The organism is Novipirellula caenicola (assembly GCF_039545035.1).
Lineage (GTDB): Bacteria > Planctomycetota > Planctomycetia > Pirellulales > Pirellulaceae > Novipirellula > Novipirellula caenicola.
This window is the reverse complement of the sequence record NZ_BAABRO010000005.1, coordinates 115,344-346,029: the sequence shown is the minus strand read 5'-3', so window position 1 is coordinate 346,029 and position 230,686 is coordinate 115,344. Positions and strand designations below refer to the sequence as shown.

170 protein-coding genes, 1 tRNA gene and 1 pseudogene (2 of these 172 only partly in view) are annotated in these 230,686 nt (G+C 54.3%); 54 read left to right on the top strand and 118 right to left on the bottom strand.

Annotation, left to right across the window (positions count from 1 at the left end):
* The 14 genes from ABEA92_RS13075 to ABEA92_RS13010 form a co-directional block, all read right to left on the bottom strand.
* Positions 1 to 973, bottom strand: the 5' portion of a protein-coding gene (locus ABEA92_RS13075) for a sulfatase family protein (RefSeq protein ID WP_345684277.1). Its footprint begins 473 nt before the window's first position; the window shows 973 of its 1,446 coding nt (coding positions 1-973); it begins with the start codon at positions 971 to 973; the stop codon falls past the left edge of the window.
* A complete protein-coding gene (locus tag ABEA92_RS13070) occupies positions 970 to 2,544 on the bottom strand; it encodes a sulfatase family protein (protein ID WP_345684276.1) in 1,575 nt (524 codons plus the stop codon). Before ABEA92_RS13070 ends, ABEA92_RS13075 begins: the two co-directional genes overlap by 4 nt.
* 113 nt (positions 2,545 to 2,657) lie before the next feature.
* A complete protein-coding gene (locus tag ABEA92_RS13065) occupies positions 2,658 to 4,109 on the bottom strand; it encodes a sulfatase-like hydrolase/transferase (protein WP_345684275.1) in 1,452 nt (483 codons plus the stop codon).
* 25 nt (positions 4,110 to 4,134) lie between these two features.
* Entirely contained in the window at positions 4,135 to 6,261 is a 2,127-nt protein-coding gene (locus ABEA92_RS13060) for a glycoside hydrolase family 172 protein (RefSeq protein ID WP_345684274.1), read from the bottom strand.
* A gap of 14 nt (positions 6,262 to 6,275) precedes the next feature.
* Complete coding sequence (locus tag ABEA92_RS13055) at positions 6,276 to 7,826, bottom strand: sulfatase family protein (protein WP_345684273.1); 1,551 nt, start codon at positions 7,824 to 7,826, stop codon at positions 6,276 to 6,278.
* Complete coding sequence (locus tag ABEA92_RS13050) at positions 7,826 to 9,331, bottom strand: alpha-L-fucosidase (RefSeq protein WP_345684272.1); 1,506 nt, start codon at positions 9,329 to 9,331, stop codon at positions 7,826 to 7,828. Before ABEA92_RS13050 ends, ABEA92_RS13055 begins: the two co-directional genes overlap by 1 nt.
* A gap of 7 nt (positions 9,332 to 9,338) precedes the next feature.
* Positions 9,339 to 10,859, bottom strand: coding sequence for a sulfatase family protein (locus ABEA92_RS13045; RefSeq protein WP_345684271.1), 1,521 nt, complete (start codon positions 10,857 to 10,859; stop codon positions 9,339 to 9,341).
* A gap of 115 nt (positions 10,860 to 10,974) precedes the next feature.
* A complete protein-coding gene (locus tag ABEA92_RS13040; RefSeq protein WP_345684270.1) occupies positions 10,975 to 12,390 on the bottom strand; it encodes a sulfatase family protein in 1,416 nt (471 codons plus the stop codon).
* A gap of 76 nt (positions 12,391 to 12,466) precedes the next feature.
* Complete coding sequence (locus ABEA92_RS13035; RefSeq protein ID WP_345684269.1) at positions 12,467 to 12,643, bottom strand: hypothetical protein; 177 nt, start codon at positions 12,641 to 12,643, stop codon at positions 12,467 to 12,469.
* A 137-nt stretch (positions 12,644 to 12,780) separates the two neighbouring features.
* The gene (locus ABEA92_RS13030) at positions 12,781 to 13,980 is read right to left on the bottom strand and encodes a DUF1559 family PulG-like putative transporter (protein WP_345684268.1); all 1,200 of its coding nucleotides are present in this window, start codon (positions 13,978 to 13,980) and stop codon (positions 12,781 to 12,783) included.
* A gap of 715 nt (positions 13,981 to 14,695) precedes the next feature.
* Complete coding sequence (locus ABEA92_RS13025) at positions 14,696 to 16,228, bottom strand: alpha-L-fucosidase (protein ID WP_345684267.1); 1,533 nt, start codon at positions 16,226 to 16,228, stop codon at positions 14,696 to 14,698.
* Between the two features lie 475 nt (positions 16,229 to 16,703).
* Complete coding sequence (locus ABEA92_RS13020) at positions 16,704 to 18,140, bottom strand: sulfatase-like hydrolase/transferase (protein WP_345684266.1); 1,437 nt, start codon at positions 18,138 to 18,140, stop codon at positions 16,704 to 16,706.
* A 429-nt stretch (positions 18,141 to 18,569) separates the two neighbouring features.
* Positions 18,570 to 19,688 carry a sulfite exporter TauE/SafE family protein gene (locus ABEA92_RS13015; protein WP_345684265.1) on the bottom strand — a complete coding sequence of 373 codons (1,119 nt, stop codon included), beginning with the start codon at positions 19,686 to 19,688 and terminating at the stop codon, positions 18,570 to 18,572.
* The gene (locus ABEA92_RS13010) at positions 19,678 to 20,184 is read right to left on the bottom strand and encodes a MarR family winged helix-turn-helix transcriptional regulator (RefSeq protein ID WP_345684264.1); all 507 of its coding nucleotides are present in this window, start codon (positions 20,182 to 20,184) and stop codon (positions 19,678 to 19,680) included. The genes ABEA92_RS13015 and ABEA92_RS13010 overlap by 11 nt, the downstream gene beginning before the upstream one ends.
* A 1,487-nt stretch (positions 20,185 to 21,671) precedes the next feature.
* Between ABEA92_RS13010 and ABEA92_RS13005 the strand changes: the two genes are divergently transcribed.
* A complete protein-coding gene (locus tag ABEA92_RS13005; RefSeq protein WP_345684263.1) occupies positions 21,672 to 22,217 on the top strand; it encodes a hypothetical protein in 546 nt (181 codons plus the stop codon).
* Positions 22,218 to 22,276: 59 nt separating this feature from the next.
* Here the strand turns inward: ABEA92_RS13005 and ABEA92_RS13000 are convergent, their stop codons facing one another.
* Positions 22,277 to 23,653 carry a sulfatase-like hydrolase/transferase gene (locus ABEA92_RS13000; RefSeq protein ID WP_345684262.1) on the bottom strand — a complete coding sequence of 459 codons (1,377 nt, stop codon included), beginning with the start codon at positions 23,651 to 23,653 and terminating at the stop codon, positions 22,277 to 22,279.
* A gap of 491 nt (positions 23,654 to 24,144) precedes the next feature.
* Positions 24,145 to 25,659 carry a sialate O-acetylesterase gene (locus tag ABEA92_RS12995; protein WP_345684261.1) on the bottom strand — a complete coding sequence of 505 codons (1,515 nt, stop codon included), beginning with the start codon at positions 25,657 to 25,659 and terminating at the stop codon, positions 24,145 to 24,147.
* A 499-nt stretch (positions 25,660 to 26,158) separates the two neighbouring features.
* Here ABEA92_RS12995 and ABEA92_RS12990 point away from each other — a divergent pair, with 499 nt between their 5' ends.
* Positions 26,159 to 26,287 carry a hypothetical protein gene (locus tag ABEA92_RS12990; protein WP_345684260.1) on the top strand — a complete coding sequence of 43 codons (129 nt, stop codon included), beginning with the start codon at positions 26,159 to 26,161 and terminating at the stop codon, positions 26,285 to 26,287.
* 647 nt (positions 26,288 to 26,934) lie between these two features.
* On the top strand, positions 26,935 to 27,207 hold the full coding sequence (locus ABEA92_RS12985) for a hypothetical protein (protein ID WP_345684259.1): 273 nt from the start codon (positions 26,935 to 26,937) through the stop codon (positions 27,205 to 27,207).
* Positions 27,208 to 27,649: 442 nt separating this feature from the next.
* Here the strand turns inward: ABEA92_RS12985 and ABEA92_RS12980 are convergent, their stop codons facing one another.
* Positions 27,650 to 28,030, bottom strand: coding sequence for a hypothetical protein (locus ABEA92_RS12980; RefSeq protein WP_345684258.1), 381 nt, complete (start codon positions 28,028 to 28,030; stop codon positions 27,650 to 27,652).
* Between the two features lie 263 nt (positions 28,031 to 28,293).
* On the opposite strand from ABEA92_RS12980, the gene ABEA92_RS12975 reads away from it, so the two are divergent.
* Positions 28,294 to 29,670, top strand: coding sequence for an AI-2E family transporter (locus tag ABEA92_RS12975; protein ID WP_345684257.1), 1,377 nt, complete (start codon positions 28,294 to 28,296; stop codon positions 29,668 to 29,670).
* 456 nt (positions 29,671 to 30,126) lie between these two features.
* On the opposite strand, the gene ABEA92_RS12970 is transcribed toward ABEA92_RS12975, so the two are convergent.
* On the bottom strand, positions 30,127 to 31,332 hold the full coding sequence (locus ABEA92_RS12970; RefSeq protein ID WP_345684256.1) for a catalase family protein: 1,206 nt from the start codon (positions 31,330 to 31,332) through the stop codon (positions 30,127 to 30,129).
* Between the two features lie 1,452 nt (positions 31,333 to 32,784).
* Here ABEA92_RS12970 and ABEA92_RS12965 point away from each other — a divergent pair.
* From ABEA92_RS12965 to ABEA92_RS12955, 3 genes are all read left to right on the top strand, one after another.
* Positions 32,785 to 33,162 (top strand): hypothetical protein, encoded by a 378-nt coding sequence (locus ABEA92_RS12965; RefSeq protein WP_345684255.1) that lies wholly within the window; start codon positions 32,785 to 32,787, stop codon positions 33,160 to 33,162.
* Between the two features lie 234 nt (positions 33,163 to 33,396).
* A complete protein-coding gene (locus tag ABEA92_RS12960) occupies positions 33,397 to 34,353 on the top strand; it encodes an adenylate/guanylate cyclase domain-containing protein (protein WP_345684254.1) in 957 nt (318 codons plus the stop codon).
* Positions 34,353 to 34,871 carry a Pycsar system effector family protein gene (locus ABEA92_RS12955; protein WP_345684253.1) on the top strand — a complete coding sequence of 173 codons (519 nt, stop codon included), beginning with the start codon at positions 34,353 to 34,355 and terminating at the stop codon, positions 34,869 to 34,871. Before ABEA92_RS12960 ends, ABEA92_RS12955 begins: the two co-directional genes overlap by 1 nt.
* On the opposite strand, the gene repC is transcribed toward ABEA92_RS12955, so the two are convergent.
* Together repC and ABEA92_RS12945 are read right to left on the bottom strand one after the other, a co-directional pair.
* A complete protein-coding gene (repC, locus tag ABEA92_RS12950; protein WP_345684437.1) occupies positions 34,863 to 35,537 on the bottom strand; it encodes a replication initiation protein RepC in 675 nt (224 codons plus the stop codon). The genes ABEA92_RS12955 and repC overlap by 9 nt on opposite strands.
* A gap of 3 nt (positions 35,538 to 35,540) precedes the next feature.
* A pseudogene (locus tag ABEA92_RS12945) lies at positions 35,541 to 36,101 on the bottom strand (helix-turn-helix domain-containing protein); the annotation flags it as partial.
* 1,028 nt (positions 36,102 to 37,129) lie between these two features.
* On the opposite strand from ABEA92_RS12945, the gene ABEA92_RS12940 reads away from it, so the two are divergent.
* The 3 genes from ABEA92_RS12940 to ABEA92_RS12930 all read left to right on the top strand — a co-directional run bounded on the left by ABEA92_RS12940 (position 37,130) and on the right by ABEA92_RS12930 (position 40,246).
* Positions 37,130 to 37,657 (top strand): MerR family transcriptional regulator, encoded by a 528-nt coding sequence (locus tag ABEA92_RS12940; RefSeq protein WP_345684252.1) that lies wholly within the window; start codon positions 37,130 to 37,132, stop codon positions 37,655 to 37,657.
* Positions 37,658 to 37,809: 152 nt separating this feature from the next.
* Positions 37,810 to 38,805, top strand: coding sequence for a toprim domain-containing protein (locus tag ABEA92_RS12935; RefSeq protein ID WP_345684251.1), 996 nt, complete (start codon positions 37,810 to 37,812; stop codon positions 38,803 to 38,805).
* 214 nt (positions 38,806 to 39,019) lie between these two features.
* Positions 39,020 to 40,246: a hypothetical protein gene (locus tag ABEA92_RS12930; protein WP_345684250.1), complete on the top strand. Its 1,227-nt coding sequence runs from the start codon at positions 39,020 to 39,022 to the stop codon at positions 40,244 to 40,246.
* Positions 40,247 to 40,655: 409 nt separating this feature from the next.
* Here ABEA92_RS12930 and ABEA92_RS12925 read toward each other — a convergent pair.
* Positions 40,656 to 40,729: transfer RNA gene (locus ABEA92_RS12925), tRNA-Arg, on the bottom strand.
* A 174-nt stretch (positions 40,730 to 40,903) separates the two neighbouring features.
* Here ABEA92_RS12925 and ABEA92_RS12920 point away from each other — a divergent pair.
* Together ABEA92_RS12920 and ABEA92_RS12915 are read left to right on the top strand one after the other, a co-directional pair.
* A complete protein-coding gene (locus ABEA92_RS12920; protein WP_345684249.1) occupies positions 40,904 to 43,669 on the top strand; it encodes a DEAD/DEAH box helicase in 2,766 nt (921 codons plus the stop codon).
* A gap of 414 nt (positions 43,670 to 44,083) precedes the next feature.
* The gene (locus ABEA92_RS12915; RefSeq protein ID WP_345684248.1) at positions 44,084 to 45,046 is read left to right on the top strand and encodes an SDR family NAD(P)-dependent oxidoreductase; all 963 of its coding nucleotides are present in this window, start codon (positions 44,084 to 44,086) and stop codon (positions 45,044 to 45,046) included.
* 374 nt (positions 45,047 to 45,420) lie between these two features.
* Here the strand turns inward: ABEA92_RS12915 and ABEA92_RS12910 are convergent, their stop codons facing one another.
* Genes ABEA92_RS12910 through ABEA92_RS12900 form a run of 3 tightly spaced genes read right to left on the bottom strand, consistent with a single transcriptional unit; the run spans position 45,421 to position 48,309 of the window.
* Positions 45,421 to 46,188 (bottom strand): class I SAM-dependent methyltransferase, encoded by a 768-nt coding sequence (locus ABEA92_RS12910; RefSeq protein WP_345684247.1) that lies wholly within the window; start codon positions 46,186 to 46,188, stop codon positions 45,421 to 45,423.
* The gene (locus ABEA92_RS12905) at positions 46,185 to 47,420 is read right to left on the bottom strand and encodes a BtaA family protein (RefSeq protein ID WP_345684246.1); all 1,236 of its coding nucleotides are present in this window, start codon (positions 47,418 to 47,420) and stop codon (positions 46,185 to 46,187) included. The genes ABEA92_RS12910 and ABEA92_RS12905 overlap by 4 nt, the downstream gene beginning before the upstream one ends.
* Before the next feature lie 43 nt (positions 47,421 to 47,463).
* Positions 47,464 to 48,309, bottom strand: a complete 846-nt coding sequence (locus tag ABEA92_RS12900) for a UDP-2,3-diacylglucosamine diphosphatase (RefSeq protein ID WP_345684245.1) — start codon at positions 48,307 to 48,309, stop codon at positions 47,464 to 47,466.
* A 404-nt stretch (positions 48,310 to 48,713) separates the two neighbouring features.
* Between ABEA92_RS12900 and ABEA92_RS12895 the strand changes: the two genes are divergently transcribed.
* Complete coding sequence (locus tag ABEA92_RS12895; protein WP_345684244.1) at positions 48,714 to 49,970, top strand: outer membrane protein assembly factor BamB family protein; 1,257 nt, start codon at positions 48,714 to 48,716, stop codon at positions 49,968 to 49,970.
* Positions 49,971 to 50,326: 356 nt separating this feature from the next.
* Here the strand turns inward: ABEA92_RS12895 and ABEA92_RS12890 are convergent, their stop codons facing one another.
* Both ABEA92_RS12890 and ABEA92_RS12885 read right to left on the bottom strand, forming a co-directional pair.
* Positions 50,327 to 50,968 (bottom strand): thioredoxin family protein, encoded by a 642-nt coding sequence (locus ABEA92_RS12890; RefSeq protein WP_345684243.1) that lies wholly within the window; start codon positions 50,966 to 50,968, stop codon positions 50,327 to 50,329.
* 93 nt (positions 50,969 to 51,061) lie between these two features.
* On the bottom strand, positions 51,062 to 51,370 hold the full coding sequence (locus ABEA92_RS12885; protein WP_345684242.1) for a hypothetical protein: 309 nt from the start codon (positions 51,368 to 51,370) through the stop codon (positions 51,062 to 51,064).
* A gap of 242 nt (positions 51,371 to 51,612) precedes the next feature.
* Between ABEA92_RS12885 and ABEA92_RS12880 the strand changes: the two genes are divergently transcribed.
* The gene (locus ABEA92_RS12880) at positions 51,613 to 53,943 is read left to right on the top strand and encodes a transglutaminase family protein (protein WP_345684241.1); all 2,331 of its coding nucleotides are present in this window, start codon (positions 51,613 to 51,615) and stop codon (positions 53,941 to 53,943) included.
* 110 nt (positions 53,944 to 54,053) lie between these two features.
* Positions 54,054 to 54,560: a hypothetical protein gene (locus ABEA92_RS12875; protein WP_345684240.1), complete on the top strand. Its 507-nt coding sequence runs from the start codon at positions 54,054 to 54,056 to the stop codon at positions 54,558 to 54,560.
* Positions 54,561 to 54,587: 27 nt separating this feature from the next.
* On the opposite strand, the gene ABEA92_RS12870 is transcribed toward ABEA92_RS12875, so the two are convergent.
* On the bottom strand, positions 54,588 to 54,983 hold the full coding sequence (locus tag ABEA92_RS12870; RefSeq protein ID WP_345684239.1) for a hypothetical protein: 396 nt from the start codon (positions 54,981 to 54,983) through the stop codon (positions 54,588 to 54,590).
* Positions 54,984 to 55,457: 474 nt separating this feature from the next.
* Between ABEA92_RS12870 and ABEA92_RS12865 the strand changes: the two genes are divergently transcribed.
* On the top strand, positions 55,458 to 56,051 hold the full coding sequence (locus tag ABEA92_RS12865) for a D-sedoheptulose-7-phosphate isomerase (RefSeq protein WP_345684238.1): 594 nt from the start codon (positions 55,458 to 55,460) through the stop codon (positions 56,049 to 56,051).
* A 69-nt stretch (positions 56,052 to 56,120) separates the two neighbouring features.
* On the opposite strand, the gene ABEA92_RS12860 is transcribed toward ABEA92_RS12865, so the two are convergent.
* The 41 genes from ABEA92_RS12860 to ABEA92_RS12660 form a co-directional block, all read right to left on the bottom strand.
* Positions 56,121 to 61,130: a putative Ig domain-containing protein gene (locus ABEA92_RS12860; protein ID WP_345684237.1), complete on the bottom strand. Its 5,010-nt coding sequence runs from the start codon at positions 61,128 to 61,130 to the stop codon at positions 56,121 to 56,123.
* 225 nt (positions 61,131 to 61,355) lie between these two features.
* Complete coding sequence (locus ABEA92_RS12855) at positions 61,356 to 73,010, bottom strand: putative Ig domain-containing protein (protein WP_345684236.1); 11,655 nt, start codon at positions 73,008 to 73,010, stop codon at positions 61,356 to 61,358.
* A 195-nt stretch (positions 73,011 to 73,205) separates the two neighbouring features.
* Entirely contained in the window at positions 73,206 to 74,477 is a 1,272-nt protein-coding gene (locus tag ABEA92_RS12850; RefSeq protein ID WP_345684235.1) for a hypothetical protein, read from the bottom strand.
* Positions 74,478 to 75,905 carry an MBOAT family O-acyltransferase gene (locus tag ABEA92_RS12845; RefSeq protein ID WP_345684234.1) on the bottom strand — a complete coding sequence of 476 codons (1,428 nt, stop codon included), beginning with the start codon at positions 75,903 to 75,905 and terminating at the stop codon, positions 74,478 to 74,480. It lies immediately after the preceding gene.
* A gap of 79 nt (positions 75,906 to 75,984) precedes the next feature.
* Positions 75,985 to 79,305 carry a PQQ-dependent sugar dehydrogenase gene (locus tag ABEA92_RS12840; RefSeq protein WP_345684233.1) on the bottom strand — a complete coding sequence of 1,107 codons (3,321 nt, stop codon included), beginning with the start codon at positions 79,303 to 79,305 and terminating at the stop codon, positions 75,985 to 75,987.
* A 204-nt stretch (positions 79,306 to 79,509) separates the two neighbouring features.
* Positions 79,510 to 80,133: a sugar transferase gene (locus tag ABEA92_RS12835; RefSeq protein ID WP_345684232.1), complete on the bottom strand. Its 624-nt coding sequence runs from the start codon at positions 80,131 to 80,133 to the stop codon at positions 79,510 to 79,512.
* A gap of 32 nt (positions 80,134 to 80,165) precedes the next feature.
* Positions 80,166 to 81,407, bottom strand: coding sequence for a DegT/DnrJ/EryC1/StrS family aminotransferase (locus ABEA92_RS12830; protein WP_345684231.1), 1,242 nt, complete (start codon positions 81,405 to 81,407; stop codon positions 80,166 to 80,168).
* Positions 81,408 to 81,442: 35 nt separating this feature from the next.
* Positions 81,443 to 82,603, bottom strand: a complete 1,161-nt coding sequence (gene wecB / locus ABEA92_RS12825) for a non-hydrolyzing UDP-N-acetylglucosamine 2-epimerase (RefSeq protein WP_345684230.1) — start codon at positions 82,601 to 82,603, stop codon at positions 81,443 to 81,445.
* Positions 82,604 to 82,680: 77 nt separating this feature from the next.
* A complete protein-coding gene (locus ABEA92_RS12820; RefSeq protein WP_345684229.1) occupies positions 82,681 to 83,487 on the bottom strand; it encodes a hypothetical protein in 807 nt (268 codons plus the stop codon).
* A gap of 82 nt (positions 83,488 to 83,569) precedes the next feature.
* Positions 83,570 to 84,799 carry a glycosyltransferase family 4 protein gene (locus ABEA92_RS12815; RefSeq protein ID WP_345684228.1) on the bottom strand — a complete coding sequence of 410 codons (1,230 nt, stop codon included), beginning with the start codon at positions 84,797 to 84,799 and terminating at the stop codon, positions 83,570 to 83,572.
* A 56-nt stretch (positions 84,800 to 84,855) separates the two neighbouring features.
* Positions 84,856 to 85,800, bottom strand: coding sequence for an NAD-dependent epimerase/dehydratase family protein (locus tag ABEA92_RS12810; RefSeq protein WP_345684227.1), 945 nt, complete (start codon positions 85,798 to 85,800; stop codon positions 84,856 to 84,858).
* A complete protein-coding gene (gene rfbA / locus ABEA92_RS12805) occupies positions 85,797 to 86,681 on the bottom strand; it encodes a glucose-1-phosphate thymidylyltransferase RfbA (protein ID WP_345684226.1) in 885 nt (294 codons plus the stop codon). The genes ABEA92_RS12810 and rfbA overlap by 4 nt, the downstream gene beginning before the upstream one ends.
* 38 nt (positions 86,682 to 86,719) lie before the next feature.
* The gene (locus ABEA92_RS12800) at positions 86,720 to 88,009 is read right to left on the bottom strand and encodes a glycosyltransferase family 4 protein (protein WP_345684225.1); all 1,290 of its coding nucleotides are present in this window, start codon (positions 88,007 to 88,009) and stop codon (positions 86,720 to 86,722) included.
* 118 nt (positions 88,010 to 88,127) lie between these two features.
* Positions 88,128 to 89,489, bottom strand: a complete 1,362-nt coding sequence (locus tag ABEA92_RS12795) for a phenylacetate--CoA ligase family protein (protein ID WP_345684224.1) — start codon at positions 89,487 to 89,489, stop codon at positions 88,128 to 88,130.
* 4 nt (positions 89,490 to 89,493) lie between these two features.
* Positions 89,494 to 90,279: a class I SAM-dependent methyltransferase gene (locus ABEA92_RS12790; protein WP_345684223.1), complete on the bottom strand. Its 786-nt coding sequence runs from the start codon at positions 90,277 to 90,279 to the stop codon at positions 89,494 to 89,496.
* A complete protein-coding gene (locus ABEA92_RS12785; RefSeq protein WP_345684222.1) occupies positions 90,276 to 91,211 on the bottom strand; it encodes a sulfotransferase family protein in 936 nt (311 codons plus the stop codon). The genes ABEA92_RS12790 and ABEA92_RS12785 overlap by 4 nt, the downstream gene beginning before the upstream one ends.
* A gap of 12 nt (positions 91,212 to 91,223) precedes the next feature.
* On the bottom strand, positions 91,224 to 92,105 hold the full coding sequence (locus tag ABEA92_RS12780; RefSeq protein ID WP_345684221.1) for a class I SAM-dependent methyltransferase: 882 nt from the start codon (positions 92,103 to 92,105) through the stop codon (positions 91,224 to 91,226).
* A 23-nt stretch (positions 92,106 to 92,128) separates the two neighbouring features.
* Complete coding sequence (locus tag ABEA92_RS12775; protein ID WP_345684220.1) at positions 92,129 to 93,184, bottom strand: glycosyltransferase family 4 protein; 1,056 nt, start codon at positions 93,182 to 93,184, stop codon at positions 92,129 to 92,131.
* Positions 93,181 to 94,299: a glycosyltransferase gene (locus tag ABEA92_RS12770; protein ID WP_345684219.1), complete on the bottom strand. Its 1,119-nt coding sequence runs from the start codon at positions 94,297 to 94,299 to the stop codon at positions 93,181 to 93,183. The genes ABEA92_RS12775 and ABEA92_RS12770 overlap by 4 nt, the downstream gene beginning before the upstream one ends.
* Entirely contained in the window at positions 94,296 to 95,501 is a 1,206-nt protein-coding gene (locus ABEA92_RS12765; protein WP_345684218.1) for a glycosyltransferase, read from the bottom strand. Before ABEA92_RS12765 ends, ABEA92_RS12770 begins: the two co-directional genes overlap by 4 nt.
* Positions 95,502 to 95,613: 112 nt before the next feature.
* Positions 95,614 to 96,801 carry a glycosyltransferase family 4 protein gene (locus ABEA92_RS12760; protein ID WP_345684217.1) on the bottom strand — a complete coding sequence of 396 codons (1,188 nt, stop codon included), beginning with the start codon at positions 96,799 to 96,801 and terminating at the stop codon, positions 95,614 to 95,616.
* Positions 96,802 to 96,814: 13 nt separating this feature from the next.
* The gene (locus tag ABEA92_RS12755; protein WP_345684216.1) at positions 96,815 to 97,330 is read right to left on the bottom strand and encodes a D-glycero-alpha-D-manno-heptose-1,7-bisphosphate 7-phosphatase; all 516 of its coding nucleotides are present in this window, start codon (positions 97,328 to 97,330) and stop codon (positions 96,815 to 96,817) included.
* On the bottom strand, positions 97,327 to 98,310 hold the full coding sequence (locus tag ABEA92_RS12750) for a GHMP family kinase ATP-binding protein (RefSeq protein ID WP_345684215.1): 984 nt from the start codon (positions 98,308 to 98,310) through the stop codon (positions 97,327 to 97,329). Before ABEA92_RS12750 ends, ABEA92_RS12755 begins: the two co-directional genes overlap by 4 nt.
* Entirely contained in the window at positions 98,307 to 99,002 is a 696-nt protein-coding gene (locus tag ABEA92_RS12745) for a nucleotidyltransferase family protein (protein WP_345684214.1), read from the bottom strand. The genes ABEA92_RS12750 and ABEA92_RS12745 overlap by 4 nt, the downstream gene beginning before the upstream one ends.
* Positions 98,990 to 99,964 (bottom strand): SDR family NAD(P)-dependent oxidoreductase, encoded by a 975-nt coding sequence (locus tag ABEA92_RS12740; protein WP_345684213.1) that lies wholly within the window; start codon positions 99,962 to 99,964, stop codon positions 98,990 to 98,992. The genes ABEA92_RS12745 and ABEA92_RS12740 overlap by 13 nt, the downstream gene beginning before the upstream one ends.
* A 1-nt stretch (position 99,965) precedes the next feature.
* The gene (locus tag ABEA92_RS12735) at positions 99,966 to 101,462 is read right to left on the bottom strand and encodes an O-antigen ligase family protein (RefSeq protein ID WP_345684212.1); all 1,497 of its coding nucleotides are present in this window, start codon (positions 101,460 to 101,462) and stop codon (positions 99,966 to 99,968) included.
* Positions 101,463 to 101,473: 11 nt separating this feature from the next.
* Positions 101,474 to 102,553, bottom strand: a complete 1,080-nt coding sequence (locus ABEA92_RS12730; protein ID WP_345684211.1) for a glycosyltransferase family 2 protein — start codon at positions 102,551 to 102,553, stop codon at positions 101,474 to 101,476.
* A gap of 15 nt (positions 102,554 to 102,568) precedes the next feature.
* Complete coding sequence (locus ABEA92_RS12725) at positions 102,569 to 103,723, bottom strand: glycosyltransferase family 4 protein (RefSeq protein WP_345684210.1); 1,155 nt, start codon at positions 103,721 to 103,723, stop codon at positions 102,569 to 102,571.
* Positions 103,723 to 105,132, bottom strand: a complete 1,410-nt coding sequence (locus ABEA92_RS12720; protein ID WP_345684209.1) for a hypothetical protein — start codon at positions 105,130 to 105,132, stop codon at positions 103,723 to 103,725. Before ABEA92_RS12720 ends, ABEA92_RS12725 begins: the two co-directional genes overlap by 1 nt.
* Positions 105,133 to 105,181: 49 nt before the next feature.
* Positions 105,182 to 106,027: a class I SAM-dependent methyltransferase gene (locus ABEA92_RS12715; protein ID WP_345684208.1), complete on the bottom strand. Its 846-nt coding sequence runs from the start codon at positions 106,025 to 106,027 to the stop codon at positions 105,182 to 105,184.
* Positions 106,028 to 106,193: 166 nt separating this feature from the next.
* The gene (locus ABEA92_RS12710; RefSeq protein WP_345684207.1) at positions 106,194 to 107,204 is read right to left on the bottom strand and encodes a class I SAM-dependent methyltransferase; all 1,011 of its coding nucleotides are present in this window, start codon (positions 107,202 to 107,204) and stop codon (positions 106,194 to 106,196) included.
* Positions 107,171 to 108,457 carry an ABC transporter ATP-binding protein gene (locus ABEA92_RS12705; RefSeq protein ID WP_345684206.1) on the bottom strand — a complete coding sequence of 429 codons (1,287 nt, stop codon included), beginning with the start codon at positions 108,455 to 108,457 and terminating at the stop codon, positions 107,171 to 107,173. The genes ABEA92_RS12710 and ABEA92_RS12705 overlap by 34 nt, the downstream gene beginning before the upstream one ends.
* The gene (asnB, locus tag ABEA92_RS12700; RefSeq protein WP_345684205.1) at positions 108,454 to 110,211 is read right to left on the bottom strand and encodes an asparagine synthase (glutamine-hydrolyzing); all 1,758 of its coding nucleotides are present in this window, start codon (positions 110,209 to 110,211) and stop codon (positions 108,454 to 108,456) included. Before asnB ends, ABEA92_RS12705 begins: the two co-directional genes overlap by 4 nt.
* Complete coding sequence (locus tag ABEA92_RS12695; RefSeq protein WP_345684204.1) at positions 110,175 to 111,140, bottom strand: NAD(P)-dependent oxidoreductase; 966 nt, start codon at positions 111,138 to 111,140, stop codon at positions 110,175 to 110,177. Before ABEA92_RS12695 ends, asnB begins: the two co-directional genes overlap by 37 nt.
* A complete protein-coding gene (locus ABEA92_RS12690; protein ID WP_345684203.1) occupies positions 111,137 to 111,853 on the bottom strand; it encodes an acylneuraminate cytidylyltransferase family protein in 717 nt (238 codons plus the stop codon). The genes ABEA92_RS12695 and ABEA92_RS12690 overlap by 4 nt, the downstream gene beginning before the upstream one ends.
* Entirely contained in the window at positions 111,832 to 113,115 is a 1,284-nt protein-coding gene (gene neuC, locus ABEA92_RS12685; RefSeq protein ID WP_345684202.1) for a UDP-N-acetylglucosamine 2-epimerase, read from the bottom strand. The genes ABEA92_RS12690 and neuC overlap by 22 nt, the downstream gene beginning before the upstream one ends.
* On the bottom strand, positions 113,108 to 114,100 hold the full coding sequence (locus ABEA92_RS12680; protein WP_345684201.1) for an N-acetylneuraminate synthase family protein: 993 nt from the start codon (positions 114,098 to 114,100) through the stop codon (positions 113,108 to 113,110). Before ABEA92_RS12680 ends, neuC begins: the two co-directional genes overlap by 8 nt.
* Positions 114,101 to 114,134: 34 nt before the next feature.
* Positions 114,135 to 114,986 carry an ABC transporter permease gene (locus ABEA92_RS12675; RefSeq protein ID WP_345684200.1) on the bottom strand — a complete coding sequence of 284 codons (852 nt, stop codon included), beginning with the start codon at positions 114,984 to 114,986 and terminating at the stop codon, positions 114,135 to 114,137.
* Positions 114,987 to 115,049: 63 nt separating this feature from the next.
* The gene (locus tag ABEA92_RS12670) at positions 115,050 to 116,867 is read right to left on the bottom strand and encodes a polysaccharide biosynthesis protein (RefSeq protein WP_345684199.1); all 1,818 of its coding nucleotides are present in this window, start codon (positions 116,865 to 116,867) and stop codon (positions 115,050 to 115,052) included.
* A gap of 500 nt (positions 116,868 to 117,367) precedes the next feature.
* On the bottom strand, positions 117,368 to 119,611 hold the full coding sequence (locus ABEA92_RS12665; protein WP_345684198.1) for a GumC family protein: 2,244 nt from the start codon (positions 119,609 to 119,611) through the stop codon (positions 117,368 to 117,370).
* 1,359 nt (positions 119,612 to 120,970) lie between these two features.
* Positions 120,971 to 121,135: a hypothetical protein gene (locus tag ABEA92_RS12660; RefSeq protein WP_345684197.1), complete on the bottom strand. Its 165-nt coding sequence runs from the start codon at positions 121,133 to 121,135 to the stop codon at positions 120,971 to 120,973.
* A gap of 143 nt (positions 121,136 to 121,278) precedes the next feature.
* Between ABEA92_RS12660 and ABEA92_RS12655 the strand changes: the two genes are divergently transcribed.
* The 15 genes from ABEA92_RS12655 to ABEA92_RS12585 all read left to right on the top strand — a co-directional run bounded on the left by ABEA92_RS12655 (position 121,279) and on the right by ABEA92_RS12585 (position 134,719).
* On the top strand, positions 121,279 to 122,322 hold the full coding sequence (locus ABEA92_RS12655; protein ID WP_345684196.1) for a polysaccharide biosynthesis/export family protein: 1,044 nt from the start codon (positions 121,279 to 121,281) through the stop codon (positions 122,320 to 122,322).
* Positions 122,323 to 122,460: 138 nt separating this feature from the next.
* Complete coding sequence (locus tag ABEA92_RS12650; RefSeq protein ID WP_345684195.1) at positions 122,461 to 124,224, top strand: hypothetical protein; 1,764 nt, start codon at positions 122,461 to 122,463, stop codon at positions 124,222 to 124,224.
* 202 nt (positions 124,225 to 124,426) lie between these two features.
* Positions 124,427 to 125,386: a DNA-methyltransferase gene (locus tag ABEA92_RS12645; protein ID WP_345684194.1), complete on the top strand. Its 960-nt coding sequence runs from the start codon at positions 124,427 to 124,429 to the stop codon at positions 125,384 to 125,386.
* Positions 125,387 to 125,439: 53 nt separating this feature from the next.
* On the top strand, positions 125,440 to 125,823 hold the full coding sequence (locus ABEA92_RS12640) for a hypothetical protein (protein ID WP_345684193.1): 384 nt from the start codon (positions 125,440 to 125,442) through the stop codon (positions 125,821 to 125,823).
* A gap of 282 nt (positions 125,824 to 126,105) precedes the next feature.
* On the top strand, positions 126,106 to 126,753 hold the full coding sequence (gene can, locus ABEA92_RS12635; RefSeq protein ID WP_345684192.1) for a carbonate dehydratase: 648 nt from the start codon (positions 126,106 to 126,108) through the stop codon (positions 126,751 to 126,753).
* A 177-nt stretch (positions 126,754 to 126,930) separates the two neighbouring features.
* Positions 126,931 to 127,515, top strand: a complete 585-nt coding sequence (locus tag ABEA92_RS12630) for a Na+/H+ antiporter subunit E (RefSeq protein WP_345684191.1) — start codon at positions 126,931 to 126,933, stop codon at positions 127,513 to 127,515.
* A complete protein-coding gene (locus tag ABEA92_RS12625; protein WP_345684190.1) occupies positions 127,512 to 127,799 on the top strand; it encodes an MrpF/PhaF family protein in 288 nt (95 codons plus the stop codon). The genes ABEA92_RS12630 and ABEA92_RS12625 overlap by 4 nt, the downstream gene beginning before the upstream one ends.
* Positions 127,796 to 128,146: a monovalent cation/H(+) antiporter subunit G gene (mnhG, locus tag ABEA92_RS12620; RefSeq protein WP_345684189.1), complete on the top strand. Its 351-nt coding sequence runs from the start codon at positions 127,796 to 127,798 to the stop codon at positions 128,144 to 128,146. The genes ABEA92_RS12625 and mnhG overlap by 4 nt, the downstream gene beginning before the upstream one ends.
* Positions 128,143 to 128,706 carry a DUF4040 domain-containing protein gene (locus tag ABEA92_RS12615; RefSeq protein WP_345684188.1) on the top strand — a complete coding sequence of 188 codons (564 nt, stop codon included), beginning with the start codon at positions 128,143 to 128,145 and terminating at the stop codon, positions 128,704 to 128,706. Before mnhG ends, ABEA92_RS12615 begins: the two co-directional genes overlap by 4 nt.
* A complete protein-coding gene (locus tag ABEA92_RS12610) occupies positions 128,703 to 129,140 on the top strand; it encodes a Na(+)/H(+) antiporter subunit B (RefSeq protein WP_345684187.1) in 438 nt (145 codons plus the stop codon). The genes ABEA92_RS12615 and ABEA92_RS12610 overlap by 4 nt, the downstream gene beginning before the upstream one ends.
* The gene (locus ABEA92_RS12605; protein WP_345684186.1) at positions 129,137 to 129,730 is read left to right on the top strand and encodes a sodium:proton antiporter; all 594 of its coding nucleotides are present in this window, start codon (positions 129,137 to 129,139) and stop codon (positions 129,728 to 129,730) included. Before ABEA92_RS12610 ends, ABEA92_RS12605 begins: the two co-directional genes overlap by 4 nt.
* Positions 129,730 to 131,208 carry a monovalent cation/H+ antiporter subunit D family protein gene (locus ABEA92_RS12600; protein ID WP_345684185.1) on the top strand — a complete coding sequence of 493 codons (1,479 nt, stop codon included), beginning with the start codon at positions 129,730 to 129,732 and terminating at the stop codon, positions 131,206 to 131,208. The genes ABEA92_RS12605 and ABEA92_RS12600 overlap by 1 nt, the downstream gene beginning before the upstream one ends.
* Positions 131,208 to 132,752 (top strand): proton-conducting transporter transmembrane domain-containing protein, encoded by a 1,545-nt coding sequence (locus tag ABEA92_RS12595; protein ID WP_345684436.1) that lies wholly within the window; start codon positions 131,208 to 131,210, stop codon positions 132,750 to 132,752. The genes ABEA92_RS12600 and ABEA92_RS12595 overlap by 1 nt, the downstream gene beginning before the upstream one ends.
* 4 nt (positions 132,753 to 132,756) lie before the next feature.
* Positions 132,757 to 133,023 (top strand): hypothetical protein, encoded by a 267-nt coding sequence (locus tag ABEA92_RS12590; RefSeq protein ID WP_345684184.1) that lies wholly within the window; start codon positions 132,757 to 132,759, stop codon positions 133,021 to 133,023.
* Positions 133,013 to 134,719 carry a Na(+)/H(+) antiporter subunit D gene (locus ABEA92_RS12585; protein ID WP_425572426.1) on the top strand — a complete coding sequence of 569 codons (1,707 nt, stop codon included), beginning with the start codon at positions 133,013 to 133,015 and terminating at the stop codon, positions 134,717 to 134,719. The genes ABEA92_RS12590 and ABEA92_RS12585 overlap by 11 nt, the downstream gene beginning before the upstream one ends.
* Positions 134,720 to 135,021: 302 nt before the next feature.
* Here the strand turns inward: ABEA92_RS12585 and ABEA92_RS12580 are convergent, their stop codons facing one another.
* On the bottom strand, positions 135,022 to 135,498 hold the full coding sequence (locus ABEA92_RS12580; protein ID WP_345684183.1) for a hypothetical protein: 477 nt from the start codon (positions 135,496 to 135,498) through the stop codon (positions 135,022 to 135,024).
* 431 nt (positions 135,499 to 135,929) lie between these two features.
* Here ABEA92_RS12580 and ABEA92_RS12575 point away from each other — a divergent pair, with 431 nt between their 5' ends.
* From ABEA92_RS12575 to ABEA92_RS12565, 3 genes are all read left to right on the top strand, one after another.
* Complete coding sequence (locus ABEA92_RS12575; RefSeq protein ID WP_345684182.1) at positions 135,930 to 136,937, top strand: PIN/TRAM domain-containing protein; 1,008 nt, start codon at positions 135,930 to 135,932, stop codon at positions 136,935 to 136,937.
* Positions 136,938 to 136,950: 13 nt separating this feature from the next.
* Positions 136,951 to 137,385: a hypothetical protein gene (locus ABEA92_RS12570; protein WP_345684181.1), complete on the top strand. Its 435-nt coding sequence runs from the start codon at positions 136,951 to 136,953 to the stop codon at positions 137,383 to 137,385.
* A gap of 88 nt (positions 137,386 to 137,473) precedes the next feature.
* Positions 137,474 to 138,757, top strand: a complete 1,284-nt coding sequence (locus tag ABEA92_RS12565; RefSeq protein ID WP_345684180.1) for a hypothetical protein — start codon at positions 137,474 to 137,476, stop codon at positions 138,755 to 138,757.
* 62 nt (positions 138,758 to 138,819) lie between these two features.
* Here the strand turns inward: ABEA92_RS12565 and tyrS are convergent, their stop codons facing one another.
* The 3 genes from tyrS to ABEA92_RS12550 are packed head-to-tail and all read right to left on the bottom strand — an operon-like array spanning position 138,820 to position 142,043.
* The gene (gene tyrS, locus ABEA92_RS12560; RefSeq protein ID WP_345684179.1) at positions 138,820 to 140,103 is read right to left on the bottom strand and encodes a tyrosine--tRNA ligase; all 1,284 of its coding nucleotides are present in this window, start codon (positions 140,101 to 140,103) and stop codon (positions 138,820 to 138,822) included.
* Positions 140,104 to 140,128: 25 nt separating this feature from the next.
* Positions 140,129 to 140,842, bottom strand: a complete 714-nt coding sequence (ispD, locus tag ABEA92_RS12555; RefSeq protein ID WP_345684178.1) for a 2-C-methyl-D-erythritol 4-phosphate cytidylyltransferase — start codon at positions 140,840 to 140,842, stop codon at positions 140,129 to 140,131.
* A gap of 4 nt (positions 140,843 to 140,846) precedes the next feature.
* Positions 140,847 to 142,043: a Gfo/Idh/MocA family protein gene (locus ABEA92_RS12550; RefSeq protein WP_345684177.1), complete on the bottom strand. Its 1,197-nt coding sequence runs from the start codon at positions 142,041 to 142,043 to the stop codon at positions 140,847 to 140,849.
* A gap of 218 nt (positions 142,044 to 142,261) precedes the next feature.
* Between ABEA92_RS12550 and ABEA92_RS12545 the strand changes: the two genes are divergently transcribed.
* Positions 142,262 to 142,894 carry a hypothetical protein gene (locus ABEA92_RS12545; RefSeq protein ID WP_345684176.1) on the top strand — a complete coding sequence of 211 codons (633 nt, stop codon included), beginning with the start codon at positions 142,262 to 142,264 and terminating at the stop codon, positions 142,892 to 142,894.
* A 132-nt stretch (positions 142,895 to 143,026) separates the two neighbouring features.
* Positions 143,027 to 145,039 (top strand): ATP-dependent helicase, encoded by a 2,013-nt coding sequence (locus tag ABEA92_RS12540; RefSeq protein WP_345684175.1) that lies wholly within the window; start codon positions 143,027 to 143,029, stop codon positions 145,037 to 145,039.
* Between the two features lie 255 nt (positions 145,040 to 145,294).
* Here ABEA92_RS12540 and gap read toward each other — a convergent pair whose 3' ends face one another.
* Positions 145,295 to 146,290: a type I glyceraldehyde-3-phosphate dehydrogenase gene (gene gap / locus ABEA92_RS12535; RefSeq protein ID WP_345684174.1), complete on the bottom strand. Its 996-nt coding sequence runs from the start codon at positions 146,288 to 146,290 to the stop codon at positions 145,295 to 145,297.
* Between the two features lie 188 nt (positions 146,291 to 146,478).
* Between gap and ABEA92_RS12530 the strand changes: the two genes are divergently transcribed.
* Positions 146,479 to 147,312: a class I SAM-dependent methyltransferase gene (locus ABEA92_RS12530; protein ID WP_345684173.1), complete on the top strand. Its 834-nt coding sequence runs from the start codon at positions 146,479 to 146,481 to the stop codon at positions 147,310 to 147,312.
* Between the two features lie 143 nt (positions 147,313 to 147,455).
* Here ABEA92_RS12530 and ABEA92_RS12525 read toward each other — a convergent pair whose 3' ends face one another.
* On the bottom strand, positions 147,456 to 148,655 hold the full coding sequence (locus ABEA92_RS12525) for a site-2 protease family protein (RefSeq protein ID WP_345684172.1): 1,200 nt from the start codon (positions 148,653 to 148,655) through the stop codon (positions 147,456 to 147,458).
* A gap of 125 nt (positions 148,656 to 148,780) precedes the next feature.
* On the opposite strand from ABEA92_RS12525, the gene ABEA92_RS12520 reads away from it, so the two are divergent.
* Entirely contained in the window at positions 148,781 to 149,227 is a 447-nt protein-coding gene (locus ABEA92_RS12520) for an RbsD/FucU family protein (RefSeq protein WP_345684171.1), read from the top strand.
* 198 nt (positions 149,228 to 149,425) lie between these two features.
* On the opposite strand, the gene ABEA92_RS12515 is transcribed toward ABEA92_RS12520, so the two are convergent.
* The 6 genes from ABEA92_RS12515 to ABEA92_RS12490 form a co-directional block, all read right to left on the bottom strand.
* A complete protein-coding gene (locus ABEA92_RS12515) occupies positions 149,426 to 149,800 on the bottom strand; it encodes a PQQ-binding-like beta-propeller repeat protein (RefSeq protein WP_345684170.1) in 375 nt (124 codons plus the stop codon).
* A complete protein-coding gene (locus ABEA92_RS12510) occupies positions 149,797 to 150,732 on the bottom strand; it encodes an outer membrane protein assembly factor BamB family protein (protein WP_345684169.1) in 936 nt (311 codons plus the stop codon). Before ABEA92_RS12510 ends, ABEA92_RS12515 begins: the two co-directional genes overlap by 4 nt.
* Before the next feature lie 43 nt (positions 150,733 to 150,775).
* Positions 150,776 to 151,507, bottom strand: coding sequence for an ABC transporter permease (locus ABEA92_RS12505; RefSeq protein WP_345684168.1), 732 nt, complete (start codon positions 151,505 to 151,507; stop codon positions 150,776 to 150,778).
* Between the two features lie 303 nt (positions 151,508 to 151,810).
* Positions 151,811 to 153,700 (bottom strand): arylsulfatase, encoded by a 1,890-nt coding sequence (locus ABEA92_RS12500; RefSeq protein WP_345684167.1) that lies wholly within the window; start codon positions 153,698 to 153,700, stop codon positions 151,811 to 151,813.
* A gap of 197 nt (positions 153,701 to 153,897) precedes the next feature.
* A complete protein-coding gene (locus ABEA92_RS12495) occupies positions 153,898 to 155,034 on the bottom strand; it encodes a cis-3-hydroxy-L-proline dehydratase (protein WP_345684166.1) in 1,137 nt (378 codons plus the stop codon).
* A gap of 317 nt (positions 155,035 to 155,351) precedes the next feature.
* Positions 155,352 to 156,491, bottom strand: coding sequence for an AraC family transcriptional regulator (locus tag ABEA92_RS12490; protein WP_425572431.1), 1,140 nt, complete (start codon positions 156,489 to 156,491; stop codon positions 155,352 to 155,354).
* Positions 156,492 to 156,721: 230 nt separating this feature from the next.
* Here ABEA92_RS12490 and ABEA92_RS12485 point away from each other — a divergent pair, with 230 nt between their 5' ends.
* The 5 genes from ABEA92_RS12485 to ABEA92_RS12465 all read left to right on the top strand — a co-directional run bounded on the left by ABEA92_RS12485 (position 156,722) and on the right by ABEA92_RS12465 (position 163,162).
* On the top strand, positions 156,722 to 157,624 hold the full coding sequence (locus ABEA92_RS12485; RefSeq protein ID WP_345684164.1) for a sugar phosphate isomerase/epimerase family protein: 903 nt from the start codon (positions 156,722 to 156,724) through the stop codon (positions 157,622 to 157,624).
* A gap of 46 nt (positions 157,625 to 157,670) precedes the next feature.
* Positions 157,671 to 158,243 carry a DJ-1/PfpI family protein gene (locus tag ABEA92_RS12480; protein ID WP_345684434.1) on the top strand — a complete coding sequence of 191 codons (573 nt, stop codon included), beginning with the start codon at positions 157,671 to 157,673 and terminating at the stop codon, positions 158,241 to 158,243.
* Positions 158,243 to 160,798 carry a c-type cytochrome gene (locus ABEA92_RS12475; RefSeq protein ID WP_345684163.1) on the top strand — a complete coding sequence of 852 codons (2,556 nt, stop codon included), beginning with the start codon at positions 158,243 to 158,245 and terminating at the stop codon, positions 160,796 to 160,798. The genes ABEA92_RS12480 and ABEA92_RS12475 overlap by 1 nt, the downstream gene beginning before the upstream one ends.
* A complete protein-coding gene (locus tag ABEA92_RS12470; protein ID WP_345684162.1) occupies positions 160,792 to 162,357 on the top strand; it encodes a DUF7133 domain-containing protein in 1,566 nt (521 codons plus the stop codon). The genes ABEA92_RS12475 and ABEA92_RS12470 overlap by 7 nt, the downstream gene beginning before the upstream one ends.
* 226 nt (positions 162,358 to 162,583) lie before the next feature.
* Positions 162,584 to 163,162: a hypothetical protein gene (locus ABEA92_RS12465; protein ID WP_345684161.1), complete on the top strand. Its 579-nt coding sequence runs from the start codon at positions 162,584 to 162,586 to the stop codon at positions 163,160 to 163,162.
* A gap of 221 nt (positions 163,163 to 163,383) precedes the next feature.
* On the opposite strand, the gene ABEA92_RS12460 is transcribed toward ABEA92_RS12465, so the two are convergent.
* Genes ABEA92_RS12460 through ABEA92_RS12440 form a run of 5 tightly spaced genes read right to left on the bottom strand, consistent with a single transcriptional unit; the run spans position 163,384 to position 169,878 of the window.
* Entirely contained in the window at positions 163,384 to 164,337 is a 954-nt protein-coding gene (locus tag ABEA92_RS12460) for a CsgG/HfaB family protein (protein WP_345684160.1), read from the bottom strand.
* Positions 164,338 to 164,345: 8 nt separating this feature from the next.
* Entirely contained in the window at positions 164,346 to 165,383 is a 1,038-nt protein-coding gene (locus ABEA92_RS12455) for a hypothetical protein (protein ID WP_345684159.1), read from the bottom strand.
* Positions 165,373 to 168,486 (bottom strand): CsgG/HfaB family protein, encoded by a 3,114-nt coding sequence (locus ABEA92_RS12450; RefSeq protein ID WP_345684158.1) that lies wholly within the window; start codon positions 168,484 to 168,486, stop codon positions 165,373 to 165,375. The genes ABEA92_RS12455 and ABEA92_RS12450 overlap by 11 nt, the downstream gene beginning before the upstream one ends.
* Complete coding sequence (locus ABEA92_RS12445; RefSeq protein WP_345684157.1) at positions 168,486 to 169,289, bottom strand: hypothetical protein; 804 nt, start codon at positions 169,287 to 169,289, stop codon at positions 168,486 to 168,488. The genes ABEA92_RS12450 and ABEA92_RS12445 overlap by 1 nt, the downstream gene beginning before the upstream one ends.
* Positions 169,290 to 169,308: 19 nt before the next feature.
* The gene (locus ABEA92_RS12440) at positions 169,309 to 169,878 is read right to left on the bottom strand and encodes an RNA polymerase sigma factor (RefSeq protein ID WP_345684156.1); all 570 of its coding nucleotides are present in this window, start codon (positions 169,876 to 169,878) and stop codon (positions 169,309 to 169,311) included.
* Positions 169,879 to 170,181: 303 nt separating this feature from the next.
* On the opposite strand from ABEA92_RS12440, the gene ABEA92_RS12435 reads away from it, so the two are divergent.
* Positions 170,182 to 171,711, top strand: coding sequence for a sulfatase family protein (locus ABEA92_RS12435; protein WP_345684155.1), 1,530 nt, complete (start codon positions 170,182 to 170,184; stop codon positions 171,709 to 171,711).
* Positions 171,712 to 171,864: 153 nt separating this feature from the next.
* On the opposite strand, the gene ABEA92_RS12430 is transcribed toward ABEA92_RS12435, so the two are convergent.
* The 15 genes from ABEA92_RS12430 to ABEA92_RS12360 form a co-directional block, all read right to left on the bottom strand.
* Positions 171,865 to 173,607 (bottom strand): leucine-rich repeat domain-containing protein, encoded by a 1,743-nt coding sequence (locus tag ABEA92_RS12430; RefSeq protein ID WP_345684154.1) that lies wholly within the window; start codon positions 173,605 to 173,607, stop codon positions 171,865 to 171,867.
* A gap of 1,186 nt (positions 173,608 to 174,793) precedes the next feature.
* On the bottom strand, positions 174,794 to 176,107 hold the full coding sequence (locus ABEA92_RS12425) for an outer membrane protein assembly factor BamB family protein (RefSeq protein ID WP_345684153.1): 1,314 nt from the start codon (positions 176,105 to 176,107) through the stop codon (positions 174,794 to 174,796).
* Positions 176,108 to 176,155: 48 nt separating this feature from the next.
* Positions 176,156 to 176,599, bottom strand: coding sequence for a hypothetical protein (locus tag ABEA92_RS12420; protein WP_345684152.1), 444 nt, complete (start codon positions 176,597 to 176,599; stop codon positions 176,156 to 176,158).
* A 176-nt stretch (positions 176,600 to 176,775) separates the two neighbouring features.
* Complete coding sequence (locus ABEA92_RS12415) at positions 176,776 to 177,414, bottom strand: hypothetical protein (RefSeq protein ID WP_345684151.1); 639 nt, start codon at positions 177,412 to 177,414, stop codon at positions 176,776 to 176,778.
* A 323-nt stretch (positions 177,415 to 177,737) separates the two neighbouring features.
* Positions 177,738 to 178,334, bottom strand: coding sequence for a CAP domain-containing protein (locus ABEA92_RS12410; RefSeq protein WP_345684150.1), 597 nt, complete (start codon positions 178,332 to 178,334; stop codon positions 177,738 to 177,740).
* Between the two features lie 310 nt (positions 178,335 to 178,644).
* Positions 178,645 to 179,139 carry a hypothetical protein gene (locus ABEA92_RS12405; protein WP_345684149.1) on the bottom strand — a complete coding sequence of 165 codons (495 nt, stop codon included), beginning with the start codon at positions 179,137 to 179,139 and terminating at the stop codon, positions 178,645 to 178,647.
* Positions 179,136 to 179,765 (bottom strand): imidazole glycerol phosphate synthase subunit HisH, encoded by a 630-nt coding sequence (gene hisH / locus ABEA92_RS12400; RefSeq protein ID WP_345684148.1) that lies wholly within the window; start codon positions 179,763 to 179,765, stop codon positions 179,136 to 179,138. The genes ABEA92_RS12405 and hisH overlap by 4 nt, the downstream gene beginning before the upstream one ends.
* A 108-nt stretch (positions 179,766 to 179,873) precedes the next feature.
* Positions 179,874 to 181,016, bottom strand: a complete 1,143-nt coding sequence (locus ABEA92_RS12395; RefSeq protein WP_345684147.1) for an iron-containing alcohol dehydrogenase — start codon at positions 181,014 to 181,016, stop codon at positions 179,874 to 179,876.
* Between the two features lie 236 nt (positions 181,017 to 181,252).
* Positions 181,253 to 181,606 (bottom strand): VOC family protein, encoded by a 354-nt coding sequence (locus ABEA92_RS12390; RefSeq protein ID WP_345684146.1) that lies wholly within the window; start codon positions 181,604 to 181,606, stop codon positions 181,253 to 181,255.
* A 17-nt stretch (positions 181,607 to 181,623) separates the two neighbouring features.
* Positions 181,624 to 182,601 (bottom strand): aldo/keto reductase, encoded by a 978-nt coding sequence (locus ABEA92_RS12385; protein ID WP_345684145.1) that lies wholly within the window; start codon positions 182,599 to 182,601, stop codon positions 181,624 to 181,626.
* Between the two features lie 646 nt (positions 182,602 to 183,247).
* Positions 183,248 to 183,826 (bottom strand): hypothetical protein, encoded by a 579-nt coding sequence (locus tag ABEA92_RS12380; RefSeq protein WP_345684144.1) that lies wholly within the window; start codon positions 183,824 to 183,826, stop codon positions 183,248 to 183,250.
* 632 nt (positions 183,827 to 184,458) lie between these two features.
* On the bottom strand, positions 184,459 to 185,022 hold the full coding sequence (locus ABEA92_RS12375; protein WP_345684143.1) for a GNAT family N-acetyltransferase: 564 nt from the start codon (positions 185,020 to 185,022) through the stop codon (positions 184,459 to 184,461).
* Complete coding sequence (locus ABEA92_RS12370) at positions 185,016 to 185,300, bottom strand: PqqD family protein (protein ID WP_345684142.1); 285 nt, start codon at positions 185,298 to 185,300, stop codon at positions 185,016 to 185,018. Before ABEA92_RS12370 ends, ABEA92_RS12375 begins: the two co-directional genes overlap by 7 nt.
* A 58-nt stretch (positions 185,301 to 185,358) precedes the next feature.
* The gene (locus tag ABEA92_RS12365; protein WP_345684141.1) at positions 185,359 to 186,348 is read right to left on the bottom strand and encodes a radical SAM protein; all 990 of its coding nucleotides are present in this window, start codon (positions 186,346 to 186,348) and stop codon (positions 185,359 to 185,361) included.
* A gap of 4 nt (positions 186,349 to 186,352) precedes the next feature.
* Complete coding sequence (locus tag ABEA92_RS12360; RefSeq protein WP_345684140.1) at positions 186,353 to 186,535, bottom strand: hypothetical protein; 183 nt, start codon at positions 186,533 to 186,535, stop codon at positions 186,353 to 186,355.
* Positions 186,536 to 186,685: 150 nt separating this feature from the next.
* Between ABEA92_RS12360 and ABEA92_RS12355 the strand changes: the two genes are divergently transcribed.
* A complete protein-coding gene (locus ABEA92_RS12355; protein WP_345684139.1) occupies positions 186,686 to 187,210 on the top strand; it encodes a hypothetical protein in 525 nt (174 codons plus the stop codon).
* A gap of 196 nt (positions 187,211 to 187,406) precedes the next feature.
* Here the strand turns inward: ABEA92_RS12355 and ABEA92_RS12350 are convergent, their stop codons facing one another.
* Complete coding sequence (locus tag ABEA92_RS12350) at positions 187,407 to 187,577, bottom strand: lasso RiPP family leader peptide-containing protein (protein WP_345684138.1); 171 nt, start codon at positions 187,575 to 187,577, stop codon at positions 187,407 to 187,409.
* 40 nt (positions 187,578 to 187,617) lie between these two features.
* Positions 187,618 to 188,046: a lasso peptide biosynthesis B2 protein gene (locus ABEA92_RS31370; RefSeq protein ID WP_425572425.1), complete on the bottom strand. Its 429-nt coding sequence runs from the start codon at positions 188,044 to 188,046 to the stop codon at positions 187,618 to 187,620.
* Positions 188,047 to 188,913: 867 nt separating this feature from the next.
* Between ABEA92_RS31370 and ABEA92_RS12345 the strand changes: the two genes are divergently transcribed.
* From ABEA92_RS12345 to ABEA92_RS12330, 4 genes are all read left to right on the top strand, one after another.
* The gene (locus tag ABEA92_RS12345; RefSeq protein WP_345684137.1) at positions 188,914 to 196,449 is read left to right on the top strand and encodes an RHS repeat-associated core domain-containing protein; all 7,536 of its coding nucleotides are present in this window, start codon (positions 188,914 to 188,916) and stop codon (positions 196,447 to 196,449) included.
* Positions 196,450 to 197,028: 579 nt separating this feature from the next.
* Entirely contained in the window at positions 197,029 to 198,276 is a 1,248-nt protein-coding gene (locus ABEA92_RS12340) for a nucleotidyltransferase domain-containing protein (RefSeq protein WP_345684136.1), read from the top strand.
* Positions 198,277 to 198,322: 46 nt separating this feature from the next.
* Positions 198,323 to 199,210 carry a phytanoyl-CoA dioxygenase family protein gene (locus tag ABEA92_RS12335; RefSeq protein ID WP_345684135.1) on the top strand — a complete coding sequence of 296 codons (888 nt, stop codon included), beginning with the start codon at positions 198,323 to 198,325 and terminating at the stop codon, positions 199,208 to 199,210.
* Between the two features lie 739 nt (positions 199,211 to 199,949).
* Positions 199,950 to 201,923, top strand: coding sequence for a thioredoxin domain-containing protein (locus ABEA92_RS12330; RefSeq protein ID WP_345684134.1), 1,974 nt, complete (start codon positions 199,950 to 199,952; stop codon positions 201,921 to 201,923).
* An 83-nt stretch (positions 201,924 to 202,006) separates the two neighbouring features.
* Here ABEA92_RS12330 and ABEA92_RS12325 read toward each other — a convergent pair whose 3' ends face one another.
* The 4 genes from ABEA92_RS12325 to bioD form a co-directional block, all read right to left on the bottom strand.
* Entirely contained in the window at positions 202,007 to 202,393 is a 387-nt protein-coding gene (locus ABEA92_RS12325) for a DUF3127 domain-containing protein (protein ID WP_345684133.1), read from the bottom strand.
* A gap of 100 nt (positions 202,394 to 202,493) precedes the next feature.
* Positions 202,494 to 203,933 carry a DUF1501 domain-containing protein gene (locus ABEA92_RS12320; RefSeq protein ID WP_345684132.1) on the bottom strand — a complete coding sequence of 480 codons (1,440 nt, stop codon included), beginning with the start codon at positions 203,931 to 203,933 and terminating at the stop codon, positions 202,494 to 202,496.
* A 6-nt stretch (positions 203,934 to 203,939) separates the two neighbouring features.
* Positions 203,940 to 207,041, bottom strand: coding sequence for a DUF1553 domain-containing protein (locus ABEA92_RS12315; RefSeq protein ID WP_345684131.1), 3,102 nt, complete (start codon positions 207,039 to 207,041; stop codon positions 203,940 to 203,942).
* A gap of 258 nt (positions 207,042 to 207,299) precedes the next feature.
* A complete protein-coding gene (gene bioD / locus ABEA92_RS12310) occupies positions 207,300 to 208,031 on the bottom strand; it encodes a dethiobiotin synthase (protein WP_345684130.1) in 732 nt (243 codons plus the stop codon).
* Positions 208,032 to 208,066: 35 nt separating this feature from the next.
* Here bioD and ABEA92_RS12305 point away from each other — a divergent pair, with 35 nt between their 5' ends.
* The gene (locus ABEA92_RS12305) at positions 208,067 to 208,954 is read left to right on the top strand and encodes a carbon-nitrogen hydrolase (RefSeq protein ID WP_345684129.1); all 888 of its coding nucleotides are present in this window, start codon (positions 208,067 to 208,069) and stop codon (positions 208,952 to 208,954) included.
* 357 nt (positions 208,955 to 209,311) lie between these two features.
* On the opposite strand, the gene ABEA92_RS12300 is transcribed toward ABEA92_RS12305, so the two are convergent.
* The 6 genes from ABEA92_RS12300 to ABEA92_RS12275 form a co-directional block, all read right to left on the bottom strand.
* Positions 209,312 to 210,385, bottom strand: a complete 1,074-nt coding sequence (locus ABEA92_RS12300; protein WP_345684128.1) for a sigma-54 interaction domain-containing protein — start codon at positions 210,383 to 210,385, stop codon at positions 209,312 to 209,314.
* Positions 210,386 to 210,592: 207 nt separating this feature from the next.
* The gene (locus ABEA92_RS12295) at positions 210,593 to 212,524 is read right to left on the bottom strand and encodes a hypothetical protein (RefSeq protein WP_345684127.1); all 1,932 of its coding nucleotides are present in this window, start codon (positions 212,522 to 212,524) and stop codon (positions 210,593 to 210,595) included.
* Between the two features lie 107 nt (positions 212,525 to 212,631).
* Positions 212,632 to 213,039, bottom strand: coding sequence for a hypothetical protein (locus ABEA92_RS12290; RefSeq protein ID WP_345684126.1), 408 nt, complete (start codon positions 213,037 to 213,039; stop codon positions 212,632 to 212,634).
* A gap of 102 nt (positions 213,040 to 213,141) precedes the next feature.
* Positions 213,142 to 214,488, bottom strand: coding sequence for a vWA domain-containing protein (locus tag ABEA92_RS12285; RefSeq protein WP_345684125.1), 1,347 nt, complete (start codon positions 214,486 to 214,488; stop codon positions 213,142 to 213,144).
* 71 nt (positions 214,489 to 214,559) lie between these two features.
* Positions 214,560 to 215,003, bottom strand: coding sequence for a TadE/TadG family type IV pilus assembly protein (locus ABEA92_RS12280; RefSeq protein WP_345684124.1), 444 nt, complete (start codon positions 215,001 to 215,003; stop codon positions 214,560 to 214,562).
* Between the two features lie 46 nt (positions 215,004 to 215,049).
* Positions 215,050 to 215,523 carry a TadE family protein gene (locus ABEA92_RS12275; RefSeq protein WP_345684123.1) on the bottom strand — a complete coding sequence of 158 codons (474 nt, stop codon included), beginning with the start codon at positions 215,521 to 215,523 and terminating at the stop codon, positions 215,050 to 215,052.
* Between the two features lie 348 nt (positions 215,524 to 215,871).
* Between ABEA92_RS12275 and ABEA92_RS12270 the strand changes: the two genes are divergently transcribed.
* Genes ABEA92_RS12270 through pncA form a run of 3 tightly spaced genes read left to right on the top strand, consistent with a single transcriptional unit; the run spans position 215,872 to position 218,686 of the window.
* Complete coding sequence (locus tag ABEA92_RS12270) at positions 215,872 to 217,353, top strand: nicotinate phosphoribosyltransferase (RefSeq protein WP_345684122.1); 1,482 nt, start codon at positions 215,872 to 215,874, stop codon at positions 217,351 to 217,353.
* Positions 217,354 to 217,377: 24 nt separating this feature from the next.
* Entirely contained in the window at positions 217,378 to 218,067 is a 690-nt protein-coding gene (locus ABEA92_RS12265) for an NUDIX hydrolase (RefSeq protein WP_345684121.1), read from the top strand.
* A complete protein-coding gene (gene pncA / locus ABEA92_RS12260; RefSeq protein WP_345684120.1) occupies positions 218,057 to 218,686 on the top strand; it encodes a bifunctional nicotinamidase/pyrazinamidase in 630 nt (209 codons plus the stop codon). The genes ABEA92_RS12265 and pncA overlap by 11 nt, the downstream gene beginning before the upstream one ends.
* 3 nt (positions 218,687 to 218,689) lie before the next feature.
* On the opposite strand, the gene ABEA92_RS12255 is transcribed toward pncA, so the two are convergent.
* Positions 218,690 to 219,307, bottom strand: coding sequence for a DNA-3-methyladenine glycosylase (locus ABEA92_RS12255; RefSeq protein WP_345684119.1), 618 nt, complete (start codon positions 219,305 to 219,307; stop codon positions 218,690 to 218,692).
* On the opposite strand from ABEA92_RS12255, the gene ABEA92_RS12250 reads away from it, so the two are divergent.
* Positions 219,306 to 220,502, top strand: coding sequence for an amidohydrolase family protein (locus tag ABEA92_RS12250; protein ID WP_345684118.1), 1,197 nt, complete (start codon positions 219,306 to 219,308; stop codon positions 220,500 to 220,502). The genes ABEA92_RS12255 and ABEA92_RS12250 overlap by 2 nt on opposite strands.
* A 20-nt stretch (positions 220,503 to 220,522) precedes the next feature.
* Here ABEA92_RS12250 and ABEA92_RS12245 read toward each other — a convergent pair whose 3' ends face one another.
* The 5 genes from ABEA92_RS12245 to miaB all read right to left on the bottom strand — a co-directional run.
* Positions 220,523 to 223,939 carry a hypothetical protein gene (locus ABEA92_RS12245; protein WP_345684117.1) on the bottom strand — a complete coding sequence of 1,139 codons (3,417 nt, stop codon included), beginning with the start codon at positions 223,937 to 223,939 and terminating at the stop codon, positions 220,523 to 220,525.
* A 404-nt stretch (positions 223,940 to 224,343) separates the two neighbouring features.
* On the bottom strand, positions 224,344 to 226,356 hold the full coding sequence (locus tag ABEA92_RS12240; protein WP_345684116.1) for a hypothetical protein: 2,013 nt from the start codon (positions 226,354 to 226,356) through the stop codon (positions 224,344 to 224,346).
* A 332-nt stretch (positions 226,357 to 226,688) separates the two neighbouring features.
* Positions 226,689 to 227,939 carry a M16 family metallopeptidase gene (locus ABEA92_RS12235; protein WP_345684115.1) on the bottom strand — a complete coding sequence of 417 codons (1,251 nt, stop codon included), beginning with the start codon at positions 227,937 to 227,939 and terminating at the stop codon, positions 226,689 to 226,691.
* Between the two features lie 56 nt (positions 227,940 to 227,995).
* Complete coding sequence (locus ABEA92_RS12230) at positions 227,996 to 229,192, bottom strand: M16 family metallopeptidase (RefSeq protein ID WP_345684114.1); 1,197 nt, start codon at positions 229,190 to 229,192, stop codon at positions 227,996 to 227,998.
* 130 nt (positions 229,193 to 229,322) lie between these two features.
* Positions 229,323 to 230,686, bottom strand: the 3' portion of a protein-coding gene (miaB, locus tag ABEA92_RS12225; protein ID WP_345684113.1) for a tRNA (N6-isopentenyl adenosine(37)-C2)-methylthiotransferase MiaB. It continues 52 nt past the right edge of the window; only the last 1,364 of its 1,416 coding nucleotides appear in the window; the start codon falls outside the window, past its right edge; its stop codon occupies positions 229,323 to 229,325.

Below are 230,686 nucleotides of genomic sequence, written 5' to 3'. Positions count from 1 at the left end.
GTCCGCCTTCGAACGTGCTGCCTTTCTTGCCTCGCAGCGGATGAGCTTTCCCCGTCGCAGGGCCGTTGTCGCTTGTGAAAATGACGAGCGTGTTTTCATCGAGTCCGTTGGCTTTAATCGCATCAAGAATCTGGCCGACGGACCAATCGATTTCATCGATCGCGTACTTAAACAGTTTGGTGCGAGTCCGGTAATCGACACGTTTCCCTTCCTTGGCCAACTTCGCTTTGACGGCATCCGGCGCATCCTTCATAAACGGCGGCGACACATGCAACGGACCATGAGGCAGCGGGTGCGGCACATACAAAAAGAACGGTTCGTCCTTGTGTTGTTCGATAAATTGAACCGCTCGCTGCGTGAACCGCTTGGTCAAGTAATCCGCGTCGGGATCCTGCTCGACAACCGTTTCCCCATCCAATAGTGGCAGCGGAGGAAATTGGAAGTGGTCCTGCCGCGGATGTTGCGGATGGATATCATGGCTGTAGGGCAGCCCAAAGAATTCGTCAAAGCCCTGACGGGTGGGCAGAAATTCTGGCTGATCGCCGAGGTGCCACTTGCCAAACATCCCGGTGACATATCCTGCCTCGCGGAGCACCTCGGCGATTGTCACTTCTTCTGGATTCAACCCCTTGCGGTCGCCGGCCAATAAAACGGCAAAGTCAGAACCGTACGCCATATCAATCCGGCGCGGATAGCATCCGGTCATCAACGCCGCCCGCGACGGCGTACATAGCGGTGCCGCCATATAGAAATTGGTCAACCGCGAGCCGTCGGCCGCCATTTGATCGATCCGCGGCGTGTTGACGTGCGTGCCACCAAAGCAGCTGAGATCGGCATAGCCCTGGTCGTCGGTAAAGATAACGACGATGTTCGGCTGCGGCGATGGCGCTGCAAACGCCGCAGTTGCTCGAAAGCAGAAGCTTGCAACTAGGCTGAGACTGGCAATCAAGCAGATAAGGTTTCGGTCGTTCATTTGGTTTTCTTCTGTGGGCGATATTTCGAGAGAGAATCCTGCATCTGCTGGACGATTTCAGGGGACTCGCGGTAGAGGTTCTTTGTTTGATTGACATCGGCTTCAAGATCGTACAGCTGTGCGGCAGGGGCATCCTTTTTGATCTTGCCGTTTTCAATATCGCTATTGGGGGTGTGGACCAGCTTCGCAACCGCGGCGCCACCCCAAGCGTGTTGGTGGGGCTTTGATCCGGTAAATCCGCCATCGCTTCGTGCCGGAATGTACATCCACTTGCCCTTTCGCAATGACAAATGCGACGCTTTATACGGAGCCAGAATCAATTCGCTGCGTAGCGGTTGGTCTGGATTGCCAAGGATCGCGGGAAGCATATTGATACTATCCTTTTGCTCAGCCGCACTCAGTTGAGTTCCCGTCAGCGCCGCCATTGACGCCAATATGTCGAGGTTGCAAAGCAATTGGTCCGATACACTGCCGGCTTCGATTTTTCCCGGCCACCAAGCAATCAGCGGTACACGGTGTCCGCCTTCCCAAACGCCAAATTTTGAACCCAGTAGATCGCCGTTGATCTTGTGCCCCAGTGCCGCGGCCGCACGGCCACCATGGTTGAACATGCCTCCGTTATCACTGGTAAAGATCACCAGCGTATTGTCCGCCACACCACTCTCTTCGAGGCTCTTCATCACCTCGCCCACGATCCAGTCAAGTTCATGGACAAAGTCGCCGTAAATCCCGGCTTGGCTGGTTCCCTGAAATCGCTCGGCCGGTGTAAAGGGATGGTGGACATTGGTGGTCGCTAAGTACAGAAAGAAAGGCTTCTTGTCGCGTTCCTGAATCCACTGGACCGCCTTCTCGGTCAATTTGGTTCCGACTTCGTAATCGTTGTATTGCTTGTGGGCTTCCACCGCCCCACTGAACCGATTGGGAGTGCGTTGGGCAGCTTCGGGCGGAATTTCTGTGATGGGCGTGGCACCCTTGCTCTTGTTGCCAAGATAAACCAACGGATCATCGGGATCACCACCGACGATGCGATCATTCTCGACGTACACGTAAGGCGGAGCGCTGTTCACAATCGGCACTCCGAAATAGTAGTCAAATCCAAGGTCCAGCGGCCCCGGCCGCAGCGGTTCTTGCCAATCGTTAGCCGTTTCGCCAAAACCCAAATGCCATTTGCCCACGACCGCCGTATCGTAACCACGATTCTTGAAGACATCGGCCAGGGTGAGCGTTTCGGTGTCGATGATCAGCGGCGATGGGATCGGGGCGGGACCCCATACGCCTTTCCCGTCCATCGCCCGAAACGGATACTCGCCGGTCAACAACGCATAGCGAGACGGCGTGCAAACCGCTGATGCGGTATGCGCATCGGTAAACCGTCGGCCTTGCGCGGCCAGCCGATCGATATTCGGTGTCTGCAATTTGGTTGCCCCGTAGCAGCCCAAATCGCCATACCCAAGGTCATCCGCAAGAATGTAGACCACGTTGGGCGGCGACGGTTCATCGCCGTCAACCGGGGCAGCCAGCACCAAGGAAAGGCAAAGCGTGAAAAGGGCGAATCGTGTTTTCATAATCATGAGACGGGGGATTCCAAGGTTGGGGGATCGCGGTGAGTGGACGCGTGGCGTAAACAAGATGGAGGGTGCTGCGGAACTTTGGATAAGGATCGAGTCGGCTTCATGGGGCCATTTTAATTCTCGCTTGCCCGGTAGTGCGGGGTGCCTTTGAGCCATTGGTAATCGGCATACTGATACGCGTTTTTTCCCTTTTGCGTGCTTTCGAAGTACGAAGGTTTACTCTGCTGATCCAATTCCTGCCAACGCCTCAGCATCGTTTGCACTCGCTCGGGCTGCGACTTGGACAGATCCGTCGTTTCGGAAAGATCGTCTTTCAAATTGAAGAGCTGGACCTCGTTTTTCTGAACGATCAGCTTGAAGTCGCCGACTCGCAGGACACCACTTTTCTGACCTACTTTGCGATCGGTACGCCAGAACAATTCGTCATGCGGAGCATCGGAGGTTTGTCCAGTCATGTAGTCGGTGATGTCGGCACCATCAAGCTGCGTCTTTGACAGATCGCCGCCGGCCAACGCAATGGCGGTGGCGCCGATGTCCAGCGATGTGACCGGATGATCCAGGACGGTTCCCGGCTTCACTTTGGTGGGCCAACGCACCACCATCGGAACACGCAGGCCGCCCTCAAAACTGTCCCATTTCGCGCCGCGTAAAGGTCGATTGTCACTCGTGCGTTTCATCCCGCCGTTGTCGCTTAAGAACCAGACCACGGTGTTTTGCGAGAGCTCCAATCGATCGAGGGTTTCCAGCAGCTTTCCGATCCCCTGGTCCATCTCATCGACCATGGCGGCATAGATCGAACGAGCTTGGGGCTTCACTCCCGGAATCTTGGTCATTTCGCTGGCAGGAAATTTTGCGATCGTTTCCTCGGGTGCCTCCAGATATTCGTGCGGCGCGTTGTAGGACATAAATAGAAAGAACGGCTTTCCTTGGTTCTCTTCGATATAGCCAATGCCGTAGTCCGTCAGTTCCCGTGTCAGATACTGCTCCCACTGTAGCGGCTGTTGGTTATGGATAATCGGCATCGTGTGATGCATATCCCGCATCCCCCAAGGCTTCTTCATCCTCAGGTACTTCCCGTTGTACGACGGATGATCCATCGGGTAGTAAAGTCGGCCGCCGCTGAGGAAGCCGTACCAGTCGTCAAACCCCAGTGCGTTGGGATGCTGGTCGTGGGTCGTTCCCATGTGCCACTTGCCGACACCTCCGGTCGCATAACCCTGCTGCTGCATCCAGTGAGCTACCGTCTTGATTCCGGTGGGTAGCCCATGGGTTGGGTTGAGCGGCTGGTTGGGATTGCCGTGCCAGCCAAACCGTGACTGGATTTGCCCGGTAATAAAACCGGCGCGGGAAGGTCCGCACATCGGCCCGGTCACATAGCCGGATGAAAACCGGGCGCCGTCATCCGCCAAGCTGTCGATGTTGGGTGTTGGGATATCGCTGCAGCCGTTAAAGCCGACATCGGCATAACCCAAGTCGTCTGCCATGATGACAATGATATTCGGGCGTGACTCGGCACAGGCAGCTGACCCCATCAACATTATTGCAAAAGCGATCAGCGTTTTCATTTTCGCTCTCCCCTACCGTCCTTTTCTATTTCGCTTCGAGTCGTGTTACACAATCGAGCCCGAAAAAAGTGCCACTGCTTTTCGGATTCTTGCCTACCACTTCGACTCGCAGCACATAGATGCCGTCGACCGGGTCGAAAACGCCAAGTTCGATCGCTGCGGATGGCGACGGTTTGCCGGCATAGAAATCGACCTGCGAACCCGCCGGCTTTCCATTGACCGAAAAACGAAGAATTCCAAAATCCTTGGATCTTGTGGCATACAGCGTCAACCGCTCAGCAACAGGGCTGGATGTAGGAACGCGAAATTCCACGACATCGCCAACCGCTAGGCCTTTAAATAGAACATGGTCTGTTTCATTCCAGTTTCCTTTGTAACTTTTCAGATTCTGAGGCTTCGTGGTCAGTTGCTTCGGATTGGAAACAATCTCCATCTCCTCGAACTCGACCGCTCCCTTGAAATCATTGGCCGAGCTATCAGCTTCCGTGCCATCTAAATCCGGAAGCGGCGGTACATTAAGCACTTGTTGCGGTTCCGGTTTGCGATTGGACGCCGTGTCGGCAAAGCCGTACCAATACGCACCGACGCCATAACCCATTTCCACGTCGCTCCAATGCCAGATCTCCATATCCAGCTGCAGCGAACGGTGGAAAGGCATTTTATCGAGCGACCGGCTGCGAGTCTCTACGCTGTAGCCGAGTGTGTTTCGCGTACCCGCTTGAGACTCGGGTTTGCGGCTCACCTTGTTCCATTTGTGAGCGCGCGGCTGTGCATGGAAGGGATGCTGATAGAAATCCGTGCTGATGCCGCCCCAAGAGTAGCCGTAGTAGTCTTCGGTTCCCGTGCCGAACAGTGACGGAAAGTCTTCGCCATCGACCCAGATTTTTTCATCGCCTTCGCCCCACCACTTTTCGACCGGGTTCATCACGGTGAGGGTGTCGCCGACATACACGCCACGCCCCTCGAGCGTGACATAATTCCAATCCGAAAACGGACGGGTCGGTACCGGATACTGACCTCGCCAACCAGCGTGGAAATACATCGAACGATCGTCCCAAGTCCAATCTCCGGTTTTCACGACCAACTCGGCATCAACCGGCTCGCCGCTCAGGTTCAACAGTGAAACCTTGCCGCCATTTTGATAGGGCATCACCCAGCGGCAGCTCATCGTCCCGTCTTCGCTCACCGTACGATACCAGCCCTGCACCGGGTTCAACCCGATCCCCGAGCCAAAGAAATCGCCGATCGGGCACCAAACCGTTTGCTTGCCATCAAACTCGATCTTCAGGACCACTTGGCGAGTGACGCTCGGAGTTTGGTAGCTGCCGAGTTTTACCGAAATCTCTCGCACGGCGGCCGTGCCCGAGGGAAGGTCCAGCGACTGTTCGTCTTGAGACTTGATCGTGGCGGAGGTCGTCAAGACGTTCTCGTCGGCCGATGCTCGCACCGCTTGATCCGCTCGATTACCTGGATTCAAAAGCAGCTTGCCCGTTTCCTCGGTCAATTCTTTATTTGACTCGAGGTCCGCGATGGTAAAGGTTTCCACCGGAGTGCCCGCGTCATATTCACGAAAGGTGAAGATGAAAAAGAACGGCATCTTGTCGGTCGTCACCTTGCAGCTTTTCGCGTAGGGAATCGGGAAAAAGTTGACCGCCGAACGCAGCGACGAATGAGCAAACGGAGCAGGAATCACGCCCGAGCCATCGAACATGCCCAACATGTTGCCCTCCAACGCGGGCTCGTCAGCCCCGTCGAGATACACACGCATATGGATATCCGTGTCGGGTTGGTTGGCATTCCGCCACGGCATCCATGTGCGGACGATCGCTCCGGGGCCCTGATGATCCATCAACACCCACTCTTGCCTTCCGTTATTCTCTTCGAGACGGATAAAATTGCGGTCGCCTGGATTGTTGTTGAAATCTTTGTTCGTGAACCAACCCTTCGCATCCTTGGGGGTTTTGGAGGCTCGGTTGTAGCTGCTGTGCTGTTTCAAGCGGAAATTCTTCGCTGGAAAACGAGCCACCGATTCACGGTCAACCATCTCGTGTAAAAGCGATTGGATCGAAACAGGCTCTTGTGCCTGTGCCGCAGCGGCCACCAAAAAGCTAGCCGTGCCTAACAGAAAGATTGTTCTTATTACGCATGTCATTGTTGTTGTCTTTGTTAGTCTTTTCTTCTCCGAGACTTCGTCGCCGAATTGGACTTGTTCGCTGTAGTCAAGCGAGGCTGTTTTAGGTTGACCCGGACATCGTTCGACAGTTCCGGTCCATCGGTGCTGCGGCCGCGGCGGACATCCGATTCCAGCTGGGCCAACAACCGCTGAGCGACCTCAGGATGGCTGCGATAGAGATTCGTTTGCTCCGACGGATCTGCCTGCATATCGTAAAGCTGTGCCTCGGCATCATCCGACGTCTTTTCTTTTGTCCATCCGCCCGATCCGTTCGTCAGCAGCAGCTTCCACTTTCCATCGCGATAGGCGAATTTGCCGGCGATTGAATGATGGACGACGCCCTTGCGAGCGGAAACGATCGCGTCGCCTTTGAGTGCAGGCAAAAAGCTGACGCTGTCTTCGCCGGCGGTCGGCGGAAGAGTGGTTCCCAGCACATCGGCGCACGTTGCCATCAAATCGGTCAGACAGATGGTCTGGTCGCAAACGCTGCCGGCTTTGACGCCCGCGGGCCAGCGGACGATAAAGGGAACGCGGTGCCCGCCATCCCAAAGGTCGGACTTGTAACCACGAAAATGGGCGCTGGGATAATGCCCTTTTTGCTCTAACACCTCTGCGTTGGATGGATTCGCCGAGCAACCGTTGTCGCTGGTGACCACAATGATGGTGTTGTCTTTGAATCCCGCAGCGTCCACCGCAGCGGTGATCTGGCCGATCACGTCGTCGGTCTGCATGACAAAATCGCCGTAATCGCCCAGCCCACTTTTGCCCTGCCACTGCGACGACGGAACGATGGGCGTGTGCGGCGAGTTCAACGCGATGTACATAAAGAAGGGTTGGTCTGCCTTCTGTTGCTGAATGTACTGCACCGATTTGCGTTGGATTTCAGGAAGCACATCGACAACTTCGAAATCAACATGAGCGTGTCCCTCACGATTCTTGTACGGATTCTTCTTGACCGTGCACTCGCCTACAAAGCGGTCATTCTCGATGAAGATATAGGGAGGCATGTCCAGCGATGCCGAGATGCCGTAGAAGTAATCGAATCCGTGGTGAACCGGGTTGTCGGCAATGACGCCGGTCCAATCGACATTGTTGCCCGCCTTATTGGCAGGCTTGCCATCGGTGGTCGGCATGTTCATGCCGAGATGCCATTTGCCGATGCAGGACGTGTTGTAGCCCTGGTCTTTCAAAAAATCAGCTACCGTCACACGCTCTTTGTTGATCAACGGCGGACTGTAGCCAAACAGTACGGATCGCTGTAGCCGAGTGCGCCAGTTGTAGCGGCCTGTCAAAATGCCGTAGCGAGTCGGAGTGCAGACCGATGAACTTGAGTGCGCATCGCTGAAGACCATCCCCTCGGCAGCCAATTGATCCATCTGCGGCGTGGCGATTTTTCCGCGTTCAGGATTCAGACAATGAACGTCACCGTAACCGAGGTCGTCGGCGAGGATGTAGATAATATTGGGTTTATCGGATGCGGCATTTGCGGCCGCGGCTGCGAAGCAGAAAAGCGTTAGCAGCAATGATTTCAATAAGGTGTTCATTAACGTCCCTTTCCTGTAACGGCTTCGGGCAAGGCGTGTTGCCCCGCGTTTGCGTTTCGACGAATCTCGGTATGTCGCTTACTCCGCGTGGTATACCAGTGATATTTTCCCTCTGCCTTTGGATCCGCCACCACGGGGGCATCGTACTGCACCGCGATCACGGTGTTGCGTAGGTCCGGCGCCGTCGGCGGCACCTCGATCTTGGTGACGTGACCGTCGGCGTCGTAGGACAGTGGCAGAGACTCGCGATTTGGATCCGCCAAGAAGTAAGCCTTCGTAGGCTTGCCAACGATGCCGTTGAATTCAATCCCTTCGGGCTTCCACTCCAACACGTGTAGATACACGGTTTGATCTTTTTGAGTCATCGCACCCCACCAGAAATCAAAATCCACCGGTGATGACGTGGTGCCGTAGATCGACTCGCCGTTCACTTCCATCCATTTTCCGACCGCCTGCAAACGCTCGATCTCCTCGGGCAGCAACGTACCCTCGGGGGTCGGCCCCACGTTCAACAGCAGATTCACCCCGCGAGCACCACACAACGCCAAAAATTCAATGATGTCCTTGGGGGACTTCCAAGCGTCGTCGGTCCGGTCGTAGCCCCAATTGTGACGCATGGTCATGCAGGTCTCGGAATCTTGGGTCATCCGCTCTGTGGGAAGCATGCGGTCGGGAAGCGATTCAAAATCGGCGTACTTGCGTTGGTCCTCCGGCACCCTGCGGCTGTACAGACGGCTGCAGATCACGGCATCCGGTTGCAGTTCACGCACGCGTGCGCCTTGTGCGTTCGCCTCGATCACGTCGTTGCCGCCGACATCAAACCAAAGCACAGCCATGTCACCATAGTTTGACAGTAATTCATCGAGGTTCTTTTCTACCAGTTCCAGGTATTCCTCATTGCTCATCGTTCCGGGGTTTTGCCTGCCTCGGCTGCGGTGATACCAATCTTTGAATTGGGAATAGTAGACACCAAAGCGTAGGTCCTGCTTCGCGCATTCCTCCGATAACTCCTTGATGATATCACGCTTAAACGGTGTCGCGTCCATGACGTTGTAGTCGGTCGCCTCGGTATCAAACAAACAAAAGCCGTCATGGTGTTTGGAGGTGATGACGATGTACTTCATCCCTGCATCCTTGGCGATCGAAACCCACTGTTTCGCATCAAATTCGGTCGGGTTGAATTGCGGAGCGAGCGTCGAGCGGTATTCCTCGCCCGATATTTTGGCGCTGTTCATCAACCATTCCGCACTGGCTCCGCCCTGCTCTTTCCCATAGTCCTTGCCCTTCCATTCGCCGCCGGCGATCGAATAGAGCCCCCAGTGGATGAACATGCCGTAGCGAGCATCACGCCACCACTGCATATGTGAATCGTCAGCACGGGTGCCCGAGGCGTTGCCACTGGATTGGCCGCCAGTTGGGCCGCTCGATGGGCCGTCGCCGGCGACCGTCGCGGTGGTCAACACGCACGCATGAAGCAGCGCTAGAAGAACGAGTTTGTTTATCATGATCGAATCACTCCTGTTTTCTTTTCTGTTTGCCTTGGTTGTTCTTGCCGCCGCCACGATTGGCCTTGAACTCGGTCTTGCCACGCCCTTTTTTCGCATCTGGCAGCGGATCCCAGTCCTGCGTCTGGTTGCTCAGAATCGGGACTTCGGGAAATAGCGTTCCGGTGGGCCGTTGTTCGGAACCCCGTTCACCGAACTCGCCAAGTTTCAAGCGAGTTTGTTCCGCGAGCTCTAGCATCTGGGAAACCCGTTCTGGGTGCTGGCCAGCGACATTCTGAGTCTCTGTAACGTCTTCAGCCAGATTGTAGAGCTCGGGTGTTTGGATCGGTTTTTGCTTGTTCCGCGCCCACCAAGGAATTTGCTCCTTCGCGCGGGGCAGATGCAGCTTCCAATCGCCCACGCGAACGGCTTGTAGATTTTCGCAGTTGTAGTAGTAGAAAGGTTTGTCGTCAGAGCGAGCAATCGAGTCGCCGGTGAGCAGCGGCACCAAGCTGACTCCATCGTAAACTCGATCGGTCGGCATGGGGGCATCAATCAATTCACTGAGCGTCGGAAACAGATCCATCGCGTTGGTCGGGACATCGACCACGCCAGGTTGCTGAATCTTGCCTTTCCAGTAGAGGATGAAGGGAACACGGTGGCCACCTTCGAGTGAGACATACTTGGTGCCACTGTAGGGTTGGGCATACTTGTTACTCGTCGGACCGTTGTCCGAGGTGAAGATGACAAGAGTGTTCTCGAGGATGCCGTTGGACCGGAGTGCATTGAGCATTTCACCGATGCCCCAATCGAGTTCCTGGATCACATCGCCACGCACCCCGTCTTTGGACGAACCTTTGAACTTCGCTCCCGCTTTGTAGGGTGTATGCGGATAGTTATGCACATAGTAGATGAAGAAGGGTTGGTCCTTGAGTGTTTCGATCTGTTGCACTACTCGTGCGGTATAAAGCTCGTTTAGTTTTTCCAGCGGCGTCTGGTTGAAGATCTGCTTCTTGCCATCATAGAACGCGGCATCATGCCCCATGTTCTCGGGAGCACCATAGTAATGATCAAAACCTTGGTGGAAATACGAGAACTTGTCTTCGCTGCCGAGGTGCCACTTGCCGATCATCGACGTGGCATAACCCTGTTTTTTAAATTGCTCGGCAATCGTAATTTCATCGGGATTCAAACCCAAGAACCAGTGTGCCTCTCGGTTTCGATTGATCCCCATGTACAGGCCGCATCGTTGGGGGTAACCGCCTGTCAGAAAGGCCGCACGGGATGGCGAACAGATCGAAGCTGCCGTGTGAAAATCGGTAAACTTCAATCCATCGGCCGCCATCTGGTCGATATTTGGGGTTTCCACCTTCTTCGCGCCATAACAACTGACATCGCTATAGCCCATGTCATCGACAAGGACGAAAATGACGTTGGGTTTGTCGTGATCTGATTGCCGTGAACTCTGCGGCGATTCCGCAGTGGCAATCGGACCCGCATGTGCAGCGAGCCAGAACAAGCCTAAAGTCAAAATAGGGATGCGATTCATGCTGCGCGTTCCTTGTTGTTCGTTCGTGATGGTCGTGTCGGGGAAATCAGGGCAGCTGCATCCACCGTTTGTCCAGTCGCCAATCGCAGGCATCTCACGCCAGTCGCCGCAAACGCTAATCTTTCAAATTTGGATTGATCAAACCATGAGGACGCTGATCTGAGCCGGTTGCATCAACGTCGCCGATCTCGTCGCGGATGCGTTCGGACTGACTCATCAATTTAGCAGCTACTTCCGGGTGCTGAGAAATCACGTTCTTCCGCTCGCTGACGTCGTGATCCAGGTCAAACAATAAGGGTTGGTTCAGTGACAGAAGCTTCTTCTTGGGGTTTCCTCCCGCTTTCTTTGCCCAATACGGTTGGTCGGCAATCGTGCGTGGTAGATGCAGTTTCCATCGTTCATTCCGCACCGCCTGCAGATTCAAGCCGTTGTAGTAGTAGAAATAATCGTGAGGACTTTGGTTGGTTTCACCTGTCAAAAGATCGATAATGTTCTTTCCGTCGATCGTTCGGTCGCTCGGCAACGGCGTGTCGGCGACGTGGGCGAATAGTGGCAACAAATCCATGCTGTTGATCATGGCATCCGAGACTTGCCCCGACGGAATACGCCCCGACCAATGGAAGATCGCTGGCACGCGATGTCCACCTTCCATCGTGACATACTTTCCGCCGCTCAGTGGCTTGGCAGACCCGTTTACAGCAGGCCCATTGTCCGACAGAAAGACGACCAGCGTGTTCTCTGCGATGCCGGCTTGCTGTACCGCCGACATGACTCGACCGACACTGTGATCGAGTTCGCGAATGAAATTGCCGTAGGCCGACGCGGCCCCTTTTCCCTTGCTGTCGCGAAAGGGTTGGCTGGGCAAAATCGGTGCATGAGCAATGTGATGCGAGAAGTAGATGAAAAACGGCTGCGCTGGTTTCTCGTGGATAAAGTCAACCACTTCGTCGGTGTAAAGCGTTGTTACCTTTTCGAATTCAATTCCTGCTTGCTCGACCTCGCGGTTGCGGTACAGCGTGTCGGCATCGCCATGCGTTTTGGAATAGTTGCTGTGAAGTCCCAGGTATTCATCGAACCCGGCGTCCAGAGGATGCGAACCGGCCACATGAAATCCGAGATGCCACTTGCCGACCATCTTGGTGTGATACCCCGCGGTCTTCAGCAATTCGGCGATGGTCAGTTCGTCGGCAGCAATCCCGTATTTCTCGTACTTCGTCGTGTTGTGTCTCGAAATCGGATGGCCACAACGCATCGGGTAACGACCGGTCATCAATGCCGCTCGCGACGGGCCGCACACGTTGGCCGCGACCAAACAATCGGTCGATCGCAGGCCCTCGCTGGCCAATCGGTCGATCTCAGGAGTGCTCAGCGGCGAACCATAGCAACCCAAATCACCATAGCCGACATCGTCCGCAAAGATCAAAATGATGTTGGGTTTTTGAGCTGGACTCTCCGCATCGACTTGGCCCACCGCGACCATCGATACCAACAGAAAGACGCCAGAAATTAACTTGAACACAGACTTGGTCATGGCGTTTCCTTTTGTTAATTCACTTCGCCGAAGGCCGCAATCTTTCGAGCAGACGTGAATGGGGCTGTTCTGGCGGTTACTTCTTTTCGGCGGGGGTCGCTTCGGTGCTCATCGCCCCCATCCTCGCCTGCTTTTCCTCAGGAGTAAGCCTCCTACGCTCGGTGGTATCGATCACGCGATTTTCGGAATTGCCTGAACATCCCAACGCGAACGGGGCAAACAGAGACAAGCAGATCAAGAAACGAAACAACATCAGATTCCTCTTTAAAATAATTCTGGAAAGACACATCGGCTAAGCGTTCAACGCGAGTCTTCGCTAGCTACAAAAACGAAAACGCCAAAATGGCCGCACCGCAAAGCGGTACGGCCAACAAAAGCTCGAAGAAACGATTAGAAATCTTTGTCGATGACTTCTTTAGAAGCACGCGATCCAAGTGCCCCCCACAGCCCGTATGGGCTTTGCGATCCAGGTGCCCGTGCTCCAGATTGACCGAATTTCACAGGACCCGCAGAGCTATTACCGGCTTCGATAGAATCGGTGATAAACTTGACAGCCCCGTCAGCCATCAAGACGTGAGCACCACCTTGGTGTCGACTACTCACTGTCCAGGTACCTTCTCTGGCGGTGTTCTGACCGGCGCTACAAACCTCTCGGTTAGGCGGAAGGATGGTGTTGCACATCGTCCAGCCCATCGTAACCCCTGCCCAGCAGGCTCCACGACGAGTCTCGACGAAATTATTGGCGTGGGGCGACGTTCTCCAAAACGTTGGGCGGGAAACCTCGATCTGCCCAGCGCACTGCAACGGATTGTTTCCAACATTTCCACCGTTGCGTGGCGAAGTCGTGATGTGTTCATCACCCAAATCCGTGTTGTTTTCGCCCATGCAAATGGTGTTCGACAAGCCGTCCAAAATGTCACGGAACGAAGTTTGGGTGTACAGACCAAAACAGCCGCGAGCGGCCGCGTTGTACTCGGCGTCCGCACGAGCCCCACGCGCCCAGTTCGTGTAGGGACCGAAACTCATGTAATCCATTGCATCCCCATAGCAAACCGCATAGTTGCTGCGTCCACCAAGCGGCAATCCATACCCAGGGTCGCTGGGGCATCGAAACGTAACCACATCGGTAAAGCAGGGAGTCCAGTCCGTCGTGTAGTTGTTTGTTTGCGCGATGACGTTCCAAGGAATCGCACCCCATGCAGGGTAGGTTTCTGTCGTTCCACCCTGGGTGACAATCAGGGGATTGCTCACCTGCTCCCACAATGCCTGCTGTTCAACGAAAGGCAGCAGCCCCACGTGAGCACTCAACCGTTCATGCCGAAAATCACGTTCTTGGGGCCAGTTGGTTCCAATCGCTCGCACCGCAATGGGGCCCGTCCCATGCTTGGGCAGTTTGTTGTACGTGGAGTGGTAATTGTGGATCCCGAGTCCAATTTGCTTGAAGTTGTTGCTGCAGCTCATTCGGCGAGCTGCCTCTCGCGCCGCTTGTACCGCCGGGAGCAACAGCCCCACCAGCACACCGATGATTGCTATCACCACCAGTAGTTCCACGAGCGTGAAACCGGCGGTCGTTCGATTTGTTTTGGTCATAAAATCTCCAATAAAAAATAAGGAACACCCATCAATCACTCCTACCTTCTACACCTAAAGGCGGTTGCAGGCTCAAAGCATTCGGGTGCTTCTGTATGGGTTATTATCTCACTATAGGGGCTATTCTATCGCCCTTGAGGATGTTGTTTTTAATAAATTGCGACACCGAATTGGTAAATTGCGACAAGGGATCAGAAGGTTGCTGAAAACGAGAATGCAAATTGAAAGCAACGGCTTGCCGCGGAAGGGGGCAGTTATGTGAGGGTGATTAGAGGGCGTTCGAAATGGAGTCTGCCCCCATTGGAAGCGTCGTTCTCGTTGAGTTTTTTACCTCGCCGGAGTAGGGTCAGTTCCCCTTTTCGGATACCCGCAAGTGCGGCGATCGAGGTCGATGCTAGCTGATGTCGCAAATGCCACGGTAAACCTCCCCATGCATTCGCTCGATCCTCCTGGCAGGAGCATGATGATTTAAAAATACGATCGGATAGAGGATCTCGTTTCGAAAGTTACAGTCTGTCGGTACTGCGACCTCATTTTGCCTCCACATTCAGCCGTGTGATCAACCGCTGTGCGACCTTCGGATGGCCGTCGGATCGCTGACGCTACCAGGGACCACTTTGGCCGGCCCGTTACGATGAACGACTTTGGTGGGCGTGCACTCACCGACGAACCGATCGTTCTCGACGTGTTGATCTTTGTTCGCTTCGAACGGAGGTTATTGGTTTAGCTGGATCGAAAAACCGATAACCAATGTGTTCGGCAGTTCGTTGGGAAGGGTGATCGTTAAACCATCGGTCGAACGTTCCCAGCTGATTTTCTCGTCGCTGCCTAGTAGCTTGATATCAGCGATTTCGCGGTCGAGCAGTCCGCCGGACGCAAGCGTTTGGATCACGATGTCTTCGGTCGGTCGAGCCAGCACAAAGGCATACAGCACACCGTCTTTGGTGGTGAAACGGATGTCTTGTTGCGAAAACGCCTTGTGGTTTTCGCCCTGACGGCCGTCCTTTACCTTGAGCGGCCCTTCGCCAAAGGTTTTCCATGGCCGAGACCCGTAGATCCCTTCGCCACAGGTACGCAAGAAATCACCAAAGGCAGTCATGTAGGCAGCCTGGTTTTCCGGGATCGTGCCGTCACCTTTGAGTGCAACGTTCAGCATCACAACGCCGTTTTTACTGATCGCGTCGACCGCGTTGCCGACCATCACCGGGATGCTCATTCGATTGACGGCGGTAGCCCGGTAAAACCATCCTCCCGACAGATCGGTTGCCCACATCCACGGCTCTGGCTTGATCTCTCCCGCACCGCCACGCTCGAGATTGTAAGTAAACGCGGCACGATCCACGTTCGCATCCTTAAAGGAAAGGACGACGGTTTGTTTGCCATCATTTTCCCGGAGGTCGCGATTGATGTAATCGGTGAACAGTTTTACGCCAAGTCCCTTGCCACTACCGATCTTTGGATAGGGAGAGTCGTTGTTGAACATGTCGGGATCATACTTTTCGATGATTTCCCAACACCGTGCATACCAGTGTTCGTTCCAACTGTCTTGGCTGGCATAACCTCTCGGATCGAAATCCATATTGAATAGCGTCCACTCAGGCGTGCCCGGTTTCTGATACTTGCGAGCATTGGCAAAGAACCGTGGCGACCAGTACAGATGAGTCGATACACCAAATTTAAGACCGTGTTTCGCCGCGGCCGCCTTCCACTCCTTCAATGTATCTCGCTTCGGACCCATGTTGACCGAGTTCCATGGGTGAAACGAGTCATACATGTCGAAATTGTCGTGATGACAGGCGACCGGCATGATGAACCTCGCCCCGTTGTCTTTGACGAACTTAGTCAACGCATCAGGATCCCATTTCTCGCCCTTGAACAGCGGAATCAGATCTTCGTAGCCAAACTCTGACGGATGTCCGTAGCGCTGAGTGTGCCACCGGGTCAGCGTTTCGGACATGCCAAGATCGCCGGTGTAATCATCGGGAACCACCGAATACATGCGGCGTCCGTAGTGCGACCCATCGTTGGGACGGTTCTCGTCCGCCGCCGAGGAAATTCCCCAGTGAAACCAGACGCCGATTTTGCCATCGACAAACCATTGTGGCACCTCGTAGTTCGCCGCAAGCGATTCCCAAGTCGGTTCAATCTCTTGCCCCTGGGTCGCTTGCCCCAAAGTCGATCCCAGAAATAGTCCGAGGCTGAGTAAGCAGCCCAGTAAACGGAGGTGTGTTCGCTTGATTTGGCTCATGTTGTTTTCGATTGATTGTTGGCTATTGGCTCTGTCTGAAAACCGTAGCGGAAGTCGGCAAGACTTTCGGCAGCATGGCATAAGCCAGCGGGAAATCGATATTCTTCACGAATTCCGCTACTAGGTTTCCGCCTCTGATGCGTTCTCAGGCAGTGCCTAGGTTCGTCGCATGGTTTCTTGCAACGTACTGCCTGATGCAACGTTCTTGGCTGCGGTCTTCAAACCTCAAATGCATCAACTCCGCTTATTCTGGTTGCGTGGGCCCCCCATGACGAGGATGAATTGCGACATAGAGCTAACGTTTTGCGACAGACGTCGGTCGTCGCACGTATGAGTATCGCCGCCAGAAAAGCCGGTTTCGTGAATCCGAAACGGTCCGTGGCATTCGTTTATGCGTCGAGGGAATCTGCCGTTCATCCAGACGGCAAATCACAACCCGACGCGTCGGGTTGTCATAAAATCGAAACTTCAAAATTTACGCGTCGTAATCGTTTCCATTAAGACTGCGGATCACCGATCGCATCCAAGCATCCAGTTCTTTCTGCATGCGACTCATTCGAGCTTGTTGTTGGAGATCACCCGAGCGATCGGTTGTCTCCATCGGATCCTCCGCCAAATTGTAGAGCTCGTATTTCTTGCCGCCGATCCGATGTAGCTTCCATGGCCAATCGGTCCAGGCCGCGTGGCCGGTGGCGATGTCTTCCGAAAACTGCGGAAATTCGTCGACGTCCTTGCGAATCCGTGGTTCGTCGTGCGGCAAAGGTGCACCGGCTTGTTGCTTTTCCATGATCGCTTTCAGAATACGGTCGCTCCAAGTCGGCTGGCCCGGTTGGAATGGATGCCAGAACCCCATCGGTTTGCTGCGTTTGTCAGCTTGCCCGGCAATGAGGTTGCGGATGTCGATGCCGTCGAGCGGGTGCGGAGGCTGCGAGCGAATCCCAGCCATGGCTAACACCGTGGGATAGATGTCGCACGTCCATGCCGGCACCGCCGTTCGTCCATGCAACTTGCCAGCGGGCCACTCGATGATCGCCGGGATTCGCAGTCCGCCTTCGTAAACGCTTCCCTTTCGCTCGCGACCACCTGAGGTGGCTTCGTTCAAACCGCCATTGTCGCTGCAATACCAAAGGATGGTGTTGTCGGCGATCCCCATGCTTTTCAATTCACGCCGCAATCGTCCCAGCTGCTGATCCAGCAACGTGATCTCGCGATAGTAGCCAGACTGTTTTTCACCGCGATACAGCGGAGGACCCTCGGGGACTTCCTGGTGAGGGTCGTGAGGTGAAGGGAACCAAATCACCGAAAACATCGGCTGGTCGCCGGTGTGGTGTTGTTCCAGGAACGCTAACGCATCATCCATCGCGAGCACCGATCCCTTGCCCTTGCGGTGTTCGATCCGGCCATTGCGACTCAGATACGGATCGTTGTCAAAGAAGTTTAACCCGATGACCCACTCGTCGAACCCCATGCCGCTAGGGTTGCAGGGCGAGTCTGGTTGTCCCGACCCTAAATGGACTTTGCCAAAAATCCCGGTGACGTACCCTGCATCCTTCAGCGTTTCGGCGATCGTTTGTTCGTCAGGCCGCATGTAGCGACCATGGTTGGTGACCTTGGTGCGTATCGGAGAACGTCCCGTCATTACGCTGGCACGCGTCGGCGAACAGACCGGTGCGGCGGCATAAAAGCGATCGAACACGAATCCCTCGTTGGCCATCGCATCGAGCTCGGGGGTCTGTACAAACGGGTGTCCATTGTACCCGGTGTCCCCCCAACCCTGATCGTCCGCCATGACCAGGATGATGTTGGGCCGCGGTTCGCTTGCGTGGCGAGCCCCGGCTTCATCGGCCCTCAGCCATTCAGCGGACAGCAGCAGCAATGACAAGCCGATCAGGATGCGTTTTATCACGATCATGAGTGGTTTCAGTAAAAGGATTTTTGACCAAGTGTCCCCATACTCTACAGACCTTTCGCTCCACTTACAAAACCACCCCTCAACCGCTGCGGTTAGGACTGCAGCACGGCGTAACCCAGCAAAAAATCCCGTAGCGGAAGTCGTCAACGGCTTGTTGTTTTAGTTGTACGATGGACTTCCTAGTCCGTCGAATCCACCATTGATGGACTAGGAAGTCCATCCTACACCCCTTGCCGCAGGAACCATCAATAAAACAACAAGCTGTCATAGACTTTCGGGACATACGTCATGGATTGCCCTTACTGAGCCGCGGGCCGTAAGGCACCGGGTAGCGCGTGGGACCCGGCCGCTGACGCGTCACGGCTCAATAAACCAACAAGTCGCTGCCCCGCTACGCTATCATCTGCGGCCTCAACCGCTCGGATACCGTCACGCCTCTTCGCCACCGAGGTCGATCACGACCGGCTGCATGGCTTCGGCCAGCGGTTCGCCGAGTGCACTTTCGCCGCGTCCCCAGTAATACAGCAGATGGAAACCAGCGTTCACGGCCAGTACCGCCACGATCGCTCCTAGTAGCGCCAGCCCCGACACCTGCTCTTGCACGATCGTCCAGACGAATTGCAGGATGCACAGCGTCGAGACCAGGATCAATGTCGGTTTGCGTGAGATCAGGTTGACCACGATGGCTCCAAACGGAGCCCCCAAGGCGACCACAGGAGCGGCTGCCAACCAGTTCGCGAAGACCTCGGGATCCATGTAATACAACCCAGGATGGATCCGTGACAGGACAACGTTCGCGGCGGTTCCGACCACCGATGCGAACGCCATCAACACCACCGATGTGGGAATGGAAATCTTCAAATCGGCTCGATACAGCAACACCAAGATGGCGTACACCATCATGTCGATGCCCACGCCGGTGATGGACGACTCCACGCCGCCGGTAAAACCGATCGCCAATCCGATGGGGCGGTCCCAGGCACGCCAACGCTCGCTTTCTCCTTTTGCGTTCACCAATTCGTTTAACTTCATCAGGTGCATGATCCCGAAACTGCACCAGACGATCGCAAAGGTCAGCTTCACCCACAAGTCGGGAACAAACGGTGCCACCAATGCCGCACCGAGCGGAGTCCCCACCAGCGTTCCCAATAACGCCGGTCGCAACAGTCCGCGGTCCAATGGACGGCGGGCCGAGAAAATGTAGATCGATGCCGACACCATCCCGATCGACTGCACGGCAAGACCAAAGTTTCGCCCCAAGGCCCCGGGCAGCTCAAAAAACAGCACCAACACCGGAAATCCAATCGAGCCACCTCCCATCGGTGTCGATCCCGCGATGTAGGAACCAAATGACATGGCCAGCGCGATCGGCCAATGCGACTGAACCGTTTGCCAGTGATCGCCAAGAGTCACGATCAGCAGCCAAGCGGTATAAAAGACCGCTAACCACACGGCAAACGGCCACATCCGCAGCAGCGGATTTCGCGAACCCCGTGAATCAGTCTGCCCTGAATCCTCCATTCTCAACGCCGACGTGTCATTGGTCATTCGCCGTACTCCCGTTTGTATCCAACCAGTCGCAAGTCGTGTCTTCGTGGGGTTTGCGGGCCAGCTTCAGCAATTTGACTAACTGCTTCTGCTGGTTCGGACTCAAGTGTCCAAGTTGGCGTTGGTGCATCTCCAGTACCTCCTTGCTCATCTTGCTTAGCAGTTGCTGTCCCGCGTCGGTGATAAAGACTTCGACCACCCGGCGATTCTCAGCAAGTCGCGCCCGAGAAATCAGCCCCCGTTTTTCCAGACGGTCCAGCAGACGCGTCATGTCGGGCATCCGAGAGATCAATTGGCGACCGATTTCCATCGTCTGCATCCCAGCCGGCGCGACAACGCTTAACAGTCGCAACGCGTTGTACTGCTGAGCCGACAGGTCGTAACGGCCAAACAATTCATCTTCAATCGCCCGCAGCCGGTCGTAACTCCGCCACAAGTGCAGGTAAACCTCTTGGGCGGGCGAATCGACCGTCGGTCGTGGTAGCTGAGTCTTCATGGCCGCCAATATTACTTGTTGGAACAAGTGTTGTCAAAACGTAAAATGTTCTGACAGTTTTGCGCGGCTCCAGACGCCGCTGCGGCATTTTGATGTTGCGCAATCGCCGTTTTTCCCGGCAAATCCCAACCCGACACGTCATTGAGGGACCGCGTCAAGATAAAAATTCCCTCGCTGACGCAGCGGGTTGTGGTAAAATCGCAACATCAAAACTGCGGCATCCGGTTGCGAGCCGGGTTTGCACGCGTCTTGGCAATGGTGGCCTTTACATTCCCGGCCCGGTGGCGGGCAGCGTTCTGGCACGAAGTGATATCGTACTCGTGCTCAGGCGTTAGCCGGTACACGTACTCCTACTCGATCGGGGCACTATTGACAGAACGAATCGTCGTCCACGAACGACTTGATGTTTACCGACTGTCGCTTCAGTTCAGGATGTGCTCGCCGCAACGGACGGGCTTGATCACAAGCAACATGGCGAATTGAAACGAACGCTCCACCGGATCGTGTCAATGTTGACCGCTTGATCGCACGATCGGATCCGTAGCCGAGCCCATGCCCGAGTACAATGTCGGAGACGAGTACGAGTACCGCGTTGCTGAGTACGAGTACAAGTACCAAGAAGGTAGGAAGCCAGAACCAAACCGAGCACTCGAGGGCGGCTTGAGCGGTTCTTCAGAAGGAAAATCAATCGTCCGTCCCAGGTGACGGCAACCGTTCTGGCACGAAGTGATATCGTACTCGTACTCAGGCATCAGCCGATACTCGTACTCCTACTCGAACCGGGGCACCAACGACAGAACCAATCTTTCACAACGATCGACAGGATGTTTACCGACTGTCGCTTCAATTCAGAATGTGCTCGCAGCAACGGACGGGCTTGATCACAAGCAACATGGCGAATTGAAACGAACGCTCCACCGGATCGTGTCAATGTTGACCCGCTTGATCGCACGATCGGATCCGTAGCCGAGCCCATGCCCGAGTACAATGTCGGAGACGAGTACGAGTACCGCGTTGCTGAGTACGAGTACCAAGAAGGTAGGAAGCCAGAACCAAACCGAGCACTCGAGGCCGACTTGCGCGGCTTTTCAGAAGGAAAATCAATCGTCCGTCCCAGGTGACGGCAACCGTTCGCCGACGCAGAACATCATCCACCAAGTGCAACGCCATGACTACAAACGATCCGACAGTCGTGTATCGCGGGCTCGACTTCCCGGCGGTTGAGCGTCTGTCCTGCATGTAACGCTGCGCTTGACTGATGCGATTGATTGCTGGTTGCTGGAGCAATGGGTACAATTTTTGATGAACGGGTATCGCGGTAATCGGCGGAAGTCCGCTGCCAATGCGGCGAACGATGAAAGGCACTGGAGAACGAGAGGTCCGTTTTCTCGTCTGCTTGCTAGTCGTTCGCCCGTTCCGCGTGATTTCTACCGTTGCTCGACTGAGTAATGCTCTCTCCGCATCTTATCTCTTTAAAGGGCGTTTAAATGAACCGATTGCTTTTGCCACTTGTTTTGCTACTTGCGTTTTCTGACTTTGTTTGTCCTGCAGCGGAATCGGCTCCAGTCGATCCGGTATGGATTTTGTTTGAGCGGTCCTCGGCTAACAAGGAGGCTGTTCCAAGGTACTTCGTTACGGTTTCGAGCGGAACCAGCTTTGACCTAACGTCGCAGATTGTCGGTGCGCTCCCAGAGAATGGCCTTGGTGGCGTCAAGGTGACACCGGTAGACAAGTTTGACCTAGTGTTCTCAGGTAATTTGATTTTGGTTCTGAAAATTGAGGGAGACTCTGCAGACTTGGCCCCTGACGATAGGTTTCCCTACTCGGTAACCAAATCTTTGGCGGACGCGTTAAAGTCATCCGGGGTTAAGCGAATCAATGTCCGTGCTGTCGAAGACCTATTGCAGCCATTGGCTACGTTCGATCGTCCAGATGAACCGTTTCATGATCCGCACGAGCGAAGGTTTGCATTTCGCCAGTCTGGTGTGATCGAAACGCCAAATGATAGGCGTGAAAAAACTGAGCAACAGTAGTTTATTGCTTCAGGCCCGTACTAACTGCGTTCGGTTCTTCGCTCACGCAGCCTGTGGACTTATTCCAGGTGCCAGTCGTGGGCGTCGGCCATGATGCTGGCGTTGATCTGCAGCAGCCGTTTCTTCATTCTCGCTAGCGTTTCGGGGAATTCATCCGCAACGTTGGTCGTCTGCGAGCGGTCCTTTTCGAGATCGAATAGCTGGTAGTCTTTGTAACCGCCCGTTTTAATCATTGGGATCCAGGATTCTTGGAACATGTTGTTGTTCGACAATTCGTAGTCCCGGTGGGCGACCAAAGACCACTTGCCGTCTCGCATGGCGACGATCGGTTGGCTCCGTTGCAAATGCCAGAACAACGGCTGGTGCCGCGAGAACGCATCCGCTTGTCCACGCAGGATCGGTGCCAAGCTGGAGCCGTCGAGATGACGTGTCGCTGGCGGCTCGATGCCGACGAGTGAACAGAGGGTTGGCAACATATCCACAATCCCTGCCGGTTCACGAGAAACCTGGCCAGCTTGAACTTGACCGGGCCAAACGAAGATCCCCGGCACGCGAATACCGCCTTCCCAGTTTGCGCCCTTGCGACCCCGCAAACCTCCGGTGCGATCATCGCGATAGCTTCCGTTGTCCGATGCGTAAACGATAATCGTGTCCTCAGCGGCATCGACTTCGCGCAGCTTCTTTAAAATGCGTCCAATCGCGCGATCGGTGTTGTCAATCGTGGCACTGTAGATCGCCGCGTTGTCTTTGCGGGTCCCATAGGTGTCAACGATTTCCTCGGGAGCGGCGATCGGGGCGTGAGGCTCGTGAAACCAGACGTTCAGAAAAAACGGACGATCCGATCGGCCTTCCTGGTCTAGCCAGCGGATGGCTTCGTCCGCAACCAGTTGACAGGAATAGCCTTCCAGTGGGCCGACAGGCTGTCCATTGCGAATGAAGTTCTCTGGGTTTCGATGGCTCGGAGACGCGTTATTCCAAGTCGCGAACCAGTGATCAAACCCATGTTCCGCGGGGGTCGGTTTCTGGCGTTCGGACGTTGGCAGTCCCAAGTGCCACTTGCCCACATGCGCCGTCGCATACCCCGCCCCTTTCAGCAATTCAGCAAGCGTGTTCTCGCGCAGCAGCAAATGTGAGTTTTGACTTTCATCGTGAATCCAGCTGTAGACGCCGGCGCGAATGTGATGTCGACCTGTTAGCAAAGTCGCTCGAGACGGACTGCAAACGGCACAGCCGGAATAGAAATCCGTGAACCGAGTTCCGGCAGCCGCCAATCCATCGATATTCGGTGTGCGTACAGGTCCGCCATAACATCCGACATCTTGGTATCCCAGATCATCCGCCAGCAAGATCACAACGTTGGGATGATCTGCGGCGTGAACATGCAACGCACCCAATTGAACCGCCACCATCGCGACCAATAGCAAACACTTTCTCATTCTTATGCTCATTCTCATGTTGTCATTCCATCCAGGTTCCCGTCGAACAAAAAGGCAAGCCCCATCGAATGTTCCACCACGCTGATCGGACAAGTTTCCGTTTGACAGGGCTCCTACGATACCACATTCCCGGCGTCGGGTAGCCTCACACCCTATAGAGTCGTGTTGCATTATCAAGCCGTCACATCTCCAAGGCCGACAAGTAAAAACGGCCGGGGTTGGGTTGCCTCGCTTGCGTTTTTTTGATGTTGCGCATTTGTATTTAGGGGCAAAGCCCCGGACGTTTACCTAGCCCAGCCCAACGGGCTGGGACCAAAAAAACAATGAATTGTAGGGCCAACGGCCCGGCCGTTTACTTGGATCTACTGACGTCGGCTGGCAAATTGCTTGGCCTTTGGCCCGATGAACGTCTAAAAACGCAATTTCAAAACCTGCGCTCGGCCTGCTGTTTTTCGAGGCTTGTCGTCGTGGGTGTCTCGGTGAGTTCGAAGTTATTTGTTTGACTCCCACCCCAGTAATTGCAGGTCACTGCAAAACGGTGAAGCCGGCAGCCCCGCTTGGTTGTAAAGGTTCGCGTTCTCTGGGTCGCCGCTGCAGGCGTAACGGACCGCTCGCGGTTTCCTGACCCCGGGGCTCTGAACGATGACGGCGGAACCATCAATCGTTGCCTGGGCGGGATGCCAATTGCCGGATTCATCTGCCAATTCAAAGTGCGCCAGAGCGATATCAGGCGTCGGCGTTGCCGCAGCGAGTCCTTCCTTGCGAGCCACCATTAAACCAGAATCCGCGTGCTCGAACTCGACTCGCATCGAATCACCGTCGACGGTGGCCGACCTAAACAGCGGCCCACTGCAAGGAAACGGCTTTCCATACGTCTTCACCAATGCCCAGTTTGCCAGACGTTTGGCCACATCAAGTTTATTGGCCGGATGAATGTCGCTGTCGCGAAGGTCGATCGTCACCGCCATTCCTGTGTGCGGAATGTCCAGACTAAGACGTTGCTCTTCACGCAAGCGAATCCAACCTGTCAACTCGTCTTTGAACGCCGGTAGTTGCACAAAATAGAATGGAAGCTCCGGTTGACCCCAGGTTTCTCGCCAGCCCTCGACGAGCGATTGCATCTTGAACCGGTAATTGCGAGGATCTTCGCCATGACCGGCATTGGACTCTCCCTGATACCAAATGAATCCACGTATCGCAAAGGGCGCAATTGGCGACACCCGCGCGTTGTAGATTCGCCCTGGCATGCCAGCGGTGTTGCGAATGATCACGCCTCCTTCGAGCTTAGCCAGCGCATCAAGTTGATCCTGCTCGGCAAGCGCAAGGAGTGGTTGCAACGTTTCCTGCTTTTCGAACTGCGCTCTTGGAATGAAACCTTCGATCGGTTTGCCGCCCCAAGATCCCTCGATAATGCCAATCGGAACACCAAGCTTGTCATGAAGGCTGCGAGCAAAAAGGTAAGCGACCGCAGATTGCGTTGCCCGATTGGTGGGATGATCGAGTTGCCAAGGCGTCACCTTCTGTCTGCGTTTCAAGGGTTGGGGTGAATCGGGCTCATCGATCCGAAGCCAGCGAATGTTGTCGGTCGCAGCGGCTTTGGCGATTTCGCGAATGGCGGGGATCTTCTGAGCACACGCTCGGAGCGTCATTTGCATGTTCGATTGACCACTGGCATACCACACTTCACCAACGAGTAGGTTGCGAAACTCCTGGCGATCCTCTTGCGATTCGACGATCATGGTCGTACCGGTGCCGTCGGCTCGCAGCGGCGAAAGCTCAAGTCGCCAAGTTCCATCATCTGCTGCCTGGACCGTCTTCGTTTGGCCTGCGATACGAACGGTGACCTCCGTATTCGCAGTGGTGGTTCCCCACACCGGCAACCTGACACCCTGCTGTAACACGGCGTTGTCAGTAAAGACGTCGGCGACACGAAGCTGATCGGCCGCAAGCAATTCGGGTAGCAGAGCAACTAGCAGCAGGACGAGTGGCAAGGATGATGCACGCATTGGGGTTCTCACAGTTCAGATGAAATGAGCCCAACGAAATTTCGGCTTCGGCTCTTCAAGAAAGCCTCTTCGCGATGGTTCGTCAGGTTTGGCTCACGGTCGTTTTTGGCAGTGGCCCCCGGATCGAAGCGACGATGTCGAGCACGTTCAAGCGATCACATGGCCGCCATGCGACCCAAAAACGGGGATCGACCGAGTCCGCATGAGAAAAAGAGTATATCGCAAGCAAACCGAGTGGTAACAAGCAGTCACTTTTATGAACGTGCGGACTGGCAAGGTCTTGAAGACTAGCGGGTGTGAAGGAGCGTCCGAATAACCGTTAGCCACGGGCTCAGTATCGAGTTTTGCTGCGTTGATATAAGACGCAAATCGAAGTGCAACGTTGATGCGTAAATACGAAAGGTAGTGAGGGTGAAAGGTATCGGCTGGCTGCCGAACTCTGAACGAGATTGAGCTCCGAAATCATGGTTTCCTGTTGGATACTGCCCACGGTGTGTGCATGCCCGAAGGTGAAACTCGCGGTCGCGTCTTGGCGGGCGACATCGAGAGTCCCGGAGTCGAAGATCCACTCACGCTTTTGCACTACGTCTTCATGGCAACCAGTGACGCCACAAAGCTCTTGATCTGATTATGAACTCCAATCATGACAAATCGAGTATGCCCACGAAGCCGAAGAGGCAACAGAAGAATCGTGGATTCAAGACAGGAAAATTGGTGCGACAGAAAGATTTGAAAGTCGGACCGTGGTGTGCCGTATTTTCCCACCTTCGTGTTCCGACCAAGGATTTCTTAGTCTTCTGTCGATAGCAGGGACGTCTCACCTCTCCTTGTTCGTTTACTGGCAGATGTTCGTAGGATAGAGGGGCCGTATTGTTGAGCGGAGCGAGTTGGAGGAGCTCAAGTGCAATCGACAGATAAAATGTCGAGGTATTGAAATTTGCGGCGGATACCGGCGATGTATTCGGTATGCCTTCCTATTTTCTAACCTCCCATTTTTTAACCAAGCATGGCAGATGTCTGTGCAAGAGAAATGCACAAGCGTTGGAGCGGCTTTTTCAGCGTCTTGAATGGTTTCCAGCGTCCGCTGCTCTGCATTCGGCCTTGGGCAATTTCATTGTGCGGCACCCATTCGTGGAGATTCGCGTGATTCGCGGGCAAGCGTTTGCGAGCGGTATTCGCTGCGAATCAGATGGATTTCCACGGGGCACTAATAACCAAACCAATCTTCCACCACGAACGACTTGATGGTTACCGACTGTCGCTGCGATTCATGATGTGTTCGCCGCAACGAACGGGCTTGATGACAAGCAACATGGTGAATTGAAGCGAACGCCCAAACGGATTGTTTCGATGTTGACCCGCTTGATTGCACGATCGGATACCGTGGCCGAGTCCGTGCCCGAGTACAATGTCGGAGACGAGTACGAGTACCGCGATGCTGAGTACGAGTACAAGTACGAAGAAAGCAGGAAGCCAGAACCGAACCGTGCATCCGAGGACGGCTTGCACGGTTTTTCAGATGGGAATTCAATCGCCCGTCCCAGGTGACGGCAACCGGTCTGGCACGAAGTGATCTCGTACTCGTGCTGAGGCGCCAGCCGGTACTCGTACTCCTACTCGAATCGGGGCACCAATGACCAAACCAATCTTCGACCACGATCGACTTGATGGTCACCGACTGTCGCTGCGATTCAGGATGTACTCGCCGCAACGGACGGGCTTGATGACAAGAGTAAACGGCCGGACCGTTGGCCCTACAATTCATTGGTTTTCTTGGCCTCAGCCCGTTGGGCTGGGCTAGGTAAACCTCCGGGGCTTTGCCCCTAAATACAAACGCGCAACTTCAAAACGCGTGAGCGAGGGACCGAGTCAAGACAAAGATTCCCTCGCTTATGCGTTCGGGTTAAGAAGAATGCTTCGCAGCGTTGGCCGAAGCGACTATAGGGATTTCACCCAATGATTTCTGCCTACCCGCTTAAAAGTCCGCGCTCTACTTGCTGACCATTTCTCGCTGGACGGCCGCTGTTTGTTCGTCGATTTGGTTCCACAATTGCTGGACGCTCGAAGCCCCCTGCGTTCGTTCTTGGGTACGTATAATCGCATCACTTTGGCCTTTCGCTTGCAATGACACGGTCATTGGATTGACGCCGACGTAGGTGCTGGGGACGCCATACAAGCTGCCGTTGTAGCCCATGCCGGCTCGGTATCCGCCGACGGCCATTCCGTAACCGCCCGAGGAGGGTTGATTGCTGCGTGTACGAACGGAGGTCCGCATGCCGACGCCTTTCATCGTCATCTCGCCTTCCCGTAACATCGCTGCCATGTTGGCTCCATAGTCAACCAGCATCTCATCGACATTCAGAATCGACATGCGATCAATTTTTCGAGCATACTTGTCGTACCAAATCGCAGTTTGGCCAAAGGTTTTGACGTGATCCCGTTTGGGCCTGCCACGAAGATCATCCAACAGCGTCGTGATCTACGTGAAATAGCTTTGGGAGGCCAGCAGTTTTGCTTTACCTCCTGGATCGGCCCCTGTCGTAGCGTCATCGTGAGACCGAGATTATAAACGGATTGCGTATCGTTTTCTGTACTTCCGCGTTCTCGTCCTGAAAACTTCATCAAATCTAGTAGATGAGTATGTTCGACCAAGGCCCACCCAACCTGAATCCGCCGCCAGCCGACTTTGCACGTAAAGATAAACTGCAAACGCCGCTGTTTGATATCGATCGATCAACGCAGCAGAAAATACAAACCGCTTCCCTGTTAGTGTTGGCGGTGCTCGGATCCACTTACTTGATCTATTGGCTGCGACCGGTTTTGGTGCCATTCGTGGTGGCCCTGTTTGTCGTCAGCGGTCTCAGTCCGATCCTGTCGGTGTTAGAGCGGACTTTGGGGGTGACTCGGATCGTCGCTGCTGCCATCACGTTTCTCTCCGGTGTCGCACTGCTGATCCTGTTTGGCATGGCGATTTCCATTTCGATGACCGATCTGGCAAAGAACTCTACTCGCTACGTTGACCGGATCGAAGCGATCGCCCAGCAAGTGGATAAGTATGTCACACTTGATCTAAATTTTCGTCGACCGCGAAGCAACGAGCTCGTGTTGACAGCCGAGTCTGATCGCGAGAACCAATCGGAGCCCGTTCCCGAGGACGCAGTGCTACTGCCGCTGGAGGTTCCCCTTGCGGTGTCCGATAAAGTAGACGAGCTCGATGACAATTTGGCATTGGTATCTCCACTGGCTCCCAATATTGAAGCCAGCCGTGATTTGATCGGTCCCACCCCAATACAATCGTCAATGATTGTCGACGCGGAGCCCCAGGTTCCTTACACCCCGCCGCCACGACCGGGTGGATCACAAGAGTTGGTGGAATCGCTTGCTCGGCAAGGCATCGCAATCGTCTCACAATCACTGTTCAGTTTGGTATCGACCAGCGTTGTGGTGTTGATCTTTGTCTTCTTTTTGTTGTTAGGAACACCGTCGTTGGTTTCACACAACGAAACGATTCAAGAGATCAACCATCAAGTTCGAGTGTACTTGGGGCTGAAAACGATCATCTCGATCTTCACCGGGTTGGCATTTGGATTGGCGCTGCGACTATTTGGTGTGCCGATGGCGTTTACCTTTGGCGTGTTGGCCTTCTTGCTGAATTTTGTGCCCAACGTCGGACCGATCGTAGCCAGTCTATTGCCGGTTCCGTTGATTCTATTCGACCCCAGCGGCAATTTGGCGTGGATGATTTCCGCGATCGGGGTGACGTCGTTGATTCAAGTGGCCAGCGGCAATTTGGTCGAGCCCAAGTTGATGGGGGAATCGTCCGATTTGCATCCCGTCGTCGTGCTACTATCGCTGATGTTTTGGGGGATGATGTGGGGGATCATAGGCATGTTCTTGGCGACCCCGATCGCCGCAGGGTTCAAGATTGTGTTGGAACGATTTGACGAAACGAAACCGCTAGCCGCATTGATGGCCGGCCGCTCTGCTCGTCCGTCGCGGCTTCAGCCGTAGCATGGCCCCCTTTGGGCCGTGCGTTTTTCCATCGGTCACACCGGCATGGCGCAGAAGGGTCATGCTACAGTCGGTTGCCGCAGAAATCGTCTTCCGTGGACTCACGACCACGGCTAGGTGCCACCACCGCTTCGCGACTGCCCACCACCGCTTCGCAACTGCCCAGCTCGCTTGATCGCTTGCCTCTCCGTTGGATCCCCTCCCGCCCAAGCTTACTTGGGGAGAGGGGCTGCCCTCTGTGCCAACATACGTGAGACAGCTAGCAAGTTGTTTTAATAGTTGAGAGCACGGAGAAATCTCATGACCGACATGGCCAGAAAAGAATTGCAAAGAGATCCTGAAGTCATTGGAAAAACCGTTCGCCGACACTTCACTGCCGTTTACAAACTCAGATAGCCCTCTCAGCCGAACAGTGCAACCAACCCAGGCAAATCGGAACTCTGCTTCGATGGGAGACTAACGGTCGGGCAAAGAAGCTGGTTCCTTCGGCATATTGCGTATCATTGCAGATTCTAAATAGACTGCTTTTCGCAGCCGATTGATGGAGCCGAGAGGTTGATGCTCTTTTAGACAATGCCACGGCGTGAACACAAGCGACTCACACACCGCTTCATCTAGCGGTTCTGAGGAGTTGACTACTAAGTCTGCCAATGCGGTCCAGGGATATTCTTCTGGATTGTCCTGCCATTCAAGACTTGCATTTTCGATTTGTGTGATGATGTCAGTGATTTGTGCTTTCGAGCGAATTTGAGCTTCGAAAACGAAGCGGACTGGTTCACCTGAGCTTAGCCGGTTGGCGAGTCCCTCACGAAGGTAGTTAGACTCTTCGATCAGTGGCTGTTTGCCCTCCGCGTTTTCATCGATTGGCACGACACGAAAACGCATCACCTGATCAGTGCCGAACAAAAAGGGAGCCGCGCCAAAATATGAATTCTCGAAAGGAGTGGTCGGCGGAGTTTGAAATGGGGCAGGTGTTCCAGCGGATCGTATTTGGGCTGCTATTCTTCCGGTCTCTGCGGCTCTGGCCTTTTGCTCTGCTGTAGTACCTGGCATTTGACGCATTCTGAAGAATTCAGTACCCCCTTTATCATCCCCGTGTTCAGCGATCAATCGGCTAGCCAGCGCATAGTCCTCTACATTGGCGAAAACAAAAACTGGCGAATTGATCATAACGAAATCCTGTGTCAAAGCGCCGTGCTGCGGAAGTAAGGACTCCCCAGATATCCCTAGCACCTTGATTGCCATCCCACGACTTCCGTGCATACGGACGCCAGGAGCGAGCTCCGGCGAATCGTCGCGGTCGCGCGAATCCGCGTTGGAGAAGCGAACAATCGCATCGTAGCTTCTCACGCTGCTAAATAATCCGACTTGGTATTTTGCGTCAATATCTTCACGGATTGTGAATTTTCCGCCCACGCATCCGTGACTCTTCGCATGTTGGTTTCGCCGTGCCGTTTCGCCGCCCTTATAGCGAGTAGCCATCTGGACGCCGGTTGCCTTAACAATCGCTTGGATCATTTCCTGTTCGCTTGGGGCAATCTTCTCGAAGTCAGTTGCTTCGACACGAGCCTCTATTAAATGAGCGAGTCCAACTAGAGGCTCATCTGATGAGGCCCAGGTGCTCCCTACAAAAATGCTGACGACTAGTATTCGCACAAACATTTGCAGTTCCATTCAAAAAAAATGCCAGAGAGTAAAGAAGGTACGAACAGTCTTTCGGTGAAACAGAAATGCTTGGTTTGGCGGAACTCCCCGTGCCGTCAACTGGGCAATTTGAATCGTGTTGATGCAGAAGTCTTTTCCCCCAATCTTATTGAGATAAAAGTTCGCCTCACCAAGTCCAGGGTGTTTGCAAAAATCCTTTGGGGCGGTGAATTGATTTCGGCGAAGGCGTCATATGAGAGGTGGTTATCAAAAAAAGTATACGTGAGTCGCGATGGATAAATTTAAGTAAGAGTGCTCGACGCAGCTACGGACACGTATAGGAACCTGTTAGGAAGCCAACGGCAACGAAATTCAAACCAGGATGTTTTTGCCATCTTCAGTTGTTTCGAATGCGTTTGGCTACCGGACCTTAGTGTCGTCAATCTATTTGTCGAACGCCAAAATGCTTCTGCGGGAAACCAAGGGGAGGCCAACCGTTCTCGTTGTCTCCCCCATTGGGATTCTCCAAGGGTTGCAGCGACCTTGGGGCGGAGGCATCACCAGGGTCAGGCCTTGGGGGCAGCCATCGACGGAGCCAACAGGAGCCATAGCCATCGGAGCCATCGGAGCCATCGGGGGCAGAGCATCTTGCGAGGGCATGCGAGACTAGCGTGAGCAGACCGATTCGACGATCGGGATGACGTTGAGGTTGCCGCAACCAAAGTCATCGCCGACTGCGAGTCGCCTTGCTGGCTGTCGAGCGAAAATAGGCCGGTGTTGTGCACCTATACCCATCGACGATTCTTTGCCATGGGACGGTCAACGGCGACGGGGCAGCTTGCGCGGTGGTGCGGGCGGGGGCGCCATCGATCGGGCGTTTTACACCCGGAATGACCCGCCGATCGCCACGACGCAGTCAGCCGAAAGAAAGCCGCTCGCGCAGATGTGACATCCCTTGGATCTGCGAAAATGCCGAAAAAGCACGAAAAAACCCGCCCTGGACACTTTAAATTGCGTCCAGAGCGGGTTTGAGTACACCCGGAGGGATTCGAGCCCCCAACCCTCGGTTCCGAAGACAAAACAAGCTTTCCTAATGCGTTCCGGATGCTTGCGAAAACCCCGTGTTCCACGGGGTTTTCCTTTTGACCAAATTTCGACCTGGCTTTAACCAGCTACAGATTTATCGAATTAGTGGGGGGATAAATAGGGGGATTTCCCGAACCTGGCGACATCGGTGGAGTTATCGGTCTGATGTAACTACGCAGTCCACGGACAGCAAAAAGTCCCCCCACTAATCCCTATTCCGGCTCGAAAAAAGCCGATCAAACGCAGTTCTGCGAAATGAGCGTCTTGAGCTGCAACACGCCTTCGACGGCACCTTTCGGGCGGGACGCTAGAAGGGACAATAACGCTTCACTCGGGTGTGATTTCGTATCACCCATTTCCCGTGATTGCCAAAGGAGTTTTCACTTGTCCAATCCTTTTCAAACGTCCGTTCAATACGACGATTACGTCGGACGCATCGCGATCGACGAATACCGTGATGCCGGTTCGTCGTCAGACCTGTTAGCAGTGGCTGCAAAAGCGGCATCAGTCCCCAAAGGAATGATGCCTGTTGCATTACGAATCAATGGTGCAAACTCTGTGAAGGGGAATGACGTCTCAATTTCTGTCCTGGCCGTGGATCGAGAAACCTGTGAACACATGCTAAAGGCAGGCGAAAGTATTCCCTATCGAAGCTTTGACGGGACGTTGGCAATCGCCGACCTCATCGACTGTATGAAAAGATTTTCTGCAACGGTCTTTCCGAAACGCTTTGAAGACGCGGAATTTCATTCTGCCGACTAATACGCGTTTCAAAACGCGGATGAGAAACCTGTCATCACGCATTGGTGTTGGTGATCGGCAAAAGCAACAGCCGCTCACTCGGTTCGCGGCTCAGTATCCTGAAAGGGCCATGATGCAGGTAGAACGCTTCGGCTTGGCCTGCAATGGCGTCACCACGACGATATATCTGCCTATTAGCCTTGGCAAAGTAGACAGCACAGTTGTCCAGCACAAGCAACGAAGCTCCCTCTAATCATGTGCCCAATTAATGGAACAGTGGCGGACGGGGCTGTCATTTTGGCAAGGGCACGATTGTTGACACGACAAAGTGCGGAAAACGCAACTGCCCAGGCAACGCAAATTGCCCATACTGCCTGGCGCGCGGTTTGCTGGTCCCCCAGTCAGGCCGCCAATTTGTACCGGAGTATCAAAGCCTTGAAGACATTAAGTATTTCAAAAACACGTAGATTCGCAGAAGAAAGATTTGCGTTTGCAACCAAGTCCGCAAAAAGCATTCACTTTTCGACAAAAAGCGCAAGTGCTGAGATACTTGCCGAGGATCGGATCATTGCGAACTCGCTCATAGAAGACGATGAGTTTGCCGACTTGGAAACTGGGACTGGCGTTGGCACATGGTCAAGCGTGCTAGCGATTGATTTGCGTGGTTCAACGGCCATGGCAGAGGCACTGGGGGGAGAAAACACATACGTTTTAGTGCATACCTTGCTACCAACTCTTGCTTGGTCATTAAAGAGATTGGGAGGTACTGTGATGAACTATCGCGGGGACGGAGTATTCGCAGGATTTGGTTTAACCAAAGTATACCGCGAACAGGATGAGCCCGAGAGTCATCAAAAGCGAGATGCAAATCAGACAGCGATCACCTCAGGGTTTCAGCTTCTCGAAGCGGTTCAAGATGCAATTCAACCGGTGCTTAATGAGGGCGGAATTGACGTTTCCCTATCAATTGGCATAGGTATCGAAAGTGGCGCGATGGTTGTTACGAAGGTGGGCTGGCTAAAATCACATGAATTGACGGCTTACGGCTCGCCGATCAATCGAGCGTGTCATCTTACAGGCGGTACGAACAGTGTGCGGGTTGGGCCAAATGCATGGGCGACGATACCAACGTCGCCCGACGGGACCCTCTTCCCTTCGGCGATTAATGGCGGATTCGAAATTTCATGTAGTGAAAAGATGGCATCGGTTTGATGGACAGTATCAGTAAAATTGAACAAGCATGGAAAACACATAGCTATCTCAATCAGTACATCGCTTTTGCCGATGCGAAGGCGGGCGTAGTAATTACGTTCGCATCCGCACTCGTAGCATATTTCGCTCCCAAAACCGGTTGTTCCAACAGCAGCGAAATCGTGGGTTCTGTTTTGCTGGTCTTTACTGCAACGGCAATGGCATTTGCAATTATGACAGTTTTCCCGAGATTAATAACACTTAAAGATACACAGCATCCTTTTCGTTCTATGATGAAAAAAAGCGTTGTCCGTCCAGGTTTTATCTTTTGGAAAGAAATCTTGGCCCATGGCGACGTAGAGCAGTTTGTTAACTCCTTTACGAGCAGGACCGACGAGGACGTTTTACAAGATGTCTTAGCTCATAATTTCGTTCTTAGCAGTATCGCCAACACGAAATATGATCGCCTAGCGATATCAATGCTATGCTTGTGCATCGCAATTGTCCTAGCGGGGCTTCACTTTTTGGTATCAGGCTGACCCGGCCGTCATCAGGGAGCAAAAATACGCTTGAGGATTGCGAACGGGGTTATTTGTTCGCTGACAAGCGAGATCGACCCGCATCACGCATACTGCCGCTCCGTGTCGTCCCATTCGTTGACAAGCGTTTCCCCAGACGGTTTGGGTGATGCCAAGCGTCGAAGCAAGGTGAGAAGCGGTTTCAACGACATCCGGCCACGTCGGTTTGGCGACGAGTAATCGTTCTTTGAACCTTTCGCTTGCTGCATGAACGACTTCACTAAGTTGAATCTGGTCTTTCCCTGAGCTGAGTACGCGATTGTTAGGTACCGGCTTTTCCTGTTTGCTTTCCTGAAAGCCTGTTCCCGGCGATAGCCGCTTTAATTTATTAAATTTATTAATTGGATTGGTAGGTTGTTTGTGGGCGAACTTTTGTTCGTTTGTGAGTGAACTGTTTTTCGATACTGGAGGAAGTGTTTCACCCTCTTCCTTCTCATCAAGAGCGGCACTTGCATCTACAACAACCTTTGACCATTGACTGTCGAGTTCATCGAATAATTCTTTGTGGCGTGTACAGAGAATGATCAGTTCCGGCAAACCGAGATGAGTGCGAATTTGAATGGCAATCTCCTCATAGCATGCCTGCGCGTCGATAACACAACTCCCCTCCTCGGCTTTGGCTGACATCATGGCGCGGATCTGACTGCGATACCAACTGATCTTTCGCTTTGTTTGCATCCACTGTAGTTGAAGGCTTTGTTTCTCGGCAAGCTTCTTCTCCAGGTCCGCTCTGATCGCAGCGAGTGGAGAAAGGTCAACGCCGAAGGCGTAGACGATCCTACCTGTCTTTTTGTCACGATAACCATGTCGCTTATGGTTTCCGGAATCGTTCCAGATGATAGCACCGACCTCGAACAATCGGCTTTCTAGCTTTTAAATTTGACGCTCGGATACGCCAAGCTCAAGGGCGGTGCGGCTCAAGGACTGGTAAACGATCGGACGACTCCCCTCCTGCCAGTCCTGCGCCTGAGTAAACGCCATGTAATGGTCAAGTAGCTGGATCATGCGCGGCGTAAAGCCACCACCTTTGCCCAACTTCTTGACGAGCAATAAAAGTTCGTAGCGATTTACGCCCTGCTCAATGCCTACGAATTCGCAAAACAGCTCATAGCGGTCACGATGGCGATAGCTCGCGATGCGACCCGCACGGCAATGGGAATACTCGGTGGTCGTTGAATAATGTTCTTCCATGTCATATTTGGCGTTCCCTCATCGGTGATCCAAGCGGTCATGTAAAACTCCAGGGAATCGGCATAGGGATAACCTTTGCAGAATCACTTTTTGACTTGCATGACGTACTGATTCGCGCTACCGTGAAATCCAAGCTCTCGGAGATCACATTACGCTCCTCTTTCATAGACCGCCGCTACCAACGGTGGTCTTTTGCTTTCTTGGTCAGACTTCTTTCGAGATGTCGCCCTCCTCTTCTTGATGGTTGTTAATCGTTGGAAAAAACGCAGCAGAACGCTCGCGTTCTCAGAGAATAGCTGGCACTGATTCGAGCCAACTGCAAACCACCCTACACGATTCTTGCACAGTTTTCGAGTGTTTCTTGCTGTACATGTTGCAACATGGCCATGCACGACGTACACGCTCATTGTCATCGGTGCGCGACAAATCGCAGAAAGCAAAGGCATGCAGCGGAACAGATTGGAAAAAATGCACGGTCGTGAGCATGCACACCGTACATGCACACCATGACGGGACAGATAGGTGAATATCTGCCGTGAACATCCGCCAAACGCGCATGCGCACCTTGTGACATGAACATGCGTGGTGGCCATGAACATGGGCATGTCTAAAAACGATGCACCCTGTCCAAACGTGAGAAACGCGACATTTTAAACGTGCGATGAACATGTACTAGGTTGGTTTGATGCACATGCGCAGCATGCGACATTTCTTCTGTCCAAGAAGCGCACAATGAAAGCGTGAGCGTCCGGCCATTGATAGGCAAAGTGCACATGGCCATTTACAGCTTCGAGACCATGTCCATGCATCGTTGATAGTCGGGCAATCACAAGGTAGGCGGCGTGTCCCAATAGAGTCGCGGGGGACCTGAACGGGATGCGACATGGCCATGTCCGCGTGCATGGACAGGTCGTCCAAATGCAGTTCCTTATGTGCATAACAGATGACTGACATCAAAAAATGCTTGTCACTCGCCATGAGTTTGCAGTAGTTTGCAAGTGTCAACAGCATTTGAGTGAGCCATTCCATTGTCCCAAACGAAACTGTCCATATCTGCATCCGCCCGCATCATCGGTAAAAGCAGAGCCACCATTGCCCGGCATATGAAAAGTGGCAAACTCTCCTTCAGCATTGATGATGATGGCAATAAACTGATCGAAGCATCCGAGCTGGCGAGGGTGTATGCCGATCTCTGTGATTTCAGTCGTGAGGAGGGGAAAAATGCATTGGAGCCCGTCCGTATCGAATCTCCTTCTAAGCCACTACCCTCCGAACTCCAACGGCTCAATGACCAGTTGATTGAACAGTACAAGTCGCAAGTTGAAGATTTGCGGGAAGCATTGTCGAAATCACAGGACGGGTTAAACCGAACCACCTTGCTACTTGAGCATCAAGCCAATCACAACAAGGGCTGGGAAGAACAGTTCAGCAGACTTGAGAAACTGATCAGCAACCAGGAAGAAGAGACAACGAGGCTAAAACGGGCACTGCAAGCGGAACGAAAAAATCGTTCTGGAAGAAACTTATGGGATGAACAGTCGTTCTTTTGCTCATAAATCTTCCTACAGCGACTTTACGCGTTCTGAAAGGGTTTGTACCGGAAAACAGCAACCTCGATGCCAGGATGCAGATTTGAGCAAATGGCAATGGGGAAGTGAGGTTATAAAATCTTTTAGCCGTGCCGGATGTGGGAGGAGGGGGCTAAGCAATGAATCGCTTTGACGAACTTGACGCCTTCAAAAAAATTAATCTGAGTTTGATTGCGAGCGCATTCGGGTTTGTCATCGATCGTCGCAAAAGCACGAAGCATTCGGTATTGATGCAATCCGGAGCGGAAAAGATCATCATTGCCCAAAACGGAGCCCACTACGTCTATTGCAGTGTGCATGACTCCAAATCAAACGGAACTGCCATCGATTTTATACAGCGTGTTGTTGAACCAGGATGTTCGCTTGGGCGTGTTCGGCAATTGCTGCGACCTTACTTGAACGGCGCCAACTTGGGGATCATTGCAGAGAAATATCGCGATTGTTTTGCTACAACCATTCGCTCCAGTGAGTCGGACCTGCTGGGTGTTGCTTCGCGATACTCGCAATTCGAGCCGTTGGAATCGCACCATCGTTTTCTTTGTGACACACGAGGTATCCCGCTCCCGTTGCTATTGAGCGATCACTTGCGGGGTTGCATTCGTCACTCTCCACGACACGGATCAGTGATCTTCCCACACTGGGGCGCACCGCATGTGTCCACACCGGATGATCGATGCCTGACCGGGTTTGAGATCAAGGGACCGGGCGTCAACATGTTTTCCAAGGGTGGCCGTAAATCGTTGTGGATGAGCACCGGTAAGCCAACCGACAATGTGCTAACGTTTGCCGAGAGCGCCATTGACGCAGTTTCGTATCTGGTTCTTCATGGACAACAAGATCAGACGCGAGTGGCGTCGATTTCAGGGCAATTCAATCCCGATCAGCCAGCCCTCATCCGCTCTGCCATGAATCGGATGGAGGAGGGGAGTCGTGTTGTGGCAGCGTTCGATAACGATGAGGCCGGTGATCGTATGACGCAGACGCTTTCAGAGATGGTCATTCAGACGGAACGAACTGATTTGCAATTTGTTGACCATCGGCCTGTTCAACGCGGCGAAGATTGGAACGAGGTCTTGAAGCAACGAGAACCTGGACCACAGTACTCTCTAGCGTAAGTGTTAAGTGAGGCTGCAAGACAACGCCCACTCCGTGTCAATTGGGGACGCGTGTAACAAATGTCATGTTTTGAGCGAAATCCGTGTAATCTGTCACAAACTATGAGTCTGTGATCCACTGCGAAAGGGAGCTGAGCCTAAACGGGAATTGGACCGCTTTCGCTCAGCGAACCTTCGCGGTTCAATTGCTGTCGTGTTTTCGAGGAGAATTACCATGTCCAAAGATCCAAGAGTAGCCAGCCAGATGGACTCGCGTATTTGCGGGACCATTCAAATGCCTACAGTGGGCAGCGTGCCCGCAGGTGCGATTCCAATTTGTCGCCTTGGCCATGTTATGCAAAAGTTTCCATTCGATCCTCAAACAATCGCGAATTCAATCCGCTTTCGTGAAGGCGGCAGTGTATTTTGTGACACTTCGCTATTTATTTCGGAAACAGATTCTCGAATTTGGGATGCGTTAATTGAGCATGATCGATTGACCATCATTCCGCCAATTCTTGACGAATTGGAGTGGTGGCTACAAGACGAGAAAGTCAAGAACGAACAGATTCGTGCTATTGTGAAGGGCCAGCGTGATGGAGTGACCGATCCTGTTAATCTCTTATTTCAACCACCGTCCGAAATCTGGCATACAATTCAATACTATGTATCACTCCTAGGAAGCCGCAAATTTTTTGCGGAAATCGTTCGGGAGCGGTTTATCCGGGAGAACGGTCGGTCTCCATCAAATCAGGAAGTTAGCAATATTCTGCAGGGAGTAGGAACGACTCGCGCTCAATTACTTGCGAAGCAAGGCAAAAGTTCTAAGCTAGCGGAGCATAAAGTAAACGACGAATACCTTGTCGTGTCAGCTTTCGTCCGTGCGATTGCTTTGGGCGAAGAAACGACAATTTTGACGGCTGACGAGGCGGTTCTTGACCAATGCCACAAGGCGTCCTGTTTGATGACATGGCACTACGTTTCACAATATTTGGCTGGCGTTTATGCCGAAGACCCAAGTCGGTTTGAAATCTTACGAATCCCAAATCCCGAGCCCGAGTACTTCGTCGAAGATGAGTTATTGCTGCTTAAGAGAAAGAACGCGCTTCCGTTAGAAGTTCTACCTTCAAGGCGGACGGAAGTGCAGATTCATTGCATGTTGCTGCGTCCAGACAAAGTGACTCGGCTCACATTTTCCGCTGAACGCGAGATGATGGAGGTTTTCAAAATCAAACAAACTAATAAAGGGGCGAACACAGACTTGCTTAACGGTCAAAACCTTCACCTGTTCCCGCCTGTTCTTGCTAGACAGGGAAATGAAACTTGCGCGATTATTGCAACGGACCGCTCTGTACCCGAAAAGAACTCTGGAGTTTACGTCTCGCCTATGGACTTGGAATTATGTCTACTTTGCGATGAAGTTCACAGTCATGTTGAATTCGGGACACAGCCCTCGCCATGATGATTGCTCAACGACCATCGGGGACAGAGCATCTTGTGGGGGCATGCGTGACTAGACCGATTGGAAGCTTGGAATGACTTCGAGGTTGCCGCAACCAAAGTCGTCGCCGACTGCGAGTCGTCTTGCCGGATGTCGAGCGAAAATAGGCCGGTGTTGTGCACCTATACCCATCGACGATTCTTTGCCATCGGACGGTCAACGGCGACGGGGCAGCTTGCGCGGTGGTGCGGGCGGGGGCATCGTCGATCGGGCGTTTTACACCCGGAATGACCCGCCGATCGCCACGACGCAGTCAGCCGAAAGAAAGCCGCTCGCGCAGATGTGACATCCCTTAAATCTGCGACAATGCCGCAAAAGCACGAAAAAACCCGATTCCGACGCGGTGGAACGCGTCGAAAACGGGTTTAAGTACACCCGGAGGGATTCGAACCCCCAACCCTCGGTTCCGAAGACCGATGCTCTATCCAGTTGAGCTACGGGTGCGTGATGCCCAGAGTTTAGCTTCCTCTGCCGCTTTGTCCAAGTGTCCTCTAACAGGTTTTTTGGGTTACCTATCTTACCATGACCCCCGCCGTCGCTTGCTGGTTCACTTTGACGCCATTCTATTAGATGCAAATCAATTTTCATGGTATCCATCGGCAAGGAGACGGCTGGAATATGGCGACCCAATCAAAGTCCACTCGATCGAAATCAAAGTCCAAATCCAGCCGCTCGGACGCAAAAAGTAAGCCTGCGAATCGCAAAAAAGCCAAGGGAAACCCCTTCCATCAGCGACTTGCTTCGCTGACCTACTACCAAGCCTGTCAATTGCTCGGTGAACAAGGCCCCGAACTGCTCCGCGAAAGCAACCGGGCCTTCGAAATCGATTCCGAAGAAGATGTCTTCCTGGGCGGCGACCTGTACCGCGTCCGGTTTCATGATTCCGACGTCCCAGGCGGGCGTGCAATCGCGACATTTACTCTTCAATCGGCTCGCTCGAAACAGTTGCAGCCCAATTGTGATCAGTGCGAAACCGCGTGTGTCCATCTGGCCGCGGCTTTGTCGCATCTGTTGGAAGCCAAAAGTGTCCTTGGTCTGGCAGCGCCACCGGATGAATCGGTGCCGCTCGAAAATCTGACGCATGATGAATTGCGCGAACGTGCCTTGGCCGAACGTCGGCAGCGGGCGGTCGAAGAACCGATGATGGTCCGCACCACCGATTCGTCAAAACCTTGGACCGACTATGTGGTCACCAGCAAAACGTCGGGCAAGTCCTATCGTGTCGCTCTGCGTGGGACCGAGCCGGGCCAATCGTATTGCTCTTGTCCCGACTTTCGCACGAACTCACTGGGAACGTGTAAGCACGTCTTTCATGTGCTGGAAAAAATTTCACGTCGGTTCAAAAAGTCGGAGTTAGCGACACCTTACCAACGCAACAATTTGTCTTTGCGTTTGCACTACGGCGACGATTTTGGTTTGCGATTTAATTTGCCGACGAAGCTCGATCCAACAGTCGAAGAAATCGTGGATCAAGCCGGTGAGCAGTCCTTGCGTGATGGACAAGAGGCGATGCGGCGGATCGAGGCGCTCGAACACGCTGGTCACCCCGTTCATCTTTACCCCGATGCCGAGGATTACCTTCAGCGTGCATTGGTGCAAAAGCATCTGCAATCGCAATGTGATGAGATTCGCCGCAATCCCGCCAAACATTCGCTGCGAACTGAATTGCTGGACGCCAAACTGTTGCCTTACCAACTCGATGGGATCGCGTTCGCCGTGGGTGCCGGACGTGCGATCCTGGCCGACGACATGGGGCTGGGCAAGACGATTCAAGGGATCGGAACTGCGGAATTGCTCGCTCGGTTGGCCGATATCAAACGTGTGCTGGTGATTTGTCCGGCATCGCTGAAGAGTCAATGGCGAAGCGAGATCGAGCGGTTCAGTGGCCGCAGCGTGCAGATTGTGCTGGGGACCGGTGCCGAGCGGGCGGAACAATATCGCAGCAACGCCTTCTTTACCATTTGTAACTACGAACAGGTGTTGCGAGATCTGACGGCAATGGAATCAACCCCGTGGGATTTGATCATTTTGGACGAAGGCCAGCGAATCAAAAACTGGGAGTCCAAAACCAGCAACATGATTCGGACGCTGCAAAGTCCTTATCGATTGGTGCTTTCGGGCACTCCGCTTGAAAACAATCTTGGCGAGTTGTTTACGGTCGCGAGATTTGTGGACGAACAGCGTCTTGGACCCGCCTATCAATTCTTTCATCGTCATCGAGTTGTTGACGAGAAAGGAAAAACGCTCGGGTACCAACGACTGGATCAGCTTCGCGAAACGATGCAGCCCATCCTGCTGCGGCGAACACGGGCCGAAGTCGCAAAACAATTGCCGGAGCGGACCGATGAAATCGTGCGAATTGTACCGACGGCGGAACAACTGGAAATTCACGACAGCAACATGAAGGTGGTTGCCCAAATCACCGCGAAGAAATTTCTAACCGAAATCGACATGTTGCGTCTGCGTCGCGCATTGGCAATGGCCCGGATGGTCGCTGACAGCACGTACCTGATCGATCAACAGGACCAAGAATACAGCAGCAAACTAGAACGACTCGGCGAGCTGCTTGAAGGATTGATTGCCGATCCCACTCGCAAGATTGTATTGTTCAGCGAATGGCGACGGATGCTCGATCGCGTCGAGCGGCGGTTGGATCAAATCGGATGCGACTTTGTACGGCTCGATGGCAAAGTGCCTCAGAAGAAGCGGGCTGCAATTGTGGCTCAATTTCAAAACGACCCCGAGTGCCGGGTGATTCTGATGACCAACGCCGGTTCAACGGGGTTGAACTTGCAGAGTGCCAACACGGTGATCAACGTCGATCTGCCGTGGAACCCAGCGGTGTTGGAGCAGCGGATTGCGCGAGCTCACCGCATGGGGCAAAAGAATCCTGTGCACGTTTACAAACTGGTGACCACGGGAACGATCGAAGAGAAGTTGTTGGACACGTTGGCATCCAAGCAGGACTTGGCCAATGCGTCGCTCGATATGCAGAGTGATGTCGAGTCGGTCGAATTGTTCAGTGGTATGGAGGAGTTGAAACGGCGGCTTGAGCAAATCATCGGCCCCACGCTGACCGCGCCGGTGGACCAGAGCCAACAGCGACGGGTCGAGGCGGAAACCGAAGCGTTGCGTCAGCGACGCGAAAAAGTTTCGGCTGCGAGCGGCCAGCTTGTCGGAGCCGCACTTGCGTTGGCCGGGGAATTGATCAACAAGCCGGGGGACACCCCTCCATCAAGCGAAACGGTCGATCGATTGAGCGAGCGACTGAGTGAATGTGTCGAAACCGACAGCCAAGGTCGTCCGCAATTGACGATCAGTCTGCCGGACAACGATGCGCTGCGAGGCTTGGCGATGACGTTGGCGCGACTGCTGGAAGCCTAATGCGAGGTGCTTGTCATTGAGGCAAAAAGACATCGGTACGCCTGCTTTCTGTGCAGATGTCGCATGGGACTTCATCGCACCGATTCGCTCATGAAGACGCGTTTTGATCGTGTTTTGACGCAATAACCTCTACCTATTTTCCCTGAGCTCGCTCGGTTGGGTCGGTTGGCATAGCAGATGCGTTGGGTGGATTTGCTTTGGGTAACGCTGGGAAGGATTTTTACGTAGCTACCTTCGCCAGAAGGTGGTGATTCGTATTTGCGCGGCAATCATCCACGCTCGGGCGAGCGTAGCTACGAAACGGAAGTGCCGTCATTTTCCCTCTTTCAAATGTTTCACCGCGTTGTGCTTTTAAGGCTAAACGGTTGGCATCCAAAGCAGATGACATAAATCAACGCTGCTGGGAAACAAGGGATGCACAAGCCTGATGCGATGTTGCTGGAGCGAGCTCGTGCGAAAGCCGAAGCGGCTGGCTATCCTCTTGCAAGTCCAACCAAGCATCGCCGCGTCGTGCTGGTCACCGGAGCGTCGGCGGGACTGGGATTGGCGCTCGCGCGACGATTGATCGCCGAACAAGAGTCGCAGCAATACTATATCGTCTTGACCGCTCGTGAGTCCTCGTTGGCCCGCTTTAAAACGCATGGAATCAATGCGAGCGAGACGGTTTGGATACGATCATTGGAGGTGACCGATGCAAACCAGCGATGCGAGTTGGTTGCAGAGATCGACAAGAAGCTTGGTGGTGTCGACATTTTGGTCAACAACGCCGGGGTGGCCTATCGGTCGTGCGTCGAACATGTGACCGAGCCGGAGCGATTGCATCAGATGAACATCAACTTTCGTTCGCCACTGGAGCTGATCCGCTGTGTGTTGCCGGGGATGCGAGCGAGGCGATCCGGGAAGATCATCAATATCTCGTCGGTGGGCGGGATGATGGCGATGCCGACGATGTCGGTTTACTCGGCATCCAAATTTGCCTTGGAAGGTGCCAGTGAAGCACTCTACTACGAATTGAAACCTTGGAATGTTTCCGTGACTCTGGTGCAACCGGGGTTCATGCGATCCGATGCGTTCGCGAAAGTCCCTTACACGGTGATGAGTGCGAAGGCATCAAGTGATTGCAGTGACCCCTATCATGAACACTACCACCACATGGAAAAATTCATTGCAAAGATGATGGGCCGAGCACTTGCCACTCCCGACTCGGTGGCAAGCAAGGTGACTCGCATTGCGAGATCTAAATCACCCCCACTGCGAGTCTATGGCAGTGTGGATGCGGTAGCGTTCGCGTGGTTGCGATGTCTGCTGCCTCGACGTTTTTACACGTGGTTGTTGTATCGAAATCTGCCGAACGTCCGCCAGTGGGGACAACGCTAAAAGCGATCATCCCCGTAGCGGAAGTCGTCAAGACTTTCGAGGACTCGGGGAGGACCGGACGAAACTTTTGACGGCTTGTTGTTTTAGTCGTAGGACGGACTTCCTAGTCCGTCCAATACACCATTGACGGACTAGGAAGTCCATCATACACCCCTGCCGCACGGAACGTCACTAAATCAACAGCCCGTCAAGACTTTCGAGGGAATCAGGGAGGACTGGACGAAACTTTTGACAAGTTTCGCTACGAAGTGCGTTCGCCATTGGGAGATCGCTAGAAGCGATCATCTCCGTAGCGGAAGTCGTCAAGACTTTCGGGGGAATCAGGGAGGACCGGACGAAACTTTTGACAAGTTTCGCTACGGGAAAGGGGCAAACTACGAGGTTGGTTTGCGGCCTAGAAACAGATAGTACGGGGCCTGCAGCAGCGGTAGGTACGGGACCTTGCCAAGTCGTTCTTCGCAGCGATCGGTCGTGAACCGGCGGTGGAGCATCGCGAGGTGATCGCTGCTGAGAAACACGTTGTCGGCGGCGAACCAGTGCGTCCAAAATGCACGCCGCAACCAACCATGCTGCCGCTGACCTTTGGTGGCATGTTTTCGCGAGACATAAAAATCGACCACCGCAATTACCCCTCCCGGTTTTAACATCGCTTCAGCCAGTGCGAGCGTTTGAAACCAGTCGGGAATCATCGTCAGCGAATAGCTCAGCGTGATCACATCCACGCTCGCCGGTGGCAGCGAAAACGTGGTGGCATCGGCAAGATGGGTCTTGGCATTTTCGCAGCCAAGATCGTGAATCCGCTGGTCCGCAACCTTTAACAGAGAGGGAGAGAGATCGAGCAGGTGAACGCTACAAAGTCGCTTCGTTTGATCGCCAGCGAATGCCAAGTTGGTTCCTGTTCCCGCACCGATATCCAACCACACGCCGTCGTGGGGGAAATCGATCCACGAGATCAGTTCGTTGCGGCCATGTAGCATCCGCTCGCGAAACGAATCATAGTCGGTTGCTTGACCGCCATAAAAGCTTTCGAGTCGCTGGGCGTGCGTTTCACCTCGCACCCGGTGAAACAGCAAATGCCAAAGGACTCGTAAATCGGACCGACGCGACGGCGTTGACGAAACGTGCGGCAGCGACTGGCTCATGCGGCAACCCCTGTGGCGTTGGACGTGGCGGCGAGATCGGCGATGTAGAAACTGCCATAGGTATGAACGCGGTCGCGGGCATGCAGCTCGCCGGCCAAGTCGTGTTGATAGTTCAGCAATTCACCCAGCTGGACCGATTGCCCTTCGGCGGTGACGCGTAGTGGATCGACAAAATCAACGTCCAGTGCCGCACTTCGCCATAACACGCGGCTGCGGGCCGCCGCCCGATTGACAATGCTCTGCCATTCACTTGCTAACAACTCGGGATACCGCGAGTAGAGCCAATCCATGTGATCGAGCAGCACAAAGCGAGAAATCGGTTGGTCGTGCTTCGATAGAAAGCCTTCGACGGTATCGGTTTGAGTATGGACTCGGTCGACCAACCCCTTTTTAAGTTGCTCAAAGTTTTGCGATTTAAGGTATTCAGGACAACACTGAGGCGTGTATTGACCGGTCAGATAGACACGCCAAAAATAGTTGTCTCGCAGTGGAATCCGTTTGAATACCGTTTCAATGCGATCTTGAATGAACCCGCTCACCCCGCCTGGGTAATCTTGGTCCAGTTGGTTTCGTTGACTGCGAGGAACCCCCAGCATCGCCATCGTGGTATCGCGTCGCAGTATCCAGCGAAGCGGTTTGTTCCAAAGTCGCCGGTTGATTTCGTGTTGGTCATAGATTTCGTGTTGCTGTTCAACTGATTTGGCCGCCAGGATGGTTTCGATTGATTCGCGTAGACCTGGTGATCGATTCAAATAGCCGTTAATCATCCACGCGAACAGCCCGCTGGTACCACGAAAATAGAAACTGCTGCGACTCGACTTTCCGTCAAAAAAGTCGGTGCGTCGATCCCATACGGTGCAGTATTGAGGATCGAGTTTTGGGCGAATCGCGTCATGATAAAGGGCGTTCCAATCGGAATGTTGGCCACGTCCAAAGACTTGAAAGAAGTCGTCAAAATCGATCGTTTTGATCGCTGCGATCTTGAGTTCCAATAGCGCGTTTTGCAGCGGATTCATATCCACGGCATAGACGCTTTTCGGCGACTGCAATGCATAGTCCAGTGCATTGCAACCAGCCGAGGTGATCACCAAAACGGAATCGTCCGAAGTCAACGCGAGTGCTTCGCGATCAATCCGTGGGTCTTCCCAGCAGGTGTTGTAGACAAGGTTTCGTCGATGCACCGCGGAAAAGCATTTTTGTCCAATCCATTCGGACCATTTTGGGGCAACCATCAAAAAAACTCTTTCGAATCGAGATCTAGAGATCGAGGCGAGATTAGGCGGCAACCTCTTCCGCCATGACGTTTTCAAGGCAAGGTTCCAGCGGCAGTTTCCGGTTCGGTAGATCCAGCAACACATCTTCGCCGTAACGCTGTAGCAAGTGGATACGTCCATCGTTGGACTCGACCAACGCGGTACAGTTTTCCACCCAGTCACCGGTGTTGCAGTACACCATGGAATCGTTTGACACGATGTCGGGGGTGTGGATGTGGCCACAGATCACACCGTTACAATCTCGCAGGCGAGCGTGTTGCAAGATCTTGGCTTCGTAGCTGCTAATGAAACGAACACATCGTTTGACGCGGTCTTTCAAGATCGCACAGATGCCGTAGGGATTGCGGTCTTCGCCAAGCAGGATGCGGTGGAACCACCAATTCGCACTCAGGCAGGCATCGTAAAAGACCGAACTGCCTCGCGAGGCCCATTGGGCTCGCGTTTCAAACACGTCGAACAAATCACCATGTGTGACGAGGAATCGCCAACCGCCGAGTGTTTCAAAAACAAATTCGTTGTCGACTTCGAATTTCGGCAGGTCGGTTGGCAAGAACGCTCGCAGTGCCGGATTCCTCAAGAAGGAATCGTGGTTGCCGGGGATGTAGTGAATCTTTGTGCCCTGTTGGGACAAATTGACCAGATGCGAAATGATCTCGTCACAATCACGCGGCCAATACCAACCGGTATTGATCTTCCACGTGTCAATGAAATCGCCAACGATGTAGAGCGACTCGGGCTTGAATTGACGAAGGAACGTAAGGAATTTGCGAGACTGCGAATGCTTGCACCCTAGGTGAACGTCACTTACCAATAGTGTCCGCACCGGTGTCGCATTGGCTACGTCCATGCCATTGTCCTGTTTTACGGAGGAGCATTGCGTGTGAACGCTTTCTCTGGTGAGAAGGCATCACCATTTCCACTTGCCCGAGATATTAGAGAACGCTTGTTTAGATTGGGTGAAACGCCAGCGCAGGTTCTCAGAAGTTTTTCGCCCGCCGCAGACGGGAGATTGCCGCTCATTCGGGGCATTGGCCGGAGGCTCGAAACCCGTGGGGCTCGAGGGCATCGGGGAGGGGAACGTTGATGGAGACACGTCTTTTTTGCCCACTTTCGCGGTTTGCGGACAACTCGTCTTGGTTCGGCTAGACTAGGGCTCCGTCAAGTTTTTGTTTTCGAGGTCTTGCTGAAGTCTCACCTTGAATCGGTTTCCGCAGGTTCAGCCTGGACTTCAACAAAGAGGCAATATTTTCCATGATCGTTCGCATTTTCAGTTACGTCGCCGTTGTGGTTTTGGTGTTCGCCCAACTTGCTTTCACATCGACGTTGGTCGCGGAAGTGGTCACGTGGCCCGAATTTCGAGGGGAGCACGGAGACGGTCGCGCCGATGACGCGGATCTGCCCACCGCAATTGATGCTTCGGTCGTTCAGTGGAAAACGGCGATTCATGGAAAAGCTTGGTCTTCGCCAGTGGTTTGGGGTGACGCGATTTGGTTGACCAACGCGTCGGATGACGGCAAACAGATGTCCGTTGTTTGCGTGCAGCGGACAACCGGCAAGGTGCTGCATGATGTGGTTGTGATCGAAAACGAAACGCCCGAGTTTTGTCATCCGATGAACAGCTATGCATCGCCGACGCCTGCGATCGAAGCGGGACGTCTGTACGCTCATTTCGGCAGCTATGGCACCGTTTGTGTCGATACGTCCGATGCGTCAGTGATCTGGCGACGCCACGATTTGAAGTGTGACCATTTTCGTGGCCCCGCATCGTCACCGATTTTGCATGAAGGAAAACTGTTTGTCGCCTTTGATGGTGTGGACGTCCAGTTTGTCGTGGCGTTTGACAAAGATACCGGCGACACCGTGTGGCAATCAAAACGCGAAATTGATTATGGCACCGATGTCGGCGACCGGATGAAGGCGTATGGAACGGCTGAAGTGATCCGCGTCGGTGACCAAGAGCAATTGGTCTATCCCAGTGCCGTGGCGACGATCGCGTATGACCCGCAAACCGGCAAGCCGTTGTGGACGGTTTACCACGATGGCATGAATGCGTCGGCGCGACCGATCTACGTCAATGGATTGGTGTTGATCACCAACGGCATGGGCGGCATCGTGGCGGTGCGGCCGGATGGGACCGGCAACGTCACCAAGACTCACGTCGCATGGAATTCGACCAAAAGTGTCGCCAAGAAATCGTCACCGATTGTCGTCGATGGATTGGTCTATATGGTTACGGACGACGGGATTGTGACTTGCCGCGAGCTCGAAGATGGAAAGATGGTTTGGCAAAAACGCGCCGGCGGTTCGTACGCGGCATCGCCGATTTATGCCAGCGGCCGAATCTATTTGTTCAGCATCGAAGGCGTGATTACGACGCTAAAGGCTGGGCGTGAATTTGAGGTGCTGGCGGAAACAGAACTCGGTGATGGGTTCATGGCATCGCCTGCGGTGGTGGACGACCAATTGATCCTGCGAAGCAAGTCAGCACTGTACAGCATCGCAAAGTAATCCAATGTCGTTGATCGCTCCGCGATCATGACGGAATTCAGTTTCCCTGTCGTGGGCAAGCTTGTAGTTACGGAAGCTCCCCCGCTCACGCGTTTTAAAGTTGCGTTTTTAGATGTTTCCCGGGGCCAAAGGTCCATCAATTTGCCTAGCCACTCTATATGAATCCGAGCAAACGGCCGGGCCGTTGGCCCTTCCATTCATTGGTTTTCTCGGTCCCAGCCCGTTGGGGCTGGGCTGGGTAAACGTGCGGGGCTTTGCCCCTAAAGACAATCACGCAGTTTTAAAACCTACGCGTCGCTTTGGGATCGCAATGGCGACGCGCTAGCTTGAATCACGACGCTTGCTAAGCGTGAACGCTACCGTGATCGATTGCGAAGGTTCCGTTCAAAGCGGATCCGGCAACCGATCGGAACCGTTTCCGTGATCGTGGGTTTATTGCCGGCCAGCACCGCTTCGATGGCGCGAATCACATGCGGCTCGGTGACGTTTTTGCCATCGGGGCTATCGTCCAGCGATCCCATGTAGACGATTTTGCGGTTCTCATCGAGCACAAAAAATTCAGGCGTGTATTTGGCTCCGAACGCCTTGGCGATCTGTTGCGATTCGTCAAAGAGGTAGGGGAAGTTGAATTTCTTTTCTTTGGCTCGCTGTTTCATCGCCGGCATCAGGTCCTCTTCGACCTTGTTGACATTGATTGCGACAACTGCCACCTCTGAGGCTGCAAATTTTTGCTGCATTGCAATCAATCGGTCTTCGGCGTCAACCGCGTAGGGACAACTGCTGCAGGTGAATGCGACCACGACGACTTTCTTGTCCTTTAGGTCGTCAAGCGAATGCAATTGATCGTCGGTGCCTGGCAAGTTGGCCCAGGCCGGCGCGTCATCATGGATGTTGATCGTGGTGTTGAATTCACCTGCATTCAGTAACCCGGTCGAGTAGCAGAGTGCCAACAAGATCCATGCGGCTGCGGAGGTGAGGTGCAAAAATAGACGCGGCATGGCAGAAGCTTCTGTGGGAAAGAAAGAGAGTGTGGATGGATGAACGAGTTGGTTCCGCAAAGGCGACCCGCGAATCGCAGAGACGATGGCCGCTTACAGGTGCACTGGCAGAAATCGTTTCTGTTCGTCGGCAGCGATTGCGGGCATGGGATCGACCCAAGGAATGGACTCGCCGGCGGCCAGATAATCGCTGACCGTTTTTTTGAACGTGGGCACGATCCGCTGAAGCAGTTCTCGTTCGCTGCCCGCGATTTGCTCGATCCCTTCGATGTTGGCGACTCGCCCTTTTTTGCGTCCATCGGGAAGGGTGGAAACGTAGACGACGCATCCAAACGTGGGAACATCCGCCGAAGCAGCGGTGGGCAACGAGCGGGACGTGGTGGGAGGATTGGGCTTCATCATGAAATGGGTGTGAGAACGGGGCGTTGCGGGAGGGGTTTCTTCGACATGCGGCAATCAAGCGGCCAATTACCAAGCAGTCTGTGTCCGAAATTCTAACATCTGGCGGAATCGTGGCGAGCCAAAAAACGATTCGCCGATTCGTCGCAGTTTCCCCCCGCGACTTGCGTTTACAATAGATAACTCACTGCGAGCCAGCGACCTCACGACGCATCCCCCCGAAAAACGAACTGCGAAGCGTATCCATGACATTTTGGCCTCACCGATTTCGATGTTTCCGTCAAGTTTGCCACGCAGTGCTGGTGTGGAGCTTGGTGGGTGTCGCCGGAATGATGGTGTCGGCCGACGAACCCGATGCAGCAGTGGATAACGCAGCGAATGATCAGGCGACGAATGATCAGGCGGCCCATGATCAGCCAGCGGTTGCGACGACCGAGCAATTGATCGCAGAGGTTCGTCCGTCGCTGGTGACGATTCGAGTGCAAGGACGTGATGGAGATCCGCTTGGGATTGGCACGGGGTTTGTCATCGATGGCGGCGGTTTGATCGCGACCAACATGCACGTTATCGGCGAAGGGCGTCCGTTTACGGTCGAGACTTCGGGGGGACGTAAGTTGCCGGTCCTTTCGATCGAGGCGTCGGATTCGGCGAATGACTTGGCGATCGTTCGCGTCGATGTGGGGAAAGAGCATTTGTCGGCACTGACGCTGTCCGAAGCGGAGCTACCACCCCAGGGCAAGCGAGTGTTGGCGTTTGGTAATCCGTTGGGGCTGCAAGACAGTGTGGTCGAAGGGATGGTTTCGGCGGTACGCGAAATCAGTGGTCGCGAAATGATTCAACTCGCGATGCCCGTGCAGCCGGGCAACAGCGGAGGTCCGGTCGTGGACACCCAAGGCAACGTGCTCGGCATCGTCAACATGAAGTCCGCCGTCGACGACAATCTCGGTTTTGCCATTCCGATCGATGATTTGAAGCCACTGCGTGAGAAAACAAATCCGATCACGATGGATCGCTGGGTGCGACTGAGTGGGCTAGATGAAAGCGAATGGGAAATCGTGTTGGGCGGATCGTGGCAGCAACGCGGAGGCGTGATCTCGGCAAGCGGCACCGGCAAAGGATTTGGCGGTCGGTCATTGTGTTTGTCCACTGCGGCGGTCGGCGACCCACCGTATGACATCTCGGTGTGGGTGCGACTTGACGATGAATCGGGCGCAGCGGGGATTGCATTTCATAGTGACGGCGGCGATCGACATTACGGTTTTTATCCAAGCAATGGCAAAATGCGGTTGACCTGTTTCTTAGGTCCTTCGGTCTATTCGTGGCAAGTGCTTAGCGACGTGCGAAGCAAGCACTACTTGGCTGAGCAATGGAATCATTTGCGAGTGCGAGTCGAAGAGGGACGGATGAAGTGTTATGTCAATGAACATTTGGTGGTCGAATCGACGGATACGCAATTGACAAAGGGGCGTGTCGGGATCGTCAAATTCCGCGATACCAAGCCCGAGTTTCGCCGGTTTAGCGTCGGTCCCGATCTGGCTTCGCCGCCGCTCAGCACGACGGTGACCGATTGGATCGCGAGCCTGGGCAAGGAGGACAACCATGCGGGCGACGTCGATCAAGCCTATGTCGACACGCTAGCTGCCAGCGGTGATGTCGTCTCGAGAGAACTGAGACGTCGAGCGGTGGAACTAGATGAAGAGGCGAAGCAGATGAAGCATCTGGCAAGCGATGTGCTGCGTGCGCCTTTGTTGGCTCAGCTTGGCGAGTTGTTCGCGAAGCAGCCGGATGCCGCCGACCATTCGGCAAGTCGACTTGTCAGAGGCGCATTACTGATCTCGGCGATCGAGAACCCGCAGGTCGATGTGGCAGCCTACGAAGCCAAGCTGGACAAAATGGCGAGTGAGATTGCCGAAGGTTTCACGGCCGAGGATGACGAGCGTCAGAAACGCCAAATCCTTGACCAGTATCTGTTTCGCGAGAATGGCTTTCACGGCGGTCGTGCCGAGTATTATCATCCCGCCAACAGTTTCTTGGATCGCGTGATCGATGATCGCGAAGGGTTACCGATCACGTTGGCAATTTTGTACATCGATCTTGGCCGTCGGCTTGGTTTGCACATGGAAGGGATCGGATTGCCGGGGCACTTTGTCGTGAGACAGCGGATGGAGTCGGGGGAAACAGAATTAATTGATGTGTTTGATGGGGGCACGCCGTTAAGCGACGAAGCGGCCGACGAGTTGGTTCGGCAGTTCGCTGGTCGAGCGATTGCCCCGTCGGATCTTCAATCCCAAAGCGACCTCGATATTCTGACTCGTGTGCTCAATAATCTGATTGGCATCGCGACTCGTGATCAGGACCTCGATGCGATGTTGCGGCGAACGGATATGTTTGTGACGCTGCATCCCGACGAGAATCGATATCGTTTCATGCGAGCTCAACTGCGGGCCATCTCCGGCCGAACCGCAAGAGCACGGGAGGATCTTGACGAACTGCTTCGCCGTGAGCCTAATGGGATCAATGGACTTCCGATTCGCGAACTGAAAGCATCGCTGCAACCCGATCGTGAAGATAACTGAAAACGGTTCTCGGAATGTCGAAACGGAGGCGGCGGTGTCCAGTCCGCGATGTTCGTGTAGAGGTTGCCGTGACCTGCGTTATCGTGGTGGTTAGGAGGGATTTCGCTGCAGTGGCAAGTAAACTCTGTCCAAGCGAAGTGCAGCGAGGTTACAATGTCGTTGGAGGGGTGGTCTCATCCCTATTGTGTGGTGTCGATTCCGTGCTGACTCTCCGTACCCCGTTGCATGACATGAAGTCCACCAAACGAAAACCGAATATCGAGTCGTTCGTTAGTGAAGCAGAGTCGCGTTTGGCGACAACCCATCAATTGGTAGAGGATATGGCAAAGGGGAACCCCCGCGCAGAAAAGCCGAGTGAAGAGGACGGCTCGACGAACGTTCGCAGTGCAAAGCCGGCGAACAGCCGGAGCGTCGTCGTTCGTGCGACCGAGGGGCTCGTTCGTTTGGAACAGCAGCGTCGTCGCCGAGCCCTGCTGCGGTCCCTTCTCGTTCTCTGCATCGTGCTGGCGATTGGATACGCCATCCATTACGGATTGAGCACTTGGTTGGGGATGGATCCGATCACTCACGTCTGGGAACTGATCCGAGTTCGACTGCCGTTTGACAAGGAAGCCTAGCTCGTTTTCGCATGACGCGACGCTCGATTACCGCCGCCGCATCGGTGACCGAGGGTAGTAGTGCGAGGTGTTTTGGAAGGTAGCGGCTTGCGAGGCGGCTCCGATGCCGGTCGTCATCCGTTCACGAATCTGGTTGTCGACGATCTCCGCGACTTGGTCCTGGCTGATCAACCGTTGCCGTTGTGATTCAGCGTAGTAAGACGGACGCGTTCGGGTGATGTAGTCGTTGTAGATTTCACGCGGTCGCACGAACGTGTAATAGTTCGGAAGCCCGGTCCCGTTGAACTGCCGGTAAAACAGATACGGGCTGAACGTCGGCCGTGCCGGATAGTAGTGAGCTGGTTGCTGAGCGTTCGCACTGGACGCATTTCCGCCAAGCAGGAACCCTGCGGCGACACAAACGGCAAGATAGAATTTTTTCATTGCTATCAAAGCTACGTAAAAGGGAGTCGGAATGACGACAGTGCATCTGCCGGCGAGATCAGCGTGATCTTTTCTGGGCTTGTTAGCGGTATCGACCGCCAAGCCCCCCAAGCATCGACATTTCCCGCCTGCCCACTGCGAGATCCACGAGAGAGGATCGTGTCCTATTACGATTGTAGTGACTGCGGCCAGTTTTCGTGTTTGAAAATCGACACGTGGCAAACGATCCGATTTGCAGGATGTTGCCGGCAGGTCGATCAGGATCGGATTTCCGAAAGGGAAACCTCGATGCGAGGTGTGCGTGTTTGGACCACGAATTGCGTTTCGCAACGCGCGACCCATTCCGTGAGATATGCATAAATTCTCGGACTTATTCGTGCCTCACAACCGCGGATGGATTAAGCTAAAAGACCCCAATAGAGTGGGGTCAGGATCAAAGTCAAATTCTTCTCCCAATGTTTCGAGTGATCTGAGATGGCGAATGCAAGTGCGAGTGAGTTGAGTCAAGTGACTGAGTATTTCTCAGCGCTGAAAGACACGATCGATCGTTGCGATCTTGACGAGTGGCAAGCGGCAATCGATTTGATTGATCAGACATGGAAGGCGGATGCGCAAACGATTGTGTTTGGCAACGGCGGCAGTGCATTAGCGGCGCAGCATGCGGTGACCGATTGGAACAAGACGTTGTACCTTGCCTCGGGACGTCGTTTCCGCGGAATCTGTTTAGCGGAGAACATGGGGATTTTTTCGGCGTATGCCAACGACGTCAGCTACGACGACGTCTTTCTAGAGCAGCTGCGGCCGATCGTTTGCGAAGGCGACTTGGTGGTGGCGATTTCGGGCAGCGGGAATTCTGAGAACGTCGTCCGCGCGGTGAAGTTCGCGAAGGACCAAGGCGCCAAGGTGATCTGTTTGACCGGATTTGACGGAGGCAAGATTCACGCGTTGGCGGACATCAATGTCCACGTGCCCATCCACGACATGCAAGTCGCCGAGGACATGCATGTCGTTTTCATTCACAACGCGTTGAAAAACTTGACACGTCCCAGCGACGACAAATTGTCGTAGCGTTGCGGTGCGATGAAGAAAATCGTCGCACGGATGAATCACCCGTGCGACGACAAGCAATACGTCAAGTTATTGCATCAGATTTGGGAACGCTTCGATCGCAGACGAATCGTCCTGCACCGATGATAACGTTGCCAGCAGCACATCCACTGATTCTGGATCCAGAGCCGTAGTGTCAGAGAAACTGGCTTGTTGTCTCTGCTCTGCACTGGAAGACGACCCTATCGCAGAGGAACCTGTTTCATCGATTGGAGCAACCGGTTTGCTCGTTTCCGCCGCTTCGTTGACGAACGATCGCAATGCGGATTGCATCTCAATTCCAGCGGTTCTAGCAGCAACAGCGACTTCACTACTGGATGCAAGTGCCGCCACGAAATTGCTCGGCTCGTCTTTCGTTCGTAAGCCTGCATCCGCGTTCGTTTGCACCGAATCGACGACATAGATCGCGTCCAACGAACGTGTGATCCCGTGAGTAGCGCCTGCATACAGCAGGGTCATTGTGTTAGCGGGATCGCTCGCCGAGTAAGCAATGACATCGTTGCCAGTCGCAGTGGTACCCGAGGCAGTTACATTCCCCAACGTCGTGACAAACACTTGGTTCGACTCTGGGTCGACGGATACGCCGGTGATGTTTTCCCGTGACGTTTTCAATCCAAGGTCTTCGCCGTTCTGCAGCAATTGCCAGCTTCCAGCCGTGTTGTCCCCTAATGCATCCGGGTTAAACACCACGAGGTCCGATTGGGTTCCGCTGAATCCGGGAACCTTGAATCTTCCTGTGGTGCTGAGGATTAGGCTTCCCTCGGCGTTCATGCTGATTCCATCCACGTTTTCGTAGTAGGTCGTCAGTCCTACGTCCGAACCGTCAAAGTACATTTCGAAGGTTCCGGCAGTGGTATCGCCGGTTTCGGTTGGAACGAAGCGAACAATATCCGCAGGAGCGACCGTCCCGAGTCCTGCAAGCTTGGTGTTGGCATTGAAACTCATCAAGACGCTGCCGTCGGCCAGCAGGTGAAATGCGTCCACGTCGCTACGAATGCCCATGTCCGAGCCGTCAAAGAACATTCGCCAAGCTCCGGTTCGCGTGTCATGAACGAAAATATCTTCGTCCGCGAAGTTCAAATCGCCTACGGATACACGGCTCTGCGAACTCATGTAGATTACTTTGTCACCGAACACTTCGGTGCCAGTAAATTTGCCATGTTGAATGCCATCGAGTGCGGATTGTTCGATTTCGGTCAACGGGTTCGCGTCATTGCGGATCGCGGTGGCGACGAAAACACTGGTGGCAACCGATGGGTTTCCAGCAGCCAACGAAAGCGTATTGTCCGAAACGGAGATGGCGGCTTGGATGCCGTTGGATGGCTCTGTGTAGAGCGACCAGTCACCGGACGAATCGGCGCCGAACACGCCATTGTTCAGCACAATCCTCTGTTCGTTGTCGATCGTTTCACCGGCCAGATGCAGGTTGCCGACCGTGCTGATGACCAAGCGGCCATCGGGTGTGAAGTCAATTTCATCAATGTCGCCGCTGGTGGGATTCAGACCAACGTCGGATCCGTCAAGAAACCACTCGAGCGTTCCAGCTGTTTTCGTCCCGAGACCGGTCGGTGTGAATTTCAAGATGTCCGAATCACGGACCAGCCCAAGCTCTCTTGAATAGCTGTTGGTATCCAGGCTCAGCAGAATATTGCCATCCTCTTGCACATAGAATGCGTTGACATCCCAGCGGGACAGTCCCACCTGAGAGCCATCGAAGTAGAGCGACCATTCGCCGGTGCTAGTATTCAGCGCCAGAATGTCTTCGTCCGCGTAGGGAATATCACCAACGACCCCGTTGGTCGAAAAGCTGACGTAAGTAATTTCGCTGGTTTCTGACGGAGGCGTAGGGTTGTCTCCGTCGTCGGGCTGCTTGACCCCTTTGCCGTTGATCGTGATCGCGACACTCGCCTGAGTGCTGGCGCCGTGCCGATCGGTGACTTGATAGGCAAGGGTTTGCACCTCCTGTTGTCCCACTAACAAATCGTCAAATTGGTCAGCCGGATCAAAGCGGAACTGGCCGTGACCGAGATCCACGAACTGACCACGCGACGGTGAGGTCAACCATTCGTAGCTCAGTGAGTTTGCGTCGTCGTCACTATCAATATCGTCAGCGATCACGGCATGGACCACCGCCGATGCATTGCCATCGATTGAAAACGCGAGGTCGTCCGCAGTCGGCGCGTCGTTGCTACCGTTGATTTGGAATGAAATGACGGCCGAATCGGTTTCGTAGCCGTCGCTGACCGTGTACTGAAAACTCTCGGTCAGAAAATCATTTTCCGTCAGCCTCTGCACTTCGCGTGAAAACAGATCGAGCGAATACGAATAGGAGCCGTCGCGATCCCACTGCAGCGATCCAAAATTGCCAGCCACCGGAGTACCAAACGGGTTTGTGACTCCTTCGACTTGGACCACGCTGAGGGTTTGGTTGCCATTGGCATCTTGATCATTGCCGAGCAGATTGCCACTGATTGCGTTAAGCCGATCTTCGCTCAGTTGGGCATGGTCGTCCGATGCCACGGGCAATGCATTGACAAAGACGCTTGTCGAATCGGCATTGTTTCGCGAGTTGGACTCGGTCGTGCTAGTCGTTACCTGTGACTCAAGCGACAGCGTACCCGGCTGCGTCGTGGTGACTCGAATCTCAATCTGCTTGGACGCGCCGCTAGCCAAGTTGCCAACCTCGGTGGTAATGACTCCGTTTCCACTGGAGCCATTATTAGACGCTTCACTGACCCATCCAGAGCTGGCTGTGGTGGTGACGACCACGTTTTGCGCAGTCACCGCGCCTTGGTTGCTAACCGTGACGGTGTAAACCGTGTCATCACCAAGCGTCACGGACCCATCTTGGTCCGTCAACGCGACTAGCACGTCTGCCATTTGCGGTGCTTGATTGTCGACGGTGAGATTGAAAATATCCGAAGTGAAACTTCCGCGGCTATCAAACGCGGTGACCTGGATCGCGGTGGTGCCGGCGGCGATCGGGGTTCCCGTGATCACGCCGGTCTCAACATCGATGTCGATCCAGTTAGGCAAGACGCCGCCATTGCGAGGTGCGATCGAATAGGATAGATCGCTGCCATCCTCGGCATCTTGGAAGTAACTCGAGATATCGAAGTCGAACGAGGCGTTGCGATGGACCGTGGTGTTTGGGATAGCGGAAACCAGGCTGGGCGTCTGGTTCACCGGATTGACGGTAATGTCAAAATAATCGGTGGCGGTTGCCCCATAACGGTCTCTCGCGGTGAGCTGAATCGAGATCGTTCCGGCGTCCGAATGCGATGGAGTTCCTGTGAAATACCCTTCGCCGCCATAAAATTTGAGCCACGATGGCAATGCTTGCCCGTTGGTTTGCCGCGCCGTAAAGGTTAGCGTGTCATTGGCATCGGTGTCCACGAAGTGACGTTTGCCGACATAGGCAAAATTCTCGTTGACGACGATATTTTCTGCTTCGGATCCACCTCCGATCAAGTACTGCCAAGCGCCCGTGAAACCTTCGGTGCCTGCAGCTCCATTGTTAAAGGCAATGTTTCCTTCTAGTGTGGAGTTTTTCAAACTTGCGGCACTGGATCCATAGACTTTGATGCCATGCCGGAATTGGTTGAAAAGGATGTTGTCAGCGAAGACACGGGTGTAGTCTTCGTTCTGCGCATAGATTCCTTGTCCGTGTTCTCGGTCAGGCCCCGACCATCCGTTGTTGTAGATCAGCGATCCGTAAACCTCGCCCCCGTCGGCGGTTGCCCAATACCCGAGACCTTTGTTTAGATCGTGAATTTCCCAATTGATGATCTTGACGTGATCCCCTTTGACGTTGATGTTTCCCCGATTGATGTTCGCGGGCCACGATCCGGGAATATTGGTCGTGCGTGACGACAGATCGCTCGAGAAAACCTCGAATCCTTGATAGTAGGTGTATTGTCCACCGACGGTGATCAGTTCCGCGTTGAGTGGCGTTCCATTGTTTAAGTCAATGATCACCTCTTCGCCTGGACGTTCTCGCACGTAGATAGGGTTATCGGCAGTACCCGAAAGCGTGCTGGTGAATTTGCCGCGGTAGGTCCCGCCCATGATCCAAATCGTGTCCCCCGGCGATACGCTCGAGGGATGACTCATCGCGGTTTGCATATCCCAAGGATTGCTCTGGCTACCATTGCCCTGCGGCGTCCCATCGGGCGAAACATAGAACTCATTTCCGCTAGCGGGAACCGGATCGGCCTCGGACAGAATCAGGAAACTACCGAATTCTTTGTCGACCACCAATGGAGCGACGGGGTTGTGTCCGATGGGCACCGGCGAGACTCGGTCGACCATCGGAACTGAGACTGCGTTGCCATCGTAGACGCCGGAAACAACCGGAGTACCTTTGAGGTCGAGGACGTCGTAGATTTCAAATGCTGCACCGACCTGAACCACTTCCGACAAATCAAGCTCGACATGATCAAGTCGGTCCCAGTTGTAAACGACTGCGTTACCACGTCCGGGTTCGTATTGGTTAGGACGTACGTCGACGACCGTTCCATGGACGGTGTTGGTTAGCGTGCTATTGGCATCAAGACCCGTGCGATCTTTCCATTGGTCCCATGTGATGACGGAGCCATTGTAATTGTACGCTCGACGTGTATCGGAGACGTAGCTGTTGTTATCCCAGACATAATCTTGCGGAGAAACGCCTGAGGGAATGTCAGTCAATTCGAGAACACGATAGGGATCATCGTTCATCACCGTGTTGCCGGTAAAGGTGATGTCTTCCCATGCTCCGAGGAACTGAACTCCACTGGCAAAATAGTTATCCGTCGCCTGAATATCGGTCCCTCCGGACCCGTAACCAAAGACGACTCCGGTCGTCGGTAACAGATTGAAGGTGAATGGAATTTCGGCCCCCAAGGTCAGATCCGCAATTGGGGCGGCGATCTGAGGTGGTTGGTTGCCGCCAGCCAGAAGTAACCGAGGTTCAAGCCGCTCAAGTAGTTGGCGTCGCTTGTTTTGGTGCCGCGAAACGCGCCGGCGCAATCGTTTGTCCGAGGATAACCTGATCTGCATTCGCTCTCTCCTAGTGATAGGAGCCTATCGAAGAAAAGGGGCTTAGGTGGCCTAACGGTGGCCGAAGAGCGTCGCATTCTACGCATTGTGAGGGATGGCACCAGACCAGTTTGACTAGGTAGAGCGGGGCGGTTGCTGCACCCCTCTTGCTGTGTTCTTAAAGAGGTAGACTCGGTTTTTCGTGTATATATCCGAGTTTACTGCGGACCCTGCGTCGAGTTTGCGTTACACGCAATCAAGAAAATTAGAGGTGGAAAAAAAGTCGTCTACCTCACTTTCGGTGGGGGAGCGGTTACTTTCAGCAGGTAGTTTTTTTGCATTCATAGAGAGCCCAAGCACGTCCAACCGCGTGAAACTCGCACCCGGTTTTTCCAAACGAGCAAACCTCATTTGGCTTGTTTCGTTAGTGACCGGTGGTGGGAAAGCGACGAGTGCCGGGGGGCGGGAAGCAATGGGGCGAGTAGGGATGGCGGGCCAGGGGACGTCTAACACCGGTTGCGATGCGTTTGCACTAGCTGGGTGAGCAACCAGTGACTTATTGGCAAGCGAGTTGGTGGCAATTGCGTTAATGGCAACTGGGGCCTCCAATGCGCTAGCCAGTTCATTCCCGCTGGTTTCAAAATGGTTCGCCGGCGATAGGACGGTGGACTGCAGCGAAACATTGGAGACGATCGTTGGTGGATTGACATGAATCGCATCCAGCGATTGCGTAATCCCCTGCGTCGCTCCGTTGTAAAACATCTCGACGGTGCAAGCGGTATCTTCTGAGAAATGGTCTGCAACGCAAGCCAAAATATCGGCGCCGGAACCACTGATGTCGCCGGTGACGCTCGTCCCCAGTGTGGTCACATAGATCGCTTGTGGATTTTCGCTTTGTGAAACGCCAATCACATTTTCGCTAGTCGCGGTCAATTCAACATCCGAGCCATCGAAGTAAAGTGACCAGCTGCCAGCGGTCAGCTCGCCTAGCATCGTCGGAGTAAAGCGAAGGATGTCGGCATTGGTTCCGCTAACGCCATCGACTGTGAATCCTCCGCTTGTGCTAAGTAGCAGATCGCCAGCGGAGGTTGTGCTGATTGCATCGACGTCTTCGTAATAGGTGGTAAGCCCCACGTCGGACCCATCGAAGAACATTTCGAAATGGCCCGACGTCTCGGCTCCGACGGTCGTCGGGATAAATCGCACAATATCAGGACGGTCGACGGTTCCAATTCCGTCGAGAGTTGTGGACGCATTAAAACTCATCAATACGCTGCCGTCACTTTGGATGTCGAACGCATCGATATCGGTATTGATGCCAACATCCGATCCATCCAAAAATAGCTTCCATGCACCGGTGCGCGTGTCGTGATAAAAGATGTCTTCATCGGCGACATTCAAATGTTCGATCGATAATCCGTTGATCGAGCTCATGTAGATCACATCCTGGCCAAACACCTCGCGACCGGTGAAACTGCCCACTTGAATTCCGTCGAAGGCATGGTGGCTTTCGATGCCATGATTGCTGCCGTCAAATTGCTCTGTCACGGTACACGTCGTTTCGTCTCCGGTTGTGCCGGAGACGCAGGTGACAATATCAATCGCTTCGCCGCTGATGCCTCCGAACGAGAACTCATTTTCAAAGGCTAAATGAAGGGCGTTGGTGGTTGGGTCGACGGAAACGCCCCAGAGATTATCGTTGGCCAGTCCAATGTCAGAACCATCAAAGTACATCTCCCATTGACCTGAGCTGTTGGAGCCGAAAACGCTGTTGTTGAGCACCAGCAGGTCTTCCATGGATGCCGTCACTCCATCGATTTGCAGGTCGCCAGGCGGGCTGACAATCAAGCGTCCATCGGGCGTCATGCTGATCGCATCGACGTCACCGCTGGTAGGGCTAAGTCCGACGTCGGATCCATCAAGAAACCACTCAAATGTCCCCGCAGTCAGTACGCCATGATGAGTGGGAGTGAATTTCACAATATCACTGTCACGGATCAATCCGATTTCAGTGACACGTGCCGTGGTATCAAAGCTAAGCAGGATGCTGCTATCGGCTAAGATGTGGAAAGCATTGACATCGTAGTAACCGAGTCCCAACTGGGAACCATCAAAGTACATCGACCATTGACCGGTGACGTTATCGAACGCCAGGATGTCTTCGTCGGCAAACGGGATGTCCGCGATCACCCCGCTACCCGTGAAACTGACAAAGGTCACGTTGTTTTCCGACGCTTCGCCAAGCACCAGCGAAGTGACCGTCGCCGCGTTGTCCTGTTCGTTCAAATCCGTCAATTCCGATGTGACGGTGGCCGTGTTGCTCAGCGATCCTGTTTCGGTCGTGGCGACCGTCAGGGTGACTTGTCGCGTTTGACCGCTGGCGATATCGCCCAGTTCCCAGTTCACTGCACCATCGGTGATCGCAAACACGTCCGAGGATGAAACCAAGTCAACCGACGATGCAAGTGGACTAATCAACCGGACCCCGGTCGCGACTTCGGGACCATGGTTGGTGATCGAAAACAGATAGGTCAGCTCGTCGCCGACCGTGATCGTTTCAGCAGCCCCGCTAATCGCAAGACTCAAGTCTGCATGCGGAGGATCAACGTGCGTCGTCTCACTGGCATCGTTGTTGGCAAGCGTCAAATCAAGCGTGTCCGACGCTACGCTCGCATGACTCTCCAGCTGCCCTGCTTGTGTTGCGACGACGTCGATGCTGACGTCGATGCTCGTGCCAACAGCAAGATCACCAAGTTCGAACTCGACGATGCCGCTGTCGTGTTGACCGTCCGATGTGGCGGAGACAAATTGGGTTCCGGTCGGCAAGACGCTGCTTAAGGTTACGCCGACTGCAGCCTCAGGACCAAGATTGGTTACCGTCAAGTTGTAGCGGAAGCTGTCGCCGACCAGGACAGGATCTGCAGAGTCGTCAAGGGTGACCAGCAGATCCGCTTGAGGTGGATTCACCTCGGTCATTTCCACCGAGGGATTGTTAGAAGCGTCGGGATCCTCGGTGCCGGAGGTCACATTGACGGAGTTGGTCAACGTGCCGGTGTCGGCAGTCAAAACTTCGACATCAATCGTGCGACTGCTGCCGACGTCCAGATCCCCAAGCGTGTAGGTCAACGTTCCGCCGGAGAAGGAATAGGGCAGCGACGTCGAGACCAGTTCAACGTTCGCCGGCAAAGTGTCGGTCACGACCACATCGACCGCTGGCTGTGGCCCGTCGTTGCGGACCGTGATTTGGTACGTCACCGTATCACCGGCAGTGACAGGGTCGGAAGCATCGGATTGGGTGACCACCAAATCGGCAAGCACCGGATGGACCACCACGGTGGCCGAGCGGGTGTCGTTCGCCGAAACGCGATCTTCGCTATCGCTGCTGACGCTGGCGGTGTTGACCAGGGTGGCTGGCTGCGATGTCGCAACGATGATCTCCAATGGCACGATATCGCCGCTGCCGATGTCCCCCAGATCAAAGGTCAGTACTCCCGAATCAAGCGTATACGATGGCGATGCACTGACGAACGACGCCTGCGGTGGCAACACGTTACTGAGAACGACGTTTTCCGCGGTGGCGGGGCCGTGATTGGTGAGCGTCAAAGCGAAACGAACTTGATCGCCAACGACAACCGGTTCGGAAGGGACGCTGATTGCAACCGCAAGATCGACGCCGCTTAAGTCCGATGGAATGACGACGTGCAACGCATCGGGCGATTGGGAAAATCCGTTGGCAGCAGCCGAGTACAGGGCGGATACCTCACATGTGGTATCATCGCCCACCGTGCCGTCGCTGCAAGTGAGAACATCGGTGCCAAGACCGCTGAAGGTGGGTGTTGCGACACGCCCAAGCGTGGTGAAGTAGATTTGTCCTGTGATCGGATGCGTTGAAACGCCCGTGATGTCCTCGGTCGACGATGTCATCGCCAAATCCGAACCATCGAAATGCAATTGCCAACTTCCCACGGTGTCAGAGCCCAGCGAAGTGGCATGGAATTTCAGCAGATCAGCATCGGTACCGCTGACGCCTTCGACGCTGTAGGGCCCACTCACACTAACGATCAAGTTGCCATCGGGATCCAAGCTGATTGCATCAACATCTTCGTAATAGGTGGTCAGTCCGACGTCGGATCCATCAAAATAGAATTCAAAATCACCATCCGTATGCTCGCCGGTTGACGTTGGGATAAAACGAACAATGTCCGGCGGCAGCACCGAACCGACACCCGCGACCGCAGTGGTCGTATTAAAACTCATCAGCATGCTGCCGTCATCGAGCAAGTGAAAGGCATTGACGTCGGTGTTGATGCCGACGTCGGAGCCGTCGAACAGTAGCTGCCAGGCACCGGTGCGAGTGTCGTGGTAGACAATGTCTTCGTCAGCAACGTAAAAGCCACCGGCATTCAAATTGCTTGCCGGGCTCATATAGATCACTTCGCTAGCGAAGACTTCGTTGCCAGTGAATTTCCCGATTTGCAGGCCATCGAATGATTGGTCATCGGTCACACGGTGGGCAGATCCATCGAACCACTGGCTCAGCGTGTAGGACGACTCACTGCTGATGGATTCGAGAAACGTCAGGACGTCACTGCTTCCGCCTTGGATATCGCCGCTGTAGACGGTGTCTGCGGTGGTAACGTGAATTTCACCAGTGGCATGGTCGACCGAAACGCCTTGCACGTTGTTTCCCTCGAGCCCGAGTTCGGATCCGTCCAAGTACATTGCCCATTCCCCCGACGTGTCGATGCCATAGACGCCTTGGTTAAGGACCAACAGGTCGTCGCCGCTGAGTGGCAGTTCAGGAAGAAGGTAATTGCCCAGCAAGCTAACCAGCAAGCGTCCGTCGGGGGTGAAACTGATGGAATCCACATCGCCGCTGGTGGGGCTCAATCCCACATCGGATCCATCGAAGAACCACTCGAAACTGCCTGCAGTCAAAACACCATGCGAGGTCGGACGAAATTTGACGATGTCAGAATCGCGAACTAGTCCTAAACCGCTGACGTTCATGTTCGCATCAAAGCTAAGCAGCAGACTGCCATCGTCTTGGATATAAAACGCATCGATATCGCCGCCGGATAAACCGACTTGGGATCCATCAAAGTACAGCGACCATTGCTGTGTGGTGCTGTCAAACGCGAGAATGTCTTCGTCGTCATAGGGGATGTCATCCACTCGGCCGCTGTTTGAAAAACTAACAAAGACGACATCCGTTGACCCAGGTGGGCCCGCCACAAGCGTTAGTTCCGATACCGAGTTGTTTGTCGGGTCCGGATCACGAGTGTCCGAATGAACGGTCGCGGTGCTGGGCATTTGGCCCGATGCCGTGGAAGTGACCACGATGTCAAACTCGACAAATTCGCCTGCCGCTAAATCTGCTAAGTCGCCCGTAAGCGTGCCGGACGTATTGGAGATCAACGTCGTCGCCGAAACGAACGTGATTCCCGAAGGAAGTATCTGAGTATAAGAAACGTTCTGTGCGAGATGAGGGCCGTGGTTGGTGACTTTGGCGTGATACGTGATTTCCTGCCCTAACGCGACACGGTTTTTATCCTCGATAAGTTCAACGGTCAGGTCGGCCAAAATCGGATCGACTTGCGTCGTCACGGTGGCCATATTATCGGTTGGGTCGGGATCGAGCGTGCTCGACGCCACCGAGAACACGTGGCTAATTTCACCCGGCAACGTAGAGGCTACGACGATCGAAAATGGTACCGATTCGCCGCTGGCTAGATCGCCTAAATCGCAGCGGATTACATTGTTCTCGAGGGAACACGACGCGGTCGAGGAGACAAACGTCGCGTTGGACGGTAGGGTTGAGGTAAGGATGGTGTCAACGGCAGCGTGGGGGCCTTGATTGGTTAGCATGACCGAATAGACAACCTGCTCGCCTTCGAGCACAGGATCAAGATCGTCTGTAACCATCAGCTGCAAATCTGCTTTGAGTGGTTCGACGATGGTCGATTCCGAAGCCGCGTTGTTGCTTGGGTCGGGGTCGAGCGTATCGGATGAGACGCTCGCAGAGAGAAGCATCTCGCCAATCTGAGTTGGGGTGACGACAAGGTCGATGACCACCGACTGGCCGATGGCGATCTGATCGAGTCGCGTCACAAAATTACCATCCTCGATATCGAACCCGACGGATGACGAAACGAAATTGGCGGCGAGGGAAAACGAACCGGCGATCACCACATTGGATGCCGCACGAGGTCCATGATTGGTGAGCGTCCATTGATAGGCAATGTCGTCGCCGATCACGATCGGATCCAATGCGTCTGTGATCATGAGTTCGAGGTCGGCGAGGACCGGGTTGACCGTGGTGGTCTCCGTGATCGTATTGTTAGCGGTGATGGATTCTTCGGTATCCGAACTGACCTGTACCGTATTGTGTAGCGTGCCAATTTGGGAGGTCAGCAGAGTGATCGATAGTTCGGTCGACTCGCCCATGCCAAGGTCGCCGAGATTAAACGTGAGGGTCGAGTCCGTTTCCTCATAGGACGCTGATGCGGATACGAATGTTGTCGACTCGGGTAACGGATTGGTGACCACGACGTTTATCGCAGGATCGAGACCATGGTTGGTGATGGTGTAATGGTAGGTGACTTGATCGCCGATGGTTACGGGATCGATCGAGTCGGACGCCTCGATTTCCAGATTCGCACCGTGTGGCACGATGATCGGCGCGACCATAAAGACTTGGCCATGGATGCGTTGCTGATACAGGTTTTCAGCCGTGCCACGGTGCCGCAGCGACTTCCATTGGTCAGGATCGTTTTCGTTCATCACCAAGTCCGCAGTCAGATATACCTGGCCGGCTCGGAGATTCGCTGACATCGACTCGATCCGCCATGGCACCCGCCCTTCGTTGTCGCTGATCATGCCTTGGTCAACGATCGTACCGCTGGGATCATTAATGTCGATGCTGTACAGGTGCAGTCGTACTCCTTCATCGGAGTACGTGTCCCAAAAAATGCCATCGGCTACCGCATCAATTTGTGGTGCCGGGACGCCATCGTTACGACGCACAAAGAACACGGTTCCGTCGCTGTAGGTCATTGCCAACGTGTGGGGGCCGATCCAAGCGACTTGGCGAAATGCATTGCTAAAGTCGTTGCCGACAATCTTACTGGTGTCAAATTCCCAGATCGAACCGCCGCTTTGAAGCTGCGGTGCGACCACAGGGTCGGCGTACATCGTAAACAGGAATCGCTCGCTATCGATTTGATGATTCCAGTGCCACCAACGACCGTCCTGGTATGTCGCAATTTGTTCGGGATCGTGAGCGTCGGTCATCAACGGCAAGACGTCGGCAAATGATTCGATCGCCCCGGTGTCGTGGCGGATGACGTGCAGTTGGTTGTCAGCCAATGTGGATGTGATCCATGCGTCGCCGCGTGCGTCGACATGAAATCCCAAAGCGGTCTGCGGTGCCGTGCCCGCAGTCGTCAGCGGCCCGAGTTTCTCGCTCACTCCTGACGCGATCGATGTACGATACGCGTACGTGCCTCCCGTTGCGATGTCGTCATCTGCCACCGGTGTAGCGACCGTCCACACGTATTGATCATCGGGGCTGACGTCCACCGCCGAATTGTTCGAGTAGCGATTTTTAAGAATGCCAAAGTCACGAAACACGGGGCTACCGGTTTCAAGTGTCCCCAGTTGATAGCCGAACAGATGCGAACCGGTATAGAGGAGCTTGGCTTCGTCAGATTCGTTGGCGAGTTGGCTGCTCAGATAAAGCCATCCGTTGCTTTCGGCGATACTACGGATCGCTCCCTGTGGGACTTGTGTCACGGCGTCTTCGCCGAGAATTTCACTCAGGTTTTTCGGGAAAATGGTCAATACATCGGTGGCGGGATCATATTGGAACAAACGCGCCGCTTCGTCATGGGCGTGGGTCGACGAGACAAAATAAACCTTTCCATCCGAGGCAAAAACCGAGCCTTGCGTCTGCCCATCGAGCGTCGCTTGGTAGGGGTTTAGACGATGGGCCGGAGCGACCAAGCGACTATCCGCGTCGACGACAATTGTGTCGTTGTCGGTCGCGAAATTGTTGCTCGTGTCGATGTCGGTGGCGTTGATGTCAAACACGCTCGCCGTGTTGATGAATCGTTTTGCATGAGGCGTATCGTCGGCGACCGTGGCTTGAACCGTGTAAGTGATGGTTGCCCCGACGGGTAGTTGGAGGCCGGTGTCAAGAATGGCACCCGTACCGGCGGGGCTGTATCCGGTCGCACCGTCGCTGCCAACCGCCGTCCACATGACGTCAAACCATTCTGGAGGAAAAATGTTGCTGAGCGTGGCATCGTTCGCAGCCGATGGACCCTTGTTCGTGACTTCGATCGTGTAAGTCAGCGTTTCCTCGGGTAGCACGGTGGTGGTGTGGTCGCTGACCGTCACCTTTAAATCAGCGATCGCGGGCAGCTTCGCAACGGCAAACGCTTGGCCACGGATCAGCCGCGTGTAGTTTGCCGAGGTATCACCGGCATGCCGCAAGGTACGCCAATTGACAGGATCCGACTCGTTCATGATCCAATCGCCTGAAATGTAGACTTCGCCTGCGGCGGCATCAGCGGACAGACTGTGTATCCGCCACGGAATCCGTCCTTCGGCGTCGGTGATCATGCCCCAATCGGTGAGCACGCCCTCGGGATCGTTGATATTGACGCTGTATAAATGCAGCCGGACGCCGGTATCGAGCGCAGGATTCCAGGTCTCGCCGTTGTCATCGGATCCGTCAATTTTGGAGTTGTTTCCCCCGTCGTTGCGGCGTACGAAGTAAACGGTGTCGTCGCTGTGAGTGACAGCAAGGTTGCTGGCACCGATCCACGCGATTTCGCGAAACGCGTCGCTGAGATCGCCATCGATCGCTTTGCTTGAGTCAAACTCCCAAAGCGAACCTCCCGAGCGATCCGCCAACGGGGCTTGGTCGTCCGCCATCGTAAACAGGAACCGCTCGCCATCGATCGATGTGCCCCACTGGATCCAAGTGCCGTCTTGGTATGCGGAACGCTGTCCCGGGTTCATGGAATCGTTCATGGCGGGTAAAGCGTGATCGAACGATTCAATTGTCTGCGTTGCCGCTCGCGCGACATAGAGTTTGTCGCCGCCAAATTGAGGAGCTAACCAAGCATCACCTCGGTTGTCCACGTGAATTCCAAAGCTAGCTCGCGTGCCGGGTATCCCCGCTGTGACTTCGCCAAAATCGTCGATGCTACGCGTCGCAATTTGGGTACGGTACAGATGAGCCGTCTGGTTTGACACGTCCTCGGCCGCCCAAGGCGTTCCGAAGGACCAGACGTATTGACCGCTCGGGTCCACCGCGACCGAAGCGTAGGTGGTGAATCGTGATTGAGGGATACCGAAATCAACGAACTCGGGACCGCTGGCTTCCTCGTGACTTCCCAGCCGGTATCCGAACACGTGGGCGCCGGTGTAAGCATCGATCGCTTCGGGCCAATAGTTTGCCAGATGCATCGATGAATAAAGCCATCCGTCGGATTCGACAAAGGGTCCATGCAGCTTTCCTTGTGGCACTTCGACGGTGGGGTCTTCACCGACAATCGTGCTGAGGTCAGGTCCCACGGGAGTCACGGTTTCGGTGACCCGATCATACTGAAAGATGCGAGCCGCGGTGTCGTGAGCATGCGTCGAAGAACCGAAGTAAACATTCCCGTCCGATGCGAGAATCGATGACCACCAACTACCATCGAGTTTCGCTTCGACCGGATTGAGCGGGAACAGGTTGACCAGCAATTCATCGCTGACTTTTAACGCGAAGGATGCAGAAACAAAATCACCCGAATCGTCAAACGCCGTGACTTCCAATATCGTCGTTCCAACGTCGACGGCCGTGCCGGTAATGACACCCGTGGCGGGATCGATTTGTATCCAGTTCGGAATGACACCTCCCGCTTGTGGGGACAGCGTGTACGTGAGCGTGTCTCCATCGGGATCGTCAAAAACAGCAGAGGTATCCAGGTGAATCGGGTCATTACGAAGCAGCGTCAAGTCTTCGATCGGGGCGACCACGGTGGGGACGAGGTTTGGCGGAGCGACGGTCAGTTTGAATTGGTCGGTGACCGTCGCGCCTTGTAGGTCGGTCGCTGTCAATTCGATCTCGATCGTGCCTATGTCGGCGGCCGATGGCGTCCCCTCGAAGAAACCTTCATCACCATAGAACTTAAGCCAGTTAGGTAAAGGTTCTCCATTGGACTGCTGCGCCGTATAGACAACCTCGTCTCCGGCGTCGAGCTCTTGAATCGGACGGCGGCTGACATATGCATAGTTGTTATCGACAATAATGTTTTCGGCGAGCGATCCACCTCCGACAAAATACTGCCAAGCGCCAGTGAATCCCTCGGTTCCCGCTGCTCCGTTATTGAAGGAGATGTTTCCTTCCAACTGATAGTTTTTCAAACTTGCAGCATTGGAACCATAGATTTTAATGCCATGCCGAAACTGATTAAACAAAATGTTGTTAGCAAAACGGCGGTCGAAGTCTTCATTCTGTGAATAGATACCATGGCCATGTTCGCGATCGGGCCCCGACCATCCGTTATTGTAAATCAGCGATCCATAGATTTCGCCGCCATCCGCCCGCCCCCAAAAACCGACTCCTTTATTGAGATCATGGATTTCCCAGTTGACCAATTTGACGTGGTCACCAAACACGTTGATGTTGCCACGATTGATGTCTTCCGGCCATGATCCTGGAATCGAGGTGGTACGTGACGACAAGTCACTCGAGAAAACCTCAAAACCTTGGTAAATCGTGTGTTGGCCTTCGATCGTGATCACTTCGCTTCGAGAGGGTGAACCATTATTCAAATCGATAATCACCTCGTCGCGGGGCCACTCACGAACGTGGATAGGATGCGTCGGTGTACCCGACAAAATACTGGTGAAATCGCCCACATAGGTTCCACCTAATATCCAAATCGTATCTCCTGGTTGCACGGCCTCGGGATGACTCATTGCGGTGCTGAGGTCCCATGGATCATTGAGGCTACCGTCACCCTGCGGCGTTCCGCCGGTCGAAACAAAAAACTCGTTCCCGGTTGCGGGGATCGCGGGGACATCCGCAACGATTACGAAACTGCCGAATTCCTTTTGCACGACCAATGGAGCGACCGCTGTGTGTCCAAGTGGGATTGGCGAGGTCACATCCGTCATGGAAAGTGAAATTGTGCCACCGGTGTAAACGCCAGTAGCCACGGGGGCGCCTTTTAGATCAAGGACGTTATAGATTTCGTAAGCGACGCCAAGCGGAACCACCGACGAGAGATCGAGATCGACAAATTCGAGTTGGTCCCAATTGTAGACCACTGCGTGACCACGGCCGGGTTCGTATTCGTTGGGTAATACCGATGCGAATGTGCCGCGGGGCGCATCAGAGAACGTACTGTGGGTGTCGAATCCGGTTCGGGTAAGCCATTGATCCGTCGTTGCCGATCCGCCTGTGATGATGAAGGGACGCTCGGCATTCGTGATGTAAGCGTTGTAGTCCCACGTGTATCCGGGGACCGCGCCGTTGCTGGGAGAATCGCTGATCTGAGCGACCCGGTACGGGCTCTCGTTAAAGACCGTGTTGCCAGTGAATGTGACGTCTTGCCACGATTGGAAGAACTGCACCCCACTGCTGAAATAGTTATCGGTGGCAGCGATGTTCTTTCCGCCCACATCAAAGCCAAACACGACTGAGCCGACGGGCTGAAGATCAAAGACAAATGGAACCTCCGATGCGAGCGTGAGATCGGAGATGGGACGTGAGAGAATGGGAGGCCGATTTCCCGATGCAAGCAACAGTCGAGGTTCAAGATGCTCGAGAACCTTCTGCCGTTTCAGTCGGCTGCCCGCTCGGACGCTCGCAGACTGACTTGCCCTTCGATTGAATAACATGCCTGGGCTCCCTACGGCTAAAAAGCCACGTGAGGATCATGGTCATGACGCGGGAAATGTTCCGCGTTGGTGATGACGTGCCCCCCGTCCCGTCGACGCTTCTATCCTAACGTTTTTGTCCCTTAGACACCAATTTTGACGGAGTCAAAATTCAGCGATTCACGGGAAAAGAAAAAACGAGGCGATACCGCTACGTCACGGTCCGGCAGCGTCACTCGTCAATGCAATCGCCTTTGCATCGCGACTCGCGCTGATGGCCTTTTCGGGCGATGCAAAACCAAGAGGAGAAAAGGCCGAGTCAATTTTCGCTTGGAGTGCCTGAGCGCTGACCTGCTTTAGCAAACTTTCCGGTGGCGCCGTCCGAAGTAGTTCCAAGGCAATGTGGCCCATGAATACTTCGCCGGGATGATATCCATCGATCATGGAGGTGTCATCGAGCCCAAAGTCCTGCGGCGCCACAGCAGGATTCACGTGCATGCCATGGGAACGAAGCGATTCGACAAAGCGAGTCTGATAGAAATCCCACCATGGCTTCAATTTGGCATCGGTAGACAGAGCGTGCATGCAGTCCGAGGAATAGGGTGGCAGTAGCACTATCACTTCAATGCCAAGCGTTTGCAAACGTTCTAGCAAGCTAAATAGCCGCGAAGTTTTTGCTGGATCCACGGTCGCGGGGACAGAAAAATTGCCAAGATGAAAGCGAATCCGCTCGATGATCGGAGGGTCTTCTCGATCGATAAACTGATGGGTTTCGACAATCTCTAGCAGGATTTTGGGTGAGTATTGCCAAGAACCATCTTTTCGAAAACCACTGCCATATTTTATTGGGGCGGTACCAATCGCCCGATAGCCAAAATAGGGACTGCGGTTGCTGTGGATGATGGCGGTTGTCAGTTCGGGAATCCGGTTGCGACGTACAAGCGTTCGCAATGCGTTGACATGAGCTGCGAAATGGTATGTCTCGTCCTGCTGGGAAAGCCATGATTTGTCCCGCTCATACTCGCTTTTGATCCACCATGGATCGATGCCGATGATCGCAATTTCCGGTCGGGGTAGTTGTTGGTTCTCAAGAAGATCAACGTACTCATTAAGCTCTGTCACGCTTTGGATCATCCCGCCAGCGTTGTAGAATGAGTCTTCGAGCGGTGAGAACATGAAGTCGCGGAATTGCATAACACGCGAACTGCCGAGAGCGATGATTTTGGGGTTTCGTAATTGAATGGTGGCGAATTTATAGACACCAAACTGCTGCGATAGAAATTCGCGGCTATAGAGGGTTTCTTCCGTAGTGGTTTGCTGTTTGTACGCCGCGTGATTGGCCGGCCATGTTTCACCCGTCTTCCACAGTGCCAACTCCGGGACAAGAACCAGAATTACGATGGGACTCAGGAACCACATCAACCGGCGACATAACTTCCAAGCGGTGTGCTGATCCGTTTGTTGATCCGTAGAAGTTTGAGGTTGCATCTAGAACTGGAAATAGATGAAGGGGACATGGCCGGTGTTGCCGTACAAAAACATGACGGCAATCAAGCTGTAATAGGCTGGCCACCGAATCCACACCGGCATCTGATGGATCTCTAACGCGTGAGGCTTGTCGCGTTGGACCCATTCAATCGCCATCAACAAAGCGATAAATGGCAAACCCTTCAATAAACTTGGCGTTTGCCAGGGTGACGTCATCATGTGTGAGATATATGCCAAGGCATGCGAAATCGAGTCGGCACGAAAGAAAACCCAGGCCAATAGCACCAAGGCGAACGTTGACCCCATCTGCACGACTTCGCTTGCCGTGGGCAACCAACGCCCCGCGGCAACGATGCCCGTGTGACGTTTATGGTTGCCGGTCATTACCAGCGGCAGGTAGTAAAGACCATGCAAAAATCCCCAAACCACGAACGTCCAATTGGCGCCATGCCAGAAACCGGAAACCGTAAACGTAATGATTAGGTTCGCCAAATGGTGGGCTTTCGATAAGGTACGGCTACCACCCAGTGGGATGTACACGTAATCACGAAACCAGGTTGACAAGGAAATATGCCAACGCCGCCAAAATTCGCCAATGTCTCGGGAAAAGTATGGGTAGGCGAAGTTTCGCATCAAATCGAAACCGAACAACCGCGCAGTCCCAATCGCTATATCGGAATAGCCGCTGAAGTCACAATAGATCTGAATAGCAAAGTACAGCACGCCCAATAGCAGCGTGACGCCGTTGTGTTCGGAATAGTTGACAAAGCTCTCATCGACCAATGGTGCGAGGTTGTCTGCGATGACAACCTTCTTGAATAACCCCCACAAGATTTGACGCAGGCCATCTTTGGCAAGTGAAGTGTCCAGTGATCGTTTACACAAAAACTGCGGCAACAAATGAGCCGCCCGTTCAATTGGGCCCGCGACGAGTTGGGGAAAAAAACTGACGTAGGCAAAGAAGGCAATCCAATCTCGCGTTGGCTGCACATGACGACGATAGACATCGATGGTGTAACTGAGTGATTGAAACGTATAAAACGAGATTCCCACCGGCAGGATGATTTGCAGCGTGTGCAAGTGAGCTTGAAAACCAAGACGTTCCGATGCCGTGATAAACGATTCGACGAAAAATCCGTAGTATTTGAAAAAGCCAAGAATGCCGAGGTTGGCAATGATGCTGATCGTCAATAGCAGCTTGCGATAGCGTGGGTGCGTCGCGGAATCGAGTTGGATCCCCACGCCGAAGTCAATTGCAGAGCTGATGGCGATCAAGCCCAGAAAACGCCAATCCCAGCAACCGTAGAAAAAATAGCTAGCCAGCAGCAGTAGTGTGTTTTGAATTCGTAGTGAATACCGCTGTAGCCACCAGTAACACACAAAGGTGAACGGCAGAAAGACTGCAAACGCTAGGGAATTAAACAGCATGGACGGCCGATGCGAACACACGCATGAAATGATTCGTCGTTGAACGCCTAGGAAAGCAATGCCGAATGTCTAACACTCGCTAATTTTCCAAGCTTGAAGATTTTGACGACACTGAATGCCGCGACTGAGAATCGCCCAGTGGTGTGTTCAGCGAGTCAAGGTAGGCGATCAAATCGCGTAATTGGCTGCGAGTCAAATGGTTGACAACCCCAAATGGCATCGCTGAGCCTGTGGTACCAAACTCTTCGACGGATGCTTTATCAACCTTCGTTGGTTTGCCCGTCAAAATGTCGCGAATCGTCATGGTGTTGTCGGTTTGGGCCGCGACATAGCCAGAGATGACACGACCATCGTCCATCAAAAGGGCGGTTAACTCGAATCCCTTCTTCACCGTCCGTTGAGGCCAAAGCACGGACTCGATAATCGATTCCAATGAGTTGTCGACACTGACATCCGCCAAATTGGGACCTTTGGTGAAAGAGTCTGCATGTTCCTCTAATCCCACGTGGTGACAAGATTTACAATTGGCGGTATCGGACATGAAAACACGGCGTCCTGCGTTGGGATCGCCAACGGTTCGCACCTCTTCAGCAAGTTTACGAACGTACTCGGCGTCGTACTTTTCGGTAATGGCGTGGCTTCGAGTCACCTCAGGCTTCATCGCGATCATCACCTCGGGATCGAAGTGTCCGGCATCATCACGCATCCCTCGAATCCAAGCAGAAATCACCTCCGCAGCATCGGGATCGAGAATCGTTCGACCCAGTGGAGGCATTCGGTCCTCGTCTTCCGCGACAAGACGTCGAAGCAATTCCGAGTCCTCGGGATGTCCGGGTTCAACCAGCGATTCTCGTGCGGCCGAACGCTCGGACTTGGGGCGTCGTGGGCGTATCCCCACCAACTTCATCTGTGACAACGCGGTGGTGTAGCGAAGATCAATTTGGGTGATTCCAAGTCGATCACGCACATGGCAAACCGCGCAGTTCACTGCCAAATATGCCCGAGCCATCTCCTTGATACTGCCTGCGCGTGCATGCCAATCCGCAAACGAAGGCAAGGTCGCCGGAGGCATTGGAAGTGGATCTTGGAAAATGCCCAAGCGTTCAAGCCGCTCGATCTGATTCAAATCCTCGTCCGGAGCGATTCGGTTCATCTGCAATGTATTGAGACCAAGCACAAAGCCATTGGCCTTGGAATGGCAAACGTTGCATTGTTCATTGGTTAAAAAGTGCCAATGCCTCTGGGCCGTGCCTTGTTCAGTGGGAACTTCGAGTGGCCGAGGTTTGGGTAGCTCTAGTAACGATGCCTCACTTTGATCTTCGTTCCAAACATAGGTAAAGCCGTCCCAGCCGTTGTGTCCATGAACCCACAATCGTGTTTCAAGTCGACGAATCGGTTGATCCTTGTTCGTAACAGGGATCGAGAGATGGTTGACAAACACGGTGCCGGTGGGGAAGGTCCAGGGTTCGTTCACCGAGAAACCGACCTGACCTGCCGCAGGCAAGGCAATAAAACGTTGCTGGTGTGCTCCGTCGGCCCACATCGGCATATTCACCTCGTAGGGAATCATGCCTGGAACCGGAGTCAGGTTTGTGAGTGACGAAAAGAGGCCGGTGTCCGAGAGGTGTTCCGGAAAGGGCTGCTGCGGTTTGTCGTTGGGGACGTTGACCTTGCGAAATCGATACACGTTTCCGTCGAGGGCGCAGACGTACATCTCTCCGTCCGCGTCTTGGCCGAACCCGGCAAGCGGCACCTTGGGACTTGCCAGTTTTACAGTTCGAGTGACTTGATTGCCATCGTAATACGAGGCCCAAATCATCCCGCTGGCGTAGTCTCCATAAAGGTAAGCGCCTTGCAATTCGGGAAATTGCTCACCTCGATAGACGCGGCCACCCACGATCGCACGTCCGTAGCGGTGATCGTAGGTAATGATGGGGTCGACAAATTGTGAAGGGGTTTGCGATTCCGCATGGGAAGGTGTCGGCATGTCCCACGAGTGTCCGACATTGTAAGGAAACCGTCCTTCGCGATGCGGCCATCCATAATTAGCTCCGCCATGAATCAGATTCACTTCTTCGAAGCGATTTAGCCCCACATCGCCCGCCCACATCCGATTGGTTTTTGGATCAAACGACAAACGCCAGACATTGCGAAGGCCATAGGCCCAAATTTCTGGTCGCTTGAATCCGCGTGTGGCCACGTCGGCAAACGGGTTGTCCTCGGGAATCGCATAATTCAAACCAGGATCTTGCTTGTCGACGTCGATTCGAAGAATCGAGCCATGAAGTGTGCCAAGGTCCTGAGACGAATCCTGATTCATGCCGTCTCCGGTGCCAAGATACAGCAGGCCATCGGGCCCAAATTCGATCGATCCTCCGTAATGAGATAGACTTGGATACGTCAGCGAAAACAATCGCTGTTCCGATGCCAAATCGACTTGTTGAGGATCGTCGGGGTGCATCCGGAACCGCGAAATGACTAACTTGCCTTTGGGAGGTAGCAGCAACGTCCGCAAGTAGTGTTTCAGCGGTTCTCGTGTTTGCCGCGCCAAGCGGTTGGCAACCTCCGACTGAAACAAAACGCTATGCGACGTTAAGATTGATTCGCTTGACCGATCGACAAACTTCGCCGTCACAAGCGTTAGGACTACGGTGACTGCCGCAGCACCCATCACGCCGCTACACCATCCTGCCATGTGTAGAGCGATACGTTCATTACGTGACATCAAAAGGCGATACGCAAATACAATCACCGTGTAACAAGCCACGAAGACGCCAACGGCAATCCATTTCTTCTGCGCGGCGGTCAAGCCTTCGGTTGGAACGACAAGAAATACCAGGAAACCGGCGATCGGAGCAGTACAAATTAAAAGGATTGCGTGCGCTAGCCGGCGAGGAATGGGAATGACACTGCCCACAATCAACCCACAAATGAACACGCCAACGACCGCTAAATCAAAGTAAGCGGCCGCAGTCCCGTATTCTGCTCGGGCGGCATAGGAGGCAAAGACTTCACCCTTCTCTGGATACTGGGGATGAAACGCGAAACCCAGTAGTCCTTGTTCTTCCCCATCACGAGCCGTCTTGTGAGAAATATCAAATAGGATATTGCTTTCGCTCACCGATGCATCATTGACAAACTGATGAAGTTCTCCATCACGGCAGAGCACGTAAACATGTTCCTGATCATGAGGCGCGGTTAGCAGTTGCAGCGGCCCCTTATCGCCAAAGTCCAGGTTTGGAAACGCGTTTTCAAGCGTGTAAGGATAGGGCGACGTCATCAAGCGAGACGTGTCTACCGGTACAAATTGTGACCGGGCGTCGCCTGTTCCGTCGTCGGCGTTTGACGACGACACCATCAATCCCATCACGACTAAGACCAGCAGCAATGGATTTATCAAGCTGGTATTCAAGAGAATTGCCGGAAGGGGAACAGAACGGCTAATGAAAATCATGATCACGTGGGATCAATGCTTACGACGAAACGTTTGAACCAATGAGTTCCGCATCCAAGATCAGCGGAAACAGAAAATGGCTTGTACAGCAGAAGACGAGCAGCGTCTTGCATTTCTGCAAATCGCCACCACCCGCGGCGGTTATCGCGGTTAGCGAAAAAGTTGTAAGAGCGTTCGCAAGATCACTCTCACATCCAGTGCGATCGAGGAATGACGAACATACTGTTTCGCCAATTCAATTTTGTCCGGAAGAATCCGGGTGACGTATTCACGTTCAGGGTCTTCGGACTGCGCCAAAACGCTCGATTCGTCTCGATACTTGATCGATGCTAAATCGGTTAAACCTGGTCGGACGATCAAGATTTGTCGGAAGTCATCCTCGAACATCTCGACGTACTTAGGGACTTCTGGCCGAGGACCGACCAGACTCATGTCGCCTTTGAGGATGTTGAACAATTGTGGCAATTCATCCAACTTTGTTTTTCGTAGCAGTCGTCCGATTCGGGTGATCCGCGGATCGCCGCCCGACGTGATGGCTGGCCCCAACGAAGCCGCATTCTCGACCATGGTGCGAAATTTCAGGATCTTGAACGGCCGCAGTTGTCGCCCCACGCGTGTTTGTTGAAACAACACCGGACCGGAACTGGTGAAACGAATGATTACCGCGATCACAATCAACAGTGGCGATAAAAGCAAAATTCCTAACCCCGATGCGAGCATGTCAAAGCTACGCTTCGCGGCGGTTTGAACCGGAGTCGCCTGTAACAGGGGCATCGCGATGGAGGAGGTTTTGTTCGACACAGGGATTAGGTTCCCGATGGATTCGTCTGCGCTGCTGGCTGTCGCAACGAGTATTTCGCACACAGCTCCGTGACCACGCGAACCACATGCTCTTGTTCGGGTTCGGTCATGCCGGGGAAGATTGGAAGGCTGACAAGCCGATTCCAAACATGGGTTGCCGTGGGGCAATCAGATGCCTGCCACTGCAGCGTTTCCTGATAATAGGGATGCAAATGCAGGGGACGCCAATGGACCGAGCATCCCACGCCACGCTCACGTAAACATTGGATGAATTCGTTGCGGTCAATGCTCAACCGATCCAGACACAGACGAATGGGGAATAAATGCCAAGAATGCAGGCGGTTTTCCAGTTGCGGAGGCAATTCCAATTCCGCGACATTGCGAAATCGTTGAAAAAAGAATTCGGCAATGTTTTCACGTTCTTGACGCATCGCCTCAACTCGCTGCAGTTGATGCAAGCCGATCGCAGCCGCTAGATCGGTCAGGTTGTATTTGTATCCGGGGGCGACGATCTGATAGTCCCATTGGCTGTTACCTTGAAAACGCTTCCAAGCGTCATGGGACAAACCATGCAGCGACATTTGCCGCATTCGGTCGGCCAAGTGCGGGTCACTTGTCACCGCCATTCCTCCTTCGCCGGTGGTCATCGTCTTGTTGGCGTAAAACGAATAACAGGTCACTGCCGCTGTGTTCTCGCCACACATCCGCCAAGCTTGGTCCGCGCCGCTGCGGTAGGCCGATGGCAGGGCATGAGCGGCGTCTTCGACGACCCACAATGTGTGCTTCTTTGCGAAGGCGTCAATGTGATCGACGTCGAGCATCAATCCACCCACATGCACCGGAATGATCCCGACGACTTCGATTGGTGAACCCTGCAGCGTTCCACTGCGAGCGGCTTCCAACTTGTTCGCGGCGTCCTCAAAATCCATATTCAGTGTGGCGGGATCGCAATCGACCAGAATTGGAATCCCGCCTTGATACAGCACAATTTCCGCAGTGGCGGCAAAGGTCATTGTCGGTACCAGAACCCCCTGTCCCGCTTTTAGCTGCATGGCCTCGACCGCCAAGTGCAGCGCGGCGGTACACGAGTTCACTGCGACGGCGTGTTTGGCACCAATGAACTTGGCAAACTCGAATTCGAACTGTTTCACTCGTGGACCCGTGGTCAACCACCCCGAGCGAAGACACTCGGTCACTTCCGCGATAGCGGTTTCTGAAATCGACGGCCGAAAGAATGGGACGTTCATGGAGCCTTCATTAGGGATATTCATTTCGCTCTTATTCACCGTTCCTTGCGAGCAACCAGAAAGGCTGCGACTTCGGCGCCCACGCGTCGGCCTGCGGATCCGTCCCACAATTGGGGACATCGTCCCTGTTTGAATTTGTTTGCGATCACATCGTCAACAAGTTTTACAAGTAAACCAACGTCATGTCCGACCAACACGCTGGTGCCTTCATCGACGGTGATCGGACGCTCGGTATTTTCACGTAACGTCAGGCAGGGGATTTCCAGTGCGGTTGCTTCTTCTTGCAATCCGCCCGAATCGGTAATGATGATCTTGGCATTGGACGTCAGCCCGAGCAATTCGTGATAGCTAAGCGGAGCCGTTGCCAAGATCGATGGACTCGACTCGAGCGTCTGCCACAATCCGATGGCCTCCAATCGACTGCGGGTCCGAGGATGAACAGGAAAAACAACCGGCAAGCGTTCGGCGATTTGCATCATCGATTCGCATAGTTGACGCAGCAGCTCTGGATCGTCCACATTGGACGGGCGGTGCATGGTCCAAACCACATATTGGTTTTTGCGGAGACCCATTTTGGCAAGCGGATCGAGCGCCGTGGCAGCCTCAAGTTGCGACCGCAATACATCGATCATCACGTTTCCACACAAGCGAATCGACTCGTCCCGCTTGCCTTCCCTAAGCAGGTTTTCACGTCCGCTTGGTTCGCTGACCAACAGTAATTCCGAGATCGCATCGGTGACCACTCGGTTGATCTCTTCGGGCATCGTCCGGTCAAAGCTGCGTAAGCCTGCTTCGACGTGGATCACGGGAATCCCCAGTTTGACCGATGCCAGCGCGCATCCCACGGTCGAGTTGACATCACCGACGACCAACGTTGCCGAGGGAGGCTGATCACATTCGAGCAACCAACGCTCATAGCTGTCCAGAATCTTTGCGGTCTGCTCGCCTTGACGTCCTGAACCGACCGACAAGTGAACGTCGGGTTGGGGCAAGCCGAGTTGCCGAAAGAATGAATCGCTCATGGCATCATCGTAATGTTGCCCGGTGTGGACCAAGCGAGTTTGCACGGCGGGCGCACTGGCTGCGATGCCACGAAGGATCGGCCCCATTTTGACAAAATTGGGGCGTGCCCCGACCACACAGGCGACGATGTCTGGGCTCTGGGGTTCCTGGCTTTGGGTTTTGGATTGGGTCAAACTACTATCAGACTTTGCTTGGGGAATGCTTTGAATTCGGAAAGGATCAAGACGGGGAGAACGAGCTTGGGGGAAAACTAAACCGAATCACACGTCATTTGGACCGCCGTGGTCTCGAGTCCGCGGCTTTGATCTGCCGTTCCTCTTTTTTCCAGGACGATCAGTTTGAAAAGACGCTGGTCCGAGTAGCGTTTTTTTCCCTTCAATACACGCCGAGCGACCTCTCGGATCATCGATCTTTTTTGCGGCTTTGTCCTTTCATCGACAAACGGATGCGAAAAAGTGCATCGCACAATGTCTTGTTCTAGTTCGTGACAGCGTTCGTCGCTGAGATACGGTGATTCGATGGGTTCGCCATAAATGGAAAACCGTTTGAAGATCGACAGCATGGTTTCGGTACCCTCTCGTCGCTCGACGTCGCGTTGGGGTTGCCAATGGGCATCTTCGATCACAAACAGCCCACCGGGATTCAGGTAGGGCCAAAGCGTGCCGAGGGTAATTTGTTGATGGGCCGACGCATGGCTGCCATCATCAATGATGATGTCGAATGGACCGGCGTCTTCGGCGACTTCTCGAAGACGATTGGCATCGCTCTGGTCCCCCTGGTACGTCTTGGCTCGCGGAATGTCGACCTCGCTGAAATCGGTCAGATCAAAGCCAGCAATCTTGGCTTGCGGAAAAAACTCAAGCCACATTCTCAGCGAGGGGCAATCAAGTTGATGTTGCGTGGTTTCTCGCTGGAGCCCAATCTCGAGGATCGAAATGGGACGATCACGGTAAGGTTCGAAAATTGTTTCATAAAGAGTTGTGTAGCGGTGGCAACATCGAACTTGGTCGCCCTTGTCGGAGTTAAACTGATTCGCAAGTTGAGTAAGAGTTGCCATCTTGATTTATCCTTCTAGGGTGTCAACAAACCTGTTCCGAAGTCCTGATTAGAAAATTCGATCACTAGTCAATTACGGTTTCTTAGGCGGTTGCGATGACTGTATTGAGCACTTGACGCCATTGTGACAAGATTCTCTGGCGATCGAATTGTTGCTGTACCGAGATGGATGCTTGGTGCCCAAGTCGGTTGCGAAGTGCGTCATCGGCAGCCAGCGTTTGGATCGCTGATGCCCATGCAGCCACATCATTGGGAGCATCCACAATGAATCCGCTTTCACCATGACGAATCATCTCGGGGATGCCGCCGACACGCGATCCAATCGGGCAAATTCCCAAGGACATCATTTCGATCAAAGCCAGCGGACAATTCTCCCACCACACGCTGGGAACAAGTCCGAGTTGACATGTTTGATAAATCGCGTTCAATTCCTCGAGCGAAACCCAGCCCAATTGAAGGAATTCGGCGTGCTCACTCAAGCGACCTCGTTCCTTCGTTGCACCACCAATCGTGACCAGCACCGTATTCTTTTGGAAATTTCCGATCGCCAGTGCGGTTTTGGCTATCTGCAGTCCTTTTTCGGGCGCCCGCCCAACGTGCATGACGGCAAAATCATCCTCGGCAAGCCCAACGCGTTGACGGGTTTCAGCAACCTGCTCGGCAGATAATTTTTTGAAATGAGATCCGTCAGCCCAATTTGGGATTTGCCATACGGGTGACGAAAATCGATCTCGGCAAATCAGAGAAAATAGATCCGTATAGATAGCGTGAGTAGGGGCGACCACCACGTCGGCTCCCGCTACAGCACGTGCTGCCAACGCTTCTTGCCCTAGACGTGGCAAACTCTGAATCCAATATACGACACGGGCGCGTGGCAAGACTTGTTTGGCCAATACAGCGACCGCCATTGTTGAGGCGATAACGATTGTCTGTTCATCGGCAGTTTGCGCAAACTGCTTCAAAGCCTCGCGGGCGCGTTGAAAGGGAATTGTTGACTCCACTGTTTGACGAACGCCAAGCGAGCGTCCTACGCGACTGCCATGAACGCGACAGCGGACGCGTCCGGCAAGCCCAAGCGTCGCAGAAACCGATCGCACGCCTTCGATGTGGGTCTTTCCCGGACCAATGGCGATCACTTCGGTGGCTTCGTCAGTGCTTGCAAAATGTGCTGCCAATTGCGCCAGAAGTCTCGGTACCGCACGGGCGGTGTTCGTTTCGAGCGGATAATTTTCGTAGACAATCAGCAGTCGCTTGGCCAACAGAGGTTGCGAGTTTTTGAGCTTCGGTTCATTATCGCATAGCGTATCAATCACGACCGATGATTCCTTTGTAACGATGCATGATATCGTTGAATATTGAGTGTCTCATTTTAGACTGATAATAGTCGATGATGTTGAAGGGTTCGCCGAATGCCTTCTTCCATTGGGATGAATTGATAGTTTGGCACCAAGGTGAGCAACCGCTGCGGGTCTAATGAAATTGACGTGATATCACTGCTGCGATGGGGCAAATGAACGACTTCGATCTCTTTGTCGAGCAGTCGCCGTATGGTGCCAACGAGTTCCTCCAGTGAAGTTGCGACTCCCGTGCCCAGATTAAAAACGTTCGACTCATCCAACCGATCGCATGAGATCGCCATCAATCGGCATACGTCCTCGATATAAATGTAGTCTCGGCTTGCGGAGCCATCACCATAGACCCGGATTGGAGTTCCATGGTGGAGAGCTTCGATCCAATGTGGCAATACGCCTTGTCCTGGGCGTGTGCGTTGTCCCGGTCCATAGGGGTTTCCAATCCGGAAGATGTCAGTGGCGAATAACCCTCGGCGAGTTGCGTGACGCAGTAGTTGTTCGGCAGCCAATTTGAAAATGGCGTAAGGCGAACGAGGATCGGTTGCTGAATCTTCGTGTCGTGGTTGATCGGTGTCCGCATAAACGGTTCCACCGGAAGACGGAAAAACGATTTTTCGAACACCGTGATAAGCGGCGGTTTCCATCAACACCAGCAATGGGCTGAGTGCTTCCGTGTATTCGGCTGCTGGCTCCGAAAAGAAACGGCTTGGATAGGTGGCCGAAGCAAAATGATAAATGATGTCGGCGCCTTTGATTGCATCACTAAGGATCCAGGTATCACGGATGTCGCCCAGAACGGAGGCGACGCCCGGCAGTTGCGCTATTTCGGGACGGGGCTGTCGCCAATAGGCAACCACATCATGACCTTGTGCCGCGAGAAAACGTGTCATCGAGGAACCCAGGAATCCTGCTGCGCCCAATACCACGACACGCAGCGGCGTGTGCGGTTGCTGTTCCCTCATTGAATGTGCCTGATGGGTTGTTGGAGCAGTCGATTCAAATAGTATCCGTAGTCTGAATTGCTGTATTGTTCTGCAAGACCAGCCAATTCATCTTTGCTGATCCAGTTCTGCCGGTAGGCGATCTCCTCGGGACAGGAAACCTTTAACCCGGTTCGCTTTTCGATAGCTCCGACAAAACTGCTTGCGTCCAGCAGCGATTCGTTGGTGCCGGTGTCCAGCCAAGCCGTTCCGCGGCCGAACATTTCGACTCCTAGCGATCCCTCATCCAAATAGATCCGATTTAAATCGGTAATTTCAACCTCGCCTCGTGCTGATGGTTTTAGTGTCCTTGCAAATTCACACACGCGGTGATCATAGAAATAGAGTCCAGGAACGGCAAAATTCGACTTGGGATGTTCGGGCTTTTCCTCCAGCGATATCGCGTGTCCTTCATCATCAAAGGAAACGACTCCGTACGCCGTCGGATTGCGAACCTCGTATGCAAAGACGCGAGCCCCATGTTGGATCGAGGCGCTGCGTCGGAGCAGATTGATCATTCCTTGGCCGTAGAAAAGATTGTCTCCCAGCGTCAGACAGCTGGTGTGTCCGTCGATAAATTCTTCGCCAAGCGTAAACGCTTGAGCCAATCCGCCCGGTTTCGGCTGGACTTTGTATTGCAGCTGCAATCCCCACTGGCTACCGTCGTCGAGAAGGGATTGAAAAAGAGGGGTGTGTTGCGGCGTCGAAATGACCAAGATCTCGCGAATACCTGCCAACATCAATGTGCTTAGCGGGTAATAGATCATCGGTTTATCGTAAACCGGCAACAACTGCTTGCTAATCGCGGTTGTCAACGGTGCCAATCGCGTGCCACTTCCACCGGCTAGAATGATCCCCTTCATCGGCCCTGATTCTCCGTCATGAGAGTTGCCACATGCATTTAGGCATCACGTGATGCCGGTAACACGTCTCTGAGAACTCGATCAAGCATCGCTGCAATGTGGTCTCGATTGTAGGTCGTCTCTGCTGCGGCCCGTCCTTGCTCGCCATATTGCCGTCTCAACTCCGCGTCACAAGCGAGCTTCTTGAACGTTGGTAATAGGTTCTGAGTGTCGCTGGGCGAGACTGCGATTCCACAATTTGCATTTTTTATTCGTTTGGCCGGTTCGCCGTCGGCGATCAACAAGATCGGCAGTGACGATGCCATCGCCTCGTAGATCTTGCTGGGAACGGCGCCGGGAATGGTCATTCCCAAACTGATGATGGCGACATCGGCTGAAGCGAGTAGCGCGGGAATCCGTTCGCGTGGCTGCGCCGGAACGATCTTGACGCGGTCGATTGATTCACGCTCAATCCGTTTCTCTAAGTCCTCACGCGCAGGCCCGTCTCCGACTAAGACGAAACGCCCTGGTGTGGAGGCATCGAGTGACTTGGCGAGATCGAGGATTTGATTCAACCCTTGGGCCAAGCCAAGCAGCCCCGCGAAAATAAAGATGGGCCCTGGTTCGGGCCCTAGCAATTGCCGTGCGTCATCGTCGGCGTGCTCAGGACCAAAGCGACTCGGGTCGACGCCATTGGTAATGACCTGCGTTCGTACCTCTGGACATCGCACTCGCACCGAGGCGATGATTTCATCGGATTGTCCCGTGATGGCAGTGGCGCGACGATAGGTGGATAGTTCCAAACGTTCGGCCATCTTGGTGGCTAAACCGGGTTTGACTACTCCCATGCGAATCGCTGATTCAGGCCACAAATCGCTGACGTTAAATACAAAGGGACACTTCCATCGTTTTGCCAAATATTTTGCAGCATAACTGATGAAAAGCGGTGGTGACTCGACGAACAACAGGTCGGGACGTTGGCAAAGTTTGGGACCAAAACGCTTGGCACCGCGAACGAACGAGAAATAACAGCGAATGCGTTTGCTAAAACCTTGTTTGGCGGTGTACAGCGGAACGCGAACCGTGCGAATCCGGCCGACCTGATGCACATGCGGCTGCCGAGGGTCGAATCCTTCAAACACTTTCCCGGTCGGGTAATTGGGGAGCGCCGTCAACGCTTCGACGTCCCAACCCAAATCAATCAGCCGTTCGCCAAGCTCCGATAAACGAGCTTGCGGTGCGCCCATCTCAGGAGGAAAGTATTGAGTTAATATGCAGATTCGAGGGCGTGATCCGTCCGACGATGACCCCGTTTCCGTTGCCAGTCGCGACAACTCAGTGGTCGACATATTCACTAGCTCCGGTACTTGAGGTGGAATGTTTTGAAGTCAAATTGTTTACCGCCATAAATTTTCAGCCTTGGTGCGTTGTATTTCTGTTACCGGTTCCTTCATCCGCTATTGGATTTCAGGGGCGGTCAAGATTGTTGATCACAAAGCGACGTTTGCCCGCCGGGGTCAGCGGAATTTCTGAAACCGTTTCCACATCGACGCGAAGATCTTCCGCCCCTCGTTCGGCCAGGGTCGATGCAATGTGTTGTTTGGTTTCGCGGGAGAACCCTTGACGCGGCACGATCCGAACTTGCACAGAATCTCGTTCGTTTTGAACTACCTGAAACGAATCGACTTCTTGGAAATGTTCCAGCACCCCGGTGAAGAAATGAACAATCAATCGGTTTCCTGTCGGGGTAACAACACAATCGGTGTCACGTCCCTGGATACCTCGCATTAATTCAAATCCACGTCCGCAACGACAAGGTTGGCCATCGCTACGGGTCGCACGGTCGCCAATACGATAACGGATTAACGGCATCGGGCCGGGGTGTAGACGCGTTACGATCACGTCGCCGGTTTGATTGGCACCGACGGGGTTGTTGTCCGCATCGAGGTACTCGACGATGACGTCCAACGAGTGGATGTGATATTGGTTGTCGTGACCACATTGGGCTGCAATGTGCATTCCCTCGCAACATCCATAGGTGTCCCGGACCTGAGTGCCAAACGTCGATTCGATCATTTCTCGATACCGCGGATACACCATGTCACCCCACGTGATCACCGATCGCAGCGGCCGGTTCCAGCCCTGCTTTTTTGCCCGTCTTGCCAAGTAGTACAGGCTGCTAGGGTACCCCCATACGTGATCAATTTTGTATCGATCAATTCGTTCTAGGTTTTCATCCAAACGGTCGTCGTGCAGGTCAAATGCGGGAATGTAGTGGCAACGCAATAGTCGGTCTTTGATGCGGCGGTCGATTGATCGATTCAACGTGATGCCGGTCTGCAGATGTGGTTCGCCAAACGTCCAATCCGCCCAATCCAAACACAACAAGAACGAGGCACGGTACCAGCCAGCCGTCCAAGCATCTTCTTTGATGCAAAAATTTTTGCCTGTTGACCCCGACGTGCACGCTTCGTAGACCTTTTGTCCGGTGTCTCTGGTTGTTTGATCAGGATAGCCCGATCGCAACATCGTCTTGTCGACCACCGGCAGTTTGACGAGATCCGCAGCGGTGCGAATATCGCTTGGCTTTACTCCCGCCGCCTCCATTTGCTGGCGATAAAAAGGGACTTCCGCATACGACGTGCGAATCAATTTGGCGAGTGCTTCGTCACGATACGCTTGCACTCGCTCGGAATCCCACCACTGGGCCTGTTGCAGGAAATGGTATCTCTGCATCATTTGCTGTCCAAATGCACGATCCCCCGCTGGCAGCAATATCTTGGAGACAAACCATGACCAAGTGCGATCTTTTAGGGGGCGTGATGGCATAGCGTTAGGATGATTTTTTTCCAATGTAGACAAGACCGTAGCCAAGGATGTCGTGGCGGTCGCACCATTGTCCCATTCGATCGATCGCGTTTTGTGAAGTTTGGCGAATACGGGCCGGAGTCAGACGGCGAAGTCGGTTCGGCAACCTCATGCTTCGCAGTGCGACCCCCGCATAAACCGATTGGCAACGGATTTCTTGGAAACCCGCTTCCGCACCCATCTTTCGCAGCAGCGATCGGCGGATGTTTTTCTGCCAAACCAGATTGGGCGGAACCAATTTGCGAAACCAGTAACGAATTTCGCGGCGCAGTGTCCACGGGGACCAGAAGCTAGGCACAAATTGATACAACAATCCGCCAGGTTTAAGCACGCGATGAGATTCCGACATAATGATTCGCTGTTGATCTCGAGTGAAATGTTCAAGCACTCCGAAGCTGGCGTAGCAGTCCAGCGAATTGTCCTCAAACGGCAGATCGAGAATCGTGCCTTCAACCCACTGCACCGTTCCGGGCAGGTCCGTCAAGTTTTCGCCTCGAGCTTGGGCCTCGTTGATCAATTTTGCTGAATAATCCAGCCCAATGCAGTGATGCCCGAGCGAGGCAAACATATAGACGAATTGCCCCAGCCCACAGCCTGCCTCGACGATCTTGCTGTGCGGAGGCAAGAGATCAAATAGTGGCTTCAAATGGTCGGCATCATACAGCCCGCGGCAATGTTCCATCGTTTCTTGCGGCGTCGCCACAAGACGTTCTTCCCATTGATCCGCCTGAGTGGGTAGCGTGTTGCTCATGATGTCTCCTGCGTCATTCGTTGCTGCTTAGCGATTGAATTTGGCGTTGCCAGTCCGTAGGTTTGCAAAACCCGTTGCGGTGCGTTTGCTAACAAGAAAGTACGAATTTGCTCGAGCTGTGCTTCGTCGAATAGTTCCTTGCTGCGTCCCACGGCTCCGCTACGGACCCCGTCATGAGAATGCGGGATGTCCGGTTTTTCTTGATCGCCAATCATGAACTCCAGCAGCTTGGCGACTTCGTCGTCATAATGTTCGACGAGTTTTTCGTAGTGAATCGCGACTTGCCGTGATTCGGGGACATCGGCAAGCCCAGCGAGAATGTCGCGTTGGTTGGCGGTGTAGTACCAGCTTAGAAAGTCGACCAAGCTGTATCGAGCGGCTTGCTGAAATCCGCCAGGCCGGACGCCGAGATAGCCGCGGTGAACCAATCGCATCCACCGCAATCGATGCATTGTGTGGATGCACGCGCTTCGCATGGCAAAAAAGCGGCCACCATAGGAATGGGCACGATAACGATCGATGAACCCACCGCAGTCGTTTTTGGCCAAGAAGTTTTTCATCGACGCGATCGTGTCGAGCGGGTTTCGCTGGAAATGCACATAGCGTGCCTCGGGAAACGCTTCCTTCAATAGCGGCAGGAAGTTCGAGAGGGTGGGCGAGATCAGCACGATCGGATTGCCAGAGGCTCGTGATTCGATGTACGAACGGACGCGACGTACTCGCCATGGTTTCAGTAGCGAATCGAGCCATCCTGGGTGTCCAATTCCGTCATCGCCGAACGGATTGACCGATTTGATCGGGTACAGCGAGTACAGGAACTGCGTCGTGTAGGTGTTGTGCGTGAACACGCTGTGATCGGGGATGCAGCGGACCACGCGAGACAACCAACTGCTTCCCGAACGCGGCGAACTAAGAATGATGGTAATTTGCACAGCGTGTTATTCCTACAGTGAACCACGATCCGCAGCGTGTAGCTTGGGGTGGCGATAAATCAGTAATTGGGAACGAGCAAATTTGTGCCGAAACCAGTTGGGCATGCGGGCATCAACCCGATGAGCCCAGCGACGATATTTACGATTGAACGAGCCACCCGGAAGCAGTTTGTGAAATCGCTCGATGCTGCCAAGAGACAATGCATCGACCTGTTCGAAATACAATGCCGCGTTTTGCAGATATGTCTGAGAGCTATTGCTGCGATCGGGATGCGGGTCGCTCGCTTTCCATTTGGCAAACGCCTTTTTATTCAGCGAAGAGGGGCGATTCCGTACCGGAACCATCCATCGCAGCGCATCGAGTGTGGGGCTATTCTCAGCCGGTTCGAAAAACCTTGCTTCGCCCTCGGGTTTGAGCATTCCCGCTGCTTTCGCCAAATATTCTCGCTCAAGTTCTTCGGTCAGATGGTGCAAAAACGCTTTGCCAACGACGCAATCAAATGGTTCATCTTCGAGGTTCAATGAGGTGAAGTCTCCCGACATGCCTTGGACACGTTCGGGACCAAAGCCAAGTTTCTGTGCGGCTTGGTTGACGATCCGTGCACTTTCGCTAGAGATATCGACGGCGACGACTTGAGCCCCCAGCATGCACATCGCTAGTGCATTGACGCCGTTGCCACAGCCCAATTCCAGCACACGTTTACCTTTGAGCCGATCCGCGAAACCATCCATGTACATTCCGTACCAACTGGTGTCGGTCCGCACCGCGTCACTAAAGAAGTCGTCAAAGTTTTCGACCATGTGGACAATCTCGTCGACATTCACGTCGCGATAAGATTGGTCGTAGTGTTGTTCGTTCTCGCGAACGTTTTCAGTGGTGTCAACGACTCGCATGGTTGGATTCCGTAAGAGGCATTTCAGTGCGTTGCTTTTTCGCTTAACGTTTCGAACAGTCGGACCCATTTCGGCAAGATCGTCGGCCAATCAAATTGGCTGGCGAATGCATGGGCATTTTGTGATAGTTTCCCGGCTAATCCGTCTTCGTTCAACACGCGGCGGACCGCCGCTCCCATTGCGGCCGTGTCATCCGGCGGCACGAGCAGGGCATTGTGGTTGTGATCGACCAGATCGGGCATGCCTCCGACATCGGTACTGACGACGCACAATCCACACGCCATCGCTTCGAGTACGCTGACCGGCGTGTTGTCGAAATTGGTCGTGTTGATGAAAACGTCAGCTTGCGCCAGATGATCTGGAATTTGAGTTTTCGGGACCCCGCCGGTGAATCGAACACGATCCGCGACACCTAACTCGGACGCTGCTCGTTGCGTGGCCTGAAAGCTGCCATCGCCTTTATCAGGACCTACCATCGTTAGCTGGATATCGGGAAAGGCATGTTGCAGATCGGCAACCAAGCGGATCGCCAGCGTGGGGTTGTACAAGTGATGGAAGCTGCGTACCCAAACCAAGTTGGCGGCAGGCTTGTCTCGCAAACAAAAGGAGTAGCGGTTCAGGTGCAGTGGATTTGGCAACAATTGGATATCGTTTCGATACCGTTCCATTCGTTGTTGCAGATATTCCGAAGGCGTTGTGACAACCGCGGCATGCCGCAGCAAGCGATCGACGCGGCGCGGCCAACGTTTGCTGAAATCTGGTAAATTGCCGCCACGCAAAGTCAAAGCATACGGCTTACCAGCAGCCCGCAAAACGAAGCATGCAGATTCAGCCAATCCAAAGCCGAGCCCGCTGTAAACATCGACGTTAGCCGCACTGTACTCGTGTCGTCGTTTCCAGGTGGTGGTGACGATATCAAGTAACCGCGCCGCACGGGGACGCTGATTCGAAGCGGTGAATACATTTAGTCCTACCGATTCAAGTTTGCCGGCCAGATCTTCACACACCGAATGGTTGCCGACATTGCCCGAGAGGAAATTGCCTACCAACAGGACGGACGTGTTTGCGGAAGTGCTCATCGTAAAGCCAACACGGTGTCGTAGATCTCTGAAAGTTGTCCGATGACCGCCTCGGCACTGTACTGCGTTTGAACGCGGTTGAAAAAGGCGCGGCCTAAGGATTTGCGTTTGCTCTCGTCGGCCAGTAGCGAGATGATCGCGTTTGCTAATTGTGTCGACTCACTTGCGGGAACAAGCAATCCCGCCTTGCCATCGTCTAGCACATCGCCGCATTGCCCCACGCGTGTTGCCACCACCGGCATTGAGGTGGCGCCGTATTCCAACAGCGAAACGGGAAGCCCTTCGGAAGTGGAACTGAGTACGCCGATGTCACAGCAATGCAGGATACTGCTGACATCCTCGCGTATCCCCATCAGCGTGACGTGGGACTGCAACCCTTGGATCTGGATTTCACGTTGCACCTGCGTCAGGTAGTTGGCGTCTGGGTGAGCCCCGACCAACAACAAGTGGGCATCAGGGTAGATCCCCACGACACGCTGCATCGCACGGACCAGAGTCAAATGGTCTTTGACGGGGCGAACGTTGGCGACGCATACGATTCGGGTGCCTCGGCTGCCTGGCAATTCGCAATTCGGAATGACTTGTTTTGTGGTGTCGACGAAGTTTGGCAAGCACCAAATCCGGTCTTTAGGAAAATGCAACCGATGATGAGACCAATCTGCTAATGGTTTGCTGACCGCGACCACGCCTCCGACATGTCGCAACAATAAACGGAACAACCATGTCGGTCGTTCTTTGCGTTCGTTGGTTCCGTAGTGGTCGTGCCACACGATCGCAGGATGCGGCGAGAACATTGCTGCCATTCGTGCGACTAAGATCGAAGAACCATGAGCATGCAAGACGTCGACACGGTGTTTGCGATTGTACTGCACTAAATTGCGAATCGCCCGAAGATCAAATGTGTGTTTACGGTGCAAACAAATTCGGCCGACATCAGCGGAAACGCACGGAGTAAGTGGCCCGTCACGCCGTGTCGTGCATAACGAGGTTCGATACCGATCGCGAGGCATTTGGTTCACCAACTCGACAGCAATTCGCTCACGCCCTCCTAAATCGAGCGTGTCGGTCATGTGCATCACATGAATTCGACGATCGGTTTTATTCTCCGCAATCATTCGTTCAACAATACTTCAGCGGAGTCTTGTTTGACAGCGTGATTCGAATGGTTAGTTGGAACTAAGCGGATACCCCAAGTGTGTTCTAGGAGACTGGCCAACGCCGATCGCAAGCCTTCACGCGAATAGCGTTGCGACCAATGGGAGGCTTGTTGACCTAGCTCGCGGTATTTAGTCGGGTCGTCGACAATCGATTTCATCGCGGTAACGAATCGTTCGGTGTCGCCGTCTGGCAACAAGATTCCTCGCCCGCAGAGCATTCGCCCCACTTGCCCATGGTTCACCGCCACACAGATCAGCCCGTGGCACATTGCTTCGGCGATGACCTTGGGCCAACCTTCGGAATGGACCGAGGGCAAAAGAAGACAATCGGCCCATCGATAGTGTTGGAGTGATTGATCAAAGGGCACAGCGCCCACAAAATGGGTGAATTCCGCAATTCCGCTGGCCCTGGCCTGCGATTCTAATTCGTCTCGCAGAGGACCATCGCCGACGATACGGACTTCCAATTTGATGCCGCTGGCGGCCACCGCAGCGATCGCGTCGATGAATACATGCACTCGTTTTTCTGCGACCAAGCGTCCTGAGAACAGCACTCTTAGCGGGTAAGAAAATGTTTTGCTTCGAGCATGCGTTACTGCGGATTCAATCTGTTCGTCACTCATCATCGAGGTAAAGAACGCATGAACGTGCGGCGGTTGGTTTTGCCATTCTCCATAGACTGTGACCGGAGCCCCCCACCACCATGATTTCAATAACCGACGCTGTAACCGTCCGGTCAAATTTTCTCCTGGGTATCCGTTCCATTGTCCTGCATACTTGGCAACGCGATAGCGAGAAAAGAAACGTGCCAGCAACACGCCGAGGAAGCCTAGGTTTCCGGGGCATCGTACATGAATCGCGTCCGCATGCGCCATGGCGCGACTTAGACCAATAATGACAAGAGGAAGCCGAATCAGCTGAGCAATTTTGGCCCCGAGCGAATCTCCACCCGTTTTTAAAATGGGATGAATGCTAATGTTTGTACGTTCAAATGGCATGCTGTCGCCCTTGGGGGCGAAGTCTCGACACGGCGCCGCGATCACAACCTCAGGAAACAAATCGGCCCAGATGTCAATTTCCCGGGCATAGGGGCCGAACGCATAAAGTTTGCCCTCGTGACGATAATGGACTACATGCGATAACACGACCAGTCGTTTCATTATCTGCCTGCACTTCGTAGCAAGACAGCTCGACGGCACCGCAATGGGAAATCGTCCGCTTTCGATCCAATGCGGATCGAAGTGCGGGACACGATTCGACCCCATTGCTTGTTTATGGAACTGTGACTTGTTGTTTGATCCACGGATCCGGTTCGGGCTTTGTTGGCGTGCCCTCGTTCATGTTCACATGCCAATGTTCCGTCAACAATTGACGCAATGCTTCACGTAATGTTTCCAGCGAGTATCGCTGCGAAAAGATAGCCGCCCGTCGTGATACCTCGATTCGCTGTTCCGGAGCAGATGCGAGTTCACGCAACGTGTTTGTCAGGGCATCGACGTCTCTCGCAGGAACAACAAAACCTCTGCCCTCGCCTAGCATCCAGGGGACTAGCCCACGGTCAGATCCTACGCACACCAAGCCGCAGGCCATTGCTTCGGCGATCGCTTTGGGCCAACCTTCGGTGTCCGATGCCAGCACGAGCACTTGAGATCGGTCGTAAAAATCAAAGACCTGATCAAAATCAATCGCGCCAGCGAAGTGAACGCATTCTTCGAGTTTCAATCGTTGGACTTGTTCGCCAAGATGACGGCGTTCTGAGCCATCACCGACGATGTCGCAGTGTACGCGGATGCCCGCCTGTTTTAATTTTGCCACTGCCTCGATCAGCACATCCACGTTTTTGCTTTTAGACAACCGACCAACGAACAACAGAGTCAACGTTTGTTGAGCCGTTTTTCGTGCTGCGATTTCTTTAGCCCGGTCGATCTGTTCTGCAGTCATCACCGACGTGAAAAATGGGATCACATGTGGCGGCTGGTTTGGCCAATCACCGTACACTGTCACGATTCCACGCCACCATCGCGAGCCAAGTAAGTACCGCTGCAATCGGACGCTCCACGATTCCCCAGGAAATCCGTCCCATTGTCCGGCATATTTCGCAATCAGTTTGTTGCTAAAACAGGGTGCGAGAATCACGCCCAATAGACCTAGATTGCCGGGGCATCGCACGTGGACTGCGTCGGTTGCCCGCATTGCGAAGACCAGCGCCCCTACGATTCGTGGTAGCAGAAACAATTGCCACAACTTCGCTCTGACCGATTCGCCGCCGCTAGCCGGGATCGATCTTAGTTCTACATTCTCTCGCGAGATCGCCACGCCGTCGCCCGGCGGCGGTCCCACTTTGCAGGGCGCCGCAATCGAGACATCCGTAAACAGATCGCACCAAATGTTGATCTCGCGAGCATAAGGTCCGTAGGCAAAAATCTTGCCCTCGTGTCGATAGTGAGTGACATGGGTCACAATCAGTAATCGTTTAACGCACGTCACAGTGACCTCTTTGTTTCGCGCTGGTGGGCTGCAATTGCATTTCGCAGATTTTTCCTTCGCCAACGTGAATGAATCCCATCTCGCAGTTCGACGCGAGTTGGCGGTCCGATTCCGAATCGCCAATCATTAGCGAACGTTCCACGTCAATGTTCCATTTATCACGTGCCGCGTGAATCATGCCTGGCTGAGGTTTGCGGCAATCACATGATCCAATTTCATGAGGGCAAACAAAGACATCGTCGATGATGGCACCTTTCGCGGCAAGTTCGCGAACCATTTGTGCGTGGATCGAATCGACATTCGCCTGTGTCATCAATCCTCGTGCGACGCCACGCTGATTGGTTACCACAATGACCAAGAAATCGAGTGCATTGAACAGGCGAATCCAATCGATTGTATTGGGGATCCATTGAAATTGTTCCCAACTGCGGATGTAGTCACCGTCATCGGCTTTGACGTTGATCACGCCATCGCGATCAAGAAAGATGCAGCGGCGGCTCACCAGCGATCTCCATCGACAAAGATGACTTTGCTGCCCTCGGGTTCCATACGAAAGGGGACTTCGACCAGGTCGAATAACGCCTCACGCAATTGTGATTGCAAATGAGGTTCACAGAAAAAGAGCACAAATCCGCCGTCCCCTGCGCCAAGCAATTTGCCTCCGAGCGCCCCCGCGTCAATGCCGCGATTGTAGACCGAATCAATGTCGCCGTTGCTAATCGAGGACTCAAGTGTTTTCTTCGTTTCCCATGCATCATGCAATAAACGACCAAACGCATTGAGGTCACGGCCTTCGGAAAGAATGCTTCGCATTTGGTGTGCGATCCCACACAATTGACGAAGCGCCGGACGTCTCGATTCACAATTGGATTTTTGTTTCTTCAACACGCTGCTTGCCCGCCGTGTTTTGCCCGTGAAAAACAGCAGCAGCCGGCGGTTCAGTTCCTCCCAGGTCCCGCGACGGCAGACAACGGGGTCGACAAACACGGTGCCGTCAGGATGAAACTGAATGAATTTCAAACCGCCAAAGCCGGCAATGTATTGATCCTGTTTCCCAATGGGTTCTTTCAGGATATTGATTTCGATGTTGCAAGCTTGCTCGGCCAGACGTTTGGCGGTAACCACATGGCCATTGAGAATGTGTAATGCGTGTAACAATCCGACGGTGAAGCTGCTGGACGACCCCATGCCGCTTTGCCCTGGTAAATCGGCAACCGAAACGATCTCCAACCCTTTGCGGATATCCAGTGATTTAAGGCATTCACGGACAATCGGATGTTGGATTTCATCGGGGGTATCGACAAGCTCGGTTTGCGAGTAGCTGACACGAAACGAGTCACCAAACCGCTCCTTCACTGTCAAATACATATATTTATCGATTGCGGTGGAAATCACCGCACCCGGTTCTTGACTGTGGAAGACCTCGAGATCCGAGCCACCTCCGGCGAAACTAATGCGAAACGGAGTCCGTGTGATGATCATGTTAGCTGCTCCGCTATTCGCTCGAGCCGTTCAGGAGTGCCGATGTCGTAAAACCGCTGACGTGTGACATGTCCGAACAATTTTCGTTCGGCAATCAGTTGAGGAAAAATCTGCTGCTCAAGCGAGACGTTCCCCGAGGGAATCGAGTCGAGCACCGCTCGCTGAAACGCAAGCACCCCTGCTTCGACATATCGAAGGGAGGTGTCATCAGCGGCGTCTTTTTTGTATTTGGCAACGAAGCCTTCTTCGTCCAAGGCGATATTGTTCGTGACTCCGGTGTCTTCCGTTTGATTGTCGTAAACGGTCACTACTCCGGTGGCCGATGAATCCGCCAGCGTGTTCAGGACGTCTGCATAGGAAATCGGTAGATAGGAATCGCCGTAAATCACCAAAAACGCATCGGCCAGTAGCGACGCTGCTTGACGCAGTGCCCCACCTGTGCCCAGCGGCGTGGTTTCACGAGAGTAATGAATCGTCAGCCCTAAACCGGATCCGTCGCCGAAGTGTTCTTCAATCTGTTCCCCGAGATATCCGGTTAGCAATACGATGTCGGTGATCGATTGCTGCTCTAGCAATCGTAGTTGATGTTCCAAATAGGGAGTCCCGGCGATGGGGACCATTGGTTTGGGAACCGTCTTGGTCAGCGGCCAAAGCCGAGTGCCTAGACCGCCGGCGAGGATTACAGCTTGCATGTCGGTTGGTTCATTTCAAGGAGCGTGTTTTCGATGGCAAAGCGGATCGCTTGCTCTGAATTATGCTTTGCCTGCCAACCGAGTTGGTTGATCGCCGAGACATCCAGTAGAAATCGTGGCACGTCCCCTGCCCAACCTCCTTCGGTCCCCGTGTATTCAAATTTGACGTTCTTGAGCTTCATCGCTTCGACCATCAATTCCGCGATTCGGTCGACCGTGATCGAGTCACTGCAGCCTAGATTGAAGGTGTTGATCGGTTGCTTGGCATGCTCGATCGCATACAACATCGCATCCACGCATTCACTGCTTAGCAGATACGACTTTGCTTGTTTTCCATTGCCCAGGATCGGCAGTCGCGTGGGGTCATCGAGCAATTTATGAGCAAAATCGGCAATGACCGTGCGGCCGCGAGAGCGAACTTTCTTTCCGACAATATTGGCAAACCGGAACACCCAACACTGCATGTCAAACAGATGTTGAAATGATCCGATCAATCCTTCGCAGGCCAGTTTGCTGGCACCGTAAAGTGAGATTGGATGCGGTGCTTGTTGCTCACTGATCGGCTGGGTTTCGCAAACACCATAGACGGCCGAGGTGGACGAGAACGCTAGTTTTTTGACGCTATGTTGCCGCATCGTTTCGAGCACCGCATAGGTCGCCAACGTGTTCTGTTTCAGATCCTTGTCCGTCGCATCGCCGGGAGTAAATTTGACATCGGGGTTGGCAGCCAAATGATAGACCATCTCGACCGAATCCATCGCGGCATCCAGTTCGCGTTGATCGAGCAAATCGCCTTCGATGAAACGAAAGTGATCATGTGCGAGCAGCGGTTCGATATGCTCTCGACGTCCGCTACTGAGGTTGTCTAGCACCGTGACGTGATCGCCTCGTGCGACCAAGGCCTCGGCTAAATCGGAGCCGATACAACCAGCGCCGCCTGTGATTAAAACCTTACTTGACATCTTATCCGTTGTAATTCGTACGAAGGAGGCTCGAGGAATCACGCAATCCAATTGAGTGTCGAGGTGTGCGCATGCGTGGTGATATACGAGGACGGTGGTGTAGAAAAACAATCGCGGCAGCGACAATAAACCAGATCCCTTTTGCTTGGAACTGTGTCGAGGTAAAGGCGGAAGTCAACGTCATCGTGACCAGCAGCCCGAGAGGCAAATCGCCTCGGCGGCGATATTCCCAACCGATATAAGCAAAAGAAAAAACGAAGGCAGTGAATACGATGATCCCTGGGACTCCATTTTCGGCCAGCGTTTTGAGCCAAGCCGAGTGGGCGGCTTTCTCGACCCCAAGTTTGCGTTTGCCGAGTCCATCGGTGTTTTTTAGATTGGCCCAGCCCCGCTTGAATCCTCCGGTGCCGATGCCCAAGGGATTCTCAAGAAAGATTCGCCAGGCACCGATCGCAAAATCAGATCGGCTGCTGGTCCGTTCAGCAGCGGTGTATTGGTCATCGAATAATTTGTCGATCCGGCCCATCGATCGATCGCGAAGATTGGGAAATGCATTGATCACAATGATCACCGCCAGCATCCCGACCACGATAAACTTGAATCGTTTTGTGTTGGAACGTACCGAGGTCAGAACAAACAGAATGCATGCGCTGGCCACCAAAATTCCGCCACGGCTGCCGACTAAGAATGCCCAACAACAATTGACGGCAAAAAGCACCAGCAGCGTTGTCCGCGCCCTTCCTTCCTTTGATTTCCCAGCGATTGCAAAACAGGTAGCAAAGATCCCCGTCAGAAAAAAGTAGGTCAATGCATTGGGATCAATGTAATTGCGATCAATGATGTCTTTTTCAACATACTCAGCACGAGCTTCGACAAAACTCAATTCGTTTTGCATAAAGAAAAACGCAAGCCCGCCCACAGCCGACAGGGTTCCAACGGATATTCCCAACACGTACCAAACGTGTGAATAGTTGCGGCAACGATAGAAATAGGCAAGCAATCCAAAGACGGAAACCAAATTCAGCAGATGCAGGATGCCATCTTTTAAACCAGGTGTCAGGATCAATCCGCCGCACAGGATAAAAACGTAAAATTGAAGCAGTCGAGTGTGAGGATCTTTTTGGCGTAATTGCAGGGGAAGCGTAAGCAGGATAACGAGCACAAGCCAGTAGTTAAACGTGTTGTACCGCAGCACGCCCGTGGTCATCAGGAACACACGTGATAACGCATCGACCGAACAGATCGCACTGACGCCCAACACGCCTATTAACGGATGGCGAAGCCCAATCATGGCCATCGCAAAACCACACAAGGTGACCAAGCCCAAAGCGGCTTTGAAACCGATGATCACGGTGCTCAACCAAAGCAGTGCCACCCCGACGCCGATCCACAATGCCGCGTTCTCTGCTCTGCTGTTTTTAGGCAGCGCAGCATTGCGTTCAATCGGAGGAGGTCCGGTCGAAATGAAGGTGCGATGAGATGCCAAGCCAGCGGACATGATTTTCTGTGTTAGCCCGATTTCAGTTTGGAGTCGCGTCGCAAAAATCGATCCACAAAAAACATGGTCCTACCGCGTACAAAGTTCCATCGCCGCTTCATCTGTCCTGGGCGGACGAAGGTCAAACTTCGTAATACGGTGTCCAGACCAAACGCGTACATGAACCGCAGCGTATCAAGAAAGGTGCGGTTCTCGAGGCAACGTTGGTGAATGTCATACGCATTTTGGATACCGGCGTAAGCAATCACATAACTGTTTGGACGTCCTGCTTTATCAGGCAGATGCAACACGTGGGCCTTTCCCGCCATCATCAACTTGCCATGACGTCCCATGCGTAGACTGATGTCGAGGTCTTCGCCCGTACTGTGGCCCCCAAAGTTCTCATTGAATTTGACCTCGCGGATTACCGACGTTTTCCACATCATCGCACAACCGCTAAGCCAGTCACCTTGAACCACCGAATCGGTCGGTGGTTGAAATACCCATGGGACCGAAATGCCACCTCGAGTGTAAGTGCCGGGCTTTAGATGCGGCACGATTCGAAACAGGCGACGGATACGCCACAACAGCGGCGGCGACTTGACGCCTTGTTGGTCATGGGCGTTAACACCGACCACTTGGTCTTCGTTGTCCCGATACACTTGAGCCATTTCAGCGAGGCATCGCGGCTGAAGGACGATGTCGTCGTCAAAGAAAACGAGCAAATCGGTTTCGACCCAACGAATCGCAAAGTTGCGTGAACAGGTCAAGGTTTGATACGCACCTTGGACGCGAAAATAGCATACCTCGTGCGCCAAATCCGCCAATTTAGGATAGCTGGCGATTCGCTGTTCGGTCTCGTCCCCAGGGCTTGCGTCAACAATCACAAGACGGTCCGGCTTTAAGTCTTGCTGGGGCAGCGAATCGAGAAAGCGAATACAGCTGTCGGGACGTTTGAAGGTGCAAATGCATACGGTCAAACCTTGACGAAGCGGGGTCGATTCGTCGGGCAGTTCCGGAATGTCCTGCACTCTCACTCCATTACGAATGAAAGTCAGAACGTCTTCTTGTTGACGGGCGTCAACGCGGGGTTCGGTTACGGAAGCACTCATGGGAATTGGTTCGGTTTAGGCTGCCACCTGCGAGTAGGCTTCGATGCACTGGCGATAAAAAGCCTCATTTTGTGATCGAAGTTTATGGATCGAAAAGGTTTGTTCGATTCGTTCGCGACCCGCTTCACCTAGACGAGCGGCGATGTCGTCATTTTGCAGTAGGCGAACGATTGCCGCACGGATCTCGTCGATGTTATCAGGGTCGACGAGCAATCCATCTTGGTCTTCACGCATCAACTCTGACCCCGCTCCGCGTTTGCTGGCGATCGTGGGGCAACCACATGCCATGGCCTCAAGCGGTGCAAGCGCAAACGCTTCGGCATAGGAGGGGAACACCGCCAAGCGGGCTCGGCGAAGGACGTTGAACAAGTCTTCGCGGTCAAGGTGCCCGTGAAAGACGACGTGTTGCAGTTCGTCGCGACTCAGTAGCGAACAGAGGTGCTGTTGCATCGATTGACCATCGATCGTCGGACGGTCTTTTCCGTAAAGGTGAAGCATCGCATTGGGGCATTCTGCGAGCACTTGACGCCATGCTTTGAACAGCGGAATGACCCCCTTCTTTTCAGTGAGCGTTCCCGTGAACACCACATCCTGGTTGGCGACACGATCCGCTGTTAGCGTTGGTTGGACTTCGACCGGATTGTAGAGGATCGCATCGGGACCGCTTCGCAATTTGAAAAGTTCGCGAGTCTTTGCCGCAGTGTAGTTGCTAACCGAACACCAGTAATCGACGCGACGCATCGAAGCGCGTTCCAACCAGTAAGTGGTATTGCCGACCGAACCGTTGATTTCCGCTGCGAAATAACTTGCTGATCCATTAAGCCGGGCCACGACGGGAACAGGAAGCTTTGGCCAGCCCGCAGCCCAGCCGGCCCAATCAGGCACTTCGACGATGTCCACTTCGCCATTTTGGCACCAGCGTGCGATCTGTTTGTAGAGATGAAAACGACTCGTCAGCGCCGCGATGGGGCCGGGAGGTCGACGAAATCTCCACACTCGGACTCCTTGGTCTTCTTCGTAATCCGCCGATGGATAGCTTCGTGGGTACATTCCTGCCACACGAACTTGATGACCCGATTGTGCCAGTTCTCGCGCTAGGACCTGGACACAGGTGCCAATGCCTCCGTGGGGACCTGGTGGATATTCGTTGCAGATGAAGCAGATTTTCATCAGTTCTTGGCGGAAATCTTCTGCAAGACTTGGGTGATCTTGTCGCTGGAGCGGCCGATGGGTAGATCGAGTTCAAATTCGACAAATTGGCGTCGTTTATCTCGATCGAGCGAAGGGTCGTCGAGATAAGCGTTGACGTGTTCGGCTAATTCGTCTGGCGTGCCGGCGAATCTCGCTGCGCCCATTTCGACAACCGGACGGTAGTGCTCGAATTTGTAGTAGTAATCTTTCAGCGGCACGCCAAATGGCGGTGGCGTCATGGTGTTGAAACCGATGTTCACAACCGGTTTGTCCCGAATCGCGAAATCGAGTGTCATGGTGGACGCGACATTGATGTTTAGATCCACATGCTTGGTCAGATTCGCCAGCAATTGGATGTCGTCACGCGAGGGAATCACGGAGGTCCAATCACCGGGGATGGTCTGCAGCCAACGAGGTTTGCTGTAAATCAACTCGGGATAGTCGCGGCAAACATCTCCATAACGCACACGCTCATCAGCCCGTGTCACCGGGGCGGGACGTAGCAAGACTTGCGGATTGCCCTTGATGCGTCCCGAGCTGACTAATTCCATCAAGATTCGAACGTGGTTCTGGTCTTCGGGCGTTGTACCGGGCTCGCCGCCGGAGTAGCAGATGATCGGTCTTGCCGGATCCGCCCCCACTTGCCGACAAAATTCCTCGCGTGACCAAACCAACGATTCATCCGCATACGGATCGAATTGCGGAGTCCCGACGACATGGATGTTTTCACCATTGACTTCGGGATAGTACTGCAGCAGTTCGTCACGCATCTGGTTACTCCAAACCAGAAAATGATCGAAGGGGGCCGCGATACGACCTTTGCTGGTGATGTTATCCCAGCTGAAGATAAACGTCGCGGTGGGGATTCCCATGGATCGCGCCGCAAGTGCCGCAGGAATCACCTCGAGGCAGCGTTGATGAGAACAAAACAGAACCGTCGGGCGAATCTCTTCAAACAGCTTGACATATTCGTCGACGCTTTCCAGCTTCGCCGCTGCCCGATCATGCCATTGCAACAGTTTGCCGATCCGATGAGGCGAGGCGGACATCCAACCATACGCGCGAGAGGCATACGTTTGGATTCGACTGCGTTTATTGCCTCGTACCGGCATCTTGCGTGCGTACCGCATTGCCATCGTATCATTGAGATACAGATGTGCATGAGACAACGATCGTCGTAGAAAACGTACCAGCGGTTCATCTCGATAGGGAATACACTGCTTCCAGTGCACTCGATCGTTTTCCGTTTTTTTGTACTCGTCGAGATGTTGCTCGGGGATGTCGTGAAAGGCATACACCTCACCGAACTCGGCGGCACGATCAAGAAAGGAGCCGAGTACAAAGTTTCGGATCCCGACTCCGTCTGGAAAAAATGCAGCAGTTTTCATCTGCCCCATTTTAATCGCAGATGTCTGGTTATCGACTTCCGAAAGGGCATTATTTGATTGCAATAACACGACCTAGTACTCGTTTTAGTGGTAATCGAGAAGTAACTACTTTACACAGCGGACGGGGAAGACAGCTCGCCACCGATTCAGCCGCCACAACCGGCCAAAGCGGCAGTTTGATTAATTTGCCTTTGAGCCACACGTAAGGAATTACCTTTGTAAATCCCGCCTCTTTAAAAACGCGTGCCAATTCGGTCGTCGTGTATTCCTTCAAATGTAATCCAGTCGGTTCGTCGTCGTCAAAGAACTGCGAGACATCATGAGGTCCCGACAATGCATTCGGCGTACGGCAAATATAGACTCCGCCGGGCGCCAGGACCTCGATCACGTTCTTCAGGTGAAGGGCGGCGTCCTCGGGATGCAGGTGTTCAAACAAATCCTTGCTGTAGGCCACATCCACACTGTTTCGTTTGATCGGAATGTCGCTGCCATCGGAGATCACCAATTCGCAATTCTCGGGACACCCAGCGATGGTCATGATTTCTTCGGATACATCGACCGCATAGGCTTGTTGCACCATTGGGGCGACTCCGAACGTCAACGCACAATCGCCTGGTCCGATTTCGAGGAAAGTGCTATCTGGTTTTAAGAATTTGCGTAGAAAGGGAATCGTGCTGGCCACACGTCGGGCCCGCCCGTCCTGTTCTTTACCACTAACAAGGGGATGGTGTTTGACGCGTTGAAATAGCTCGTCGTAGACCTCTGAATAAAGCGTTGCACGTTCCTCGGCTGATGCATGACGCAACCGATCAGCGAGCGCTTTTTCAATCTCGTAATGTTCGCGTATTTCATCAATCGTTCGCCCATCGTTATCTAATACTCGTGAACTCATCATTTTCCCCCCGGAGGATGATCTACAGTGTTCAACTAATCTAAGTGTGTAAAGTCATTCGCGTTTTTGGTGTCCGATCTTGCGTCACCTTCGGGTGCCGAAAAATCGAACAGCTCTAGGTTGTGCCTTTGTGGATTGCTTCGCTCGTTACCGTCCTTTTGCATCGTGTTTATTTTGGTTTGGTAAAAACCATGACAGTGGTTTGTTTGGGGGCCAGTATGCTGGCGTGGTTCGATCGGGTTGCGTTTAAACGTTGCGAGACCCATTGATGGGTAGCTCCGATGTCGGTGTTCTTTTTGGCACCAAGTTTTTTGCCGATCGGCTTGGGAAGCAACGAGAGCAGGCCTTTGGCCGCCTTTTTAAACGTGATTCGTTTGTGGAATTCGCAGTGATGAGTGAAGTCCAGTGCGGCTGCTTTGGCGGCAGCTTGCCATTCGAACAGCCGGTACTCGTGTTCGCCATTGTCACGACGGGTCAGCACAATGTCGGTCGGGTACCCGTTCGCCTTTAGAAAACTGGTCGAGTAAACGTGGTCAAGCAAGGCGTTGACATCGTCATCGGTTACCGAGTTGGGGTGGCAGCGGTCGAAACAGATCAGGACGCCACCGGGTTTCAGCACTCGAGCGCACTCGGTCATTGATCGCGGAAGGTCGTCGGAATGATGCAGCGAATCATGCTCGACCGCGAAGTCAAGTGAATTGTCAGGGATCTTCAAATCGTCAAACGACCCGATGACCGGGATGACTTTGGCAGCGTCGTCGCCGAGCACCGAGGCGGCGACAATTTCGATCAATACATCGAAGTTCTCGCAAACCTCTAGCCCCAATACCGCTTTGACGTTTTCCCGTTTGGCTGCTACCGCCGCCAACAATGCACACCCCGATCCCAGTTCAATTCCATAGCCGTGAAGAGGTTGCTTGAGTAGCTTTTGCTCCACAAGATCCACCAACTCGCTCATCGCGGCATCGGTCATGTAGACGTAGCGTCGGCTAATCACTTCGGCACTTTCATGAGCCAATTGAGTTGCCAATTGATTCCGATAGCTGACTTTGACCGCGGCTTCCAATTCCGCCTCAATTGGCCAGCGAATGGCCGATTGAGTGGTTTGGTAATCGCGGATCAATTCTTCGATCGTCTGCTGTTCACTCAAGATGTTTGAATGGATGTCTTCAGTTGCCATGCGTTGCTCCGCGTATCGTCACTGGTTTGAACGGTCCAATTTGTGTTCGGATTTATCATTGCGTCGACTGGACTGCTGTCACCAAACACGTCCAATGGGAATGCATTGGATTGGTGTTTGGATGTGTCGACATCGGCCATCATCATTTTGAAGTAGACCGAGTACATCCCAGGGCTAAGCCAAAGCGCTGGGAAATTCACCGAAACGCGATGTTTTCCAGCAGGAACTTCATCACGAAACCCAAGTTCTTCACTTGTTTTGCAGACTGCAATCAACTGTTGATTCCGCATGTCCGAGAATAGACAAAACAGGCGAAAACCACTGACCGCGGTGTCAAGTTTGAAGGTCGTTGAAAGTTCAAACGGTTCGCTCTGATTGAGTGAATTTGAATCGCCGCTATCTAGCACGACCCGTCCAAACACGCTGCGGCCGTCCTGGTCTTCGCTGGGCTCGTTTGAACCCAACAACCCTAGATCAGCGTAGTAGTCTTGAATCACCGTTTGCACGTCGCCCTGCGAAACCACTTGACCGCTTCGCAACATGATTCCCCGCGTGCACAACGAGCGAATTGCTGCCATGTTATGACTGACGAACAAGACCGTACGTCCCTCTTTGGCAACGGATTCCATTTTGCCAATACACTTGTTTTGGAACTGAACGTCACCGACCGCCAGCACTTCGTCGACCAGCAGGATCTCGGGTTCTAAGTGAGCTGCCACGGCAAAGGCCAACCGTAAGTACATTCCGCTTGAATAACGCTTGACCGGTGTGTCGACAAATCGTTCGACGCCGGCGAAGTCCACAATCGCATCAAATTGCTTTTTGACCACACTGCGAGGCATTCCTAGAATCGCCCCGTTGAGAAAGATGTTTTCCCGTCCAGTCAACTCGGGATGAAAACCGGTGCCGACCTCCAATAGCGAGCCGACACGACCACGCAGGTCGACAAATCCGACGGTGGGATCGGTGATCCTCGACAATACCTTCAGCAGGGTGCTTTTTCCCGCACCATTGGATCCAACGATTCCCACGACATCCCCGCGTTTGATTTCAAACGAGATGTCTTTGAGTGCCCAAAATGAATTGTTTTCGCGTCGTTGCCGTAGTTCTTTTAACCCACCGCGGACCGCCCCAGCTGCGTTCCTCGACAAGTCCACCAGCGACTCTCGTAGTGTGCTATAGCTTTTTTGTTGAGCACCGATGCGGTATTGCTTGCCAATACCCTCGGCGTGAATTGCCAGATCTGATTTCATGATGCGACCAGTTGTTTCATCGAGTTGCAGCAAAGGCCTAGATTGATCCACTGCCAGACGTAAAAGCTATTGTCGCTTTCGCCTTTTTGGTATTCGTCCCATTCATCGCGTACCGAGCGAGCGTCGAGCCACTGTCCTCCGTACGTTTGCAGTGCAGAGTTGATGTTTGCATCGGCCCAGTCTCGCAAGTCTTCGCGTAGCCATTCTCGCTGTGGCGTTTGCAGTGGACGCTTGGGAGCTTCGACCACGCCACCGGGCATCAAACGAGCCACGATCTTGCGAAGCAATCGCTTCTGGATTCCGTTGGCGATCTTGCGGTCGGCAGGTTGACGCAGCGCCAATTCGAAGAGCCGATGATCAAGGAAGGGTTCACGCAGTTCGGTGGATGACCGCATCGAGACACGATCATTGAATCGTAGGGCTCGCGGGATTTTGGTGTGCATCGCGTCTCGGTATTGCAAGTTCCGCAGTGCATCGGGGTAGCGTGTGGGAGCTTGAAAGGATTCCGCGGTCGCCCTGAATTCTTTACTTAGGCAGTTCGGGCGGGTGGCACCCTTCTTTGCGGCTTGTACCGTTCCAACCTCTTGGATCTGAGCCGTTCCATCGAGGACTCGCTTGTAATAATCGTAGCCGGCCCATTGTTCGTCGAGGCCTTGGCCATCCAACAGGACGATGACGCCTTCTTCGCGGGCGCGGGAAAACAGTTGGGCATAGGCAAGCGTCGGCATGCCGCCGAACGGTTCGTCCTGGTGCGATTGCACGGACTCGGCCAATTCCGGCACGTCGCTTGGACGCAGTGTGCACTGGATTGATGGATGTTTCGTATGTGCCAACATCTGTTGCACCCAGGGCAATTCATCATACCGTTTGTCACCGGTAACAAACGTAAACGCTTTGACTTCGCTTGATTCGCCCTGCAATTCTTGAACCAACCCCAGCAGCGCCGAGGAATCCAGACCACCGCTTAGATTGACGCCCACGGGCACGTCCGAACGGAATCGAAGCCGGGTGCTCTCTTTCAGCAGCTCCAGATACTCTTCGGCTACCTCGTCTTCGGATCGGCTGTCGAGCGTTTGCCCGGAACGTTCGGCCAAATCGTACCAACAAGCGATCTCAAGTTGATTGTTTTGGATCGTCAGTTGATGCCCCGCCGGCAAGGAGGCCACGTCACGCCAAAACGTTCGCGAGCTGTGTTCATACACGCCTGCGGTCAAGTAGGTTGCCCAAGCGGTCGTGTCGGGCTGAGTCACCAAGCCTGCGGCTCGCAGCGCTCGGATTTCGCTGGCAATCAGCCACTGGCCCGAGGGTGACTTGGCGTAATACAGCGGTTTCACACCAAAGCGGTCGCGGGCCGCAAACAATCGCTGTTTCACCTCATCCCAAATCATTAGCGAGAACATGCCGATGAAACGATCCAAGCACGATTCACCCCAGCGTTGGTAGGCTGCCAAGATGACTTCGGTGTCACTTTGGCTGCGGTAGGGATAATCGCGAAGTTGGGCGCGAAGTTCTAGGTAATTGTAGATCTCGCCGTTAAACGCAATCTTGTAGCGACCGTCGGCCGATGCCATCGGTTGCGCACCGGCGTCTGACAAATCAATGATGCTAAGCCGGTTGTGCCCCAGCCCTGCGGACCGAGTGGGGTCGATATAGATCCCCGAGGCATCGGGACCACGATGGTGCTGGCTGGCCACCATCGCTTCCACATCAGCTCGGGCTACCGAGTTACCGAAGATTCCTGCAATACCGCACATAGTTTTTCAGCGAGAAACATCTCTGTCTTGATCATCGATTCGGTCGTGCATCCGCCAATGTGAGGCGTGATTAATAGCCGTGGATTTTGACGGGCAAACTGAACCAATGGATGGTCCGACATACCGCTTGTGCGTTCTTCGCTCAGCACATCCACTGCGGCGCCCGTCAGCTTGCCGCTTTGCATTGCATCAAGCAACGCGGTTTCATCGACAAGTTCACCACGCGATGTATTGATAAACCAAGCACCCGGCTTCATTCGATCGAATTGCTCTTTTCCAAAGAAGCCCTGCGTCTGTTCGCAAAGGTTGACGTGCAGCGTGACGATGTCGGATTGCTCGAGCAGCGAATGCAAAGGCATCATTTCGACATACTCGGGAACTTGGTCCTGTTGGACGTTGGGGTCGACGGCAAGCACACGCGTGTCAAATGCGTGCAAGTACTTGGCGACCACGCGGCCGAGTCGGCCGAACCCGACAATCCCCACGGTTTTGCCATGAAGTTCACGGCCGCAGAACAGGTCGCGATTCCAATCTCCTGCAATCACATGCTCGGTCGCGGCGGGCAGTTTGCGTAACAGAGCCAACATTAAACCGATCGTGTGTTCGGCGGTAGCACGAATCTCTCGTAGAAAATCGACTTCGCCACGCAGCGATACCACTTGGACGCCGTGCCGCTCGGCGGCTGCCAGGTCAATGTGGTTAAGCCCCGTGGTTGGCGAGGCGATGACACGTAGATTACGAGCGGCAGCGAACACTTCTTCATCGATTTGATGCCGCAGTCGTATCCATAAGGCATCGACCTGTTCGATCGCGGATAGCAGTTCCGGTCGATCCAGATCCGCAAGCGTCAGCTCACCGATGGACCGCAAACGATCAGCGGCCTGGACCGAAAATCGTTTCGATTCACTTACTAAAATGCGGTCACTCATTGTACCGATTCGCCCCATCCCAGGCCGGTTGTGATCAACCACTCGGCCATCTGCATGTCAAAGGGAGTGTCGATGTTGCACGCGCGTTCCGGAGGCACGATCCAAGCACGACAATCCTGGCCTTTGAAGGAATGTTGTTCCATCAAGACCGATGTTCGCGTGAGATAAACCGAGCCTTCACGCAAATACAAGGGACGCAGATCTTGGCGACGTTGTCCTTCAAACTCTTCGGCAAAGGGGGGATCGATGACATGACCGCCGTCATCGATAAACTTCATGCGGGCGGGATGTTTTTCGCCAACGTCGACAAACGAGATCACCGAATCCGCTGCGGTGGTTTCAAGCAAATCGATCGCGCCGTCAATGTCCGCAGCTAATCGCAATGGGTGAGTCGGTTGCAGCGTGAATATGGCATCGTAATGTTCGCCATGCGATTGGACGAACTGCACCGCATGTTGAATCACTGGCAACGAGGGAGTGTTGTCTTTGGCCAATTCATCAGGCCGCAGAAACGGAACGTCGAGCCCGCACTCGCGACCGACCGCTGCGATCTCTTCGTCCTCGGTGGTCAGAATCACGCGTGTCAGTTTGGACGCGGCCAATGCGGCATCGGCGGTGTATTGCAGCAAAGGTTTTCCACACAGCATTTGCACGTTTTTGCGTGGGATCCCCTTCGAACCGCCCCGCGCGGTTACGATTCCAAGGACACGCATTCGCTACTTTTTCCGTTTGTAGGTTCGGTTGATTGCGAGGACGGTAAACTGCCATTTGCCGAGGCATCGGCCGCTTCGTTTTCACGGTAGATGTAATCCAAACGCTTTTGGACGTAAGGACTTAGCCGAGAAAGCGACTCGGCAATCCGATCGGAAACAAACCCATCGCCGTACAATTGGCTTGCGGGATAACGTCCCTTGGATACCTGCTGCAGAATTGCTTGTTCGATTTTTTCCGCTTCGGGAACAACGGGAGTCACGTGTTGGTCGGTTTCGCGACCTTCTTGACGATTGCCCACCAGGACAACGGGCGTTCCAAAGAAACCCGCATCGCGAACGAAGCTGCTCGAATTGCCGATCGCACAAGTCGCATTGGCAAGCACTTGCAAATAATCTTCGGGCATCAAATTGATCAGCGTACGCAACCATTCGGGGCGATGTTTGTCACGAAATCGCCGAATGGTTTTGCTGACGTGATCGCTACCGGCGTCGATGTTGGGCCACATCAACAGCGTCGGCATGCCCACCGCGTGTAGCGCCGAAAGCAGGGATTCCATCTGCTTGGCTTCGCCGCCGTATTCGGTCGTCGTGGGATGAAAGATCACCAAGGCGTAGGGATCGTTGATATCGATCTCGGCCCCGCTGCCTTTGGAGTTGATCAAATTCTGGCAATCACGTCGTTGCAAAGTTCGCGCGATGTCGCTGCTCGGGCAACCGATCGCCAAAATGGTTTCGGGTTTCTCGCCCATGCGAATGAGATAGTCGGCCGCACGTTGGGTGCTCGGGAAATGGAAATGAGCAAACTTACTGATTGCATGCCGAGCGCTTTCATCGATCGACCCCGAGACTTCGCCGCCTTGGATATGGGCAATGCACAAGTTCATGTACGCTGCGGCCATCGTCGCCGCGAGTGCTTCGTAGCGATCTCCGATAATCAACACCACATCGGGATCGAGTCGTCGAAATTCGCTGGCAAATTCCACGACACCGAAGCCGAGCGATTTCGCCATCGTGGTGGGGTTGGATCCTTCGAGTTCGACATAGATTTGACCACTGATATTGAAGCCGTCTTTCTCGACGACCCGTACCGGAAGATCGAACCGTTCCAAGACCATCGTTCCCGCGGCCAGCACTTGAAGATCCAGTTCCGGACGTGATGCAATCGATTGCATTACTGGTTTCAAACGGCCGTAATTGGCACGGTCGACCAGCACGACACAGATTTTGCGTCGAGCCCCATTGGTTTCGCTGTGATTACTCAAGATCGTCCTCGGCTAACAGAGTGTCGGCGGCAACCGCAGCTTTCAGCTTTCGATTGAAAATTTCTGGTAAACGTTTCGCTGGTATGCCGTTGCCTGGCTTTTTCAAAGTCAAGTGTTCGGGGCTGAGGATCGTTCCCGCTGCTAAATCGCAACGCGTCACAACACTTTTCCCGAATAAATCACGCAGCGGCGTTAGTTCCTTGGCCATCGCATCCTTGTTGACGGGGTTGGCGATCATCGTTTCGATAAAGCGGACCCCTTGGACCAATTGAGCCAGTTCACCGGTGGTGACCGATGCAGGAACGTCTGGACCGAACGTTTCGCGGCTAAATGTGACATGCACCTCAAGCACATTGGCCTGTAACGTTGCCGCAGCCAAGCTGGGATAGATCGTGCCGGAGTGATCCGATAATCCCACTGGGCACTCGTATCGATTTCGCAGTTGTTCCATCACGTTTAGCCCGATCTTTTCTGGCGGGCAGGGATAGGCGGTTGTGCACTGCAGCACTGCCACCTCGGCGGCATGTTGGCGAACCGTCTTCACGGCCGCATCAATTTCTTCGATCGGGTTCATGCCGGTCGACAAAATACAGGGCAGCTGGGTTTGGGCCATTTGCCGAAGCATCGGTAGGTTACCGACCTCGCCCGATGCCACCTTCCAAACAGAAACTCCGACTCGTGTCAACAATTCGACTGCTTCGCTGGAAAAGGGCGAACTGAGAAACCACAATCCTACCTCGTCGGCATGTTGTTTCAGCCCCTGCCACTGAGACTCGGTGAACTCCATCCGTTGCCAGTACTCGTAACGAGTTTCATCCTGCGGACTGAATTTCACTCGCCACGGTTCGCCGGGAGTCGATTCCGCCGACGCGATATGCGTTTGAAACTTCACCGCGTTCGCACCCGCTTTGGCAATGGCATCGATGTAGGCATGCGCCGTACCGAGGCTGCCATCGTGCGCTTGCGCTACTTCAGCGATGATCAAACAAGCATCATCCCCAAGGGATAATCTTCCGATGTCAGACGACGTCGGCAAAGGACTTCTCCATACGGCGGAAATAAAATGCACCCGAAATCAAAATCAGAATCGAGACGACGGTGGAAACGGCAATCATCGGTCCCGGTGCGGTGTCGGTGCCGGCAAGCGCCCAACGGAATCCTTCCACAACGCCTACCATCGGGTTGATTCCGTAAAGCGTTCGCCAAGGTTCTTCCAGCATGCTGCTGGGATAAACCACCGGGGTCGCGAACATCCACAGCTGGGTGATGAATGGAAGCACATAGCGAACGTCACGATAGCGAACGTTCATTGCGGATAACCACAGTCCGACCCCTAGCGACGTCATGAATGCAAGTAGCAACAGAAAGGGCAGCACGATCACATTCCACGTTGGCGCGATGCCAAAGTAGAACATCATCAGCACCAACACGGAAAAGGCCAAGGCAAAATCCACCACCCCGCCGAGCACGGTCGAGATCGGCAACGCCAATCGAGGAAAGTAAACCTTCTTCAATAGGTTTGAGCCTTGAACCAGACTATTTGAGGACGCCACCATCGCGTTAGCAAAGAAGGTCCAGGGGACCAAGGCCGCGAAGGAAAAGATTGGATAGGGAACGCCGTCAGATGGCATTTCGGCAAGCTTGCCAAAGAAAAGGGTGAATACCACCATCGTGCTGAGTGGTTGAATGATGGCCCAGGCGGCCCCAAGTAAGGTCTGCTTGTAACGGACTTTGATGTCACGCCACGTCAAAAAGTACAGTAATTCACGGTACTCCCATAATTCACCCAGACGCAGTGGCATCCAACCCTTGGCGGGTTGGATCCGAATGACCTCTTGGCCGATCGGATCGGTTTCGATCGCGGTGCTCATCGTGTTGCTGGTTTACTCGTATTCGCCATCGGGGATCGTTCTGCTGTTAGCGGGACTTGCATCCTATCCAATCGGTTCGGCAGAGGTGGCAAGATTATCACTTCCCACTTCCACATTCTCTGACTGTAGTTCGTCGTTTGGATATTGAAATGCAATTGCCATATCGCACATCGTCTTGCGAATAACCGCGTCGTCTTCGCCGACTAACTGTTGAAGCTTCTGTTGCAAACTGCGAATTTCTTCGGTGCTGAACGATTGGTGATAGGCCGTCTTCACCTTGGGATGAAGCGTGGGCATCATTTCTTCGTGTTCCATATAAAGTTCTTCATACAGTTTTTCGCCTGGGCGAATGCCTGTGTACTCGATCTTAATATCGTCTTCATTTAAGCCGGACAAGCGAATGAGGTCTTTGGCCAAATCGAGTATTTTGACTTGCTTGCCCATGTCTAATACAAAGATTTCTCCGCCTTTGCCCATGCTGGATGCTTGTAGCACCAACTGAGAGGCTTCGGGAATCGTCATGAAGAAGCGAGTCATCTCGGGATGAGTGATGGTAATCGGTCCGCCGTTGGCAATTTGCTCTTGAAAGATGGGGACAACGCTACCTGCGGACGCCAATACATTGCCAAATCGGACGACGACAAATTTGGTTTTTGATACTTCGGCTTTGGCGTGCACAAACCGTTCGGCCAATTGTTTCGACACTCCCATGATGCTAGTCGGTTTGACCGCTTTGTCGGTTGAGATCATCACGAAACGCTCGACATCGTACTCGTGACAAAGGTCCACCAGACCTGCGGTGCCGAGCACATTGTTTTTTAGTGCACGTGACGGATTCAATTCCATCAAGGGCACATGTTTGTGAGCGGCCGCGTGGAACACAATCTCTGGCTGGTAGTTTTCGAACAGCGTTCGCATCCGATGTTGATCACAAATGTCCGCGACAAAGGGCACGCAAATGTCGCCATAGTCGCGAATCTTCATTTCACGATCGATCAAAAACAACGCGTTCTCGGCACGTTCGACCAAGATCAATTGGGCGGGGTCACAGCGGGCAATTTGGCGACAAATCTCCGAGCCGATGCTGCCTCCGGCGCCCGTTACGACCACGCGTCGACCTTGCAACATTTCTCGCACCGGTTTCGAATCAAGTTCGATCGGGTCGCGACGCAAAAGGTCATTGATTTCAACATCGCGGGTTTGGAAACGGAACGATCCATTGATCAGTTCGTCGACCGGCGGAACCATTTTGACTCGGATCTTGGCTTGTTCGCAGCGATCAATCAGTTCGCGAAGTTGTTGCCCCGGCAACACATTGGAAATGATAAGCAGGTCTTTTGCGTCGTGAGCGCGAGCGTGCTCGACCACGTCCTCTGGACTACCTAAAAAGGGAATGCCGCCGATTCGCAGTCCATGTTTATGTTCATCATCGTCTAAGAAACCAACGATATGAAAATCGAGGTTGGGATGGCTATGGATCTGTCGAGCCAGCAATTCGCCTCCCTGCAACGCACCGATCAGAAGTGTCGGTTTGCGATCATTCAATGACAGTGCGGGCCATACCATTTCTTGGCTAAGCCGGTAAACGCTTCGCAATCCGCCGACAAGCAGAATTGTAATTCCCCAATCCATCAGCAAAACCGAACGTGGAATTTGATACTGCTGACTAAACAAGTAATCCACCGCGGCAATCAGGATACTCGCGACCGTCGAGGTGCGTAGTAAAATCGCCAAGTCGGTAAATGTAATATAACGCCACCATCCATGTAGGCTGCCGATCAAGTGAAAGATCGACAACTTGATGATCAAAATCCAGGGCAGCATGCTCCAGAAGTCTTCGCGAACATTCGCTGAGATCACCATGTCGAATCGTAGCCGCAAGGCGATTTCGTATGACAATACGAAAATGACCAGATGGGCCAGAATCAAAAAATAGATTCGAACTGGTAGAATCCGATGCAAGGGCGTGTTCTTTTTTGCACTCATGATCAAGACGCTTTAACGATGTGAGCAAATTCAATGAGAAACAGCGGTGCTTTGCCGAACTAGCCGTAGCCAGTTTCGAATTCTTTCAGCGCGGACTTCGTCCACCTGGGTGACACCCACGAATTGGCGGGTGGTGTACCCTCAGCATGGGGTCATGCTAGTTGTAAAGCGCTCCGATTCAATGGGCTAATCCCCCATTCCACTGCAAAACAATGGTGATTAATGAATCGTGCGGAAACGCTTTGCTGATGTATTGATTAATGAAGTTAGTGACGGCTGCGCAGCGACCACCTTCAACCGAAACGTGGCTAGTTTCGCATTGAATAGAGAGGTCGAGCCAGCGTCGATGATTAGCTCGTAAGGCTGGCGGATTTAGTTACATCGAAATGCATCTGTTATTCAAAACGCCTCGCGTAGTCGTAGCTTCCGTACGTTTTTGCATAGCTCCGTGTGGGCACTCCGTTGAGTACCGTGCCCAGCGGTTTAATGCCTGCTTTTGTGAGACGATCATGAGCGATTTTTACTTGGCCTTCGCGACTGATGTTGCGTCGAGTGCAAAGCAGCGAGCCATCAGCACATCGAGCAAGTAAAATCGCTTCGGATGCAGAAAGGATGGGAGGAGTATCAATGACGATATAACGATATTTCGCTCTTAATTCACTAAAAATCTTATGGAGGGATTCACGTGTCATTAATTGATGTGGGTTCACTCGCAGTCGACCTGCGGGCAGCAAGTGGATTTGGTCGCTCCAGTCGCGAATGACCGCTTCATCAAGGGTCGCGCGTCCTTCCAGGACGGAAGTCACCCCAAGGTTGTTTGATACTTGAAAAATATTGTGAATATCTGGAGCGCGAAGGTCGCCGTCGACCAACAGCACTGGTTCGCCAGTAGCCCGGCCGATGCTGACGGCAAGCTGCGACGAGATACTGGACTTGCCTTCGCCATGAACGGCACTGGTCACGACAAGGGTCTGGATGTTGTTGTGTTTTTCGCCAAGCAGCAGGCCAACTCGAAGGCTATCAATGCTTTCTTCAAAGATGCTCATCGCTTTGGTTTGTCGCGATCCAATCGAAATGGTTCGCACTGGCAGTTTGGCAACTTCGCTAACCGAGGTTTGTGCGGTGCTGCTGGTCAACTGCTCGACATCACTGATTGGCTTGGTTGATAATTCCCATAGCAATGCGAGGCCAAACGGAAGACACCCGCTCAGAAAGGCAGCAATTGCCATGTTGCGAAGTGGAAAACTTGCAACCGGGTGAAGAGTAGGCTCGGCGGGCTGCAGCAGGACAATTCGGCCTGGAGCACGTGATTCGGTGGTCAGTGCCATCGATCGTTCGGCAATCAAGTCGAACACCCGTTCTTCGCGCTCGAGTTCCGCGCGGGCAAATTCGAGTTCGAGTAGCTTGTTGCCGGATTCGCCCGCAGTACCAAGCATCTCTTCGTATCGCAGTTTCAACAGGTTCTCGAGCACAAGCTGGGTTTCGAGTCGTGCTTCGAGTTCGTGCAGCGTATCGCGACGATCGAGTTCTGCGAGCGACTTTAATTGGTCGGTGATCTTGGGGCGGCTGCTGGCAACCGCTCGCTTGAGACTCTCTTCGTATCCTTTGACTTCGGCTTCCAAACGCAAATAGGATGGATCGTTGCGTCCTCCTGCTGCGGTGCTTTCGACACGATGCATCATGGATTTGCGTTCCGCAATCATCGCGCGTAGATCAAGCACTTCTTGGCTTTCACCCACCGCCATTTCCACATCGACCTCGGCGATACGAAGATCCTCTTTGGCAATCGCTTCACGGATCGCGGTGATTTCCATCTCAAGCATTTTGCGATCGACCTCGGCCGCGGTTAGCCGTTCGCGAAGTCGTTCTAGTGGCCCTGCACTTGCCTGCCCACCATTCTTTTGCGGCATTCCGGTGTACGGATCCATGCCCACCACGTCTTGCCCGAGTTGCCGCATCTTTTCACGTAGATTTTGGATCTCGATGCTTCGCGCTTGCTTCTCTTGCCCCAAAAGTTCGAGGACCCGCGCGGTTTGGTCTTCGTTGTCCTTTGCTCGAACGGCAAAATAAGTATCGAGAATCGCATTGACGATTTTCGCAGAGGACTCGGGATCGGATGTCTCGAGAGAAATGTTGTAGAGTTCCGAGCTGCCAACCTGCTGGACCCGAATGTTATTGGTCAACCAAGCAATTGGCTTTTCTATCGATTGAAGTCCCGGTAACTCGGCGATCTGTGGATCTTCGAGCACCTGCTCGGCGACAAGGGAACTTCGGATCAATTCAATTTGAGTCTCTGTGAAATCCTCTGGATTCATTTGAGGCTCAGGTGTCGTGTACGCAATGAAAGGTGCGTAACTTGCAATCTTCATGACTGCAGTTGCTCGATACACCGGAGTGAACGTCATTAAAACTGCAGCGGCCGACAACCCAGCCAAGATGATGGCCAATGGGATGGTTAGATACCAATAGGTCGTCAGCGAATGAATAAGGTATCGCGGACCAACCAACGACTCGGCATCATGTCCCGTGGTCGCATGATGATAGATATAGGTGGGAGAGATCTCGTGGTCGTTTACAGGAATCAACGAGCGACTACTTGCGTCGGGCGATGCCGTATCGACGAAATCGTTGTTACTCAAAAAACCAATCTCCCGCTTACGATTGATGACGATGATCACATCACTTCAATCGAATCATCTCATGGTGCTAATCAAATGGTGACTATCAAGCTGTTATTGGTCATAGCTTGTTCATCCTTTGTTCTCACAGGTTCCTTAAACGCTTGCTGCCGACGTTCTAATATCTCGGTGGTGTAAACGAGATGAATCTTTTTAGAAGTCGCCGCTAAAATCTCATGTAGTTGTTCTAACCGGTGCATCGTTGCCAAAGGCAGGGTGGGGTAAACCAACCTACTCAGGCTCGAGGGGATTACTAGTCAGGTTTCCGCAACAAATGCTTTCCGGTTTCTGGTCGATGCAAGAGAATAAGGTGATGGTCAAAAACCACATAATTTTCGCAGTGCGTATCAAATCGTGCTGAATCGAAAATTATGGGTGAGAACGACCGCCGTCATTGCAGTTGTTGGGCCGACGTCTACGATCATAAGCCTGGCGGTGGGGGAGGGCAAGCAAGTACCACCCGTCGCCGGCGACTTTTGAGAGGCAGGGATGTGGTCGATCGCAACCTAATCAGTCGGCAAGGGGGAACGAATCCTCATTGCTTGCGGCCATGGAGGAAACTGCTTTCTGTATTTTCCTGTGCGGTAAGTTTTGGATTGGACAGTAGGATTGGCGGAAAATTGTGCAGCCTGATGGGTGGGCATCCAGTCAGCTTGATTTGCTACCACGGCGATTTTTGATTTGGTGAGCACCAAAATGTAAAGCCGGTATTCTCACCTTGCGGGCGGCTTGATTGGCCGATGATTTTTTTCACGGTCGGGCAATTTTTCTTCGTATCGAAGGGCTTTGTTCTGGAAAGCGGAAGGTGCTGTATTTCGGCACACAAATGATAGGCATCCCTTAGCGATCGACGGTCGGTTCTTTCGCTGCGACAAAGCATTCGTCGCGACAGCGTGTGAATTTCCCGGCGTATGTCCGACGAGTTTTCAGGATGCCGGCTGCTGAGGATGTGGACCCTATCGGGTTAAAACCGCGATGTTCAAAAAGCGCGGGGCCACGGAGCGGGGCCACTGAATCGCGCCACTGAATCGCGCCACTGAATCGCGCCACTGAATCGTGCGGCCGTGGAAATGCGATTCACGGCCAAATCCAGCGGCCCAGGATCCTTTTTACCGCACGCGGCGCTGTCGCTAGAGTTTGCCCAACCCGCACGCGGCACGCATTACGAACAACCGGTGTGTTGAGCGCAATCCGAGGCAGAATTCGAAAAGATCGCGGTTGAGCCCACGTTTCGGCGGGGGGGAACTGCCCGCTCGACGATAAATCCTGTGAGCGAATTCCAAGATGAATCGCCGAGGTGGCCAAGCATAAGCGAGTCGGTCATGGAAGCAACGAGGCTTCCGCGACCCAACCTTTCGCGGTGCTGGCCGTCGTCGGACTCATCGTGGCAAGGTGCAAAATACAGTGAATTGCGGGAAATGCTTGCAATTTCAGTTTGCTGGCGCCTGGATCGTTCAACGCAGCAAGGTTTCCACCCTTTTTCATGTTGGGTGGTCCTCCTTGTCGCAACCCCAACAAATTGAAACCGGAGCAAGGACGTTGCCGGATGTTTTTGGGTGCCTCCAGAACAACGCACGGATGTGACTATGTCTCAATTCAAATCACGACCTTTTGTAGTCTCTCTACAAATGTTCGCGGCAATCTGCCTGTTAAGTGGGGTCGGATGCCAAGGGCTCAAAAAGAGTCACCATGCGTCACAGGTTTCTGTGGTGCCACCCGAAGTGGCGAATATGCCTCGCGAGTTGGCCAAGACAGTGATGCCGGATTACATCATTGAGCCGCCCGATATCTTGACGATCGAGACGGTGCACGCAGTACCCAAGTCGCCTTATACCTTAAAGGTGCTTGATGTGTTGTCGGTGCGAGTCCAAGGAACATTGCCTGAAGGGCCGATCGGTGGCGGTTACCCGATCGAACCCGGCGGGGTGATCAACCTCGGAGCTCCTTACGGGGTGGTCTCGGTTTCGAGCATGACGGTACCGCAGGCCCAGGCCGCGATCGAGGAACATCTAAAGAAATATTTGAAGAAACCTGAAGTCGCGGTTTCGCTCGCCGAACTTGGTGCATCCCAGCGATTGGTCGGGCAATACCTTGTCGGTCCCGATGGGACCGTCACCCTCGGCAGTTACGGCAGCGTGTCCGTGGTCGGCATGCCGTTGGCCCAAGCCAAATGGGCGATCGAACAGCACTTGTCGCAGTTCTTGGAAGAACCAGTCATCTCGGTCAACGTCCACGCATACAACAGCAAGGTGTACTACATCGTGTTGCAGGGTGCCGAGCTGGGCGATGCCGTCTACCGTTTCCCGATCACGGGTAATGAAACGGTTCTCGACGCGATTTCACAAATCAATGGACTTGAGCAGGTTTCGTCAAAGAAGATGTGGATCGCACGTCCGACGTCGGATCTTTGCGATTCGCAAATCCTGCCAGTCGATTGGCACGCGGTGACCGAGTGTGGTTCCGCCAATACGAACTTTCAACTCATGCCAGGCGACCGTTTGTTTGTCCAAGAAGACCATATGGTCGCGTTCGACAACAAGCTTGCCAAAATGTTCGCTCCGTTCGAACGCATCATGGGCTTCTCGCTGCTCAGCGTTGGTACGGCGACCCGTTTCTCCGGAAGCGTGCTCAAGGGCGGCGGGAATCCAAATGGATTCGGTGGCGGATTCTAGCCTGAGTCATTGTTAGGTCTGTGTGGGAACCGAGGACATTTGCTGGGCCATCCAAAGCGATGCCCAGCAAGCTGATTCCTCTGCTGAACTGAATCAATCTACATGTGTCAATTTTTGAAAAAGTAAGCGGTGACAACGATGCGACGACAATCCCAAACTCAACTGACTGCGGCGGTGGCGATGACGCTTGCCGTCACAATCAGTGCCAGCGTTGGCTGTGTGTCTGTGCACCACGACTGGGCGCAGCACTGTGGGTTCGACAAGTTGCGTGAAAGCAAAAAGTCGTACTACCACTGTGCTCATTGCGGCCAAATCGTTGCAAATCCCCATGCGAAATGTTGCCCGCACTGTGCCTACGTCAAACCGTACTACGGTTACGAGCCCACATGTTGGAACAAGTTTCCTGAGGGATGGGGATGCCCCAATGGTGCCCAAGCTTGTCACCCCGAGATGCTCGAAATGGTGCCGCCGGTCGAATACATCGACGGGATCCCGGTCGACATTGATCACGTTCAGATTCAACACGGTCCGCAACATGATCCCGCGACCAGCGAATCGATCTCTGCACCTCACATCGCGGTGGAAAACGAGCACGCAATTCCGAGTGCAAGTGACCGAATGGCTCCTGCAGCCAACAATCGGATTGACTTGAACGTGCCCGCTTCGAAAAACATGGCCAAGCCACAGGTGCGGTCGACCGATCAAACCCAAGCGAAACCCGTCAGTCAGAAACGTGCTCTTGCGGTGCTGTCACCGATGGAAACTTCGCTCGTCGATGGAATGATCGAAGCCCCCGTGCCGGGCGCTCCGCCATCCCAATCAGCTCCATCGCAATCGGTCGCCAAGAGCACGCCGGTCGTCGACCCGCAGGGCGTGGCTGACGAACAAGGCGTGGCCAGCGAGCCAGAGCCAATGGTGATCAACTTTCCAGTTCCTTCGCCCGAGCGTGCGGTTACGATCGACAAGGTGCCCTCGGTGACTCGGGTGCCGGTTCCCCAAGTGGACAAGGATCCGGTCACAAAGACACCCGTAGCGAAGGCCCCCGAAGCAACGGCTACCGAAGCAACGGCTACCGAAGCCAAGGCCTCGGCAGCACCGGTCGCCGTCGCGAACACTACAAAGTCGCCGTCGCAGCAAGCTTCGGCAGCGGTTGCTACATCTGTGATCCCGCAAGCCAAGCAAGATCAGGCCGCGAAGCCCGCCGTCAAGACTTCCGCCACGCCGCAACACGAGTCGCCAAAGGTGCAACGGATCGCGGTTCCGCAGCCGAAGAAGAGTACGCTAGACGTCGTCGCATCGGATTCGCAAGACGAGATGCAAGCCGGTGCTCAGAACGCCACTGCGAAGTCAAGCAAGTCAGCGTCGTCCGCGTCGCAAGAATCGATCGATCTTTCCGCCGAGCAGTGGAACCGCATCATCACGATGCCCATCGCCACCGCATCCGGATTGCCAGTCGCCGAGACTTCGGCTGCTGAGTTTGACGAAATGAAGGAGTCGTTCGAGCCGGTGTCGATCCAAACTCAATCGCCAAGGATGGTTCCAACGATGACTCATTTGCCCAAGCGAGTGCCGACGATTCCTGTCGAGGAATCGATCCGCACGGGTGAATTCACGCAGCCCAGCACCACGACGAATCTACCAACGCCGGTACGACGCATTCCTGCTTCGGTCCAGCAATTGGTGGGCGAAAACTCGTCGCCGGTGACGACGTCCCAAAACGTGTTGCCCACCGGAAATGTGACGCCTGCCGAAACCGTGGCCCCGGTGGTCAATCGGATCCCGTTGGGTCAAATCGCTCCGTCCGGCATGACTTCCAACACGGTCACGCCGAAATACATCGCACCGAATCAAACGCAGTCCAGTTTGTATCCGGCTCCAGCGAACCGAATTCAGATTCGCTAAACGGACGGCGATTCCCGTAAACCTCTTGGATCGCGGTGATTGCGATCCCAAAAACACCCCACACCACTCATGGCGGTCATGAGTGGTGTGGGCGTTTCTAAGCAACGCCACGTTGCCAGCCATCCCCGTTTCGGTAGGATGAACTGCGATAGCAATGATAGCTTGATCCAGCAATTAACGGCATTTGTACAAGGGGTATCGCGTGGCACTCGAAATCAACCAGCTTCATCAAGGGGACTGTGTCGATCTGCTAAAGCGGATGGCCCCCGAGTCGGTTGATCTCTGTTTTGCCGATCCCCCCTTTAATATCGGCTATGACTACGACGTCTACGACGACAAGCGTGGCGACGAAGAGTACCTCGATTGGTGCCGCCAGTGGATTCAGGGAGTGCACCAGGTTTTGAAGCCTGATGGGACTTTTTGGTTGGCGATCGGCGACGAGTACGCCGCGGAACTCAAAGTCTGTGCCACACGCGAGGTTGGCTTTGTCTGTCGTAGCTGGGTCATTTGGTATTACACGTTTGGGGTCAACTGCAAATACGGGTTCAGCCGGTCGCACACCCATCTGTTCCACTTCGTCAAAGATCCCGAAAAGTTTACCTTCAACGCGGCGGACCCTGAGATTCGCATCCCGTCGGCGCGACAACTGGTTTACGGTGACCGGCGTGCGAATCCCAAAGGTCGATTGCCAGACAACACTTGGATTCTGCGTCCGCAAGATCTGCCCAACGGGTTCGAAGAAGATGGCGATACGTGGTACTTCCCACGCGTCGCCGGCACCTTCAAAGAACGCCAAGGATTCCATGGTTGCCAGATGCCTGAGCAGTTGCTCGGCCGGATCATCCGTGCTAGTTCCAATGAAGGAGACTGCGTTCTCGATCCTTTCTCAGGAAGTGGAACGACGTTGGTGGTGGCCAAGAAGTTGAGACGTAACTTCATCGGCACCGAGCTGAGCGAAGAGTATGCGACCAAGATTCACGAGCGACTCGATGAAACCAACGTGGGCGATCCGTTGGTTGGGCCTGCAAATCCATTGTTGAGCGCCCCGAATACGAAAAACGGAAAACGGTTGGCCGACAAGGTTTCCAAGAAGAAGTCAACCGCGAAAGGAAAGGGTAAAATGCCCAAGACCGGCAACGCCACGCAGCCAGAGTTGTTGTAACGCCGGTTTGCTCTATACCCTTGACCAGCGGCTGTCGCAGCGAGGTTCCTTTCGTGCCGTCTCTAAGAATGTTGCCTGCGTTTACGTTGGACTTGCCGCTGGGCAAAGACGAAGCGATGCGGCGGATCCGTCAGGCCATTGCAGAGCTAGACGCGATCGAAAATGCAAAGGCCGTGGGAGATTGTGCCGAGTTTTCGGTGCGGCCCGAAGAGCGGCGGTTTTGGTCGCCTCATTTGTCGGTGCAACTAAGTGATGCTCCGTCCGGGACGCAGTTGTATGCTCGCTTTTCGCCTCGGCCCGAGGTTTGGACGTTTTTTATGCTTGTCTACTTCGTCACCGCTTTTTTATGTTTGCCGGAGGCGTGTATGGTTATGTTCAGTGGTTCATGGGGGCGGCTCCTTGGGGGCTGTTGCTCATTCCGTTGGGCGGCGCTGTGATTGCCTGCCTTCATCTCGCCAGCCTGGTAGGCCAAGGGTTGAGCAAGGATCAGATGGAAAACTTGCGGGACCAGCTTGATCGCGCCGTTGCCTTCGCTCTACGATCCTCCAATCACTCAAGCTAGTGGTGCAGCAATTCCGCAGCGTCCACTCCAAACTTCGAATCCAAACTTCGAATCCCATCAAGTGTTGCAGTGCTGTAGGGTGGATGGAGACTCAATGCCTTGCAACCGGTCGCTCGTAGACCACAAACATCCGATACCCTAGCTGGAAAGAATGAGTATGCATTCGCTACAAGAGCTTTTCGACAACAACCGTCAATGGTCGCAGCGGGTGGTGGAGCAGGATCCCTCGTTCTTCGAGCGGTTGTCACAGCAGCAGTCGCCAAAATACCTATGGATTGGTTGCGCAGACAGTCGCGTGCCAGCCAATCAAATTGTGGGGCTGGATCCCGGTGAATTGTTCGTGCATCGAAATGTCGCCAATCTAGTGGTCCATTCGGATTTGAATTGTCTGTCAGTGATGCAGTTCGCGATTGAGGTATTGAAGGTCGAGCACGTGATCGTCTGTGGACACTATGGGTGTGGTGGTGTTGCCGCGGCGCTGTTTCATAAAGAGTTGGGGCTGATTGAAAATTGGTTGCGTTACATTCAAGATGTGGCCACCATCCACCAAGAACAGCTTGATGCGATTGAGGTGCCGCGACAGCGCTGCGATCGTTTGTGCGAACTGAACGTGATGGAACAGGTGATGAATGTGTGCCGCACCACGATTGTGCGTGACGCATGGCGTAAAGGCCAGAAGCTTGCCGTGCATGGTTGGGTTTATACGCTCACCGACGGTCGACTGCGTGACTTGGACATGAATGTGACCAATGGCGATGAGATGATCACGCGGTATGAAGCCACCTTGGGCAAGCTGCTCAGCTAGAGAAGCAAGTTTTCGATCGGGGGGCGTCGCAGGCTGGCCAGGCCAACCTGAACGGTTTCTTCTCGCTACCAACCGGACGGTGTCCCCGCGAACGCGATGAAACGCGAAGGCTGCGAAACGCGAAGGCTGCGAACGCAGGTGGCGTTGGGCGAATGGACTCAGGCCATCTAATCCGCCATGGTCACTAAAACGCACGGCGGCTATATTCTGCGAAGTTTTTCCCATGTATTGGACTCGGCAGAACACAACTCGCGGATGGAAAGCCGCAACAGGACGGCAATTGTGAAATACACATTGACCCTCGCAGTGGCACTGTTCCTCACTTGGCTGATCTGGTCTGGGCACTTTGAAAGCCCGTTCTTGCTCGGTTTAGGCGCGTTATCGTGCCTTTGTAGTCTGTGGATATCCAGACGGATGCGGATCGTTGACGAAGAGGGGGCCCCGGCTCAGCTAGGCGTGCGGCCATTTACCCGGTACGCGCCGTGGCTGATGAAGGAGATTCTGTTTTCCAATCTGACCGTCGCAAAAATTATTCTGTCCCCCAAAATGCGTCTGCGGCGTCGCATCGTGACGGTGCCGACGCGTGCCAGCACCGAACTCGGACGCGTCATGCTTGCCAATTCGATCACGCTGACCCCGGGGACGGTATCGGTACGAATCGAAGGGGAAAGCATCACCATCCACGCCCTGGCACTGAGCCATGATCAAGCCGATATTACCGGCGAAACCGATCGTCGAATCTGTGAATTGGAGAAGTCGTGATCAGCATCGACATGTTCGCCGTCACCTCGATTGCCATTTTAGTGACGATGACGTTAGCGTTGGTCCGTGCGATGTTTGGTCCCACGGTCTTTGATCGCGTGCTTGCGCTGAATACCTTTGGTACGAAGACCGTACTGCTGATTTGTGTGGTCGATTTCATGACCGGACGTGACGATTTTCTTGATCTCGCTCTGCTCTATAGTCTGATGAATTTCATCGGCATGGTGGCGTTATTGCGATTTGCCGAATACGGTAGTTTCAGCGACGAAGGAGTGTCACCATGAGTATTGTCGATCTGTTGAGTTGGATTCTGTTGATGACGGGAGCGACGTTTTCGATCATCGGCGGGATCGGCATTGTCCGGCTCCCTGAGTTTTTCTCGCGGATGCATGGCGCTGGAATCACCGACACGATGGGCGCGGGATTGATCGTTGCGGGCTTGCTATTGCAGGCCGGGTTAAGTCTGACCGCACTGAAATTGGTGGCCATCTTGTTCTTTTTGACCGTCACCAGTCCAAGTTCGTGTCACGCGTTGGCAAGGTCGGCGATGACGCATGGTTTGAAGCCAGTGCTTGATGGAGAGCCGTTGCCCAACGGGGAAACTCGCAGCGAGGAGACGAACAAAGCATGAGCAGTTTGATCGATTTTCCTATCCTGGCCCTGCTCGCCATCACCGCGGTCACGATTGCGCGGATGCGAGATTTGTGGGCTGCGATCATGTTCACGGGCATCTACAGTTTTTTGAGTGCGAGTTGGATGTTGATCCTCGACGCACCCGATGTGGCGTTTACCGAAGCGGCGGTCGGTGCGGGCATTGCCACGGTGTTGATGCTGAGCACGTTGGCGCTGACGGGAAAAAAAGATCGCCAACTCGCGCACGCCCCGATCATGCCTTTCTTTCTGGTTTTGATCACCGGTTGTGTGCTGGTTTACGGCACTTTGGATATGCCGCATTTCGGTGACCCAAATGCTCCGATTCAATTGCATCCGAACCCTTCCTTTGTCGAAAAGTCTCAACATGACATGCATGGTTTGCCGAATGTCGTGACCGCGGTGTTAGCCAGTTATCGTGGTTACGACACGCTCGGAGAAACGACCGTCGTGCTCACCGCCGGAATCGCCGTCATGATCATTCTTCGCAAAGAGAAAGACGATGGGGATCAAGAAGCCTCGACGGAGACGATTTCGTGAGAACATTTCCGATCATTCGTGTCGTCACCAAAATCTTGATCCCGTACATCTTGTTATTTGCATTTTATGTGCAATTTCACGGTGATTACGGGCCTGGCGGCGGATTTCAAGCAGGCGTGATCTTTGCTTCGGCTTTGATTTTGTACGGATTGGTGTTTGGGCTCGAATCGGTCAAACGCGTCGCGCCGCCGGTAGTGATCGAAAAATTGATGGCACTCGGCGTCTTGGTGTACGGGATGACCGGAGTGTTGACGTTGTCGCTCGGAGGCAACTTCCTTGACTATGCGGTGCTTGAACATCATTTCTATCCCCACCTCTTTCCCTCAGGGCAACATCTCGGCATTTTTTTGGTCGAGCTCGGCGTCGGGATCACGGTAACCTCGGTGATGACGATGATTTTCTATACCTTTGCCGGCAGGAAAAAAATCGTATGAACGTCGAACAAATCGTCGGACTGTACAACTATTGGATCGTGATCTTTCTGATGATGACGGGCTTTTACATCGTCATCGCGCGTCAGAACATGATCAAATCGGTGATCGGATTAAACATCTTTCAAACCTCCGTCTTCCTGCTTTACATCACGATGGGCAAGGTGAATGGGGGTACCGCCCCGATCATCCCGCCTCGCGTTGCCAACGGGCATGCCGCCAATGGGCATGCCGCCAATGGGCATAGCACGAATGGACATGGCACAAATGGACCTGCCGATGTGCTCGAGCATGCTCAAACCGAGCATGCCGCGGCGCCGGTTCATGAAGCGGTCAACGAGGCAGGCGAGCACGCTCATTCGATTGCTGAAGAGGTGCTTTCGCCGCTGGGTGAAATCGCTCGGCAAGCCGACCTGACGTCGCAGGCTGAGCCCCTCATTTACTCAAACCCAATGCCAAGTGTGCTGATGCTGACCGCCATTGTGGTGGGAATTGCGACGACTTCGCTGGCACTCGCGCTGATCGTTCGCATCCGTGAAGAGTATGGCACGATTGAGGAAGACAAAATCTTGGAATTGGATCGGGATTCTTGATGGAAAGTCATCTACCCATCTTGCTGATCGTGTTGCCGTTATTGGCCGCGCCGCTGTGCGTTTTGATCGGCAATCGCAAAGTTGCCTACATCGTTGCGTTGACGGTTTCGTGGTGCGTGTTCGCAATGGCGGTCGCATTGGTCGGGACTGTCCATGCCGACGGGCCGCTGCGTTACAACATTGGCAATTGGGCGCCGCCCTACGGAATCGAATATGTTGTCGATGAACTCAGCGGATTTGTGATGCTGTTTGTGTCGGCCCTCGGAGCGATCGTGCTAACGTATGCGCCGCACAGCATCGAGAAAGAGATCCCTCGGTCCAAGCACTATCTGTTCTACGCGACGTATTTGCTTTGCTTGACCGGATTGTTGGGCATGTGCGTGACCGGCGACTTGTTCAACGTCTTTGTGTTTTTGGAAATATCGTCACTGTCAACCTACGCGTTGATCAGTCTCGGGCGATCTCGACGTGCACCGTTGGCGGCGTTCCAGTACTTGATTCTGGGCAGCGTCGGAGCGACGTTTATTCTGATTGGTATCGGATTGGTCTATCAGATGACCGGCACGCTGAATATGGCCGATATCGCCACGCGATTGCCGATCGATCATGGGCCTCGAACGGTATTGGTGGCGTTTGCGTTTCTAACGATCGGTCTGTTTATCAAGATGGCCGTCTTTCCGGTGCACACATGGTTGCCCAATGCCTACACCTACGCCCCGTCGGTGGTCACATGTTTCATCGCCGCTACGGCGACCAAGGTTTCGGTCTATGCATTGATTCGAATCGTCTTCAGTCTGTTTACTCGCGAATTTGCCTTTGAAGTTTTGCCCTTGGATACCGCTTTGATGGTGATGGCGCTGGTGGGCATCTTTGCCGCCTCGACTGCTGCGATCTATCAAGACAACGTGAAGCGTTTATTGGCATATTCAAGCATCGCTCAGATCGGTTACATGCTGTTGGGCATCAGTATGGCTAACCAAGCCGGGTTGGCCGCGGGCATTGTCCACATGTTCAATCACGCCTTGATCAAGGGTGGTTTGTTTATGGTGGTGGGCTGCTTCGCTCTGCGGATCGGTTCGGTCCAGCTTACCGATTGGCGGGGTGCCGGTCGTACGATGCCGTGGACCTCGTTTGCATGGGCCGTCGGCGGGTTGGCGTTAATCGGTGTGCCCTTCACCGCAGGTTTCATCAGCAAATGGATGTTGTTGACGGCGGCCTTTGATTCGCACCATTGGTCGGTCGCAGTATTGATGTTGCTCAGTTCGCTATTGGCGTTGGTTTACGTATGGCGAGTCGTCGAAACGTTGTATTTTTCCGAGCCATCGGAGTCGGCCAAACAAGCAGTCGAGGCACCGCTGGGGATGCTGCTGCCCATGTACACCGTGATCCTTGCAACGTTGGTGTTTGGGGTGTGGACGGTGTATTCGGCTGACTTTGCTGCGGGAGCCGCGTCGCTCTTGTTAGGAGGCAAGCAATGATGTCTGCCGAATCTCTGATTTGGATCTCCGGAGCGTTGCCGCTAATCGCACTGGGGTTGATTTACGCGTGCGGTCGTTGGCCCAATCTACGTGAAACTTCGACGATCGTGGTTTCAACGCTGCTGTTCGCCGTTACCTGTCGCTTGTCAAGTTTTGTGTTCGCTGGCGAGCGACCTGCGGTCAGCCTGGGCGAGATGCTGCCGGGGTTTCGCATCGCATTTGAAGTCGAGCCACTCGGGATGGTATTCGCATTGGTCGCGTCGGGGTTGTGGATTCTGACCACGCTGTATGCGATCGGTTACATGCGAGGCCATCACGAAGAAAACCAAACACGTTTTTACGCCTGTTTTGCCATTGCCATTTTTGCCGCGATCGCCGCAGCCTTCTCTGCGAACTTGTTTACCTTGTTCGTCGCCTACGAATTGATGACGGTGTCGACGTATCCGTTGGTCACGCATCACGGGACCGCCGAAGCTCGCAATGGTGGCCGCGTCTATCTCGGTATTTTGCTTTCCACCTCAATCGCCTTCTTTATGCTGGCCGTCGCGTGGACTTGGTATGTGGCGGGGACATTGGACTTTACTGTCGGGGGGATTCTAAGTTCGGCGCATGCCAAAGAGGATATTTCAACGCTGGGGCTCGGCGTCTTGTTAGCCTTGTTTGCCTTTGGTATTGGCAAGGCCGCTCTGATGCCATTTCATCGCTGGTTGCCCGCCGCGATGGTCGCCCCGACTCCGGTCAGCGCGCTGCTGCACGCGGTGGCGGTTGTCAAAGTCGGTGTGTTTTCAGTGCTGAAGGTGGTTGTTTACATCTTTGGAATCGATCTGCTTTCAAGCACCGGTGTCAGCATCTGGTTGGCGTATGCTGCCGGAGCCTCGCTTTTGATCGCGTCGCTTGTCGCGATGACCAAGGACAACTTGAAGGCACGTCTTGCTTATTCGACAATCAGCCAACTCGCCTACATCACGCTGGGTGCCGGATTGGCAACGCAAAGCGGGGTGTTGGGTGGCGGGATGCATATTGTGATGCATGCCGTCGGCAAAATCACGTTGTTCTTTTGTGCCGGCGCGATCTACGTTGCGACGCACAAAAAAAATATCAGTGAAATGCGTGGTCTTGGTCGCCAGATGCCGTTCACCTTTGCTGCGTTTTTTGTTGCCGCGGTAAGCATCATTGGGCTGCCGCCCGGCGGTGGTGCGTGGAGTAAATGGTTCCTCGCGATTGGAACCGTCGAAACCCATCTGTACGTTTTGACGGCCGCGTTGATGATCAGTTCGCTGTTGAACATCGCCTACCTGATTCCCATTCCAATCCAAGCGTTTATGGCACCGCTGGCCGAGGAATCCGGTACACCAAGTCCGCAGGATCACGCAGGCGATCCCCATGCATCCGGCGATCATTCCCATGCGGTGACCGGCGGCATTCAAGAGGCGCCGATGATGTGTGTGGTGCCGCTGTGCGTGACCGCCATCTTGAGTGTGGTGCTGTTCTTTTTCGCAGATTGGATTTACCAAGTGCTTTTGCCGATCACGGTGGCGAGTTAAACGGATGACCGAACCTAAACCCCCGAGCGATCCAAGTTGGTTTGAGAAGCCACGGAACATCAATTTGATGATTGGTGTACTGGTGCTCGTGTGCGTCGCGCTTGTGCTGGCCGATTTGTTTTACGAGAACCCTCATCCGCACTTTCCCAAGTGGGAGAACGTGTTGGGGTTTCAAGCTTGGTTTGGATTCATTGCCTTTGTGATCATCGTCTTTTTGGGGCGTTTGCTGCGTGTGATCGTTCGTCGACCGGAGGATTATTATGATCGATAACATTCCGCCTGGTCTGATCATGATCCTCGGCGCGTTGCTGTTGCCATTCTTAGCGCACCGAGCGCAAGCCATCGGCGTGTTGGTGCTGTCGTTGATCAGCATGGTTGTGTTTTGGTTCACTCCTGAGTCGACATTCGGGCAAATCGAACTGTTTGGGATGACGCTAGAGGCGATTCGTATCGACCGGCTCAGTCGATTGTTTGGAATCGTCTTTCACATCGCCGCCATCGTTTCGGCGATCTACGCACTGCACGTTCGCGATACTCGGCAGCATGTTGCTGGGATTGTCTATGCCGGTGCCGCAATCGGAGCCTGTTGCGCGGGCGATCTGATGACGCTGTTCGTGTATTGGGAATTGACGGCGCTTTCGAGTGTATTTTTGGTGTGGGCCAGCGATAATGCCCAGGCCTACAAAGCCGGAATGCGTTACTTGATTATCCAAGTCGCGTCAGGGGTACTGTTGCTTTCCGGTGCGATCATGCGATTCGTGGAAACGGGGTCGCTCGAGTTCACTTCCTTGGTCACCGAGGGGGAACCGCTCAGCGCGTCGGCGTTTTTGATTCTGTTTGCGTTCGGAATCAAATGTGCGTTCCCGCTGCTGCACAATTGGTTGCAAGACTCGTACCCGCAAGCCACGGTCTCGGGGACCGTGTTTCTAAGTGCGTTCACGACCAAATTGGCGGTCTATTCGCTGATCCGCGGTTTCGCAGGGTTTGAGCCGCTGATTTGGATCGGCTGTGCAATGACGTTGTTCCCGATCGTCTTTGCTGTGATCGAAAACGATCTTCGACGCGTGTTGGCCTACAGTCTGAACAACCAACTCGGGTTCATGGTGGTGGGGATCGGAATCGGGACGGAGCTTGCCATCAATGGCACCGTGGCTCACGCGTTCTGCCACATCATCTACAAATCGCTGCTGTTTATGTCGATGGGGGCCGTTTTGTTTCGTGTCGGCACCGTCAAAGCGACCGAGCTAGGCGGGCTGCACAAATCGATGCCGTTAACCACAATCTTCTGCATCATCGGTGCCGGAGCGATTTCGGGATTCCCGCTGCTCAGCGGATTCATCAGCAAATCGATGATCATCAGTGCCGCCGCCGAAGAGCATCAATTCTGGGTCTGGTTCGTCCTGTTGATCGCGTCGGCCGGGGTGATGGAACATTCGGGAATCAAGATTCCGTTCTTTGCCTTCTTTGCCCACGATTCAGGAAAGCGAGTCAAGGAAGCTCCGGCGAATATGTTAGTCGCGATGGCAATCGCGGCCTTCCTGTGCATCGCACTTGGTGTCGCCTATCCGGTGCTGTACCGCATGCTACCGCACCCCGAGATCGACTATCACCCGTACACGGTGACGCATGTCGTCACGCAGTTGCAATTGTTGATGTTTGCCGCGTTGGCGTTTGTCTTTTTGATGAAGTCAGGGCTGTACCCTGCCGAACAGCGAGCCACCAATCTTGATACTGATTGGGTTTATCGGCGAGCGGTTCCCGCGGTTATCTCGGCGACCCGGTCGATTGGACGGGTCCTGGATCGATCGCTGCGAGACGATGGGCTGGTGATTTTGAAAGGATTCCTTTCCACCGCAAATCGTAATTTCAACGACAAAGGGGTTCTTGGCGGCACATGGTCAACGAGCACGATGACATTCTGGGCCACCATCCTACTGGCGATCTGCTTGGTGCTGTATTACCTGTAGCAATGCAGGTTCGTGCTTCTTCTAGGCTCAAAATGAGGTGTGCCCGTAGCGGAAGTCGTCAAGACTTTCGGACCGCGGCAGATCCAGCAAGACCCGTTGGCGGCTTGCTGATTTACTGAGCCGCGACGCGTCAGCGGCCAGGTCCCGCGCGATACCCGGCCTCACGGCTCATCGTTGCGATTTGCATTTGGATTGAATCAACAAGCCATTGACGATTCCCGCCATCCTAAAATGAAGCTGTCACGCATCGCACGGGTCGAAACGGCATTGAGGTGGGGACGCGATGATTCCCGCCTGCCTCGCTAGTTTTCGTGCTTCGGAAGGTCGAACATCGTTGCAGTCCACACCAGATTGCCCGATTTCAGCTTGACCGACGGTGGATCAATCTCAAGCACCTCCAATCCGTAGTGAGATTGGCCGGCCGCGAGCGTGACGGTCGAATCTTTGGTGCGCAGGATGACTTTGGGGACGTCCAGCTGGGCAAACCCGAGAACCTCGAGCTGGGTTGCCTTCGAAACTTGTGATTTCCGATTGACGACAGCTGCCGGTTGGTCGTTGGGAAATTGGAACGGATCGGTTCGCTCTTCGTATTTCGGGCGAAATCGGACTTCCGAGACCATGGGTGGGGGGGATTGTTCGATCTCGGTTCCGCCAGCAGCATTTCTTGCCGCGCGCAGCGATTCACTCCACTGTTCAATTTGCTGGGGTTCGACCGAGCATCCGCAAAGTGCAAGAAAGCAGGCAACACAGAGGGCGGGCTGAGAGTGACGGGGGATCATCGAGAGAACCAAACAATCGGGCTACGAAACACGAATCGGACCAAAAAAATTTAGCTCTCCGTTCACTGCCATTCGTGATCTAGTTCCAAGTTCATCGGTATAAAGGGTTCGGTTATTCCCTTTGTGGCGATTTAAAGGGTTGGTGCAGTGAACCCATGTTTGCGATTCGGTTTTCGGACATCAGAATGTCTCGGCTGACGGCGTAACCGCCGAAACCAAGCAAACCCATTCTGGTTTCCGATCGTAACGAAGCTAGCGGTTGTAAATACATTGACCGCGACACTTCGTTCCGGCTACTCGCAACCCCATGGGTGTGATCCGTCGGTCGATCTACACTATGACCATTCCTGGCAGTCGGTGGGACCGATTTATTCCGCTCCCCCGCCGCGACTGCACCCAATGCTGCACGACTTTCAACCCACGATCCATCCATGGCTCTGATCATTCTGCGATGTGTTTTCCTGCTCTGTGCCGGAGGCGTGTCTGCAATCATTAACACCTCGCTTTCAAGCGATACCTCGACATCCGTTCCATGGCTGATATTTGCTGGCATTATGACGCTGGCCACGGTCGTGGTGGTTGGGGATATTTACGCGCCACGTAAGCGAATCGACACGATTTCGGCGGTGTACTTTGGCGTCCTAATCGGCGTGTTGCTGACCTATATCTTATGGATCGCGATCGCCCCGCTGATGGACCAATCGTTTAATGGTCGCGGGTTGCAATTAGTGATCGGGTTGTTGATGTGCTACATCTGTACGAGCGTGCTGCTGCAAACCAAAGACGATTTCCGTTTTCTGATTCCGTATGTCGAATTTGTTCGCGAGGTCAAAGGCTTCAAGCCGTTGGTGTTGGACACCAGCGTGGTAATCGACGGGCGGATTGCGGATTTGGTTGGCACCGGCGTCTTTGACAACCAATTGATCATGCCGCGATTCGCATTGACGGAACTGCAGGCGATTGCCGACAGCAGCGACAAACTTCGCCGTACTCGCGGTCGACGTGGCCTCGATGTGCTCAATCGAATGCGTGCGGACGAGAACGTTGATCTGATGATCTTTGATCGCGAGCTACCGGAACTCGCGGGGCAAACGGTTGATTTAAAACTTGTTTTGTTGGCAAAACATCTTGATGGCAAAGTGGTCACCGGTGACTTCAATCTGAACAAGGTGGCAAAGCTTCACAACGTTCCGGTCATCAATTTGAATGAGATCAGTAATTCGCTTCGTCCGGTCTTTTTGCCCGATGAAACCTTTCGCATCAAAGTCATCAAGGCGGGCGAAGGTCCCGAGCAAGGGATCGGATATCTGGATGATGGCACGATGGTGGTCATCGAGGGAGCTCGACATAAGATCGGCCAAGACTTGGATGTTCGCGTCACCAGCACGCTGCAAACCAATGCGGGCAAAATGATTTTTGCCAAGGTCGAGAGTCGCTAAACGAGGTCGTCTTATGCCCGACCTATGGTATCGTACCGCACTGTTGACCTCCATTCCCTTGGTCTGGTGTGGCATTTGCCTGGTGCTCAGTTGGTCCAGTGGTTGGTGGGTATTGTCGCAGCGGTACGCTGCAAAACCGGGCGACGGTTTTGGCGACGATTCAAACCGAGCCTACATGCGGACCGGTCGGATCGGAGCGATCCAGTACCATTCGACACTGAACTTTGTCGCCGATACACACGGACTTCGGATCTCGGTGTTTTTGCCATTTCGGCTGGGGCATCCGCCTCTGTTTGTTCCGTGGAGCGAATTTGACAAGGTCCGCTTGGACGACAAGTTGTTTTCGCAGCGGATCAAAATGTCGATCGGCCGTCCCGCGATCACGCGTGTGGTCTTCCCCGGTTGGGTCAAGTTTCACATGCCGATCGAATATCGTCCGAGTGCCTAAAAGTGCCAAGGTCGCTATAACGCACGTCGCCAAAGAATCCTCGAAATCCGATTGACTTGGAATTGACCAAACTGGTAATTCAACTGTCATGTGGACCCTTTTTCCGAAACGACGTTCAATTGCGGCTTGTTTGTTGACCCTGATGGCCGGCAATCAATTTGCTAGCAGTGATGAACCCTTTGACCCGATGGCGACGCCATCGCCGGTGCTGCGGATCGTCAATGCGCGGACCAACTTCCAAACCGAAGGCGTCCCTACGGCCAATCCGGTCGAGCCCGCCGTCGAGGGAAAGCGGGCGGATCCGCAGAGGCCAGTCGAGCTGGGTTCCGCCGAGGTCGATCATGCCAAAATCAGCTCCCATCCAATTACGAACATTGAAGCAAACAATCCGGGATCGCCCGTTGCTGATGAGTCGCAGCCTTGTGTGTTGCTGAACAACGGCAACGTGTTATGGGGCACAGTGACCCAGCTCGGGCAATGGATCATGGTCAGCCGCGACGGTGTCTCTGAAGTTCAGCTTTCCCGCAAAGACGTGGCTTGTTGGGGGAATTCGATTCGAGATTTGTACCAATATCGGATCGATCGACGCGGTGTGGGATCGCTTGCATCACGACTAGAGGATGCTCGTTGGTGCTTGCGTTACGACTTGTACGATTTAGCGGCCAAGGAACTCGTCGATATTTACTCGATCGCGCCGGACCACCCCGAAGCCAAGCGGATTGAACAGCGATTGCGGAGCACTGCGTTGGCGGCGGACATGGACGACGTCCAGCCGAGTGAACCGGTTGCCGATGACACCCCGAGCGACCCTGCCAAAGCATGGATCCCCGCGGCGCTGGAGTCGTCGGATCGTGTGCGTGATTTTGCACGCTTTGTTCAACCGTTGATGATCAACCGTTGTGCTCGATGTCATTCGCATGATTCGGAGCGAAAATGGCAGCTGATGACACCGTCGATCGGATCACGGCCGTCGGCGCGAATGACGCACGATAATTTGAAAGCGGCGTTTCAGTTTCTAGACATGCAATCACCTTTGACCAGTGAGATGTTGGTCAAGGCACAAACGCCGCATGGCGACGAGCCACGTGGAGTGGACCCTCGACGTCAAACGACCGCAGCGACTATCCAAAAATGGGTCGAATCGGTGCACGCTAACGTGTCACCGGCGAAAACGGTGCCGACGCATGTGCCACCGCTGGGACAGTTCTTCGCACCCGATGAGGCGATTCCCATGCCGGCGATCGCAGAGCCGTCCGAACCCGAGACTCCGGTAAGTAAGCCTGTCACTTCGGCACGCCCTGCTCGCTTGCCCGACATCGGCAACCCGTTTGATCCCGAGTTGTTCAATCGCCGATTCGCCACCGGCGAGTAGAGCCATTCGCAGCACGACGCGAGCTCAATGACAATCGCAGAGCATCACGGCAAGTCCCATGCTTAGCGAAAGCGGATGAGGGCGTACTTGCGTTTGCCACGCCGCAGCACCGTGACCGTCTCGCTGGCAAGATCCTCTTCGCTGAGTCGATGGTTCATATCCCCGACGCGGCGATTGTTTAAATAGATGCTGCCTTCTTTGATCGCACGTCGCGCGTCACTGCTGCTGGTCGTCAATCCTGACGCCTGCAGTGCTTCGACGATCCACCAACCTTCGCCACTTAAAACACTTCGCTCGGCTTCGGTGCTGGGGACGTCGGCAAAGATTTGGCTGAGCTGGGCATCGGACGCTTTTTCGATTTCACCGCCAAACAAAATCTTTGTCGCACGTTCGGCGGACTCGAGTCCTTGTTCGCCGTGAACCAGTTCGGTCATCCAAGTGGCAAGTCGTTTTTGTGCGACACGCTTGCCCGCGTCGGCTTCGGTTTGCGCCGCGAGCTCGTCGTACTCTTCCCGTTCGATCTCGGTCAAGTAAGCGATACACCGCATCACGTCGGCGTCTTCGACATTGACCCAGTACTGAAAGAACTCGTAGGGGCTGGTCCGCTCAGGATCCAACCAGATCGCTCCCTTTTCAGTCTTGCCCATCTTGCGACCATCGCTGGTCGTCAGCAGCGGTGCAGTCAAGCCAAACAGTTGCTGTCCGAGCATGCGGCGACCCAAGTCGATGCCGGCGGTAATATTACCCCACTGGTCGCTGCCGCCCGCTTGGATCTTGCAGCCGTGTTCGCGACTGAGCTGGACGAAGTCATAGGCTTGCAACAGCATGTAGCTGAACTCGGTGTAGCTCAGCCCTGCTTCGCTTTCGAGTCGCGAGCGGACTGATTCTTTGCCCATCATCGCACCGACAGGAAAATTCTTGCCGACGTCTCGCAGGAATTCGAGGTACGAGTAGGACTTCATCCATTCGAAGTTATTCAGCAGCAGTGCACCTTGATCGCCATTGAAATCAAGGAACTGTTTCATCTGTTCCGCCACGCCGTCGACGTTCGCTTGCAGTTGTTCGGCGGTCAGCAAGTTGCGTTCTTCGCTCTTGCCGCTGGGGTCGCCAATCATCCCGGTCGCCCCGCCCACCAATGCGATCGGTCGATGTCCGGCGCGTTGGAATCGACGCAGCATCATCACCTGCATCAGATGTCCAACATGCAGGCTAGACGCAGTGGGATCAAAACCGATGTAGATCGTTTGCGGGCCGGATTGCAGTAGTTTGCCTAGTTCGGCTTCATCGGTCGTTTGATGGATCAGGCCACGCCAGCGAAGTTCTTCGATTAAGTTCGTTGCAGTCATAATGAGTTCGAGCGAGTAAGGTATTTCAGCGGGCCAAAATGGCTTCGGCAATCCGGAGGTCTTCGGGATGAGTGATTTTGATGTTGTCGGCTGATCCGTGCACCAGCGCCACCGGGTGTCCGATCCGCTCGACCAATTGAGCGTCGTCGGTCGCGGGGCGTCCGCGATGTCGATCATAGGCGCGGCGAAGCACGTCGACGCGAAAGACTTGAGGCGTCAAAGCGCTATAAAGTTCACTGCGATCGACAGTCAGTGACGCGTTGCCGTCGCCGAGTGCACGTTTCAAGGTGGCTGTGATGGGGGCGGCCAGGATCGCGGCTCCGGTCTCGGCGGCCTTGGCAAACACGGCGGCTAGATCGGCATCGCGAACCAGTGGGCGAGCCGCATCGTGGATCGCGATCATTTCGATCGATGGGTCCTCGGCGACGGCATCCAAGCCGGCCCGAACGCTGTCGCTACGCTGGTCACCACCCCGCACCAATTCGATTCGCAGTTCGTTGACAAGCTCGGCGAACGGGCCGCGAAAATCGGCTTCGTCCTGTTCCGAGATCGCCATCACAATGCGGCCCACTTCGGGGCGAGCTGCTAATCGCGACGCGGCATGAAACCAAATCGGTTTACCGCACAGCGTCGCGAAAAGTTTATTGCGATCGCGACCAAACCGCTGGCCGCTGCCGGCCGCAGGCAACACGGCGGCGATGCAGCCGGTCGTCAGTTTGGTTTGGTCAGGATCGTTCATGCGATTAGCGTCGTGCGGCTTCGTGCTTCAGCGGCAACCAAGCCGAGTTCTGCGAGTTGCTTTCGACACATTGTTGAATGAAGTACATGCCTTCGACGCCATCGAAAACGTTTGGATACACCGTGTCACGTTTCTCGACGGGGCCGCCTTCGGCACGTTTGGCAATTGCATCGAACACGGCTGCGTAGATATTGGCAAACGCTTCGAAGAACGCTTCGGGGTGACCCGCGGGCAAGCGACACGCCGCCGCACCAGCCGCATTGGTGTGCGGTGCGTTGGGGTCGCGGGTATAGATTTGATGCGGGCTGCCGTTGCGGCGAACGATCATCTCGTTGGGATTTTCTTGGCGCCATCGCAACGAGCCTTTGGTGCCATCGATTTCGATTTCAAAATCGTTTTCGCGGCCGTGGCTGATTTGCGATGCCGTGACGGTTCCGAGTCCACCGTTTTCGTAGCGGATGACCGCGGTGCCGTAGTCGTCCAAGCGTCGGCCTTCGACAAACGATTTTAGCGAACAGCTGACCGAATCGGGCAACAGTCCGGTCATGTAGCGACCGAGGTTGTAGGCGTGCGTTGCGATGTCGCCAAAGGCACCCGCCGCACCGCTCTTGCTGGGGTCGGTTCGCCAGGCGGCTTGTTTTTGGTCTTCGGCTTCCAGCGAAGTACGGAGCCAGCCTTGGATGTATTGCGAACGAATCGCGTTGATCTCGCCCAATTCGCCACCCAAGATCATCTCACGAGCTTGGCGGATTAGCGGATAACCGGTGTAGTTGTGCGTGACGGCAAACACCGCGTCGCTGTTTTTGACCGTTTCTAGCAGCGTTTCAGCCTGAGCGAGGTCAAATGTCATCGGTTTGTCGCAAACGACATTAAATCCGGCATCGACCGCCGCTTTGGCGATATCAAAGTGGGTGTGGTTAGGGGTGGTGACGCTGACGAAATCGATGCGTTCGTCTTCGGGCAGCTTCAATTCCGCCTCGAACATCTCTTGGTAACTGCCGTACGCACGTGCCGGATCGATATCGTAATCGGGGGCGGATGCCTTGCTGCGCTCGGGGTTGCTCGAAAGGGCGCCGGCGGTGACCACGGCGCGATTGTCCAAGCAGGCGGCGATCGAGTGTACTCGTCCGATAAATGACCCCTGGCCGCCCCCGACAAGCCCCATGCGAAGTTTGCGATTCAGTGGAGAATTAATGCCCATGGTTGTTTGTCCTTGAATTAGCGGGGTGGGGAAGCATTTTCAGTTGATCGTGCTGACGCCCGATACTGTAAACTAGACGCGGGTCAGAAGAAGTCGGGCCAGAAGAATCTGTTCCGAATCTCGCTAAGAAGGCAATCGTAAAGTCGATCGCCAGCGCGTACAATTCCCTGGAACTCACCAAATCTCGTCCAATGCCACCTCGCTGGAGCAAAAACACAATGTCCGATCACAACGCGAGCATTGACTTTTCCGAATCAAACGCGACCGACTGTTCGTTGCCGGTTCATGCCACCCAAACGGGGCGTTGCTGTAGTGGCAAAGGCTATTTGGGCATGCTTTTGTTGGCGGTTTCGCTCGTTGGCGTGTCCGTAGTTGCCTATTTTGCAGGGAAATCATCGTCGCAGCCCCAGGTGATGTTTCCGAAAATCGACGCCACGTCGTCGGTGTACAGTGAAAAGTTTTCGATGGCGACCGGCCCGGTCAGCGAGGATGCGGAGGGGTTGTTTGTGTTGGACCACAATTCGGGGCTGCTGCAATGCACCGTGATTTACCCACGTGTCGGCCGATTTATGGCTAGTTTTACGATCAATGTCGCCGATGCCCTGTCCAGTGGTGGCAAAGGCGGTTCGTACATGATGGTCACCGGGATGGCCGATTTTCCGCGAGCGAGCAATCGGCCGGCGGCCCCATCGGTCGTGTATGTGTTGGACACAGCGACGGGCAACTATGCCTGTTACGGCATTCCGTTTAATCGCCAATTGGTCAACGCTAACCAACCGCAGGTCGCTCCGATGGTGCTGATCGCGACCGGATCGGCTAACCCACTCGTCGATCGAGATGCCCTTCGTTAAAAAAGGCTTCAAACCTTTCTCGTTTCCGTCTCGAATCGACGCTTCGGGACCTCAATCGGATAAAAACGGATCGCAAGCCGCAGTGGCCATGGGATCCGTTTTTAATTTCTAGCATTACCTTGATCAAACGGAATGAATGTGAGCCACGGACTTAATCCGGCTCAGGCTGCCGCGGTGGAAACGTTGTCTGGGCCCATGCTGGTGTTGGCGGGTGCTGGGACCGGTAAGACTCGCGTGGTGACGTTCCGAATCGCCAATTTGATTCGCAATGGGACGCCACCGGATCGCATTCTTGCGATGACGTTCACCAACAAAGCTGCGGGCGAGATGCAGGAACGGATCAGCGAGCTGATCGGTACCAAGAAGAAACGCAAACCTCGCAAAGGCGAACCGCAAGAGCCGAAGCCGACGATCAGTACGTTTCATTCGCTGTGTGTGCGGATCTTGCGGCGGCACGCCCGAGCGCTTGGTTATCCCGACAAGTTTTCGATCTACGACCGCAGCGATCAAGAGTCGATTGCGCGGAACATCCTGCGTGAATTGCGTTTGTCCGGCACTGCGCTGAAACCAGGCGACATGTTGTCGATCATCGGGGGCTGGAAAAACCAATCGATTCATCCCGAGCAGGCGATGTCGATCGCTTCGAACGACAAAGAGCATTTTGCGGCCTCGGGGTATCGTCGCTACCAGAACGCGCTGCGGGCGCGAGGTGCGATGGATTTTGACGATCTGTTGCTGCAAACCGAAACACTGTTTCTCGAGCATGAGGCGATTCGCCAAGAGGAAGCATCAAAATTCGATCATGTGCTGGTCGACGAATACCAGGACACCAACGGCAGCCAGTACCGGATCACGCGGGCGCTGACACAGGAGCACCGCAATTTCTGTGTCGTGGGTGACGATGATCAATCGATCTATGCATGGCGAGGTGCGGATGTTACGCACATTTTGAACTTCACCAAAGATTGGCCCGATGCAAAGGTGGTTTGTCTGGAAGACAATTACCGCAGTACCGGGGCGATTTTGGGGATGGCCAACACGCTGATCCAATACAACACCGTCCGGCACGATAAGGTCTTGGTCCCCAGTCGGCCCGACGGTCGCCGGCCACGGATCTTGCAGCACAAAGATGAGACAGCGGAAGCCGAGATGGTGGTTCGTGAGATCAAAAATCTGATCGACAACCAACACGTCCAACCGCGGGACATCGCAATCCTGTTTCGCACCAACGAGCAGCCGCGATTGTTTGAAACCGAGCTCCGCAAGCACGACGTTCCTTATGTGATGATGGGGAGCCAATCGTTTTTCGATCGACGTGAAATTCGTGACTTGATCGCCTATTTGAAATGGATCGAACAGCCCGATGACGAGATCTCGCTGCTGCGTGTGATCAACACGCCCGCGCGGGGGCTGAGCAACAAGACGGTTCAATTGTTGGTCAAACGTGCGGTCGAACGTGGCGTGCCGGTGTGGCAAGTGATGCAGGATAATGCTGCGGTTCAAGACTTGTCGCCGAGCGCCCGGCGTGGGATCACCGAGTTGGCTCAGATGGCCGAAGACGTTCGCCTGCGAGCCAAGAATGATTCACTTACCGATGCCGTGCGTACGCTGCTCGAGCGAACGGCGTATGCCGACGAGATCACTCGGCTGTACGAAAACCCCGAAGAACGCGATGCGCGGATGGCATCGATTGGCGATTTGACCAATGCGATCGCCGCCTTTGAAGACAAGACCGAAGATGCGGATTTAACCGGGTTCCTCGCTGAAACGGCACTCGCCGGACGCGAGATGGGGAACGAAAAGGATAAGATGGCGCTGAAGAATTCGGTTTGGCTGCTGACGCTGCATGCCGCCAAGGGGCTGGAATTTCCAGTCGTCTTTATGGTGGGTTTGGAAGAAGGGATTCTGCCGCATAGCCGCAGTGTGAAGAGCGGTCGCGAGGAAGACATCGCCGAAGAACGTCGTTTGTGTTACGTCGGAATCACGCGAGCCCAAGAGACATTGACGCTGTCGATGGCGCTGACTCGCCGTAAATGGGGTAAGCCGCGTCCGACGATCCCCAGCCAATTTCTATATGAGATTACAGGCAAGGCGGCGAACCCCAACAAGTATCGAAAACCTCGCCCCGTTTCGTCATTGCGGTAAACTAAGGCAGCAAGGTTTTTTTCGTAGCGAAACTCACCAAGAGTGTGGGATAGGCTTCCAGCCTGTCATCGCGAAATGCAATTGGTGTAGCGAAACTCGCGAAGAGTTTCGGCCGGGAAACTGAGGTGTAAGAAGGGCTTCCAGCCTAACATAGGATGCTGATGACAGGCTGGAAGCCAATTCCACATGGCAAAAAAAAAGGCCCGAAGCGTGATGCTTCGAGCCCTTTTGTTTGTTCAGCAGTCTGCGGGTGATTTAGCCTGAGATCTTTGCGACGAGGTCGAGAACCTTGTTCGAGTAACCCCATTCGTTGTCGTACCACGATACAACCTTGACGAAGGTCTTATCGAGTTGGATGCCAGCGTCGGCGTCGAATACCGAAGTGCGGGTTTCGCCACGGAAGTCGGTGGAAACCACTTTGTCGGTGGTGTAACCGAGGATGCCCTTCATCGGGCCATCGGCGGCGGCTTTCATTGCAGCACAGATGTCTTCGTAGGAAGCTTCCTTCTCGAGTTCGACGGTCAGGTCGACTACCGAAACGTCCGAGGTAGGCACGCGGAAGGCCATTCCGGTCAACTTGCCGTTCAGCTCAGGAATCACCTTACCAACAGCCTTGGCAGCACCAGTGCTCGAAGGAATGATGTTTTCCAAAATACCACGACCACCACGCCAATCTTTGGCCGAAGGTCCGTCGACGGTTTTTTGGGTTGCGGTTGCTGCGTGAACGGTGGTCATCAGACCGCGTTTGATCCCGAAGCTGTCGTTGAGCACCTTGGCGATCGGAGCCAAGCAGTTGGTGGTGCACGAAGCGTTCGAAACAAATTGTTCGCCGTCGTAGGTGTCGTCGTTGACGCCCATGACGAACATCTTGGTGTCGTCTTTGGACGGAGCCGACATGACAACTTTCTTAGCACCGGCTTCGATGTGGCCTTTGGCCGACTCGGAGGTCAAGAAGATACCGGTCGATTCGACAACCACGTCGGCGTTGACTTCGCCCCACTTCAAGTTCGCGGGATTGGTTTCGGCGGTGATGCGGATCTTTTTGCCGTTAACGACAAGCATTCCGTTTTCGGTCGAGACTTCGCCTTCGAATGGGCCATGGACCGAGTCGTACTTCAGCATGTATGCCAAGTAATCAACATCGAGAAGGTCGTTGATGCCGACGACTTCGATATCATCGCGAGTCACCGAGGCACGAAAAACCATACGTCCGATTCGGCCGAAGCCGTTAATTCCAACTCGTATTGCCACTGTCCTATTTCTCCTCAAGTTGATGGAGCCGAACCAGGATCACTGGCTGGCGTCGAATAAACCGTCTGATACGGTAAGCTAACTATTACTCGAGCAATCGATGCTCGAAACACTTCGTGGTTCAGTGGCAAAACAAAAGCCACTTGCAATCACGATCACGCCGCGAATTATAGGAACTCGGTAGCGTTTTGAACCAGCCCCCGAAAACCACTCGACCACCCGATTGGCGTCGTCCGATCGGCGTTTCCTCCGGAACGTGGAGTTACGTGAACGAGCGGGCGATTGCGGACCATTACGATTCGTTTGTGGCAGAAACTCCACTTTGCGATCTGGACCAAGCAATTCTGAAAGATGTCTTTCCTGGGACTTTTTCGGATGATTCTCGCCAAAGCATGACTTCGATTGTCGATTTAGGCTGTGGAAGCGGGCGGGCAGCATTGGCTCTTGCTCAGCGTGGCTATCGCGTCATCGGGGTCGATCTGAGCCAACGGATGCTCGAAGTAATGATGGCAAAGGCGACGCAGCTGCAATTGCAGGGGCAGATCCATGCAGTCCGTGCCAACTTGGTCCAGCTGGAGGGGTTTGCCGATCAGTCGATCGATGGTGCGGTTTGTCTGTTCAGCACGCTGGGGATGATCCAAGGACGCAGGAACCGCCGGCAGATGCTTCGTCATGTCGCACGCATTGTTCGCCCCCAAGGTCGGTTGGTGCTGCATGTCCACAATCGCTGGTCTGCCCTGGCGGAACCCGGCGGGTGGCGATCGCTGGCTCGGTCGTGGATCAAGTCGCGATGGCAATCCGATCACGAGTTTGGCGACAGCATTTACCAATACCGCGGACTCGAAAAGATGTTCATGCATCGATTCTCCAAACGCGAATTGATTGCCGATCTGCAGGCTAGCCAGTGGAAGGTTGCCGAGTTTCATTCACTGTCGATCGACGGAGCCTCGGTCGTCTCGGGATCCGGCCGTCGCGTGGGTGGGTTTATCGTCGTCGCGGAAAATTGCAGTACCACCCCATAAGCCGCCGGCGATAAGGCCTCGGGTATCCGCCGCGCAAAACCAGCCGGCGAGATGCGCGGCTCTAGAGCGATTAAATCCTTAATGGAGGCGACGTCGCGTTCGTGGTGGTCCACGTTCTGGCGAATGTAGCTACCCTTTGTTTCCTACGTCACCGCATCAAACCGGTCGACCACCGGCGCGCGATTGGCCAGATGTTTGCGTAGCGAGCCACGGGTCATCATCGAATCCATGTCGAGGCATCCGACGAGGCTGCCATCGGAATTGACCACGGGAATTCGCCGGTATTGGCCTCCGCTGCGAAGGATCGCACTTTCAAGTGTTTCGTATTCGCGGGCAAACGGAGCGTTGTGATCCGCAATCTCACCAACGGTCGCGAAAGAGTATTTATCGGACTCGATCGCAGCCAGTAGGTCTTTAAGCCGCAGGATGCCAATCACGATATCGCCCTGCGCTGTGATCGGCAGGCTTGTCGTGTCGATCGATTGCCAGCGATGCGCCGCTTCATCAAGCGTTGCGTCCATCGGGATCGATTGGTGCGAGTGGGTCATGACATTCGAAACGCTCAAACCACGCACCGATTCCATCATCTCGACTTGGCGAGCTTCGGAGATACCGGCATAGGCGATGAACATTGCCACCAACACCGGCCCTGGTGCCTGGGCATACACGCCTGCGATCGCCATTAACGCGGCACAGCCGATCCCGATGCGTGAGGCGAGAAAGGTGGCGCGGCGATAGTGAGTCACCATCGCTAGCAAACTTCGCAACACGCGACCGCCATCCATCGGAAATGCTGGAATCATGTTGAACACGACCAGCATGATGTTCACCGCTAACAGGATCACGCAGAACGCCAGGAACGAGGGCTCGGCGGACGCTTCCATTTCGGCCAACTCGCCATTCGCTTGGGCCGTTGCCACCGTTTCCACGGGACCCACGAACGCATGAAGAATCTCGATCAAGATTTCAACGCCGCCGAACAGGTAAAACCCGGCTAATAACAGCGACGCGATCACGACATTGACGGCCGGTCCGGCGACCGCCACCACCAATTCTTGCCACGCAATACGAGGCATCCGCTGCAATCGAGCGACCCCGCCAATCGGCAGCAGCGTGATGTCGACCGTGGGAATTCCAAATTGGCGAGCCGCCAAAGCGTGCCCGTATTCGTGTAGGGTCACGCAGAAAAAGACGGCAAATAATTGTGCCATTCCAAATGCAATGCCCAACAAACCCTGGGATTGAGTTTCGTAGGCAACGTAGGCGACCAACAGCCCAAACGTCCAATGCACGTAGACCCCAATGCCGAGGAATCGGCCTAGTTTTAGTCGGCGCTCTAACACATTGGCTCCGTTACAACGAATCTGGTTTCTGGCATAATTGTCATCGCTCGCTACCAGGTATCGTAGCGAAATAAGTTGATTTCATCCCTCCCCCGTCTTGAACCTTCAAAAGAGCGTGTAGGTCTATGCTTCGACATAAACTCATTCATCCGCAAATTACCGCGATTATTGCCGCTGCGGGCCACCACAGCACGATTCTGATCGCCGACGGCAATTATCCGGCTGCCAGCAAACGCGGCCCACGCGCGGAACTGGTCAGCCTGAATTTGATGCCGGGGGTGCCCACCTGTGACCAAGTGCTCGAAGCCCTGTTGTCGGCGATTCCGGTCGAAGCAATTCAGACAATGCAAACCGAAACGAGCGGCCCCTACGCCTTGGATGGCGATCCGCCGGTGTGGGAAGACTACCGCAAAACGATCAAAAACGAGGGGCTCGATCTAGAAATTCAGCCCGTCGACAAATGGGCGTTCTACGAAGCGGTTTCCACGAATGATCACGTGCTGACGATTCAAACCGCCGACCAACAACGCTACGCCAACATCTTGTTGACCGTCGGCGTGCGGATGGATTAGCCATTGTCGCTGATTCGATCGTTGAGGATCACAGGGAGCGTCGCTCCTATTACTGAAGCATTTAACGTAGTGGATCTTGCTAAAGATCCCTGTGCGATAGGCCTTCACGAAAGGACTGTTGACGAGATCCCCTAATCCAGTCATTGATTTGACGTCCCGACATTCGTCCTGCATTCAACAACGGACTGGCCAGCACTGCTAGGGCAACAGCGATGCACAGACGAGTTCCTTGTCGTTGCGGGCATAGATGAAACCGTTGGCGATCGCGGGTGCGGACCAGACCACGCCGTCCCGGCGATTGAGTTGCTCACGTGTCGGCGAGATCAGTTTCGTTCGCGAGTGCTCGTGGTAACCATCCGGTGCGACCGTCGCAAAGATCAATTCGCCTTGCTCGTTGAGCATGATCTCCGATTCGCCATGGCGGATCGTATGGACCGTGGCCCAGCGAGCACGATTGACCGCGTTTTGGTCTTCCCAAACTCGGTCGCCGGTAGCTAAGTCCAAGCAACGCATCTCACCATAGCTGTCAACGCCGTAGATGAAGTCGCCTTTGATAAACGGGTTGCTGATCATGCAGTGCAGTGCAGTGCGTCGGTATTCTTCTCGTCGATACCCACGCGGTGCCAAAGCTTTTCAGCGGCCGGTCTGTCGTGGTGCAAACGAATCAGCATCGAGCCGTCATAGAACGACGAAACAAATAGCTTGTCGTCCTGAACCACCGGCGTTGGCACTCCGATCGGCATGTTTCGCGGTAGCATCGGGATGCTCCAAAACACGTCGCCATTTTTAGGATTCAATCCGCTCACCGACTCGCCGGTCCAGCACACCAGGACATCTTGGTCGCCCTGCTTGATCAAGATCGGCGAACTGTATCCGGCGTGTTCGTCCAGCGCGTGCCAAACTTCTTTGCCCGTGCTGCGATCCATGGCAACGACACAAGCATCTTTTTCACCAGCGGCGATTTGGATCACGGTATCTTCGTAAATCAGTGGCGCCGTGGTGATGCCCCAAATTGGCATACGAGCGTTGTAGTCAGTCGCCAGATCACGTTTCCAAAGGATTTCACCCGTGGCGGCGTCAAAGCAAAAGAAGTTGCCCATCGCACCGACCGAGTAGGCCTTGCCGTCGTCGATGGTCACGCTGGCCCGCGGCCCGGCACGATAGCTGATCGTGTAGTTGACATCGTAGCTGTGCTTCCAAAGCTCTTGGCCCGTGTTGGCATCGAAGCACAGCACGCGTTCGACTTCCTTGTCTTCGTTGCCGTCGCCATGGTCGGTCACGTAAACACGGCCTTCTGCGACCGTCGGACCACTATAACCGGCACCGATTGGGGCCGACCATTTGTGTTGCAACTTCCCGGCAGGCAATTCTTTGATCAGTCCCGTTTCGCGGAGCACCGCGTCTCGGTGAGTGCCACGCCACTGAGGCCAATCTTCGCCCACCACCACGGTTGTCACGCAGACGGCCGATAACAGCACGATGCTCGAAATTGTATACGGACGCATGGGATTTCCTAAAAAGGGTGAGGAGACGTGAATCGCCAAACGCTCAGGCGATTTTGCTTTCTTCGCTTTGCTGAGAATCGTTTTCCGAGCGACCGATCAACCAAAGGAAAAGGGCTGCGGACAATCCAGCCGAACCAAAGATCATACACATCACCATGATTTGATAACGCGCCGCGATCAGCGGCGATACTCCGGCCAAGACTTGGCCCGTCATCATTCCGGGAATCGAGACAATTCCGACTGCGTACAGCGAGTTGGTGATCGGAATGAACGCCGCTTTCAACGCGACCTCGCGAGCTTGAGTATCGGATGACCCTCGCTCGAACTCTGCATAATAGCGTTCGGCCGCCAAGCTGACCGAATTCATACTGCTGGAAAGCGTCATGCCTGCCAGTGGGATGAAAACACGCGGGGCAAACCAAGGGTCCAGCCCCAGCACGATTTGGGTCATCACCAAGAACGTCGATCCTGCGCCGAGCAGGATTGCCAGAAAGGCGAACTGAAAGTTTCTCGCGCGGTCGCGTGGGATGGACCGCAGCGAGATCCAGCTGGCCGCAACCAGCATCGCTGTAAACACCCCGATCACCACAAGCGATGTGTCCGTGCTGAAAATGAATCCCAGCAGATAACCGACCAGCGATAATTGCAGCAGCATGCGGATCACCCCGATCAAGGCCGCTCGAAACCCGAGCGACCAGCGGATCATCAGGGCAAGGACCAGCACGACTGGCAATAACGCAAACGCCAATCGATGCAGTGGAATGACGTCGGTCATGGATCAGGCAATGGTTACAAGTAAGCGACAGCAGCGAAAAACATTTTGCCCATCGTATCCATTTTCAGAGCCTTGACGATGGCAGCGGCATCATCTCGTCGCAAATTCGCCAAGCGCTTGGGGATGTGGGATAGGCTTCCAGCCAGTCATTGCAGAATACCCTTTTCGTAGCGAAACTCGCCAAGAGTTTCGGCGAGGGGGGAAAGGGAGCAATGCTCTTGTGCGCGTCCGATCCTTGCCGCGGGTTACCCGTTGCCTTACGGCCCGCGGCTCACATGTTGCTTGAGCTGCAATCTTGCAAAATTACTTTTGCTTGCTCAGACGCAAAAGTCGCACTTCCATCACTTCGTCGCCAGGGACTTTGATCGCCGAAAGTTTTAGCGGTCCACGCCCTTTGGCCAACGTGATTTTGCCAACATGCATCGGTTTGAAATCTTTGACGTATGATTCGGACCCGCGATTGGGTGTCCGGTCGGCTTCGGCGCCATACGCGGGAGGATCGTGGGCCTGGGTGACTTTGCCAGTCAGTTTTGCATCGCCAAAATCGAGTTGGAACTCGGCTCCGACGTCATCGGCGGCACATGTGTAAAAGATCTCGACGTCAAACGTTGCCGTCTCGGAAACCTCGATGTCCCAAGTGATCGCATCGTTGGGGGCGCCGACCCAGTGAGTGAAGTATGAACAGTTGGGAGCTCGGCCGCTTCGCTGGACGCTGCCGTGTTCCACCCCGTCACGGGCTGGCAGCAACGTGATCGGGGCTTCGCCGACCGGGAACGGACGCTCGTCGGGTTTGACGAGATCGCCAAGTTCCTGGACATACTGGTCCGCAGTTTGTTTCATTTCGCGGACCACATCTGGGTGTCGTTTCGAGACATCAGTGTCCTGGCCGGGATCCGCAGTGATGTCGTAAAGTTTGCCTGCGGCGTCCATGCGGAATCGTTGGTTACGAACGCTCACCCGCGGTTCTGGCGTTTTGCCTTTTCCGCCCCGTGGCGGTTGGTACGAGATCAACATCCGATCGTCCCACTGGGGTGTTTCGCCGCTCAGTAGCGGAACAAGTGATCGCCCATCGAGCGGTTTCTTTGGCGAAAAAGAAACCGAGGCGAGTTCGGTCAACGTCGGCAGCAAATCAACTGCTCCGGCGATCGGCTTGATCGTTTTGCCTTGGACGATATGGCCAGGCCATCGCATCAGCATCGGGACTCGGATGCCGCCTTCGTCGATACTTCCTTTGCGGCCCTTCATGCCTCCATTCCAACGCCATCCGTTGGGGCCGTTGTCGCTGAAGTAAATGACGATGGTATCTTCGGCAATCGAAAGCTCATCAAGCTTCTTCAGCACTCGGCCGACGTTCCAGTCGATGTTTTCGCACATCGCCAGTGCCGCTCGCAAATGAGGCATGTCCTCTTGTTTGGGATTGCGGTTGTGCATCTTTAGCGGTCGATTGGCGACCTTGTCAAAATACTCGTCCGGAACCTGCATTGGCGAATGCGGTGTGTTGTAGGGCAGGTAACAGAAGAACGGTTTGCCCTGCTTGTGATTCGATTCCATGAACTCCATCGCATGGGTTGTCAAATCGTCCGTGATGTAGCCTTTCCCCCGAGTGATTTCATTGTTGTGTTCGAGCATTGGGTCAAAGTAATGACCCCAGTGTCCGGAGGTGAAACCGTAATACTCTTCGAACCCACGCGCATTGGGGTGATAGGGGAATTGGGATCCGTTGTGCCATTTTCCGAACGCGCCGGTGGCATACCCTGCTTGCTTAAAAATGTCGGCTATCGTGACTTCGTCGGGATTGATTCGCTCTTGGCCTGTCGAGACGCCTCGCACGCCGGTTCGAGCATAGTAACGCCCGGTTAAGAATTCGGCGCGAGTGGGGGCGCACACGGGACAGACGTAAAACCGATCGAACAAAACACCGTCGGTGGCTAGCGAGTCGATGTTCGGAGTCGACAGATTTGTATTGCCATGCACACTGAGGTCACCCCAGCCTTGGTCATCGGCAAGCATGATGACAACATTAGGGTGTTCCGCCGCCAGAGCAATTCGCGGTTGGAAGCAAGCGATGGATGCGAGGCAAATCAGTGCGGCGGCCACGAGCGTGGTGGCGCGGAAACCAGTGCGGCAGTGATGCGGTTGTGGGGTGGGCATGCGATGACCGAGCGTCATCGTCGAGGCAAATGAACGAGTCATTCAGGATCCTCTGGGTTAGGATGGGGGGCGGGCGTTTTAGGTGCCAAATGGCAACCCCCACTATCGTAACCCACAACGGCGATCGAATCATCCTGCTGGCTTGAGAGACGTGATATCGATCCCGAAGCCCAGGTTCATTCTAAAACCGGTGTCCAGCCCAAGGGCTGGACTCTCACGAAAATCCATTCCCTGGATGCTTAGGTCGTCAAAATGTACGACTTGTTGCAAGTCGTTTGGTACTTCCAGACGGGGTCCCCGAGAACGTCGAATCGGGGTGAAATACCGAGTCCTGGTTCGGTCGACGCTGCCATCCGTCCATTGACGCGTTGCGGCGCGCCGTCGGCGATCGACTGCGTCACATAGCTGTTGAAATCGGTGGACGTAAATAGGTATTCGGTCGGAGTGCTGTGCGCCAGATGCGAAATCGCCGCGGTGATGATGTCGCCACCCCAGCTGTCTTCGAGCGTCATCGCGATCCCAAGCGAAACGCAAAGATCACGAGCTTGGCGAGCTTTGGTCAAGCCGCCAAATTTACTGATCTTGATATTGACCACGTCCATGGCGCGATCGGCGACCCCTTTTAGGATGGCGTCCACCGAGTCGATCACTTCGTCTAGTACAAACGGCAGCGTCGTGTTTTGGCGGATGCTCAAACATTGTTGATAGGTGGCACAAGGCTGTTCGATGTAGACGTCAACGTCCTTGACCGCATTGACCACTCGCATTGCTTCGTGCATCAACCATCCGGTGTTCGCATCGGCGATCAATTTGTCGCCCGGTTGCAAAACGGCACGAGTGGCGCGAATTCGCTCGATGTCATCATCCGCTCGGCCGCCCACTTTCAATTGGAATCGTCGGTAACCTTCGGCGCGGTAGCTGGCTACATTTTCAGCCATCTCGGCTGCAGGTCGTTGTGAAATGGCTCGGTAAAGCACAACGTCGTCGCCATAGCGACCACCGAGCAACGTGCTGACGGGCATTTCAGCCGCTTTGCCGAGAATGTCCCAGCATGCCATGTCGATTGCCGATTTGACGTAGGGGTGGCCCTTCATCAAACGGTCCATCTTCAAGTTCAAAGCCATCAATTCGGTCGGGTCATCTCCGATTAAATGGGGCGCTAACTCTTGAATACCCGTTCGAGCACCGGCGGCATACGCAGGCAGATAGACGGGGCCGAGTGGGCATACTTCGCCAAAACCGCTAATTCCTGAATCGGTTTGAACCTCGACCACAGTGCTGTCAAAAACGTCAACGCTTTTGCCTTCGGACCAACTGTAGTTGCCTTCGTGTAGCGGAAGGTCGACTTGGTAAATCTTGAGTCCTGTGATTTTCATTGATAGAGGCTCTTTAAAGAGAACGCGGCATGTGAGTTGTGAATGAGCAGGCCTGTCGAATCGTTCGGTTTGACGACACGCCGCCAAGCTAAGGTGTCTTTGTTGGGGAACGTTCGCTGAAGGGCCGCAAATGCGTCTAATCCTATAGATCAGGGCCTCCTCAGCATGACACTGTGCATATTCTAGCGGTGGGCATTTCAGGTTACTTGGCTGGAAAATCCCTCAATTGAACATTTTGCGCATAGTTCCACCGTTTCTTCACGCTCCTGCGGCAAAATGGTCCATCGAATTGGGGGGGCTTGCCGATTGTATCATCCTCATTGCGTCATGGGCTCGCGAATCGATCTCCGATATGCGGTGGCGGTCATGCCACAATGCTTTTTAAACAGCTGGACAAAGTACTGCTGCGTCGTAAATCCGCTGCGTTCGGCGATCCCTTCGATGCTCAGTTCGGTGTCTCGCAGTAACTCTTTTGCAGCCTGGATGCGAATTCGGTTGATTTCTTGATTGGGCGATCGTTGCAACAACTCGCGGCACCCGCGTTCGAGTTGACTGCGTGAAAGCGGAACCGCTTCTAAGACGTTTGCGATTCGAATCCCCTCACAAGCGTGTTGTCGGATGAATCGAATGGCAGCTGCCAGCAGCGGATCGCTGGTGGCAACGATGTCGGATGATTGCCGCGTGACAACGCCGATCGGTGGGACCAGCAGTGGGGTCGTGCGTGGTTTGCCGCCGCTCATCATTCGGTCCAGCAATCGAGACGCTTGGTAACCAATGCGATGCCCGTCCAATTGCACGCTGCTAAGCGTCGGCGTGCTGATGGTCGTCAGTGTCTCGTCGTTCTCGACACCGACCACGGCGATCTGCTCAGGCACCCGGACGTCGGCGCGGCGGCATGCATCGAGAAGCCAACATCCTAGTTGGTCGGTACAGGCAAGAATCGCGGCAGGTTTAGGAAGCTGCTGGATCCACTGGCACAACCGAGCCTGTTGACGTTCCCATTGACTCGGTTTCTCCGTTGCACCGGATTGATGGAATTCTTCGCATGCGAATCCAGCGGCACGGAGGTGATCGACAAAGCTGTTCCGGCGGTCGATAAAAAATTGCTCGGTGTCGAGTCGGTAAATGCCAAAGTGTTCATAGCCAAGCTCAAGAAAGTGGGACGCAGCCAACTTGCCGACGGCATGATTGTCGACGCCGACAAAGGGGAATCGCTTGGCAAGTCGGCTTGATCGAAGCTCGACGGTCGGCACTCCCACCTGGGTCACCGCACGCTCGATCGCCGGGTTGCCCGAACGTGTCAAGATTCCATCGCCGTCCCAGTTTCGCAGCCAAGGAGGCGGTTCGGATTCGAGGTCACGTAGTTCGACAAACATCGACCACGATGCTTGTTCGGCAGCATAGCGTTTGACGCCACTGAGCAAGTCGCGCCCGTAGCTGCGTGAGGTTTCGATGATCAGAGCAACGCGGCGCAGAACAACAGTCTCCTTTGATGTATTCAGACTCAGCCTAATCGGCCGATTAGGTAACGCAATATAGTGTAAAAGAATGACGCAAAAGCGTATGCGTGATTCGTGCCGGTCCATGTTAAAATTGCCAGATCCTTCGTCGGCCGGCGATTTCCCGCCTCGGCTGATGCCGCACGGTGCTCTCCTGCCCCACACCGATCCCCACCCAGAGTTCTTCGATGAAGCGACGTCAATTTTGCCAGCTCGCTGCGACCACTGCGACCGCCTGCATGGCATCGCCCTTGTTGGCGAGTGATTCCGCCGCATGGCGACCGAAATACTTGCTGGGCTCGTGTCTATACGGTTACGCCCCAGTGGCCGACGTGGTGGCCGAGGTTCGCAAGACCGGCGCCAAGGCCATCGACATTTGGCCCAAAGTGCACGGGAACCAGCGTGAGCAGATTGATGCGATGGGAGCCGACGCTTTCGCCGAATTGCTGGCCAAGCATGACGTCCAACTTGGCTGTTTGACGCAGTACAGATTGGGACCGTTTCGTTTGCAGGACGAAATGCGTTTTGCAGAAAAGTTTGGCTGTAAAACGATTGTCGCGGGCGGTTCGGGCCCGAAAGGCTTGAAGGGCAGCGAGCTGAAGCGTGCCGTTGGCGAATTCGCCGAAAAAATGAAACCGCATCTCGCGGTTGCCGCGGAAACCGGCGTCACGATCGCGATCGAAAATCACGCCAACAATCTAATCGAATCGCCTGATTCGATGAAGTGGTTGATTGAATTGTGCCCGAGCCCGCATCTCGGAATCGCGTTGGCGCCCTATCACTTGCCACAAGATCCTGATGCATTGGCCGGTTTGATTCACGAATTGTGTCCGCGGATCGAAGTGTTTTATGCGTGGCAGCATGGGATGGGCAGCACAACAAAGCAAGCTCGTGAATTGGAGATGCAGCAAATGCCTGGCCGTGGCGAGCTCGACTTTGCTCCGATCATGCACGCACTTGCCGAAGAGAGTTACTCGGGCTGGACCGAGATTTTTATGCACTCGTTCCCGCGAGGAACCGCGATCGCCGACACGACCGCCGCCGTCACCGCCGATGTGAACCGCGCTCGAGATTACTTGGCATCACTGTAACGAACCCACAGACCTCTTTCTTCTCTTTCGAAGGCTCAAAATGACCATGGAAAAAGTATTGATTGTGATTGGTGACGCCAGCGAAACGCTGGACACCATGTACCCATATTACCGTTTGCAAGAAGCGGGATTCCAACCCGTGGTCACCGCACCCGAAAAACGGCGTTATCAAATGGTGATGCACGAAGTCAAAGCGGGTTGGACGATCACCAAAGAATGGGAAGGCTACACGATCGATTGCGACGTACCGTTTAGTGAAGTCAATGAAGAAGAGTATGCCGGGATCATGTTCTCGGGCGGACGAGCACCGGAATACATTCGTTACGACAAAGATCTGGTGCGGATCACCAAGCATTTCTTTGCCACCAACAAGCCGATCGCATCGGTGTGTCACGGAGTCGAGATTCCCGCCTATGCCGATTGCGTTCGCGGCCGCCGCATGGCGACCGTTCCCAAGTGCAAATTTGACCTCGAGGTTTGTGGCGGCACGTTTGTTGACGAAGCCTGTGTGGTCGATGGCAATTTGGTTAGCGGCCGGACGTTTCATGACAACGGTCACTACCTAGGGCCGTGGATTGATTTGTTGGTCAAAGCACGCGATGGCGTCGTGGTAGTTTGATGCGAAACTTGCTTGTTATTGTTTGGGTTGTCACCGTCGCATGGACTGCAATCGCGGCGGCGGAAGAATTGCGTTCTGATTCGGCGTCCCTCCATGATCCGTCGGTTCCGCCTGTGGTCGCGGGTTTCGATCGATTCGCCCGGCACGGGGATATCGATGCCGTTGACGGTGGACGCTTGTTGCTTGGCGAGCTGAGCTGCACGGCGTGTCACGCAAGTGGTGATACCGCCGCAGGCAAAAACACCGCGGAAGCGATTGAGCCGAAGCGAGGTCCACGACTGCACAGTGCGGGGATTCGTTACTCGCAGGCTTGGCTGGCTGATTTCATTGCTTCGCCACACCAGGTCAAACCGGGGACGACGATGCCCGATTTGCTGGGCAATCGTTCGCCACAGCAGCGACGTGAGATCAGCACCGCGATTGCAGCTTTCCTTGTCGAAACTGAGCGTGCCGATTATCCCGAGATCAAAGCGACCGGGGCGAATCCGGTGATGTTCGAGTTTTGGAAACGTGGCGATGCGGATCGTGGTAGCGAGATCTTTCACACACGCGGCTGTGTTGCCTGCCATTCCAGCGACGCTGACTATGTTGTGACCGGGGCAATCACATCGCCGGTTGATGCATTGTTAGAGGAACTTGACCCCGAAGAACTCGCTGACATGGGGTTGGCCGCCGCGGCACGGCGAGTCGAATCGATTCCACTCGGCGATCTGGCGGCCAAGTACAGTCGTAAATCGTTGGCTCACTTCTTGCACGATCCAGCACACACGCGGCCTGCTCTGCGGATGCCCGATTTCAAACTATCGAGCAACGAGTCCGCGGACTTAGCCGAATATTTGTTAACTGCATACTCATCGAATAGAAATTCCGTCGGCAAGCAAGCGTCCGCCGATCAACCGAGCATTGAACACGCGAACGATCCAGCACTGGTTCAGCAAGGACGCGAATGGTTCATCGAATTGAATTGCGCGGCTTGTCATGACTCGTCCATCAAAACGGATTTGCCAAATGCGATGCCGTTGTTGGCGGTCGATGCAGAATCCGCAAATGGTTGTTTGGGAGATTCGCCGCAACGCCGGGTGCAGTACCCGCTCGACTCGGTGCAGCGAGACGCCATCGTCAAAGCGATCGCGAATGCCAAGTCGGGGCAGACGGTTTCAGCAACGCAACAGCTTGATGGCATCTTGTTGGCAGCGAATTGTTTTGGGTGCCACCAGCGAGACGAACTCGGAGGGATCGGACGCTATCGAAAACCCTATTTTGAAACCGCGGGGCACATCGATTTAGGTGACGAGGGCCGCTTGCCGCCTCCGCTGACCGGCGTCGGTGCAAAACTGATCTCCACTCACCTTACCAACGTTGTCTCGGGTAAAACGCCTGCGATCCGTCCCTACATGCAAATCCAGATGCCGCGATTCTCGCAGGAGGTTGCTCACGCATTGCCAAAACTGTTCGCCGAAGTCGACGATGCCAATACTGCCGACGCGACGCGGGTCTTTGGCGACACCATAGACTTGGCCGATGCGGGACGCGAGTTGATGGACATCGGTTGCGTTCAGTGTCATACGTTTGGTGGCAATGCGTTGCCCGGAGTGACGGGCGTTGATCTGAGCAAGATTCATTCTCGGATTCGTCCTGCATGGTTCGAAACGTTTCTGCTGAATCCGGGCAATGTCAAAGAACGGACAAGGATGCCGACGTTTTTTGTCGATGGCAAAAGCCCGAGACCCGATCTGCTTGATGGCGATCCGAAACGGCAAATCGCAGCGATGTGGGCCTATTTAAACGCATTGCCAAAGCATTCCCTGCCAAGCAAGATTGAAACGTCGCGAGCCGAAAATTACGAGCTTTCCCCGACGGATCGCCCGTCGATCTTGCGGACGTTCATGCCAGGAGCCGGAACGCACGCGATCGCAGTCGGCTTTCCGGAACAGGTCCACTTTGCCTTTGACGCCGAACAAGTTCGCCTGGCGACGATGTGGCGGGGGCGGTTCCTTGATGCTCAAGGAACTTGGTTTGTTCGCTCTGCACCGCCAGCGGAGCCACTTGGGAACGAGGTTGTTGAGCTTCCTGAAGGATCATCCTTTGCCAAATTGAATCAAGCAAACGAGCCTTGGCCTTCGTCGACGGAAGTGCGGTTTGGTGGCTACCGAATCGATGCCGATGGATCGCCCGAATTCCTGTACCGCTATGCCGGAGTGGAATTCACCGACCATATCGAGCCTTTGGCAGCACAGGATCGATCGGAAACGCATCACAAACCAGGGCTGCGACGGACGATCACGCTGACGTCAGGCGAGTCGCATGCGAACGCCACGGCCGCTCCGCTTTGGTTTCGTGTTCATCAAGGTGATCGGCTCACACGAATCGATGACCACACAATGCGACACGAATCTGGTCAAAACGGAGCCGGGCAAAACAGTGCCGGTTTGACCATTTCAATTCCGCCATCGCTTGCACGTGACGCTCACATTTACCAGAGCGATGAGATAACTGAGTGGCGTGTCCCCGTACGCGAATTTCCCTTTAAAATTGAGGTTAACTATTCATGGTAGTTCGCGTGCTTTGGAACACATGCGTGCTGGCGCTGGGGGCGTCCCTGGTGACACCCCAAACGATAAACGCAGCCGACGAAAGTGATTACTACCGCATCGTTTCGATCGAGGTTGCCGAAGCGAGTGATTCGCGGTCGGCGAATTGGCAACCGGCACCCGAAGGTTTGGTGCTGGAGGTCAGTGGCTTAACGGTCATGGACGATTCGCGAATTGCTGTTGCGATTCGCAAGGGTGAAATTTGGATGATGGACGGCGTCTATGACGATCCGCCCAGCAATGTGAAATATGAAAAGTTTGCCTCGGCGCTGCATGAACCGCTCGGGTTGCTGTGGCACAACGATTCTTTTTATGTGACTCAGCGATCCGAGCTGACTCGGATTCGTGATCGCGATGGAGATCACGTTGCGGACGAGTATTTGACCGTCGCTAAAGGTTGGGGCGTGACCGGGCATTACCATGAATATGCCTACGGACCCAAACTGGATCATGAAGGCAATTTATGGATCACGTTGAACATCGGATTGGGATTGAAGGGAGATCAGCTGACGCGAACCGTTCAAAACAAAACGCTTGGCTACCGGCAAGGCCTGTGGCGTGGTTGGGGAATGAAGGTTGCTGCTGATGGAGATCTGATTCCGGTTTGTGCCGGCATGCGATCGCCATCAGGGTTGGGAGCGAACGCGGATGGCCAGATGTTCTACACCGACCAACAAGGCAACTGGGTCGGCACCAACACGCTGCATCACATGCGGTCGGGTGCGTTTTTCCATCATGCGGAATCGTTGGCGTCAATCGATCATCCTGAATCACCGATCACGGATGTCGCGTCGGTTCCCGATGGGTTGCCGTTCCCAGACGCGCTGAAGGCGTTTCCACAACTCGTTCCGCCGGTCGTTTGGTTTCCTTACAAAAAGATGGGGCAATCAGCGACCGACATCATGTTGGACGAAAGCGGCGGCAAGTTTGGTCCGTTCGCAGGCCAATTGTTTGTCGGCGAGTTCACGCAAGCGTCGATTCATCGCGTGTTCCTAGAACAGGTCAACGGCGAATACCAAGGTGCCTGTTTCCCGTTTCGTAGTGGGTTTGCGTCGGCGGTGTTGCGGATGGCCCAAGGGCATGACGGCAGCATGTTTGTCGGACTGACCAACCGAGGTTGGAGCAGTCTGGGGGCAGCGTCGTACGGTCTGCAGCGGTTGGTGTGGACTGGCGAAACGCCGCTGGAAATCAAAGAGATGCGAGCCAAGCACGACGGATTTGAGTTGACGTTTACAAAACCGGTCGACGTCAAAACCGCCGCGGATCCCGCGTCTTACACGATGTCGGGTTACACCTACCTGTATCAATCCTCGTACGGCAGTGATGAAATTCAAACGAAGTCGTTGGCGATTCGCGAAGCGAGAGTATCCGAGGATGGTTTGCGAGTTCACTTGGTCGTCGATGGGTGCCGTGAAAAGTTCGTCCACGAGCTGAACGCGATCGGGGTGCGAGGTCGAGGTGGTGAACCGCTGCTACATACCCATGCCTATTACACGCTGAATCAAATTCCAGCAGCCGAGTAATTCCGCTTTGCACAACTACGTAGCCTAGGCTTCCAGCTGGGTGGTTTATCGGAATGTCACCGACGCCCCAGATTCCCGGCGGCAGTCGAGCGAATGACTGGATACGCTGCTATACTCAAGCCGCAGCTTCTTACTCAGCGACGGGCTGCGACTGATGCGGCAGATGCAGTTGCGGTCGCCTCGTGATCACACCGTTCGCCACCCTATCTAGCTCGGAGAAGTTTCGATGAGATCGATTCATGTTGGTGCTGTGATTTTCGCGTTCGTCTTTGTCACTCTTACGCAGTTCGTGTTCGCAATTGTCTCTCCGGCACAAGAAGTCTCAAACGCCGAGGTCCATCCTGCTTCACCGAAAACGATGTTCGCATACCTCGCGACGGGAATGCGTGTCGGCGTCAAATCCGTGGACGGCACCGCAAGTGTTTTAATTTTTGTCTACACGGACGAAGACTACAAAACGGCGCTCGCTACATCGAAGCTTGCGGGACGAGGGGCTGTCGCCAAGGATGCGGCAGCGAGCCATCCAGCGATCCAACGTGAGTTGGACGCCTATATGATTCGTCACAACCTTGCGGAGGAAGCCGTAGACCGTCTTTACGTTATCTCTGCTTTTCGAACGACATTTGGAACGCTGGAGGCGATTGGCGACGACTACCTCATGATCGAAATCGACGATGACATTAAGGTTGATGCAAATTCGACGTCAAAACGACGTCGCATTATCCCCAAGTCGTCGATTGGATCGATTGATCTCGACGCAAAACCCGTTCAGATCGTTGACACCAGGCCACCATCACGAAGCTAGAGCAATTTGAGAAATGACGTAGGTTAAAAAAGTAGCTACGTTCGCCAGAACGTGGTCCACCGCGAACGCGACGGTAACTACATCAAAGATAAAAATGCACTAGGGTGGTAGGCGTGCATCGGTTGCCTTCTCTGGACCCGACTTTCCGCCGGGCGAAGCCGCGATAACATCGTCGTGATTTCGCATGGCACGTGTTCACAAATCCAAACTCTCGCTGTGCTTCATTTCGCCAGCTTTGGAATCAATCGCTTGACCAGTTTTCGGGCGGCTTCTTGCAAACCGGACTTCGCGGCGATCTGCTCGGCCAGATCGATTGACAGGGTGGTCTCGGCGTCGGAGGTTAACACCGTGCCATCGGACTGTTTGATCACTTGAACTTCGACGCGGCATTGCACCGATACCAGATCAGCGCGGCTCATGGCGAATTGAGAAAGGCCTTCTCCTTTGATCAGGACGTCCGCGCGAGCCGAGTTTGCGTTGTCCGACGCGATCACGTCAAATCCTAGCTCGGTGAGTAGTCGCTCGATCTCGGTTTGGGCCGCAGGATCAAAGGTTTGCTGGCCCACGTGTTGCTCGGTGACGGCGACCGTAACGCTCGGCAGCTTCTTGTTCTTGCCGCGAAGCGATTTCCGAGTGCTCGCAAGCCAATCGTCGACCGCAACCGGTTTCGGCAGCAGCAGCTTGGCTTTCTTCGCGACCACTTTGTCCACTTCCGCAGCCAATTGCTCGACCAGTTCACCCAAATCCGCGTTGGAGGAACCTTTTACCGACGCGCCCGCCAAGCGACTGGTTTCGGTACCGATCACCTTGGCGACCAAATATAAATCGTCGTTGACTTGCAAAACCGATCCAGTGATGAGCAGTTTCGCACCCGTCAATTTTCCAACTTGCACCGCCTCGTCCGCTTTGACGATGCCGGCTTTGCTAAGTTTCAATTCTTCAAATAGGTCGTCGATCGTTTGGCGTTCGACCAGCATCACATGCTCGGAAACGATCAGGTTCGCGAACAATAAATCGGCAACCTGAGCGGCTTCTTCTTGCACATCGCCACGGCTTTCAAAGGGCAGTATCGCGGTCGGAATCGGTTGTTTGGCATCGGCGGCGGTCACAGGATGGCTAAACGCGATCAGCAGACTGAGCACACAGTCGCAGAGTATGGAGGTTCGGTACATCATCGATTCTTTCATGGATCTGGTTGTGGATGGGGAAGTGTTTGGAGCAAGATGTGTGTCAGCAATTCACGCGGCACGGGGGATTCGTTCCACCGCGAGATCAACGGCACACCGACAAACAGACAACCGCCGTGGGTCTCTCTTGATTGATACTCGGCAAGTTGCCAAACCTGAGGTCCGATTGCCGGAGTCATTCGCAATTGGTTGTTTGAAACTTGCAATTCCCAGCCGCGAGCGTGTTCGGCGTGCGACGACCAGAAATCGAGGTCGAGTTGTTTGGGACGCCAGCGACTGTTCGTAATGCTTGTGAAAGCGAGCTTCACGCGATCAGCGGCCGACGTCTGCATCGGCCACGTTGATGCATCAGCGGGGTGAAGCACGATCACCCACTTTCCGTCGCTGGCCCATTGCTCGGCCGCTTTGACGATCCGTTTGTCCCACGCGATGGCTTCGCCGATCACGATGATCGCTTCGCTATCGATGCGTTTCAAAGACGCGGCCACATTGAGGGTTAGGCCTGTTTGTTCCAATGCATCCTCCGTGATGCCGGCGGGATCGTACAATGCAATTCCGCCATCGCTGAGCGTTTGACGGAGGTTCACAAAGCAATCGGGCGAATGCAATCGCAGAGGATGTCGTGTTTCGGAAAGCGGATCGCCAAAGTGCAGAAACAGGTCCACCTCCAGCATCACATCTGATTTGACTTCGGGAGTCTTGATCACAAAGGACCGTTCGGCGGCATCGCCGGTATTTGATGATTGCAAGTCATTAGCCGGTTTCAGTTCGCTGACGCCTTGGGTTAGCGTACGATTGGCTGTGTTCAGACGCCAGTGAGCCTTTTTTGACGCAGATGCCACCCCAGGTGCGAGCGTTAGCGTGCAGGTTTCGCCGGCAAACTGGTCCGATTGGCCCGGTTTCAATTGGGCCCATGATGGGCCGGCGATGGACGCAACCAGCAGAAAGACGGCCCCCGCCGTGACGCGAATACCACGCGAGCATGCGGAATGTGGTCGTGAGTGAGCGGTACGCTCGGGTGAATTAGTTGTCACTGGATTGCACCTCGAATACATGGGGCCTTTTCGTCACCTCTGCCAATCCGGCATGGGTGGCGATCCACAGTCGGTCGGCTGCCCAGACGCCATCATCCGAAGAATAATATCCGTCCATTTTGAATCCATCGCGGGGACCATACATCGAAAAATCGCCGGTATGTTTATTCACTCGATAGAGTCCACTGCATAAAAATTTCTCATAAGGAGTGCCGCCAAACCAAATTTCATCTTTGTGTTCAATCAAGAACTTCACTTGATACCCCGCCTTCTGACGCCCGTGCGGATACCAAGCCTGTTTGAACCAATCTTCCGGGATCCCAGGTTGATCAAGCGGGTATAATTCACGTTGACTGGTGGACGCCCAGTAGCCGATTTCAGCGGGAAATAGGAATGGGGATTTTAGCGAAGTCAGTTCTAGCGGGCTCCACGTTTCGGTTTTTCGATCGTACTGCCGAATCGATTGGATCGAGCGTGCCAGGATCTTGTCGTCGCTGACAATGATGTGCGTCGGAGCTTGGTCGGGAGCATTCTTGCCTTCGAAGATGGTCACGGATCCGTCGTTGGTGATCTTCACCAATCCGCCGCCGCGAGCGGTTCCAACGCCGACGTAACACTCGTTGGCCACTGTACGGAGCGATTCGATATGCAGATCCGGTAACGACTCGTCGAGTCCCCAGTGGTGCCATTGTTGGGACGTGATGTCGTAGCGATACAGTCCCTCGTCGTCGGTTCCAACCCACAACGAACCGGCATCGCTGTCCATGCACGTGATGCGTCCAATCTCTGCTTTAATGGTCGCCCAGGATTCAGTGGCGATGTCGAATGCAAAACATTGGTACCCCTGCTTTCCTCGCCCGCCACAGAAAATCCGTGATCCGTCGGTTGCCAATGCCACGCAAGACTTCGGGAGTTTGTCCGCGTTTGCCAGATAGCGAACGTTGATTTCTCGGTCCAGATTCAACGGGACGCCACCTGCGGACTTGATTGCCCCAGCCACCGAGGCTTGATTGATCAAGTGAGGAACCGACTCGGCTGCGCGAACCCATGTCGCCACCGCTTGCTCATTTTGACCGAGTTGCTGCAAGCAGTACCCACGCTGCAGGTCGTAGTAGCCGCGGTTCAGCGAGCGAGGCAGACTCGGTGAAAACGAATCCAAGACTTTCATCGCAGTATCAACACGGTCGGCTCGTCGCCAATATTCCGCGGCGTGAATCAGCAAGTTTTCAAAGGCATGTCGCTCGGCATGTTCCTTCATTCCGGCGAACCCGATTGCGGCTTGCTCGTACCACTTCGCCGCTTCTTCGTATTCGCGTTCTCGGGCAGCGGATTCCGCAAAGTACAAACAACCTGCGTGTCGCTTCCACCGGTTTTCGTCACTTGTCCAATTGGCAATCAACGCTTCGGATTCGGGGGTATCGAGCAGACGGGCGATGCGGCTCGATTCGGTGGCCAGTAACCGCTTGACCATGGCATCGTCGACCTCGTCGATTCGCTTCGCCGCGATTCGCAGCACCGGCATCAATGATTGGATGTCCTCGGGTTGCAAGTACCGTGCACTGAGCAAATTTAGGATCCGTCCCCAACGATAATCGCGATGTTGCGGCGGCATCCTTTCAAAAGCAAATCGCACGTTCTCGGTCGACATCCGACTGAGGTTCGGATCGACGGGGCGACTGATGCCGAAGGCGTGATGCCGTCCAATTCCCGAGAGTAAATGTAGCGCCGCCGCTGCCAAATCGCTGTTGGGATTTTGCCGCGTCACTTGCCGTAGCAGCTCGCCGGCACGCTCGTGATTGACAATGCCGTCGATGTGATGGCTGAAACAAAACGCTAACGCGTATGCCGCCACGGCGTGATCAGGATCAATGAATAGAATCGTCTCGAGCCGGTCGATCGACTTGCGAAGCAAATGAGTGCCCAGCGGAGTGTCGGCGCTCACCACGCTGGCCCAATAGCCACGTGATTCGTACTTGAGGGCGTTCGCGTCGACCTTTTCACGCAGATCGATGCCGGGCACGCGGAAGCTGCGTTCGCCGCCCGAGCTGGGAGATCGCGGGCGAAACCGGTACAGATCGCGAAGGACTTGGTCGAGCAGCCGCTTTGTTTCATCGCGCGCAGCGCCCGCGGATCGATGATGTTCGGCGAGTCGGGCAGGCTCGGGCAAACGAGATGCCTTGGACAGAACGCCCGCAATCTTTATCGCCGCCAATGACAATTCATGCGGCAATTGGTTCGGCGTGGTCTGGAACCCGAACGCATGAATCGGTTCTTGCTGCCCGGCCTGAGTCACTTGCCCCGACACTTCGATTTGCAAACTGCCGTTGGTGTTGTGTTCGTTCAACGTTCCTGTGACGAAGTAGCCAGCCGATCGCTCTGGCATTTTCACTGGCAGCGATGTCAACTCGACGAACCCCGCCTGGATCAGTTCCATCTCACGCACCAGCTCGCTCATTTGAGATCGCTGCAAGACATGAAACCGTCGGTGGTTCAGCAATTCCGCGGTCAGCATGTCGCGTATCCCCAGCTCAAGCGGTCTCAGTCGCACGAATCGTGCTTCGCACTGAAACGCGGCGACGGCGACGGAGATCGCAGCTTCCGATGGGGATTCGACTACTGCGGATAAGTAGCGAGCCGTGTTCACAGCTGATTCCTCGACCGAGATCTCGTCCACCGCCGCGATACTGACGCCGCGAATCGTCCCGGTTTTTACTTCGACGACTCGCACGATCATCCGCGTGGAATCGATTTCCCCTTCGGCCGATAGAAATTGGGCGTTCAGAATCAAATCGGCCGAAAGCAATTTGCCAAACGGAGTTCCCTCGTGTTGCGGTGTCCCCAACGTTTGGCTGATCAACTGTTCTTGTATCGCCGTTTCGATTCGCATCCGCTCGACGACGATGATCGAATCGTTTTGGCTGAGCTGAAACTCAAGCAGATCAAGGAACGCATTCGCACGATCCTGTTGAGTCTGCGTCTGCGAGTCTCGCAGCGTTGTTGTTATTGCCACCGAGATCGGTTCAGCCGAAACGACGGTTCCGATTAGCGCAAAAACCGTTCCGATCAGCGTAAAGACGACGAGTGGCAGCATGCGAAGTGGCATCAGATCAGCTCTCCATCACATGGCTTTAGCAGTTCGTGCACGACGACGAGTTGCCATTGCTGGTCGCCACGGTTTCGCTGCCACACTATCCCCGGCTGGTTAGCGATGCAGTGTCGGGTCCGCTGCTCTGCGACGTCATCGGGCGACGAAACTGTAAGTTCGATCCACAGTGAATCGTCGGGAAGCAGGTGCGACCACGTTTGGACCTCGATATCCGAGATGTTTGACAGATGAAATTGATGGTCTTGGCTGCCGATCCACTCTTCGCTTTGCACCGTTTTCCAGGCCGTGTTTGTGTTTCGCTGTTGCAGCACAAACCGCACGATGACTCGCGGCGTTTCACTCCGGGCGACTGTTTGGTTGACCAGATCCACTTCGACCGTTTGGCCACGTTGATGGATCGAACGAACTTGGTGCTCAAACACGCGATCAAATTCGCAAACCAAAACCTCGCTGCGACGAAGTTCCTCAGGCGTGAACGACCAAGATGATTGTGGGGCCGGTTCGGAATCAACGATTGCTCCGGCGGGGTTGGGTTTGCTCAGGTATTGCCACGCGAACATCACAAACACGATGCAAACGCCCACAGCCAGGCACGCGGCAACACGAATCCACGATCCACTTGCGTAGGGCGAGGTGCCGTTGGGCGGCAGCGTCACTGACGCAGTGCTCGGGTCTGGGCCTGCCGAAAACTCGTCAAGAAAACGTGATTGCATGCGATCACGTTGTGCTTGAGTCGGTTCCAGTCCGCTTCGCCAATTGTGAAGCGTTTGATCGAGTTTGTCGTCGTCGGACGGTTTCATTTATTTCTCCGGTAAATTGTTACCGATGTTCCTGCCACAATTGTCGCAATGCGGGGATGTTACGAAGTGATTTCCTCGCCTCGCTGACACGTTGATAAACGGCATCGACCGAACAGTTTTCAATCTCTGCAACGTCCGCAGCCGACAATCCTTCGATCACCATCAGCACCAACGCGGTGCGTTGCTTGTCGGTCAAGTGTGCGAGTGCATGTTCGATCTCATTTCGAGTCTCTTGCTGGGTGAGCACAATGTCGTGTGATTGATTGGTTGCTGCGACACGTGTGACATCCGCCGCCGCGTCGAAATGCTTCGAGCGAGTCTTTTGGCGACGAAGGTCACTGCGAATCGTGTTCACCAGGATCGTGTACGACCATGTGCGAAAGGTTGCCCGCGTGTCAAAGGAATCGATCCATCGCACGACTTTCAGCATTGTCTCTTGTGCCACCTCTTCGGCTTGGCTGTCGCTCAGCATCATTGCCCGAGCCGTCCCATAGAACTGCGACAAATAGCGTTCGGCTAATTCCGCCAACGCGGAAGACTCTCCCCGCTCGCGCCACCGATCGATCAATTGCTCATCGGATTCCGGCATAAGACTTAGAGAATCTGTATTCAAAGGGCGTCATGAGGACTCTTCACACCCCCCTTATACTCCGCCGCGTGCGAGCCCTGAGGTCGAAAAATTGGAAATTTTCAGAGGGACTCTTCACGGTCCGTTGCCGTCTGAGTCACAATGAGGGGGCGGTTGGCGATCCCGCGTTGTCGCTGAATCGGTTAAATTGTCTCACGAAAACGCTCTCCTCGACCTCTAGCCTTCTACTAGTCCATGTTGCCCATGCCCCACTCGCAAATAAAACGTCGCTCAAGATTGGCCCCTTTCAGCCGATGGATCGGAATGGCCATTGTCTCGGTTTGTACAACCTGCTCGATCGGATCGGCGGCCGAGACGCCAGAGTCCTCGGCCCATCCCAACGTTATTGTCGTGATGGCCGACGATCTTGGGATTGGCGACGTTTCGCCGACCAATCCCGACTGCAAAATCAAAACTCCGCATCTGCAACAGATGGCAGACGAGGGGCTGACGTTTCTCGATGCTCACACCCCCAGCAGCGTCTGCACTCCGACTCGATATGGTTTGCTTACAGGACGCTACAACTGGCGTTCGCGACTCGCACGCGGCGTGCTCAGCGGTACCAGCGAGCACTTGATTCCCGCCGACCGCCCCACGCTTGGGCATCTGATGCAAGCAGCGGGGTATCACACCGCGATGATTGGCAAGTGGCATCTCGGTTGGGATTGGCACAAGGATGGCGAGCAGATTGATTTTACGAAGCCGGTGAAGAACGGTCCCGATATCAACGGTTTCGATCAGTATTATGGTCACTGCGGGTCGCTAGACATGCCGCCTTATGTTTGGGTCGACACCGGTCGTGTGACGGCACAACCCGATCGCGAGGAAGGCGTCACGAAGAAGCAGGATGCATACGGTTGGTACCGCAACGGTCCGATCAGTCCTGATTTCAAAATCGATGAAGTGCTGCCTCATCTGTTCGACAAATCGATGACGTATGTCAAAGAGCGAGCGGCGGATGCCAAAGCGGGCAAACCGTTCTTTCTGTACCTGCCGCTACCCGCACCTCACACGCCGATCGTTCCTGTCCCGCCGTATAAGGACGCCAGCGGGATGAATCCGTATGCCGACTTTGTCATGCAAGTCGATGCCCACATGGGGCAGCTATTCGCCGCAATCAAAGAAGCCGGGCTCGACGACAACACGCTCGTGATTTTCACCAGTGACAACGGATGTTCACCCGAGGCGAACTTTAGAGTGCTGAAGGAACATGGGCATAACCCCAGTGGAAGGTATCGTGGGCATAAAGCCGACATCTACGAAGGCGGCCATCGGGTTCCCTTTATCGCCCGTTGGCCAGAGCGTATCGAGGGAGGGCGTACCACCGATGCACTGGCGTGTTTGACCGATGTGTATGCGACACTCGAGGCAATTACGGGACAAGAAAAGCAGGCTCTTGGGGGTGAAGACGGCTTCAGCTTGTTGCCGGTGTTCAAGGGAGCCGAGACTTCCGGGCGTCGGACCCTGATCAGTCATTCGATCGGCGGATTTTTCGCCATTCGCGAGGGATCATGGAAGCTTTGTTTGTCGGGCGGCAGTGGCGGATGGAGTGCTCCGAATGAAGGTGCAGCCAAAAAGCAGGGATTGCCGCCGATGCAGCTATTTGATCTCGACGCGGATCCGGGTGAGCGGAATAATCTGGTAGCCCAGCATCCTGAAAAAGTACAGTCGCTACTGCGTCTTCTGCAGGTCGAAGTCCAATGTGGACGCTGTACCGAAGGGGAGCTGTTGAAGAACGATCGCGATGTCCAATTCCTTCCCGACGGCGTCAAGACAGCTGGCGACCGTAGGTAAGCACGCCAGCGGGTGTATTTCGGCATATTTGTCTGCGTCACTAGCGGTCGGCACAATGGTCAACTGATGACTTGTGAAAATGTCGATTGCTATCTCAACTTTAAGACCTTCTTCCTGTGTTCCGCAAGTCTATGGTTAGTGATTTTTGAGACTTCATTTCCAAGTCATCAGGAGTGTTGGTGCAACTAAAGTCGGTGCCCATTCCGTGAGTTCGTATTGACGTGCATGGTATTGATCCTGCCGTACGAACAAAGCAAAATCAGAACGGGGCCACAAAACTTGCGAAAATTCCAACTTTGGAGCGTGCAGATACTCAGGAATGCTAGTTCCCGCGGGTAGTCCTAGAAATGGCATCGCTAGCAATTTGAGGTGAGGGATCTTAAGTAGAATTTCCAGGTCTTCTGATCCATGCATATTCGCGAAGGCCCAATAAACTTTTTCAAGATTTGGAAGCCTCGAAAGCTTCAATGCGACACTAGCTGTGTCGACGTTGTTCCCTGATAATACGATTTCTTTTAATCGAGGTGCCATAGGAGCGGTTGCTCCAGGCGAACGTAAATTCGCGAGGTGTATTCTTTCCAGCGTACGATGGTGGTCAAACGACTGGACGCCGCTTTCGTCAAGCCGTGATTGGTTAAGGATAAGATTTTTCAAGGTGGCCGAGGCTGCTAAGTAGTTTATGCTACCGTCCCCAAGATCGCATCCTTGTGCAATCAATGTTTCTAACTGTGGCAAGTTGCCAATAGCCTGCCAATCGGCGTTTGACAGGTTGCAATAGGAGATATCTAAGTATTTCAACTTTTGGAGTGCTTCAACCTGTTTCGCAATGCAATTTTGGGGAAGATCGCAACTTGATACTCGCAACTGCTCAAGCCTCGCTCCGTTGAAGAGAATCGCTAAGTCATCTTCTTCGATTGATCGCAGTCCCGCAATATCGAGAGTAGTCAGGTTTGGTTGACGCGCAAGATTCCTCAGCTGAGCAGACTTCGAAAGTGAGGACGGTGCGACAAACGTTTTTAGCTCTACTCCAAAATCGGCATTTTTTAGAAACAGGTAGGTCAGGTTTTTTCCATCCAAGCCAAGATGCTCAAGTTTGCTCAGCCGAAAACTGGTTTGCTCATCAGATGCTCGTATTGCCTGTCCATTGATAACAAGTGAATTTAACTCGGGTAGCGAAGTTAGAGCATCAAGTAGACCATGCGCATTTGTGGGTCCTTGAAAGTCAATTTTCAATGTTTGTAGGTTCGAGAATTGCTTTATGCTAGCGAAGTAATCGCTGGGGCTACAGGTAAAGCTCAAGTGCTTGATCTGAATGGTTCGAGAGCCTAGTGCGCGACTAAGGTCTTCGATACTGATATCGGGAGTATTAAGGTCGATTAGGCTGACAGTCTTAAGAGATTGAAGCTCCGGCAGAACCGTTAGAATCTTGTCCCTTGAAACTTCATTGCCAATATGTAGAGCGAAATTAGTTCCGCGATCAACGGAATGCATGTTCAGATGCAACGCTCTAAGCTTTTCCATAGACTGTAATTCCTGCCGAATAGATGCACTTTCCGCTTCGATATCTTGCTTTTGGCGTTTCAAAGAAGATGTCTGATTATTTAAGCGAGTTTGAGCAGCTTCTAGACTCTTTTTGCTATTCGAGAGCTCGAGTGCTTCTCTCTTGATTGAGAGTTCTCGTTGGTCCAATGCCCCTTCTTGTTGCTCAAGTTTCTGCTCTTTTGCATCTAGAACCCCATTTCGCACAAGAGTGCAGGAGTTAAAAACGGAAAATCCATTGGTGAACACTAGGCTCACAATGAAAAGAATGACAGACGGGTTTTTCCAAGAAGTCTTTGCTTGGAGGCTATCGGCGTCATCTGGCTGCATTTCATCAATTTCTGGTATGTCGTTCAACTTTTATGCAATCGATTTGGTGATTAGAAAAGAGGTTGAATGTTTTGGCTAAGTTCCGTTCCGGTCATGTCGCGAAATCAGGAAACTATTCAGAGGTTTTTGCCAGGGAAAACTGCATTCGCATCTTTCGTGTCAACGAGGTGTAGTTTTACGCGAAATGCAATCGTTGCGTTGGCAGATCGTAAATGGCAGGGGCTCAACGCTGTTCTAATTTTGTTTCGTAACGTCAGGTTGTATCAAGGGGAAGAGTATTTCACTACTAGAAAGATGCGTTTTACACTACTGGTGCAGTGAATTGATGTGCGAGTGAGTGCAATCGGTTGCGTAAAGTTGCTTTTCGGATCTGGTAATGAGCGATGCCACGTGGCCGAATCGATTGCTTGTACGGGGCCACGACGCAACTGATAAGTCTAGAATTAGCAACTCTTAGAAAACGACTAAGAACCAGTTTGATCCAAAAATGCTCGTTTTAAGCTTACGGCGATAGCGACGCCTATTCACGGAAATCGCGTGGCCGGGAACACGCGAATGACACCTGTTCCCGTCTGCGAACAGTATCGAGGTCGATGCATTCGTTCCGGTAAATGCTGGGCGTGCTGTGCTTCAGAGAGAAACTTGGCGAATGGCTTTCGCATGATGAAGTACGGTATAGCAAAGCGTGGCTAGCTATTGCTAAATATCAACTTAGCGGCACAAGGCGAGTGATTCAGCTACCTGAATTAAGCGGATAGGCGATATTTCAGTCTATACGCCTTCGCTGCAGAGATGTATCGGCGGAACACAAGAATCAAGACGTTGTGACCGCAGGGGCAAGCCCGAAGCGGAGTACTGCTTTGAATAACTTCTTTTCGGAGTTGCCATTTGTTTCCTCCGCCGAGACAGGCTCGACGGAAAGATGTTGCGCGTTTCTAGATTTCTAAAGCTGACATTGTTCGGGCGAGGCTCCTTGCCGCTACGAATGTAGTTGACATTGACTATTAAGCACCGGGGAGTGCATGAGAATTTGTTTTAGGCCGGAGGCCGACACATTTCCGCATTCGATGTATCGGCCTCCGGCCTAAGTCGGACGCTCTATTGAGCATCCCGGCTCACGAAATCAACAAGTCACTAGCAACGGCTCCGGAAGTTAAGCGGTGCTAACGCTAGAATCAGGATCGATCATGCTAGAAGCCCCATGCCGAGTTCCTTAGCGCACGCAGATGACGGCGTTGCCCACGCGTAATAGGAAGGCGTCGTCGGTGACGGCGACGCCGTACAGCGTCGGTTTGCTAAACATCGCCGCGGCGCGTTGACGCTCTTCGCTCGTTTCTTCGGCCAACTTGGCTTCCGGCGGCAACGTGTCGTCGTTCCAAGTCGTGTTCTCGGCCAAGATTTTGAACTCACGGCCGGCGGCCAAGACGGTGACCAGTCCGTCCTTGCCAAAGAAATAGACGCGGTTTCCCACGCCGAAAGGCGTCGCCCAACTCGATTGTTTGATTCGCTCGGTGTAGACCTCTTCGCCCGTGGTGACATCAAAACAGTAAACAACGCCTGAACGATTGATCCAGTAAGCCAACCCCTCATGCACGATCGGCGATGCCCAGGTGGGCGTCGCTTTAGCGGCTGTCCATTTTCGGGTCGCTGTCCAAGTGTCACCATCGCGAGTGACTTGCATCAAGCCATTGGAATCGGCTGCTGATCCCGCATTCTCGCCGTTGCGACCGGGTGAGGCGCCAATCAGAAAACGTCCGCCGCCTATATCAATCGGCGTCGTCGATGTGTTGCCTCCGACGTCTTTGAATGTCCACAGTAATTTTCCGGTTTTGGGGTCGTAGCCATCGACGGTGCCAGCCGAGCTGACGACGACTTGCGGTTCCCCCTCGACTTCGATGATGGCCGGCGAGCTCCAACTGCGGCGTGGTTCTCGCGACGCCATCCACAGCGTTTTGCCGCTTTGTTTATCGATCGCCAACAGACTGCTCGGTCCATCATGTTCCAGCAAAACAAACAGCGCCGATTCGGTTTGGCATGGCGATGCCCCCAAACCGAACTCGGCAATAAAGGGGCCTTCGTCTTTCGCCAGCGTTCGTGTCCACAGTTCTTTGCCCGCGTGGTCGTAGGCAACGCAGTCGCCGCTTTCAAAGACCGCGATCACGCGATGTTCATCAACCACCGGCGTGGGGGCAGCCCGGCTGATGTAATAGCTGTTCTTTTCCGGCGCCGAGTTTTCGATTTGTTTGTGCCAAAGTTCACTTCCGTCGGTGGTGTTCAAACAGACGACGTGGTAGGTGTTTTTCTCGGGACCTTCGACACTGGTTACAAATGCTCGGTCGTCCCAGACCACCGGGCTCGATTGGCCGTGCCCAGGGATTGGGGCTAGCCAAACGATATTCTCGCTGGGTGACCAAGACAGCGGCAATGCGTTGGCGTCACGTGGTTCCGATCCGGCACCAAGAAACGCCGGCCAAGCGTCCGGCGTGCTGGTCGAAAGTCCAATCCAAATGGCAAGAAAGTAAAGCATGGTGAGTTGGTTTCAGGAGAGGGGAAAGTTCGAAACGGAGTGGGGTTGTCATTCGGCTTCGTCAGCCGGAGCGTATTCGACGTCAATCACAAGATTGTTTGTGGTGGGGCGTACTTCGACCAGGATATCCGAAGTGTTGAAGTCGCGATATTTGGAATGCAAAATTGATTTGGGCAGCAGTCCGGGACGCTCGACTCCGGTGCCAATCACTGTGTCGGCGATCACGACCACTCGGTGGGTGCCCGCGACTGCACCATCGTCGATCTGGTAGGTGCCAAGAAAGAAACTGCCGTCGGGTGCGATCTCACCAGTAGCGGTGATCGGGTTGGGGACTCCCGTAATTTCAAATTCGATTGTCCCTTCGCGAAGCAATTTGCCATCGGGAAATCGCACAACACCATAGACCGGATAAGTCGCGGACTCTCTCGACGAGCAACCAAGAATGGAGAGTGTCGCTAACAGCTGAAAAACGCAAAAAGCACGCAACATCATCTATCGGTTCCATGAAAGTTGGGACGCCAGTACCGCTGAGGCCATTGATTGTAGAACGATTGTCGGCGTTGGTTTACCCGGACGAAGAACATTTCAAAGTATTGGGAAACCATGGTCATTGCGAGACAGACGTGTATTACCGGCGGAATGCGGTCAACAAAACGTCAAGGTCCCACTTAGCGATCGAACAGCATCGACCAGGAAAATCGTAGATCCGCTCGGTGTTTTTCAATTTCACGATTTAGCTTGTTCACAATTTGATCGTTCTGGTTTTCGATAAATCGTTGGACAATGATCTCTTGCATGATTTCGCCCCAGACTTCGGCCGCATCACCACCGATTTTACTGACCCGATCGATCTCGAAGGACGCCAGGGTCAACTTGGCGCCTTCGATTGCCGGTTGTGCCACAACGGCAGGAGGGATTTCGCTGTAATCCAGATACAGTCCGATCGTCGAAGTTAACTGCAGTTGCACTCGCATCCGCCCGGTGACAGTGACGCTGTAGAGTTTGATGCCCAGATTCCAACGTTCCACTTTAGCAGTGAACTGCATCGGGGTTTCCGTGACGGAATCGATTCGCCATCGATCTTCGTCCGTAAGCGTTGCCGAATTGATTTTAGTGGTGGCGGCATTCGCAGCGTTTGCCTCGGGCAGCTTGATTTCGTAGCGAATCCATCGTCCGTGGTTTACTTCTTTGAACCGTCGATGCGTTTTGAGTTTCAGCCCATCGAATTTGGCTCGGACACCGGCCCACACTTCCTTTGTTTCGCCCCAGTCCTTGTCGCCTTGGTAGATCGCAGGAACTTCTTGCATCGCTCGAGTGGCAAGCCATTGCAGCGACTCTTTGGCTTGAGTTTCTGAAACCGAGAGGACCTTCGGGGCGATGTTTTCCTGCGCCGTTGTTGGCTGTGAAATTGTTGGCTGTGAAATTGTTGGCTGTGCAATTGTTGGCTGTGCAATTGTTGGCTGTGCAATGGATTGCTGTGCACTTGCGTCACCTGCCATCACGTTCACAGCGATCGTGGCGAGGACGGCGATGAGAAGCGTCGGCCCTCGTCCAAGCCGCGTTCCCTGCGGCTCGGAGCAGACGTTGGCTCGACACGCTAACCCTGCTTGGTTAGTGCGCCGGGGTGATGTTAGCGGTAGACGACACAGAAGTAGACGCCATCGCGACCGGTGGCCATCGCGGCGCCGGCGACTCGCATGCGTGGATCGTTTGTAAAGCAAGCCGATACTCCTGAGGGCGAATAGGAACTCGACCATCCTACCCCTTCGTACCTGCCAGGAGCAAACGATCCTGGAGGATGATTCTTCAGGCCTTGCGAGGCCATCAGTGCGGCACGTCGCTCGGCAACCGCTTGCAACTGCGGATCAAAGCCGAGTGTTCCAATTCCGTTGCGAGCACGCTGGGCGTTCAGCGTTGCCAACACGTTGGACGTCCCACCACTGGGGGCAATCGTCGATGTTGGAATCGTACTGGAATACGATTGCCCAGGCACAGATTGAATTTGTGCCGACTCGATTTGCCCTGGCAACGATTGGATTTCCGTGGGGTTTGTCCACGAAGTTTGCGTGACCGACGCAGGCGGGGTGGTGTGCGAGTGCACCTTTCCGCACTTCGGGCACACGTATTGGTTGGACGCCAGTACCACGGTGTTGGCGGCCGCGTTGGTTGCCAACATTGCACTGGCGGTCATCAGTCCAGCCAAAGCCACAGACAGCATTCGAAGCATACTACTTCCCTTTTCTACGAACCAAGAACTTTCATTTGACGAGAGTCGTTGGCCGAACGAGAAAGTGGCACGGTCTTGGTGTTCGATACGAGCGTGCCCAGAATCTCAGCCAATCAACGAGCCAACGAAAATGCAAACTTTGCCGATTGGGCGAAAGGGGGGCGTAGGGTCGAAGGGGCGAGTTTCACCAGAGTTTTATTTTTGTAGATATGTTAAATCGTCTGCCACACACGATTTACAACAGCGAGATGCGGCGGAGAAATCGCTCGGCAAGGTAGAGAAGGCTCGCAAGATAGGAAGAATGCGTGTGCTAGCATCCTTTAATGCAGTAGGTCCAGCGGAGGGTGCCAGATGAGTCGGCCGCAGCGGGACGGATCAGCGTTCGGTCACCTTCGACGCTCAGTTCAGAACCGTCGCCGGGCTCAATTTTGAACCGCGGGTTCGTGTGGTAGGTGCTGCCCAGAAACTCGGGCGTCTGTTTACAGCGACAGGCGAAATCAAAGAAAAGCGTGGGCTCGGTGGCCGATTCCTGCCAATGCACACTGACGCTCCAGTGGCTGACGCCAGCGGATCCGACACCCAGCAGTGCATCACCGACCGGTAGCGATTCGAGCGAAAGTTGTTGGATCGGCGGTGAGCAAGGCCACGCTTGGTCGGCCGTGCCGTTGACGCTGGCCATCACAGCGTTTTCGTCGCTGGATGCTTCGCCGCCGAGGATCTGGTGAACGAAGCGGTCTTCGCACCAACGGAATTCGACTCGCAGCGATCCATCGGGGGACGTCAGGGCAAGAGGAGCGGAGGTCACGCCGTCACCTCATTTCCAGTCGGCAGGCTGGAAAACGCCGACAACAATTTCAGGCCGTCCGCTTGGCTTTTTTCGGGGTGAAACTGAGTCGCGAACAGGTTGTCTCGCCAAACCATCGCACAGAACGGACCGCCGTAATCACACGTCAGTGCGACCACCGCTGGATCCGCCGGACGCACGTAATACGAGTGAACGAAATAGAAGTGGGCTTCGGGGCTGATGTCCTTCAGCAGCGGTGGTTCGGTTTGGTGCGTTACCGTGTTCCAGCCCATGTGGGGCACTTTGTAGGACGACGGTAATTCAAATCGAACCACGTCTCCCTTCAACACGCCAAGTCCCTCGTGTTCACCGTGCTCGAAACCCCGTTCAAACAGCAGTTGCAGCCCCAGACAGATGCCAAGGAACGGCTTTCCGGAATCGATAAAATCGCGGATCGGGCCGGCCAAATCGCGGCGACGGATCTCGGTCATCGCATCCCCAAAGGCTCCGACACCCGGCAGGATCAGCTTCTCTGCGTTAGCGATTTCTTGAGGATCGGAACTGATTCGTGCAGAGCCCCCGACACGTTCAATTCCTTTTTGAACGCTGCGGAGGTTTCCCATCTGATAGTCAACAATGGTGATCATCGTGGTACAGGCAATGACTTTTGGAAGAAATGTGAAAGAACCGTGCGAAAATAGGCGTGCTCGACAATATCGGTGAGGACGTATTCTCGCAACCTGTGGTTCACATTCCTAAGCGACCGCGTGGTAGAGTGCACGTGCTTTTTCGGGGTCCAGCGGGACGGGGTTGAACGTCCCGGTCCACTGTTGGAGTGCTTCTTCGGCCAACGCTTCGATCTCGGACGATGGGATCGACAACTGTTCAAATGACGTGGCCAGCCCCGCGTCACGAAGCCACTCGGTGACCTTGTCGGCCAACCGTGCAGGAGCGTTTTCGTTGGAGGCGGTTGGGTCGATCTCTCGCAGCAGTTCCGCATACCAATCGGGATGATCCAGCCCGTTCAGCCGAATTACCGCCGGCAACATCAATCCGACGGCTTGCCCATGCGTGATGTCATGCCGAGCGGTCAGCGGATTTGCGGTCGCATGGGCGGCACCGAGCATCGAGGTTTCGATAGCCATGCCGGCAAAGTGGGCCCCGAGCTGCATTTGGCTGCGTGCCTCGCGATCATTCGGATCGGCCAAAACCCGCGAAAAACCTTGTGCCAACAGTCCAAACGCGCGTCGCGAATAGGTCGTCGACATCGGATTGCGACGTTTGGTCACGTAGGTTTCGATCGCGTGCGAGATCGCATCGATCCCCGTCAATGCGGTCACCGATCGGGGCTGGGTCATGGTCAAATCGGGGTCCAGGATCGCGATTCGGCAAGCCGCTCGAGGGTCGCCGCACGGCATTTTGACATGCGTTTTGGCGTCGCTGATCAGCGCAAACGATTGAGCTTCGCTGCCGGTGCCCGAGGTGGTTGGGATGGCGATCATTGGCAATAGATCGGTGGTCGCTCGGCCAACCCCCTGGTAATCGTGAATCGTCCCGCCGCATGAATAAACGAAATTGATTCCTTTACAGCAATCCATACTGCTGCCACCGCCGAGCCCAATCAGCAGGTCGGGTTTGACCTTGGCCGCGTGACGGACTCCGGCGTCGACCATGTCCGAGGTGGGGTTTTCGGCGAAATCGTGAAACGATTCGACCTTCAAACCGCTCGCTTCAAGCGAGGCGACGGCGTGTTCGAAATGGCCTGCTTTGATCAATCCAGCGTCGCTGACGACCATCACGCTTTTAGGGCGGAATTCGCTCGCTAATTCGCCGAGTCGTGAGAGCGTTCCTGCGCCAAAAACCACACGCGTTCGGCTTTGGGTGTCAAAAGGCTGCATTGCAGGCTCGAAAATGGGGTGGGAGGACGGCAAAAAGGTGGGCTGTCGATCGCAAATCGAACGTTGTACCGTGTTTACATCATATCTTGGCGACCCAGCAAGGGAACCTGCACGGTGATGTTTCAATGACGCCGAAATCGCCGCCTTTTAAAAATGGACAAAACCTCGCTCGATCCACTCACCCTGATTCAACCGTCAAAACGCCGATTGGTTTCGCCTCATCAAGTCGCACGCCGCTATTGATCCGACCAGACGGCAAATTCGTTGCCGCTTGGTTCGGTGAACTGGAATCGGCGTCCACCGGGAAATGAAAAGATCGGCTTAAGAATCGTCCCGCCAGCCGATTCGACCTTGGTCTGCGTTTCTTCGAGCTTCTGACTATAGAAAACCAGCAGTGCTGAGCCATTGGCGGTCGTGGCGGCTTGATCTGATTGAAAGAAGCCGCCGTCGAGTCCCTCGTCCGCAAACGAACTGTACTGCGGGCCGTAATCCACAAACGTCCAACCAAACGCTTTGCCAAAAAACGCCTTGGTGGCCGCAAGGTCTTTGCAGGGGAATTCGACGTAGTTCAATTTTTCGTGTTGATGCATCTTCGTGGTCTCAGGTGCTATTCGTAGATTGGGAAAAAAGTATTGAACGCAGCTTCACAGAAATCACCCGGATCGTTGAAACGACGATGACGGTCCATCGCATCGATCGTTTTCATTTCGGCGTCGCTTAACTGGAAATCAAACAGGGCGATGTTCTCTTTCAATCGCTCGGTCTTTGATGTTTTGGGCACGATCGCGGTACCACGCTGGATTCCCCAACGCAACACGACTTGCGCCGGGGTTCGATCGTGATGTGACGCGATCTCTTTGATTTTGTTTTGCTCGATCACCGCTTCTCCCGACTCGGCCATGTTCAGTTGGAAATACGACTGAGCCCCAAGCGGTGAAAACGCGGTCACCGCGATCTCGGACTCGCGGCAAAATCGCAGCAATTTTTGTTGAGTCAGGTACGGGTGCAATTCGACTTGCAGCATCGCCGGTGGCGTATCGCTTTGGTTCATCAATTCTCGGATCAGTGCAATATTAAAATTGCAAACACCGATCTCGCGAACCAAGCCCGCGGAAACCAATTCGGTCATTGCTTGCCAGGTTTCGATCAGCGGCACATGGTCCGGTTCCATCTTTGGCGATTCCGCGTTTGGGTCCGCGAACCAACCTGGCGGATAATGCTGGTCAAACGGGACAAACTGCTGCGAGATCGGAAAGTGGATCAGATACAAGTCGAGGTAGTCGAGTTGCAAATCGGCGAGTGTCTTTTCGAGCGCGGGACGCACATGTTCGGGGCGATGGTAGGTGTTCCACAGCTTTGAAGTGATCCAAAGATCCTCACGCGTGACTTTGCCATCACGCATTGCTTGACTCAGTCCGTTGCCCGCTTCGACTTCGTTGCCATAGTCACAGGCGGAATCGAAATGTCGGTAGCCGCAATCGATCGCTGCTTGCACCACCTCAGCGGTTTCGGCTTGGTCGATCTTCCAAAGTCCAAGTCCGATCTTAGGGACGGAGCGTCCGCTTTTTAATTGGATTGATTCCATGATGTTTCCGTAGATTCGCGTGGCAGGGCTTTAAGACAGGCGTGACGTGGTTCGCACAATCTAGCGGAGGCTCGAAGGACAATCCACCATCGCCCCCCGCTCAGCGAGTATCGATCCCGTAGTGGACGTGGCTACAAGTCCCCTCACGCATCCCGATCGTCCCAGACGTTTCCTGTCTCAGCGGACGGGATCTTTAGCAAGATCCACTACGCACTCCTTGTAGTGGACGTGGCTACACGTCCCTTTACGCATCCCGATCGTCCCAGACGTTTCCCGTCTCAGCGGCCGGGATCTTTAGCAAGATCCACGACGCACCCTTGTAGTGGACGTGGCTACACGTCCCTTCGCACATCCCGATCGTCCCAGCCGTTCCCCGTTTCAGCGGTCAGGATCTTTAGCAAGATCCACGACGCATCCCTGTAGTGGACGTGGCTACACGTCCCTGCACGCACCCCGATCGTCCCAGCCGTTTCCCGTTTCATCGGTCGGGATCTTTAGCAGAATCCACGACGCACCCCTGTAGTGGACGTGGCTACACGTCCCTTCGCACATCCCAATCGTCCCAGACGTTTCCCGTCTCAGCGGCCAGGATCTTTAGCAAGATCCACTACGCACTCCCCTGAACTCCGCATTCTCAGCGTGCTCGTCATCCCGGTCCGCTCTGTCCCACCTGCATCAAGCCTCGTTTACGAAGGAACGAGATCACGTGGTCGAACCGATCCCAAAAGTCCGTATCGAACACCCGTAGCTCGGGATAGCCCGGGACAACGCAGCCCGAAAACTTGTACTTGGCGAATTCATCGACATCCACCAACCCAGCACGCTCGGGATTTCGAGCGATGTACTCGCACGCGTTACGGAATTCTTCCTCACGTCGTTCGTCTTCTTTGAAGACATGATCGTAACTTTGATCTTGTAGCTGAAAACCAATTCGTTTCAGCGAATCATTGACCGTTTTTCTAAAATGCTTCATCGCGAGCAACTGATCGCTCCCCGAGCAAAGTCCCATCCACACCATGTGGAAATGATCGGGCATCAGGCAAAAAATGGGACACACCAATCCGTAGCGAAACACGGTATGCGTCATGAGTTCGCGAAAACGATAGAGAAACGAGACGGAAAGCCATCCTTGGCGACGTTCGAGAATCGTGACGGACCAATGGACCGCTGCATCCGCTTGATAGTAGTGAGCCGCAAGCCGATGCAAGTGATCGCGTTTGGACATTGCAATGGTCTTCTTTTGAGCCGTAGGCGAAGCGATACGTTCGTAACTTGCATCATAGAATTTTTTCTGGCGTCAATTGAAGGATCTTTGACAAAATCTCTACGAATATTCGTCGTGAGCGTGGCCACTATTCGTCGTGGACGTGGCTACACGTCCCTCTGGGTGTCCAACTGCCGAGACGTTTTTCCTGCATCGGTGGCGGTTGGGATCTTTAGCAAGATCCACTACGGCGGAGCGTAGTGGACGTGGCTACACGTTCTGCTGGGTATCCAACTGCCGGGACGTTTTTCCTCCGTGTCGGTGGCGGTCGGGATCTTTAGCAAGATCCACTACGGAGGGTCGTCGTGGACGTGGCTACACGTCCTGCTGGGTATCCAACTGCCGGAACGTTTTTCTCCGCGTCGGTGGCGGTTGGGATCTTTAGCAAGATCCACTACGAGGGGTCGTAGTGGACGTGGCTACACGTCCCGCTGGGTATCCAATTGCCGGAACGTTTTTCCCCGTGTCGGTGGCGGCCGGGATCTTTAGCAAGATCCACTACGAGGGGTCGTCGAGGACGTGGCTACACGTCCCTCTGGGTGTCCAACTGCCGAGACGTTTTTCCTTGCAGTGGGAGTCTTGCAAGTTCAATCCTAGGTCAACGATTTACGCATCATTACACGAACGGGGGCAAAGCCCAGATGCTCAAAAACCTGGATGGACGGCTCGTTATCGACCCAGATTGTCGTATCAATCTCCTTGGTCTCTCGCTGCTCGAACCATTTTCTTGCCGCTTCCCAAAGCCTGCGGCCGATCCCTTGTTGCCGCCAATCGGCGGCGACATACCAGTCTTCGACAAAACCGTAATTGCGAGCTTGGATCGGCGTGATCGGTCGATTCGGACGCGACCTTATCCATTGATGGATCCAACCACGCAAATCTCGTTTTGATCGGCCACCGTTCCGCCGCATATGACGTACGCTGATATAGCCGACAATCGTCTGATCGCATTGACACACAAAGATTGCGGATTCGTGTTGCTTAAGTTTTTTTGAAACCAGTGTCGACCAGTCAAAGCCTTCGATGATTTCAAAGTGGGGTGATAATTGTTGCTGGTATTCGGCCTGATCTCGAAACAAGCCCGCCAACTCTGCGGTGTCGCCATCGACCGCGGTCCGTACGTCGATTCGGTGCGAATGGGGTTTGGAGTTCAGCAACTCAGCTCCACCAGTTTTGTGGTCGACAATTCTTCAGCGAACGCAACAACATACTGTAGGATCTCCGCGTCGCCCACGTCGAACTCGCTCTGAAGTTGGCAGCAGACTTCGCCCAAGGTGAGTCCGTCGGAAAGCAGCTGCCAAATGCGGGCGGCTGTTTCATTCAGCCCATAATAGGCATGTGTTTCCAGATGTAACAACACGGCTTCGCCGTCATGCAGTTGCGTGAACAGGGTGTCGTTGTGCGGTACAACTTTAGTGCTGGTATCAATCGTCATCGTCGTGTCCATCGAGGCGGGGAGGTCTGCTCGGATCAAAAATTTTCCCAATCACTGGCTACCGTAGGGCAAGTTGCCAAACATTGGGCTCCGTCGATCGAAGCCAGTCCAATTTTGAATAATATCGTGAGCAGTACCAGCATGGAAAATAGTCGGTTTCATCGAATTGCCCGCTGGCGTGATGCCGCATTTTCGTTTCGCGAAAAACATCGTTCTCGGCGACTAACCGCCGGTAAGCTTCACCGAATGTGATCTCAGCGAGGTTTCCGATCACATCTCTCTGGGTTTTCGGGGAACCATGCCCTGACAAATGACAGCACTTCGTCAGGTTGCCGTGACAATCCACGTTGACCTCCTGCATCTGCAGCGGTGCGCATGGAAACAAGGAATCGGTAAAGTAGCCCGGTCCCATCGCAATGGCGATTGCCGAGTTACGTTGCAGGTCCGCGATTTCCGCTTCCACCCGTTTTCGCTCCTCCGATGAAAGATCCTGACCATCAGCCGTGGTGATTGGGGAATGCATTAAGTGGCCGAAGCGAACCCCGCGGCTGCCCAGATGAGCGGCAAGTTCAGCTAGTTCTGCAACCTCGTGCTGATTGTTGCGGGTCACCACCATGTTGATCGAAAACGGAATGTCTTTGAACATACAGATGCTGGCGGCTTGCATGACGCGGCGAAATGAGTTCTTGCCGCGGAGCTTGTCATGCGATGACTCCGTTGCACCATCCACGCTAAAGGTAACAACATTCAAATGGTCGCGATGCTCAAGTAAGACTGGATACACCATTTTGAAGTTCTGGCCGTTGGTGACCATGCCAAACTGAAAACCGGCTTGCGATGTGCGAGCCAGAGCGTCGGCGAAATGGCGGTACACCGTGGGATCGCCACCGGTGAAGGCGATGAAGTCAAAGCCAAGCAGACCGGCTTCGGCCAATACGTGATCGAGAATCGCGAGTGGCAAATCGGTGTTTCCACCATGCCGTCCCGAGAAGCAATGTTGGCAGCTCAAGTTGCAACGGTTGGTCAATTCGATCACGATTCGCGGCATACTCTTACGCCTCCGTTGAATTTTGGATCAAGTCGTCGACTCGCTCAGGACACGCGATCACGTCCCGGCCGGCGATCATACGGAATGCCCGGGACTGGGCCACCAGACGATTGAGGATCTGAAGTTGCCGTCCCGCCTCTTCGTGGCTGGTCATGATTCCCGCACTGAATTGAATTAACTCATTCACCGCCTCGCACGGACCGAGAGGGATTAAACGGCTATCCGATCGGTTGCCGATAATCGGAAATAGCAGCAAATTGGGTCGGCAATCTGTCACCGGAACGGACGTGTTGCTGTTTAGCTGCATGATCCACTTCTCACCAATCCGGTCCCGGCAATGAAGCAACTGCTGGAATCTTTCGGCCGTCTGAGGCGTGCAACCCAGACCACGATTTATGCCGAGGGCGTCAATTCCTTCGAGACCCTCCCGCAACACGACCACATCATCGGACAAGTAGCTCCAGCCTTGTTGTATCAGACTCAGTCCCAACGTCGTCTTTCCGGATCCGGAGCGTCCGGCGATGAGACAGCCTTGTCCCGCTCGGGCAATTCCCCCTGCATGCAGGGCGAATCGCTGATGGCGGCGGATCAGCATCACGAGTGCCAGCAGCAGGAATCGCCGCTGCTGGTCCGAGGGCAAGAAAAAGAAGGATTCCTGGAGGTCTCCGTGTCCAACACCATCAGTCGTGTTGATGTGAAGTCTTGCACCTCGGCAGTCGAGCACAAAGCCGCTTTCAAGACGCGCTACGCGAAGCCCGCTCGCATCGCAAAGCAGTTTTGCATCTGCCCCAAAGTTGACTCCACGCTCCGACGAAAAATGGATCCGAAGCAACGCAGCATGTTGGGCGGGATCTGCTGCTGAGACGACAAACAGTTCTCGCCACAAACGGTGTAGTTTCTCGGATTGCTGCGGGGCGTCATGCTCGATCGCGATCCGAACACCACCCACTTCGAACCTCGGGTGCACTGTGGCGGTTTCTGTGTCCGTATGTGCGGAGGTGCTGTTCGGGGCATTTAGCCGATTATCGAGCGTGACTGAGGATTTCACCAACGAAGCCTCAGGGAGAGAACGCACCGAAGAACCCGGTCAACTCAGTCACTTCGCCATGTTTGACCAATTTTGGCGGCGTAAAGGTCAACTTTGGTTTCTCGAACGGCGGCTTCACCAATGCGTCGCTTGGCGAGTCATCGGTGCTTTGAGAATTCTGAGGTTTCGACAACTCTTTCATAAGGTCGTTCCAGTTTGTCAATGAATCACGGATGAAATTGTCATGCGACGCACTGTGCGATCACATTGCCATTCTTTTGCAACGGAACAAAACGTTCCAAATCACTCGTTCTGCCAATCACGACACCGCCGTCGGATTCGACCCAAGCGTGGGCTCGAAACTCTCCGTCGATTCGGGCAACGCCAATCTGCATCCGAGATGGTAGGCGATGATGTTGTAGCAAGCGGGAAACAACCAACGCGCGAGTCAAACAGGTATGGTATGGCACGTAATCCGATGCAATCGCTACCGCGCGAGCGACACTTTTTGCGTCGACTCGGCCACGGTTAATCGGCCGACATTGTCTGCGGTACGAAGCTCGTAGCGTCCGTGTTGGGAATAAACGAAGAGAGACGCCATCAGCAACCAACCAAAAGATTGCCTGTAACAGTAGCTTGCGTCGATCCGGCGGTATCCTGAAAAATCTCACCCCAAACCTACAATCATTTTGGTGGACGCGATTTGTTGATGCAGCTAGTCTAGCCTTCACCGGAGAGCGAGGCAAACAAAGTCGGTGAAGAATCGACGTGCAACTTGTTTGTTAGCACGGTGCGGATGTGCACTAGCTCTCGGTTTGCTTAACGCTGGTCTGCCGGACCAACTGAAGCAACGAATCGCCCGCGACGATAACGTGCGCGGCTTAGCCGACGAATTACTCTGGACTTTTTTTCAGAGGACCAGTGGCCGCTATGGTGTATGCGTTTACACCGATGCTTTATCCGAGGCGACTGCCGACTCGCTTGCGATTTCTGTACCACGTGTTTCGACCGTTTCGTCGGATCTATGTCTATCGCAATCCCCGACACATGATCGTCCAATTGCTGAGGTTCTTCGGATTGTCGTAGTGGGCTTTCGCCTTATCGAGTGACAATTGCTGGTATCCGTGTGAATGTGCAATACGAGTCGCACCGGTGCAACGAGGGATTTGGCTGTACAAATTGGCACGAAGTGTGACTGGATAGCCCAATATTGTCGAACGTGGCGAGGCGTAGATGCAAAGAGAAGTTCTTGCATTCGAAATTCTCGTGAAAATGCTTGGGTTTTTATTGATTTGCCGACGAACCGCTATAGAAAGCAGAAAAGCGAAGGCGGGGGGTAAGTATTGGTGATGAGATCTCGATAGTGCGGCTGGCACGGACGTAAGCTGGATTAGCAAGGGCCGTCGATGCAAGGATGTCTGGGGGACTCTGCGACCGAAACGAATCAAAACAAACGTTTTGATAGAACGCCTTCTCATTGACTAGCGGACCGATTTATCGGATCGCTACCGAAGCTATTGATTCCGGGAGTCGCGATCATGTCGAAGCGTCGTTCCACGCAGCGGAAGCGAAGTCAAAACGTGAATCGGAAGCGTCGCTTGATACTCGAGCGGCTCGAAGCCCGCTGGTTGTTGGCGGCCGGTTTGCTCGACACCAGCGGCGACGGATCGGTCACCGCACTGGACGCCCTGTTGATCATCAACGCGCTGGACCGACGGACCGCAGATTCATCGTCATCCGGAGCGTCGCTAGCACAACGGCAAGGACAATTCGATATCAATGGCGACGGTGTCGTCACCGCCTTTGATGCTTTGTTGGTGATCAACTCATTGCCAACGCAAAAAATGCAAGTCGCGTCCGTTTCAACCGTTACGCCAAACGACGTCATCTCGACGACACCGACTGTGATTGCGGCATCTACCGCTGCAGCCGACCCGTTCGAGGTCGACGCAAATACACCTTACGTTCCGGTCGTTGTGAATTCGTTCTTGGATGACAATTTGACGAGCAGGTTTTCTCATCACGGAGGTCCGAACGGTCACCATCATGGCCCCGAAATCGATCCACCCGACGATTTGGGGCCGTTTCCAATCGTCGCGACCTTTACCAATTCCAGCAAGCAACGGCTGATCAACCCCATCGTCCAGGTACGGCGGCTCGATGGTCCAAGCTGTTCACCGGATCCCTGCAAAGTGGACGACGGACCGGCAAACCCATTGGATCCGTACATCGAAGATGAAGCCAAACAATCCGAGAATGCAAGCGAATTGCACAACCCCGGAGGTGACACCGATACGAACCGGGGCGTCGATGCTCAGTTTCGTCCCGCCCGAGTTGGTGGACTGAGCGACGGCTACCTTGATCCAGGCGAGTCATTTGAGTTCATCGTCAATGTCGATGTGCGACAGCATCTGCCGGAGCGATTTTTCTTTGAGGTTGATGTGATTGCCGGCGTTACGGAGACGCCGGTTTGTGCCGTTTGTCACGCGGTGCCGGGAGTCGAGAATGACACAGGGAAACCCTCCGTCTTTCTGCACAATGGGGAGTACCGCTACACCACGGTCGATTTGGAGATTCCAGGCCGCGGGTTCAATTGGCGTTTTGAGCGGACTTATCGTAGCGACGTTAGTCTCGATGGGCCCTTGGGGCATAACTGGGACCATAACTACAACCGCCGTTTGCACCAAGTGAGTGCAGCGAACGAGCGTGTCGTGCAGTTCAGTTTCCCGGACGCGAAAGCGGGCGACGTGGTGATCTTTGAAGGAGAAAACCGCTCTGACATCTACGTCCAGAATCCCGATGGCTCCTTCAATTCGCCGCGTGGCTACTACACCAATTTGGTCGAAAATCCGGGCGATGGCAGCTTCAGCGAACGTCGCCAGGATGGCACGGTCATTACTTACGACACGCCCGATGCCGACGGCATTGCACGGATGACATCCTGGTCCGATCGCAACGACAACACGATGACCTTCCAGTACAACGGCGACGGATTGTTGCAGCGCGTCGTGGACACGCTCGGCCGCCCCATCGACTACTTCTATAACGCCGACAACCGCTTAATCGAAGTTCGTGACTTCTTTGATCGCAGCATCCTTTTTGAATACGATGACAACGATGATCTGGTCGCCGTCACGTCGCCCGCGGTCACCGAGACTCCGACCGGCAACGACTTTGAAAATGGAAAGACGGAAATATATGAATACTCGTCGGGCTTCGATTTCCCGCTGCTAAACCACGACCTGTTGTCCGTGACGGCACCGAACGAAGTTGCCAGCGGTGGACCGCCTCGCATCCAACTCGAATACGAAACCAGCCTTCGTTCGGGGAATGTCGGCCAAGTCATTCAGCAAACCTTGGGCGGAACCAATGATTCGGGCGTGCCGGCGGGAGGAACGATCGAGTACGTGTACGAAGGCATTGGTGTGCCGGCTTCGCCCGACGATGTGACCACGCCTGTTTGGCAAACCACGGTGACCGACCGCAATGGAAACGAGACCGAGTATCAGTTCAACCAGTTGAACAACATTCTCAGCGTCAAGGAGTTTACCAACCGCGATATCCGGTCCAATGATCCTGAATTCTTTGAAACGCGGTTTGACTGGAACGGTGACTACGAACCAGCGGGAACGACGTTCCACGAAGGGAACACCACCGAGCAAACTTATGATGTCGCCAATCTTGATCGATTCCAGCAAGGCAACCTGACAACCTCGGTTCAAACGGCTGATGCTCGCGGCGGTGACCAGGATAGCATCGTCAGCACAAACACGTTTGAGCCGATCTACAACCAGATCCGTACGAGCACCGACGCACGTGGAAATGACGACTTGTTCGTTCCGCCGATTCCGCTCGCGGGAGAGCCCAGTCCCAATCCCGGTCGCTACACCACGACTTATGCATTTGATTACCAAGAAGGAAACAACTTGGCTGGATTGGCCGCCGAGTTAGGTATCACGATCCCCGAGGTCCAACAACGTCTCAATGACGCCGGAATCGTGATGAATTTGGGGGATGTCAATGGTGACGGGATCACCAATCAGATCAACGGCAACGTGATTCGCATCGAATACCCGACCGTCAACCATATCCCCGGATCCAATCAAGCACTTCTGGAAGGAGATACCGCGCAGGAGATTGTCGAGCTATACGTCTACAACGCGTTCGGGCAACTGATTGAAATGACCGATCCCGAAGGCAACGTCGACGTCTACGTCTACAACCGCGAAGACGACCCCGATGGCGATGGCACGCTGAGCGATCCGCCAGCCGACGGCCGCCTGCTCGACACCACGACCGGCGGCTATTTGAAGGAAACGATCCGCGATACCGAGATGAATCCGCTGCGAAATTCAGGCACGGATCCCGAGATCACGGAAATCAGGATGCAGTATTCGTATGACCCCGTCGGGAACGTGACTCGCGAGGTCGACGGTCGAGGGATTGTCACCGACTACGCTGTTAATCAATTAAATCAAGTCGTGCAAATCACTCGTGCCGCTGCGCATGATGGATTTGCTCCTGATCCGCCCGATCCCGCCGAGCCTTTGGATCTCACCGATTTTGCTTATCTCGAAAACGTCTTCTACGACTTCAATGACAACGTCGTGTTGCGGCAAGTCGAAGACCGAGGCAATACGTCAAACGTCGACGGCAATCTTCCGCTGGAAGATTTGCCGGCATTGATCAGTGGCCAGACGGGACAATCGAGCGGACGCAATGGCACGAACACCTTGAATGATACAACTCAGACATGGGCGGTTAACCAGTTCGTCGGCCAATTGGTGCGAATTACGGGCGGCGCGGGCGCGGGGCAGGTCCTCCGAATTGTCTCCAATTCGGCAACACAACTGGTTTTGGACTCACGCTGGCGTGCCCGTCCCAATTCCCGGTCGACATATGTGATCCTGCCTGATCCCGATCCATTCGGCGATACCGCATTTGTCGACTCGCTGATGAAGTATGACATTTTGGACAACCAAATCGAGATGCTTGAGGAGGTTACCGGCGGTGCGGATCCTCATGCTTTGCGGACTCGCTATCGCTACGATGCGAATGAGAACCAAGTGTTGACGATTCTGCCCGAAGGCAACGCAACGACGGCGATTTATGACGAACGCGATCTGTTGTTCCGGACGACTCGAGGCGCAACCGTGCCTGCCGAACGGTTTCGTGAAAATCCGCGAGGTACGGCAAAGACCTTGCTGGCGCGACTCGATCCCGCCCGCTACGACGTTCGCGGCGGATTCCCGTGTCAGTGCACGACGTTCGTCTATGATGGCAATCGCAACGTCATCGAAACCTCCGATGCCGACGATACCGATTTGTCAGCGGATAATAACTCTGATGTCGGTCCCGGGGATCGCACTCGCTACATTTACGACGGTTTCGATCGCTTGACCAGTGTCATCGACAGCGTCGGTAACCAGACGGTCTATCAATACGACCCGGTCAGCAACGTCGTGCGGACAACGCGTTTTGGACCGGTCGGTGGACCGAGCCCAACCTCGGATGGTCCTGATGACTTGGCGTTTCCTGTTTCAACATTGGGCGTGATCCAAGTCGGCAACTTGGTCAACGATAACCTGTTGGAAACGACCGAGAGTTTGCATGACGAGCTGAACCGCAACTTTCAAACTGATCGCGTGCTGTTTGTGAACACAATTCCAATGGTGAGGGTGCCGGATGTGCAGGACGGTGCGACCGACATCGGCGGTGGTAAACTGACGCCAGGCGACAACGGTGCCATTCCAGGTTTGATTGGAGTTTCCATCATCGGCCGCGTCAGCACCCGTAATGAATACGATCGCAACAGTCGCACCAAATTTCTAGTCGAAGACGACGAGGACACCTATGAATACTTCTATGACGGTGTCGACCGCGTTATCCGCACTCGCGACCCCGAAGGCAACTTGGGCAATACCGCCTATGACGACAATCACAACGTGATCGAAACGCGTGAGATCGACGTCTCGCAGGTGCCGGGGGTGTCGGACGATATCTTTATCACCACCTACTTCTACGACAGCTTGAACCGTGTCCAGCAAACGACGGACAACATCGGCCAGACGATGTTCTACCGCTATGATAGCCGCGATAACCTCGTCGCGATGGCGGATGCTCAAGGACCGCTGACTGGCGAATCGATCGTGCGACGTGCGTTCGCGCCAGGCCCGCTGACGGTCAACGCGATCAACGACTTTGGAAACGTCACACGGTACCTCTACGACGGGATCAATCGTCAAACACTTCAAGAAGTTGTTTTAACGGACCTGCTTGCGTCGACGGGCGAAACCTTCTCGGGTGATGGCGAGCACGTCGGCGCATCGATCTTTGGCGTCAAAGATGATCCAGCGGTCCCCGGATCGTTCACGCCGCCACCGGATGACGACCCGATCGATGGGCAGGGTGGCGGCGACGGGATCATCCGCACCGGCTATACGTATGACGACAACTCGCTGTTGTCATCGCTGATCGACGACCAGGGGAACGTTACGGTCTATCTCTATGACAATCTGAATCGCCGCGTCAGTGAAACAAAGGGGCTAACCGTCGACTCGCTGTACACCTACGCAAACATTCTCGGGTCGCGAACGGTTGTCACGCCCAGTGCGGCGACGATCAACAGCCCCCGATCGATTTCGCGAACGCTGGTACAAAGACAGTTGTCCGCGGCCGAGTCACGAATTGATGTGATTGCCCCGTTGTTCCAATCGCTGGCCGATCGCGTGGACGACCGTCCGCCGACCACGATCGTTTGGGGCTATGACCCGGACGACAACGTACTGATCCTGGAAGACGAAAACGACAGCGAAGTCTTTACCGACTACGACGCGATCAACCGCTCGATCGCGGTCCGTGTTTTCCGATCCGGGCAACGCGACATTCATCGATTCGATCCGATTTTCAATCCCTTCCCGCGAGGTGATCGCTCGAATCCAACCGACCGACGCAATCCGCCGATCGTGATTGGTACCAATGCTGAGAACTACCAATATGATGGTCTTTCGCGTCTGGTCAACGCGACCGACAACAACGAACCGGAATCAGCCGATGACGACTCGATTATTACCTATGCTTACGATTCACTCAGCCGAGTGATCGAAGAAACGCAGCAGATCGGCCCGCTCGGTGCCGAAGCAATCACGTCGGCTTGGCGAGCCGAGAATCTGCGTTCTTCTCTGACGTATCCCAACGACCGGCAACTCGGTTACACCTATGACGGTTTGGATCGTGTGCAGACGATCGCGGATGTCGGTGCGACAACGGGCATTGTCGACTACGACTACATCGGTGCTTTCCGTGTATTGGTGCGAGCTTATCCACAGAACGACACGCGGATGACGTACTTGAACGACGCCGGCAACTCGGTCGATGGTTACGACGGACTCCGCCGCCCGACCCAACTGCGCCATCTCCGCGGCGACAACTCGCTAATCGTTGGCTTCACGCACGATTACGATCGAATGAACAACAAGTTGAATGAGCAGAAACTGCACGATCCAGTCAACAGCGAAACGTATGCCTACGATTCGACGTATCGTTTGATCAACTTCGACCGGCCGGATGCCGGAGCGATTGATCCGCTGCACAGCGAGTGGGATCTCGACGGCGTCGGCAATTGGGACGAGGTCGATGGACTGGACCGAACGCACAGTTCGTTCAACGAATTGCTCACCGAAAACGGAACGACGTTCGATTACGACGACAACGGGAATCAAACGGTCGATGGCACAAGCGATTTGCGATACGAGTGGGATTACCGCAATCGATTGCGACGAGTCACCGATGCCGACGGTAATCTGGTCGCCACCTATGCGTACGATGCTGCGAACCGCCGCATTCGCAAAGACGTCAGCAACTCCGGGGCTTTAGATGGCACGACCGATTTCTACTACGACGGCTGGCAAGTGCTCGAGGAACGTGACGCCGCCAACGCACTGACACAGCAGTACGTTTACGGCAACTACATCGACGAGCCACTCGTATTGGATCGCAACCTCGGAGGCGATGACACGGCCACCGGCCCCGGGGACCAGCGACTTTTCTATCACCAGAACACGCTGTATTCGGTACATGCCTTGACCGATGCGTCAGCCGATATCCTCGAAGGGTATCAATACGATGCCTACGGACGACAAACCGTCTTTGAACCCGGGGCCAACGGCGTGGTTGATTTTGGTGGGGATGATGTGATTGTGGTTGGGGACGCCAGTAAAGTTGGCAATCCATATTTGGTTGAGGGGCGTCGTTCAGACGCAGAAACAGGACTCTACAACTACCGCAACAGATATCTGCATGTCAGTCAGGGAAGGTTCGTATCACGCGATCCAATTGGAGTTTATGCGGGAGTAAACGAGTATTCATACCTAGCCAATAACCCAGTCCTGTATGTGGATCCATTTGGTCTAAAAGAATGTAAGTGTGGTCCGGATATCACTGCCGTATTTTTGAATGCTTTGAAACGCACTGCGTCGCGAGCGAAAAAGCAACTGACATCAGGTGATCGGGGGATGGTCGATGGGCTTTCATTCCTCGCAAAGAACGGAATTAATATCGACTTTCAGGTTAAACCACATCCTGAGAAAGGGTGCGGCACAGACAGGTGCAAAGGCACGGTGATGCTTGCCGGGAAATGTATCAACTCTTACCAACCAAACAACATTCTCTACGGGTTTGTGTCGAGACTTGTTACATCAGGTATTTCATTCTGGGATATTGTCGCAGGAGCTCAATTCCACGAGTGGAGTGCGCATGGCGGATTGGAATCAACAATCCAAAGATCGTCTTACGCTCTCGGGTGGCAAGTGCATGCAATGCTTGATGAAGGAACGTTGAGCATGTCGGAGAATGAATTTACTAAATGGGTACAGCGTGAAAAATGGTGGACAATGAATACCGTTTCGCTGGGTGAGTTATTTGGGGCAAGTACGTTACTTCAGCGGATCGGGAATTTCGGGCAATTCGATGCGTGTGTGAGCTGCGGATACGTTTCCATGCAATCAGATGTTACTAAGGACTTTTCAGCGTTATCTTGGTTTGCGAACAATGGTGGACAATACGCTGCCCCCTAGAGAAAACAACCAGAAGAAGGGGGCCGCTTAAAAAAAAGGGTCTTTTTGGCGGTTTGAGTGGTGTGCTTTTCGTTTTGGACAGTGGTCTACTTTAGAGTCACAGAAATGCCGCGACGCAATCGAGCTGACGAAGCTGGGAGCATTTACATTGCTCTCAATCGTGGCAACAGTCGACAGACGGTTTTTCGTAAAGACGAAGACTATGAGGCGTTTCTATGCGTGCTTGCCGAAGGCCTGGAGCGGTACCTGGTCGATTCTTTTCTCGTTCTGCCTCATGCTCAATCGCTGGCACCTTGTCCTGCGGCCAACCAAGACAGGCGGATGGGGCGGATGCTTCGCTGGGTAACCGCCACCCAAACTCAGCGATATCACGCTCCCTACCACACTTCTGGCGATGGGCATCTATACCAGTCTCGCATTAAAATTTTTCCGATTCAGAATGACGCTCACGTTTTGGTCTCTGGTCTCCCATCCGTCCCCGAGGAAGACCCCGAAAACGTCCGTGGCAATAAAACGTTCCCTTTCACCCGCCGCAGAAATCATTCGACATGCTAGTGCGCGTCAGGTCGATCAATGAGAATGAACTCGTTGATAGATTTGCCGCTAAAAAATGGAGGGCTGATGTCCAGGATGGTGGAACAGCATCGTGAACCTGAGTTTGAGCTTATGATTTGTTGTTCCCGTAGAGTAATCTCTGCGGCAACAGCCCGGCGAATTGTAACACTCCTTCATTCTGAACTAGATTGGGGGCGGCTCGTCGCGATTGCCGAGTCTCATGGTGTCATGCCACTCGTTCATCGTGGTCTAATGCAGATTGATTCAGAGTTAGTGAATTCATGTTCGATGTTGCATATGGCCGCAAAGTGCAGGGAGATCGCTGCCGGAAATCTTTTTTTGGCAGGCGAGTTGCTTCGGCTTATTAAACTATTTCAAGACAATGATCTTGCGATTATTCCGTTCAAGGGTCCGATGTTGGCGGCGAGCGCCTATCAAAGCGTCGCGTTACGACAGTTTGGTGACTTGGATATTCTCGTGGCAGAGGAACGCTACAGAAATGCCAAGGAACTGCTAAGCGATCACGGATTCAAGCTTTTGTTTGATTTGGGTTGGGAATGTCATTTCGCGAAACACGAAGTCGGAGTTGGCATCGACCTGCACCGCCGTCTTCTACCTGCCATGTTTCCATTTCCGTTTGATTTTGCGACTTCATTGCGTCGCCTTGAGCCAATCCAACTGTTTGGTTCCGAGACTCTTGGGCTTTCCGCACCTGATAATCTTCTCGTTGTATGCGGGCAATTGGTCAAGGATGCCACTGAAAACAAGGTTCGGTTAGAGCAAGTGTGCGATATCGCGGAATTGGTTTCTTCGACAGATGACTTGGATTGGACAGGCTTGATGGATAGGGCCAAAAAGATGGGGTGCATGCGAATGCTCTCTCTGGGAGTGCTGCTTGCATACGAGTTACTCGATGCGCCAGTACCCGACTCTGTTATACTTACGATGAGTTCGGATCGCTCCGCCGGGATTTTAGTTAAAGAAATAGAGAAGCAGCTCAGCGATCGTGGGGGCAGGCCTTCCTATTCGCGAAACAGTTTTCTGCAACGCGCTCGATTTCATTGCCGGACAAGAGAGCGATTGCAAGACAAAGCATTTACGTATTGCTACCGTGGTATTGTGTGGGTGTTTGGTCCGAGTGAGAACGAACAACGAATTCTTCCGTTGCCTGAGAAATTGCGTTTCTTACACTCGGTTTTGAGACCGTTTCGATTGTTGGTGAAGTATTTTTTGGGAAAATATGGTCTCAATCCATTCCGGCGTCCACTCTAAGGTTCCCACGCAAGTCATTTTTCCCTTTGCACGATGGAGTGGACTGATGCGGGTATTGATGTCGCTGCCGATGAAATACAAACGCACTTTTGAGAAGCGTCAGTTTCGTTTCGTACTTCGTGCGATGAGTGCCGTATTTTGGTTGGGGCCGTGGCGTGCATCGGCGATTCGCTACTTCCAATGGCGTGATTGCAATCCCAGACTGCCGCAGGGATGCAATTCGATGTTCCCCGAGTTCAATGTCGCCAGTCACGTCGTCGCACTCAATGCGAAGGGCTTTGCTGCTGGGCCTCGATTGTCGCAGGACCGTGTGGACGAGCTGCTATCAATTTGCTCCGACACAACGGTTTCCCACTACGACAATCCGCACGTGTATTGTGCTGTGCTGCGTGAACTCATTCTCGATCCATTCGTGCTAGCGGTGGCGCGACAGTATCTTGGTGCCGAACCACGCCTTTATCAAACCTTGTTGTACTGGACCTTTTCACCGACTGATGAACAGAGCCAGGAATCAAAACGAGTGGAAAAGAGTCGTTTTCACTACGACGTCGGTGACTTCAAATCGCTTCAGTTGTTTTGCTATTTAACCGATGTTGACGCCCATAGTGGACCCCATGTGGTCATCCTTGGAACACACAAATCAAAGTCTTGGCTGCGGATGATGCGACGCTGTCTTGACGACCGCAAAGCGGAACTACGGTTTGGCAGCCGAATTCATACCGTCTTGGGAAAATGTGGCACAACATTTTTCGAGGACACTGTGTGCTACCACAAGCATTCGTATGGTGAACAGCCGCGACTCATGCTGCGTGTCACCTTCGTACTGCAGCGGCGTTCGCGAACAGCGCTACTGCCGGAGGTTGTGCAGTGCACGACGGAGGAGCTTCGACCATTGGTCGCAAGCTCAGATGTAGATCTTGGGCGTACCACGTGACTTTGGGGCTTTCATCGTAATTATGGGGACTTATTGTGCGTTAGTCTCTCGATTTGAGATCCGCCCACGAGGAAGACCCCGAAAACGCTCGTCGCGCAAAAAAGACCTCCATTCTCTTTCCTGACGGCGGAGCGTAGTGGACGTGGCTACACGTTCTGCTGGGTATCCAACTGCCGGGACGTTTTTCCTCCGTGTCGGTGGCGGTTGGGATCTTTAGCAAGATCCACTACGAGGGGGCGTAGTGGACGTGGCTACACGTCCCGCTGGGTATCTAACCGTCGGAACGTTTGCCCTCCGCGTCGATGGCGGACGGGATCTTTAGCAAGATCCACTACGGCGGGTCGTCGTGGACGTGGCTACACGTCCCGTGGGTATCCAACTGCCGGAACGTTTTTTCATCGCGTCGGTGGCGGTCGGGATCTTTAGCAAGATCCACTACGAGGGGTCGTAGTGGACGTGGCTACACGTCCCGTGGGTGTCCAAAAGCCGGAACGTTTTTCCTCCGCGTCGGTGGCGGACGGGATCTTTAGCAAGATCCACTACGAGGGGGCGTAGTGGACGTGGCTACACGTCCCGTGGGTATCCAACTGCCGGGACGTTTTTTTCGCATCGGTGGCGGTTGGGATCTTTAGCAAGATCCACTACGGGGGTGTGCGTTAGAATGGTTGGATGTGATGCGCTCCCGTTGCTGCGGCGACGCGAACGATCATCCGCCATTGCCTCTTCAGGATCCTGCCCGATGACCTCCTTTTATAACGCGTTAATCATTACCACTTTGACGACCTTCTTGACTTGCGTGTGTCACGGGCAAGAAACGTCAAAGCAGGAAGCGGCCGATGAGGCTCGTCCCGCCAACCGGCTTGCGGGGGAATCGAGTCTTTATCTATTGCAACATGCTCACAACCCGGTTGATTGGTATCCGTGGGGCGAAGAGGCGTTTGAGAAGGCCAAGCGTGAAAACAAGATGGTGTTTCTGTCGGTCGGCTACGCCGCGTGCCACTGGTGTCATGTGATGGAGCGTGAATCGTTCGTCGATCCTGAAATCGCGGCACTACTAAACGATCGCTTTGTTTGCATCAAAGTGGATCGCGAACAGCGTCCGGATGTCGATCAGATTTATATGTTGGCGGTTCAGATTGTCAGTCGTGGCAATGGTGGTTGGCCGATGTCGGTGTTCTTGACGCCCGACGGTAAACCGTTTTGGGCAGGAACGTATTTCCCAGCGAGAACTGGCGATCGTGGTCAAGCGACGGGGTTCATGAGTGTCTTGAAACAAATCGACGAAGCTTGGACGACACAGCGTGATGCAGTGCAAGCCCAAGCGGACGCATTGACTTTGATGATCAAAGCAAACCGCAGCGGAGTGGCCGAGGAGGAATCGGAGGCAGCCGCATCGGCACTGAACCGGAACTTGATCGACCGAGTTGCCGAGGCACTTAAAGAGCAATTTGATCCCGTCTATGGCGGTTTTGGTTACTCCGAGACGCAGCCGAACCGGCCAAAGTTTCCCGAACCCTCGAACCTGTATTTTTTGATGGACCGAATCGAACGAGAATCGACATCCGAGGAAGAGCGGGAGGCGTCGCTGAAAATGTTGACACGAACGCTTGATGGAATGATCAGCGGAGCGATGTTCGATCATATCGGAGGCGGGTTTCATCGCTACAGCGTCGATCGCCAGTGGCAGATTCCTCATTTCGAAAAGATGCTGTACGACAACGGCCAATTGGCATCGGTGTACGCACGCGCCTACAAAATCACGAAGCGTCAAGAATACCGCGACGTGGCCATCGCCATCTGTGATTTCGTGCTGCGTGAACTGAAGTCCGATGACGCGACATTCTACAGTTCGCTTGATGCGGATTCCGAAGGCGAAGAGGGCAAGTTCTATCGCTGGAGCAAAGAGGAAATCGAGGCACTCGAAAAATCGTTAAGTGGTTTCGGCGAGTTCGCCTCGGTCTATCAGTTACGCGAGAAGCCCAATTTTGAAGGCGAGTTCTTTGCGCCAGAGCCCAAACGTTCGCTGACCGAAATTGCAAAACAGAAAGGGCAGTCGTATGAGGGGCTGCGAGATTCGCTTCAGAGCGTGAAAGACGAGTTGCGTTCGATTCGTGAGCGACGTGAACGGCCGCTGCGGGACGAGAAAGTGTTGGCGGCCTGGAACGGGTTGATGATCGCGGGGCTTGCCGACAGTGGCCGACTGCTTGATCGGCCCGACTACGTCGATGCAGCCCAAAAGGCAGCGGATTTCATACTCGCAAAGCTTGCGGCCGACGATGGAGTTCTGCGACGCGACTACGCCGCAGACGCCAAGAAATTAGAGGAGTATCTCGACGATTATGCGTTCTTTGTCTCGGGGCTGATCGCACTGCATCGAGCGACCGGAGACGCAAAGTGGATCGATGCTGCCGAGTCGCTGACCGAGAAGCAGATCGAGTTGTTCTGGGACGAAAAGGTGGGCGGATTTTTCTTCACGACCGCTGAGCAATCGCTGTTGATTGTGCGGATGAAAAATCCCAATGACGGTGCGTTGCCGGCCGGAGCCAGCGTGGCTGGCGAGAATCTGCTGTATTTGAACAAGCATTCCAAGATGTTTGCCGAGCACGATTATCTCGGCAAACTCGCCGTCGCAGCGGCGGCAGTGGTCAAGCAAAATCCAGCCGCGGCACCAAGGATGGCCGCCGTGTTAGCGGACTACATCGAGTTGGAGTGATAAAAAGTGGGATAGGCTTCTAGCCTTTCATTACATCCACGACAGGCTGGAAGCCTATCCCACATTGGATCAACGACATTGCCCTAGAACGGGGCGTCGTCTTCGTTGGCTTCGTCGAACGCGTCGTTTGCTGAACGCGAGACCTTTTCGGTCATCGTGCCACCGGCTCCGCCGCCATCGCCCACCAGCCGGAACGATAGTGCTTCGGCGTTCAGGAAGTATTTGGCTTCGCTGTGCTCGTCCTTTTGCCAGCGACGTCCGTTCAGCCGGTAGGTCACTTCGATTTCGTCGCCGACCTTGATGTCATCGACGGCGTCGCAGCCATCTTTGATAAATTCGAGCGGAACGTAATTGGTAAAGCTTCCCTTTTCTTGTTCGAGCACAACAAGACGCTTGCGAAAACCCTTGTTTCCATAGGTCTTGGTGTCTTCGATTAAATGGACTACGCCGCTGACTTTCGAGTCGCTCATACCAAACCGCTCAATTCGTATTCTTCTAAAAACTTCAAAATTCGTGATACCGATTGCGCCATTATGGTGAAAGCCACCATGATCTGGCAACCGTCCGCAATCACGAGAGAATATCGTGAACGACGTGGCCGTGGACATCGGTCAAACGAAATTGTCGGCCTTGGTATTTGTACGTCAATCGCTCGTGGTCGATTCCCATCTGGTGCAGGATGGTGGCGTGCAGATCGTGAATGTGCACCGGATTTTCAGTCAAGTTGTAACCGTATTCGTCGGTTTCACCGTACGAGATTCCCGGTTTGATCCCCCCGCCTGCCATCCAAATCGAAAAACAGCGAGGGTGGTGATCGCGACCAAAGCTTTTTGCAGTCAATTTGCCTTGACAATAATTCGTGCGGCCAAACTCGCCCCCCCAAATCACAAGGGTGTCTTCGAGTAGCCCGCAGCGTTTCAAGTCTTTGACCAATGCGGCCGATGCTTGATCGGTCGCCGCACATTGCCGAGGCAACCCGGATGGCAAACCGCCGTGGTGATCCCAACCTTGGTGGTAGAGTTGGACAAAGCGAACGCCCCGCTCGACCAACCGGCGTGCTTGCAAGCAATTCGCGGCGAACGTTCCGGGGTTTTTCGAATCCTCGCCATACAGTTCAAATACCGACTCGGGTTCATCCGAAAAATTGGTCGCATCGGGAATCGAGTTCTGCATGCGAAATGCCAATTCGTATTGAGCAATGCGAGTTTCGACATAAGGATCCGCGCCGTTGGCGAGTTGTCCTTCGTGCAATTGGTTCAGTGCGTCCAGCGCAGCCCTGCGGCTTTGGCTGTCAATTCCATCGGGATTGCTTAAATACAGCACAGGGTCCTTGCCGCTGCGGAATTGGACCCCCTGATGCTTGCTGGCCAAGAAACCGTTGCCCCAAAGCCGCGACGACAACGGTTGGCCTTTGCCGTTTTTGGAAACCATCACAACAAAGGCGGGCAAGTCCTGGTTTTCGGTACCCAGCCCGTAATCCATCCACGCTCCCATGCTCGGCCGCCCCGGGAATTGGCTGCCGGTTTGCATGAACGTGACGCCGGGGCCATGATTGATTGCCTCGGTGTACATCGATTTGACAACGCAGATGTCGTCGGCAATCCCGGCGGTGTGTGGCAGCAAGTTGCTCATCCACGTGCCGTTTTCGCCGTACTGTTGAAATTGAAACGGCGATCCGACCAGCGGTAAACTCGATTGGTTTCCGCTCATCCCCGTCAACCGTTGTCCGCCCCGGACTTCGTCAGGCAATTCGCTGCCATGTTTGTCGTTGAGCAGCGGTTTGTGGTCGAATAAATCCAATTGCGACGGTGCACCCGATTGAAACAGAAAGATGACCCGTTTCGCTTTGGGGGCATGATGCAGGGCTTTGAGGACTCCGCTGCTGCCTGATTGCGACGCCGCTTCAGTGTGCAGCATCTGGCTTGCCGCCAGTGCTCCGAAACCCATTCCCATTTGACTGAGCATGTTGCGGCGATTGAGTCCAAAACCGCTTGTTTGGTTCTTGTTCATGGCTGGTTATCGCTTCATCACGCAAAGGTCAAAATTCATCAAAGTGCTGACAACCACGCTGGTTGCCGCAATTGCCGCTTGGTCCATCTCTTCGTTGATTTCCGCATCGCCGATGGCCAAAAATTGGCGTGTGCGATCACCGTGCTCACGGAAGTAATCCAATTGAGTTTGGTACAGCGTTTGTAACGTGTCGAGTTGAGCTGGGTTTGGTTTGCGGCTGGTCGTTTTGCGAAACGCGTCGATGAGAATTGCGGTGGTGTCATCGCCGTGCAATTGGATTAGCTTTTCCGCAGTGACCCGCCCCGCTTCGATAAACTGAGGCCCATTCATCAATACAAACGCTTGCAGTGGCGACGATGTGCGTTCTCGCTTGACTTGACAAACGTCGCGTTTGGCGGCGTCCAACGTCATCATCGTGGGGGCCGGACCGGTCCTTTTCCAATACGTGTAAAGACTGCGGCGGTACAAGGCATCGCCGCTGTCTCGTTTGGAAGGACTAAACGATTCTTCGATGTCATAGGGTTTCACAGGAGGCCCGCCGAGGGTCGGAACCAAGCGTTCGCTCATCATCAGCACGCTATCACGAAGCATTTCAGCGGGCAGTCGATAGCTGGGGAAGCGTGACAGCAACCGATTTTCAGGATCGGACGCAACTGCTTGGGGATCAGGATTTTGACTCGATTGCCGATAGGTGGCCGAAGTCACAATTAACTTCAACATCCGTTTGATGTCCCAGTCGTAATCCATGAATTCGACGGCTAACCAATCGAGCAGTTCTGGATGCGTCGGCGGTGCGCCTTGGCTGCCAAAGTCCTCCGGGGTCCGCACGAGTCCTTCGCCGAAGCAGATTTGCCAGAGCCGGTTGACGGCAACACGACTGGTCAACGGATGGTCGTCCCGCGTCAACCACTGGGCCAAACCGAGACGATTGCGCGGAGCATCTTCGGGAAAGTCCAGCAGGGTGCCTGGCGTGCCCGGTTGGACTGCCTCGCCACGTTGATCGTACACGCCACGCTCAAGTAGGTAGCTTGGTTTTGGTTCAGGCAATTCTTGCATGACCATGATCTCCGCGACAGCGTCCTGGACTGCGCAGCGGTTCTTGCGAGCTTCCTTCAATTTCAGTCGAGCTTGGTTTACTGTTTCGTCAATGCGTCTTAAATAATGGTCGACAAAAACGTCGGTTGTTTTGACCGCCGGTTTCGCGTCGGGGGAAATCGTTGCGAAGAGCCGCTGGATTTCCAATTGGGTTAACACGGTGTCGTAAACTTGAAATTCGTCGACCGAACCGTGTTTGAATCCGTTGTCACGAAATCGTTCCCCGATGGCGATGTTGTCGCCGCCACCACCGGTGATGTTTTTGGTCAGTGCGTCACGAACGGTTTCCGTTTCGACTTGTTTGCCGTCGACGTAAATGGCCAATCCCGCGGCGGTGCTGGATCCATCGTTACAAACAACCACATGGATCCACTCTTTAGTGGGAATCGCATCGACGCTGCGGATGCTGATCGCATTGCCAGGCCAAAAGTGGATCAGCGACCAGTTGAGCCGGCCTTCGTCAATCAGCAGTTCGTAGCCGCGGCTGGCGGCGTCGGTCCAAGCACGCGAGCGATGAAAGATCACGGCTCGCTCTTTGACGTCGGGTGTTTTGATCCAGCACGAAACTGAAAACGGTGCAAAGCGAGAAAAATTGCCAACCTTGGTGTCGATCGGGTCGTCACCGGTCAGCGTCACCGCATGGCCGACGACACCGTCGGTATGCTGATTGGGGGCGGTCGGTGCGTCCTCGAAATCGAGAGCCAAGATCGGTTGGGCAAGCGGAATTTCAGTGACGGTGGATTCAATTTCACTCGCCCATTTTTCTGCTTTCGCTGTGCTTGAGGCCATCGCGTTTTCAAGCGTTTGCAAGGCAGCGTCCACAGCAGCGGCGGTGGATGCGAGTTGTTCTTCTTGCGTCGCGGTTGGCAGCGGCAACGTCGGAGTGGGGATCGCGTTAGTGAAATACGAATACAAGCCGGCTTCGGCAATGTTGTCAAAAAACGCGGACAGCTGAAAGTATTCCTTTTGTTTCAGCGAATCATATTTGTGATCGTGACAACGGCAACATTCCATCGTCAGTCCCATGATTCCGGTTGCAACCGTTTGGGTGCGGTCGGCGATCGATTCGATACGAAATTCTTCGGGGACGCTGCCCCCTTCGCACTCTTGCGGATGCAATCGATTGAAGGTGGTTGCCAAGATCTGATCGCGAGTGGCGTCTGGCAGCAAATCACCGGCAAGTTGCTCGGTAATGAATTGGTCGTAGGGCATGTTTTGATTGAACGCTCGGATCACCCAATCTCGCCAAGGCCAAACGAATCGGTCACGATCGACTTGGAAACCGTACGTATCGCTATAGCGTGCCACGTCAAGCCAATCGGCAGCCATGCGTTCGCCATAGGTTTCCCGCTTCAGTAATCGATCCACCAAGCGTTCATAGGCATCCGCGGATTGATCCGCCAAGAACGCGTCGATTTCCTCGATCGTGGGCGGCAATCCGGTCAGATCAAAGGTGACACGGCGAATCAACGTTTCGCGGTCAGACTCCGGTGCGAATGAAAGATTGTTTTTGGCAAGTTTGGCTTGGACAAAAGCATCGATCGGGTTGTAGGTTCGCTGTCCCTCGCTGTGCTCGGGGACCTCAGGGCGCCGGGCGGCAGCAAACGACCAGTGGCCTTCGTATTGGGCGCCTTGGTCAATCCACTGCCGTATGGCTTCGATTTGTTCTTCGCTGAGCGAGCGTCCCGAGCTGGCCGGCGGCATGCGATGATCTGGGTCGTCCGAGATAATTCGCAGATAGACGTCGCTTTGGGTCGCATCGCCGGGTTCGATCGCGTACTCCTTGGCACCTGCTTCGGTGTCCAATCGCAGATCGGCTTCGCGTGATGCCTCGTCAAATCCGTGACAATGAAAGCAATTTTCCGAGAGGATCGGGCGAACGTCAAAGTTGAATCGCAACGGGGCAGCGGATCCCGACGGATCTTTGGCCGAGCCGGTGCTTGCGACCGCAACCCATGCGACTGCAAAAAGAAACACGCTCGTCGCGAAACGAAAGACTGCAACAACGTTCATAAGTTTCCTGCTAGCGGGGGCAGTCAAGACTCTTTTGGGAGTGGGAAATGATCGATAGCGATTGCAAACGGGGCAATCCAAAGATCAAATCAAGACGGCACGCCAATCCAGCACCAGCAGAGTTGGCACTGACGCAGGTAGCCCTATCAAGAACGGGCAGGCGGGGCGAGATTCGTTGGTAAATCTCTCCCTCTACGATAGTAATCCGAGGCTTGATCGTCAAGAAAAGACGTTGGTGATGACGGTGAATCGTCGCTGCTAATCGAGCAACTGGTCGGCCCATGGCGTCTCAGACGATCCGAATCCAACTCGCCCCAGGATTGGAATCGGGCTGTAGCGGGCGATCTCGGCTGCATTTTCGTCTGCCGAGGCGTCGAGGTTTTCCGACGTATCGCAGAGCACAATCCCCGCTGGCGTTAGCCCGCCATGGATCGCCGCAGTGCAGGTCGCCAGCGTTTGATGGATCACCCCCAAGCGATTCGCGGCAACGATGACCAGTTGGACAGGCGCCATTTTTTTAGCCAAGTCGAGGTTCAAGATGCCGTCGGCCAACGGGCTGAGCAGTCCTCCGGCGCCTTCGATGATCGTGACGTCAAATCCGCTTAGCCAAACTGCCGCGGCTTGGTGCAGTTGATCCGCGTCGACGGACTTGCCTTCGGCCGCAGCGGCACGTGTGGGAGCCAGCGGGGCGCGAAACCGCTGCGGGCAAACTTCGTCAAGCGAGCGAGGGTTTCCGGCGGCGTTCCACAAGTTCCGCGCGTCGGCAGCAACGATTTCCGCCCCGCTTTCCGCTGATTCGGCATGGCAATCGCTGGCTACCGGCTTGTAGACGCCCACCTGCATGCCAGAATGTCGGTAGTGCTTTGCCATCGCACACGCGACGAAGGTTTTTCCCACATCGGTATCGGTGCCGGAGATGAACAATCGGCGTGTCGGTCGAACGCCCGATTCGGACGACGGGTGGACCGTCGTTGGTTGAGTTGGATTCATGTTAGCCCCTTATTAATTTTTTGGATGCAGTGCTCGTGACACGCAACGTCAAACTCGGACTCGTGCAAATGAAAGACGCTGGCTCGAAGTCAGCGATGATCGAAAACGCTTCAAAGTGGATCCGCGAAAGCGCCAGCCAAGGAGCTCAGATCATTTGTTTGCAAGAGTTGTTCAATGGACCCTATCCCTGTCAAAGCGAAGACCATCGGATGTTCGATTTGGCGGAAACGATTCCCGGCGAATCGACCGAGGCGATGGCGAAGCTTGCCAAGGAACTCGAGGTGGTCATCGTCGCGCCGATCTTCGAAAAACGTGGTCCTGGACTGTACCACAATACCGTCGTCGTGCTCGATGCCGACGGGTCGATGGCGGGCGTGTATCGCAAAATGCATATCCCCGATGATCCCTTGTTCTACGAAAAGTTCTACTTCACGCCAGGTGACTTGGGGTTCCGGCCGATCCAAACACGCTTTGCCAAACTCGGGGTCGGTATCTGCTGGGACCAATGGTTCCCCGAAGCGGCTCGGTTGTTCGCGCTCGCTGGCGCCGAAATTCTGCTGTACCCGACGGCGATCGGATGGATCCACGAAGAGAAGGAAGAATTTGGTGCCGGTCAACGAAGTGCGTGGCAAACCACGATGCGAGCCCATTCGATTGCCAACGGGATTTGGTTGGGGGCACCAAACCGAGTTGGGATCGAAGATAATCTCGAGTTTTGGGGATCCAGCATCATTGTGTCGCCCCGCGGCGAAGTGGTGGCCGAAGGTGACCAGAGCGAAGGGCTGCTGATCGCCGATTGCAACCTGGACGAAATCGATGTCGTCCGCACGCATTGGCCGTTCCTTCGCGACCGGCGAATTGACGCGTACGGCGGGCTGCTGAATCGATGGAACGACGATCCACCGTTCACGCGCCCCGGCTGAGCCAGCGACGGCACGCTTCGTCGCATTGAATATGAAGGCTGATCGTCGCGGAAGTCGTCAACGGATTGTTGATTGAGTGAAGTTTCCTGCGGCAAGGGGTGTATGATGGACTTCTTAGTTCGTCAATGGCTTGTTGATTGAGTCCAAATGCAAATCGCAATGGTGAGCCGTGGGCCGTAAGGCGCCGGGTCGTGCGTGGGACCCGGCCGCTGACGCGTCGCGGCTCAATAATCAACAAGCCGTCAACGGCTTTCGATCCACACTGAGGGCCCCCGAAACTCTTGGCGAGTTCCGCTACGGAATGCTTTCTAGCAGGGGCGCAAACTGGTAACAGAGGATTTTGCCAATGTTTCCTGGCTAGCTGTTGCCGTTGTCTGAATCGTCCAGGCCGTAGTCTTTGATTTTTTTGTGTAGCGTGTTGCGGTTGATGCCAAGCATTGCGGCGGCTTTGGTTTGCACGCCACCGCATGCGGACAACACCTGCACGATCAATTCTTTCTCAACTCGGTCGACCACCAAGCTGTGCACCCCGCCTTCGTTGGTGTCGGCTTCGCCAAGCCCCTTCATCACCACTTCGCGAGTCAGTTCGTTCATGTCGCCGATGGGTTTTTCGGTGCCCACGGCAACATCGGGGTTGGTGACGCAAAGCGGCAGCAGGTCGAGCGTCAATTCGTCGGTTTCGGACATCACGACGGCGCGTTCAATATAGTTTTGCAGTTCGCGCACGTTGCCGGGCCAATGGTAATCCTGCATCGCTTCGAGCGTTCCCGGCGCGATGTGGACCACGTAGCGGTCATTGATTTCGTTGTAGTGTTCCAGGAAGTAGGATACCAACGCGGGAATGTCTTCGCGACGACGTCGTAGCGGCGGAATCTCCACAGGCACAACGTTAAGACGCCAATAAAGGTCTTCGCGGAACCGTTCTTCGCGAACTTCGTTCATCAGATCGCGATTGCTCGCCGCGATGATGCGAACATCGGTGCTAAAGGTGCTGGTATCGCCAACCCGTTCAAATTCTTTCTCTTGCAGCACCCGCAGCAGTTTGACTTGCAATGTGAGTGTGGTGCTGTTGATTTCGTCAAGAAAAATTGTGCCACCTTGAGCCGCTTCGAATCGCCCGGCGCGGTTGGCAACCGCCCCGGTAAACGCCCCGCGAACATGCCCAAAAAGTTCGCTTTCAAGCAAACTTTCGCTCAAGGCACCGCAGTTGACTCGCACAAAAGGGGCGCCGCTGCGATGGCTAAGTCGATGGACTGCGCTGGCAATCAGTTCTTTCCCAACCCCGGTTTCTCCAAGAATCAACACCGAAGCATTGCTGGGGGCGACACGACGCGTGATGCGATAAACCTGCTGCATCGCTGGCGAATTGCCAATGATGCCTGCGATCGGTGGCTCTCCGGGACCGTTTGGGGATATGCCGAGCATCGCCATTGAAGATAAGTTGGTGTTTCTCAGTCCGGCGACAATCGCCGTTCAAAGCCTCTACTTATAAGATATCTTCGACGCCGCCCCGTCTTGGATCTCTAGAAAATTGCTTTCGTTTCCTAAAAATAGCTTGCCGACCCAACTTTGGGTAGGCGATACCGTTCGGAGGCGGGCATCCGCAAAACATCGGCGACGTGGACCCCGAGATTGCCTCTAAGGTTGGGATCTTCGTTGTTCCAATGCAGCGATGCCAGTCTGCCGATACAGTTCGCGGTCCAGCTGTGTCAATTCAGGCAATCGATTACGAAGCGCGATCGCGTCCAACAGTTCGGCATAGGCTTGCGGAGACGACGGAGGCGTGGGCATCCAACGGATCGCAGCGGACCAGCGATCGCTGTTAATGGGGGCGACGACGTCACCAAAGAATACAATCGGGACTGCTTCGCCAATGGAATGACGGCGAACGCGATCGATCAACTCAATCGGACTCGCATCGGCTAGGTTGGTTTTGCTGACAATCAAACGAAGATCGCTGCTGCCAGCCACCGCTCGTTCGGCTCCGGCCACTGAGTGCGCAATCCTAACTGCGAAGCCAAGTTGCTTCAGGATTGTTTCTTGCGCCAAAATCAATTCCGCCTCGGTTTCCACCAAGATTGCCATCGGTAGCGATTCGAGCGACGCCATCTCATGCAATGTTTTCAGCACCAAACTGCTGCCGGGATAGTCGTATTGAACTGGCATTGCTGCAATCACCGTTGCCGCTTCATAGCGAATGCGGGGCTCGGCCGAGATCGCGGCCATGACCAATGGTGACGGGTTGGGGGCGGCCGATAGCAACAAATCATTTTGCTGGGAAGCGTCCGATAGCGAACCGATCAAACGCAGCACGCCGACTGCGGCAGGGACATCGCCGCTATCGACGGCATTGGCCAGGATGCCAACCCAAGCAGCGGACTGTAGCGTCGCCGCGAATTCGGACGCAAACGATTCGAGCTGTGTTTTGTCACCCCAATCGGGATCTAAGATCACGCGGTAGCTCAGCTCGGCTGCCACGACTTCGTTGGCGACACTGCGTGGCAGCGACCCGATTCGGCGCAGGCGTGCGGCCGCATCCGCGGCGTCGCGGTAGGCAGCAAGCATCGTTTGGACTTCGCGAAAATCGACACTCTTGCGATCCGCGTTCACGCTCCACAAGATTCGTGTTTGAAAGTCGTTGTCAACCGTTTTGACCGTCTCGCGTAAACGCTGTAATCGGTTGGCTAAGAAATCAATTCCTGCAGCCGTATTGATCGTGCCTGCGGATGCATTTCGTAATTGGGTTGTAGCAAAATCGATTTCGTTCTGCGTGGAATCCGCTGCCAACAATGCGGTGACCAATTCGTTCGTCGCCGCCTTGCGATTGATTCGCACCAAGGCCTTCAGCGCGGCTAGCCGTTCTGGAGGTGTGCCGTACAGGGCAAGTTGCCGTAGCGCGTCGACGCCTCCATCACCCAACCGCAACATGGTTCGCAAAATGTCGTCGCTAGGGGCTGGCGGCGAAGCCGAAACGACGCTGTTGACCATCGCTCGGATGGCATGATTTCCGCCGGCAAGCAGCGTTCGTATCGCATCAATTCGGACGTCAACCGAGGCGGCATCCAGGCGGTCGATCGCCGTGGTCAACCGCGTTTCGGACTGCGCGTTGGCGGTGGCAGCCGCAGAAAGTTTTTCAACAAATTTGCGAGCCGGCTCCTCGAGTTGTTCCGAGCGAACCATTTTTAGCCGTAGCGAGGGCTCGATCTGAGCGGCCATGGCCGCCAAGACGGAATCGTCGATTTGGCGAGCCGCCGCTTCGCTGAGCAACGTGTTTGCCTCGCTCCAGCGGCCCACGCGGACCAGTGCCGAAACCGATTCAGCAAGCTGGATGTCGCCACGTCGGGCCTTGATTTGCAGCTGTTCGCTCAACGGATCCGCAGCCGCTTCGCTCGCCGGATCGTCCGCCGCAGCGGGCTCCGGAGCCGCGTCCAGGGCATCGCCGAATAGGGGGGGATCGGCAGGTACGTCAAAGAACCCGTCTTGGGCGACAAGATTTTCAGACCATGGGGCGGCCACAATCAAAGCGGCAACCAAGGGAACCAGGGCGATGGCGCGGGGGAAACAGAACATGTGGACCGTAGGTGGATTGCAGGATGAACGCCGGGCGACACGCTCATATGATAATCAAGAAAATCGGCGACAACGGCGGATTGCCTGAGACGTCGTCGCGAGCCGGGTTACTGCGGGGCGTCGAGCGACTGGACCAACTGCTGGCGAAACTCCCATTCGGGCGAATCTTCCGGGGCGTCCGCCAATCGTTCGATTTCGTCGAGCATCCAATTGCGGTAGTTTTCTTGGTACTGCAGTGCTTCCTCTTCGCCCGGCAGCGACGCCAGCGGAGGACGTGCGTCCTTGGCTCGCTGTAGCTTCATCAATTTGCGGTCCATCTCCAACGCCATGGCGACATATTGTTCGGACCGGCGTGCTTGGTCGAGTGACGGATCACGTGGATAGGACACGGTCGCGGTGGCCATGTTCTCGTCGATCGAGGCGACGTTCGCGTCTTGCGAATGCCGCATGGGAATCGTGAACGCCCAAACAAGGATGCCACTTGATACCGCGATGGACAGCCATATCCAACGCATGGGAGGTCGTTTCTCGAGAGCCGGGAGCGAGGTCGTTTCGATCGTTTCGGGGGTCATGTTTTGCTGCACCAGAGGCGACAGTGATCGCGATATTGTCGCAGGTTATTTCGTCAAAATGGTGGGTAGGTTATTTGCAATCTCTTCGAAGATCGCAACGAGCTGTTCACCGTTATCGGCGTGATAATGTTTACCACCTCCGGCCGCAGCGACTTGTTGCATTCGTTTTTGGTTTGCACCACTGCCAAACGTGACGGTGTGAATGGTCAGCGGATAGTTCGATGCAAAGTAGTTTGCCACTGTTAGCGGATCGGTGCCGCGGTTATGGTTGCCATCGGTCATCACGACCATCGTCTTGGCGGCGTAGGGACGTGCGGCGGAATCCAATAATGCTTGGATCCCCGCTTGCATTCCGTCTCCGATCGCCGTGTTTCCACCGGGATTGATCGCATCGACCGTGGTCCGGATTTCGCTGAAATTTTTGACCAACCAAACGTCTAGCGAGGCATCCGAGGCATAACTAGCCACCGAGACTTGTTCCTCTTGGACCGTGGTGTCCAGCACGTTCAAGAATGCATCCACTGCGATCACCAGTTCCTGCCACGGCTGCATCGGGCAATCGGGCAGGTTGAAAAGGTCTTGCCAAACCCATTGGTAATAGGTCATTTGGTTGTAGCCCGCGGCATAGTCATAGCTCGTCGTGGTCTTTACTTTTCCGTTCCCTTTTCCATTTTTGTTGCCTTTGGTTGTCACCGTTTTGGTCATCACACCGGCTGCCACCGCAGCTTCTTTGGCCAAGTCAGAGTTAGGATCCATTCCCTCTGGCCAATCAAAATTTAAGTTCGGAACCATCGATCCACTGCGATCCAAGATCAACGAAATATCGCGGTCGACCTGCATGGCCACCGATTCTTGCCGAGGACCAAAGTCGCTTGCGTTGAGTATGCCAGGGATGACAAATGGCACACGACCCGACAGCGATCCTGTGTCACGACGTCCGTTGACACGAACGGCACTGGCGATCAACGCCCCGCTTTGCACGGCTGCCGTGGGTAGTTTTTGGAATTCGTAGCGGCCGGTTAAGCCGTTGGGCTGCGTGGTGATGCCGAATTCAATCTCGTTAGCGGAATCTTCGCTGCGAATCTGCAGCGGTTGTCCGTCCACGTTGTTCAACGCCGCAGTTGCAACTGCGGCCATTTTTGCGGCTTCGACCGTTTGGTGTTCGCTAAATGCACGGCCTCCGGCACGCGCGGCCGCATCAGTAGCGACCATCAATTCGGTGCGGTTCAGTTGCATCTGCGCGCTATTGATACAGAACGCCGCAAGCAGTGCCAACACGGGCAGGATCAGCGCCATCAGCGCGAAGACGTTTCCGCGTCGTTGTCGATGCGATCGTGCAATCGAGGCGGCGAAGATGGTTGAAACGGTGCGATGAGAAAATCGTGTGGTCATGGGATGATCGCAGCGAGAAACGATAGGTGTGTGGGAATTAACTCAATCAATGGCGTCGGTGTTGCGAAGCGTTATTGTTCATAGAACCCTTCGTAACGCTCCGTTTTCATAACCGCTTGGGTTTCGATCGTTGTATTGGGTAAGAACATCGGCGTGAACATCGCAATCGCCTGCAGATCCACGCTGACCGTGACGGTAATCGTGGGCGCGTCAAAAGTGACGTTGCTGACGGTAACGTCGTAGCCGCTGTCATCAAGCAGCGAACCCATAATACGATCGGCCTCCGCCACGGCTTCCTCACGCGTGGCTCCCGGAACCATCGCGGTACGGGCGGCATAGTAGGCAGCGTCCTGCGCCAAGTTGCGAGCCATGTTCATCCTCGCAAATTCCATGCAGGTAAAGATCATGACAAACATCAGATTCGCCACGATTGCAAATTCCACCATCGCAGCACCATCGCGTTTTTGACGCGGTCCGCGACGTTGGGGAGCGGTTCGAATTCGGTGGCGTTTCATGAAAACAAGTGCGATTGAAAAATTGAAGGGAGGCTTGGCGTGACGTCTATTTTTTTCCGAGGTTCTGGTATTCTTTGCGCATCGTGACGCTGGTGGTCATCGTCATATCGTCAAACATGCTCGAGGCAACCAATAGATTGCCAGCACATGGAACCGTGACCGTGATGGTCACGTTTTCCAGCGTGTCGGCGTTGTCGAATCCAGGCGAACTAAAGGTGACCGAGGCACTGCCGTTGTGTTGGATGTTGCGTTGGTCCAAGAATTCGATCACGCGACTCGTTGCATCGCTGTTGGTGTAGCCTCGGCCGACACCGCGGCGAGCGCCTTCGTAGGCGGCAAGCGTGATCGATTCACGCAGAAACAGCATCGAACAAAGATCGATCGTGCCCAGCGTCAGGACGAGCAGCACTGGGATGCATACAGCAAATTCAACCGAGGCAACGCCGCGGCGTGGGCGCCGTCGCATTCCCAGCCGACCGCGACGTGGCGGGCGAGTTTCGGAGGTGCATCGTTTAAACATGGCTATCAAAGACAAAAGGACGTTGCCGGTTCACAAAGCAAGGATTCCGGCTCTACTGGAAACCTAGTGCGCAATCCTCCAGCAGGCGTTAAATTTGTAAGATTTTTCTTGTCTTCGCGTGTTTCGTGTGCTTGGCCCCCCTGCAGGGTGTGTGTTGATGGGGCGACGGGAAACACGCCTCATCCTCGGGGAAATCGTCGTTTTGCGAGGTGGCCGCCGCGACGTCACCAGGATGCTCAAGGCTAGAAAAAAGGTTCACTTCTTAGGCGACTGCTGAGAATCGTGAACCCGCAAGGACCTTCCAACGTCTATTCTTAGTGTATTGCGAACACTAACTGAGATAAGAGCATGGGCGAAACCTTTCGCGGTGACGGATCGTTAGCACTGCTGACGGATCTTTATCAACTGACGATGGCGTATGGCTATTGGAAGACACAGCGGCACGAACGCAACGCGGTTTTCCATTTGTTCTTTCGCTCTCATCCGTTTAGCGGTGGCTACGCGATCATGGCGGGATTGGGGCCGCTGATGGAAACGCTCGACGAGTTTCGTTTCACTGCCGATGACATCGCATATCTCAAGACGCTTCGTGGCAATGATCATCAGCCACTCTTTGCGGAACCGTTTCTTCGCTATTTGAGCGAACTGCGGTTGAGCTGCGACATTGACGCGGTGCCTGAGGGGACCGTGGTCTTTGCGAATGAACCGCTGCTGCGAGTTCAGGGTTCGATTTTGCAATGCCAGATTCTCGAAACGTTGCTGTTGAACTGCATCAATTTCCCGACCTTGATCGCCACGCGTGCCGCACGGGTGTGTCAGGCGGCTGGCGACGATACGGTGCTCGAGTTCGGGCTTCGTCGAGCGCAAGGGAACGACGGTGCGATGACCGCTTCGCGTGCGGCGTATATCGGTGGATGTCATGCGACTAGCAACGTGTTGGCGGGAAAGTGTTACGACATTCCCGTCAAAGGAACTCATGCTCACAGCTGGGTCATGTCCTTCGACGGAGAACACGAGGCATTCGCGGCCTACGCGAGCGTCATGCCGAACAATTGCATCTTTCTTGTCGACACCTATGACACGGTGCACGGAGTCGCCAATGCCATTTTGGTGGCGATGGAATTGCGAAAGCAGGGACATGAAATGATTGGGGTGCGATTGGATTCGGGCGACATGGTCGCGCTGAGCCAAAGAACGCGTGCGATGTTAGACGCCGCGGGATTGCCGGATGCCAAGATTGTGGCCAGCAACGATTTGGATGAACACCAAATCCAACGGCTAAAACGTGATGGAGCTAAGATCGATATTTGGGGCGTCGGCACGCGACTGGTCACCGGCTATGAGCAGCCTGCACTGGGCGGCGTCTATAAATTATCTGCGATCGTCGATTCGGATGGGCAATGGCACGACCGTGTGAAGTTGTCCGAGCAGTCGGTCAAGACATCGAATCCAGGGATCCAGCAAGTGCGGCGATATCGCAACGCGGATCAAGCCGTCGCCGACGTTATCTACGACATCCGTGATGGAACAGCAACCTCGCCTCGCATGGTGCCAATCGGCAGCGACGAGATGCATCTTTTTGACGAAGATGAATTCGAAGGGGATTGGCAAAGCGAAGACTTGCTGGTTCCTGTGCTTCGTGGTGGTAGCCGAGTGGGCCAATGGCCAACGATTCATCAGATTCGCCAGCGAACAAAGAAACAGTTGGCCATGTTTTCCGATGACGTGCGTCAATTGGTTGAGCCGGCGGTCTATCCAACCGGATTGGATGTGCAGTTATTTGAAACAAAACGCAGACTGATTGCGACGGCATCGCCGTTTCATGGGTAGGGTTTTTTTACGAAGAGATCTTGTATGTCGTACACCTACGAACATCCACGTCCCGCATTGACGGTGGATTGCGTGGTCTTTGGGCTGAGCGATTGCTCGTTGAATGTGTTGTTGATCCAGCGTGCAAATCCTCCGTTTCAAGGGCAATGGGCGATTCCGGGCGGTTTTGTTGACATGGACGAAGCGCTTGACGATGCCGCTCGTCGTGAACTGCAGGAGGAAACGGGAATCAAGAATCTATTCATCGAGCAGTTGTATACGTTTGGCAGCGTCGATCGGGATCCCCGCGGACGTGTCGTCTCGGTAGCCTACATGGCGCTGGTTCGGCAAGCGGATTATCGCCCCCAACATGCGGACGACGCAGCCGATGCCGATTGGTTTGCGGTCGATTCGCTGCCCGAATTAGGATTTGATCATCAGCAGATTTTAGCCATGGCGCATGATCGAATTCGTAGCAAAGTGCAGTACCAGCCGATTGGATTCGAATTGCTGCCGCGTAAATTTCCCCTGCGAGATTTGCAGCGGCTTTATGAAATCATTTTGGATCGTGAGATCGACAAGCGAAACTTTCGCAAAAAGATGCTAAACATGGATGTGTTAGAAGAGCTTGACGAGTTCGAGCAGAACGTATCACACCGCGCGGCTCGCTTGTATCGATTCAACCGTCGCAAGTATCAGCAGCGTCTAAAGGAAGGGTTCCATTTTGAGATCTAAGCGTGAAGCGTTGATCCTTGTCGATATTCAAAACGACTTTTTGCCGGGAGGTGCCTTGGCGGTCGCCAAGGGTGACGAGGTGATTCCGGTGGCTAATCGATGTGTGCCTGAATTCGACAACGTGATCGTGACCCAGGATTGGCATCCCCCGAACCACTCGAGCTTCGTCAGTAATCATCCAGGACGTCACGTCGGTGATGTCGTGAAAGTAGGCGATGTCGATCAAGTGTTGTGGCCCGATCACTGTATTCAGCTATCCGAGGGTGCGGCGTTCGCCGATGCACTGGAGATCCGCTGTGACGTTGCCATTTTTCGAAAAGGGACTGACGCTGCGATGGATTCCTATAGCGGGTTCTTTGACAATGGTCACAAACACGCCACCGGACTCCATGACTATCTTCGTGAACATCAAATCGAGCGTCTGTTTGTCATGGGGTTGGCGACCGACTATTGCGTCAAGTTCACGGCGCTGGATGCCGTGATGCTAAATTTTGAGACGTTCCTGCTGATCGATGGATGCCGTAGCGTCAGTCAAGATCCGATTCAGGTGGATGAAGCGATCGATCAAATGCAGGCGGCGGGCGTGCAAATCATCCACAGTAATGAAATCTTTTCTTAGGCATCACAGATGATCTCGCTTGGGCCCACTGACGAAAGGGTTGCCGCGATAGAAGAAACGCAAACGCTCGTCGATCGCCTTGCTGATCCCAATGCGTGGCGTGGCATGGATGTCGGCCGCAGGCGATGGAGTTCTCGGGGGGGCAATCAAGATGTTTCGGTCGGTCGTCAAGTCGATGCCATCATCACTGCGGTCCACCGCAATCGCCTGGCAAAGCATCGCGGGGCCGCGAGTCAAACGTTTCAGGTCTTGCGTTTGACGGTTGCTTTGCATTTGTTCGATTCCCCACACAGGTTGGATCGCGCGGATCAATACCGCACTGCCACGACCGGAGCTTTCGGTGACGGCATTCATACAGTATTTCGCATGAATGGGATAAACGTACAATGTGCCGGCGGCCGAAAACATCGACGCGTTGCTTCGGGTCTTCCCGCGTGCACTATGGCTGGCAGCATCGCTGTCGGCTAAATAGGCTTCCGTTTCCACAATGATCCCACCGACCCATTGCTGATTCGTACGTCGCATTAGGCATTTGCCAAGCAATTCTCGAGCGACGATTTCAGTCGGCCTCGCATAAAATTCGCGAGTTAAACGGTTTTTTTGAAGTGGCAATTTTTTCATGACAGCTAACACGCGTGCCTTCGCAGCACGTTGGATCTTTCCCATTTCGCATCCGCCTATTCATGGTGGATGGGTTCGCATGGATCGTCAACAGATCGTCGAGGTGGGACAGGGACCGCCGCCTGCGGATGCCGAGGATCTCGGCGATGTCGCGTTGCTGCCGAAATTGGTCAACGCCCACACGCACCTCGAATTTTCGGATTGCGAGACTCCGATTGGCGAACCCGGCATAGAACTGTACCAATGGGTCGGCAAAGTCATCGCCGCGCGTCAATCCACCACGGTTGCAGCAAAAGCTTACGCCATTATCAAAGGCTTGAAAGAATCGTCCGAATCCGGAGTCGGGCTTGTCGGCGAAATCGCCACGCTTCCGAGCGAATACCCGATACCGGATGGTTCTCAGCAACAAGCCCCTTTCCCAGAACTCGTCACGTTCGCCGAGACGATCGGGTTGTCAACACAACGCGGCAACGAGCGGTTTGAGCTCACCGAGCATCATGTTCAAACCCAGCCCCGTGGTGCAATCAGTCCGCATGCACCCTATTCGACCTCTCGACCGCTGATCCAGCGATGTGTCCAATTGGCGTGTGAAAGTCAACGTCCATTGGCGATGCATGTTGCCGAATCGCCTGCCGAACGAGAGTTGCTCTGTGGCGGGTCAGGACCGTTTGCCGAGACGCTTCGGCAATTGGGAGTTTGGGATGCATCGCTGTTCCCATGGGACGATCAACCGTTTCGTTGGTTGATCGATCTGCTGGCCAAGGTGCCGCATGGTTTGCTCGTGCATGGCAACGATTTTCAGCCAAGCGAAATCGAGCAAATCGCCAAGCATCCATCGCTAAGTGTTGTCTATTGTCCGCGGACGCATCACTTTTTCCGATACAAGCCGCATCCGGTCGGCGAGATGTTGGCCCGCGGGATTCGCGTCGCCCTAGGAACCGATTCGCGAGCCAGTAATCCTGATTTGAATCTTTGGCGAGAGGTTCAGTTTTTGCTAAAGCATCGTCCCGACATCGATCCCGAAAAGGTGCTCGGTATGGGGACCATCAATGGAGCCAATGCAATGGGCAGGTCAAAACAGGGACGATTGCAGCCCGGTTCGTTGCCTCAGTTCAATCTGATTCCTACCACGGCCAATACGTTGCAGGGTGTGTACCGAGACATGGCTGAGCAACCGCTACAGCCCGGGCTTTGATGGGGGCGTTCGCCACTGGATCATGCCGCTCGTTTGACATCGTCGTCGGCGTTCATCGGCCGCTGGATTTCGGTCGCCGCAACGCGTGCACGTCGCAGTTCGCGAATCTTTTCAGCATGCTCGTGTAGCTCGCCTTCGAGATCGCGAATTCGAGTGCTCGCCTTGGCATTCGCATCGAGACTGTCTTCGAGTTCCGCCGTCACTCGGCTGAGATGTTCACGCAGGTCCGTGATCTGGGTTTGCAATGCATCGTTTTCGGGGCGAAGCTGCTCGGATTGTTCAAGTTGATCTTGCAGTTCTTGGATCGTCGTTTGTTGCTTGTCGATCGTCACTTGGATTTCGCTTCGCTGTTCCCGCGTTTCATCAAGCTGCTGCTGTACATCTTCGAATTGATGTCGCAGTTGGCTGAAGTCCTTCAGTTGGCTCTTTAGCGAATCGAGTTGGTCGCTTTGAGCGGCGATCTCTTCACGGCGTTCTTCATTGACGCGGCGAAGTTCTTCGAGTTGTCCTTGGGTGATTTGCAGTTTCTCGCGAATCGAAGCGGACGTCTCGGCCTCTTGTTGCCAACGTTCGCTTTGCTGCACAAGTTCGTGCTTCGTTTTTTCAAACGCCGCGATTTCATGCTGAAGCTCCACGATGGTTTGCTTCGCAAAAACCAATTCTTCAGCTGATCGCTGCAGGTCAGCAAACTGAGACTGCATCTGCTCGAATTCAGCCTGGCGTGGTCGAATCGAACCACGCAGTTGGCTGTTCTCGTCGGCGAGCCGTTTGATTCGGTCCGAGGATTGTTCGATTTGGACCTTCGCCTGATCAAGCTGTGACTTGTGCTGCTCGAGCAGCGTCTTGCTTTGGTTTGACTTGGCGTTGGCCTGCTCTAACATCGCGGCCGTTTGTTCTCGGATCGCGTTGAGCTGTTGGATCTCGGCAACGTGGTGTTCCCGTTCCGACTTCAATTCGTCCAGCCGCAGTGTGGTTTCAATCAACTTCGATTTCGTTTGATCCAATTCGTCTTGGCTACTACTTAACCGAGCCTGAGTCTGGCTGAGTTCGCTGGCCAATTGCTGAATCTCGATTCCGCTCTGTTCTTTTTCGGATTTCAATTCGTTCAACAACTGCACGGTTTCTGAGAGTTGCGAATGAGTTTGTTCCAGTTCTTGTTGACGTTGACTCAGTACGGTTTGCGTTTCTGCAAGTGCCGTCGCGGATTGTTCCAGTTCCGCCTTGGTTTGCGTCAGTTCGGATTGGGTTTGCTCGAGCTCTTCCGTCGCCGTGCCCGCGGCGAGCAGTTGCTGTTGAAGTTGGCTGATTTCGTTTTCTTGGCTTTGCAGCGTTTCGGTTTGACGCTCGAGGTCGATCAGGGTGCTCGATAGCCGTTGTTGCAGTTGAACAAGTTCGCTCTGTTTGCCTGCGACGACGCTCTGCAGCGGTGCGAGTTCGCTCATCTCGTCTTCGAGTCGAGCGATTTCGGCAATCTTGGCCTGCAGTGATTGTTGCAGCTGTTCTTGGTAGGCGATCGCTTCGGCAATCGCGTTGTCTTTTTCGTCGAGCTGTTGTTGCAGCAGTTGCGTGTCCTCGCCCGTGCCGTTGTGCTGTGCGTTCAGCGTGGCAATGGTTTCAAGGTGTTGTTGGTTCTCTTCGGCTAGCTGTTGTTGCGTGTCGATCAACCCGGCGATCTCAGCCTCCTTCTGGCTGATCTGCTGCTGTAGCGATTCAGCTTGGTCCGCGGTTTCGCTGTGCTGCGTGGTCAACGAGGCAATGGTTTCGAGATGTTGCTGGTTCTCTTCGGCAAGCTGTTGTTGTGTGTCGATCAATCCAGCGATCTCAGCTTCCTTCTGGCTGATCTGTTGCTGTAGTGATTCAGCTTGGTCCGCGGTTTCGCTGTGCTGCGTGGTCAGCGAGGCAATGGTTTCAAGATGTTGCTGGTTCTCTTCGGCAAGCTGTTGTTGCGTGTCGATCAATCCAGCGATCTCGGCCTCCTTCTGGCTGATCTGCTGCTGTAGCGATTCGGCTTGGTCCACAGTTTCGCTGTGCACCGTGGTCAGCGTGGCAATGGTTTCGAGATGCTGCTGGTTCTCTTCGGCTAGTTGTTGCTGCGTGTCGATCAACCCGGCGATCTCAGCTTCCTTCTGGCTGATTTGTTGCTGGAGCGAGTCGTAGCGATCGCCCGCGTCGCTGTGTTTCGCGGTCAAGTTGCAGATGGTTTCCGTTTGTCGTTGATTTTCTTCGGTCAACCGTTGGTGTTGGTCCATCAACGCGGTCAATTCATTCGTTTTGTCACCAAGTTCAAGTTGCAGTGAGGCGAGACGATCGTCTGACTCTTGCTTCTCGGCGGTCAGCGTGGCCATGGCTTCGGCTTGCTGGCGATAGTCCTCGGCGAGTTGATCGTGTTTCGCCGTCAACGTCGTGATCTCGGTTTCCTTGTCGCTCAGTTGTTGCTGCAACGACTCGTAGCGGTTACCCGAATCGCTGTTTTGAGCGGTGAGCTGGTCGATCGTTTCGGCTTGGGCGTCGTTCTGTTTGACCAGCTGGTCGTAGGCCATTTTTCGTTCGGCCAATGCCACTGCGGTGTCCGCGAGTTCAGCTCGCAATGGCAACAGGGATTCGATCTCGTCGCTCATTTGGTCCAGCCACGTTTGTTTACTCTTGATTTCCTCTTCGAGTTGGCTGAGACGTTCTTGTTGGGCTTGGGTTTGTTCGCTCGCCGCAGCTTGTTGTGCGGTTAGTTCCGCGATCTCGGCATCACGTTGCTGAATTTCTGCGACGCGAGCGAGCAGTTCTTGCTCGAGATTCTGATTCGATTCGGTAGCCTGCTGATAATTTGCTTGGGCGGACTCGAGCTGCTGACGCAAATCGGTCACCGTTTGGTCGGTGGTCTCGACGATTTCACTTTGCCGCTTGAGCAGTTCCGCTCGCAATTGAACCAGCTCGTCGTTGAGCTGCGTATTGGTTTGTTGTAGGTCTTGGATCTGTTGGCCGCGTGTCTCGTTTTCTTGACGCGTCTGCTGAATTTCAGCGTCCAGGGCCGTGCGGGTTTGCAGCACTTCTTGAAGCTGCGAAACAAGCAATTCGTTGCGACTGACCTCTTCGTCCAAACGTGTGGTTGCCTCGGCTCGGGCTGCCGCAGCTTCGCTGGATTCACTCCGCGCGTTGTCCAACAATTTTTGAAGCTCGGCGTTACGGTCGGTCAACTTTTCGTGTTCAGACGATCGGTTATCCAGTTCGCTTGACTTGGCGTTGAGCTGTGACTCGAGTTCGGCGACGTGTTGCTTGTGTTGGCGAACCACCTCGCGTGATTTTAGATAGCGATCTTCGGTCTCACGCAGACGTTTGCGTTCCGAGGCGCTATCGCGATACCACAACAAGTGTCCTACTAAGAGTCCGGCGAGCAGAAACGCAAGCATGGAATAAGCAGCCGGTAGCCCAAACAACTCGGTCATCTTCGATTCCAAATGGAATGGCAAACATAAAGTCAACGAATACGGTTGACGCTGATACGCGGTGACGAGTTGTCACATGCGAACGTCCAGCTCCATTGGCTTTATCAGGAAGCTAGCCCCCCTGTCGACCTTAATTTCGAGGAATTTCAGCCAGCGAGGCGGTTTCGTGTTCTGCGAGCGGTCACTCGGACGTGAGCGGGGCCCTCGGAAGATCTGTGAGACCGCGGTCGTCACAGCGAATGTACCGCTCCCTGCGGGCCGACGCCCTGATTGCTAGCATGTCGCGTTTTGCCCGTCGAGCAATGCGATGGTTCCGTTTTGGCGGTCACTGTGTTTCCGGACGGGAAGATCGGCGACACTCCCATCCCAAAAGGAGAGACGGGATGCCTCTGGAAATCGTCGATTTAGACGCGGCGAATGAAATCGGCGGCGAAACTGCGAATTTCGCTGCCATTCAGCACGTGGACCATTCGCAGTTGTTGGACTTGTTCGTCACTGAACGAGCTCAACGGGACATGGACCAAACGTTTGTGATGACGTCTCGCCAAGCGTTGCCAACCCGATCCAGGTGGCAGCGGCGATAGCAACGCAATCTCACGTCCACGTGAATGCAAGCAAGCCGCAGCAATCAGACGTTCTTCGAGCGTTTCGGCGTAGTCGACGCGAGGGTCGACCCAGACGTCGGGGATGACGACCGGGGGATACAAGAACAGTGCACCGCCGTAGATGCTAAGTCCGATTCCCGGGCCAACCATTTCTTCTTGGTAATGGGTCGCAAACAACGCGAGTGTTGATTCTTCGTTGTGTTCGGCGAACCAGGTGGTGCGCCACGGGTACTTTCGTGGGTCGGCGGGTGAATCGAACAGCATCACACAGGCATCGAGTACGCCACGACTTGGCGGCACCACTTTGACATAGATTTGTCGTTCGTACCAATGACGTAGCGTGTCACGAATGTCGATACCATCTTTGACGCTGGTGGTGAATTTCTCGGTCTTGGCAAGATCGTTACCGATGATCGCTTGCGCACGGTCAAACACACGAGTGCGGAAGTTTTCGATGCGAGCGTCTTCGGGTGGATAGCTACAGTGGCTGTATGGGTTCCATTTGTATTTCCAACGCTCTTTCTCATACTTGGTCGCACGGCGTTGCAGTTGAATGGTTTGCCACGTTAGCGGCGGGCCCGGCAATCGGCTGACCAGCGAATGGGTTTCGCCGTCGGGCAAACGAACCTGGTCAATCCCCAGTGTAACTTCGGGCAGCGATTCGGCTTGGCTTTGCTCGATGGACGGTTCCTGTTTCCCGTGCTGATAGGTGTTGGCCAGTTCGGCGACGTGCAGCGCGAACTGGTCTCCGAGGATCTGTTTTGCAGCCGTCACGATCGTGACTAAATCGGGGGTCATCCGCCGATGGATCAGCGACAGGTTGCGGATGTACTGCAAACACTTCGATAGCAACAGCGGGGTCACCCGGCGAGCGCGATTGCCAAGTTCTTGACGATAGCTGTCGCGAGCTGCGATCAGTAATTCCTTGACGCCGTCGATCTGGATGTTGTCATCGTTTTCCAGTTCGGATCGTGCCCGTTCGTACAGCCCCGTGATGAAGGGCAACTCGCCGTACAAGAACATTAGCGTCCGGTCCTTTACGGCGAAGCGTTCAGCCGGCTGCACGACGTCATGTTCGGGCAAACTAATCTTCGCCGACATTTCGTTACGCGAACTCTGCTGTGTCGATGGCGCTAATTGGTTGTACGCTTCGCGAATCCATGGCCAATGCAGCACGCTGCAGACAAACAGTGTGCGTTCGTGACGGGTTTCCAAATCGCGAAGCCGCATCGCCATGTGCACGATCCGGCTGCGGGTTTGGTGGTCCGGCGGGCGAGCGATGCTGGGCAGCAACGCAGCGGCAAAAATTTCGGGTGCCACATGCCGCACCGCAAAGGGGTCCGGCATCACGGTGGAATAAGGGCAAAACGGATCGGTTTCCAGGTCCACGTAGGCCCGCGGAAGGTGTTCTCCCATCGCCGCGCGGATCGCCATGATCACCGGTTGGCAAGGGTCGATCGGCACGTAGCTAGTCGGAGGCGTTTCGGGATCCTCGTCCTCAGGGTCCGAGGCATCGGAATCCTTTTCGTTCCAAGGACTTTGGGCCCATTCCGAACGAAATTCGCTGGCGGCGAAATTCGGTTTCGGAGGTTGCAGGACAATCGACGCACGAGGAAGATCGAGCACGCCGGCTTCGACCGGTTCGCGGAATGATTCCGGCAGCGGAACCGCCAAACAGTCAAACGAATACTCGAGAAACCAACGGCGAACCGTCAGGGCAAATTGGCCGCTGCCGTGGATGATGGGCAGGACCGCCAACCGTGGACTGATCCTCAGCAACGCTGGGACATCGTTCGTTTCAGAAAAATTCAAGGAAAGTGCTCTTTTCTAACGAACCAAAATGAACTAAATTCGTACCCACGTCGAAACAATCGGGTTTTTATTCAGGTGAGACGCCGTAACGAGCGATTGCTCTGGCTACTGATTTATTCCGCTCACTTCGCCGATTTGCTTTTTCATTTTTCTTCGACAATCGTCATTCTCAAAAACGCAGTTCCAATTGGAACTGCGTTTTTTTTATCCTAACCCGCCGCGTCAGCGCGGGACCATGTCAAGATCGAGATTCCCTCGCTGACGCTTCGGGTTGTGAAAAACGCGCAACTTCAAAACGGACGCGTCGGGTTGTGGAATCAGTGCAGCGTGACCTACACCGCCGCCTCGCTGGCCGTTGCCAACACATCGGTTGTTTCTTGGCAAAGGTATTTTTTAGCCGCATTCGCGACCGCCTGCTGGTCCACTTTTTTGAATCGTTCGAGCAGATCATCGGTGCTGGCATACTCTTCGCAAATCAACCAGCGGCTACCGACGCTGGAGAGCCGGTTGCTGGGCCGTTCGCTCTGCATGATACAGGCGGCGGTGGCCTTGTTCACAGCTTGCTCGAGTTCTTCGCTCGTGACGCCTTGTTCAGCGGTGCGGCGAAGCACGTCGGCCATCCATTTGCGGTTGCCCTGCATCGCGGCGGGTTCGCAAACCAAGTAGGCGAACCACGCGCCGCAATCGGTGAATTCCTGCGGCCACACGGTGGCGGCTTCGGCGCGTCCGGTATCGATCAGGTCCCAGAACAATCGGCTGCCTCCTTCGTCACCGACGATCGACGCCAGGATGCGGGCAGCGTAACGGTCCTGGCTGGTCATGCTTGGGCCGGGGCTCATCTGGACGAAGTAAGCTTGAGCGGCGTCAGAGATATCAAGTTCCGCATCCATCGAAATGCCATCGGGCAGCGACTGCGGGTCGTCCGCCTGGGGTTCCGGCGGGCAAGGACGATCGGCCCATTGGCGGGTCTGATGTTCGACCGCATCTACCAAGGCATCAAAGTCGACATTGCCCGTCGCGGCCAGCACAATGTTTTCGCCTCGATAGCGGCGATTGAAATAGTCACGCATCGTTTCGACACGCATCGTTTCAATCGACTCGGCGGTCCCCAGCACACGTCGTCCGAGTCCGCGTGGGCCAAAGTGACGCTCCATCGCGCGTTCAAAGGCGCCAAACGGCGGTTGGTCTTCGTACTTGGCGATCTCTTCCAAAATCACTTGACGTTCGGTTTCAAATTCGCGCGGATCGAGTGTCGGGCTGAGCATGTCGGTCAGCAGTTCGACGATCCGGTCTTGAAACTTCGGCAGCACGGTGGCGTAATACACCGTTTGCTCTTCGGTCGTGTAGGCATTGCTTTGTCCGCCGAGCTCGTCGAGTTCGCGATTCACATCGGCAGCCGATCGCTTCGCGGTTCCCTTGAACATCATGTGTTCCAGGAAATGGCTTAACCCCGATTCGATATCCGTTTCGTTGCGAGATCCTGCGCGAACAAAATAGCCCATTGCTGCGGAATAACAGCGGTTGTCGATCTCTGCGGCAATGCGGAGACCGTTGGCAAGCGTATGGTGTCGGAACTGCGCCATATTGAATTTGAGCTTTGAGAATACGGTGGGAAGGAGCGGCAAGCGGCGGCCAGCAATTATTCAGGGGCAGCAAGCTTTTTAGGCCCGAGCGTTACGATTCGGTAGTTGCCCGGCGGATGGTCCAACCAATAGGATTTGACCTCGTCAAGCGTCAACGACTCGATGATCTGTTCCAGTTCCGACGTGCTTAGCACGCGGCCAAGTTGGAAGTAGTCCGAAGCGATCGACGAGGCCCGCGACGCACTGGATTCCTGTTCCATGATCAAGTTGCTTTGGATGCGGACTTTCCATCGTTCGAGTTCATCATCGCGGAGGTCTGCGGTGAACTTTTTGAATTCGCCTAGCGTGACATCCAAGGTTTGCTGAGCTCGTTCCGGTGTGGTTCCGGCATAACCAAACACGGCCCCCAACTGCTCGAGCGAATGGCAGCCAGCGGTGATCGTGTAGCAAAGCCCTCGTTGTTCTCGGACGCGATCAAACAAACGACTGCTCATGCCGTCGCTGAGGATCCCGATCGCCGCACGAAGTTTGAAGTAGTCGGCGTGGCCAAAGGGGATTCCGTCAAAGGAAAAACCAATGTGCGTTTGGCTCGATGGGGAATCGATATGTTCTTGGCCGGCAGTACCTTCGAACTTCGCTGCGGTGGCGATTGGGCCTGATTTCCAGTCGCCGAAATTCTGTTTGGCCCAGCCAACGACTTCATCGATATCCAGGTTGCCCGCCACGGCAAGGATCGCGCCGCTGGCGTGATAATGCGATGTATAGAACTCGCGAATATGGTCCGGTGTGATTTTGGCCAAACTGGTTTGCGTGCCGTGGTTGTTGCGGCCAAGTCGTTTGCCGTACTGCATTTCACGCAGCCGGATCATCACCCGCTGGGTCGGTTCGTCTTCGATCGCTCGCAGTTCTTGCATGGCCATCGACTTGGCATCGTCAAGCTGATCGGCGGGCAAGTGCGGGCGACGCACGATGTCGGCATACAGTTCCAGTGCGGCCTGCAGTGAGTCGGCGGGCATCGATCCGCCGTAGGACACGGCCGAAGTCGAAACGCCCGAGGATCGATCCATCCCCAGATTGTCTTGGATCGCGACCAGGTCACGGCTGCTGTAGTTTCCCGCACCACGCTGGACCATCTCGCAAACCATCGATGCAAGTCCAGCATCGTCATCGGCTTCGGCGTTCACACCGGCTCGCAACGACAACGAAAACGCTGCGGTTCGCAGCCATGGCATGGATTGAACAAGGATCGCCATCCCATTGTCAAGTTTTTCAATATGGATGGAATCGGTCGAGGAAGGCAGCGTATTCAGGGCAATCTCTTCAAAGTGAGTTTCAGATCAAAGTGAGTTTCGGGCATCGCTGCCCAGGCATCTCGCTTCGGTGCTAGCTTCGGGCCAGGTCGATCGAAACGACATCAACCGTTTGTACTCGACCAATCAACGTGTGAACAAGTGCGTCATCGATCGCGATCTTCATGAATTGGCCTGCTTGGCGACGATTGCCATCGAACACGACGATGCGGTCGCACGGCGTGCGGCCGACCATCTGCACGACATTTGCATCGGGATCCGACTTCGCCGCCTTCTTGCTCGGGCCTTCCACCAACACTTCGACCACGCTGCCCACCAATTTTTGGTTGTCTTCCTTGGCGATCGCATCTTGGACCGCCAACAACTCGTTGTTTCGGCGTACTTTGACCTCGTGAGGAACGTCGTCTTCGAGCCGTTTGGAAGCCTGTGTTCCCGGTCGCACACTGTATTGGAAGATAAAACTATTCTTGAATCGGCAACGCTCAATCAAAGCAACCGATTTTTGAAAGTCTTCTTCGGTTTCGCCACAGAACCCCACGATGAAATCGCTGCTGACGGCGGCTTCGGGCAAAATCCGTTCAATCCGTTCGAACATCTCCATGTAGTCGGCGATCGTGTAGCCACGCTTCATTCGCTTCAGCACCGCATCGGAACCGCTCTGCGCGGGGACGTGCAAGTAGGGCGAACATTTCGGTAGATCACGCACCGTGGTCAGCAACCGTTCGGTCATATCTTTGGGATAGTTCGTGACAAATTTGATGCGATCGATTCCATCGACTTCGTGCAGTTGTTCGAGCAGCGAAGACATGTCGGTGGTGTGATCGCCATCACGATAGCGGTAACTGTTGACCGTTTGTCCGAGTAGCGTGATCTCGCGACATCCTTGTTCGGCTAGCGTGCGTGCTTCGGACAAGATTTGTGCCGGTGGTCGTCCTTGTTCGGGCCCCCGCGTGTTGGGCACAACACAGTACGTGCAAAACTTGTCACAGCCAATTTGAATTCGCAAGTAAGCCTGAAACGGCGTCGGCCGCATTGTCGGATCACGCAGCGGGTCAAAGGTTTCATGGCTTCGCGCGATCGTCGCTTGCGATCCCTCGGTCCGCGATAGAGAAACGGCCAGCTGGCGGCCTTCGCCACGACCAATTCGCTGCAACAGCTCAGGGATGGTGTGCAGTTGTCCTGGGCCGACAACCATGTCGACGTAGGGAGCTCGTTTGAAAATCGTCTCTTGGTCCTTTTGCGCCATGCAGCCCATCACCCCGATCATTTTGCTGGGGGCGTTTTCTTTGGCAGCACGGATTTTGCCCAGTGCACTGTAGATTTTGTCCTCGGCATGCTCGCGGACACTGCAGGTGTTGTACAGCACGCAATCGGCTTCCAGCGGCGAATCCACGACGGTGTAGCCGTGTCGCTTCAAATCGGCGATGACCATCTCGC

Excerpts from the sequence above, each read along its gene's own strand:
- ABEA92_RS12790 (WP_345684223.1), bottom strand. The coding sequence starts at position 90,279 with ATGAGCAACACGCTACCCACTCAGGCGGATCAATGGGAAGAACGTCTT.
- ABEA92_RS12435 (WP_345684155.1), top strand. The coding sequence starts at position 170,182 with ATGGCCATTGTCTCGGTTTGTACAACCTGCTCGATCGGATCGGCGGCC.
- ABEA92_RS12990 (WP_345684260.1), top strand. The coding sequence starts at position 26,159 with ATGCCCGAAGGTGAAACTCGCGGTCGCGTCTTGGCGGGCGACATCGAG.
- ABEA92_RS13040 (WP_345684270.1), bottom strand. The coding sequence starts at position 12,390 with ATGACCAAGTCTGTGTTCAAGTTAATTTCTGGCGTCTTTCTGTTGGTA.
- ABEA92_RS12930 (WP_345684250.1), top strand. The coding sequence starts at position 39,020 with ATGTCCAAAGATCCAAGAGTAGCCAGCCAGATGGACTCGCGTATTTGC.
- ABEA92_RS12650 (WP_345684195.1), top strand. The coding sequence starts at position 122,461 with ATGCGACGACAATCCCAAACTCAACTGACTGCGGCGGTGGCGATGACG.
- ABEA92_RS12715 (WP_345684208.1), bottom strand. The coding sequence starts at position 106,027 with ATGATGAGTTCACGAGTATTAGATAACGATGGGCGAACGATTGATGAA.
- ABEA92_RS12675 (WP_345684200.1), bottom strand. The coding sequence starts at position 114,986 with ATGAGCACCGCGATCGAAACCGATCCGATCGGCCAAGAGGTCATTCGG.
- ABEA92_RS12250 (WP_345684118.1), top strand. The coding sequence starts at position 219,306 with ATGACAGCTAACACGCGTGCCTTCGCAGCACGTTGGATCTTTCCCATT.
- ABEA92_RS12450 (WP_345684158.1), bottom strand. The coding sequence starts at position 168,486 with ATGCCACTTCGCATGCTGCCACTCGTCGTCTTTACGCTGATCGGAACG.
- ABEA92_RS12595 (WP_345684436.1), top strand. The coding sequence starts at position 131,208 with ATGTCTGCCGAATCTCTGATTTGGATCTCCGGAGCGTTGCCGCTAATC.
- ABEA92_RS12415 (WP_345684151.1), bottom strand. The coding sequence starts at position 177,414 with ATGCAAGAAGTTCCTGCGATCTACCAAGGCGACAAGGACTGGGGCGAA.
- bioD (WP_345684130.1), bottom strand. The coding sequence starts at position 208,031 with ATGAATCCAACTCAACCAACGACGGTCCACCCGTCGTCCGAATCGGGC.
- ABEA92_RS12345 (WP_345684137.1), top strand. The coding sequence starts at position 188,914 with ATGTCGAAGCGTCGTTCCACGCAGCGGAAGCGAAGTCAAAACGTGAAT.
- ABEA92_RS12955 (WP_345684253.1), top strand. The coding sequence starts at position 34,353 with ATGGACAGTATCAGTAAAATTGAACAAGCATGGAAAACACATAGCTAT.
- ABEA92_RS12285 (WP_345684125.1), bottom strand. The coding sequence starts at position 214,488 with ATGACCACACGATTTTCTCATCGCACCGTTTCAACCATCTTCGCCGCC.
- ABEA92_RS12810 (WP_345684227.1), bottom strand. The coding sequence starts at position 85,800 with ATGAGGGAACAGCAACCGCACACGCCGCTGCGTGTCGTGGTATTGGGC.
- ABEA92_RS12740 (WP_345684213.1), bottom strand. The coding sequence starts at position 99,964 with ATGTCAAGTAAGGTTTTAATCACAGGCGGCGCTGGTTGTATCGGCTCC.
- ABEA92_RS12550 (WP_345684177.1), bottom strand. The coding sequence starts at position 142,043 with ATGGGCATTAATTCTCCACTGAATCGCAAACTTCGCATGGGGCTTGTC.
- asnB (WP_345684205.1), bottom strand. The coding sequence starts at position 110,211 with ATGTGCGGTATTGCAGGAATCTTCGGTAACTCGGTAGCCCGAGCTGAT.
- ABEA92_RS12800 (WP_345684225.1), bottom strand. The coding sequence starts at position 88,009 with ATGTCGACCACTGAGTTGTCGCGACTGGCAACGGAAACGGGGTCATCG.
- ABEA92_RS12970 (WP_345684256.1), bottom strand. The coding sequence starts at position 31,332 with ATGTTTGTGCGAATACTAGTCGTCAGCATTTTTGTAGGGAGCACCTGG.
- ABEA92_RS12855 (WP_345684236.1), bottom strand. The coding sequence starts at position 73,010 with ATGTTATTCAATCGAAGGGCAAGTCAGTCTGCGAGCGTCCGAGCGGGC.
- ABEA92_RS12355 (WP_345684139.1), top strand. The coding sequence starts at position 186,686 with ATGAAGCAACTGCTGGAATCTTTCGGCCGTCTGAGGCGTGCAACCCAG.
- ABEA92_RS12465 (WP_345684161.1), top strand. The coding sequence starts at position 162,584 with ATGAGATCGATTCATGTTGGTGCTGTGATTTTCGCGTTCGTCTTTGTC.
- ABEA92_RS12330 (WP_345684134.1), top strand. The coding sequence starts at position 199,950 with ATGACCTCCTTTTATAACGCGTTAATCATTACCACTTTGACGACCTTC.
- ABEA92_RS12720 (WP_345684209.1), bottom strand. The coding sequence starts at position 105,132 with ATGAAAACTGCTGCATTTTTTCCAGACGGAGTCGGGATCCGAAACTTT.
- ABEA92_RS12980 (WP_345684258.1), bottom strand. The coding sequence starts at position 28,030 with ATGTCGATTCTGAATGTCGATGAGATGCTGGTTGACTATGGAGCCAAC.
- ABEA92_RS12420 (WP_345684152.1), bottom strand. The coding sequence starts at position 176,599 with ATGATGTTGCGTGCTTTTTGCGTTTTTCAGCTGTTAGCGACACTCTCC.
- ABEA92_RS12870 (WP_345684239.1), bottom strand. The coding sequence starts at position 54,983 with ATGAAAAAATTCTATCTTGCCGTTTGTGTCGCCGCAGGGTTCCTGCTT.
- ABEA92_RS12775 (WP_345684220.1), bottom strand. The coding sequence starts at position 93,184 with ATGAGCACTTCCGCAAACACGTCCGTCCTGTTGGTAGGCAATTTCCTC.
- ABEA92_RS12710 (WP_345684207.1), bottom strand. The coding sequence starts at position 107,204 with ATGGCAACTGAAGACATCCATTCAAACATCTTGAGTGAACAGCAGACG.
- ABEA92_RS12335 (WP_345684135.1), top strand. The coding sequence starts at position 198,323 with ATGCGGGTATTGATGTCGCTGCCGATGAAATACAAACGCACTTTTGAG.
- ABEA92_RS13035 (WP_345684269.1), bottom strand. The coding sequence starts at position 12,643 with ATGTTGTTTCGTTTCTTGATCTGCTTGTCTCTGTTTGCCCCGTTCGCG.
- ABEA92_RS12580 (WP_345684183.1), bottom strand. The coding sequence starts at position 135,498 with ATGATCCCCCGTCACTCTCAGCCCGCCCTCTGTGTTGCCTGCTTTCTT.
- ABEA92_RS13070 (WP_345684276.1), bottom strand. The coding sequence starts at position 2,544 with ATGATTATGAAAACACGATTCGCCCTTTTCACGCTTTGCCTTTCCTTG.
- ABEA92_RS12500 (WP_345684167.1), bottom strand. The coding sequence starts at position 153,700 with ATGACTCGTTCATTTGCCTCGACGATGACGCTCGGTCATCGCATGCCC.
- ABEA92_RS12545 (WP_345684176.1), top strand. The coding sequence starts at position 142,262 with ATGTCCGATCACAACGCGAGCATTGACTTTTCCGAATCAAACGCGACC.
- ABEA92_RS12475 (WP_345684163.1), top strand. The coding sequence starts at position 158,243 with ATGCGAAACTTGCTTGTTATTGTTTGGGTTGTCACCGTCGCATGGACT.
- ispD (WP_345684178.1), bottom strand. The coding sequence starts at position 140,842 with ATGAACGATCCTGACCAAACCAAACTGACGACCGGCTGCATCGCCGCC.
- ABEA92_RS12745 (WP_345684214.1), bottom strand. The coding sequence starts at position 99,002 with ATGCAAGCTGTAATCCTCGCCGGCGGTCTAGGCACTCGGCTTTGGCCG.
- ABEA92_RS12770 (WP_345684219.1), bottom strand. The coding sequence starts at position 94,299 with ATGATTGCGGAGAATAAAACCGATCGTCGAATTCATGTGATGCACATG.
- ABEA92_RS12370 (WP_345684142.1), bottom strand. The coding sequence starts at position 185,300 with ATGACGATTGATACCAGCACTAAAGTTGTACCGCACAACGACACCCTG.
- ABEA92_RS12410 (WP_345684150.1), bottom strand. The coding sequence starts at position 178,334 with ATGCTTCGAATGCTGTCTGTGGCTTTGGCTGGACTGATGACCGCCAGT.
- ABEA92_RS12295 (WP_345684127.1), bottom strand. The coding sequence starts at position 212,524 with ATGTTCTGTTTCCCCCGCGCCATCGCCCTGGTTCCCTTGGTTGCCGCT.
- ABEA92_RS12470 (WP_345684162.1), top strand. The coding sequence starts at position 160,792 with ATGGTAGTTCGCGTGCTTTGGAACACATGCGTGCTGGCGCTGGGGGCG.
- ABEA92_RS12735 (WP_345684212.1), bottom strand. The coding sequence starts at position 101,462 with ATGTCCGCTGGCTTGGCATCTCATCGCACCTTCATTTCGACCGGACCT.
- ABEA92_RS13055 (WP_345684273.1), bottom strand. The coding sequence starts at position 7,826 with ATGAACACCTTATTGAAATCATTGCTGCTAACGCTTTTCTGCTTCGCA.
- ABEA92_RS12615 (WP_345684188.1), top strand. The coding sequence starts at position 128,143 with ATGAGCAGTTTGATCGATTTTCCTATCCTGGCCCTGCTCGCCATCACC.
- ABEA92_RS12835 (WP_345684232.1), bottom strand. The coding sequence starts at position 80,133 with ATGCCCCTGTTACAGGCGACTCCGGTTCAAACCGCCGCGAAGCGTAGC.
- ABEA92_RS12820 (WP_345684229.1), bottom strand. The coding sequence starts at position 83,487 with ATGGCAACTCTTACTCAACTTGCGAATCAGTTTAACTCCGACAAGGGC.
- ABEA92_RS12425 (WP_345684153.1), bottom strand. The coding sequence starts at position 176,107 with ATGCTTTACTTTCTTGCCATTTGGATTGGACTTTCGACCAGCACGCCG.
- ABEA92_RS12230 (WP_345684114.1), bottom strand. The coding sequence starts at position 229,192 with ATGGCGATCCTTGTTCAATCCATGCCATGGCTGCGAACCGCAGCGTTT.
- ABEA92_RS12750 (WP_345684215.1), bottom strand. The coding sequence starts at position 98,310 with ATGATCATCACACGGACTCCGTTTCGCATTAGTTTCGCCGGAGGTGGC.
- ABEA92_RS12270 (WP_345684122.1), top strand. The coding sequence starts at position 215,872 with ATGGGCGAAACCTTTCGCGGTGACGGATCGTTAGCACTGCTGACGGAT.
- ABEA92_RS12440 (WP_345684156.1), bottom strand. The coding sequence starts at position 169,878 with ATGCCGGAATCCGATGAGCAATTGATCGATCGGTGGCGCGAGCGGGGA.
- ABEA92_RS12830 (WP_345684231.1), bottom strand. The coding sequence starts at position 81,407 with ATGAACGTCCCATTCTTTCGGCCGTCGATTTCAGAAACCGCTATCGCG.
- repC (WP_345684437.1), bottom strand. The coding sequence starts at position 35,537 with ATGTCAGCCAAAGCCGAGGAGGGGAGTTGTGTTATCGACGCGCAGGCA.
- ABEA92_RS12390 (WP_345684146.1), bottom strand. The coding sequence starts at position 181,606 with ATGCATCAACACGAAAAATTGAACTACGTCGAATTCCCCTGCAAAGAC.
- ABEA92_RS12905 (WP_345684246.1), bottom strand. The coding sequence starts at position 47,420 with ATGGTTGCCCCAAAATGGTCCGAATGGATTGGACAAAAATGCTTTTCC.
- ABEA92_RS12590 (WP_345684184.1), top strand. The coding sequence starts at position 132,757 with ATGACCGAACCTAAACCCCCGAGCGATCCAAGTTGGTTTGAGAAGCCA.
- ABEA92_RS12565 (WP_345684180.1), top strand. The coding sequence starts at position 137,474 with ATGTGGACCCTTTTTCCGAAACGACGTTCAATTGCGGCTTGTTTGTTG.
- ABEA92_RS12860 (WP_345684237.1), bottom strand. The coding sequence starts at position 61,130 with ATGCAGATCAGGTTATCCTCGGACAAACGATTGCGCCGGCGCGTTTCG.
- ABEA92_RS12275 (WP_345684123.1), bottom strand. The coding sequence starts at position 215,523 with ATGTTTAAACGATGCACCTCCGAAACTCGCCCGCCACGTCGCGGTCGG.
- ABEA92_RS13065 (WP_345684275.1), bottom strand. The coding sequence starts at position 4,109 with ATGAAAACGCTGATCGCTTTTGCAATAATGTTGATGGGGTCAGCTGCC.
- ABEA92_RS13015 (WP_345684265.1), bottom strand. The coding sequence starts at position 19,688 with ATGACCAATGACACGTCGGCGTTGAGAATGGAGGATTCAGGGCAGACT.
- ABEA92_RS12695 (WP_345684204.1), bottom strand. The coding sequence starts at position 111,140 with ATGAGTGACCGCATTTTAGTAAGTGAATCGAAACGATTTTCGGTCCAG.
- ABEA92_RS12880 (WP_345684241.1), top strand. The coding sequence starts at position 51,613 with ATGACATTTTGGCCTCACCGATTTCGATGTTTCCGTCAAGTTTGCCAC.
- ABEA92_RS12705 (WP_345684206.1), bottom strand. The coding sequence starts at position 108,457 with ATGAAATCAGATCTGGCAATTCACGCCGAGGGTATTGGCAAGCAATAC.
- ABEA92_RS12515 (WP_345684170.1), bottom strand. The coding sequence starts at position 149,800 with ATGATCAGCAACCCGTTTATCAAAGGCGACTTCATCTACGGCGTTGAC.
- ABEA92_RS12975 (WP_345684257.1), top strand. The coding sequence starts at position 28,294 with ATGAGTATGTTCGACCAAGGCCCACCCAACCTGAATCCGCCGCCAGCC.
- ABEA92_RS12900 (WP_345684245.1), bottom strand. The coding sequence starts at position 48,309 with ATGGACGTAGCCAATGCGACACCGGTGCGGACACTATTGGTAAGTGAC.
- ABEA92_RS13030 (WP_345684268.1), bottom strand. The coding sequence starts at position 13,980 with ATGACCAAAACAAATCGAACGACCGCCGGTTTCACGCTCGTGGAACTA.
- ABEA92_RS12960 (WP_345684254.1), top strand. The coding sequence starts at position 33,397 with ATGTGCCCAATTAATGGAACAGTGGCGGACGGGGCTGTCATTTTGGCA.
- ABEA92_RS13050 (WP_345684272.1), bottom strand. The coding sequence starts at position 9,331 with ATGATAAACAAACTCGTTCTTCTAGCGCTGCTTCATGCGTGCGTGTTG.
- ABEA92_RS12315 (WP_345684131.1), bottom strand. The coding sequence starts at position 207,041 with ATGAACGTTGTTGCAGTCTTTCGTTTCGCGACGAGCGTGTTTCTTTTT.
- ABEA92_RS12340 (WP_345684136.1), top strand. The coding sequence starts at position 197,029 with ATGAACTCGTTGATAGATTTGCCGCTAAAAAATGGAGGGCTGATGTCC.
- ABEA92_RS12325 (WP_345684133.1), bottom strand. The coding sequence starts at position 202,393 with ATGAGCGACTCGAAAGTCAGCGGCGTAGTCCATTTAATCGAAGACACC.
- hisH (WP_345684148.1), bottom strand. The coding sequence starts at position 179,765 with ATGATCACCATTGTTGACTATCAGATGGGAAACCTCCGCAGCGTTCAA.
- ABEA92_RS12845 (WP_345684234.1), bottom strand. The coding sequence starts at position 75,905 with ATGCTGTTTAATTCCCTAGCGTTTGCAGTCTTTCTGCCGTTCACCTTT.
- ABEA92_RS12935 (WP_345684251.1), top strand. The coding sequence starts at position 37,810 with ATGAATCGCTTTGACGAACTTGACGCCTTCAAAAAAATTAATCTGAGT.
- ABEA92_RS12385 (WP_345684145.1), bottom strand. The coding sequence starts at position 182,601 with ATGGAATCAATCCAATTAAAAAGCGGACGCTCCGTCCCTAAGATCGGA.
- ABEA92_RS12655 (WP_345684196.1), top strand. The coding sequence starts at position 121,279 with ATGTTCGCGGCAATCTGCCTGTTAAGTGGGGTCGGATGCCAAGGGCTC.
- ABEA92_RS13000 (WP_345684262.1), bottom strand. The coding sequence starts at position 23,653 with ATGAGAAAGTGTTTGCTATTGGTCGCGATGGTGGCGGTTCAATTGGGT.
- ABEA92_RS12395 (WP_345684147.1), bottom strand. The coding sequence starts at position 181,016 with ATGCAGCCTTTTGACACCCAAAGCCGAACGCGTGTGGTTTTTGGCGCA.
- ABEA92_RS12280 (WP_345684124.1), bottom strand. The coding sequence starts at position 215,003 with ATGAAACGCCACCGAATTCGAACCGCTCCCCAACGTCGCGGACCGCGT.
- ABEA92_RS13010 (WP_345684264.1), bottom strand. The coding sequence starts at position 20,184 with ATGAAGACTCAGCTACCACGACCGACGGTCGATTCGCCCGCCCAAGAG.
- ABEA92_RS12730 (WP_345684211.1), bottom strand. The coding sequence starts at position 102,553 with ATGAGTGCTTCCGTAACCGAACCCCGCGTTGACGCCCGTCAACAAGAA.
- ABEA92_RS12895 (WP_345684244.1), top strand. The coding sequence starts at position 48,714 with ATGATCGTTCGCATTTTCAGTTACGTCGCCGTTGTGGTTTTGGTGTTC.
- ABEA92_RS12265 (WP_345684121.1), top strand. The coding sequence starts at position 217,378 with ATGTCGTACACCTACGAACATCCACGTCCCGCATTGACGGTGGATTGC.
- ABEA92_RS12320 (WP_345684132.1), bottom strand. The coding sequence starts at position 203,933 with ATGAACAAGAACCAAACAAGCGGTTTTGGACTCAATCGCCGCAACATG.
- ABEA92_RS12350 (WP_345684138.1), bottom strand. The coding sequence starts at position 187,577 with ATGAAAGAGTTGTCGAAACCTCAGAATTCTCAAAGCACCGATGACTCG.
- ABEA92_RS12660 (WP_345684197.1), bottom strand. The coding sequence starts at position 121,135 with ATGAAAAAGGGTGGAAACCTTGCTGCGTTGAACGATCCAGGCGCCAGC.
- ABEA92_RS12600 (WP_345684185.1), top strand. The coding sequence starts at position 129,730 with ATGGAAAGTCATCTACCCATCTTGCTGATCGTGTTGCCGTTATTGGCC.
- ABEA92_RS12520 (WP_345684171.1), top strand. The coding sequence starts at position 148,781 with ATGCTTCGACATAAACTCATTCATCCGCAAATTACCGCGATTATTGCC.
- ABEA92_RS12510 (WP_345684169.1), bottom strand. The coding sequence starts at position 150,732 with ATGCGTCCGTATACAATTTCGAGCATCGTGCTGTTATCGGCCGTCTGC.
- can (WP_345684192.1), top strand. The coding sequence starts at position 126,106 with ATGCATTCGCTACAAGAGCTTTTCGACAACAACCGTCAATGGTCGCAG.
- ABEA92_RS12765 (WP_345684218.1), bottom strand. The coding sequence starts at position 95,501 with ATGAAACGACTGGTCGTGTTATCGCATGTAGTCCATTATCGTCACGAG.
- ABEA92_RS12885 (WP_345684242.1), bottom strand. The coding sequence starts at position 51,370 with ATGATGAAGCCCAATCCTCCCACCACGTCCCGCTCGTTGCCCACCGCT.
- ABEA92_RS12865 (WP_345684238.1), top strand. The coding sequence starts at position 55,458 with ATGGCGAATGCAAGTGCGAGTGAGTTGAGTCAAGTGACTGAGTATTTC.
- ABEA92_RS12585 (WP_425572426.1), top strand. The coding sequence starts at position 133,013 with ATGATCGATAACATTCCGCCTGGTCTGATCATGATCCTCGGCGCGTTG.
- ABEA92_RS12460 (WP_345684160.1), bottom strand. The coding sequence starts at position 164,337 with ATGATGTACCGAACCTCCATACTCTGCGACTGTGTGCTCAGTCTGCTG.
- ABEA92_RS12630 (WP_345684191.1), top strand. The coding sequence starts at position 126,931 with ATGGTCACTAAAACGCACGGCGGCTATATTCTGCGAAGTTTTTCCCAT.
- ABEA92_RS12485 (WP_345684164.1), top strand. The coding sequence starts at position 156,722 with ATGAAGCGACGTCAATTTTGCCAGCTCGCTGCGACCACTGCGACCGCC.
- ABEA92_RS12890 (WP_345684243.1), bottom strand. The coding sequence starts at position 50,968 with ATGCCGCGTCTATTTTTGCACCTCACCTCCGCAGCCGCATGGATCTTG.
- ABEA92_RS12920 (WP_345684249.1), top strand. The coding sequence starts at position 40,904 with ATGGCGACCCAATCAAAGTCCACTCGATCGAAATCAAAGTCCAAATCC.
- ABEA92_RS12915 (WP_345684248.1), top strand. The coding sequence starts at position 44,084 with ATGCACAAGCCTGATGCGATGTTGCTGGAGCGAGCTCGTGCGAAAGCC.
- ABEA92_RS12690 (WP_345684203.1), bottom strand. The coding sequence starts at position 111,853 with ATGCGTGTCCTTGGAATCGTAACCGCGCGGGGCGGTTCGAAGGGGATC.
- ABEA92_RS12235 (WP_345684115.1), bottom strand. The coding sequence starts at position 227,939 with ATGGCGCAGTTCCGACACCATACGCTTGCCAACGGTCTCCGCATTGCC.
- ABEA92_RS12910 (WP_345684247.1), bottom strand. The coding sequence starts at position 46,188 with ATGAGCCAGTCGCTGCCGCACGTTTCGTCAACGCCGTCGCGTCGGTCC.
- ABEA92_RS12850 (WP_345684235.1), bottom strand. The coding sequence starts at position 74,477 with ATGCAACCTCAAACTTCTACGGATCAACAAACGGATCAGCACACCGCT.
- ABEA92_RS12245 (WP_345684117.1), bottom strand. The coding sequence starts at position 223,939 with ATGACCGAGTTGTTTGGGCTACCGGCTGCTTATTCCATGCTTGCGTTT.
- rfbA (WP_345684226.1), bottom strand. The coding sequence starts at position 86,681 with ATGAAGGGGATCATTCTAGCCGGTGGAAGTGGCACGCGATTGGCACCG.
- ABEA92_RS12290 (WP_345684126.1), bottom strand. The coding sequence starts at position 213,039 with ATGCGTTGGATATGGCTGTCCATCGCGGTATCAAGTGGCATCCTTGTT.
- ABEA92_RS12795 (WP_345684224.1), bottom strand. The coding sequence starts at position 89,489 with ATGCCATCACGCCCCCTAAAAGATCGCACTTGGTCATGGTTTGTCTCC.
- ABEA92_RS12780 (WP_345684221.1), bottom strand. The coding sequence starts at position 92,105 with ATGCGAGTCGTTGACACCACTGAAAACGTTCGCGAGAACGAACAACAC.
- ABEA92_RS12570 (WP_345684181.1), top strand. The coding sequence starts at position 136,951 with ATGCCCGACCTATGGTATCGTACCGCACTGTTGACCTCCATTCCCTTG.
- ABEA92_RS13020 (WP_345684266.1), bottom strand. The coding sequence starts at position 18,140 with ATGATCGTGATAAAACGCATCCTGATCGGCTTGTCATTGCTGCTGCTG.
- ABEA92_RS13005 (WP_345684263.1), top strand. The coding sequence starts at position 21,672 with ATGAACCGATTGCTTTTGCCACTTGTTTTGCTACTTGCGTTTTCTGAC.
- ABEA92_RS12255 (WP_345684119.1), bottom strand. The coding sequence starts at position 219,307 with ATGAAAAAATTGCCACTTCAAAAAAACCGTTTAACTCGCGAATTTTAT.
- ABEA92_RS12365 (WP_345684141.1), bottom strand. The coding sequence starts at position 186,348 with ATGCCGCGAATCGTGATCGAATTGACCAACCGTTGCAACTTGAGCTGC.
- tyrS (WP_345684179.1), bottom strand. The coding sequence starts at position 140,103 with ATGACTGCAACGAACTTAATCGAAGAACTTCGCTGGCGTGGCCTGATC.
- ABEA92_RS12605 (WP_345684186.1), top strand. The coding sequence starts at position 129,137 with ATGAACGTCGAACAAATCGTCGGACTGTACAACTATTGGATCGTGATC.
- ABEA92_RS12380 (WP_345684144.1), bottom strand. The coding sequence starts at position 183,826 with ATGTCCAAACGCGATCACTTGCATCGGCTTGCGGCTCACTACTATCAA.
- ABEA92_RS12540 (WP_345684175.1), top strand. The coding sequence starts at position 143,027 with ATGAATGTGAGCCACGGACTTAATCCGGCTCAGGCTGCCGCGGTGGAA.
- ABEA92_RS12495 (WP_345684166.1), bottom strand. The coding sequence starts at position 155,034 with ATGAAAATCACAGGACTCAAGATTTACCAAGTCGACCTTCCGCTACAC.
- ABEA92_RS12995 (WP_345684261.1), bottom strand. The coding sequence starts at position 25,659 with ATGCGTGCATCATCCTTGCCACTCGTCCTGCTGCTAGTTGCTCTGCTA.
- ABEA92_RS12505 (WP_345684168.1), bottom strand. The coding sequence starts at position 151,507 with ATGACCGACGTCATTCCACTGCATCGATTGGCGTTTGCGTTATTGCCA.
- ABEA92_RS12300 (WP_345684128.1), bottom strand. The coding sequence starts at position 210,385 with ATGGCGATGCTCGGCATATCCCCAAACGGTCCCGGAGAGCCACCGATC.
- ABEA92_RS12480 (WP_345684434.1), top strand. The coding sequence starts at position 157,671 with ATGGAAAAAGTATTGATTGTGATTGGTGACGCCAGCGAAACGCTGGAC.
- ABEA92_RS13025 (WP_345684267.1), bottom strand. The coding sequence starts at position 16,228 with ATGAGCCAAATCAAGCGAACACACCTCCGTTTACTGGGCTGCTTACTC.
- mnhG (WP_345684189.1), top strand. The coding sequence starts at position 127,796 with ATGAGTATTGTCGATCTGTTGAGTTGGATTCTGTTGATGACGGGAGCG.
- ABEA92_RS12575 (WP_345684182.1), top strand. The coding sequence starts at position 135,930 with ATGGCTCTGATCATTCTGCGATGTGTTTTCCTGCTCTGTGCCGGAGGC.
- ABEA92_RS13060 (WP_345684274.1), bottom strand. The coding sequence starts at position 6,261 with ATGACATGCGTAATAAGAACAATCTTTCTGTTAGGCACGGCTAGCTTT.
- ABEA92_RS12445 (WP_345684157.1), bottom strand. The coding sequence starts at position 169,289 with ATGAAACCGTCCGACGACGACAAACTCGATCAAACGCTTCACAATTGG.
- ABEA92_RS12725 (WP_345684210.1), bottom strand. The coding sequence starts at position 103,723 with ATGAAAATCTGCTTCATCTGCAACGAATATCCACCAGGTCCCCACGGA.
- ABEA92_RS13045 (WP_345684271.1), bottom strand. The coding sequence starts at position 10,859 with ATGAATCGCATCCCTATTTTGACTTTAGGCTTGTTCTGGCTCGCTGCA.